Raw genomic sequence first — 230,686 nt, forward strand, 5'->3', positions numbered from 1 at the left:
ACGGACGCACCCTGCAATGGGTACTGCGCTCCCAGCTGGGTAATGGCCCGCTGGCGCTGCTGGCGTTACGCAACTTCAGCCTGCCAGAGCAGATATTCAGCGTGGATGCCTCTGCAACCTCTCTGGTTCTGGCTGATTCGAATAATGCAGCCATGGATGGAATGGAATAATGACGACATTACAAAATGTACTTCACGTCGATGAAAAGACGCTCCTGAGCCTTGCCCGGTCGCGCAGTGCTGACTGGGAGCGCTGGCTGAAGCCGATTAGCGACAATGAGCCAACCGGAGAGGATCCTGGATACGACGATGATTTTCAGCGCATCCGCGAAGAGGTCAACAAGCTTTCCGGCGTTGATACCGGCCTGATTTGCCAACTGGCGGAAAGGCTGCTGACCGGCGTCAGTAAGGATTTACGCGTTATCACCTTTTACGTTTGGGCGCGCCTGCATCAGGATGGTGAGCCTGGGTTTTCGCAGGGACTTGAGCTGATGGCCTCGATGCTGGAGCGGTTTGGCCGCCGGCTGCATCCTCTTCGCGATCGCAGCCGTAAAGCTGCCCTGGAATGGCTGGGCAGCAGTCGCGTGACAAATAGCCTGTCGCTGTATCCTGAGGTTGATATGGCTATCATGCAGCGCATTGGCGCGGCTCTGTTGCTGTCTGAACGGTCTTTGCAGAAGTTTGATGAAGATGCCCGCCCGGATCTTGGGAGGCTGTATCAGGCCCTGGATAACCGACTGGTACAGAACGGCGGTGCCAATAGTCTGGTGCCACAAACCAGCCGGGAAGAGGGCGCGATTGCCCCGTCAGCGCCGGTGATGAACGCCGTCACGTCGGGACGAGATTTGCTCGATCAGACCAAAGTGCTGGCGAAATATCTTCGCGATCGGCCGGGAGGCTGGCTGGCCGGACACCATCTGCTAAAAAGTGTGCGTTGGGATACGCTGATGGAGCTCCCGCCTCTGGATGCTTCCGGGCGCACCCGTCTGGAACCACCGAAGCCAGATAATAAAGCGCACCTCAAACGCCTGTATCTTCAGAAAAGCTGGGTTGAACTGCTCGAGCATACGGACACTTTACTGGCGCAGGGCGTCAATCACCTGTGGCTGGATGTGCAGTGGTATACCTGTCAGGCGCTGATGAAGCTGGATAACGACAGCGTGCGTGCAGACATTATCTGCCGTGACCTTAAGGGTTTGCTGACCCGTCTCCCGGGGCTGGAAGTTCTGGCTTTCAGCGACGGCACATCTTTCGCTGATGAAGTGACCCTGAGCTGGATAAACGAAAGCGTACTGGATGACATACCCGGATGGAAAGATGAGTCGATATCAGCCGTTACCGCTGGCAGCCATGATGTGCTGACTCTGGAGCCAGAAGTGCTGGCGAAAGCAGACGAGGACGGAATTGAAGCCGCGCTCAACTGGCTGCAGGCTCAGCCGGGCTATACCACCTCCCGGAACCAGTGGCTGATGCGCCTGTTGATGGCCCGGGTAAGTGAACAGTATGGGAAAAACGAAATGGCCCTGCATCTGTTGGGTGAGCTCGACGGCAGCGCCAGGGGGCTCACTCTTGAACAGTGGGCGCCTGAGTTGGCGTTTGAAGTTAAAGCCCGGAGGCTAAAACTGTTGCGAAGTAAGGCCGGACGCAGTGAAGCCGACAAAACGCGGCTGCAGCCTGAAATGGACGCTCTGTTGTCCGGGCTGATCTCTCTGGATCCTGCACGGGCTGCGGTGCTTTGCAACTGACCCTCTTACCAGAAGGAACGGACTAACATGGCAGAACTTCCTCCCTCCTTTCTTCAACGCATAGTGCATGTTTCGTGTCGGTTTAAATACATAACGTGTTGAATGGTAAGGCCGTTGAAAATGCACCCGGTGGGTTGCGTTTAAAGAGGGTGAAATTATTCAGGTATCAATATTATTTTATATCAATGTAGTGTTGGAAATAATTTCAATGAATCGGTAAATACGAAGTTATTAGATTCCAGGTGCCGATTCAGGAATTATTCTCCGCTCCCCAGTAAATAAACATTAATTAAGACGAATCTATGGACGACTTAACCCTGCGTTATTATGACGCCGAAATGCGCTATCTGCTGGAAGCCGGGGAAGAGTTTGCCCGTGCTCATCCGGAGCAGGCGGCAATGCTCAATCTGGATAAAGCGGGCGCGCGCGATCCGTTCGTGGAACGCCTGTTTGAAGGCTTTGCCTTCCTGATGGGCCGATTGCGCGAGAAGCTCGATGACGACCTGCCAGAATTGACCGAAGGGCTGGTCAGCCTGCTGTGGCCGCACTATCTGCGTACCATCCCATCGATGTCGGTGGTGGAGTTCACGCCGGACTGGCGCGAAATGAAGGAGCAGATGCGTATCGACAAAGGCTTTGAGGTGCATTCCCGGCCGATCGGTGAGAAGGGGACGCGCTGTCGTTATTCCACTACGAAAGCGATAGACCTTCAGCCCCTCTCGCTGGATCGCGCCAGCCTGGCGACCGATTCTGATGGCCGCTCGGTTGTCACACTGCGCTTTGACTGCAGCAAGCTGGCGGACTGGAGCCGTATCGACCTGCACCATATTCCGTTCTATTTCAATGCCGACGCTCCGCTGGCCTGCGCCATGCATGAAGTCTTCACCATGAATGCAGCCAGGATGTGGCTGCGGATGCCCGGTGATGTGGAAAGAAAACCGCTGGACGGGTATTTCACCGCGCTCGGGTTTGGCGATAGCGATACCCTGTGGCCGAAGGGCAGCAGCAGTTTCAGCGGTTACCAGCTGCTGCTGGAGTACTTTACCTTCCGCGAGAAATTCATGTTCACCGACCTGCGCGGGCTGGATACCGTGGCATTTCCGCCTGAGCTCCCCTGGTTTGAAATCGACGTGGTGCTGGCGGAACGCTGGGAGCATGACTTCAGTTTTACCGAAAAGCATCTGCGCCTGAACTGCGTGCCGGTGATTAATCTGTTTCCGCTGGAATCCGATCCGCTGACGCTCAACTCGCTGCAGATGGAATACATGCTGCGCCCGATGCGGGTACAGGATGGTCATACCGAGATTTACGCCGTGGATTCGGTCATGTCATCAAGCCAGCATACTTATGTGCCGTTCTCGAGCTTTCGTCACAAGGGCGGGATGATGCGTCATGAGGCCCCGGAATATTACTATCACACCCGCGTGCGTCGGGGGCCGTCCGGGATACATAACACCTGGCTGATACTCGGTGGCGAAGCGTTTGATAATCACACCGTGCCTGTAGATGAAAGCCTGTCTCTGACGCTCACCGGCACCAACGGTCAGCTGCCTCGTCGGGCTCTGCAAAGCACCGTGCTCGATACGGTGATGAAAACCACCTCGGTCAGTATCGCCGTACGCAATCTCTGTGCTCCGACGCTGCCGTGCTATCCGCCGGCGCAGGATCGCTTTCACTGGCGCGTGCTAAGCCACCTCGGCAGCGGTTTCCTCTCAATGATGGATAATGCCGAAGTGCTGCGCGGTACCCTGGCGCTGTATGAGTGGACAGACAGCGAGATGAACCGCCGCCGTCTGGAAGCGATTATCAACGTGAAACACAGCGAAACCGATCGCTTTGAACAGGGCTACCTGGTGCGCGGTGTGCAGATAGAAGTGACGCTCGACGCTCATGGCTTTGCCGGAAGAGGGGATATTTGCCTGTTTGGCGAGATGTTGAGCCGCTTCTTCGCGCTTTATACCGACATCTATCTGTTTAACCGCCTGATTATCATTCTGCAACCGACCGGAGAACGCCTGGAATGGGAAGAGAAGCACAACCGCCGTATTCCCGGCTGACCCCACGGCTGGAGGCCGACCTTCAGCGTATTAACTTTTACCGTTTCTGCCAGCTGCTGGAAAAGCTTCATCCGGGTAAACCGCTGATGGGCTCAACCAGTCATCCCGCTGACGATCCGGTGCGCTTTGCCCCTCATCCGGGGATGGGGTTTCCGGTCAGCGAACTGAAAGCCGTCGAATACGACGAAGACGATGACAGTAAACCACCGGTGATCCGTACCAACTTTATGGGGATGTACGGCGTCGACTCACCGCTGCCGACCGCTTATCTCGATGACATCGCCCAGCGCCGGGAGGGGCATGGCGCGCTGCAGGGCTTTCTGGATATCTTCAGCCACCGCATCCTGACGCAGTTTTACCGCATCTGGCGGAAGTACTCCTGGCCGGTCACGTTCGAGCCCGGTGGGAGCGACAACATTTCACAGTCGCTGCTGGGTCTGGTGGGACTGGGTATCCCCGGTACCGCAGAGCATATTGCTACCCCGGTGTCGCGCTTTTTGGCTCTGCTCGGCGTGTTGCGTCAGCCTGGGAAAACCCAGGAGGGGATGCAGGCGCTGGTGAGTCTGCTGGCACCTGAGACAACGGTGCTGCTTAGACCGTACTGTCTGCGGCCGGTGGAAGTCAGTCAGCCTATGGGCTTTTACGGCGAGAAGGATTTTTTGCTGGATGGCAACGTGCCGCTTGGTGATGAAGTGATGGATGCCAGCAGCCAGCTGCTGATTGCGCTTTCAACGGACAACCTGCATGAAGCGCAGGGCTGGAAGCCGGATGGCCTGCTGTATCAGGATTTTCTGGTGATGCTGCGGGTCTATCTGGGCTGGCGCTTTAAGGCAAAAATCACCCTGACCACGCTGACTCGCTTGTTGGTCGTCCCGCCGCTCGGTGAAGGCAAGTTCTGGCTCGGCATGAATGGCGTGCTGGGAGCTGAAGATGAAGTGTTTCTGGACGATATCCCGCAGACCTTTACGACGGAACTGGGTAATTACAGCGGCATGCACCCCGCCACACCACAACAAGGAAACCGATGTGTTACGTATAAGTTCGACTAAAATCGCATGCCGGCTGCTGCCGCTGCTGGCGTTTAGCCTGATGGGATGTGGGGTGACGCAGAGCGTCACTGATGGTACTAAATCGGTCTTTAGCTCCTTTTTTTACAAGAAAATTAAAGTCCTGCATCTCGATTTTGTGGCGCGCGAGGCGCTGAATACCGATGCACGTGAGAGCAATTCGCTATCCGAGCCAGTGGTAGTCAGAGTGTATCAGCTGAAAGAACGCAAAACCTTCGACAAGACGGTATATCAGCAGCTGCTGAGAGATGACGATACCCAGCTGAACGCTGATTTGCTGGCCACGCGTGATGTAGTTGTGAAGCCGGGCGGCGATGCGAATCTCGATATGCCAATGGAAGCCGATGCGCAGTTTGTGGCCGTTGCCGGGCTGTTCCGTCATCCGGATATGGTGAATAACACCTGGAAGCTGGTCATCGAACGTGAAGACCTCGATCCCGACAAACCGCGAATTCTGGAAGCCGGAAATAATCATCTGACGCTACAGCCCGTTAAGGATGATTAATGTCACAGGGACACAATACCCCCTCGCTGTATGAAATTCTCTACGGCAACTTCGCCGGCGGCCTCGATCTCAACCACGTCAGCGAGCAGAACCAGGCGATTCTGTCAGTGCTGGACAACATGCAGCGCATTCTTAACTGCCGTGCCGGCACGCTGGCGCATTTGCCGGACTACGGTCTGCCGGATATGACTAAAATCCTGCAGGGTATGCCTGGCTCCGCCCATGAGCTTATGGGGACGCTGTCGGCCGTTCTGCTCAAATATGAACCGCGGCTGAAAAGCATTAGCGTTATTCTCCTTGAGCAGGAGGTCCCCGGAGAGCTGCGTTATGCGATCGATGCTGAGCTGAAAGGGGTGGGCCTGGTGCGCTATGGCACCGAGTTTATGCCCGAGGGCCGGATATTAATTCGCCACCTAAAGCAACAGCATTATTTCGACAGAAATCCCCGCATGTAGGGATGCCGGGCAGGCCGGCACGATATCTTCCTCGGGACGAGTGACTGCCAGCTCCCGGAGTGAATCGCCAATCTCTGCCTGCCAATCCACGGATGAATCCATTATGAAAAGCACAGAACCCCGAGATATTCGCACGGGCGGCGATCCGCGCCCGTTTCCTGACTTCATCGCCCTTCGCGATGAAATGAGCAAGCAGACGCATCCCGCCAGGCCTGATATTCACTGGGAGCGGGTGGAGAAATTGTCGCTGGCGCTGTTTGATAAAAATGGGATTGAGCTGCAGACAGGGGCCTGGTACACCCTGGCGCGCAGCCATCTGGCGCGCGTGGAAGGCATGAACGAAGGTCTGAAGATCGTTGCCACGATGCTCAGCCGCCAGTGGGCGCAATACTGGCCACGGGCCAGCCACCCGCGGGCAGAAATTCTCTCCGGGCTGTTTCAGCGGCTGCAGAAAGTGTTCCGCACCTTTACCCTGAGCCATGAGGATTATCATCAGCTCCTGCAGCTGGAGTCGACGCTTGATTTCCTGAGCAGCATCCTTGCCCGCCAGGAACTGCTGCAGATAAGCCAGATAGAGCCGCTGGTGCAGCAGGTGTGCAGCGCGCTGACGCGCGTGGAAAATGCGCCAGAGCCGCAACTATCCGCTACAGCCATTACTCTTCCTGCTACGCAGGTTCCGCCGATCGGATTGAACGAATCACAACCAGAGCCCCGGCGGCCGAATGCAATCCCGCCAGCTTCCGCCGCCGCCGTTAACAGGATCCACAAAACGGCGCCTGCGCCAAAGCGGGTCGGCCTATTCGCCTGCGGGATGCTGACGGCCTTTGCGTTGAGTGCCGCAGTCTTTATCGGCGGGCACTCCCTGGCTCGCTCGGATCAAGCGGGTCAACAGCCCGACAGCCGCAAGCAGCCGCTACCCTGGCTGCCCGGCGCGGCGGCAGGCGAGACGTTCAGATCTTCTGGCTCAGCCGCCGGCTGGTTGAAGGATGCCTCGCTGAGGTTAGAGGCGCTTTCTGCCCTCCCGCCTGACTGGCATCTCCGCTATGGTCAGGATCTGATAAACCAGGCTCACGCGCTGTGGCCGGGGCTTTCCGGGGCTGAACAGTTGGGTACTCAGTGGCAGCAAAAGCTTGCCCTGAACGGGACTCCGGATGATTCGCTCGCAGGCTGGCATCAGGGCATGCGCAAGCTCCAGAGCCTGAGCGAACAGCTCAACGCCCTGGATGGACAGAAGGGGAAATACATGACCGTCAGCGAGCTGAAATCACAGGTGTTTGCCGCCATTCAGGCATTTAATAAATCCGTGCCGGTGGAGGAGCAGCTCCGTCAGATGTCTGAGCGGCAAGAGCCAGGGATGATCCCGCAGGCGCAGAAGCTTCAGGTGGAGCAGCACTTACAGCAGCTCATCACCCGATACTCGGCGCTAACCAACCGGGAATAGCACTCCTGGCCGGGCAGTTTGTTTGCACTGCAACCGCGCTGAATAGTCATGTGAAAAAGCGCCTAAGGGCATTTTTTCGCGCTGCGGCAGCGTCAGATACAAAAAACCACGCAGTTGCGTGGTTTTTTTATGCTGTCTTCCGGCTGTCATGAGATTCCGTGAAGCCCCATGAGCCAACGGCAACTCTTAGACGTTGAACAGGAAGTTCATTACGTCGCCATCTTTAACGATGTAGTCTTTGCCTTCGGCGCGCATCTTACCGGCTTCTTTCGCGCCTTGTTCGCCTTTGTAAGCGATAAAGTCTTCATAGGCGATAGTCTGAGCGCGGATAAAGCCTTTTTCGAAATCGGTGTGAATTTTACCCGCCGCCTGCGGCGCGGTCGCGCCGACAGGGATCGTCCACGCGCGGACTTCTTTAACGCCGGCGGTGAAGTAGGTTTGCAGGTTCAGCAGCTCGTAGCCTGCGCGGATAACGCGGTTCAGGCCCGGCTCTTCCAGGCCCAGTTCGGCCATAAACTCATCGCGGTCAGCGTCGTCAAGTTCCGCAATATCGGATTCAACGGCGGCGCAGACGGCAACCACCACTGAGCCTTCGGCGGCAGCGATTTCGCGGACTTTATCGAGATACGGGTTGTTCTCGAAGCCGTCTTCGTTGACGTTAGCGATGTACATGGTTGGCTTCAGGGTCAGGAAGCTCAGGTATTTGATGGCGGCTTTATCTTCGTCCGTCAGCGCCAGCGCGCGCAGCATGCCGGCGTTTTCGAGCTGCGGCAGACATTTTTCCAGCGCGACCAGTTCAGCTTTCGCGTCTTTATCGCCGCCTTTTGCCTTCTTCTGTACGCGATGAATTGCGCGTTCGCAGGTATCAAGATCGGACAGCGCCAGCTCGGTGTTGATAACGTCGATATCGTCAGCCGGGTCCACTTTGTTGTTCACGTGGATGATGTTGTCGTTTTCAAAGCAGCGAACAACGTGGCCGATAGCTTCGGTTTCGCGAATGTTGGTCAGGAACTGGTTACCCAGGCCTTCGCCCTTGGATGCGCCTTTTACCAGGCCCGCGATGTCGACGAATTCCATGGTAGTCGGCAGGATGCGCTGTGGTTTAACGATTTCGGCCAGCTTATCCAGACGCGGATCGGGCATCGGTACGACACCGGTGTTCGGCTCAATAGTACAGAAGGGGAAGTTGGCCGCTTCAATACCCGCTTTGGTGAGCGCATTGAACAGGGTGGATTTGCCGACGTTGGGCAAACCGACGATACCGCATTTGAATCCCATGATTTAAATCACCTTAATCTTTGGATAATCAACCTGTTACATTGAACAGATTGTAGAAAAGTAAATAGCTTCGCCTATTATACACGGTGTGCGGCAAAAATTCCGCACGTCGGCCGGTTATTGCGCTTTAAATGCGTGTAAACGGTTGGTCGCTTTGGTCAGGCCTTCTTTCAGCCAGACTTCCGTGCAGCGCGCGGCTTCATCAACGGCCTCATCAATCAGTTTCTGCTCGCTAAGCGGCGGTTTACCTAATACAAAGCCGACAACTTTGTTTTTATCGCCCGGATGGCCGATTCCGACGCGTAAGCGATGAAAGTTCGGGTTATTGCCCAGTTTGCTGATGATATCCTTCAGGCCGTTATGCCCGCCGTGGCCGCCGCCGAGCTTAAATTTCGCCACGCCGGGCGGTAAATCCAGCTCATCATGCGCAACCAGGATCTCATCGGGATTAATCCGGTAAAAGGTGGCCATCGCCGCCACGGCTTTACCGCTGAGGTTCATAAAGGTGGTCGGCACCAGCAGACGGACATCCTCGCCGGCAAAGTTAATCCGCGAGGTGTAGCCGTAGAATTTGCTCTCTTCGCGCAGCGGGGCGCGGTGGCGGTCGGCCAGGAGGTCTACATACCAGGCGCCCGCGTTATGGCGTGTTGCCGCGTATTCCGCACCGGGGTTAGCCAGGCCGACAATCAGTTTTATCGTCACTTTTATATCCTGCATGGGTCGTTCTCTGGCGCGTAGTGTACTGTCTGCGAGCGCGCTTGACAAAATTCTGCCAGCGCAGCGCTATTGCCACGATAATTTCGCCGGTGAACCATTAGAATTTGATGTTGTTCAGTAAGTTATTTGTAAACTTTTGTTGGTTTGATGTTCGCTAATGTGATCGCCAACGCAATCACTCTTCTGCCCGTTGTCTATACTAGACCTATAAGTTCTGAGGGTACTCTCAGATAACCCAAAGTTCCGGAGGTGACATATGAAACGCAGAAACGCTTCGTTACTCGGTAATATACTGATGGGTTTAGGGTTGGTCGTCATGGTTGTTGGCGTCGGCTACTCCATTTTAAACCAGCTTCCGCAGCTTGACCTGCCGCAGTTTTTCGCGCACGGCGCAATTCTAAGCATCTTCGTCGGTGCCGTTCTTTGGCTTGCCGGCGCGCGCGTCGGCGGTCATGAACAGGTCGGCGACAGATACTGGTGGGTGCGTCACTACGACAAACGCTGCCGTCGTGACCAGCATCGCCACAGCTAAGTCAGTCCGTTGCCTGCACCTGTCGCCAGGCGGGTGCAATTTTGTGAACTTATCCGCACTGCCGCCAGCCGCGATCTAACCGGCTGGCTGACTATGTTACTCCCGCTTATTTTACTCCCGCAACGCCCGTCCCGCTGATATTGTTGCCCCAGTTGATAAATATGCGCTTGACCCTGACGTAACGTCAGGCTGCAGAGTAGCGCCACTGGCAGACAAAAGGAGCAGTCATGTTAATTCAGGTGGGGGAACTGGCGAAACGCGCCGGAATGACCGTCCGTACGCTGCATCACTATGAACAAACCGGGCTGCTGACGCCTTCGGCCAGAAGCGCGGCGGGTTATCGGCTGTACGATCTGGCGGCCGTTCAGCGGCTGCATATGATTAAGGCGCTGGCACAGGCCGGGCTGGAACTCGCCGCTATTAAGGAGCATCTCGATCGCGGTTCGCTTTCGTTATCCGGTTTGCTGGTGCGGCAAATTGCCACCCTTGATACGCAGCTGCGCACTATTTCAACGCTGCGCGAAAGGCTGGCGCTGCTCCGCGATGAGCTGGGTAGCGGGCATGAACCCGATCTGGAGTCCTGGCTACAAACCCTGGAGCTTATGAAAATGTACGATCGTTGGTTTAGTCCGCAGGAGCTACAGACGCTGCCGTTCGCAGAACAGGATGAACAGCGCAATCAAATCTGGCAGGCGCTGGTCATTGAAGCGCGGCAGCTGATGCAGGAGAACTGCCCGCCTGATTCGCCGTCGGCGATGGCGCTGGCTACCCGCTGGATGGAGCGCCTGGAGCTTGACACCGCCGGGCGGCCGGAGTTTCTCACCCGCCTCAATGAGATGCACGTTGCGGAACCGCAAATGCGCGCGCAAACCGGGATCACGCCCGAGGTCGTGGACTACATTACCCACGCCTTTGCGCAAAGTAAGCTGGCGATTTGGGCGCGCTATCTGAACGCCGACGAGCTGGCGTTTACCCGTGAGCACTACTTCGATCGGCTGATGGAGTGGCCGGGGCTGGTATCGGCGCTGCATCAGGCCTGCGCTGAGCAGACCGATCCGGCATCCGAGGCGGGGCAAAATCTTGCGCGGCAGTGGCTGGCGCTGTTCCAGTCGTATGCCGGCACCAGCCCGCAGACCCAGCAAAAGTTTCGCCACGCGATGGAGCGCGAACCGCATCTGATGAAGGGGACGTGGATGACGCCGCCGGTGCTCGGCTGGCTCCAGCAGGCGATAGGCGTGATGATGCAGGCGCGAACGCCCGCATCCCGCTAGTTAAATATCCGCCAGCGCGGCGTTGCGATCGGGGTAGAAGCTCAGGCGTCCGGCAATGGGCTGGACTCCGGCGCGCGCCAGGGTACGCAGCGGCTGAAACTCCAGATTAGACACCCGCAGCTCGCAGCCTTCCGGCAGCTTTTTCACGAAGCGCTGGAAGGCATCCAGGCCGCCGGCGTCCAGCACCGGCACCGCATCCCATTTCAGCACCACGATCCGCTTACCCTCAATCCGCGTTTCCAGATCGTTAAACAGCCCCTCGGCGGCGGCGAAGAACAGCGGGCCGATAACCCGCAGCACCAGCACGTCGTCGGGCACGTCTACGTTGACCGGGGCCAGGCGCGTCATGCGGGCGATACGGCGCATAAACAGCAGCGAAGCCAGCACGATACCGACGCTAATCGCGATGACCATATCAAACAGCACCGTCAGCGACATGCACATCAGCATGACCACGATGTCGTCTTTTGGCGCGTAGCGCAGCAAATTCACCACCTTGTGCGCTTCGCTCATATTCCACGCCACCATCAGCAGCAGCGCCGCCATCGCCGAAAGCGGCAGCCAGGAGAGCAGCGGGGCAAGGATCAGCAGCGCCATGATCACCAGCAGCGCATGGATCACCGCGGAGATCGGTGAGGTCGCCCCGGCGCGCACGTTTGCCGCCGAGCGGGCAATCGCCGCGGTCGCGGTAATGCCGCCGAAGAAAGGCGCGACGATATTGCCCAGACCCTGACCAATCAGCTCGCTGTTAGCCTTATGCTTGGTACCGGTCATACCATCCAGCACCACCGCGCACAGCAGCGATTCAATAGCGCCGAGCATCGCCATTGAGAATGCCGCCGGCAGCAGCGCCTGCAGCGAAGCCCAGCTGAGGGTGAAATCAGAGCCCGGCATATCCCAGGGCAGCACCAGCTGCGGCAGCAGCTGTGGAATGCCGCTTCCCTGGCTGCCGTCGGCGAGCGTGTAGTGGAACTGGGAGCCGATGGTAGCGACGTGGCCGCCCAACAGGGTGACAACCGCCATCACCGCACAGCCCGCCAGCAGCGCGGGAAGATGACCCGGCAGGCGGATCCCAAGGCGCGGCCAGATGATGAGGATTGCAAGCGTCACGATGCCAATCGCGGCGTCGCCAACGTTGATCGTCGGCAGCGCCATAATCAGCGCGGAGACTTTCTGCAAATAGTGCTCCGGCACGTGCGCCATCTGCAGGCCAAGGAAGTCCTTAATCTGCATGGTACCGATAGTAATCCCGATACCTGAGGTAAACCCGAGGGTCACCGAGAGCGGGATATATTCAATCAGCCGCCCGAAGCGTGCCAGGCCGAAGAGAATTAAAAAAATACCGGACATCAGCGTCGCGACCAGCAGCCCGGCGAGGCCAAACTGCTGCGATACCGGGTAGAGGATCACCACAAAGGCGGCGGTCGGGCCGGAAACGCTAAAGCGCGAGCCGCCGGTCAGCGCAATGATGATCCCGGCGACGGCGGAGGTATAGAGTCCGTACTGCGGCGCTACGCCGCTGCCAATTGCCAGAGCCATTGCCAGCGGAATGGCAATAATCCCCACCGTTATCCCGGCAATCAGGTCGCGGGTGAAGCGCGAAGCGGTATATTTTTCTTTCCAGCAGGCGTCGATGAGAGCGCGGAAAGGCATCACGTGTGAGGAGAATAATCTGTTCACGATAATGTTTCATCCATGGGCATGGGCGCATCATCTGTCAACTAAATGGCAGGTGAAGGAGGCAATAGTCATACAAATTGGTTTGAGAGACAAAAAAACCCGCCTCAGCGGGTTTCTTTGGGCCGTGCTCGATTAATGCTCGAACATTGCAGAGATAGATTCTTCGTTGCTGATACGACGAATCGCTTCTGCCAGCATACCGGAAAGCGTCAGGGTGCGGACTTTTTCCAGCGCTTTGATTTCTGGCGCCAGCGGGATGGTATCGCAGACGACGAATTCATCAATCACAGAGTTTTTAATGTTCTGGATAGCGTTGCCGGAGAAAATCGGGTGAGTAGCGTAAGCAAAGACGCGTTTAGCACCACGTTCTTTCAGCGCTTCAGCCGCTTTGCACAGCGTGCCGCCGGTATCGATCATGTCGTCAACCATGACGCAGTCGCGGCCCGCCACGTCGCCGATGATATGCATCACCTGGGAGACGTTAGCGCGCGGACGACGTTTGTCGATGATTGCCATATCGGTATCGTTCAGCAGTTTGGCGATAGCGCGGGCGCGCACGACGCCGCCGATGTCCGGAGAAACCACGATCGGGTTATCCAGATTCAGCTGCAGCATATCTTCCAGCAGGATTGGGCTGCCGAATACGTTATCAACCGGAACGTCGAAGAAGCCTTGGATCTGTTCAGCGTGCAGGTCAACGGTCAGCACGCGGTCAACGCCAACGCTGGACAGGAAGTCCGCAACCACTTTAGCAGTGATTGGCACACGGGCGGAACGAACGCGGCGGTCCTGACGAGCATAGCCGAAGTAAGGAATAACAGCGGTGATACGACCCGCCGAAGCGCGACGCAGGGCATCAACCATAACAACCAGTTCCATCAGGTTGTCGTTGGTGGGAGCACAAGTGGACTGGATGATGAAAATATCACCACCGCGTACGTTTTCATTGATTTGTACGCTGACTTCGCCGTCGCTAAAACGACCTACAGCGGCGTCGCCAAGAGAAGTGTACAGGCGGTTGGCAATACGTTGTGCTAGTTCCGGGGTGGCGTTACCAGCAAAAAGCTTCATATCAGGCACGAGAAGAACCTCAGGCATGCGTCCAGTGGTGGATGAAAAGGGCCAAAAACTGTGCGGCGGCGCCATTCCATCCAGGCGGTGTATTTAAAGAGAGCGATGCAACGTCTGGAACAGGGTGACGTTGTCACCGTAACTCAATTTGCCCGGCGTACTTATCGTTGCTCACGCTAAAACGGAGCAACTTAGAGTAGGGCTAGCCTGAGCGGCGAGATGTTAACTCCTCGCGCAACAAAGCCTTGTAGCCATTCCGGGGCTTTCTCCAGCACCTGACGAGCGGCAGATTCGGTGTCAAATTCAGCAAAGACACACGCTCCTGTGCCAGTCAGGCGCGACGGCGCATATTCTAACAGCCAGGAAAGCGCCGCATCAACCTCGCGAAAACGTTTTCTTGCGATAACCTCGCAATCGTTGCGAAATTCACATTTTAGCAACGTATTTATTGACCTGATTGGGGTATCTCGTGGTAGCTCGGGGTCGCGAAAGATGATCGGAGTAGGAATGCTGACGCCAGGGTGGGCGACGAGGTACCACTTTTCCTGCGGTTCGACCGGGGTCAGAATTTCGCCGATGCCTTCGGCAAAGGCCGCATGACCGCGGACGAAAACCGGCACATCGGCGCCGAGCTGCAGCCCGAGCGTTGCCAGCTGGTCTTCAGACAGCCCGCAGCCCCAAAGCTGATTCAGCGCCACCAGCACCGTGGCGGCGTTGGACGAACCGCCGCCCAGCCCGCCGCCCATCGGCAGGCGCTTCTCGATGCTGATATCGGCGCCGCTGCCGGCTGCCAGCCGCCCGCGTTCTGCCGCCGCCTGCATCAGCAGCCTGGCGGCGCGAATAATCAAATTCTCTTCATTCGGCACGCCGTCCACCGGCGTCAGCAGGCGCAGTTCGCCGTCATCGCGCGCTTCAATGGTTAACGTATCGCCATAATCGAGAAACTGGAACAGCGTCTGTAGCTGGTGATAACCGTCGGCGCGCTGCCCGGTAATATATAAAAACAGGTTCAGCTTCGCGGGAGAGGGCCAGCGGGTCATCATTTCACAATCCAGTTATCCATTTTCAGCTTGATGCGCTGACTGCCGTTGTTGAGCTCCATATTGGCCGGCAGCGATGGCGTGGTATCGCTGGTATATCCGCCGTAGGTGACGCGCCAGGTTTTGCCGTTTTGCGTATAGTTCAGGGTGCTCAAACGATACTGCTGATCGAGGGTGTAGTCGGTCGCATCCCCCGGCAGGCCGACGATCCACTGACGCAGGCTGTTCAGCGGGATCGGCATTCCGGTCAGACGGCCAATCATCTCTTCCGCGTCGGTTGCGGTGTAGGTCTGACCCTTGTTATCGATCAGCGTCACGCTACCCGGCTGCGCGGTGAGCGACAGCTCGGTGCTGCCCAGCGGGTTGGTCAGCAGCAGGCGGTAGCGATCCTGACCGGTCTGCTGCCAGAAGAAACGGGCGTAAACCTTTTGCTCGTCTGAAAGATAAGCAAAGGCGCCGCGGGTCTGGAACTGGCTAAGATTGCGGACATCCTGCTGGTGCTGACGCCACTGCGGCGAGTCCGGGCTTTTACCGGGGCCTTTCGGGGCGTTGAGCGTACAGGCGGTCAGGACCAGGCTTGCCAGGGGCAACAGGCGGAGCAGTCGATTCATAATGATGACAAATCCTTGATGTCTACAGTGAAATCCGGCGAAGAGTGAATACGCACACGATTTGTGTAGCGGGTTACAATAATAACCTTTAATGCTAGCGTTGCCCGGCGGTAGCGTCTACGTTCAAATTGTCTGAAATCAAAAAATTACCGTTAGTGGCTGTTACGCATTGGCTATTACTCCAAAAGGGGAGCGTCTCTTTTATTGATTCCGCGCATCCTGTATGATGCGCTCAGACTAACCTTAGCAACGCTGGTACTACTCCCTCACAATGACCCTTTTAGCTCTTGGCATTAATCACAAAACAGCCCCGATAGCGCTGCGAGAACGCGTAACGTTTTCGCCGGACACGCTCGATGAGGCGCTGGAGAGCTTGCTGGCTCAGCCAATGGTGCAGGGAGGTGTGGTGCTGTCGACCTGTAACCGCACGGAGCTCTATCTCAGCGTTGAGGAGCAGGATAATCTGCAGGAAGTGCTCATCCGCTGGCTGTGTGATTACCACCATCTTAATGAAGACGATCTGCGAAACAGCCTCTACTGGCACCAGGATAACGATGCGGTCAGCCATCTGATGCGCGTCGCCAGCGGCCTGGATTCGCTGGTGCTCGGCGAGCCGCAGATCCTCGGCCAGGTTAAAAAAGCCTTTGCTGATTCCAGCCGCGGGCATCTCAACGTCAGCGAGCTGGAGCGGATGTTCCAGAAGTCATTCTCCGTTGCTAAGCGCGTGCGGACCGAGACGGACATTGGCGCCAGCGCGGTCTCCGTCGCATTCGCCGCCTGTACGCTGGCGCGACAAATCTTTGAATCGCTGTCGAGCGTTACCGTACTGCTGGTTGGCGCCGGGGAGACCATCGAACTGGTGGCCCGCCACCTGCGCGAGCACCACGTACGCAAAATGGTCATTGCCAACCGCACCCGTGAACGCGCCCAGGTGCTGGCTGATGAAGTCGGCGCTGAGGTTATCGCCTTGAGCGACATCGATGAACGGCTGAAAGACGCCGATATTATTATCACTTCCACCGCCAGCCCGCTGCCGATAATTGGCAAAGGGATGGTGGAACGTGCGCTGAAGGCGCGCCGCAATCAGCCGATGCTGCTGGTCGATATCGCGGTGCCCCGCGACGTCGAGCCCGAAGTCGGCAAGCTGGCGAACGCCTATCTCTACAGCGTGGACGACCTGCAAAACATCATTCAGCACAACCTGGCGCAGCGTAAAGCCGCCGCGGTACAGGCGGAATCGATCGTCGAGCAGGAAACCAGCGAATTTATGGCCTGGCTGCGCGCCCAGAGCGCGAGCGAGACTATCCGCGAATATCGCTCCCAGTCCGAACAGGTCCGCGAGGAGCTGACGCTAAAAGCGCTGGCGGCGCTGGAGCAGGGCGGCGATGCCCAGGAAATCATGCAGGACCTGGCGCGTAAGCTGACTAACCGCCTGATCCACGCGCCAACCAAATCTCTTCAGCAGGCTGCCCGTGACGGGGACGATGAACGTCTGCATATTCTGCGCAACAGCCTCGGGCTGGAATAGCGCCATTTCTCTCTTTTTTCAGGACAGGGTTAATTCACACCTATGAAGCCTTCTATTGTTGCCAAACTGGAAGCTCTGTACGAACGCCATGAGGAAGTTCAGGCGCTGCTGGGGGATGCTGCGACCATCGCCGATCAGGATCGGTTCCGCGCGCTGTCGCGCGAGTACGCGCAGCTGAGCGACGTTGCACGCTGTTACACCGAATGGCGCCAGGTGCAGGATGATATTGAAACCGCGCAGATGATGCTTGACGATCCGGAGATGCGCGAAATGGCGCAGGAAGAGCTGCGCGACGCCAAAGATAAGAGCGAAGAGATGGAGCAGCAGCTGCAGGTTCTGCTGCTGCCGAAAGATCCGGACGATGAGCGTAACGCCTTTGTCGAAGTCCGCGCCGGTACCGGCGGGGACGAAGCGGCGCTGTTTGCCGGGGATCTGTTCCGCATGTACAGCCGCTATGCGGAAGCCCGCCGCTGGCGCGTGGAGATCCTCAGCGCCAACGAAGGCGAGCACGGCGGCTATAAAGAAGTGATTGCTAAAATCAGCGGCGACGGCGTCTACGGCCGGCTGAAGTTCGAGTCCGGCGGCCACCGCGTACAGCGCGTACCGGCGACCGAATCCCAGGGGCGTATCCACACTTCCGCCTGTACCGTCGCGGTGATGCCGGAGCTGCCGGAAGCCGAAATGCCGGACATCAACCCGGCCGATCTGCGTATCGACACCTTCCGCTCCTCCGGGGCGGGCGGGCAGCACGTTAACACTACCGATTCCGCTATTCGTATTACCCACTTACCGACCGGTATCGTCGTTGAGTGCCAGGACGAACGCTCCCAGCACAAGAACAAAGCGAAAGCGCTGTCGGTGCTGGGTTCGCGCATTCGCGCCGCGGAAGTGGCCAAGCGTCAGCAGGCGGAAGCGTCTACCCGACGTAACCTGCTGGGCAGCGGCGATCGTAGCGATCGTAACCGCACCTATAACTTCCCGCAGGGCCGCGTGACCGACCACCGCATCAACCTGACGCTCTACCGCCTGGATGAAACGATGGAAGGTAAGCTGGATATGCTCATTGAGCCGATTGTCCAGGAGTACCAGGCCGATCAGCTGGCAGCGCTTTCCGAGCAGGAATGATGATTTTTCAACAGTGGCTGGCGCAGGCGATTGCCCGACTGAGCGACAGCGAAAGCCCGCGCCGCGACGCGGAGATCCTGCTGGGACACGTGACCGGCAGGGCGCGGACCTGGCTCCTCGCCTTTGGCGAAACGGCGCTCACTGACGACCAGCTGGCCGAGCTGGAGGCGCTGCTGAGCCGCCGTCAGCGCGGCGAGCCGATCGCGCATCTGGTGGGGCAGCGCGAATTCTGGTCGCTGCCGCTGCTGGTGTCACCGGCGACCCTGATCCCGCGTCCGGACACCGAGTGTCTTGTCGAGCAGGCGCTGGCGCGGCTACCGGCGCCGCCGTGTCGGATCCTCGATTTAGGTACCGGCACCGGCGCGATTGCGCTGGCGTTAGCCAGCGAGCGTCCTGACTGCCGGGTGACGGCGGTCGATTTTATGCCAGACGCCGCCGCGTTAGCCGCGCGCAACGTGGCTCAGCTCGGCATCACCAACGTGACGGTGCTGCAGAGCAACTGGTTCAGCGCGCTGGCGGGCCAGCAGTTTGAAGCCATCGTCAGCAACCCGCCCTATATCGACGAAACCGACCCGCATCTTGCGCAAGGCGACGTTCGCTTCGAGCCGAAAACGGCGCTTGTCGCCGCCGATAACGGTCTGGCCGATCTGGCGCACATCGTTCGCCAGGGGCGTCATTTCCTGACGCCTGATGGCATAATGCTGCTGGAGCATGGCTGGACGCAGGGCGCCGCGGTGCGCGGGCTGTTCCACGACGCGGGATATATTGATGTTGTGACCTGCCGCGATTACGGCGATAACGACCGCCTGACGTTAGGACGTTTCCCGGCTATGGATAAGAAGGTTGGCGTATGAATCTGTTTAACGCGGTGCTGTATCTGCATATCGCGGCGGTGGTCGTGTCGGTCAGCCTGTTCGCGTTACGCTACTGGTGGAGCTACAGCGGCAGCCCGTGGCTTAATCGGCGCTGGGTACGTATCGTCCCGCACTGTAGCGACACGCTACTATTTCTTAGCGGCGCCGGATTAATGGCAATAACGCACTATCTGCCGTTTACTGAAGACGGCACATGGCTGACTGAGAAGCTGTTTGGCGTTATTATTTACATTGCATTGGGTTTTATCGCGCTGGGCCGTCGGCGTCCGCGCAGCCAGCAGAGCAGGTTTATCGCTTTCCTGCTGGCTTTGGTGGTGTTGTTCATCATCATACAACTCGCCATCACAAGAACACCGTTACTGGGGTAAGTCATGAGGTCACTAGCTGATTTCGAATTTAATAAAGCGCCACTGTGCGATGGAATGGTCCTCATTTCTGAATTGATCCGCGACGACTTTCCAACAGGTTACGTGCAGGACGAGCTGGAGCGGCTGCTGAGCCTGGCGCAGGAAGAGATCGCGACCTCGTGGGATCAGGAGCGTCAGCTGGAGCGGCTGCTGGAGCTTTTCTATCATGAATGGGGCTTCAGAGACTCCCACGGCGTCTACCGGCTGTCCGATGCCCTGTGGATTGATAAGGTATTGATTAACCGTCAGGGGAGCGCCGCGTCGCTGGGGGCGATCGTGCTGTGGATTGCCCAGCGCATGTCTCTGCCGGTGGTGCCGGTGATTTTCCCGACGCAGATGCTGCTGCGCGCAGACCCTGAAACCAGCGAAGAGATGTGGCTGATTAACCCGTTCAACGGGGAAACGCTGAACGAGCACACGCTGGAAGTGTGGCTGAAGGGCAATATTAGCCCGGTGGCCGAGCTGTTCAATGAGGATCTTGATGAAGCGGATAACGCGGAAGTGATCCACAAGCTGCTCGACACCTTAAAATCGGCGCTAATGGAAGAGCGGCAGATGGAGCTGGCCCTGCGCGCCAGCGAAGCGCTGCTGCAGTTCAATCCGGAAGACCCGTACGAGATCCGCGACCGCGGGCTGATTTACGCCCAGCTCGAGTGCGACCACGTTGCGCTGCTGGATCTGAACTATTTCGTCGAACAGTGCCCTGAAGACCCGATCAGCGAAATGATCCGCGCGCAAATCAACACGATTTCGCACAAACAAATTACATTGCATTAGTCGATATACGCGAATACGCCGCGCTGAGGCGGCGTTTACGTATGACGCGTATTTATCTGGAATGATTCCGGTTACACCCTGATAAGGCGATCTTATGAAACAAAAAGTGGTTAGCATTGGTGATATCAACGTAGCAAACGACCTGCCTTTCGTCCTGTTCGGCGGGATGAACGTGCTGGAATCCCGCGATCTCGCGATGCGTATCTGCGAACACTACGTGACGGTGACGCAGAAGCTGGGCATTCCTTATGTGTTCAAAGCCTCTTTTGATAAAGCCAACCGTTCTTCCATCCACTCCTATCGCGGTCCGGGTCTGGAAGAAGGGATGAAGATTTTCCAGGAGCTGAAGCAGGCTTTCGGCGTGAAAATCATCACTGACGTTCATGAAGCAAGCCAGGCGCAGGCCGTGGCCGATGTTGTCGATGTGATTCAGCTGCCGGCGTTCCTCGCTCGCCAGACTGACCTGGTTGAAGCGATGGCGAAAACCGGGGCGGTGATCAACGTTAAGAAACCGCAGTTCGTGAGCCCGGGCCAGATGGGCAATATCGTCGACAAGTTCATTGAAGGCGGCAACGACCAGGTGATTCTGTGCGACCGCGGCGCTAACTTCGGCTACGACAACCTGGTTGTTGATATGCTGGGCTTTGGGGTGATGAAAAAAGCCTCCAACAACTCGCCGGTTATCTTTGACGTTACCCACGCGCTGCAGTGCCGTGACCCGTTTGGCGCCGCTTCCGGCGGCCGTCGGGCGCAGGTTGCTGAACTGGCGCGTGCGGGTATGGCGGTTGGTATCGCGGGTCTGTTTATTGAAGCGCACCCGGACCCGGATCATGCGAAATGCGACGGCCCGTCCGCGCTGCCGCTGGATAAGCTGGAGCCGTTCCTGAAGCAAATGAAGGCTATCGACGATCTGGTTAAAGGCTTTGACGAGCTGGATACCAGCAAGTAACGGCCCCTGATAAGACAAAAGCCTGTCGGTTGCAAAACCGGCAGGCTTTTTTATGCGGCAGACCGCAGCGAATCTCCCCCGGCCGGGGGGCGGTGAATCAGGCAAAAATGGTCATCAGATAGGCGGCGAATAGCGCCAGGTGCGCCGCGCCGTTCAGCACGTTCGTCCGTCCGGTCGAGAAAGATATCTGGCATAGCAGCAGCGAGGCGACCATCACCACCATTTCCGGCGCGCCGAGGCCAAAGTGCAGCTCATTGCCGGTTAAAAAGGCAATCAGGGTTACTACCGGTACGGTCAGAGAAATGGTGGCCAGCACCGAACCGAAGAACAGATTCATCGCGCGCTGCACCTGATTGTTTAACACCGCCTTCAGGGCGCCCAGGCCTTCCGGCGAGAGGATCAGCAGCGCCACCAGGAAACCGGTAAAGGCCACCGGCGCGTTCATGCTGGTCAGGAGCGTCTCCAGCGGGTTGGCGTTCATCTTGGTTACCGCAATCACGGCAATCAGGTGAATGAGCAGCCAGACGGTGTGCCAGCCGCTGCTGTGCGCCGACGGCTTACCGTGATGCGGGTCATCGTCGTCGCCGTCATCTTCATGCTCATAAATAAACAGGCTCTGGTGCGTTTTGGTCTGAATCAACAGGAACACGCCGTACATGGCCGCAGAAATAAGCGCCACCAGCAGCGCCTGGCCGGTCGAGAAATTGGCGCCGGGCAGGGCCATTGGAAACACCAGCACGATAATCGCCAGCGGGAACAGGGCGATTAAATACTGCTTAATACCGAACAGATTCATATACTGCGTGGCGAATTTACGCCCGCCCAGCAGCAGCGAGAAGCCGACCAGGCCGCCGGTAACGATCATGATGATGGAATACAGGGTATCGCGCATCAGCGTCGGCGCCGCGTCGCCGGTAGCCATCAGCGCGGAAATCAGGCTGACTTCAAGAATAACCACCGACAGGCTTAAAATTAACGATCCGTACGGCTCGCCCAGGCGGTGGGCCAGCACGTCCGCGTGGCGTACTACGCTGAATGCGCTACTGAGAATACCGACTAACGCCAGAATATTAATCGCAATAACCACTGGCAGTGACTGGCTACTTCCGAAGAAGAAAAGCACCGCCAGTGCCAGCAGCGGAAATACGAGGGACGTCTCCTTGTGGCGGGTTTTTACCGCCTCATGTGCATGGGTCATGAACCATCTCCATATTGTGCAGGTGTTATAATTATAGATACTGTAAGTTGATAAAATAACAGACATTACGGAAATTGATTTGTTTTTTTACTTAAATTTACCGCTATCAACCACTAATGGTGTTAGATTGCTATAACCTGCTGTTATTATGCTTTTATATTTACTATTCAGATAATTACTAAAGTCCACTTCTCACTCCCTCGCGCCTTGCGTAGCGCAATATTGCGTTCCAGACTTAAATTCCAGCCCCTTTCTGGAGAACACTATGCCTTATCACAGTAAAAAAGACCTACCCGACAGCGTCCGCCACGTCCTGCCTGAACATGCCCAGGAGATTTATAAAGAAGCCTTTAATAGCGCCTGGGACCAGTACAAGCATAGCGAGGACCGTCGGGGCGACGCCAGCCGCGAAGAGACGGCGCATAAAGTGGCCTGGGCGGCGGTAAAACATGACTATCAAAAAGGAGACGATGACCGCTGGCACAGGAAGTCATAGCCGATCCTGCTACCCGCGCGGCGCCTGAGCGGCGTTAATTGCTAATTGCCAAATAAAGCTGGATAATAATTCAGCAATGTTTCACAAGAATGTTTCACAGGGATGGCATCAGATAAACGCCGGGAAGCGGGCAGTGGCGGAGGTAGTAGAAGTGTTAACACGTGATTTCTTAATCAATGCGGATTGTAAAACGGCGTTTGGCGCTATTGAGGAATCGCTACTCTGGTCGGCAGAGCAACGGGCGGCCTCGCTGGCGGCCACGTTAGCCTGTCGTCCGGATGCGGGATCGGTCTGGATTTTTGGCTACGGTTCGCTGATGTGGAACCCGGCTCTGGAGTATCGCGAGTCCTGTACCGGTACGCTGCCGGGCTGGCACCGCGCCTTTTGTCTGCGGCTCACCGCCGGGCGCGGAAGCGCGCATCAGCCCGGACGCATGCTGGCGTTGAAAGAGGGCGGTCGCACCACCGGCGTCGCCTATCGCCTGCCTGACTGCACGCTGGAAGAAGAGCTAACCCTGCTCTGGAAGCGGGAGATGATCACCGGCTGTTATCTGCCGACCTGGTGCAAGCTGGAGCTTGACGACGGCAGGACGGTCAACGCGCTGGTCTTTATTATGGATCCGCGCCATCCGCTGTTCGAAGCCGATACCAGCGCCCAGGTGATCGCGCCGCTGATCGCCAAAGCCAGCGGTCCGCTAGGCACTAACGCTCAGTACCTTTTCTCGCTGGAGCAGGAGCTGCGCAAGCTCGGCATGCACGATGATTGCCTCGACGAGCTGGTCGGCAAGGTGCGAAACCTGCTGGGTGATAGCAGCCAGCCGGGGCTGGCCTGAGAAATGCCCGGGAAACCCGGGCATGAAGACGCGTTTGAATCTGTAGTCAGAACGAGCTCAGCGGATGCCTCAGGCGGGAACGTAGCTGATTGAGTGCTCCAGCGACTGGCTGTGGCTGTCGATAAGCACGTTCCAGGTTCCGCTGTAGGGCACGGTCATATACGCGCTGTCCCGGTCCTGCACGCTCAGCACATCCGCGTGGCTGTCGCCTGGAACCTTAGCGCTCATCAGGTGAATATGGCAGCGCTCTGAACAACGAACCACCAGCGTATCACCGCCAAACAACGTCAAACTTGCTTTTACCATTGCCATTTTCCTACCCCGTATTTGTCAGTCCACAGCATCCTGCCCGTTCAATCCTGTGCGTGATATTGTTCACACTTTGCTCATGGCATAACACCAAATGGGGAAGGTACGGATGATGATTTTGATCAAAAAAAAGGATAAAGATTAAACAAAAATGATGTTGTTCCTGAAAGCATTCAGCTGGCATATTTTTTAACGCAATAAACGCTGCCAGCCTGACATTTAATCCTGCTAAAGAGGGTTAACTCAGAAGGTCAGGACTTTATCCGCCGCCAGCGTCCACTGCGCCAGCTCAACCAGCGTACCGATCTCGACGCCCTCAATCAGCGGCAGGGAGGTTATCCCGCGGCCGTCGGTGCAGGTTTTGCACAGCTTCACCGGCACATTCTGCGCGGTGAGGATCTCCAGCATCTGCTGAATGTTATAGCCTTCCGCCGGTTTTTGACCGCGCAGCCCCGCGGTGACCGCATCGGACATTAAAAACACCTTCAGCACCAGTTCGGACTGCTGTTCACGCAGGGCAATCGCCAGGCGCAGGCTGTTGAACAGGGATTCGCTACCGTAGGCAGCGCCGTTGGCGATAAGCACAATACTTTGCATAAGGACTCCTTTGTATAAGGCACGGTTATTGCTTAGCTGAAGTATAAAGCGTTAACCCGGGAGGGGGTATGAATAATACGGCTGGCACTGTGCCTGAAGCAAACGACTGGTTCCAACATGCGCGTCAGCTCCAGAAGCAGCAGCTGCGTCAGCTGGCGCAGCAGGGAGCGCTGGCCAATCAGATCAGCGCCCTGGTGCATATGCTGCAGTGCGAGCGCGGGGCGTCCAATATCTGGCTGTGCTCCGGCGGCCGGCTCTACGCCGCGGAGTGTCGCGCCGGCGGGGCGCTGGTGAATGAACAGCTGGTCGCCTTTCGCCTGGCGCTGGAGCCGGCGCGCAGCAGCGCCAGCAGCGCCCTGTGCTGGCGTATCGCCAGCGCGGTGTGGTATCTCGGGCAGCTTCCCGCCCTGCGCGAATCCGTAGGCCTTCGCACCATTGCCGCCGAAGAGGCGACCGGCCAGTTCAGCCGCATTATCCGGCATCTGCTGAATATCGTCCCGCAGCTGAATGACAGCATCGACGATCCGCAGATAGCCGGAGGGATGGTGGCGCTCTACAGCTTTATGCAGGGCAAGGAGCTGGTGGGGCAGGAGCGCGCGCTGGGGGCGTCAGGCTTTGCCCGCGGTCAGTTCAGCGACGAGCTGCGCCAGCTGCTGGTGGACCGAATCGACGGGCAGCAGCCGTGCTTTGACAGCTTTCTGGCCCTGGCCGACGCCGCGCAGACCGCGCTGTTTAATGAGCAGTGCCAGGCCGGCCTCGAAATAGAGCAGCTTCGGCGCATCGCCTGCACCCGTCTGCCCTCGGCGGATAGCGGCGAGACGGCGCTGCGCTGGTTCTGCGCCCAGACGCAGCGGCTGGAGCTGATGCGCGGTCTGGAAGAGCGGCTGATTAGCGATCTGCTCGATGCCGCCGATCGGCTGCTGCAGGGGAGCGGACCGGAGATGCCCCCCGACCGGTGGCCGGAAGAAGAGGGCGGCGATGACGTTGCGCGACGGCTGGACAGGCAGCTGCTGCCGCTGGTGCGCCGGCAGGCGTATGAGCTGCAGCAGCTCTCCGGCCAGCTGGCGTCGCTAAAAGATAGCCTCGAAGAGCGCAAGGTCATTGAGAAGGCCAAAAGCGTCCTGATGTCCCATCAGGGAATGAATGAAGAGCAGGCCTGGCAGGCGCTGCGCAAGATGGCGATGGATAAGAATCAGCGGATGGTGGAAATCGCCCGCGCCCTGCTGATGGTGAAGTCATTATGGCCGCTAACCCCAAAGGAGTAGGTGCACAATGAGTGGGCATTCTCTGCCTGTAGACGGTGCAATTTTGGCCCTGACCGCCGCAGCAGCAGGGGGAAAACCGGCAAAAACGGCCATATGGAAAACTGGCATCCCGTTTGCATTAGATAAATCGAGTTAGTTCATCATTTTTGGGCAGCAGGCCAACGGCGGCATGCGGGTCCATGGATAAAGGCGTCCTGCAGTGCGTAAGCACTGTCGGGCGCTTTTTTTTTGCGCGTTCTGGAGCGGGTATGGGCGATAAGATTTCGATAACACGGCGGCGTTTTCTACAGGCAGGGGCCGCGCTTGGCGGCGCGATGCTGCTGCCTGGGGTGATGCAGTCAGCGTGGGCGGCAGGCTCCGATAAGCCGGAGCAAACCACCGTGCGGGTGGGCTTTATTCCGCTAACCGACTGCGCGCCTTTGGCGATCGCATCGCTGAAAGGCTTTGATAAAAAATACGGCATTACCCTTGTGCCGACCAAAGAGGCCAGCTGGGCGGCGGTGCGCGACAAGCTGATCTCCGGCGAGCTGGATGCGGCGCATATCCTCTACGGCCTGCTGTACGGCCTCGAGCTGGGTATTGCCAGCAAACCGCAGTCAATGGCCAACCTGATGACCCTCAACCGCAACGGGCAGGCCATCACCTTGTCGCGCGATCTGCAGGACAAAGGCGTCACCGATCTTGCCGCGCTGAAGCGGCTGGTTAGCCAGAGCGCGCCGGGCAGCTACACCTTTGCCCATACCTTTCCTACCGGCACCCACGCGATGTGGCTCTATTACTGGCTGGCCAGCGGCGGCATCAATCCGTTTGATGATGTGCGCACCGTCGTCGTGCCGCCGCCGCAGATGGTGATGAACATGCGGATCGGCAACATGGTGGGCTTCTGCGTCGGTGAGCCGTGGAACGCGCGGGCCATCAACGATCGCATCGGTTTTACCGCCGCGACGTCGCAGGAGATCTGGCCGGATCATCCGGAAAAAATTCTCGGCACCCGCAGCGAGTGGGTGGAGCGTAACCCAAACACCGCCCGGGCGCTGGTTGCGGCGGTGCTGGAGGCTTCGCGCTGGATAGAGGCTTCGCCAGACAACACCCGCGAGACGGCGCGCATCCTGGCGAAGCGCGCGTGGCTGAATACCAAAGAGCAGTACCTCACCGGGCGGATGCTGGGTGAATACGACAACGGATTGGGGCGCCGCTGGCAGGACGCGCACCCGATTCGTTTCTACGATCGCGGCGAAGTCAGCTTCCCGTGGCTGTCGGATGGCATGTGGTTTATGACCCAGTTCCGACGCTGGGGGCTGCTCAAAGCGGCGCCGGATTATCAGGCGGTGGCGCAGCGTATTAACCGGATTGACGTCTGGAAAGAGGCGGCGCAGGCCGTTGGCGGCATCAGCGCGCCGGGTCAGGTGATGCGTAGCAGCACATTGATGGACGGAACGGTCTGGACGGGGGCCGATCCTGAAGGCTACGCCCGCGGCTTTGCGATTCAACGTAAGGGGGCATGAGATGAAACACGCGCAAAAAAATAGTACCCAACCGGCAGTAGCCCGCGCTGAAAACGCGCCGGGCGAAGTGATTATCCTGCCTCCGGTGCAGGTCCGGCGCCCAACGCCCGCCGTCAGGCGCTGGCTGCGCGAAAGCGTCCAGCGGGTGCTGCCGCCGCTGCTGGGGCTAGGGCTGCTCCTGCTCTGCTGGCAGCTGGCGGCGATCAACGGCAAAGGTTTTCCAACGCCGCTCAGCACGCTTGATTCGGCGCTGACGCTGTTTGCCGATCCGTTTTATCAGGATGGTCCTAACGATATGGGCATCGGCTGGAACGTGCTGGCATCGCTGCAGCGCGTGGCGGTTGGCTTCGGTCTCGCGGCGCTGGTCGGTATTCCGCTCGGCTTCCTGATTGGCCGTTCGCTGTTCTTTGCCCGCATGTTTAATCCGCTGATCGCGCTGCTGCGTCCGGTCAGCCCGCTGGCCTGGCTGCCAATCGGCCTGCTGCTGTTCCAGAAAGCCGAACCCGCGTCGAGCTGGACCATTTTTATCTGCTCCATCTGGCCGATGGTGATAAATACCGCCGAAGGCGTACGACGAATCCCGCAGGACTACCTCAACGTAGCGCGCGTTTTGCAGCTCTCCGAATGGACGGTGATGCGCCGCATTCTCTTCCCGGCGGTGCTGCCCGCGGTGCTGACCGGGGTGCGCCTGTCGATAGGCATTGCCTGGCTGGTGATTGTCGCCGCCGAGATGCTCACCGGCGGTCTGGGGATTGGGTTCTGGATCTGGAACGAATGGAACAACCTCAACGTGGAAAACATCATTATCGCCATCGTCATTATCGGCGTCGTCGGCCTGCTGCTTGAGCAGGGCCTCATGCTTATCGCCCGCCGCTTCAGCTGGCAGGAAAAATAGGGAGTCGTTATGAAACCATTAATTCAGGTACAGGCCGTCAGCCAGCGTTTCAATACTGCCAGCGGCGAGTTTCTGGCTCTGCAAAACGTCTCCTTCGATATCTACGAAGGGGAAACCGTCAGCCTGATTGGCCACTCCGGCTGCGGCAAATCGACGCTGCTGAATCTGATTGCCGGGATCGCGCTGCCGACGGAAGGGGGCCTGCTGTGTGATAACCGCGAAATCGCCGGGCCGGGACCGGAGCGGGCGGTGGTGTTTCAAAACCACTCCCTGCTGCCGTGGCTGACCTGCTTTGACAACGTGGCGCTGGCGGTGGATCGGGTCTTTCGCCGCACCATGAACAAGGCCGAGCGCAGGGAGTGGATTGAGCACAACCTCGATCGGGTGCAGATGGGCCATGCGCTGCACAAGCGCCCGGGGGAGATTTCCGGGGGAATGAAGCAGCGCGTGGGGATCGCCAGGGCGCTGGCGATGAAGCCAAAGGTGCTGCTGCTGGATGAACCGTTCGGTGCGCTCGACGCCTTGACCCGCGCCCATCTGCAGGACGCGGTCATGCAAATTCAGCAGGCGCTGAACACCACCATCGTGATGATTACCCACGACGTTGATGAGGCGGTGCTGCTGTCGGATCGGGTAATGATGATGACCAACGGCCCGGCGGCGACGGTCGGTGAAATCCTCGATATCAATCTGCCCCGGCCGCGCAATCGCGTGCAGCTGGCGGACGATAGCCGCTATCACCACCTGCGCCAGCAGATCCTGCATTTCCTCTACGAAAAACAGCCGAAAGCGGCGTAGGGGGGCGGCGATGAAGCGGCAACTGGTGATTATCGGCAACGGGATGGCGGCCACCCGATTAGCGGAAACGCTGGCGGCGCGGGCGGACGGCGCGTTTCACATCACGATTATCGGGGATGAACCTTGCCAGGCCTATAACCGCATCCAGCTGTCGCCGGTGCTCGGGGGGGAGAAAACGCTGGCCCAGACGCTGCTGCTGCCCGCGCAGTGGTATCAGCAGCACGACGTGACGGTACGGACCGGGGAGACGGTTGAGGCCGTCGACGTGCGGGCGCAAACCCTGCGCACCACCCGGGGCGAGCTGCGCTGGGATGAGCTGATTTTCGCCACCGGCTCGCAGGCAGTGATTCCGCCGCTGGCGGGCGCCGGGCTGCCGCACGTTTACGCCTTTCGCACCCTTGCCGACGTCGATGGCATTCTGGCGACCGGCGGCCCGGCGGTGGTGATAGGCGGCGGCGTGCTGGGCGTTGAGGCCGCCGCCGCCCTGCGTCGTTCTGGTGATGAGGTCACTTTACTGCACCGCGGCGAGTGGCTGATGGAGCAGCAAACCGATCGGTTTGCCGGCCAGCAGCTGCAGAGCCAGCTGGAGGCGCGGGGAATTGGCTGCGTGACGGCGTGTCGTATCGCGGCTATTCGCGAGCGCGACGTGGTGCTGGAGGACGGCAGAACCTTTGCCGCCAGCCGCGTGGTGCTGGCAACCGGCGTCCGTCCCAATATTCAGCTGGCGCAGCGCAGCGGCCTCGACTGCCGGCGCGGAATTGTCGTCGATCGCCAGATGGCTACCGCGCTGCCGGGCGTCAGCGCGATTGGCGAATGTTGTGAAATAGACGGCCGCACCTGGGGGCTGGTGGCGCCCTGCCTGCGCCAGGCCGAAGTGCTGGCCGCGAGGCTGTGCGCAACGCCGGAGGCGGACTTTAGCTGGCAGGACAGCGGGACCCGCCTGAAGGTGACCGGTATTGAGCTGTTCAGCGCCGGCGAGCTGCGGGCCGAGGAGCGGGATGAGCAGTGGACCAGCTGGGATCCGCTGGCCCAACACTACCGCCGGCTGCTGCTGCGAGACGGCAAGCTGCGCGGCGTTTTATTGCTCGGCGACTGCGCGAACGCGGCGCCGCTGACGGCACAGCTGGGAACCAGCGCGCCGCCGGAATGGCTTTTTGATCCTTCTTCAACGCAGCCGCGCGCTGCAGGACAAATCACTATGACAAAACCTGTTTTGGTGCTGATCGGACACGGCATGGTCGGCCACCACTTTCTTGAGCAATGCGTCAGCCGGAACCTGCATCAACAGTATCGTATCGTGGTGTTTTGCGAAGAGCGCTACGCCGCCTATGACCGGGTGCATCTGTCGGAATATTTCGCCGGCCGCAGCGCGGAATCGCTGTCGCTGGTGGCGGGGGACTTCTTTACCGATCACGGGATCGAGCTGCGCCTGAGCGAGTCGGTTGCCGCCATTGACCGCGAGGCGCGGGTGGTTCGCGATGCCCGCGGCCACGAAACCCACTGGGACAAGCTGGTGCTGGCTACCGGCTCTTACCCCTTCGTCCCGCCGGTACCGGGCCACGATCTTGACGGCTGCTTCGTCTACCGCACGCTGGACGATCTCGACCGGATCGCCGCCAGCGCCAGCGGGGCGAAGCGCGGGGTGGTGATTGGCGGCGGCCTGCTGGGGCTGGAGGCCGCCAATGCGCTAAAGCAGCTGGGGCTGGAAACCCACGTGGTGGAGTTTGCGCCGAACCTGATGGCGGTGCAGCTGGACGGCCCGGGGGCGGCGATGCTGCGGGAGAAAATTAGCGATATTGGCGTCGGGGTGCATACCAGCAAGGCGACACAGGCCATCGTGCGCGATGCCGAGGGGCTGACGCTTAATTTTGCCGACGGCGGCTCGCTCGGTACCGATATGGTGGTGTTCTCCGCCGGCATCCGCCCGCAGGATGCGCTGGCGCGCAGCGGCGGGCTGGCGGTAGGCGAGCGGGGAGGTATCTGCATCGACGATCGCTGCCGTACCTCCGACCCTGACGTGCTGGCTATCGGCGAGTGCGCCCTGTGGGAGAATAAAATTTACGGCCTGGTGGCGCCGGGTTATCAGATGGCGAGAACGGCGGCGGCGAACCTCGCCGGAGAGGAGGCGCGCTTCAGCGGGGCGGACATGAGCACTAAGCTCAAGCTGCTGGGCATCGACGTCGCCTCCTTCGGCGACGCTCAGGGGCGCACGCCCGGTAGCCAGAGCTATCAGTGGACCCACGGGCCGGAGCAGATCTATAAAAAAATCGTCGTCAGCAAAGATGGCAAAACGCTGCTTGGCGGCGTGCTGGTCGGCGACGCCAGCGATTACTCCACGCTGCTGCAGATGATGCTCAACGACATGGCGCTGCCGGCGCGCCCGGAAAGCCTGATCCTGCCCGCTCTCGAAGGGAGCGCACCGAAAGCGCTCGGCGTAGCGGCGCTGCCGGACAGCGCGCAAATCTGCTCCTGCCACAACGTCAGCAAAGGCGATATTTGCCAGGCGGTCAGCGGCGGCGCGGGCGACATGGCGGCGATCAAAAGCTGTACCAAAGCCGCTACCGGCTGCGGCGGCTGTAGCGCGCTGGTCAAGCAGGTGATGGAGTATCAGCTCTCCGCCCAGGGCGTCGAGGTCAAAAAAGATATCTGCGAGCACTTTCCGTGGTCGCGGCAGGAGATTTATCACCTCGTGCGCGTGAACCACATTCGCACCTTTGAACAGCTGATTGCCCGCTACGGCCAGGGGCACGGCTGCGAAATCTGTAAACCGCTGGTGGCCTCGGTGCTGGCCTCCTGCTGGAACGAATATCTGCTGAAGCCGGCGCATTTGCCGCTGCAGGATACCAACGACCGCTACTTCGCCAACATCCAGAAGGACGGCACCTATTCGGTGGTTCCGCGGATGGCGGCCGGAGAGGTGACGCCGGATGGCCTGATTGCCATTGGGCAGATTGCCAAACGCTATCAGCTGTACAGCAAAATTACCGGCGGCCAGCGTATCGATCTCTTCGGCGCCCGCCTGGAGGAGCTGCCGGCTATCTGGCGCGAACTGGCGGAGGCCGGGTTTGAAACCGGCCACGCCTACGGGAAATCCTTGCGCACGGTGAAGTCCTGCGTCGGCTCCACCTGGTGTCGCTACGGCGTGCAGGATTCGACCGGCCTGGCGGTGACGCTGGAACATCGCTACAAGGGCCTTCGCGCGCCGCATAAGATCAAAATGGCGGTCTCCGGCTGTACGCGGGAGTGCGCCGAGGCGCAGGGCAAAGATATTGGGGTGATCGCTACCGAGAAGGGCTGGAATCTTTACGTCTGCGGCAACGGCGGCATGAAGCCGCGCCATGCGGATCTGTTTGCCAGCGATATCGACGACGCGATGCTGATCCGCACCGTCGACCGCCTGCTGATGTTCTATATCCGCACCGCCGATCGCCTGCAGCGCACCAGCACCTGGCTGGATAACCTTGAGGGCGGCATCGGCTATCTGCGCGAGGTGATCCTCGAGGATAGCCTCGGGATCGGCGAGGAGCTGGAGCAGGAGATGGCGCGGGTGGTGGAGAGCTATCAGTGCGAGTGGCAAACCACCCTTAACGATCCGCAGCGCCTGGAGCTGTTCCGCTCTTACGTCAACAGCGAGCAGCCGGATGACGCGGTGCAGCGCCGGTCGCTCCGCGGCCAGCCGCAGCCGGTGACGGCGCCCGTGCTGCACGAAGGCGCGCCTTCGGCCCGCCCGTGGCAGGCGATTTGCGATCTCGAGGCGATCCCCGCCGAGGCCGGGATCGGCGCGCGGCTCGGCGAGCGGCAGATCGCGCTGTTCCGCTTTGGCGAGCAGATTTACGCGCTCGATAACCTTGAGCCGGGCAGCGACGCCAACGTGCTGTCGCGGGGGATCCTCGGCGACGCCGGAGGAGAGCCGATCGTTATCTCCCCGCTTTACAAACAGCGTATTCGCCTGCGCGACGGCCGCGCCTGCGATGGCGGCGAGCAGGCGGTACGCGCCTGGCCGGTAAAAGTTGAGAACGGTAAAGTGTGGGTGGGCAACCAGGTTCTGCTGGCGCGCGCGGAGGCTTCCTGATGGCGGAGACGCGAACTACCTGCCCCTATTGCGGAGTGGGCTGCGGCGTGCTGGCTGAAGTCGATGCCGGGGGCCAGGTCAGCGTGCGGGGCGATGCCGAACATCCGGCTAACCTCGGACGCCTGTGCGTAAAGGGCGCGGCGCTCGGGGAAACCACCGCCCTGGCCGGACGGCTGCTGACGCCGGAGCTGGATGATAAACCCGTCGGGTGGCCGCAGGCGCTGGCCGCCGCCGGTTCACGGCTGCGGGAGATCATCGACCGCTACGGTCCGCAGGCGGTGGCGTTCTATGCCTCAGGCCAGCTGCTGACCGAGGACTATTACGCCGCCAACAAGCTGATGAAGGGCTTTATCGGCGCGGCCAATATCGATACCAACTCGCGGCTGTGTATGTCCTCGGCGGTGACGGGCTACAAGCGGGCCTTTGGCGCCGACGTGGTTCCGTGCAGCTACGAAGACGTTGAGAACAGCGATCTGGTGGTGCTGGTGGGCTCGAATGCCGCCTGGGCGCATCCGGTGCTTTATCAACGTCTGGCGCAGGCAAAGCGCGACAACCCGCAGCTGCGGGTGGTGGTTATCGATCCTCGACGCACCGCCACCTGCGATATCGCCGATGTGCACCTGGCGCTGGCGCCCGGCAGCGACGGCGGTCTGTTTGTCGGCCTGCTGAACGCCATTGCCGGCGCCGGGCCGCTGGCCGGCCATTTTAGCGATCAGCAGCAGGCGCTGGCGGCGGCGCAGGAGTGGGATGTGGCAACCGTCGCCGAATTCTGCGGCCTTGAGCCGCAGCAGGTTGCCGATTTCTATCGTGACTTTATCGCCGCGCCGCGCGCCGTCACCCTCTACACCATGGGGATTAACCAGTCGGCCAGCGGCAGCGATAAGTGCAACGCCATCATTAATGTTCACCTGGCGAGCGGTAAATATGGCCGCTGCGGATGCGGGCCGTTTTCGCTGACCGGACAGCCAAATGCGATGGGCGGTCGCGAAGTGGGCGGGCTGGCAACCATGCTGGCGGCGCATATGAACTTCGAAGCGCAGGATTTACATCGCCTCTCGCGCTTCTGGGGTACCGAACGGCTGGCGCAGACGCCGGGGCTGACGGCGGTCGATCTGTTTGCCGCCATCGGGCGCGGGGAGGTGAAAGCGGTATGGATCATGGGCACCAACCCGGTGGTTTCGCTGCCGGATAGCCACGCGGTGAGCCAGGCGCTGGCCGCCTGTCCGCTGGTTATCGTCTCCGACGTTGCCGCTGACACCGATACCGGCCGCTTTGCCCATATCCGTTTTCCGGCGCTGGCGTGGGGCGAAAAGAACGGCACCGTCACCAATTCGGAGCGCCGTATCTCCCGCCAGCGCAGCTTTCTGCCGCCGCCGGGCGAGGCGAGGGCCGACTGGTGGATCATCTCCCGCGTCGCGGCTGAGCTGGGCTTTGGCGAAGCCTTTTGCTGGCAGCATGCGCACGACGTCTTCAGCGAACACGCCGCGCTTTCAGGGTTCGAGAATGACGGCCAGCGGGCGTTTGATATCGGCGGGCTGGCCAGCCTTAGCCGCGAGGAGTGGGACGGCCTGGCGCCGGTATGCTGGCCGGTCAGCCGCAGCGGAGCCGCGCTGAACCTGCACCAGGGCTGGCACCGCGATGGCAAGCTGCGCATGGTGCCGGTGACGCCGCAGGGCACCCGCGCCGAAACCGATGCCTTCTATCCGCTGATCCTCAACAGCGGGCGTATCCGCGATCAGTGGCACACCATGACCCGCACCGGAACCGTGCCGCGTCTGATGCAGCATATTGCCGAACCGGTGGTGGAGGTGGCTCCGGCGGATGCCCGGCGCTGGCAGCTGCAGAACGGCGAGCTGGCGCGGATCTGGTCGCGCAATGGCGTCATGGTCGCCAAAGTGCTTATCAGCGACGGGCAGCGCTGCGGCTCGCTGTTTGTGCCGATGCACTGGAATAATCAGTTTGCCCGCCAGGGACGGGTGAATAATCTGCTGGCCGCAGTGACCGACCCGCACTCCGGCCAGCCGGAAAGCAAGCAGGTGGCGGTGGCGATCGCCGCCTGGCTTCCGGCATGGCACGGCGAGCTGTTCTGTCGTCAGCCGGTTCCGCTACCGGAATGGCTCCACTGGCGGCGGCGGGCGGCGGTGGGGGTAACGCACCTTTCGCTGGCCGGGGATAAAAGCCCGCGCGCCTGGCTTACCGACTGGTGCCAGCGCCAGGGCTGGCAGGTACAAGTCGCTCAGGCCGGGGCGCTGTGGAATCTGCTGGCGTGGCATGAGGGCGCCCTGATGCTGGGCTGGTGGAGCGACGCGCGCGAACCCGTCGTGGAAAGCGAATGGATTATCGCGGCCTTTAGTTCCCCGCCGCCGACGGCCGAGCTTCGCCACGCGCTGCTGAGCGGCAGAAAAGGGGGCGAAGTCGCGCCGCGCGGGCGGATCATCTGCAGCTGCTTTAGCGTCGGCGAACGGGCGATTAGCGACGCTATCGCCGGGGGCTGCCGCACGCCGGCCGAGCTGGGGGAGAAGTTAAAATGCGGCACCAACTGCGGCTCCTGTATCCCGGAACTGAAAGCGCTGTTAATGGAAAATAAGGCCCAGGCATAAGATTCAGCATATTCCTGAAATTGGCCAAAGGGCTGCGGGCGATGGCAAAAAACGGTAAACTTAGGTTCTGTTGCCATCCTTCGCGAGCCTATGTCATCCGTTTAATGCCTTTGCCATTCCGCCTTACGCCACTCCTCCCCGTACTCCTGCTGCTGGCCGGCGCACCGGTTTGTGCCCTGCAGGGAAGCAACGCTTTTAGCGAGAAACAGACGACGCTGCCCGATCTTGGCATCGCTCCCCAGCTTGATGAAGATGCGCAGCATTTTGCCGAAATGGCGAAAAAGTTCGGCGAGGCCAGCATGAGCGATAATGGTCTTACTACCGGCGAGCAGGCGCGGATGTTTGCGATCGGCAAGATTGGCAGCGAGGTCAGCCAGCAGCTGGAAAGCTGGCTATCGCCGTGGGGCAACGCCAACGTTGATTTGCTGGTGGATAAGGAGGGCCGCTTTACCGGCAGCAAGGGCAGCTGGTTTGTGCCGCTGCAGGATAACGGCGACTTCCTCACCTGGAACCAGTATGCGGTGACCCAGCGCGATAGCGGCCTGGTGGGCAATATCGGCCTGGGGCAGCGCTGGCGGGTCGGAACATGGCTGCTGGGCTATAACTCATTTTACGATAAGGTGCTGGATGAAAGCCTGGCGCGCGGCAGCATCGGGGCCGAGGCGTGGGGAGAGTCGATACGCCTGTCGGCTAATTACTACCATCCGCTGGGCGGCTGGCAGCAGGGTGAGAGCCTGGCCCAGGAGCAGCGCATGGCAAGCGGCTACGACGTTACGGCCCAGGCGCGGCTGCCCTTTTACCAGCATATTAATACCAGCGTCAGCGTCGAGCAGTATTTCGGCGACAGCGTTGATCTGTTCCATTCGGGCACCGGCTACCATAATCCGGTGGCGGTCTCGGTGGGGCTCAACTACACCCCGGTTCCGCTGGTGACGGTTACGGCAAAGCATAAGCAGGGCGAAAGCGGACTCAGTCAGAACAACGTCGGGCTGAATCTGAACTATCGCTTCGGCGTGCCGCTAAAACAGCAGCTGGCGGCCGACGAGGTGGCGATCAGCCGCTCCCTGCGCGGCAGCCGCTACGACAGCCCGGAGCGCGATAATCTGCCGGTGGTTGAGTATCGTCAGCGCAAATCGCTGTCGGCCTATCTGGCTACGCCGCCGTGGGATCTGCAGTCCGGGGAAACGGTACAGCTTAAGCTGCAGGTTCGTAGCCTGCATGGGATTAAATCGCTGAAATGGCAGGGGGATACGCAGCTGCTGAGTTTGACATCGCCCGTGGATGCCAGCAGCCCTGACGGCTGGAGCGTGATTTTGCCGGCCTGGAGCGGTGAGCCGGGCGCGACCAACCTGTGGCATCTGTCGGTGGTGGTAGAAGATAAAACGGGTCAGCGCGTCTCTTCCAATGAGATCGCACTGGCGCTGACCGAGCCGCTGGTAAAATTCTCGGCCCAAGGCGTATCCTGGCGGGAACTGCCCTAGAAAACTCGCTCCTGGTGTACCCAGACCGCGGCTTCGACGCGCGATTTCAGCTTCATTTTCTTCAGCATATGCTTAACGTGTACCTTGACGGTACTTTCGGTGATCTCAAGACGGCGCGCGATCATTTTGTTCGGCAGGCCCTGGGCGATAAGCTTGAGAATATCGCGCTCGCGCGGGGTCAGCTGGCTGATATCGCGGTCCGAGGTGGCGCGGTTGGCGCGCAGGCTGGCCGCCAGCACCGGCGTTAACGCCTCGCTCAGCACCATCTCGCCGGCAGCCGCCTGCTGCAGGGCTTTCAGCAGATCTTCCGGCTCCATGTCCTTGAGCAGATAGCCGTCAGCGCCGCGTTTTAAGGCGGTGACCACGTCCTCTTCATGGTTGGAGACGCTGAATACCACCACCCGGCCGGAGAGCGATTTCTCGCGCAGCTTATCGAGGGTTTCCAGGCCGTTCATGCCCGGCATGTTGAGATCCAGCAGGATCAGGTCTGGATCCAGCGACTCCGCCAGCGCAATACCTTGTTCGCCGTTACTGGCTTCGCCGATCACCTGGATGTCGGATGCCATGCTAACCAGCTGTTTAACGCCGGTGCGCAGCATCGGGTGATCGTCAATGAGAAGGATGGTTGCCCGTTCCTGTTGACTCATGGGGTTCTCCTATTGGATTGAAAACGATTTTTCCGGGATAAAAGTGACGACCACTTCGGTACCGCCCGTCTCGCGACGGCGTACCTGGCAGTCTCCGCGCAAACTCTGGGCGCGATCCCGCATAATAATTAAACCGTAATGGTTACTACGTTCGGCATGGTCGGGTACGCCGCGGCCATTATCCGCGACCGCCAGCCTGACCTGATTATCCCGCAGCGACACGGTTACGGTGACTTCCGTCGCTTTGGCGTGCTTCAACGCATTACTGAGCGCCTCGCGGGCGATTTGCAGCACATGGATAGCCTGGTGCGAGGGGACGAAACGCGGCGGCAGCTGATAGTCCAGCTTTACCGTAAAGCCGAAATGGGCGCTATATTCCAGGCAGCTCGCTTCCAGCGCCGGACGCAGTCCCGGTTCGGTTAACTGTAGCCGGAAGGTGGTCAGCAGCTCGCGCAGCTGCGCCCAGGAGGTATTCAGCTCATTACGAATCTGGCCCAGCAGCTGGCGACTCTCTTCCGGTAAATTTTCTCCCTGCATCTGCAGACAGCTGACCTGCATCTTCATGCAGGAGAGCGACTGGGCAATAGAGTCATGCAGTTCGCGAGCGATAGTGGCGCGCTCCTCCATGACGATCAGCTGCTGCTGATGCTCCTGATGCCTGTCCAGCGCCAGCGTCGAGGTCAGCTGCTCGACCAGGGTATCCACCAGCTGCTGCTGATCGTGGCTCAGATGGCGGCCCACCGGCAGGGTGGCCAGCAGAATGCCGTACTGGTTATGGGCATCAGACAGCCGCCACTTCAGCGTTGCGCCGCCGTCGGGCAGGGGAGGCAGATCGCGCGGACATAAATAACAGCCTTTATCATCGCAGTGAAAATCTGAATGACAGGCGAATTCCTGATGGTTGTCTTCATCTTCGAAGTCATAGACCCTGACTTCAATATCGCGCAGCAGCGTCAGCCCCTGCAGGCCGTTGAGCACCGGCGAGATTCGCTCGCAGAGCGGGGCGCTGGAGTGCAGGCGGCGGTTGGCCTGCCACAAAAAAGCGAGGATTTCGTTTTTCTGCTCCAGACCCGCGGTTTTTTCCTGCACCCGCCGCTCGAGCACGGAATAGCTTTCCGCCAGCTCTTCCGACATGTTGTTCAGCGCCATCCCGAGGGTGGCCATTTCATCGCGTCCGCGGATGTGCACGCGCTGGGTAAAGTCGCGATGGCTGATCGCGCGGGCCATCTCCAGCAGCTGTTTCCACGGGCGTAGCAGCCTCGCCCGCAGCCAGACGATGGTGAACAAAAACAGCAGCGCCATGCCGCAGCCTAAGATCCGCTGGATCCAGACAACGTGCCTGATGCGCTGTTCGGTCGTATGGTCAAAGGCGGTGACCAGATGGTCTATCCGGTCGACAAAGCTGGCGACATCGGTGGCGACGGTCGCCTGATTTTGCGCATGCCGCATCCCCGGCGCCAGCTCCTGCTGCCAGTAGTGCTGTAGCGCTTTAAGCTGGTTTTGCTGGCCGTCACGCAGGGCGGCGTCCTGCAGCTCTTTGCTAAATACGGTGGCGGTCATTTCGTCGATCAGCCTGCTGTCGCTCGCGTTGAGCGGCACCGCGGCCAGCAGGCGATAGCTCTGCATTCTCAGCGAGCCCGCTTTGTTAATCGCGTGCGCGCTGCCCTGGACGCCGTGCACCAGCCGCGCGGATATGCCGATCCCGGTGACGCCAATGGCCGTCGAAAGCAGGACAATCAGCGCCAGTTGATTCACCAGCGTGAGCGGGGTAAAAAGACGTTTTAACATAGAATGAGTGGCTCCTGACCGGCAAACCATCCGGGAGTGGGACCTATTCTCGGATATCCGATGGAGTATACCCATACCTATAAAGGATTACCCCTTAATTGTCGGTGGTAGGTGGTCTGCCAGGAGGGGATCGGTCAAAGCTGGCAGCCTTGTGAAAAACCACACTTTTTTAAGCGAAAATAACTACCCCCTTCGGAGGATGATTTTTTTTTAAGCCAATTGGTGACAACTTTTCCTTTGATTTATATCAACTTACTGCCGCCTGTAACCCCTAATGTATCTGCGGGATATATGAATAATCAGAGGTATATATGAGTCAATCTTCCCTCCCGGAGAAGACTACCACTTCGGTCATCACCGACTGGCGTCCGGAAGATCCTGAGTTTTGGCAGCAGCGCGGTCACCGTGTCGCCAGCCGCAACCTGTGGATCTCCGTGCCGTGTCTTTTGCTGGCGTTTTGCGTTTGGATGTTGTTCAGTGCCGTGGCCGTTAACCTGAATAAGGTCGGCTTTCAGTTTAGGACCGATCAGTTATTTATGCTGACCGCGCTGCCGGCGCTGTCTGGCGCGCTGCTGCGCGTGCCTTATGCGTTCATGGTACCGCTGTTCGGCGGCCGCCGTTGGACGGCATTCAGTACCGGGATCATGATCGTACCTTGCGTCTGGCTGGGCTTCGCGGTGCAGGATACCTCTACGCCGTTCAGCGTCTTCGTTATCATCTCCCTGCTGTGCGGTTTTGCCGGGGCAAACTTTGCTTCCAGCATGGCGAACATCAGCTTCTTCTTCCCGAAACAGAAGCAGGGCGGGGCGCTGGGTATTAACGGCGGTCTCGGCAACATGGGCGTCAGCGTCATGCAGCTGGTTGCGCCGCTGGTGGTGTCTGTGTCTATTTTCGCCGTCTTCGGCGGGACCGGCACCGAGCAGCCGGATGGTTCAATTCTATATCTCGAAAACGCGGCCTGGATTTGGGTTCCGTTCCTTGTCGTCCTGACTCTGGCGGCATGGTTCTTTATGAACGACCTGTCGGCCTCGAAAGCCTCGCTGCGCGAGCAGCTGCCGGTGCTCAAGCGTGCGCATCTGTGGATCATGGCGCTGCTGTACCTGGCGACCTTCGGCTCGTTTATCGGCTTCTCCGCCGGTTTTGCGATGCTGTCTAAAACGCAGTTCCCGGACGTGCAGATCCTGCACTACGCCTTCTTCGGGCCGTTTATTGGCGCCCTGGCGCGCTCTACCGGCGGGGCTATCTCTGACCGTCTGGGCGGGACCCGCGTCACGCTGATCAACTTCGTGGTGATGGCTATCTTCTGCGGCCTGCTGTTCCTGACGCTGCCGACTCACGGTGAAGGCGGTAGCTTTATCGCGTTCTTCGGCGTGTTTATGGTGCTGTTCCTGACCGCCGGGCTGGGGAGTGCATCTACCTTCCAGATGATTTCGGTTATTTTCCGTAAAATGACCACCGATCGGGTGAAGGCGCAGGGCGGTAGCGAAGCGCAGGCGATGCGTGAAGCGGCGACTGATACGGCGGCGGCGCTGGGCTTTATCTCAGCGATCGGTGCGATTGGCGGCTTCTTTATCCCGAAAGCGTTCGGTATCTCTTTGGATCTGACCGGCTCTCCGGCGGGGGCGATGAAAGTCTTCCTCGTGTTCTACGTGGCCTGCGTAATCATTACCTGGCTGGTTTACGGACGTAAGCAGAAGTCCTAAGCGACGCGGTTTACCGGCAAAAGGCGCAATCTGATTTGCGCCTTTTTTTACCCCGCAAATCGTTGCCGCTGCCGTCGCGCGGCGGCGCGCAGAAATTCAGCAAAACCGTCCCCGGTCGTCCGGTCTACCCCTTAATACCTATATGGATAATGCTCGTGCTTCGAATGGCGTACTTTTCCACTAAAAACCTTATAAAACAGTTAGATAAAAAATAGAAAAAGCTAATACCAAAGTGGTATCTGGCGATTTGGGCGATGTTTATAAGGCATTTCGCATTGATCGTTATCAATTCTCTCCCTCTTTCATAGCGTTACCTTCGCTGCAAATCCAGCAATGTCGATTTATCAGAGAGCCGTCAGGCTCCAAACAGGAGAAACCCATGAGTAAATTCCTGGACCGGTTTCGCTACTTCAAACAGAAGGGCGAGACCTTTGCCGATGGGCACGGCCAGCTTCTACACACCAACCGGGACTGGGAGGATGGATACCGCCAGCGTTGGCAGCATGACAAAATCGTGCGTTCCACCCACGGTGTAAACTGCACCGGCTCATGCAGCTGGAAAATTTATGTCAAAAATGGCCTCGTCACCTGGGAAACCCAGCAGACGGACTATCCGCGTACCCGCCCGGATCTGCCCAATCATGAGCCTCGCGGCTGCCCGCGCGGCGCCAGCTACTCCTGGTACCTGTACAGCGCTAACCGCCTGAAATATCCGCTGATGCGTAAGCGCCTGATGAAAATGTGGCGTGAGGCTAAGGTTCAGCACAGCGATCCGGTTGCGGCCTGGGCTTCGATTATTGAAGATGCTGATAAAGCCAAAAGCTTCAAGCAGGCGCGCGGCCGCGGCGGCTTCGTACGCTCATCCTGGCAGGAAGTGAATGAGCTGATTGCCGCGTCCAACGTTTATACCGTCAAAACCTACGGCCCGGACCGCGTCGCGGGCTTCTCGCCGATCCCGGCGATGTCGATGGTCTCCTACGCTTCCGGCGCGCGCTACCTGTCGCTAATTGGCGGCACCTGCCTGAGCTTCTACGACTGGTACTGCGACCTTCCGCCGGCGTCTCCGCAGACCTGGGGCGAGCAGACCGACGTACCGGAGTCCGCCGACTGGTACAACTCGAGCTACATTATTGCCTGGGGTTCTAACGTTCCGCAGACCCGTACCCCGGACGCCCACTTCTTTACCGAAGTCCGCTATAAAGGCACCAAAACCGTTGCCATCACGCCTGACTACGCCGAAATCGCCAAGCTGTGCGACCTGTGGCTGGCGCCGAAGCAGGGTACCGATGCGGCGATGGCGCTGGCGATGGGCCACGTTATGCTGCGCGAGTTCCATCTCGACAAGCCGAGCCAGTACTTCACCGACTACGTCCGTCGCTACACCGACATGCCGCTGCTGGTGATGCTGGAAGAGCGCGACGGCTACTACGCGGCGGGCCGTATGCTGCGCGCGGCCGATCTGGTCGATTCTCTCGGCCAGGAAAACAACCCGCAATGGAAAACCGTGGCGATTAACGCCAACGGTGAGATGGTGGCGCCGAACGGTTCAATCGGCTTCCGCTGGGGTGAAAAAGGCAAATGGAACCTTGAACAGCGCGATGGCACATCCGGCGAAGAAACTGAACTGCAGCTGAGCCTGCTGGGCAGCCAGGATGAGATCGCGCAGGTCGGCTTCCCGTACTTTGGCGGCGAAGGCACCGAACACTTCACCAGCGTTGAGCTGGAAAACATCCTGCTGCATAAGCTGCCGGTAAAACGCCTGCAGCTGGCGGATGGGACGACCGCTATGGTGACCACCGTTTATGACCTGACTATGGCCAACTACGGCCTGGAGCGCGGTCTGGACGATGAAAACTGCGCCAAAAGCTATGATGACGTCAAGGCGTACACGCCGGCGTGGGCTGAAAAAATTACCGGCGTTGCCCGGGCAAACATTATTCGTACCGCCCGTGAATTCGCCGATAACGCCGATAAGACGCACGGCCGCTCGATGATCATCGTCGGAGCGGGTCTGAACCACTGGTATCACCTCGATATGAACTATCGCGGCCTGATCAACATGCTGGTGTTCTGCGGCTGCGTCGGCCAGAGCGGCGGCGGCTGGGCGCACTACGTGGGTCAGGAAAAGCTGCGTCCGCAGACCGGCTGGCAGCCGCTGGCGTTTGCCCTTGACTGGCAGCGTCCGGCACGTCACATGAACAGCACCTCTTACTTCTATAACCACTCCAGCCAGTGGCGCTACGAGTCGGTCACCGCGCAGGAGCTGCTGTCGCCGCTGGCGGATAAATCCCGCTACACCGGCCATCTGCTGGACTTCAACGTGCGCGCCGAACGTATGGGCTGGCTGCCGTCCGCGCCGCAGCTTGGAACTAACCCGCTGCGCATCGCCGAAGAGGCGAAGAAAGCCGGTATGACGCCGGTTGACTACACCGTGAAGGCGCTGAAAGAGGGCTCCATCCGCTTTGCCGCGGAGCAGCCGGAAAACGGTAAAAACCACCCGCGTAACCTGTTCATCTGGCGTTCTAACCTGCTGGGCTCTTCCGGTAAAGGTCATGAATATATGCTGAAGTACCTGCTCGGTACCGAGCACGGTATTCAGGGGATGGATCTGGGCAAACAGGGCGGCGTGAAGCCGGAAGAAGTGGAATGGCAGGATAACGGCCTCGACGGCAAGCTGGACCTGGTGGTAACGCTGGACTTCCGCCTGTCGAGCACCTGCCTGTACTCCGACATCGTGCTGCCGACCGCGACCTGGTACGAAAAAGATGACATGAATACTTCGGATATGCATCCGTTTATTCACCCGCTCTCTGCCGCCGTCGACCCGGCCTGGGAATCGAAAAGCGACTGGGAGATCTACAAAGGCATCGCGAAGAAATTCTCCGAAGTCTGCGTCGGGCACCTCGGAAAAGAGACCGACATTGTGACCCTGCCAATCCAGCACGATTCGGCCGCCGAACTGGCGCAGCCGCTCGACGTGAAGGACTGGAAAAAGGGCGAATGCGACCTGATCCCAGGGAAAACCGCGCCGCACATCATTCCGGTTGAGCGCGACTATCCGGCAACCTGGGAACGCTTCACCTCCATCGGCCCGCTAATGGAGAAAATCGGCAACGGCGGTAAGGGGATTGCCTGGAACACCCAGAGCGAGATGGATCTGCTGCGTAAGCTCAACTACACCAAGGCCGATGGCCCGGCGAAAGGCCAGCCGATGCTGGATACGGCGATTGACGCGGCTGAGATGATCCTCACCCTCGCGCCGGAAACCAACGGCCAGGTGGCGGTGAAAGCCTGGGCGGCGCTGAGCGAGTTTACCGGTCGCGATCACGCGCACCTGGCGCTGAATAAAGAAGACGAGAAAATTCGCTTCCGCGATATCCAGGCGCAGCCGCGCAAGATTATCTCCAGCCCGACCTGGTCAGGACTGGAAGATGAGCACGTCTCCTATAACGCCGGCTACACCAACGTTCATGAGCTGATCCCGTGGCGTACGCTCTCGGGTCGTCAGTCCCTCTATCAGGACCACCAGTGGATGCGTGACTTTGGTGAAAGCCTGCTGGTGTACCGTCCGCCGATCGATACCCGCTCGGTGAAAGCGGTGATGGGTAAGAAATCAAACGGCAACCCGGAGAAAGCGCTCAACTTCCTGACGCCGCACCAGAAATGGGGCATTCACTCGACCTACAGCGACAACCTGCTGATGCTGACCCTCGGTCGCGGCGGGCCCATCGTGTGGATGAGCGAAGCGGATGCCAAAGAGATGGGCATTGAAGATAACGACTGGATTGAAGTCTTCAACAACAACGGCGCCCTGACCGCGCGTGCGGTAGTGAGCCAGCGCGTGCCGGCCGGGATGACCATGATGTACCACGCGCAGGAACGAATCATGAACCTGCCGGGTTCGGAAATTACCGGTCAGCGCGGCGGGATCCACAACTCGGTGACCCGTATTACGCCAAAACCGACGCATATGATCGGCGGCTATGCGCACCTGGCATACGGCTTTAACTACTATGGCACCGTCGGATCGAACCGCGATGAGTTTGTGGTTGTACGTAAGATGAAGAACATTAACTGGCTGGATGGCGAAGGCAATGACCAGGTACAGGAGAGCGTAAAATGAAAATTCGTTCACAAGTCGGCATGGTGCTGAATCTCGATAAATGCATCGGCTGTCATACCTGCTCAGTCACCTGTAAAAACGTCTGGACCAGCCGTGAAGGGACCGAGTACGCGTGGTTCAACAACGTTGAAACCAAGCCGGGCGTCGGTTTTCCGACCGACTGGGAAAACCAGGAAAAATGGAAGGGCGGTTGGGTTCGTAAGATCAACGGCAAACTGCAGCCGCGTATGGGCAACCGCGCGATGCTGCTGGGTAAAATCTTCGCTAACCCGCATCTGCCGGGTATCGACGACTACTACGAGCCATTTGATTTTGACTACCAGACGCTGCATAACGCGCCGGCTGATAGCAAAGCGCAGCCGATTGCTCGTCCGCGTTCGCTGATCACCGGCCAGCGCATGGCTAAAATCACCAAGGGTCCGAACTGGGAAGACGATCTGGGCGGTGAGTTCGAGAAGCTGGCGAAAGATAAGAACTTCGAGAACATGCAGAAGGCGATGTACGGCCAGTTCGAAAATACCTTCATGATGTATCTGCCGCGTCTGTGCGAGCACTGCCTCAACCCGGCGTGCGTGGCGACCTGTCCGAGCGGCGCTATCTACAAGCGTGAAGAAGACGGCATCGTGCTGATCGACCAGGACAAGTGCCGCGGCTGGCGGATGTGTATCACCGGCTGTCCGTACAAGAAGATCTACTTCAACTGGAAGAGCGGTAAATCTGAGAAATGCATCTTCTGCTACCCGCGCATCGAAGCGGGCCAGCCGACCGTGTGTTCAGAAACCTGCGTCGGCCGTATCCGCTACCTTGGCGTACTGCTGTATGACGCGGATGCGATTGAAACCGCGGCGAGCACCGAAAACGAGAAAGATCTGTACCAGCGTCAGCTGGACGTCTTCCTCGATCCGAATGACCCGAAAGTCATCGAGCAGGCGCTGAAAGACGGCGTACCGCAGGGGGTTATCGACGCCGCCCAGAGGTCGCCGGTCTACAAGATGGCGATGGACTGGAAGCTGGCGCTGCCGCTGCATCCGGAATACCGCACGCTGCCGATGGTCTGGTACGTGCCGCCGCTGTCACCGATTCAGTCCGCGGCGGACGCCGGCGAGCTGGGGAGCAACGGTATTCTGCCGGACGTGGAAAGCCTGCGTATTCCGGTTCAGTACCTGGCAAACTTGCTGACCGCAGGCGATACCCAGCCGGTGCTGCTGGCGCTGAAGCGCATGCTGGCGATGCGTCACTTTAAACGCGCTGAAAGCGTTGATGGCGTCGTGGATACCCGCGCGCTGGAAGAAGTGGGTCTGAGCGAAGCCCAGGCGCAGGAGATGTATCGCTACCTGGCGATTGCCAACTACGAAGACCGTTTCGTGGTACCGAGCAGCCACCGCGAGCAGGCGCGTGACGCCTTCCCGGAAAAAAGCGGCTGCGGCTTCACCTTCGGCGACGGTTGCCACGGTTCGGACAGCCAGTTCAATCTGTTCAATAGCCGCCGCATCGACACTATCGACGTGACCAGCAAAACGGAGCCGCACCCATGATTGAACTCGTGATCGTGTCGCGCCTGCTTGAGTATCCTGACGCTGCCCTGTGGCAGCATCAGCAGGAGATGCTGGAGGCGCTGGCGTCATCGGAAAGATTCGCCGCGGAGGATGCCCGCAGGCTGGGCGACTTCCTGCGCCATTTGACCGCCCGGGACGTGCTGGATACCCAGTCTGATTACAGCGAACTATTTGACCGCGGACGGGCGACGTCGCTGCTGCTGTTCGAACATGTTCACGGTGAGTCCCGCGATCGTGGTCAGGCGATGGTCGATCTGATGGCGCAATATGAGCGTCATGGCCTGGAGCTCGACAGCCGTGAGCTTCCTGACCACCTGCCGCTGTACCTGGAGTATCTGGCGCAGCTGCCGGAAGATGAAGCTATCGCCGGGCTGAAGGACGTGGCGCCGATTCTGGGTCTGCTTAGCGCCCGCCTGCAGCAGCGCGAAAGCCGTTATGCGGTACTGTTCGAACTGCTGCTGAAGCTGGCGGATACCCGGGTTGATAGCCAGAAAGTCGCGGAAAAAATCGCCGATGAAGCCCGCGACGATACGCCGCAGGCGCTGGACGCGGTATGGGAAGAAGAGCAGGTGAAATTCTTTGCCGATAAAGGCTGCGGCGAATCAGAAATTGCCGCTCACCAGCGTCGTTTTGCCGGAGCTGTGGCCCCGCAATATTTGGATATCTCTAACGGAGGACAGCAATAATGCACTTCCTGAATATGTTCTTCTTTGACATCTACCCGTACATTGCCGGTTCGGTATTTCTGATCGGTAGCTGGCTGCGTTACGACTATGGTCAGTACACCTGGCGGGCCTCTTCCAGCCAGATGCTGGATCGCAAGGGGATGAACCTGGCGTCTAACCTGTTCCATATCGGGATCCTCGGTATTTTCGCCGGCCACTTCCTCGGGATGCTGACGCCGCACTGGATGTATGAGTCCTTCCTGCCGATGGACGTGAAGCAGAAGATGGCGATGATTGCCGGCGGCGCCAGCGGCGTGATGTGTTTGGTCGGCGGCGTGCTGCTGCTCAAGCGCCGTCTGTTCAGCCCGCGCGTGCGCGCAACCACCACCAGCGCAGATATCCTGATCCTCTCGCTGCTGCTGGTTCAGTGCGCGCTGGGCCTGCTGACGATTCCTTTCTCGGCGCAGCATATGGACGGGAGCGAAATGCTCAAGCTGGTCGGCTGGGCGCAGTCGGTGGTGACCTTCCACGGCGGCGCTTCACAGCATCTGGACGGCGTGGCGTTTGTGTTCCGCCTGCACCTGGTGCTGGGGATGACGATGTTCCTGCTGTTCCCGTTCTCCCGCCTGGTGCATATCTGGAGCGCGCCGGTAGAGTACCTGACGCGCAAATATCAGATTGTTCGCGCCCGTCGCTAATGACGCTATCGGTCGTATCAAACCCCGCTTCGGCGGGGTTTTTTGTCGCCCAGCGCCAGCCCATCTCCCCAGCCCAGATTATTTCCCGCCGCCGCAAGCAGAATCAGCACGCCTCCGGCCAGCTGCACCGGCGCCAGCGCATGATTAAAGACCAGATAATCGACCACGATCGCCACAATCGGATAGATAAAGGAGAGCGAACCGATCGCGGGCGTCGGCAGTTTCTGAATCGCACTGTAGAGCAGCTGGTACATGATGCCGGTATGCACGATGCCCAGAATCAGCAGATGTCGCCAGGGGAACGCCGCGATAAAAGCGGGGGCGTGAACCAGCGGCAGCAGCATAATTGTCCCGACGATGACCTGAATAAAGGCAATGTGCTGTGGCGGGAGCGGGCGCAGCTTACGGGCGATTATCGCCGTTAACGCGTAGAAAAAGGCGGCGCCAAGGGCCAGTGCAATGCCCGCAGCCAGCTGACCGCCGTGCGCCTGCATCAGCTCGCTGGACAGCAGGATCACCACGCCGAAAAAGGCCAGCGTCAGCCATCCCCATTTAATCAGCGTAACCCGCTCACCTGCCAGCATCCCCATTAATACCAGCATAAACGGCTGGGTGTTATAAACGACGGTGGCCATACCAATAGAAATTCGGGCGTAAGCGGCAAAAAGCAGCAGCCAGTTAATGACCAGGGCTACGCCTCCGAGGATCGCCAGCAGCAGCGTCAGGCGCGTGAGCTGGCTGAACGGCTGATGGCTGAGGTAGATAAAGCCCGCCAGGGTCAGCGCGCCAATCAGGCAGCGCCAGAAGACAACGTCGATAACCGGCAAACCGGAGAGTAAAACGAATGCGCCAATCGAACCCGAAATTATCATCGCCAGGCTCATTTGCCAGACGCCCGTCACTGTATGTGTCATTTTTCTACCTCCGTTTTCATATCGCTATTGTCGTTCATCAGATGACAGGTTGATATGCATGATATAAGGTGAAAAACGAGTATTGCTTTTATTTATAAGGTAAAAACGGTGGAAAACTTAATTGATAATATCGACCGCGCCATTCTGGCCTGCCTGGCGGAAGATGCGCGCATATCGCTAAAGGTGCTGAGCGCCCGGGTGGGGCTGAGCTCGCCAGGTACCGCCGAACGGGTAAAGCGCCTGGAAGAGCGCGGGGTGATTCAGGGATATGGCGCCCGGATTAATCTGGCAGCGCTGGGATATGGCCTACAGGCGCTGGTCCGCGTCAGGCCCTTGCCGGGGCTACTGCAGAAGGTCAATAAATATATTCAGGCGATGCCGGAATGTATCGAATGTGACAAGGTCACGGGGGAAGATTGCTTCGTCATGCGCCTGACGGTGCGGGATATTGCGCAGCTTGATACCCTGCTGGACGGCCTGGCAGAACATGCCCAGTGCAACACCGCAATAGTAAAAAGTTCGCCGGTGACGCGCCGTCTGCCGCCGATGTAGCTTTTAGCGCGACGAGATATCCGGAAGCGATGGTGGTGGGGGAAGGATTATTCGCAGCTGAAGCTGCTCACCCTTCGGGCCGTTGCCTGCGGCAACGTTCTCTCGCTGGCGCTCGGGTCGAACCTTGGTCGAAGCTTCTCATCCTTCCCGCATGGGCAGAATGTGCAACGCTGGCGTTTATTTGGGAGTGATGAGATACCTGGCAGTGATGGTGGTGGGGGAAGGATTATTCGCAGCTGAAGCTGCTCACCCTTCGGGCCGTTGCCTGCGGCAACGTTCTCTCGCTGACGCTCGGGTCGAACCTTGGTCGAAGCTTCCCATCCTTCCCGCATGGGTAGGATATGCAACGCTGGCGTTTATTTGGGAGTGATGAGATGTCTGGCAGTGATGGTGGTGGGGGAAGGATTATTCGCAGCTGAAGCTGCTCACCCTTCGGGCCGTTGCCTGCGGCAACGTTCTCTCGCTGACGCTCGGGTCGAACCTTGGTCGAAGCTTCTCATCCTTCCCGCATGGGTAGGATATGCAACGCTGGCGTTTATTTGAGAGTGATGAGATATCTGGCAGTGATGGTGGTGGGGGAAGGATTATTCGCAGCTGAAGCTGCTCACCCTTCGGGCCGCTGCCTGCGGCAACGTTCTCTCGCTGACGCTCGGGTCGAACCTTTTCTCATCCTTCCCGCATGGGCAGAATGTGCAACGCTGGCGTTTATTTGGGAGTGATGAGATGTCTGGCAGTGATGGTGGTGGGGGAAGGATTATTCGCAGCTGAAGCTGCTCACCCTTCGGGCCGTTGCCTGCGGCAACGTTCTCTCGCTGACGCTCGGGTCGAACCTTGGTCGAAGCTTCTCATCCTTCCCGCATGGGCAGAATGTGCAACGCTGGCGTTTATTTGAGAGTGATGAGATATCTGGCAGTGATGGTGGTGGGGGAAGGATTCGAACCTTCGAAGTCGATGACGGCAGATTTACAGTCTGCTCCCTTTGGCCGCTCGGGAACCCCACCAGGGGTAAATCAAATTGTAGGTTATTCAGCACAGTGAATAATGGTGGTGGGGGAAGGATTATTCGTCGCTTTGCTCCTCACCCTTCGGGCCGTTGCCTGTAGCAACGTTCTCTCGCTTGCGCTCGAGTCGAACCTCGGTCGAAGATTCTCACCCTTCCCGATAAGTGCAAACCTCGCTAAGGCCTACCGGGATTACCACATTGCTGTAGTGAATAATGGTGGTGGGGGAAGGATTCGAACCTTCGAAGTCGATGACGGCAGATTTACAGTCTGCTCCCTTTGGCCGCTCGGGAACCCCACCACGGGGTAATGCTAATACTGGCCTGCTTCCTTCTGGGGAAGCGGGGCGCATCATACCAAATGACGCGCCCCTGTAAAGCATTCCGTTGATAAAAATAAACTGGTTGCCTGCTTTTTGCGCGCAAAGACGCAAAGCTAACCAGCTAATTTATCTATCGATTAAAGAATAATCGTTCGGTTGCCGTAGACGAACACGCGCTGCGCCAGCACCTGATACAGCGCACGGCTCAGCACGTTCTTCTCAACATCACGGCCGGCGCGCATCATATCTTCTGCCGTATAGGTGTGATCGACATGAATCACGTCCTGCATAATGATCGGGCCTTCATCCAAATTATCGTTCACATAGTGCGCGGTGGCGCCGATGATTTTGACGCCGCGCTCGTAAGCCTGATGATACGGACGGGCGCCAATAAAGGCTGGCAGGAATGAGTGGTGAATATTGATAATCTGGTTCGGGAAGCGGGAAACGAACTCTGGCGTCAGCACGCGCATATATTTCGCCAGCACCACATAGTCTGGTGCCAACGCTTCGATAGCATCGCCCATCTGCTTATCGTGCTCTTCACGCGTCAGGCCTTCATGGCTGACCAGCTGGAAAGGAATATCAAAACGCTCAACCAGCGTGCGCAGCGTCTCGTGATTACCGATAACCGCGGCAATCTCCACATCCAGACCGCCATAGTTAGCTTTCATCAGCAGATCGCCAAGGCAGTGCGCTTCTTTGGTGACCAGAATGACCACGCGGCGACGGCCCGCAGGCGTCAGTTCGCGAATTGAACCTTCCGGCAGCGCGCTATCCAAATCGGCCAGCAGAATGGCGTCATTGAAAATACCTTCCAGCTCGGTACGCATAAAGAAGCGGCCGGTTCGGTGATCGACAAACTCGTTGTTCTGCACGATGTTCAGCTCGTGCTTGTAGCAAATGTTGGTGATACGCGCGATGAGTCCTTTCTGATCAGGGCAAATAGTGCGTAGTACTTTACGTTGTAATGAATGCATCGCGGGGGAAATCCTGTAGTGTTTGCTATTGCTGACGCCGGTTTATTGGCCGCAGCATTTTTTAAATTTTTTACCTGAGCCACAAGGGCAGGGGTCATTACGACCAACCAGCGGTCGCGTGCCGTCGATATAGTACCACTGTCCATTTTCTTTTAAGAATCTGGAACGTTCAATAATTACGCCGGAACGGCTATCGTCGTTAAATCGTGCAATAAAGCTGACGAATCCTTCATCGGGATTTCGCCCCTCATCGGCGGCAAAGACGGTCAGCCCCAGCCAGTGCGTTTTGGTAAAACCGCTCTCCAGATCCGCGCGGAACCGCTGCGCCTGGCAAGAGGAGTGCCAGGTTTTAATCAGATAATCGGCATCTTTCATAACAAACGCACTGTAGCGGGATCGCATCAGCTGTGACGGGCCTGGCGCTGGCAGCGCGCCGGACAGATAACGCTGGCAACATGAGCTATACTCCAGAGCGCTGCCACAGGGACATAATGGCGACAAAGCGGCCTCCATGGAAAAAGAATTACGGCGTATCGACGCCAAAGTGTTTTATGTTAACTGAGCTGTGGCGATGATGCCATGTTCGCGGTGGAAGGAAGTATATCGGTAATAATGAGAAAGCTTAAGATTGGTCTGGCCTTAGGGGCGGGAGCTGCCCGAGGGTGGTCGCATATCGGTGTGATTAAAGCGCTACAGCGAGCAGGTATTGAAATTGACGTTGTTGCAGGGTGCTCTATCGGATCGCTGGTTGGCGCGGCCTACGCGTGCAACCGTCTTCCGGTTCTGGAAAAATGGGTCTGCTCTTTTAGCAACTGGGACGTACTGCGGTTGATGGATCTCTCCTGGCGTCGCGGAGGCCTGCTGCGCGGGGAGCGCGTATTCAATCAATATCGACAAGTCTTGCCTACCTCCGAAATTGAACGCTGCGATCGCCGGTTTGCGGCGGTGGCGACCAACCTCAGCACCGGCCGCGAACTGTGGTTTACCGAAGGCGATTTGCATCTGGCGGTCCGCGCTTCCTGCAGCATGCCTGGCCTGATGTCGCCCGTTATGCACAATGGCTACTGGTTGGTCGACGGCGCAGTCGTGAACCCCGTCCCGGTCTCTTTGACCCGTGCGCTGGGGGCAGATATTGTCATCGCCGTTGACCTACAGCACGATGCGCATCTGATGCAGCAGGATTTATGGTCTATCGAGAAACCGCGTGTAGAAGATGAGAAAGAATTTTCCTGGCATTCGCGTCTGCGCGCGCGGCTGACGGGAATGACCTCCCGGCAAACGACCACCGCTACGCCGACGGCAATGGAGATTATGTCCACCTCTATTCAGGTGCTGGAAAATCGCCTGAAGCGTAACCGTATGGCGGGTGACCCACCGGATATTCTGCTACAGCCCTTTTGCCCACAAATATCGACCCTTGATTTCCATCGCGCCGGCGAAGCGATTGCTGCCGGTCACCTGGCGGTGGAAAAAAAGATGGATGAACTATTACCTTTGGTGCGCGCTTCGGCGTGACGCCCTTGACTTAGACTTCAGTAAATTCTGACAGGCGATAGTGTGAATTGCATGCCAATATTTAATTATCGTCAGCCAGAGGAGAGATCATGACGCAGCCATTGGCGGGAAAACAAATTCTGATCGTTGAAGACGAGCCCGTTTTCCGCACTCTTTTGCACTCCTGGTTAACCTCGCTAGGCGCAACTACCGCGCAGGCAGAGGATGGCGTTGAGGCACTACAGAAAATGGCCGAGTCGAAGCCCGACCTGATGATTTGCGATATCTCGATGCCGCGCATGAATGGCCTCGAACTGGTGGAGTATCTGCGTAACCAGGGCGAGCAGCTGCCGATTCTGATGATTTCGGCGACGGAGAATATGGCAGATATTGCCAGGGCGCTGCGTCTTGGCGTTCAGGATGTTCTGCTTAAACCGGTAAAAGATTTTGACCGCCTGCGTGAGACGGTGTATGCCTGCCTGTATCCCCACATGTTCAGTTCGCGTGTGGAAGAGGAGGAGCGGCTGTTTGAGGACTGGGATGCGCTGGTCAGCGACCCGAACGCGGCGTCCAGGCTGCTGCAGGAGTTACAGCCCCCGGTGCAGCAGGAAATATCGCGCTGCCGCATTCACTATCGTCAGCTGGTAACCGCCGATAAGCCCGGTCTGGTTCTCGATATTGCGCCATTATCGGAAAAAGATTTGGCATTTTACTGTCTGGATGTAACACGAGCAGGCGATAATGGCGTTCTCGCGGCGCTTCTGCTGCGCGCGCTGTTTAACGGTTTGCTTCAGGAGCAGCTGGCCCATCAAGGCCAGCGCTTGCCGGAAATGACCGGGTTGTTAAAGCAGGTCAACCAGCTACTTCGTCAGGCGAATTTACCGGGGCAATTTCCTCTGCTGGTGGGTTATTACCACAGCGGGTTGAAAAATTTGATTTTGGTATCGGCGGGGTTAAACGGCACGCTGAATACCGGAGAACATCAAATACAGATTAGTAATGGTGTGCCGCTTGGCACATTAGGTAATGCTTATCTCAACCAAATTAGCCAGCGCTGCTCCTCATGGCAGTGCCAAATTTGGGGGGCTGGAGGCCGTTTACGCTTGATGTTGTCTGCGGAATGAACAGTTAAGTTTATTTTCACGCTGGTAGGATTACCGCGCTGCCTTTGGCGGTGATACTATCGATGGGTTTTATACGTATAAGTCCTAATTCGAGAAAATCCGCACCTTTCAGACCAGGCTTACCGGGATGGGCTGATATACTCGGTGCGTTATATTATGACTAGTTTAAAAAACACACAGTCCAGGAGATTTCAATGGCTGCCCTTAATTCTAAAGTAAGAAAAGCTGTTATCCCGGTTGCGGGATTAGGCACCAGGATGCTGCCCGCTACCAAGGCTATTCCGAAAGAAATGCTGCCACTGGTAGATAAGCCTTTAATTCAGTATGTTGTTAACGAATGTATTGCGGCCGGGATTACTGAAATTGTTCTGGTGACGCACTCTTCCAAAAATTCTATCGAAAACCATTTCGATACCAGTTTTGAACTGGAAGCGATGCTCGAAAAACGTGTAAAACGTCAGCTTCTTGAAGAAGTCCAATCTATTTGTCCGCCGCACGTCACCATTATGCAGGTCCGTCAGGGTCTCGCTAAAGGCCTCGGCCATGCCGTGCTGTGCGCGCACCCGGTAGTAGGCGATGAGCCGGTAGCTGTTATTCTGCCGGACGTTATTCTGGATGAATTTGAATCCGATCTTACCCGCGATAACCTGGCAGAAATGATCGCTCGTTTCGACGAAACCGGATCCAGCCAGATTATGGTTGAGCCTGTTGCTGACGTGACCGCATATGGCGTCGTTGATTGCAAGGGCCAGTCCCTGCAGCCGGGTGAAAGCGTGCCGATGGTTGGCGTGGTAGAAAAGCCGAAAGCAGACGTTGCGCCTTCTAACCTGGCCGTCGTGGGACGCTACGTGCTGAGCGCGGATATTTGGCCGCTGCTGGCTAAAACGCCTCCGGGCGCAGGCGATGAAATCCAGCTGACCGATGCCATCGATATGCTGATCGAGAAGGAAACGGTTGAAGCCTACCATATGAAAGGCAAGAGCCATGACTGTGGTAATAAACTGGGTTACATGCAGGCTTTCGTTGAATATGGCGTGCGCCATAAAACGCTGGGTGCAGATTTTAAAGACTGGCTGGAAAAAGCCATCGCTAAGTAATCGTTATCTTTAGATATGAGAGCCGGGGGCACAGGTATTGTTCCCCGGCTTTTTTATCTCAGTGAGTAAAGATAAAAAAAATCCCGCCGCGGCGGGATTTTTCAAATATGACGACTTATTAAAGCAGGAAATCGTCCAGAGATTTGCCTTGCTCATCCATCGCTTTTTTGATCACTGCCGGGGTGCGGCCCTGACCAGTCCAGGTTTTGGTTTCGCCGTTTTCATCAACGTAGCTATATTTCGCCGGACGTGCCGCGCGTTTGGCTTTGGTGCCCGCTTTAACTGCAGCCATGGTGCTCAGCAGTTCATTCGGATCAATACCATCAGCGATCAGCATTTCACGGTATTGTTGCAGTTTACGAGTACGCTCTTCAATTTCTGCAGCCGCAGCGCTTTCTTCTTCGCGACGTTCGTTAACGACAACTTCTAATTTTTCCAGCATTTCTTCTAGCGTTTCAAGGGTGCATTCTCTCGCCTGCGCACGAAGAGTACGGATGTTGTTCAAAATTTTAAGTGCTTCGCTCATTGTAGTAATCTCAAACTTATATTGTGGGGTGGTTTGTTGAACTAATAATAGAGCGATATAATCAGATGTGCAATAGGGTAGAATGTAAGGAATTCAAAATTACTTGTTATTTGTCCCGGTAATTAATTAATTTAAGTTAAATTTTTCGCGCGAGTTCACATCTTTCTAGCTTATAGCCTAACCGGAGTCGTAAGCTAAAACCCTGAGATAGTATGCTTTTCCCGGCGGCCAGGGAGTAAAATTATACTTTGCAGGGATAAATATCCACCTTCAGTATTAGCGCATTAGTTACGATGATGTTTAATATAAAACGCTGAACAAAATCCCTTATAACCGCCTGCAAAATGCACCGATTCGCACGAAAGGACAACTGCCGCAGCTCGCTGCACCCCGCGGTTTGGGCAAATAGCTGATGGCCTGATTGTATTAAAAAGCTTAATCTTTCAGAAGTCGGCGCGCGCAACATAAACCTCCGGCGCTTCCCTGAAGGGGCTGGCAGCGGCAGAAAATATGCTACAATCCCGCCGCGATAAAACACATTGATTGGGGTTACGCAGCCGATGGCACAACTTTATTTTTACTATTCTGCAATGAATGCAGGTAAGTCGACTGCGCTACTGCAGTCCTCATACAATTATCAGGAACGAGGCATGCGTGCCTTAGTTTATACGGCTGAGATTGATGACCGCTTTGGTTCCGGTAAGGTCAGCTCAAGAATTGGCCTCTCATCGCCGGCCCGGCTGTTTAACCCGCAGACTTCATTATTTGCCGAGATTAGCGCTGAGCATGCAAAGCAGCCGGTTCATTGTGTATTAGTCGATGAAAGCCAGTTCCTGACCCGTGAGCAGGTGCATGAGCTATCCGAGGTTGTTGATGGGCTGGATATCCCGGTGTTGTGCTACGGCCTGCGTACTGATTTTCGCGGGGAGCTGTTTATCGGCAGTCAGTATTTATTAGCCTGGTCAGATAAGCTGGTTGAATTAAAAACAATCTGTTTTTGTGGCCGTAAGGCGAGTATGGTGCTGCGCCTCGATCGGGAAGGGCGGCCGTACAATGAGGGCGAGCAGGTGGTTATTGGCGGCAATGAACGCTATGTATCGGTCTGCCGTAAACATTATAAAGAAGCCTTAAAAGAGGGCTCTTTAACGCTTGTGCAAAGCAAACATCGCCCCTGCTAATCTCCCCTCGTCGATCTCGCTCAGGCGCACATCAGGCGCCTGATGACCTCCTGCTGTAATTCCCGCTGTCTATGATGGCCCGACGCTTTAGCGCCGCTCTGCGTCGGTTTTGCGACTGTAGCCAAAATCGTGACGATAAAAAAAGGCCTCATCCAAAGATGAGGCCTCATATTTATTACCAGCGTAAATTAAGCGGATTTTTTCGCTTTTTTATCGGCTTTCGGTGCTGCGACAGTCTCTTTCTTCGCGGCAGCTTCGCCTTCGCTGAATTCGTTACCGTAGAAGGTATCCAGCAGAATCTGTTTCAGCTCGGCGATCAGCGGGTAGCGCGGGTTAGCGCCGGTGCACTGGTCATCGAATGCATCTTCAGACAGCTTGTCAACGTGGGCCAGGAAGTCAGCTTCCTGCACGCCAGCTTCACGGATAGACTTAGGAATACCCAGTTCAGCCTTGATACTTTCCAGCCATGCCAGCAGTTTCTCGATTTTCGCTGCGGTGCGGTCACCAGGTGCGCTCAGGCCCAGGTGGTCAGCAATTTCTGCGTAGCGGCGACGAGCCTGCGGACGGTCGTACTGGCTGAATGCGGTCTGTTTGGTTGGGTTATCGTTCGCGTTGTAGCGGATAACGTTACAAATCAGCAGGGCGTTCGCCAGGCCGTGCGGGATATGGAACTGGGAGCCCAGTTTGTGTGCCATCGAGTGACATACGCCGAGGAAGGCGTTAGCAAACGCGATACCGGCAATAGTCGCTGCACTGTGCACGCGTTCACGCGCTACCGGGTTTTTAGAACCTTCATGGTAGGACGCCGGCAGGTACTCTTTCAGCAGCTTCAGCGCCTGCAGAGCCTGGCCGTCGGAGAACTCAGACGCCAGTACGGAAACGTAGGCTTCCAGGGCGTGAGTTACGGCATCCAGACCACCGAAAGCACACAGAGACTTCGGCATATCCATGACGAGGTTCGCATCGACAATCGCCACATCCGGAGTCAGCGCGTAGTCTGCCAGCGGATATTTCTGACCGGTCGCATCGTCGGTAACTACCGCAAACGGGGTCACTTCAGAACCGGTACCGGAAGTGGTAGTGACGGCGATCATTTTCGCTTTCACGCCCATTTTCGGGAACTTGTAGATACGTTTACGGATATCCATAAAGCGCAGCGCCAGGTCTTCGAAGTGGGTTTCCGGATGTTCGTACATCACCCACATGATTTTCGCGGCGTCCATCGGGGAACCACCGCCGAGGGCGATGATGACGTCCGGCTTGAAGGAGTTGGCCAGTTCCGCACCTTTACGTACAACGGTCAGCGTCGGGTCAGCTTCAACTTCAAAGAACACTTCGGTTTCAACGCCGGATGCCTTCAGTACGGAGGTGATCTGGTCGGCATAGCCGTTGTTGAACAGGAAGCGGTCGGTCACGATCAGCGCGCGTTTGTGACCATCAGTAATCACTTCATCCAGCGCGATTGGCAGAGAGCCACGACGGAAGTAGATAGATTTCGGAAGTTTGTGCCACAACATGTTTTCAGCTCGCTTAGCAACGGTTTTCTTGTTGATCAGGTGTTTCGGACCAACGTTTTCAGAGATGGAGTTACCACCCCAGGAACCACAACCCAGAGTCAGGGAAGGCGCGAGTTTAAAGTTATACAGGTCACCGATACCACCCTGAGAAGCCGGGGTGTTAATCAGAATACGTGCGGTTTTCATCATCTGGCCGAAGAAGGCCACGCGAGCAGGCTGGTTATCCTGGTCGGTGTACAGGCAGGAGGTATGACCGATACCGCCCATCGCCACCAGTTTTTCAGCTTTCTCAACGGCGTCTTCGAAGTTTTTGGCGCGATACATTGCCAGAGTCGGAGACAGTTTTTCGTGAGCAAACGGCTCGCTTTCATCAACGTCGGTCACTTCACCAATCAGAATTTTGGTGGTGTTCGGGACGGTGAAGCCTGCCAGTTCGGCGATTTTATACGCCGGCTGACCAACGATAGCGGCGTTCAGCGCGCCGTTTTTCAGGATGATGTCCTGAACCGCTTTCAGCTCTTTACCCTGCAGCAGGTAGCCGCCGTGGCTGGAGAAACGTTCGCGAACGGCGTCGTAGACGGAGTCAACAACGACTACTGACTGTTCAGACGCACAGATAACGCCGTTATCGAAGGTTTTGGACATCAGCACCGATGCAACGGCACGTTTAATGTCAGCGGTTTCGTCGATAACAACCGGCGTGTTGCCTGCACCAACGCCGATAGCGGGTTTACCGGAGCTATAGGCTGCTTTAACCATACCTGGACCGCCGGTCGCAAGGATCAGGTTAATGTCAGGATGGTGCATCAGCGCGTTGGACAGCTCAACGGAAGGCTGGTCGATCCAACCGATCAGGTCTTTCGGCGCGCCGGCAGCAATAGCAGCCTGCAGAACGATATCGGCCGCTTTGTTGGTGGCATCTTTAGCACGCGGATGCGGGGAGAAGATAATCGCGTTACGGGTTTTCAGGCTGATCAGTGATTTAAAGATTGCTGTAGAAGTTGGGTTCGTCGTTGGGACGATACCGCAAATAATACCGATAGGTTCTGCGATGGTGATAGTACCAAAGGTGTCGTCTTCGGAGAGAATACCGCAGGTCTTTTCATCTTTATAAGCGTTATAGATGTATTCAGAAGCGAAGTGGTTTTTGATCACTTTGTCTTCGATAATGCCCATGCCGGATTCGGCAACGGCCATTTTTGCGAGAGGGATTCGAGCGTCTGCGGCGGCCAGAGCGGCTGCACGGAAGATCTTATCAACTTGTTCTTGAGTGAAACTGGCATATTCACGCTGGGCTTTTTTTACGCGCTCTACAAGTGCGTTAAGTTCAGCGACATTAGTAACAGCCATAATGCTCTCCTGATAATGTTAAACTTTTTTAGTAAATCAGTAGCTCGATTCGACAGTATAGACAGGCGGTTAATAGCTTGCATCTAAATGTTAACGTATCGAATTTTGCTTTGCTGACTTCACTGATTTACTAACGAAGCTTTATTTCTCTATCCTCAGGTACTGCCGGCTTCCACTCTTTGGTGTAAACAAGATTACTCACTTCTGAGTACGATTTATGTGATTTAGATCAATTTTATGTCAAGCTGACACCTTTCAGCAGGCTATTTTTTGACCACTTAGATCAAGTGTAATGAAAAGGTATGCAAAATAAATGAATAAAACAGGTAAAAGAAACAAATATACAACATACGCAGTTTATCATTACGGTATGCATTTTTGAGATGAATTATGCTGTTAAAAAGCGTATCTTCTGCGCGAATATTTTATGACACCTACTGTCAATAGCCATATTTAATGATGCCGCGGAGCGCACTGTGACTCTATCGTTGTTTGATTTTTCAGCTTATTTCAAGTTTTTCATAGGGTTATTTGCGCTGGTTAACCCGGTTGGCATCATTCCGGTCTTCATTAGTATGACCAGCTACCAGAGCGCAGCGATCCGTAATAAGACCAATCTGACGGCGAACCTTTCCGTTGCCATCATCCTGCTGACCTCGCTGTTCCTTGGGGACGGTATTTTGCAAATCTTTGGTATTTCCATCGATTCATTCCGTATTGCCGGCGGGATCCTCGTCGTTACCATCGCGATGTCGATGATTAGCGGCAAGCTCGGGGAAGACAAACAGAATAAGCAGGAAAAGTCAGAGACGGCTATCCGCGAAAGCATTGGCGTGGTGCCGCTGGCATTACCGCTGATGGCCGGGCCAGGGGCGATTAGCTCAACCATTGTCTGGGGAACGCGTTACCACACGGTAGCCCACCTCTTCGGCTTCTCGGTGGCGATTGCGCTGTTTGCCCTGTGCTGTTGGGGGATTTTCCGCATGGCGCCGTGGTTGGTTCGCCTGCTTGGGCAAACCGGCATTAACGTGATCACGCGTATTATGGGTCTGCTGCTGATGGCGCTCGGAATTGAGTTTATCGTTACCGGCCTGAAGACGCTTTTCCCGGGTCTTCTGGTCTGAACGACCGCGCTGCGCGGGGCTTGAGGCTCCGCGCTTGCTTTATTATTAGCAAAACATATCAATAAAGCTGATAAAGGCGAGAAAGATAACTTTCTATGATGTCTGTTTATTCTTTTTAATATCAACGAATTACTTAATAATTCCGCGTTTCTGTTTCCCTTTTCCTCACCGCAACCACTGTTATTTTCTTCACATCATTCTCTGGTGCTTGCCGTCAGATAATTGAAATGATATTAGTAATTTCATAACAGCGGCAGATGAATGTGCTAAATAATAACCGATTGTTAAATTTTCGTACAAAAAAGCGCCTTTGCAGCGTTCCGCAGCATGCGGAGCGACCTGTTTTTTGTATCTGAATGATAAATAAACACTTTAATGCTCTTTTCGTGGAAAAGAATGGCAGGAGCCTGCCGCGGCAAGAGCAATAAAAGAGAATCCGGTAACATATTTGCAAATTGCATTGGCGGATGAGAAAGCCTTTTGGTACTTTCCGGCGTGATTGCTAACTGAATAACACCCGTAAATGAGAATTATTATTAAATAACTCATTGCGCATAAAGCGCCCCTGGACAGGGGGGGAAAGAATCGACGTCAAGGCTGCCGTTTGAGCGGTCGTAATAAATAAGTCGGTGATAGCAAGCAGTAAAGTCTGACAGCAGCAAAAACTCCTGCACTGTACAGAATCCCGAATAAGGGAAAAAAAGAGGCTGGTTAAATAGCCAGTAATTATAATGAGTGGAGTAACAACACAATGACCATCATCACCAAAAAAAATCTGGTAGCAGCGGGAATTTTCTCCGCGCTATTTACCGCGAACGTTGCTATGGCAGCAGATGTGCCTGCAGGGGTGCAGCTGGCGGATTCACAATCGCTGGTACGTAATAACGGAGCAGAGGTTCAGTCTCTGGATCCGCATAAAATTGAAGGTGTGCCGGAATCCAACATTAACCGCGATCTGTTCGAAGGTTTAGTGATTGGCGATATTCAGGGCCACCCGATTCCTGGAGTTGCCGAATCCTGGGATAATAAAGATTTTAAAGTCTGGACCTTCCATCTGCGTAAAGATGCAAAATGGTCCGACGGCACGCCGGTAACCGCACAAGATTTCGTTTATAGCTGGCAGCGTCTGTCCGATCCGAAAACCGCCTCACCGTACGCGAGCTATCTGCAGTATGGCCACGTTGCGAACGTTGATGAAATTATCGCCGGCAAAAAGCCAATTACCGATCTGGGCGTTAAGGCGCTCGATGATAAAACCTTCCAGGTTACCCTGAGCGAGCCGGTTCCTTATTTCTATAAACTGCTGGTTCACCCGTCCGTTTCACCGGTGCCAAAAGCGGCGATCGAAAAATATGGTGAGAAATGGACTCAGCCGGCAAATATTGTCACCAACGGCGCCTATAAACTGAAGGACTGGGTCGTTAACGAACGTATTGTGCTTGAGCGTAATACTCAGTACTGGGATAACGCTAAAACCGTTATTAATCAGGTGACCTATCTGCCTATTTCTTCAGAAGTCACCGACGTTAACCGCTACCGCAGCGGCGAAATCGACATGACCTATAACAACATGCCGATTGAACTGTTCCAGAAGCTGAAAAAAGAGATCCCGAAAGAAGTTCACGTTGATCCGTATCTCTGCACCTATTACTACGAAATTAACAACCAGAAAGCGCCGTTTACTGACGTTCGCGTGCGTACCGCGCTGAAAATGGCGCTGGATCGCGACATTATCGTTAATAAAGTGAAGAATCAGGGCGATCTGCCGGCATATAGCTATACCCCGCCATATACCGACGGCATGAAGGTTGTTAAACCAGAATGGTTTACCTGGACTCAGGATAAGCGTAACGAAGAAGCGAAAAAACTGCTGGCTGAAGCCGGGTATACCGCTGATAAACCGCTGACCTTTAACCTGCTGTACAACACGTCCGATCTGCATAAAAAGCTGGCCATCGCCGTGGCATCCATCTGGAAGAAAAACCTTGGCGCCAACGTGAAGCTGGAAAATCAGGAATGGAAAACCTTCCTTGATAACCGCCATCAGGGCACCTTCGACGTGGCGCGTGCGGGTTGGTGTGCTGACTACAACGAACCAACCTCATTCCTGAATACCATGCTGAGCGACAGCTCAAACAACACCTCGCACTATAAGAGCCCGGCGTTCGATAAAATTATCTCTGCAACGCTGCAAACCAATGATGACGCCAAACGTGCGGAGCTGTATGCACAGTCAGAGCAGCAGCTGGATAAAGACTCTGTAATTGTACCGGTCTTCTATTACGTCAACGCCCGCCTGGTTAAACCGTGGGTAGGCGGCTATACCGGTAAAGACCCGTTAGATAATATCTACGTTAAAAACCTGTATATTATCAAACATTAATGGCAAGACGTGGGGCAGGCATCGCTTGCCCCACCGTGTCTGAATTCATCGCATACGATAGGCACACGCCAGAAGGTACGGGCAATGTTAAAATTTATTTTTCGTCGCTGTCTGGAAGCGATTCCGACGCTGTTTATTCTTATAACTATCTCTTTCTTCATGATGCGCCTTGCGCCGGGAAGTCCATTTACCGGCGAACGTACGCTGCCGCCAGAAGTGCTGGCGAATATTGAAGCAAAATACCATTTAAATGACCCCATCATGACCCAGTACTTCAATTATCTGAAGCAGCTGGCGCACGGTGATTTCGGTCCTTCTTTTAAATATAAAGACTATTCGGTGAACGACCTGGTGGCCTCAAGCTTCCCGGTTTCCGCCAAATTAGGCTTTGCCGCCTTCCTGCTGGCGGTGGTTCTCGGCGTGAGCGCCGGCGTAGTTGCGGCCCTCAAGCAAAATACCAGGTGGGATTATGCGGTCATGGGGGTGGCAATGACCGGCGTCGTCATACCCAGCTTCGTGGTCGCGCCGCTGCTGGTGATGATTTTTGCCATCACCCTGCACTGGCTACCCGGCGGCGGCTGGAACGGTGGGGCGCTGAAGTTTATGATCCTGCCGATGGTGGCTTTGTCACTCGCCTATATCGCCAGCATCGCGCGTATCACCCGCGGTTCGATGATTGAAGTTCTGCACTCTAACTTTATCCGCACCGCGCGGGCGAAGGGGCTGCCGATGCATCGTATCATCCTGCGTCATGCGCTGAAGCCTGCGCTGCTGCCCGTCCTCTCCTATATGGGGCCAGCGTTCGTTGGGATTATCACCGGTTCAATGGTTATCGAGACTATCTACGGTCTCCCGGGGATCGGCCAGCTGTTCGTCAACGGCGCGCTTAACCGCGACTATTCCCTGGTACTCAGCCTGACGATTCTGGTCGGTGCGCTGACTATTCTGTTTAACGCGATTGTTGATGTGCTGTATGCCGTTATCGATCCGAAGATTCGCTATTGAGGCTGGGGTTCGCCATGATGTTAAGTAAGAAAAACAACGAGGCGCTGGAGAACTTCAGTGAAAAGCTGGAAGTCGAAGGGCGTAGCCTATGGCAGGATGCCCGCCGCCGTTTTATGCATAACCGCGCGGCCGTGGCCAGCCTGGCGGTGCTGATCGTCATCGCGCTGTTCGTGACCATTGCGCCGGTGGTGTCGCAGTTTTCCTATTTCGACACCGACTGGGGCATGATGTCCAGCGCGCCTGATGCGGCGTCCGGCCACTACTTTGGTACCGACTCATCCGGTCGTGACCTGCTGGTTCGCGTCGCTATCGGCGGGCGTATCTCGCTGATGGTTGGCGTCGCCGCCGCGCTGGTGGCGGTGATCCTCGGTACGCTCTACGGCTCGCTTTCCGGCTATCTCGGCGGCAAGATCGACTCGGTCATGATGCGTCTGCTGGAGATCCTCAACTCCTTCCCGTTCATGTTCTTCGTTATCCTGCTGGTGACCTTCTTTGGCCAGAACATACTGCTGATATTCGTCGCCATCGGGATGGTTTCCTGGCTGGATATGGCGCGTATTGTGCGCGGCCAGACGCTGAGCCTGAAGCGCAAAGAGTTTATCGAAGCAGCCCAGGTCGGGGGCGTCTCGACGTTCAGTATCGTGGTTCGTCACATTGTGCCTAACGTACTGGGCGTGGTGGTGGTGTATGCCTCGCTGCTGGTACCGAGCATGATCCTGTTCGAATCCTTCCTCAGCTTCCTGGGACTGGGCACCCAGGAGCCGCTCAGCAGCTGGGGAGCGCTGCTGAGCGATGGCGCGAACTCAATGGAAGTGTCGCCGTGGCTGCTGCTGTTTCCTGCGGGGTTCCTGGTGGTAACGCTGTTCTGTTTTAACTTTATCGGCGATGGCCTGCGTGATGCCCTCGACCCGAAAGACCGCTAAGGAGCGCCGTCATGAGCATAATTGAAACGGCAAAAGCGCCGCAGGCGCAGCAGCAATCCGGGCTGCTACTGGATGTTAAAGATCTCCGCGTGACCTTTAAGACGCCGGATGGCGATGTCACCGCGGTTAACGACCTTAACTTTAACCTGCGGGCCGGGGAGACGTTAGGAATCGTAGGAGAGTCGGGGTCCGGCAAGTCGCAGACCGCCTTTGCGCTGATGGGACTGCTGGCGGCCAACGGCTATATCGGCGGCTCGGCGACGTTTAACGGCCGGCAGATCCTTAACCTGCCGGAGCGTGAGCTGAATAAGCTGCGCGCCGAGCAGATTTCGATGATTTTTCAGGACCCGATGACCTCCCTGAACCCGTATATGCGGGTCGGCGAGCAGCTGATGGAGGTTCTGATGCTGCACAAAGGGCTGGGGAAAGCCGAAGCCTTTGAAGAATCGGTGAAGATGCTGGATGCGGTTAAGATGCCCGAAGCGCGCAAGCGGATGAAAATGTATCCGCATGAGTTTTCTGGCGGTATGCGCCAGCGCGTGATGATCGCCATGGCGCTGCTGTGCCGGCCAAAGCTGCTGATCGCCGATGAACCGACGACGGCGCTGGACGTGACGGTTCAGGCGCAGATTATGACCCTGCTGAATGAACTTAAACGCGAATTCAATACGGCGATCATTATGATTACTCACGATCTGGGCGTGGTCGCCGGGATCTGTGACAAAGTTCTGGTGATGTATGCCGGTCGCACCATGGAGTACGGCCACGCGCGGGATGTCTTTTATCATCCGTCGCATCCGTACTCTATCGGTCTGCTGAATGCGGTTCCGCGCCTGGATGCTGAAGGCGATGCGCTGTTAACCATCCCTGGCAATCCGCCGAACCTGCTGCGCCTGCCTAAGGGTTGTCCGTTCCAGCCGCGCTGTCCGCATTCGATGGAGATTTGTACTAGCGCTCCGCCTCTGGAGGAGTTTGCCCCTGGCCGCCTGCGTGCCTGCTTTCAACCGGTGGGAGATCTGCTATGAACGCCGTGACTGAACAAAGAAAAGTCCTGCTCGAAATCGCCGATCTCAAAGTCCACTTTGATATTAAAGATGGTAAGCAGTGGTTTTGGCAGCCGGCTAAAACGCTGAAAGCGGTTGATGGCGTAACCCTGCGTCTGTATGAAGGCGAAACGCTGGGCGTGGTGGGCGAATCCGGCTGCGGTAAATCCACCTTTGCCCGCGCGATTATTGGTCTGGTGAAAGCGACCGAGGGTCGGGTTGCGTGGCTTGGCAAAGATTTGCTGGGCATGAAGCCTGACGAGTGGCGCGACGTGCGCAGCGATATTCAGATGATTTTCCAGGACCCGCTGGCGTCGCTGAACCCGCGTATGACCATCGGGGAGATTATTGCCGAGCCGCTGCGCACCTATCATCCGAAAATGTCGCGCCAGGAAGCTCGCGATCGGGTGAAAGCGATGATGATGAAAGTCGGCCTGCTGCCGAATCTGATCAACCGTTATCCGCACGAGTTTTCCGGCGGCCAGTGCCAGCGTATCGGTATTGCCCGTGCGCTGATCCTTGAGCCTAAGCTGATTATCTGCGATGAGCCGGTGTCGGCGCTGGACGTGTCGATTCAGGCCCAGGTGGTAAACCTGCTGCAGCAGCTGCAGCGCGAAATGGGGCTGTCGCTGATCTTCATCGCTCACGACCTGGCGGTGGTTAAGCATATATCCGATCGTGTGCTGGTCATGTACCTGGGCCACGCGGTGGAGCTGGGCACCTACGATGAGGTGTACCACAACCCGCTGCACCCTTATACCAAAGCGCTGATGTCTGCGGTGCCGGTTCCCGATCCGGATCTGGAAAAGAATAAAACCATCCAGCTGCTGGAGGGGGAGCTACCCTCGCCGATAAACCCGCCGTCGGGATGCGTTTTCCGTACGCGCTGTCCCATTGCCGGGCCGGAATGCGCTAAAACGCGGCCGGTGCTGGAGGGGAGTTTCCGACATGCGGTTTCCTGCCTGAAGGTAGACCCGTTATAATCTCCGGGGCTGACGTTGGTCAGCCCTTTTTTTTGCGAGGTTAACGTGGCTGTCAATATTCACGCCGCCCGTCAGCGGCTATTTCATTTGCTCTTCGATCAGCATCGGCGATCCGGGCGGCGCTTTGAGGGGCTGTGCGGGGTTTTTGCGCTCCTCAGCGTGGTGGTTATTTTTATCGAGTCGGGCGTGGGAACCCAGTACCACCTGTCCGTTGACGAATGGCATATTTTCGTCTGGCTGGAGCTTTTTGTTACCGCCGTTTTTACCCTCGAATATATCCTGCGCATTGTCAGCTGGCCCAATCCGCTAAGGTATATTTTCAGCTTCTGGGGGCTGATTGATTTAGCGACGATTTTACCGCTGTACGTGATGTGGCTGTGGCCGGAAATAAGCCTTAACTACGTCTTTGCCTGGCGCGCGATGCGCGCAATTCGCGCCTTGCGTATTCTCAAGCTGCTGCGGTTTATGCCGTCGCTGAATATTTTCTGGGCTGCTATCGTCAGCGCCCGCCATCAGCTGATACTGTTTTATTCATTTATTGCCATTGTGATGGTTATCTTTGGTTCGCTGATGTATCTGATTGAGGGGCCGCAGTATGGTTTCACCACGCTCAATGCTTCGGTGTACTGGGCTATCGTGACGATAACAACGGTTGGCTATGGCGATATTACGCCGCATACGCCGCTGGGAAGAATTCTGGCATCGGTGCTGATATTAATTGGGTATTCAATTATTGCGATCCCAACCGGCCTGATTACCACCCATATGACCACGGCCTTTCAGAATCGCCGCACTCAGCGGATCTGCCCGAGTTGCCAGCAGGGGGCTCATGATAAAAACGCGCGTTATTGCCACTCCTGCGGGAGCGAGCTGGCGGAACCGGCGGCTGAATAAATAAAAATGCCTGCCGGTCGTTAAACGGGCAGGCATTTTTCAGGCCGGCAGACGCCGGAATGAAATCTTATTCACGCCACAAAATATGGCACAGCTTGTGATCTTTCTCGCGGCACAGCAGGACGCGGGCGAAGATATCGTTGATTTCGCCGCCGTCGGTGTCAGCAAGGCCAATCACCACCTCGGCGAAGAAGTCCGGGTTGAGATCGTAATCGACGTGCTCTTGCCAGTCTTCTGCCGGATCAAAGAGTTCGGCACCGCCGCGCTCTTCAAACTGCAGGTTAAACAGAATGACATCCGCCGGGTCGAGGTTGTCGACCGCCAGCTCGAGAAAGATATCGTAAGCCTGCTCAAGCGTTTCATCTTCGGTCAGGCGATTGTTTAAATCCATATCCATGATTGCTACCCGTTTAACATCTGATTGGCACGTTTTACAGCAACGGGCTGAAGAAGTAAAACAGTCGCTCCGCTATCCGCTGCCAGAGCGGACGTTTTAACCATAAGCGGGCGTCGAGCAGGCGCGAGCGGGAAATATAATCATCCTGTACCGCTGCCAGATCGCCGCCAAAACCGGCGTCATCAATAACCAGCGTAATTTCGAAATTGAGCCACAGGCTGCGCATATCGAGATTGACGGTACCCACCAGGCTCAGCTCGCCGTCGACCAGCACGCTTTTGGTGTGCAGCAGCCCGCCTTCAAACTGATAAATTTTCACCCCGGCTGCCAGCAGCTCGGTGAAGAAGGCCCGGCTGGCCCAGCCGACGAGCAGCGAGTCATTCTTGCGCGGCAAAATGATGCTGACGTCAACACCGCGCTGGGCGGCGGTGCAGATTGCGTGCAGCAAATCGTCGCTTGGCACGAAGTAGGGGGTGGTCATGATCAGATGTTCTTTGGCGGAATAGGCGGCGGTCAGCAGCGCCTGGTGAATCAAGTCTTCCGGGAAGCCTGGGCCAGAGGCGATGGTATGGATGGTGTGTCCGCTGGCCTCCTCAAACGGCATAATATTGAGGTCCGGCGGCGGCGGCAGGATCCGTTTACCGGTTTCGATTTCCCAGTCACAGGAGTAAACGATGCCCATCGCCGTAGCCACCGGGCCTTCCATACGTGCCATCAGATCGATCCACTGGCCGACGCCGGAATCCTGCTTAAAGAAGCGCGGGTCGACCATATTCATACTGCCGGTGTAGGCAATATAGTTATCAATCATCACCATTTTACGGTGCTGGCGCAGATCCATCCGGCGTAAAAACACGCGCATCAAATTAACCTTCAGCGCTTCGACCACCTCGATGCCGGCATTGCGCATCATCGCTGCCCACGGGCTGCGGAAGAAGGCGACGCTGCCGGCGGAGTCCAGCATTAAGCGGCAGTGCACGCCGCGCCGGGCGGCGGCCATTAGCGATTCTGCGACCTTATCGGCCATCCCTCCGGGCTGCCAGATATAAAACACCATCTCGATATTGTGGCGAGCCAGCTGAATATCGCGAATCAGCGCCTGCATCACGTCGTCTGACTCGGTCAGCAGCTGCAGCTGATTGCCCTTGACGCCGGCGATCCCCTGGCGACGTTCGCAGAGCTGAAACAGCGATTCGGCGACCGGACTATTCTCGTTGGCAAAAATATGCTTGCAGGCCTTGAGATCGTTGAGCCACTTCGCGGTGGAGGGCCACATTGCCCGCGCCCGTTCGGCCCGGCGCTTGCCGAGATGGAGTTCACCAAACGAGAGGTAGGCGATAATTCCGACCAGAGGAAGAATATAAATAACCAGCAACCACGCCATTGCTGAAGGGACGGCGCGCCGTTTCATCAATATGCGTAATGTTACACCGGCGATCAGTAACCAGTAACCGAGGATGACTAGCCAGTTCACCACCGTGTAAAAGGTTGTCATAGATGAAAAATCCTTTTGAATAACTCTATTTTATGAGTTTACGCATCAACATCCATCTGGCAAATAAAAACGCAGCGAAAGCGTTGGTCAGCCGGATTCATAGGCCTATAATGCAGGCTGTTTTTCACTTGTAGAGTAGTAGCAATGAAGCGTAGTAGAACGGAAGTAGGGCGCTGGCGCATGCTAAGACAGGTGAGTCGCCGTAAATCGCGCTGGCTGGAAGCCCAATCGCGTCGCAATATGCGCATCCTCGCCATCCGCAAGGAGCTGGTGAAACGACAGCGTCATTCCCTGTTGTTCGTCTTCACTGAGTACTGAAATAAAAGGCACCGCATGCGGTGCCTCTGTGTTTTTGTCGGCGGCTGGCCCTAAAATACCTTTTTGTAGGGCTTCACCGCGACGTTCTGGTAAACCCCGGCGGCAATATAAGGGTCGTCGTTCGCCCATGACTGCGCCGCTTCCAGTGATTCAAACTCGGCGATAACCGTTGAACCGGTGAAGCCCGCAGCGCCAGGTTCGTTGCTGTCGACGGCAGGCATTGGCCCGGCGGTCAGCAGGCGACCTTCATCATGCAACAGTTGTAAACGCGCCAGGTGGGCGGGACGGACCGACGACCGCTTTTCCAGAGAATCGGCGATGTCTTCAGCGTAAATTACGTAAAGCACGGCAAGGCTCCTTATCAATAAATAGGCGAATCACGTTAAGTGAATCCGGCGTTGACTGCAATGCAAAGATGCTCAACGGGTTAAAATGCCCGATGCCGGGCTTTTTTTTAACGGAAAGGAGGCAAATTTTGATACAAGGTAACAAGGCTTATTGAATATGATTGCTATTTGCATTTAAAATCGGGGCATCATTTTTCAACTGAAACGACTATGAGCGCAATGACCATTGATTTACCTCGCCGCTTTCCGTGGCCGACGCTGCTGTCCGTGACTATCCACGGTGCCGTTGTGGCGGGGCTGCTTTATACCTCGGTACATCAGGTTATTGAACGGCCATCTCCTTCTCAACCGATTGAGATAACCATGGTGGCTCCTGCGGATCTCGAGCCTCCCCAGGCGGCACAGCCGGTGGTTGAACCGGTTGTTGAGCCGGAGCCAGAACCAGAACCAGAACCAGAAATCGTGCCTGAGCCGCCGAAAGAAGCGCCGGTTGTTATTCACAAACCTGAGCCGAAACCCAAGCCAAAGCCGAAGCCAAAACCCAAGCCGGAGAAAAAGGTCGAGCAGCCGAAGCGTGAGGTTAAGCCTGCGGAAACGCGTCCGGCATCGCCGTTTGAAAATACCAACACTGCGCCAGCGCGTACGCCGCCATCCACTTCCACGGCCGCCGCGAAGCCAACGGTTACCGAGTCAAGCGGCCCGCGGGCGCTCAGCCGCAACCAGCCGGGCTACCCGACTCGCGCCCAGGCGCTGCGTATTGAAGGCGTGGTGCGCGTGAAGTTTGACGTCACCCCGGACGGCCGTCTGGACAACGTCGTGATCCTTTCCGCGCAGCCGGCCAATATGTTTGAGCGTGAAGTGAAAAACGCCATGCGTAAGTGGCGCTACGAGCCCGGCAAACCGGGTACCGGCGTGACGATGACCATTAAGTTCCGTCTTAAAGGCGTTGAGATCAACTAACCGCCGTCAATAAGGCCCCTTACGGGGCCTGCTCTGCGAAGACATCGTCGAGCGCTTTTTGCGCCGTCACAAGGTGCTGGCCACCGAACAAGATCGCCCGGTTGAATAGCGTATAGAGTTGATAAATGGGCTGACGATCGAGGAACCCGGACGGCAAAGGCGAGACCGACTGATAGCCGTCGTATATTTGCGGCGGCTGCTCAGGATGCAGCGGCAGCATGGCGAGGTCGCATTCCCTGTCTCCCCAGTAGCAGGCCGGGTCGAAAATATAGGGTCCGTTCGGCCCCAGCGCGCAGTTGCCGGACCAGAGGTCGCCGTGCAGTAAGGAGGCCTGAGGCTGATGGTTGCTGAGGCGCTGCTGCACGTAGTCAACAATGGTATCGATATCGCCGAAATGTAGCCCTTTTTCTGCCGCCAGCTCAAGCTGCCAGCCGATGCGCTGTTCGGCAAAGAATGTCGACCAGCGGCGTTGCCAGGCATTAGGCTGGGGAGTCGTGGAAAGGTCATTATCAAAATCGAGCCCAAACTGCGGCTGATCGCTCCACTGATGCAGATGCGCGATTTGCTGACCGAGCAGAAAAGCGTTGTGCGCGTCGAGCGGGCGAGGGGGCAAATACTCCATCACCATGAAGCTGTAATCGCGATCGCTGCCGACGGCAAACACCTGCGGTACCTGAACGGTTTTACTCCGCGACAGAAGCTCGAGCTGATCCGCCTCGGCGGTAAAGATAGGCAATAGCTCACGTTCGTCACATTTTACGAAGTAATCCTTTCCACCGAAGCGCAGGTGCCATGCCGCGTGGATTTCTCCGCCGGGCAGTTCGTTTCGCAGTTCGATTTCAGCTGCTTCAGTATGCCACTCGCTTAACAAATTGCTGATAGCCTGCCACATGCCGTCTCTCCCCATGTTTTCCACCATTTCATAAGGTTAGCGCATAACCTCGGCGTAAAATTCGAACTGACGCACAACTGACGCTTTCCGCAGCGCCAATCGCACTTATTGAGCTTCCAGCCACTGAGAAAATGTGGTTATCGTGACTTCGGCAGGCCGCCCCAGCGCCGTTTCCGCTAATCCTGCGCTCAGGGCCTGCACCTCCTGCGCACTTTGCGGGGAAATCAGACCAAAGGTGTTGGTTCCCAGCTCGTGAGGTTTTCCCTCGTCGTCATTGAGTACCAGGGTGAAACCCGCACGGGTAAGGTGATTGCTTAGCTCGTTTATCTCGGTAAGCGTCTCTTCGTGAAAACGGATCGTCACGACAAAGGTTTGAATTTCGGCGCTCATTTTTCACCCCGTTGTTATCCATGGAATTTTCAGCATAGACCATGCTGGACATTTGGCGACTCCCTCTGCCTGGGCAGAGGGAAAGGATTAACGATCGCATAAGTAGGAGTAGATTTTATGCGTGTTCTCCTGCGAGCAGAGCCGGGTGCCCTGATTGACGGTAGCGGCGCTGCCTGCGGCGACGCCAAAGCGCACCATATCTTCAAGACCGGCATTTTCGGCAAGGCGCAGGGTCATCGCGCCTACCATGCTGTCGCCTGCGCCGACGGTGCTTTGGCTCTTCATCGGCGGGGGGACAACCTGCACGCTGCCGCTGCTATCGACGCCAAGCGCGCCCTGCGGGCCAAGGGAGACGACAACCCTTCGGGCCTTGCCCGAGCGAATCAGCTCCTGCGCCGCTTGTCGAACATCGTTCGGCTGGCTCAGGTCGCGCTGGACGAGCGCGCTCAGCTCTTTCTGGTTAGGTTTAACAAGCTCAATGTTGCCCACCTCAAGCGCGGCCGCGAGCGCCTCTCCTGAGCTGTCGATAATGCAGCGAAGCTGGTGCTGCTGCGCGCTTTTTACCAGCTGGGTCAGGTTTTCAATGTCGATCCCCGGCGGCAGGCTGCCGCTGATCACCAGCAGAGAGCCGGGCTCAATCGCCAGCACCTTTTCTTCGAGATGGCGGAACTCCTGCTGGGTTAACGCCGCGCCGGGCATCACGAAGCGGTATTGTTCGCCGCTGGAATCAACGTGCACGTGCAAATTTTGCCGCGTCCAGTCGCCGGTCTCGACGGTTTCTACGGGGACCTGTTCATCGGCAAGCAGGGCGGTGAGATGTTCGCCGGTTGCGCCGCCGGCGGGGTAAATCGCCGTCGCCTCGCCGCCGAGAAAGGTGATCGCGCGGGCGACGTTAATGCCGCCGCCCCCGGGCTCGAAAACCGGCGCGCTGCAGCGTAGTTTACCTTCCGGATAGATTTGCGGGGTCTGGGTGGCGCTGTCGAGCGAAGGAGCCAGCGTAAGCGTATAAATTTTGGTCATCAAATTTCCTCCATGATACGAGTCAGGCTGTTCTTTTTTTAAGCATGGCACTTCTTATTGCGAAGGGAAAGCATACGAGGCGGGGATTTGTCGGGAAGAAGACATGTTCATTATAAAATAAAGATAGTTCTGAGGGCGGTCTTATTCAAAAAATGAAAGAGTAATTGATTGCTATGTTAATCGTGCTTTTTTATAATTTATCGCCTTTCATTGGACCAGCAGCAGCGATCCTCGCGAAAGTTTCCGGGACCATCTGGGTCTCTCTTTTTGTTGTACGGACTCTAAATTAAATGAAGCTTTTGAAGACAGTACCCGCAGCGGCTATGCTGGCGGGGGGGCTATTTGCGTCTGCGTGCGCAATGGCCGACGATTCCGTTTTTACTGTTATGGATGACCCTTCCACTGCCAAAAAACCTTTCGAAGGTACTGTTAACGCCGGCTATCTGGCGCAGTCCGGAAATACGAAAAGTTCCTCAATGACCGCGGATTCTACGCTGACCTGGTATGGCGATACGACCGCATGGTCGCTGTGGGGTAATGCCAGCAACACCTCGTCCAACGATCAGCGCTCTTCGGAGAAATACGCGGTCGGCGGCCGTAGCCGTTATAACATGACCGACAGCAACTACCTGTTCGGCCAGGCCAGCTGGCTTACTGACCGCTATAACGGCTACCAGCAGCGCGATGTGCTGACCGCCGGTTACGGTCGTCAGATTCTCAACGGGCCGGTGCACAGCCTGCGTTTTGAATTTGGTCCTGGCGTGCGCTATGACGAATATACCGATGGCGATAATGAGACCCAGCCGCTGGGTTACGCTTCAGGTACCTGGGCATGGCAGATGACTGATAACACCAAATTCACGCAAGGTGTTTCCGTGTTTGGTTCCGAAGATACCACGCTGAACTCAGAAAGCGCGCTCAACGTCGCTATCAACGCTCACTTTGCGCTGCGTGTTGCCTATAACGTGACCTGGAACTCCCAGCCGCCGTCATCGGCGCCGGAGCATACCGATCGTCGTACCACGCTGTCGCTTGGCTATAAGATGTAATATTTTCAGGCCGGATATTCCGGCCTGATTGTTTTAAATTTAGCAATAAGTGACATTATTATTTTTGGTCTTTTGTTTTGTTTTTTATAAAAAGAAAATAACCTCCATAATTTCCTCACAATTGATTATCTTGATAAATATTTAACTTTTTTGACACGAAAAGCTAAATATTCAGCCGGACATAAATGTGATCTGGATCTATACTGTCTGTCACCGGCAGAGATGATGTCTTTGCTTGAAATCCTTAAGTAAATAAGAGAATCATCACTATGAAAAATAGCAAAATCGCAACTGCGGCCGTGATGCTGTGCGCGCTCTCGTTCGGCGCCTTAGCCGCTAGCCCCGTCCCGCAGTCAGGCAGCAAGGACCATACTCAGGTAGGCATCGCGAAAGCAACCGACGTTGAAGCGGGATCTAATATTGCCCCGGGATCGCAGTCAACGGGTCAGACTATGGGCGATGCTTTTAATGTTCATAAACTTGTCGCCGGTGAATGGTCCTGATATTTCATTCGTCCGTCGGGCTGTCTCTTATATTTTGAGAAATATAAAGCCGGGTAACGATGTACCGGTTTGACAGACATATGTTTGGCTCCGCGTTTTGATTTTGTCCCCTGATGGCTACCGCACGTAAGCAATACGTCGCGGGGTTTATTTTTGTCCTTTGTTATCTAAAAAAGTCTTGCCTCGTGATTTTTGGCCTCTTCCTCCTTGTTTTATCATTAATAGCAGCCATTTAGTGGGTTGTGACTTTTATCACGCACTAATGATGTGTAAACTAAAGCCCGGTGTTATCAGCAGGCGGCTGCAGGTGGGAACGGAGTGGTTAACCTCGTGCTCATATTTTCGCAGAGTGAAGCGGGAGCTCGGTCTGAACTTGTTGATAATTATGATTATATTGTTTTGTATGTGCTCTTTCGTGCGGGGCACCACTGCAAATAAGGACATGAAATGCCTGTAATTACGCTTCCTGATGGCAGCCAACGCCATTTTGACCACGCGGTTAGCCCGCTGGACGTTGCTCTCGACATCGGCCCTGGCCTGGCGAAAGCCACCATCGCTGGCCGTGTGAACGGCGAGCTGGTTGATGCCTGCGATCCCATCGAAAACGATGCAACGCTCTCTATCATCACCGCTAAAGATGAAGACGGCCTGGAGATTATTCGTCACTCCTGCGCGCATCTGTTAGGTCATGCGATTAAGCAGCTGTGGCCGAACACCAAAATGGCTATCGGCCCGGTTATCGATAACGGCTTCTATTATGATGTTGATATCGATCGTACGCTGACCCAGGAAGACATCGACGCGCTCGAAAAACGTATGCACGAGCTTGCCGAGAAAAACTACGACGTCATCAAGAAAAAAGTCAGCTGGCATGAAGCGCGTGAAACCTTCGTGCAGCGTGGTGAGACCTATAAAGTGTCGATCCTTGATGAGAATATTGCTCATGATGACAAGCCTGGCTTGTATCATCATGAAGAGTACGTCGACATGTGCCGCGGGCCGCACGTGCCGAACATGCGTTTCTGTCATCATTTCAAACTGATGAAAACCGCTGGCGCCTACTGGCGTGGCGATAGCAACAATAAGATGCTGCAGCGTATTTATGGCACCGCGTGGGCGGATAAAAAGGCGCTCAATGCCCATCTGCTGCGTCTGGAAGAAGCGTCTAAGCGTGACCACCGTAAGATCGGCAAGCAGCTTGACCTGTATCACATGCAGGAAGAAGCGCCGGGTATGGTATTCTGGCACAACGACGGCTGGACTATCTTCCGTGAACTGGAAACGTTCGTCCGCTCTAAGCTGAAAGAGTACCAGTATCAGGAAGTTAAAGGTCCGTTTATGATGGACCGCGTGCTGTGGGAAAAAACCGGCCACTGGGACAACTACAAAGATGCGATGTTCACCACCTCTTCTGAGAACCGTGAATACTGCATCAAGCCGATGAACTGCCCAGGTCACGTGCAAATCTTTAATCAGGGCCTGAAATCCTACCGCGATCTGCCGCTGCGTATGGCGGAGTTCGGTAGCTGCCATCGTAACGAGCCGTCGGGCGCGCTGCATGGTCTGATGCGCGTTCGTGGCTTTACCCAGGATGACGCGCATATTTTCTGTACTGAAGAGCAGGTGCGTGATGAAGTTAACGCCTGTATTCGTATGGTCTACGATATGTACAGCACCTTTGGCTTCGAAAAAATCGTCGTCAAGCTCTCTACTCGTCCGGAAAAACGTATCGGAAGCGACGAGGCATGGGATCGTGCTGAGGCGGATCTGGCAGTCGCGCTGGAAGAAAACAATATCCCATTTGAATATCAGCTGGGTGAAGGCGCGTTCTACGGTCCAAAAATTGAATTTACTTTGTATGACTGCCTCGATCGTGCATGGCAGTGCGGAACAGTACAGCTGGACTTCTCTCTGCCGCAGCGTTTAAGCGCCTCTTATGTAGGCGAAAGCAACGAGCGACAGGTACCGGTAATGATTCACCGCGCTATTCTTGGTTCTCTGGAGCGCTTTATCGGCATCCTGACCGAAGAGTTCGCCGGCTTCTTCCCAACCTGGCTTGCGCCAGTGCAGGTAGTCGTCATGAATATTACTGATTCTCAGGCCGATTACGTTAACGAATTGACGCGTAAACTACAAAATGCGGGAATTCGTGTAAAAGCGGACTTGAGAAATGAGAAGATTGGCTTTAAAATCCGCGAGCACACTTTACGTCGTGTCCCGTACATGTTGGTCTGTGGCGACAAAGAAGTCGAAGCCGGTAAAGTAGCCGTGCGTACCCGTCGCGGGAAAGACCTCGGCAGCATGGACGTAAATGAAGTGATCGAAAAGCTGCAACAAGAGATTCGCAGCCGCAGTCTTCAACAACTGGAGGAATAAGGTATTAAAGGCGGAAAACGAGTTCAAACGGCGCGTCCGAATCGTATTAATGGCGAAATTCGCGCGCAAGAAGTTCGCTTAACAGGTCTGGAAGGCGAGCAGCTTGGTATTGTGAGTCTGAGAGAAGCTCTGGAAAAAGCTGAAGAAGCCGGAGTAGACTTAGTCGAAATCAGCCCTAACGCCGAGCCGCCGGTTTGTCGTATTATGGATTACGGCAAATTCCTCTATGAAAAGAGCAAGTCTTCTAAGGAACAGAAGAAAAAACAAAAAGTTATCCAGGTTAAGGAAATCAAATTCCGACCTGGTACCGATGATGGCGACTACCAGGTAAAACTCCGCAGCCTGGTTCGCTTTCTGGAAGAGGGTGATAAAGCTAAGATCACGCTGCGTTTCCGCGGTCGTGAGATGGCTCACCAGCAGATCGGTATGGAAGTGCTTAACCGCGTCCGTGACGATCTGAGTGAACTGGCAGTTGTCGAATCCTTCCCATCGAAGATCGAAGGCCGCCAGATGATCATGGTGCTCGCTCCGAAGAAGAAACAGTAAGGCCTTCAAGTAACAATTCCTGTGGAGCCCTTGGGCTTCGCAGGGACTGTTCGCCTACGTTTCGTTTATTAACAATGCGAAGTGGAAGTTATTAAAATGCCAAAAATTAAGACCGTACGCGGTGCTGCTAAGCGCTTCAAAAAAACCGGTAAAGGTGGTTTTAAGCACAAGCACGCTAACCTGCGTCACATTCTGACCAAAAAAGCTACCAAGCGTAAACGTCACCTGCGTCCGAAAGCCATGGTTTCCAAAGGCGATCTGGGCCTGGTAATCGCGTGCCTGCCGTACGCATAAGTCGTTAACCCTTTTAACTTTTTAATTAGAATAGATACAGGAGAGCACATATGGCTCGCGTAAAACGTGGTGTAGTTGCCCGTGCACGTCACAAGAAAATTTTGAAACAAGCTAAAGGCTACTACGGTGCGCGTTCTCGCGTATACCGCGTTGCCTTCCAGGCTGTTATCAAAGCAGGTCAGTACGCTTATCGTGACCGTCGTCAGAAAAAGCGTCAGTTCCGTCAACTGTGGATTGCGCGTATCAACGCAGCAGCACGTCAGAACGGTATTTCTTACAGCAAATTCATCAACGGCCTGAAAAAAGCCTCTGTTGAAATTGACCGTAAGATCCTGGCTGATATCGCAGTATTCGACAAATTAGCGTTCACCGCTCTGGTCGAAAAAGCGAAAGCAGCTCTGGCATAAGCCAGTTGAAAGAGGGAGCTTGTCTCCCTCTTTTTGTTTCAACACTATCAATACATTGACTTTTATTGTCGTAAGCTTTTCAATACAGGTCTTACGTTTCGTGCCAGACAAGGTAATGCAAGCATGAATGCTGCTATTTTCCGCTTCTTTTTTTACTTTAGCACCTGAACTCAGGAGGCTAGCGCGTGAGAAAAGAAACGAAAAACAGCGCCAGAAAGCCTCCCACCGTGGAGGCTTTTTTCGTATATGAACTGGCTCGTTCTATTTCAAGCTGCAGGTGCGTTGCTTAACTCTCGTCACTCCGCCGGAGCCATCCGGGCTGGATGACGGATTGACCCGCTGCCTGCGACTCGAAATAGTCAGAGCAAAATAATGACCATAACCGGTGTCTGCACCGACATAATGAGGAAAACCATGTCACATCTCGCAGAGCTGGTTGCCAGTGCGAAGGCAGCCATTAATGAGGCATCAGATGTTGCCGCGCTGGACAACGTCCGCGTGGAATACCTGGGTAAAAAAGGGCATCTGACCCTTCAGATGACGACCCTGCGTGAGCTGCCGCCAGAAGAGCGCCCGGCTGCAGGCGCGGTTATCAACGAAGCCAAAGAGCAGGTCCAGCAGGCGCTAAACGCGCGTAAAGCCGATCTGGAAGGCGCGGCGCTGAATGCGCGTCTGGCCGCTGAGACGATTGATGTCTCGCTGCCGGGGCGTCGGGTCGAAAACGGCGGTCTGCATCCGGTGACCCGGACTATCGACCGCATCGAGAATTTCTTCGGTGAACTCGGCTTTACGGTAGCGACCGGTCCGGAGATTGAAGATGACTACCATAACTTCGATGCGCTGAATATTCCGGGCCATCACCCGGCACGCGCTGACCACGATACCTTCTGGTTTGACGCCACTCGCCTGCTGCGTACCCAGACTTCCGGCGTTCAGATTCGTACTATGGAACACCAGCAGCCGCCGATTCGTATTATCGCGCCTGGCCGCGTTTATCGTAACGATTACGATCAGACCCATACTCCGATGTTCCATCAGATGGAAGGCCTGATTGTTGATAAGAATATTAACTTCACCAACCTGAAAGGGACGCTGCACGACTTCCTGCGCAACTTCTTTGAAGAAGATCTGCAAATTCGTTTCCGCCCGTCCTACTTCCCGTTTACCGAACCGTCTGCTGAAGTTGACGTAATGGGTAAAAACGGCAAGTGGCTGGAAGTGCTCGGCTGCGGCATGGTGCACCCGAACGTACTGCGCAATGTCGGTATCGACCCGGAAGTCTATTCCGGCTTCGCCTTTGGTATGGGAATGGAGCGTCTGACCATGCTGCGCTATGGCGTTACCGACTTACGCGCGTTCTTCGAAAACGATCTGCGTTTCCTCAAACAGTTTAAATAAGGGCAGGACAGAACAATGAAATTCAGTGAACTGTGGTTACGCGAATGGGTTAATCCGGCGATCGACAGCGAAGCATTGGCGAATCAGATTACGATGGCCGGCCTCGAAGTTGACGGCGTTGAGCCGGTTGCCGGCAGCTTCAACGGCGTCGTGGTTGGTGAAGTCGTCGAATGCGGCCAGCACCCGAACGCCGACAAGCTGCGGGTGACCAAAATTAACGTCGGCGGCGAGCGCCTGCTGGATATCGTGTGCGGCGCGCCGAACTGCCGCCAGGGTCTGAAGGTCGCGGTCGCCACTATCGGCGCCGTACTGCCCGGCGACTTCAAAATTAAAGCGGCAAAACTGCGCGGCGAGCCTTCTGAAGGGATGCTGTGTTCGTTTTCCGAACTGGGCGTTTCCGACGATCATAGCGGAATTATCGAACTGCCGGCAGATGCGCCGATTGGTACCGATATCCGTGAATATCTGCAGTTTGACGACAACACCATCGAAATCAGCGTGACGCCGAACCGTGCCGACTGTTTAGGCATTATCGGCGTAGCCCGCGACGTAGCGGTGTTGAATAAAGAGCCGCTGAACGCGCCGGAAATTACCCCGGTCGCGGCAACGATTGCCGATACGCTGCCAATCACCGTCGAGGCGCCGGACGCGTGCCCGCGCTATTTGGGACGCGTTGTTAAAGGCATCAATGTTAAAGCGCCAACCCCGCTGTGGATGAAAGAAAAGCTGCGCCGCTGCGGCATTCGCTCCATCGACGCGGTAGTTGATGTCACCAACTACGTTCTTCTCGAGCTCGGCCAGCCGATGCACGCCTTTGACCGCGACCGCATCGAAGGCGGCATCGTGGTGCGCATGGCGAAAGAGGGCGAGACGCTGGTTCTGCTGGATGGTTCCGAAGCCAGGCTCGACGCTGACACTCTGGTTATCGCAGACCATCAGAAGGCCCTGGCGATGGGCGGCATCTTTGGCGGCGAGCACTCCGGCGTTAACGATGAAACGCAGAACGTGCTGCTGGAGTGCGCATTCTTCAGCCCGCTGTCTATCACCGGTCGCGCGCGCCGTCACGGCCTGCACACCGATGCATCCCACCGCTACGAGCGTGGGGTCGATCCGGCGCTGCAGCATAAGGCTCTGGAACGTGCCACCCGCCTGCTGATCGATATCTGCGGCGGCGAATCCGGCCCGGTGATTGACGTGACCAACGACGCGACCCTGCCGAAGGCGGCCACCATCACCCTGCGCCGCAGCAAGCTGGATCGCCTGATTGGCCATCACATTGATGATGCCCAGGTTAGCGATATTCTTAGCCGCCTGGGTTGTGAAGTGACCGCAGGCGAAGGCCAGTGGCAGGCCGTTGCGCCGAGCTGGCGTTTTGATATTGCGATCGAAGAAGACCTGGTTGAAGAAGTTGCCCGCGTATACGGCTATAACAACATCCCTGACGAGCCGGTCCAGGCTGGCCTGATTATGGGCACCCATCGTGAGGCGAACCTGTCGCTTAAGCGCGTGAAAACGCTGCTCATCGATAAAGGCTATCAGGAAGTTATCACCTATAGCTTCGTTGACCCGAAAGTACAGCAGCTGATTCACCCGGGTGAAGAGGCGCTGATCCTGCCAAGCCCAATCTCCAGCGAAATGTCGGCGATGCGCCTGTCGCTGCTGACCGGCCTGTTGGGCACCGTGGTGTACAACCAGAACCGTCAGCAGAGTCGCGTGCGCATCTTCGAGAGCGGTTTGCGCTTTGTTCCTGATACCCAGGCTCCGCTGGGGATTCGTCAGGACGTGATGCTGGCTGGCGTGATTTGCGGCAATCGTTACGAAGAGCACTGGAACCTGGCAAAAGAGTCCGTCGATTTCTATGATTTAAAAGGCGATCTGGAATCCGTTCTGGACCTGACCGGTAAATTATCCGCTATTGAATTCCGCGCAGAAGCGAACGCCGCGCTGCATCCGGGACAGTCGGCAGCGATTTATCTGAAAGGTGAACGCATTGGTTTCATTGGGGTTGTTCATCCTGAACTGGAACGTAAACTGGATCTGAATGGTCGCACTTTGGCGTTTGAGCTGGAGTGGAACAAGCTTGCAGACCGCGTGGTGCCTCAGGCGCGCGAGATTTCCCGTTTCCCGGCTAACCGTCGCGACATCGCGGTCGTCGTCGCTGAAAACGTACCCGCAGCTGATGTTTTAACCGAGTGTAAGAAAGTTGGCGTAAATCAGGTAGTTGGCGTAAACTTATTTGACGTGTACCGCGGTAAAGGCGTTGCAGAAGGCAGCAAGAGTCTTGCAATTAGCCTAATCCTTCAGGATACCAGCCGTACACTCGAAGAAGAGGAGATTGCCGCTACCGTCGCCAAATGTGTAGAGGCATTAAAAGAGCGATTCCAGGCCTCATTGAGGGATTGAACCTATGGCGCTTACAAAAGCTGAAATGTCAGAATATCTGTTTGATAAGCTTGGGCTTAGCAAGCGGGATGCCAAAGAACTGGTAGAGTTGTTTTTCGAAGAGGTTCGTCGTGCTTTGGAAAACGGAGAACAGGTAAAACTCTCCGGGTTCGGCAACTTCGATTTGCGTGATAAAAACCAGCGCCCGGGTCGTAACCCGAAAACGGGGGAAGATATTCCGATTACAGCCCGGCGTGTGGTGACCTTCAGACCCGGCCAGAAACTTAAAAGCCGTGTCGAAAACGCTTCGCCCAGAGACAAATAATCTGAACTAACTAAAAAGGCCGCTTATGCGGCCTTTTTCCTTTTCCTTTTCCTTTTCCTTTTCCTTTTCCTTTTCATTTTCAGGATCAGGCTGTTACGGCGGCGATCATCACTTCGACGAGAATATCCGGGCGCGCCATCTCTGCCTGGACGGCTGCTCGCGCCGGGCTGTGGCCTTCCGGCAGTCGGGCGACCCAGGCCTTGTTAAAACCGGCAAAATACCGGGGCATATTTTTAAGCCATACCTGCGCAGAAAGAATGTGCCCGCTATCGCCCGTCGGATAGCCCGCCGATATGCGCCGTGCGCCGATGTTTTGCTTTTCTCCCCGCAATACCCACCGTAAAATCAAATACATCTCTTTCTTGCATCCCGGTATCTATGCAGACTTTTGCTCAAATTCAACAGCGCCGCAGCCGGCGTTGGCTCGTTGCTCTCCTGCTGCTGCTGCTGGCGATGAGCGCCGCCAGCCTCTGCGCGGGAGATCTCTGGATCCCGCCGCAGGAGTGGCTTAGCGCCAAAGGGCAGCTGTTCATCTGGCAAATTCGCCTGCCGCGCACCCTGGCGGTGCTGCTGGTGGGCGCCGCTTTAGCGCTCTCCGGGGCGATAATGCAGGCGTTGTTCGAAAACCCGCTGGCGGAGCCGGGGCTGCTTGGCGTCTCCAACGGCGCGGGGGTTGGGCTCATCGCCGCCGTCCTGCTGGGTAAAGGATTCCTGCCGGGCTGGGCGCTGGGGCTGTGCGCCATTGCCGGAGCGCTGCTCATCACCTTTATTTTGCTGCGTTTTGCCCGCCGGCATCTGTCAACCAGCCGTCTGCTGCTGGCGGGCGTTGCGTTAGGGATTATCTGCAGCGCGCTGATGACCTGGGCCGTCTATTTCTCCACCTCATTTGATTTACGTCAGCTGATGTACTGGATGATGGGCGGCTTTGGCGGCGTAGACTGGCAGCAGCTGTGGCTGATGCTGGCGCTTCTGCCGGTGCTGGCCTGGGTGGGACTACAGTCCCAGCCGCTGAATATACTGGCTCTGGGAGAGGTATCGGCTCGCCAGCTGGGTTTACCGCTCTGGCTGTGGCGTAAGCTGCTGGTGGTCGCGACCGGTTGGCTGGTTGGGGTGAGCGTGGCGCTGGCCGGGGCTATCGGCTTTATTGGCCTGGTGATCCCGCATATCCTGCGGCTATGCGGATTAAGCGATCATCGCGTTCTGCTGCCGGCCTGTATGCTTGCCGGCGCCAGCGCGCTGTTAGGCGCCGATATTATCGCCCGTCTGGCGCTGTCGGCAGCGGAACTGCCGATCGGCGTGGTCACCGCGACGCTGGGGGCGCCGGTGTTTATCTGGCTGCTGCTGAAATCCGTACACGCGCAGTAAGCGCCGAACTTAACCGCATCGGCAGGACGTGTATCGCCTGCCGATGCGGAGATTAACCGGTATTACCACCCTTTGATGGCATCACCTTTATAAACTTCCAGCGCTTTATCGGCGACCTCTTTGGTCTGGAACGCCTCTTTCAGCTCCTGAATCTTTTTGCTGTCTTTATTATCTTCGCGAGAAACAATGGCGTTCACGTACGGAGAGTCCTGGCCTTCCATAAACAGGCCATCCCGCGCGGCGGACAGGCCAACCTGCGCCGAGAAGTTGGTGTTAATAATCGACAGGCTAACGTCAGGATCGTCCAGGGTACGAGGCAGCTGCGGGCTGTCCACTTCGACAATTTTCAAATGCTTAGGATTGTCGATAATATCCAGCGCCGTTGGCAGGTAGCCGACGCCATCTTTCAGCTTGATGAGGCCCTGCGCCTGCATCAGCAGCAGGCTGCGTCCCAGCGTCGTGGTCTCGTTGGAAATAGATACCGTTGCTCCATCAGGTAACTCGCTGATATTTTTTATTTTGCGAGAGTAGGCGGCGATAGGGAAAACGAACGTTTTGCCGACGATGGCAAATTTGTAGCCTCGCTCTTTCGACTGCGCTTCGAGGTAGGGCAGCGTCTGGAAAGCGTTAGCATCAACGTCTTTATTATTTAACGCTTCATTCGGCAGGACGTAATCATTAAAGGAGATCACCTCAACGTCGAGGTTATATTTGTCCTTCGCAACCTGCTCAACCACTTTCCAGATAGCCTCATCCGGACCCGTATTGATCGCGACTTTGACCTTATTACTATCGTCAGGGGAGCAGGCCGATAACAACACAACCGATGAGGCAATTAACACCGAACTCAACAGCTTCTTCATCTATAAAACTCTCTTAAATTAATCAGTAACGAAATGCTATTACATCCGTTTAACACTGTACACTGAATTGCACGATGCCCCTATTGAGAGGGATTCATGTTGCTGCAGAGGCACGGTACGGTATGCCCGTCAGAGGATTCAAAGTACAATGACCGCGCCTTAATCCGCTACAGTAGATAGGGATCACCTGAACCAGAAATCGCTTTTATTCACAGAGGGAAGGCTATGCAACACACTATTCTTGATACCGAAGTTACCACTATCGATGGCGAGAAAACCACGCTCAACGCCTATGCGGGCAAAGCGTTGTTAATCGTAAACGTGGCGTCAAAATGCGGCCTGACGCCGCAATATGAACAGCTGGAAGCGCTGCAGCAAGAGTTTGAGAATGACGGCTTCACGGTGCTTGGGTTCCCATGTAACCAGTTTCTTGGACAGGAGCCGGGCAGCGAGGAGGAGATCAAAACCTTCTGCAGCACCACCTATGGCGTGACCTTCCCGCTGTTCAGTAAAATTGACGTCAACGGCGAAGATCGTCATCCGCTATATCAGAAGCTGGTGGATGCCGCACCGCAGGCCGTAGCGCCGGAAGGCAGCGGTTTTTACGAGCGGATGGCAAGCAAAGGCCGCGCGCCGCTGAACGACAGCGATATTTTATGGAATTTCGAAAAGTTCCTGCTGAGCGCCGACGGCCAGACTATCCAACGCTTCTCGCCAGATATGGCGCCGAACGATCCGCTGCTGGTGGCGGCGATTAAAGGAGCTTTAGCGAAATAATGCCGTTTTTGATGCAGCTACAGGATGTAGAGGAGCCGGGGCGGCTGGCACCGTTTAGCGCCGAGGTTCGACCAGGAGAAATGATCCATATCGTCGGGCCAAACGGTGCCGGGAAGAGCACGCTGCTCATGCGCATGGCCGGCCTGACGACGGGGCCCGGGCGCATCAGTCTCAACGAACGGCCGCTAAAAATGTGGCCGGCTTCCGAGCTGGCGCGGCATCGTGCTTACCTGAACCAGCACCAGATGCCGCCCTTCGCGATGCCGGTCTGGCACTATCTGTCGCTGCATCTGCAAAATAACGCGCGGAGCGATCTGCTCGGCGCGGTGGCCGAGAGGCTAGGGCTGAGCGATAAGCTTGGCCGCCAGGTCAATCAGATTTCTGGCGGCGAGTGGCAGCGCGTGCGGCTGGCGGCGGTCATTCTGCAAATCGACCCGCTGGCCAACCCTGCGGGACAGCTGCTGCTGCTCGATGAGCCGATGAACAGCCTCGACGTGGCGCAGCAGGCGGCGCTCGACGGCGTTCTGAGCGAACTGTGCGCGGCGGGGATCTCGGTGGTCATGAGCAGCCACGATCTCAATCACACGCTACGGCATGCGCAGCGGGCGTGGCTCATCTGCCGGGGAAAAACTATAGCCTGCGGCTATACCTCGGAGGTATTGACCGAAGAGAATTTAACCGCGGCCTATGCGATTTCTTTCCAGCGGGTGGCGTTTGGCGGTCATTTTATGCTCATCGCGTCACAGTAGCGCGAAGCACGCTTGCCAGTTCATTGATAAACCAGCTAAATTATTCTGACAATAAGATAAGGAACAGAGGAATCGTCTGAGATGCGTTTGTGGTTCGTTCTTTTGACGGCACTATTTCTGGCAGGCTGCAGCAGCCATCGGGCGCCGCCGCCTAATCCTCGGCTTGCGGATTCTATTACCGTCATCGCTAATCTTAACGATCAGCTGCGGAACTGGCGGGGCGCGCCGTATCGCTACGGTGGGATGACGCCGCGCGGGGTGGACTGCTCCGGCTTTGTGGTGAGGACCTTCCGCGATAAGTTTTCCATGCAGCTACCGCGTGAAACCCGCGAGCAGGCAGAGATCGGCACCCGCATCGATAAAAGCGAGCTGCTGCCTGGGGATCTGGTGTTCTTCAAGACGGGCTCCGGCGAGAGCGGTCTGCACGTAGGGATCTACGATACCGATAACCAGTTTATCCATGCTTCGACCAGCAATGGCGTTACGCGCTCATCGCTGAATAATGTGTACTGGAATAAAAAATTCTGGCAGGCACGAAGAATATAGCGCTCTGCGCGACTTGCCGGGTTCACGTCGGTCGGCTGTGAGGTGTTCCGTTCACCGGACGCTTTGCAGAACATGCGGCCTTGATGCCAGGTGACCGGGTTAAGGGGAAGATAACCGTCTTCCCCTTAACAATCCCCGCGGTCCCGCACGGAAATCGGTGCTGCGCACTACGCTCACCTCCCGGCCTGCAGCCTGCGGTCGGCTCAACTCGACCTGCTCGCCCGTTCCGGGGCTCGCTCCTGTCTCGATTCGCCTCTTGCCGCCATCCCTTGTCTTCCGGCCTTCGGTTCGCCGATTTCAGCGGGGAGCCAGGGCCCCGCTGCACGCCTTTCCGTCACTGGAGCCCATCATTGCGGTCGTGTTCGGCGGGAGCGTAGCGATGGATGAGACAAAAATCGCCTGGCTGGCAAGCGCAGGACCTTCGGCTTCCCCACTTTTATGTTGATAACCCTGCCATTCGCCCGTGTTAATACCTTGTTGAAGGCACTACACTGAAGGTCGGAGGAACTCATGACCCTGTCTTTTACCACCCACTGGCGTGATGAACTGCCAGATTTCTATACGGCCTCAATGCCGACACCGCTGAGCAACGCGCGGCCGATCTGGCATAACGCGCCGCTGGCGCAGACGTTGGGCGTGCCTGAGGCGCTGTTTCAGCCGTCAACGGGCGCCGGCGTATGGGGCGGCGAAGCGCTGCTGCCCGGTATGTCGCCGCTGGCGCAGGTCTATAGCGGCCATCAGTTTGGCTCCTGGGCCGGGCAGTTGGGCGATGGCCGGGGGATCCTGCTGGGCGAGCAGCAGCTGCCCGATGGCCGACGAATGGACTGGCATCTGAAGGGCGCCGGACTCACGCCTTATTCGCGAATGGGCGACGGGCGCGCCGTGCTGCGCTCGACGATCCGTGAAGGCCTGGCATCGGAAGCGATGCACGCTCTGGGCATACCAACCACCCGCGCGCTGGCGATAGTGACCAGCGACACGCCGGTATATCGTGAAACCGTCGAGCACGGAGCGATGCTGATGCGTATCGCCGAAAGCCACGTGCGTTTTGGCCACTTCGAGCACTTCTACTATCGTCGGGAAGCGGAAAAGGTACAGCAGCTGGCCGACTACGTGATTCGTCATCACTGGCCTGAGCTCGACGGGCAGGCGGATAAGTACATCCTCTGGTTCCGTGACGTTGTCACCAGAACCGCGACGCTTATCGCCAGCTGGCAAACGGTCGGCTTTGCGCATGGGGTAATGAATACCGATAACATGTCCATTCTCGGCCTGACGATGGACTACGGCCCGTACGGGTTCCTCGATGACTTCAAGCCCGACTTCATCTGCAATCATTCGGATTACCAGGGGCGCTACAGCTTTGAGAATCAGCCGGCGGTAGGCCTGTGGAATTTACAGCGCCTGGCGCAGTCGCTGTCGCCGTTCATCAGCGCCGATGCGCTAAACGCGGCGCTGGATGGCTATCAGCACGCCCTGCTGAGCGCCTACGGCCGCCGCATGCGCGACAAGCTTGGCCTGTTCACCCAGCAGCAGGGCGATAACGATCTGCTGGACGGTCTGTTTGCGCTGATGATACGGGAAGGCAGCGATTACACCCGCACCTTCAGGATGCTGAGCGCCAGCGAGCAGCTCAGCGCCGCGTCGCCGCTGCGCGATGAGTTTATCGATCGCGCCGCCTTTGATAGCTGGTTTGACGGCTATCGCGCGCGCTTGCGCGATGAGCAGATTGATGATGCGCGGCGCCAGCAGCATATGCGTGCCGTCAACCCGGCGCTGGTGCTGCGTAACTGGCTGGCACAGCGGGCAATTGAGCAGGCAGAGCAGGGTAACACCGGCGAGCTGGAGCGTCTGCACGAGGCGCTGGCCCAGCCGTTTATCGACCGGGAAGATGATTACATCAGCCGTCCGCCGGACTGGGGAAAAGGGCTGGAAGTCAGCTGCTCCAGCTGATACGCCGGTGCGCCCGGGCACCGTACTCTCCTCGCGCTAACCGGCGGGGAGAGCTATTTTGTCAGGATCAGCTTGCCTGCGTGGGTCTGACGCAGCAAATAGCGCTGACCGTCATGTTCGATCACCACCCGACCTTCAGTACCTAGCAGCACCCGGCTGCAAATCTGACGATCCGTGGCGACAGGGTAAGGGGCATTGTCTTTTGTTTTTTCAGCTGTGGCAGTGTTATCCATTCGCGTCATAGCACCAAAATAAAAATAAAAGCAACAATGATAATCATTATCAGTAATGTTAATTTTCACGGCAAGCGTTTTTTATCAAAGTACTATATTTGGCAGGCTGACGGTGGGGATATTCCGCTGCGTGGGGGGAGAATTCCCACCGCATGCGCGGTGGGAGAGAGCGGCTACAGGCGAGTGGCGGTTGCCGCAGCCAGTTCAGCCAGCAGACGCTCGCTGTCTTCCCAGCTCAGGCACGGGTCGGTAATCGATTGACCCCAGGTCAGCGGTTGCCCGGCAACCACTTTCTGCGTCCCTTCCTGCAGGAAGCTTTCCGCCATGATGCCGGCGATGGCCGTCGAACCGTTGCGGATCTGCTGGCAAACGTTCTCGCACACTTCCAGCTGACGACGATGCTGTTTCTGGCAGTTGCCGTGGCTGAAATCGACAACCAGCTGCTCCGGCAGATCAAACTCACGCAGCGCATCGCAGGCCGCGCTAATATCCGCAGCGTGATAATTTGGCCGTTTCCCGCCGCGCATAATGATATGCCCGTAGGGGTTGCCGCTGGTCTGATAGATGGTCATCTGACCCTGCTTGTCCGGAGAGAGGAACATATGGCTGGCGCGGGAGGCGCGAATCGCATCAACGGCGATACGCGTGTTGCCGTCGGTCCCGTTTTTGAATCCTACCGGGCAGGAGAGCGCAGAGGCCATCTCGCGGTGGATTTGGCTCTCGGTGGTGCGCGCGCCAATGGCGCCCCAGCTGATAAGATCGGCGATAAACTGCCCGGTCACCATATCGAGGAATTCGGTGGCGGCCGGCACGCCCAGCTCATTGATCTGCAGCAGCAGGCGCCGCGCCAGTTCGATACCGTGATTGACCCGATAGCTGCCGTTAAGGTCAGGATCGGAGATCAATCCCTTCCAGCCGACAACGGTACGCGGTTTTTCAAAATAGGTGCGCATCACGATTTCCAGCTGCGGCTGGTAGCGCTCGCGCATAGCCTGAAGGCGGTGCGCATACTCCAGCGCGGCCTGGGTATCGTGAATGGAACAGGGGCCAATAATCACCAGCAGGCGGCGATCTTCGCCGTTAAGGATCTTTTCAATTCGGCGGCGGGAAGCGGAGACGTGTGCCGCGACATCGGCAGATACGGGATGCCGCTGGGCCAGTTCCGCAGGCGTTACCAGGCTTTCAATGCGCGCGGTACGCAGTTCGTCTGTTTTATTCATTGGGGTCTCAAAAATCTGTTTCTTCCGCGACGAAAATGCCGGGAAGTGATGCGCATCACGATAAACCAATCCCCGCTTATTGCAAGAGCGGGGGATGATCCTGTATAGGCCACGGGTGATAGCATAAACAAATTTTCAATAATGTACTAGTGTGTTAGTACATCCTTCGGCTCAGCCCCATGATGTCCATGATTTTGGTCGCGATCTCCTCCACTGAATAGTTGGTACTATTCAGGCAGGGAATTTTATTCTTGCGGTACAGCGCCTCCACCTCGGTGACTTCCATTCGACACTGACGCATCGAGGCATAGCGGCTGTTTTCCCGGCGCTCTTCGCGGATCGCCGCCAGGCGTTCCGGACTAATGGTCAGGCCGAACAGCTTGTGCTGTAGAGGCTTGAGCGAAGCGGGCAGGATTAAATTGTCCATATCGTCGGCGATAAACGGATAGTTGGCGGCGCGAATGCCGTACTGCATGGCCAGATACAGGCTGGTTGGCGTTTTGCCGCAGCGCGAGACGCCCAGCAGAATCACCTGCGCCTGATCGAGGTTGCGCAGCGAGATGCCGTCGTCGTGGGCAAGGGTGTAATCAATGGCGGCAATACGCGCATCGTACTTGTTCAGGTTACCCGGCGTGAGGCCGTGGGTACGATGAGCGATCGGCGTGGGGTCGAGGCGCAGCTCCTGCTGCAGAGGTGCCACCAGCGCCTGCACGATATCCTGACAGAATCCTTTACTTTGCATGATGATGTCGCGAATTTCTGGAATCACGATGGAGTAAAAGACCAGCGGACGGATGCCGCTTTGCTCATAGATGGCGTCAATTTGCTCCTTCACCGCCCGCGCCCGGCTGATATTTTCCACGAACGGCAGGGTAACGCTGCTGATAGCGACCGGAAACTGCGACATCACCGCGTGCCCCAGCACCTCGGCGGTAATGGCCGTCCCGTCGGAAATATAAAACACGTGGCGATCTACAGCACTTTCCATTTTGACCATCCGGTATAATGAGTTTAATTACCTGAAAGCAGTTATTAAATTTAAGCATATCCGTTTATGTTTTGTCTCACTTTAAAAATGAAACGCTATTTTTATTTTTAATGAAAAGGTAGGTTCATTTTTGCCGGCTGGTTATTTTTTGTCTCTTATTGCAGCAGATTTAAGAAGAATCATTGAGTTAGCTATATCAGGTGAACTGTCCTAAAAAAGAAAAAATAATTTGCTTGAACGATTCACCGTTTTTTTCAGCCGCATAAATATGTCAGGATAAATCCCGTAGTTGATCGTGAGTTTTTTATCACTGGTATTAAATCACAAAAGGATTGTCTCGATGTCCAACAATGGCTCGTCACCGCTGGTGCTTTGGTATAACCAACTCGGCATGAATGATGTAGACAGAGTTGGGGGCAAAAATGCCTCCCTTGGTGAAATGATCACTAATCTGTCCGGTATGGGCGTTAGCGTACCGAACGGATTTGCCACCACCGCTGATGCCTTCAATCAGTTCCTGGACCAAAGCGGTGTAAACCAGCGCATTTATGAACTGCTGGATAAAACCGACATTGACGACGTTTCCGCATTAGCGAAAGCGGGGGGACAGATCCGTCAGTGGATCATCGATACCCCGTTCCAGAGCGAACTGGAAGACGCGATTCGCGATGCTTATAAGCAGCTCTCCGCCGACAACGCTGAGGCCTCCTTTGCCGTGCGCTCCTCCGCAACGGCAGAGGATATGCCCGATGCCTCCTTCGCCGGGCAGCAAGAGACATTCCTCAACGTGCAGGGCTTTGATGCCGTGCTCGTCGCAGTGAAGCACGTGTTTGCTTCGCTGTTTAACGATCGCGCGATCTCCTATCGCGTGCATCAGGGCTACGATCACCGCGGCGTGGCGCTATCCGCCGGGGTGCAGCGTATGGTCCGCTCCGACCTCGCCTCGTCCGGCGTCATGTTCTCCATCGATACCGAATCCGGTTTCGACCAGGTGGTGTTTATCACCTCTGCCTGGGGCCTGGGTGAAATGGTGGTGCAGGGCGCGGTAAACCCGGATGAGTTCTACGTCCACAAGCCAACGCTGGCCGCTGGTCGCCCCTCTATCGTGCGCCGCACTATGGGATCGAAAAAGATCCGCATGATTTACGCGCCGACCCAGGAGCACGGCAAGCAGGTGCGCATCGAGGATGTGCCGCAGGCGCAGCGCGATATTTTCTCGTTAGCTGACGAGGAAGTGCAGGAGCTGGCGAAGCAGGCGGTGCAGATTGAGAAGCACTACGGACGTCCGATGGATATCGAGTGGGCGAAAGATGGCCATACCGGCGAGCTGTTTATCGTTCAGGCGCGCCCGGAAACCGTACGCTCGCGCGGCCAGGTCATGGAGCGCTATACGCTGCATGCCCAGGGGCAGATTGTCGCCGAAGGTCGCGCAATCGGTCACCGCATTGGCGCGGGCCCGGTGAAGGTTATCCACGATATCAGCGAGATGAACCGCATCGAGCCGGGCGACGTGCTGGTCACCGACATGACCGACCCGGACTGGGAACCGATCATGAAGAAAGCGTCGGCCATCGTGACCAACCGCGGCGGACGTACCTGCCATGCGGCGATTATCGCCCGTGAGCTGGGGATCCCGGCGGTGGTAGGCTGCGGCGACGCGACCGACCGCATTCAGGAAAACCAGAACGTGACCGTCTCCTGTGCGGAAGGCGATACCGGCTACGTTTATGCTGAGCTGCTGGATTTCAGCATCAAGAGCTCCAGCGTCGGCGAAATGCCCGACCTGCCGCTGAAAATTATGATGAACGTCGGTAACCCGGACCGGGCGTTTGACTTCGCCTGCCTGCCGAATGAGGGCGTGGGCCTGGCGCGTCTGGAGTTCATCATCAACCGCATGATTGGCGTTCACCCGCGCGCGCTGCTGGAGTTCGATGACCAGGAGCCTGGCCTGCAGAACGAAATCCGCGAGCTGATGAAGGGTTACGATTCACCGAAAGAGTTCTACGTCGGTCGCCTGACGGAAGGGATCGCCACGCTGGGTGCGGCATTCTATCCAAAACGCGTTATCGTGCGTCTGTCCGACTTTAAATCTAACGAATACGCCAACCTGGTGGGCGGCGAGCGTTATGAGCCGGAAGAAGAGAACCCAATGCTCGGCTTCCGCGGCGCCGGCCGCTACGTTTCCGACAGCTTCCGCGACTGCTTTGCGCTGGAGTGTGATGCGGTTAAGCGCGTGCGTAACGACATGGGGCTGAGCAACGTCGAGATCATGGTGCCGTTCGTCCGCACCGTCGCCCAGGCGAAAGCGGTGGTGGAAGAGCTGGAGCGTCAGGGCCTGAAGCGCGGCGAAAATGGCCTCAAAATTATCATGATGTGTGAAATTCCATCCAATGCCCTGCTGGCGGAGCAGTTCCTTGAGTACTTTGACGGCTTCTCTATCGGTTCGAACGATATGACGCAGCTGGCGCTGGGCCTTGACCGTGACTCCGGCGTCGTCTCTGAGCTGTTTGACGAACGTAACGACGCGGTGAAAGCGCTGCTGTCGATGGCGATTCGCGCGGCGAAGAAACAGGGTAAATATGTCGGTATTTGCGGGCAGGGCCCGTCCGACCATGAGGACTTTGCCGCCTGGCTGATGGACGAGGGGATTGATAGCCTGTCCCTGAACCCGGATACCGTGGTGCAAACCTGGCTTGGTCTGGCTGAACTCAACAAATAACGCGTTCTGTGCACAGGTAAACTCCGTCAGCAATGGCGGAGTTTTTTATTTTTTATAGCGTCCCGATTACATATTTTGCGGTCAGTCACATAAAGCGAAAAAAAACAAAATATCGTAAGCCATCAGTTAATTTCTACAATTGTCGTTTAGACGGTCATTTCTAATACTTACATCGCGTCATCAGGCTCTCATACTAGTTATTAAGTGAGAATCGTTTGTTCTCGTGTAAAGGATAATAATAATGACCTTGTCGTTTGTACTGACTACAAAAGATAAAATAGGTTACGGCCTCGGTGATATGGCCAGCGCGCTGGTGTGGCAAACCGCAACGCTGTTTCTGGCTTATTTTTATACCGATGTATTTGGCCTGCCTGCCGCCATTATGGGCACCATGTTTTTAGTCGTGCGGGTAGTCGACGCGGTGGTCGATCCGTGCATCGGCGCGCTGGTGGATCGCACCCAAACCCGACACGGCCGGTTTCGTCCCTGGCTGCTGTGGTTTGCCATTCCCTTCGGCGCGAGCTGCATCATCACCTTCTACGTTCCTGATGTCGGCGAGACGGCAAAAATCATTTATGCCTGCTTGACTTACACTCTTCTCAGCTTTATCTACTCGGCGATTAACGTCCCCTACTGCGCGATGCCGGGCGCCCTGACGATGGACCCGCACGAACGCCACTCGCTGCAATCATGGCGCTTTGCGCTGTCGTTTGTCGGCGGACTGATCGTCACCGTGATTGCGCTGCCGCTGGTGGCTCACCTTGGCGATGGTAACGCCCAGAAAGGCTACTTCTATGCGATGAGCCTGATGGGCCTGCTCGGAATTGTGCTTTTTTTCAGCTGCTTTTTCCTGACCCGCGAACGCTATACGCCGCGGAACGACGCCTCCGGGTCGCTAATAAAAGACCTCAAGCTGCTGGCCGCAAATAGCCAATGGCGCATTGTGTTCATCTTTAATATTTTATTATTAACCGCCGTGGTTACCCGCGGGTCGGCGACGATGTATTACGTTAAGTATGTCATGCAGCGCCCCGAAATGGTGTTTACGTTTATTGTTTCCGGAATGATTGCCGCCCTGCTGGGGGCATTATTATCGGAACGGTTGCTCGGGAAATTAGATCGGGTGCGGGCGTATCAGTGGACAATTATTACCTTCGTACTCTTCGCCTGCGCCATTTTCTTTATTCCGGCCAATCAGATCTGGCTGATATTTGGCCTGAACGTGGTCTTCAGCTTTATTCAGAACCTGACAACCCCGCTGCAGTGGACCATGTTTTCCGACGTCGTGGACTATGAAGAGCACCGCAGCGGACGCCGCCTCGATGGCCTGGTGTTCTCCACCGCGCTCTTCGCCATCAAGTTTGGCCTTGCGCTGGGCGGCGCCGTGGTGGGATGGGTGCTTGGATTTGTCGACTATATCCCGAATGCGGCAACCCAGTCGGCGGCGGTGCTCGGCACGATTAATGCGCTGTTTTCCATCGTCCCCAGCGCGCTGTTTATCGTGATGGTGCTGCTGCTGATGCTCTACAAACTGAATAGCCGTACGGCGGACAGTATCGCCAGAGAACTGACCCGCAAGCGCGAAATGCGGACCCCCGAAGCCCCCGTGTCGGCGCCAGATTCAGCCCTACAGGAGTAATAACATGACCGTAATTTATAAGGATGCCAGCCGCCCGGTAGAGGAGCGCGTTGCGGATTTACTGTCGCGCATGACGCTGGAAGAGAAGTTTGCCCAGATGCACGGGTACTGGCTGGTGCTTGACGAAAACGGCGAGCACCGTGAACGCAGCGATATGAGCGATGAGTTTGCCGGCGTCAGCGAGCAGACATCCCTCGCGCAGAGGCTGAAGCTGGGCGTCGGGCAAATCACCCGCCCGCTGGGCACCCACATCGTGGCGGCGGACAGCGGCGTGCGCGCCGCCAACCGGCTGCAGAAGATGCTGATGGAAGAGACGCGGCTAGGGATCCCGGCGCTGTTCCACGAAGAGTGCCTGGTGGGGCTACTGTGCAAAGAGGCGACCCTGTTCCCCTCGTCGCTGAACTATGGCTCGACGTGGGATCCTGAGCTGGTGGCGCGGGCGGCGCGGGAAATCGGCGCCGAAGCGCGTTCGACCGGCTGCAAGCAGGGGCTTGCCCCGGTGCTGGACGTCTCTCGCGACGTGCGCTGGGGGCGTACGGAAGAGACCTTCGGCGAGGACCCGTGGCTGGTCGGCGTCATGGCCTGCGCCTACGTTGACGGGCTGCAGGGCGAAAAGCGCGACGTGCTGGCAACGCTAAAACATTACGTCGGCCACTCTTTTAGCGAAGGCGCGCGCAACCATGCTCCGGTTCATCTCGGCTTTTGCGAACTTAACGACACCTTCCTGCTGCCGTTCGAGATGGCGGTGAAGCTGTCCAATGCCGGTTCGGTGATGCCGGCGTATCACGATATCGATAACCAGCCGGGGCACAGCGACGGCTTCCTGCTCACCACGCTGCTGCGGCAACGCTGGGGATTCGACGGCATTATCGTCGCCGACTACGGCGGCGTTAGCCTGCTGCATCAGCATCACGGCATCTCGCACGATGCGGCAGAGTCGGCCGCGCTGGCGTTTAATGCGGGGCTTGACGTGGAGCTGCCAAAAGATGACTGCGCGCGTCACCTGGATGAAGCCCTCGAGCGCGGGCTGATCGCCGTCGAGAAGATTGACGAGATCGTGGCCCGCACGCTGACCGAGAAATTCCGTCTTGGGCTGTTCGAGCGGCCCTATACCGACGTAGCGGGGATCACGCTGCAGTCGGCCAGCGCCCGCCAGGCCGCGCGCGAGGTGGCGACGCGCTCGCTGACCCTGCTGGAAAATCGCGCCTGCCTGCCGCTGCAGGGAGAACCAAAGGTCGCGGTGGTTGGGCCTACCGCTGACGATCCGCTGGCGCTGCTCAGCGGCTACAGCTTCCCGGTGCATCTGATTATCAGCGATATGCTGGAAGAGGTCTCGCAGGTGACGACCCCGCTGGCGGCGCTGCGCCACTATCTTGGAGACCGGCGCGTCAGCTATGCCAAAGGGTGCCACATTATTGAACAGCGCATGGCGGGCGCGCCGGTATTCCCCGGCGACAGCGGCGGTAAGCCGATGCAGCAATCGCCGGTCTCGTTCGACACCAGCCTGATTCCGGCTGCGGTAAGAGCGGCCGAGGAGAGCGATGTGGTGGTGGCCTGCGTGGGCGATCTTGCCGGCTTGTTCCAGAGCGGCACCGTGGGCGAAGGCTCCGATACCGACAGCCTGAATCTGCCTGGCGTGCAGCAGCGGCTGCTGGAGGCGCTGGTGGCAACCGGGAAGCCGGTTATTGTGGTGATGACCGGCGGGCGGCCCTATAACCTGCAGGGGCTGGAAGAGAAAGTTGCGGCCCTGCTGATGGCATGGGCTCCGGGGCAGGAGGGCGGTTGGGCGATCGCCGACGTGCTGACGGGGCGAGAGGAGCCGCAGGGGCGGCTGGTGGTCAGCGTGCCGAAAAGCGCGGGCGCGATGCCCTATTATTACAACCACAAGCTGAAAAGCGGCGGTACGCCGTTCGCCTTCCACTTTGGCTCCCGCTACCCGTTCGGCTACGGGCAAAGCTGGACGACCTTCAGGTATGGCGAACCGCAGCTGCTGGCGTCACAGGTGGCAATGGAGGGGGAGATTGCCCTCCAGGTGACGATCCGCAACGACGGCGAGCGTCGCGGCAGCGAGGTGGTGCAGCTCTACGTGCGCGATAAGGTCGCCTCGATGGTGCGTCCGGTTCAGGAGCTTAAAGCCTTCCGGCGGGTGACGCTGGATCCGGGAGAAACGGCGACGCTGACCTTCTATCTGCCGGTCGATATGCTTAACTTTACCCGCCGTGACGGGCAGCGCATCGTTGAACCCGGTGAGTTTGTGCTCCAGGTCGGCGCATCTTCTGCTGATATCCGCGGGACGGCAACCGTGACGGTAAAAGGCGAGGTTCGTGAGCTGGCGCAGAAGTGGCGAATGATGAGCCGCTGCGAGGTGAGTTGATAAAAAAATGCCCATCGTGGGAGATGGGCAAAGACTACACACAGCAATTCGTTGTTTCACTCAGGGGATTTCCATGCTTATAAATCAATGTGTTGATTTATAACCGTGCTCATATAGTAGCCACAGGGATTTTTTGCGTCGATCGGATTCCTCTCAATAGTTAAATTGAGGTGAAGAATAAGCGTGGGATATGTAGCGAAAGCTGTGGTTGAAGCGCCTGACAGGCACCAATGCATAAGGTTTATTTATGATTAAGGCGGGTTTCCCCGCCTTAATTTTTGTGCTGCCGGCGTTACTCGCCGCTTTTGATATTGCCGGCATTAAGCTCGGTGAGCTCGGCCAGCACCTGATCGGGATCTTTCGGCGGCGGCGGAACTTCATGCACCCAGGCGTCGTACAGTCGCCATGACACGGCGAGCAGGACCGGGCCGATAAACAGGCCAATCATGCCAAAGGCAATCAGGCCGCCGATAACGCCGGAGAGGATCAGGATCATCGGCAGATCGGCGCCCATGCGGATGAGCACCGGACGGATGACGTTATCCATTGTCCCCACCACGCAGCTCCACACCAGCAGCACGGTACCCCAGGTGGTATCGCCGCTGTAGTACAGCCAGATAATGGAGGGGATGAGCACAATCAATGGCCCCAGCTGAACGAGGCAGGTGAAGATCATTACCACGGTCAGCAGCGCGGCGTAAGGCACGCCGGTTACCGCCAGGCCGATGCCGCCCAGCACCGCCTGAGTCAGCGCGGTAACCACGACGCCCAGCGCCACGGCGCGAATCGCCTGGCCTGCCAGCAGCACCGCGGCATCGCCGCGTTTTGCCGCCAGCCGGGTGGCGAAATAGCGGAAACCATAGGCTACCTTTTCACCCTGCCAGTACAGCAGGGCGCTGAACAGCAGCATCAGCCCGCAGTAGACCAGCAGTTTGCCAATGTGCGCCGCCTGCCCGACAAACCAGGTGGTGGTGGTGCCGATATAGGGCCGGATTTTGGCCATGATCGCCGCGCCCCCCATATCCAGCAGGCCATGCCACGCGGAGTAGAGCTTGTCGCCAATCAGCGGGATGCTGTTGAGCCAGGCGAAATCCGGCAGGCTCACGCTACCGGTGGTGAACATTTTAATCAGCGGCGCGCTGTTATCGACCAGGCTGTTGACCAGCAGCGCGATCGGGATAACGAACAGTAAGAATAACAGCAGGGTCATTACCAGCACCGCGAGGGCGCGTTTGCCAAACAGCAGCCGCTGCAGGCGCAGTAGTACCGGCCAGGTTGCAATGACCACGGTGCCTGCCCAGGCAAAAGACAGGATAAAGGGCTGTACGATCCACAGGCAGGAAACAATAATCAGGGACAAAAACAGCACCGATAGCAGAACCTGCGGTATATCCCGGGGCTGACGCTCGTTAATCATAGAGAAAATTTACCTTTCCAGTGGCGCCAAAAGGCTGACGCAGCGTAATTCCATATACGGATAATAATACCAATAATTTAACCCGCCTGATTCTGCACATAAATCTGGTGGGCGCATATGAAAAAAATGTGATAAAAAGTTGACTGCACTACGCAATCGTTTAGTTACCTATACACAAAATCATCCAGGATACCTCGAACCGGCAGGTGAAAGCTCGCGGCGTTTGCCTAAGTCAGCGATCGGCGCAGCGGAAGCGGCTGACGGAAAGCGCTCCGAAGGATGAAGTTTTTACAACACAACATAGTCAGGCAGGGTCAAGCGTTATGATCCCACAAATTTCTCAAGCACCAGGCGTCGTTCAGCTGGTATTGAATTTTTTGCAGGTACTGGAGCAACAAGGTTTTACCGGCGATACCGCCACCAGCTATGCCGACAGGCTAACGATGGCGACGGACAACAGCATCTATCAGCTATTGCCGGACGCGATTTTATTCCCCCGTTCCACGGCGGACGTCGCGCTGCTGGCAAGAGTGGCGGCGGATGAGCGTTTCAAAACGCTGGTCTTTACGCCACGCGGCGGCGGCACCGGCACCAACGGCCAGTCGTTGAACGCGGGGATTGTTGTTGATATGTCCCGCTATATGAACCGCATTATCGAAATTAACCCGGAAGAAGGCTGGGTGCGGGTCGAAGCCGGGGTCATTAAAGATCAGCTCAACCAATATCTTAAGCCGTACGGCTACTTTTTCGCGCCGGAGCTGTCAACCAGCAACCGCGCTACGCTCGGCGGAATGATCAATACCGATGCCTCCGGCCAGGGGTCGCTGGTGTACGGTAAAACCTCCGATCATGTGCTGGGCGTGCGCTCGGTCCTGATGGGGGGCGATATTCTGGACACCCAGGCCATTCCCGCAGCCCTGGCAGAAACTCTGGCAAACGAGCAGTCGGCAATCGGGCGCATTTACCGCACCGTCTACCAGCGCTGCAAAGCGCAGCGCCAGCTGATTATCGATAAATTCCCTAAGCTTAACCGCTTCCTGACCGGCTACGATCTGCGCCACGTCTTTAATGACGATCTCAGCGAATTCGATCTGACCCGGATATTAACCGGTTCGGAAGGCACGCTGGCGTTTATTACCGAAGCGCGTCTCGATATTACCCGGCTGCCGAAGGTGCGTCGGCTGGTGAACGTTAAGTATGATTCGTTTGATTCCGCGCTGCGCAATGCGCCGTTTATGGTGGCGGCAAATGCGCTGTCGGTGGAAACCGTCGACTCGAAGGTGCTTAACCTCGCGCGCGAAGATATCGTCTGGCACTCCGTCAGCGAACTGATCGCCGACGTGCCGGATAAAGAGATGCTGGGGCTGAACATCGTCGAGTTTTCCGGCGATGACGTCGAGCTGATTGACGGCCAGGTGGCTTCCCTGTGCCAGCGGCTGGATCGGCTGATCGCCCAGGGTGAAGCCGGCGTCATTGGCTGGCAGGTGTGCGGCGAGCTGGACGGCGTTGAGCGTATCTACGCGATGCGTAAAAAGGCGGTAGGGCTGCTGGGTAACGCGAAGGGGGCGGCTAAACCGATTCCTTTTGCCGAAGATACCTGCGTGCCGCCGGAACATCTGGCGGATTACATCGTCGAGTTTCGCGCGCTGCTGGACGCCCACGGCCTGAGCTACGGCATGTTTGGCCACGTCGATGCCGGGGTGCTGCACGTGCGCCCGGCGCTGGATATGTGCGATCCTCAGCAGGAAGTGCTGATGAAGCGGATCTCCGATGAAGTGGTCGCGCTGACGGCCAAATACGGCGGCCTGCTGTGGGGGGAGCACGGGAAGGGGTTCCGCGCCGAGTACAGCCCGGCGTTCTTTGGCGATGAGCTGTACCGCGAGCTGCGGAAAGTGAAGGCAGCATTTGATCCGGATAACCGCCTTAACCCCGGGAAAATTTGCCCGCCGGAAGGCGTCGATGCGCCGATGATGAAAGTGGACGCGGTGAAGCGCGGCACCTACGACCGTCAGATCCCTATCGCCGTACGCAGCTCATGGCGCGGGGCGATGGAGTGTAACGGTAACGGCCTGTGCTTTAACTTTGATGTTAAGAGCCCCATGTGCCCGTCGATGAAGGTGAGCAATCATCGCATCCATTCGCCGAAAGGCCGGGCAACGCTGGTGCGCGAGTGGCTGCGTCTGCTGGCCGATCGCGGTATCGATCCCAATCAGCTGGAGAGCCAGCTGGCGGAAAAACGCGCCAGCCTGCGCGAACTGATCGAGCGTACCCGCAACAGCTGGCACGCGCGCAAGGGCGAGTATGACTTCTCGCATGAGGTCAAAGAGGCGATGTCCGGCTGTCTGGCCTGTAAAGCCTGCTCCACCCAGTGTCCGATTAAGATTGACGTTCCGGAGTTCCGTTCACGCTTCCTGCAGCTTTACCACAGCCGCTATCTGCGCCCGGTTCGCGACCATCTGGTGGCGACGGTGGAGTCCTACGCGCCGCTGATGGCGCAGGCGCCGAAAACCTTTAACTTCTTTATTAACCAGCCGTGGATGCGCAAGCTGTCGGAGAAGCACATCGGGATGGTGGATTTACCGCTGCTCTCCACGCCGTCGCTGAAGCAGCAAATGGTCGGCCACCGTTCGGCGAATATGACGCTGGAACAGCTTGAAACGCTGAGCGCCGAGCAAAAGGCGAAAATGGTGCTGGTGGTGCAGGATCCGTTCACCAGCTACTACGATGCGCAGGTGGTGGCTGATTTCATCCGTCTGGTGGAAAAGGTCGGCTATCAGCCGGTGCTGCTGCCGTTTTCGCCAAACGGTAAGGCGCAGCATATTAAAGGCTTCCTGTCGCGTTTCGCCCGTACGGCGCAGAAAACGGCGGACTTCCTCAACCGGATGGCGCAGCTCGGGATCCCGATGGTCGGCGTCGATCCGGCCCTGGTGCTGTGCTACCGCGATGAATACAACCAGACGCTGGGCGACAAGCGCGGCGACTTCCGCGTGATGCTGGTACATGAATGGCTGCCGCAGGCGCTGCCTGAAAGCGCGGTGCAGGATAACGGCGGCGAGGCGTGGTATCTGTTTGGTCACTGCACTGAGGTCACGGCGCTCCCGGCCGCGCCGAAGCAGTGGGCTGAAATCTTTGCGCGCTTTGGCGCGAAGCTGGAAAACGTCAGCGTGGGCTGCTGCGGCATGGCCGGAACCTACGGCCATGAGGTTAAAAACCATGCCAACTCGTTGGCGATTTACGCGCTTTCCTGGCAACAGGCGATGCAGCGTTTGCCGCGCAACCGCTGCCTGGTGACCGGCTATTCCTGTCGTAGCCAGGTTAAGCGTATTGAAGGCAGCGGCGTACGTCACCCGCTGCAGGCGCTGCTGGAGATTATTGGATGATTTGGAAACGTCAGACAACGCTGGAACAGCTCAACGCTATGGGCGAGGGCAATATGGTTGGTCTGCTGGATATCCGCTTCGATGTGTTTACCGATGACACCCTTGAAGCCACGATGCCTGTAGACAGCCGAACCCATCAGCCGTTTGGCCTGCTGCACGGCGGCGCGTCGGTGGTGCTGGCCGAAACGCTGGGTTCGGTTGCCGGCTACTTATGCAGCGAAGGCGAACAAAAGGTGGTGGGGCTTGAGGTTAACGCTAACCATATCCGCTCGGTTCGCGGCGGTCGGGTTCGTGGCGTCTGCAGGGCCCTGCACGTCGGCTCGCGCCATCAGGTGTGGCAGATTGAAATATCCGATGAGCAGGGGCGCCTGTGCTGCTCATCGCGGCTCACTACGGCGGTGGTTTAAGACCGCGATCGTTGCCTGAAGTGATATATGGGGGAAATTTTTCCCCCATATTGTTTATAGCGTTTCATCCTTAATTATTTCACTCGGGCCATTCTTCTGCACCGAGGCAATTCCTTTTTTCGCCGCATCCTTCGAGGAATACATTTCACTGGTGGCAATGGTTTCGTGGTTATCGGCCTTCAGTAAGAAATACCAAGGTTGGGACACGCTCTTCTCTGACTTCTTAATGACGTAATACCCCATCTTTTACCCCTTTTCACGTTAACAGCTTCCCATGATATGTAGACCATGACGGCTTGTGCGGCAAGTAATCATCTAATAAATATATAATTCATGATTCATTGGTTCTGTGTATGCTATTATTTAGTCACTATGCACTTGCAGAGCAACAAAGAGGACGGAGTTAACCATGGGTATCATTTCCTGGATCATTTTTGGTCTTATTGCCGGTATTTTAGCTAAGTGGATCATGCCGGGCAAAGACGGCGGCGGCTTTTTCGTCACCATCATTCTGGGGGTCATCGGTGCGGTAGTGGGCGGCTGGATCAGCACCTTCTTTGGTTTTGGCAAGGTTGACGGGTTTAATTTCGGGAGCTTTGTCGTTGCGGTAATTGGCGCGCTGGTCGTGCTGTTTATCTACAGAAAAATTAAGAGCTAATAGCCCTTCAGTATCAACTGAGTCATAAGCGATAAAAGCTGCCACTATTATTGGCAGCTTTTTTTTTCGTCACATAATAGCGATGCTGACGGATCGGATGATAATAAAAACCACAACAAACCGGCGGGCAAATCTATTAGACAACCCGTACATCGTACCGGCCGAAGGGGCCGCTAACCTATTTCCCTACGCCCGCAGGGTTTAATTAACCCGCCATAATCACCAGGGACCGGCCTCTGACATATCGGGTACGGCGACAACTTCGACATGAACTTCATAATGCCGGGCTTTGCTGGCCGGGATTAACGCGGTGAGCTTATTAATGGTTTCAGTCGGATTATCGCTGGCAACGGTCGCGGAGAAGAGCACCGGCTTTCTCGGCGGCAATGGCGGCATGGGCATTGGCATGGGGCCACGTTCCTGATTCATCTCAAACGGCGGCTGCCCGGCGTTATTCCGCGCTGGGGCTGGCGTTTCGTTTTTATCCGCGGCGAAGGCGCCGGCGGCGGCAATAGAAACGGTTGCTAACAGGGCAATGATTGTTCTTTTCATCTTTGTTACCTCTTAAGAGTGTGGCTAAAATCTTAGAGGTTACGTTTCTGGCCGACAATCCCACCAGGGGCGAATCCTACAAATCTCCTTATTTATTAACGAATGTGGAGGGTCAGCAGGGAAGCGTGCGGCACGGTGAAACCGAGGGCCGGTCTCATCAGGAGATGGCTGCGGCCAGCCGATAAAAGGCAAGAATTGAAACAGCGGCGACAAAGATTTGTGGCACAACACGCTTTCAGTCCAGCAGGACGCTCATCACCAGAAGGACTACCATGCACATCGACATAATACTGATATCTATCATCCGTTACGACAAAAGCTCCAGGTTATCAGCGGCTCCGGCATCATGCCGAAACCTGTAGAAAATATAGACGGAGATTGTACACCAGCTTGATCATGGTGATTAAAACTTAATCCCCGAAGGACGGTCGACTTTATAACCAAAATGTCTACACATAGCCACACAACAACCCCGGTTTTCAGATAATGCTTATAGATTGGCCGTGATATTCGTAGAAGCGGCCCATGCTATGGGGATTGGGGCATATTGGGGTCGGCGCATCCTGGAGCGAGGTAAGACGAAATTTCAACCTGATTAATACCTGTCGGTCAAATGGCCGAAGGGCGGCAGAGCGTGTCCGCTGCTCGACTGCTATGACGTCGGAGATTGTCGAGTGCGGCCGCCGGAAAACGGCGCCTGCGGGGCTAATGCGAAGATATTTCCCGGCGCTATCGCTATGAGGTGGCCCGCCCGGGATCCCTATGCAAAAGCACGAGGGCGGGCCTTGGCTATAGGGGGTCTACAACCGGCACGGATTTTACCATCCAGAATATGGCCGAAATATTAAAAACCTCTCCCGGGAAACGTTTTAAGATTTACCTCATCTGATAAGGCAATACGCTGCGACAGAGTGAGCTATTTGCAACTGCTCTGCTTAGAAGGCGTGGCAGTCAATGGTAGGAATGCCGTCATAGGGGCATAATCTATACCTCGCCCCTAAAACCCGGCACATCTTCGCCAACGCGAATGCAGAATTTATGGCATACCGCTGCCTGCGCAGGTTATAACAGCTGAATGAAAAAATAGCATTCAGGGGAGATCTATGAGCGACAAAAGCAGAGCTTTTCGTCTTCTTCACGAATCCGGGAATACCTTTGTCATTCCTAATCCCTGGGACATCGGCACCGCCAGAATACTTGAGCAAATGGGCTTTATGGCCCTCGCCACAACCAGCGCTGGGCTCGCCTTTTCTCTGGGGGTGGCGGAAGGCCAGGTCTCCTGGCAACAGACCATTCATCACTGCCGGAACCTCGCCGCAGCGACCGCTCTGCCGGTGTCAGCCGATCTGGAGAAAGGAGCGGGCAACAGTCCGGATAGCGCCGCTGAAACCATTGAGATCGCAGTGGACGCCGGTCTTGCGGGCTGTTCCCTTGAGGATTACAGCGGCCGGCCGGAAGTTCCTATCTTCGATTTGAGCCTTGCGGTTGAGAGAATTGCGGCGGCGGCTGAATCACGCGCTATTTGTGATCCTGATTTTGTTATTACTGCGCGAGCTGAAAATTTCATGTGGGGCAATCGGGATCTTGATGAAACAATCCTGAGGCTTCAGGCTTTCGAAAAGGCTGGCGCAGATGTTCTCTATGCCCCGGGGATCGACGATCTCTCTATGATTCAAACCCTCTGCAGCTCTGTTACAAAACCGGTGAATGTTGTCATGGGATTGCCCGGAAATGTTTACAGCGTCGAAGAACTCTCACAAGCCGGAGTCCGGCGTATAAGCGTGGGAGCCTCAATGGCCCGATTCGCTTATGGCGCGTTTGTTCAGGCAGCGCGGGAGGTCAGCCGTGATGGCACTTTTACCTATGCAAAACAGGCCATCGGTTTTTCAGAACTTGAGGCCTTTTTTCGCCGGGCTAATCAATAATCAGCAGACGTGGCGGCGTGCATCAATTTCACGCTGCGTTTTTCCAGCGCATAGCGGTCAATTATCATGGATACGTGTCGCCGGCGTTCAGGTGAGTTCCTGTATCCATTCCAGGTGAAAAGATCGGCAGCAGCGCCACCGTCAGCTACAATCTCTTCTTCTGGCTTGAGTCCGGCTATTTTGCGGGCCATAACGGGGACAGCGGAGCTGATGGAGGGCGCTTTTGGAGACAGCGGAATCTCCTTTTATGCCCCGGATTGTCCGCCGGTGTAATAGTGTAACCTGTTGAATATCCGATAAGTCGCTGAAAGCAGGATTTTTTCATCTCCTATCTCAAAAATCGGTATTTTCGATACATCTTTTCCATTGCCGCACCTTCTGCCAATTCGCATCAAATAACTTATTATTTTTCAATCTATTAAATAGAAAAAATGAGACCTGATAAGCAGTAAAGCAGGGTCTATGCTTATAAAAAGGGCCGTAAAAGGGTCGCAGGGGCGAATACCCCTTCTCCAGATGGGTTGAAGTGATAATCGTTATCACTAACATGGTGAGATGCCCTGATGGCGCCAACCAATGAGGTAGAGCTATGGAATTACAAGCAGGAACCTTTAATCCCGACGATTTTAGCTGGCGAGGTCTGATAATGACGCCCGCCGCCGCCGCCCATATCCGTGATCTGGTGAGCAAGCAGCCGCCGATGCAGGGGCTGCGTCTTGGCGTGAAAACCAGCGGCTGCGCTGGATTTGCCTACGTCATGGAGCTTATCGCTGAGCCCGCGCAGGACGATCTGCTGTTTGAGTTTGATGGCGCGAAGCTGTGGGCGCCGCTGCAGGCAATGCCGTTTATTGATGGTACGGAGCTGGATTACGTTCGGGAAGGATTAAATGAAATCTTTAAGTTTCATAACCCGAAAGCGCAGCACGAGTGCGGCTGCGGTGAAAGCTTTGGGGTTCAGGCGGAGTAATTATGTCTCGTAATACTGAAACAACTGACGATGTCAAAACCTGGACCGGCGGGCCGCTGAATTATAAAGAAGGCTTTTTTACCCGGTTACAGACCGATGAGCTGGCCAAGGGTATCAACGAAGAGGTGGTGCGGGCAATATCCGCCCGTCGCAACGAGCCGGAGTGGATGCTTGAGTTCAGGTTGAACGCATTTAAGGCGTGGCTGGAGATGGAAGAGCCGCACTGGCTGAAGGCGCACTACGATAAGCTGGACTATCAGGACTACAGCTACTATTCCGCGCCGTCCTGCGGCAACTGCGACGACACCTGCGCCTCCGAACCGGGAGCGGTGCAGCAAACCGGCCCTGGCGACTATCTGACCAGCGAAGTCGAAGAGGCCTTTAATCTGCTGGGCGTGCCGGTACGTGAAGGTCGCGAAGTGGCGGTAGACGCCATATTTGACTCGGTTTCGGTCGCCACCACCTACCGGGAAAAGCTGGGAGAGCAGGGCATCATATTCTGTTCCTTCGGCGAAGCGATTCACGATCATCCGGAGCTGGTGAAAAAATATCTCGGCACCGTGGTGCCCGGCAATGACAACTTCTTCGCCGCGCTGAACGCCGCGGTTGCCTCCGACGGCACCTTTATCTACGTGCCGAAAGGCGTGCGCTGCCCGATGGAACTATCGACCTATTTTCGCATCAATGCGGAAAAAACCGGCCAGTTTGAACGCACGATCCTCGTTGCCGATGAGGGCAGCTACGTCAGCTATATCGAAGGCTGCTCGGCGCCGGTTCGCGACAGCTACCAGCTGCACGCGGCGGTCGTTGAGGTCATCATCCACAAAGATGCCGAAGTAAAATATTCCACGGTGCAGAACTGGTTCCCCGGCGATAACAACACCGGCGGGATCCTGAACTTCGTCACCAAACGGGCGCTCTGTGAAGGTGAAAACAGCAAAATGTCGTGGACCCAGTCGGAGACCGGCTCGGCGATAACGTGGAAGTATCCGAGCTGCATTCTGCGCGGCGACAACTCCATCGGCGAGTTCTTCTCGGTGGCGTTGACCAGCGGTCACCAGCAGGCGGATACCGGCACCAAAATGATTCATATCGGTAAAAATACCCGCTCGACGATTATCTCCAAAGGGATTTCCGCCGGTAAAAGCCAGAACAGCTACCGCGGGCTGGTAAAAATTATGCCGACCGCGACCAACGCGCGAAACTTTACCCAGTGTGACTCGATGCTGATTGGGCCAGACTGCGGGGCGCATACCTTCCCGTACGTCGAGTGCCGCAACAATAGCGCCCAGCTGGAGCACGAAGCCACCACCTCGCGAATCGGTGAAGATCAGCTGTTCTACTGCCTGCAGCGCGGGATCAGTGAAGATGATGCGATCTCAATGATCGTTAACGGTTTCTGTAAGGATGTTTTCTCAGAGCTGCCGCTGGAATTTGCCGTGGAAGCGCAAAAACTGCTGGCGATAAGCCTTGAACACAGCGTCGGTTAACAGTCTGACCCACACCGGCTGCGCGCTGACGCCGCCTGAATCAGACTGCCGAATTAAGGAATATACATGTTAAGTATTAAAGATTTGCAGGTTTCCGTTGACGAGAAAGAGATCCTGCGCGGATTGAACCTGGATATCCGACCTGGCGAAGTTCACGCCATTATGGGGCCCAACGGCTCCGGGAAAAGTACGCTCTCCGCAACGCTCGCCGGGCGGGAAGATTATGAAGTGACCGGCGGCAGCGTTGAGTTTAAGGGCAAGGATCTGCTTGAGCTTGCGCCGGAGGATCGCGCGGGCGAGGGGATCTTTATGGCCTTCCAGTATCCGGTTGAAATTCCGGGCGTCAGCAATCAGTTTTTCCTGCAAACGGCGCTGAATGCGGTACGTCGCTATCGCGGGCAGGAGCAGTTAGATCGCTTTGATTTTCAGGATCTGATGGAAGAAAAAATTAAGCTGCTGAAGATGCCGGAAGACCTGCTGACCCGCTCGGTCAACGTCGGCTTCTCCGGTGGCGAGAAAAAGCGCAACGACATCCTGCAGATGGCGGTGCTGGAGCCGGAGCTGTGCATTCTCGATGAGTCTGACTCGGGGCTGGATATCGACGCCCTGAAGATCGTTTCTGACGGCGTCAACGCGCTGCGCGACGGCAAGCGCGCGTTTATTATTGTCACCCACTACCAGCGTATTCTCGACTATATCAAGCCTGATTACGTCCACGTGCTGTATCAGGGGCGGATCGTCAAATCCGGCGACTTCACCCTGGTCAAACAACTGGAGGAGCAGGGCTATGGCTGGCTTACCGAACAGCAGTAACGCGCTGCAGCAGTGGCACCACCTGTTTGAAGCGCAGGCGGAGCAGCGAACCCCAGAAGCGCACCAGCACCTGCAGCAGGCGCTGCGCCTGGGGCTGCCGACGCGTAAGCATGAGCACTGGAAATATACGCCGCTGGATGCGCTGCTCAGCGGCACCTTCGTCGCACCGCAGCCCGAGGCGTTAACCACGGCGCAGCGGGACGCGCTGGCGCTCTCCGTCGATGCCTGGCGGCTGGTGTTCATCGATGGCCGCTACAGCGAAGCGTTGAGCGATGCGCTGGCCGACAGCGGCTACGAAGTCAGCATCGATAACCAGCGGCAGACGCTGCCCGACGCGCTGCAGCCGGAGCTGTTTCTGCACCTGACCGAAAGCCTGGCGCCGACGGTGACGCGCATTCGCGTGAAGCGCAACCAGCGCCCCGCGAGGCCGTTACTGATTATGCACGTGACGCGCGGGCTGGAGGGGGAAGAGATGAATACCGCGCACTACCGGCATCATCTGGAGCTGGAGAGCGGCGCGGAGGCGACGATCCTTGAGCACTATGTCAGCCTTAACGAGCAGCGTCATTTTACCGGCGGACGGCTGACCGCCACGGTGGCGGACAACGCGCATCTGCAGCATATCAAGCTGGCGTTTGAAAACGCGCAGAGCTTCCACTTTGCCCACAACGACCTCTCTCTGGGGCGCGATGCATCGGCCTTTAGCAGCAGCTTCCTGCTCGGCGGCGCGGTGCTGCGCCAGCATACCAGCGTGCGGCTGCGGGGTGAGAACAGCAACCTGCGGATCAACTCTCTGGCGATGCCGGTAAAAAATGAGGTCTGCGACAGCCGCACCTGGCTGAACCATGACGTCGGCTACTGCAATAGCCGCCAGCTGCATAAGACCATCGTCAGCGACAAAGGTCGGGCGGTATTTAACGGCCTGATCAACGTTGCGCCGAACGCGATTAAAACCGACGGCCAGATGACCAATAATAATCTGCTGTTAGGCCGGCTGTCGGAGGTGGATACCAAACCGCAGCTGGAGATTTACGCCGATGACGTCAAATGTAGCCACGGCGCCACCATCGGGCGTATCGACGATGAACAGCTGTTTTACCTGCGCTCGCGCGGCATCACCCAGCAGGCGGCGCAGCACATGATTCTGTACGCTTTCGCCGCGGAGCTGACGGAAGCCATCGGCGATGTGGCGCTGAGGCAGCAAATCCTCGCGCGCATCGGCCAGCGTCTACCGGGAGAGGCAGCATGACATTTTCTGTTGAACGAGTCCGCGCAGATTTTCCGCTGCTCGGCCGGGAGGTCAACGGCCAGCCGCTGGTCTATCTGGACAGCGCCGCCAGCGCGCAAAAGCCGGAGGCGGTCATTCACGCCGAGGCGGAGTTTTACCGGCACGGCTATGCCGCCGTGCATCGCGGCATTCACACCCTGAGCGCGGAAGCGACGACGCGAATGGAGCAGGTTCGCCAGCAGGCGGCAACCTTCCTCAACGCGCGCTCTGCGGAAGAGCTGGTGTTTGTCCGCGGGACCACCGAAGGGATTAACCTGGTGGCGAATAGCTGGGGCAACGCCAACGTGGGGGCCGGGGATAACATCATCGTCAGCGCGATGGAGCACCACGCCAATATCGTTCCGTGGCAGCTGCTCTGCGCCCGGGTGGGCGCCGAGCTGCGGGTGATCCCGCTCAATCCGGACGGAACCCTGCAGCTGGAGGCGATACCGGGTCTGTTCGACGCGCGCACCCGGCTGCTGGCCATCACCCAGGTCTCTAACGTGCTGGGCATTGAAAATCCGGTAGCGGCGCTGATTGCGCTGGCGCATCAGCACGGCGCCAGGGTGCTGGTGGACGGCGCTCAGGCGGTGATGCATCACGCCGTGGACGTCCAGGCGCTGGACTGCGACTTCTACGTCTTCTCCGGACACAAGCTGTACGGCCCGACCGGGATCGGCGTCCTCTATGGTAAAGCGGCTCTGCTGGACGAGATGCCGCCGTGGGAAGGGGGCGGATCGATGATCGCCACCGTCAGCCTGACCCAGGGGACCACCTGGGCAAAAGCGCCGTGGCGCTTTGAGGCGGGGACGCCGAATACCGGCGGAATTATCGGGCTCGGGGCGGCGCTGGATTACGTCAGCGCGCTGGGGCTGGCGCATATCGGCGAATATGAACAGACGCTGATGCGCTACGCGCTGCAGGAGCTGACAAAAGTGCCGGACCTGATCATCTACGGCCCGCCGCAGCGGCTCGGGGTGATTGCCTTTAATCTCGGCGCGCACCACGCCTACGACGTCGGCAGCTTCCTCGATAACTATGGCATCGCGATTCGAACCGGCCATCACTGCGCGATGCCGCTGATGGACTTCTTTAGCGTTCCGGCGATGTGTCGGGCATCGCTGGCGATGTACAATACCACGGAAGATGTGGATCGGCTGGTCGCAGGACTACAGCGCATTCACAAGCTATTAGGCTAAAGGAAGCAATCATGGCGGCGTTACCGGATAAAGATAAACTGCTGCGCAACTTCAGCCGTTGCGCAAACTGGGAAGAGAAGTACCTCTATATTATTGAGCTTGGCCAGCGGCTGGCGCCGCTGAGCGCCGAGGAGCATACGGCGCAAAACATTATCCAGGGCTGCCAGAGCCAGGTATGGATTGTCGTGGAGCAGAACGAGACGGGCGCGCTCGTGCTGCGCGGCGATAGCGACGCGGCTATCGTCAAAGGGCTCATCGCCGTGGTGTTTATTCTCTATGACCAGATGACGGCCAAGGATATCACCGCTTTTGACGTTCGCCCGTGGTTTGAAAAGATGGCGCTGACTCAGCATCTTACGCCATCGCGGTCGCAGGGGCTGGAAGCCATGATTCGCGCAATTCGCGCGAAAGCCGCAAATCTTAGCTAGAATAAACAGGTAGATTTCATTCTGTTACGTTCGGTGGGAACGCGTTTCCCGCCGATGTACAGATCCTGGCGTTTTATTAGCGAAAGAAGGAATCTCAGTATGAAACGCGCGTCTCTCCTCACTTTATCCCTTCTGGCGGCCCTCAGCGTGCAGCATGGCGCCTGGGCGGTAGATTACCCACTTCCTCCTGCTAACAGCAGGATCATTGGTCAAAATCAATTCTGGACGGTACAGGAGGGGGATCGCAACCTGCAGGCGATTGCTCGTCATTTTGATACCGCGGCAATGCTGATCCTCGAAGCTAACGATACGCTGGCGCCGGTAGAGCCTGAACCGGGCACCCAGGTGCTGATCCCTTCGCAGATGCTGCTGCCCGACACGCCTCGCGAGGGAATTGTCGTGAACCTGGCGGAGCTGCGGCTCTACTACTTCCCGCCGGGGCAAAATCAGGTGCAGGTCTATCCTCTCGGCATTGGCCAGCTTGGGCTGGAAACGCCGGAGATGACCACCCGCGTCGGGCAGAAGATCCCCAATCCGACCTGGACCCCGACGGCGGGCATCCGCGCCCGCTCGCTGGAGAAAGGGATTAAGCTGCCGCCCGTTATTCCGGCGGGGCCAAACAACCCTCTGGGACGCTATGCGCTGCGCCTGGCGTACGGTAACGGCGAATACCTCATTCATGGCACCAACGCGCCGGATAGCGTGGGGCTGCGGGTCAGCTCCGGCTGTATGCGCATGAACGCCGCCGACATTCAGGCGCTCTTTAGCCAGGTGAAGACCGGAACGCCGGTGCGCATCATCAATCAGCCGGTGAAGTTTGCGGTTGAGCCCGACGGCAGGCGCTACGTTGAGGTACACCGGCCGCTGTCGCAGGATGAAAGCGGCGATACCCGAACCATTGCCTATACGCTCCCGGCGGAATTCCATCAGTTTTCCGGCGATAAGTCCGTCGACGAGGCGCTGCTGAAGCGCGCGCTGTCGAGAAGAGCGGGCTATCCGGTGGTGGTTTCTGGCGGTGAGCAGAGCAGTGCCGGAGGGGTGGTATCGAATTTGTCGGTGCAGAATGCGCCGGTGGATGAGAGTACAAGAGTGCAGTAAATCGGGGAGAGCAGGACAAAAAAAATGGCGCACAATGTGCGCCATTTCTATTACACAGGCACTATTACTTACGGTATTTAGTAGCCTGGTTGTCCAGACGCTGGTTAGCGCGTGCTGCGTCATCTTTAGCAGCCTGAACGTCGGAACGGATTGCGTTCACGTCGTTGCTCAGCTGGTCAACTTTAGCGTTCAGAGTCTGAACGTCAGAAGACAGCTGATCGATTTTAGCATTGCTGGAGCAACCAGCCAGCAGAGTAGAACCCAGGATTACCGCGCCCAGTACCAGTTTAGTACGATTCATTATTAATACCCTCTAGATTGAGTTAATCTCCATGTAGCGTTACAAGTATTACACAAACTTTTTTGGGATGAGAATATTTTTTTACGGTAATACGCTTATTTTTGATCGTTCGCTCAAAGAACCAACGAATTTGGAGGATTAGTTTAAAAAGCTGTGTGAAAACAGCACGCTTCCATCGGATTCATCTTAGATAATCTCTTATTAAATAGTAAATTCCGATTTGCATTTTTATTAAGAGTAGCTAGTGATTGAATAAAAAAAAAGCGCCTCACGGAGGCGCCTTTAAAAAAACGAATTAGCCTGTAAATTATTACAGCACGTGCACGGATGCGGTATTGGTTGTTCCGCTTGGAACCAGCGCTCCGGACACCATCACGACGACGTCGCCTTTACGCGCCAGACCGCTCTGCAGAGCCAGCTCTTTGCCCAGCATGTAGAAGTCGTCGGTAGAGGCCAGCTGCTCAACCAGCTGCGGTACAACGCCTTTGGTCAGCACCAGCTGGCGGGCGGTGGTTTCGTTGGTGGTCAGCGCCAGGATAGTGGCATCCGGGAAGTATTTACGCACTGCGCGAGCGGATTTACCGCCCTGGGTGGCGACGACGATCAGCGGCGCTTCCAGTTTTTCAGCGGTTTCAACAGCACCACGGCAAACGGCTTCGGTGATGCGCAGCTTGCGGTTGTCGTTGTTGAACTCCAGACGGCTGGTCATGACGCGGTCGGTACGTTCGCAGATGGTCGCCATGATGGTAACCGCTTCCAGCGGGTATTTACCTTTTGCCGATTCGCCGGACAGCATCACGGCATCGGTGCCGTCGAGGATGGCGTTAGCGACGTCGCCGGCTTCCGCGCGGGTCGGACGCGGGTTCTTGATCATTGAGTCCAGCATCTGGGTAGCGGTGATAACCACTTTACGCGCGCGGATACATTTTTCGATGATCATTTTCTGGGCGAAGATAACTTCTTCAACCGGGATTTCAACGCCCATGTCGCCACGAGCAACCATGATGCCGTCGGAGGCTTCAAGGATTTCGTCGAAGTTGTTCAGGCCTTCCTGGTTTTCGATCTTGGAGATGATCTGAATGTTGTCGCCACCGTTAGCCTTCAGGTGTTCGCGAATTTCTACTACGTCAGAACGCTTGCGGATAAAGGATGCGGCAACAAAGTCAACGCCCTGTTCGCAGCCGAAGATCAGGTCCTGTTTGTCTTTCTCAGCCAGCGCCGGCAGAGCGATAGATACGCCCGGCAGGTTAACGCCTTTGTTCTCGCCGAGGTCGCCGTTATTCAGCACTTTACAGATAACGTTTTTACCTTCGATGGCGGTAACTTCCATACCGATCAGACCATCGTCAACCAGTACGGTGTTGCCAACGGAGAGGTCAGAGGTAAAACCTTCATAGGTGACGGCTACGATTTCGTTGTTGCCGACTACGGATTTGTCGGTTGTGAAGGTGAAGGTCTGACCCGCTTTCAGGGAGACGTCGTTGCCGCCTTCCAGTTTGATGGTGCGAATTTCCGGACCTTTGGTATCCAGCAGGATAGCGGCGGTTTTACCGGTTTTGCTCACCACATTGCGCAGGTTCTGGATGCGCTGACCGTGTTCAGCATAGTCGCCGTGAGAGAAGTTCAGACGCATGACGTTCATGCCCGCGTCCAGCATCTTGGTTAACATCTCTTCGGATTCGGTTTTCGGACCGATGGTGCAAACAATTTTGGTCTTTTTCATGAAGGTATTAGTCTTTAAGTTGTGAAGGATAGGGGAATCTCGCTCCGTGGGCGCACTGCCGTGGAGGCAAACCTGTATTGCGAAAGCTGCTATGCCACGCTCTAAGGATAGGTGACAACAATAGAGCGTGCAGAAGAATGTGTGCTGGCGGTTCAGCCCATGAAAAGAGGCAATTTTTTATGCTTTTAGTCATGCAGTCCAATGTGCTGAAACCATTCAAGAAAGAATCGGTGTGCATTATACGACGATGAAACAAAAAAGGAAAATGAAAACAACGTTTCATTTTCCTTTATACAAACGCAACAAAACTCACACCAATAACAATCTTATCTGCAACACAAATTTTCGCCAGTCGCTAAGATAAACTGGCCGCAGCGTGCCGTTTTAGCCGCGGTTTGGTCATGGAAATTCGCCATTAGCGAAGAAACGGTGCGCTGGTTTGATTTATGCGGAAAAGATATCAATAATGAATTGATTGATAATGATAATTTGCGAGCGTGATTTGATGGGAAACCGAGCAAAAGACGATGAGTTGTACCAGGAAATGTGCCGCGTGGTGGGGAAAGTCGTGCTCGAAATGCGCGATCTTGGTCAGGAACCGAAACATATCGTGATTGCCGGCGTCGTTCGCACCGCGCTGGCGAATCCCAAAATCGCCCGTTCGGAGCTGACTCATGAAGCGATGACCCGGGTTATTCACGCCTTATCAGGACATGAATAACGCCGACGGCAGCGCCTCAGGCTTCAGGATATAACGAAGCGAACCACCGCTTTTACCGCGATATCGCAGTGGTGGGCGACCATCGCCTCATCGTCGATTTCCGGCAGCGGATCGTCGAGATAGAGGCTGTTGAAGGTGTAAAAATTCGAGACCTGATAAAAGCTGAAGCTGCTGATCAGCCGGTGGACGTCCCGCGGCTCAATCCCGGCCTGAAAAATCCCCTGCTGCTGCCCGCGCTGGAGAATATCCTCGAGGATGGAAAGGGCGGTTCGGTTCAGCGGTTTCAGCTGCCCGGATGACTGCAGCCACTTCCCGCGCTGCATATTCTCCATACAGATCACGCGCATAAAGTCCGCGTGGGTCGCGTGATAGCGCACGCTCCACCTCACCAGCTGAACCAACGCCTCCACCGGAGGAAGCTGCTCCAGCCCGAGCTGCTGTTCCGTTTCGCGAATACGGGCGTAGACGTGCTGCAGCACGGCCTGATACAGCAGCTCTTTGCTTTTGAAGTAGTAGACCACCATCCGCTTGGTCGTCTGCGCTTCGACGGCGATCTGTTCCATCCGCGCCCCCGAAAGCCCGTGTTCGGCAAATACGGCAATCGCGGCGGTGAAGATCCGCTCTTTCAGGGATTGCGCTTCATCATGAGCAACCACGGACATAACCACTCCTTTTTTCTGAGAGACAAAAAATACACATAACGATCACAATTTAGCAACCTTGTGTGGCGCGAATGAACCAAATGATACATATTCAGGGCTCACGTCCGCTGATGACACGAGGATCTATGCTGCGCTCAATCGCCACCGTCTCGATTTCCGGTACCTTACCTGAAAAGCTTCACGCCATTGCCGCTGCGGGTTATCAGGGCGTCGAAATCTTCGAAAACGATCTGCTCTATTATACGGGCACGCCGGCGGATATTCGTAATCTGGCGGCTGATTTAGGGCTAAAAATCACGCTTTTTCAACCCTTTCGCGATTTTGAAGGCGCCAGCCGCGCGCAGTTTGCGGCCAATCTGGCGCGGGCGAGGCGCAAATTCGCGCTGATGCATGAGCTTGGCTGCGACACCATGCTGCTTTGCAGCAACGTGCAGCCGGACTGCTCCGCCGATATCTCCCTGCAGGTGGCGGATTTACGCGCCCTGGCGGATCTGGCGGAGCAGGAGGGCATTATCGTGGGCTATGAGGCGCTGGCCTGGGGGACTCACGTTAACCTCTGGCATCAGGCCTGGGAGCGGGTAAAAGCGGTGAACAGCCCGGCAATGGGCATCGTACTCGACAGCTTCCATATCCTGGCGCGCGGCGACGATCTGGCGCGCCTCCACGAGGTGCCGGTGGATAAAGTCACCTTCCTGCAGCTTGCCGACGCGCCGCTGATGAAGATGGATGTCCTCGAATGGAGCCGCCATTTCCGCTGCTTCCCCGGCCAGGGGCAGCTGCCGCTGGTGGATTTTGCCTGCGAGCTGACCCGCTGCGGCTATCGCGGCCCGTGGTCGCTGGAGATCTTTAATGATGGTTTTCGCGCCTCGCCGAACGGCGCGACGGCGAAAGACGGCTACCGTTCGCTGCTGTGGCTGGAAGAGCAGACCCGGCGCCAGCTGGCGAGCAGCGATGCGGCGCTGTTTGACGCGCCGGAGTTAGCCCCCTACACGGGGCTGGAGTTTATTGAATTTGCCGCCAGCCCCTCCGAGGCCAAAACCCTCGGCCAGCGCCTGGCGCAGCTGGGTTTTCAGCAGGAGGGCCAGCATCGTTCGAAACAGGTGGCGCTGTGGCGTAACGGGGCGGCAAGAGCCGTCGTCAACTTTCAGCCGCACAGCTGGGCCGACCATTTCTACCAGCGCCACGGGATCTCGCTGTGCGCGATGGCCCTTGGCGTCAGCCGCAGCGCGCCGATTATTGCGCGCGCTCGCGCCTACGGCTACGCCACCTGGCAGGGCGACGCCGGGCCGAATGAAAGCCCGATTCCGGCGGTTTGCGCCCCGGATGGCAGCCTGATTTATTTGATTGAGCGCGGGGACGATATCTATGCCCGCGATTTCCACCTGCAGCCGCCTGCGGCTGTGCGCGATGATTACAGCGGCATCGATCACCTGGCGCTCGGGATGGAGGCGGACAGCCGCGACAACTGGATTATGTTCTTCCGCACGGTGTTCGGCTTTACGCTCGAACATGAACAGACGCTGCCGGATCCGTACGGTCTGGTGCGAAGCCTTGCGGTACATAGCCCGCAGGGCAACATCCGCCTGGCGCTGAATATTTCTCAAAGCCGCGCGACGCAGATTGCCCGCTCCGTTGCCTGCTATCAGGGCGCAGGCCTGCAGCATGTGGCCTTCGCCTGCCGGGATCTGCCGGCCATCCTCGATTACCTGCCTGAGGTCTCCCTTAACGCGCTGCCGATCCCGGCAAACTACTATGAGGATTTAGCGGCGCGCTTTGGCGCAGGTGAGAGCGTGGCGCTGTTCAAACGTCTGCAGCTCCTCTACGACCGCGATGGCCAGGGCGGTGAATTCCTGCATCTCTACACCCGACCCTTTTCCGCAGGGCGCTTTTTCTTTGAATTGACCGAAAGACGTGACGGCTACGCGCTCTACGGCGCGGCGAACGCGGCGGTGCGTCTTTCGGCGATGCAGTACGGCTAGTTTGTATCAAATGGTTCATCTGATACGTGTCGCCCATACAATAACAATATTCATCTGCACCCAACGCACCACATCACTCGCGCTGCGCTAAGGCGGCAACGTTCCTGCCGCCCGTACAACAGCGGCCCGGGTGATAACGTGTCTATGACAGGAAACGACTATGAGTTCTTATAGCCATAACCACGCGGCGACGGCGGCGACCGTGACCACCGCGCGCCGCTCCCGGCGGCGTATCGGGATCCTTTCGCTGCTGGCCGTCGGTACGATGATTAACTACCTTGACCGAACGGTATTAGGCATTGCGGCCCCCAGCTTAACCTCCGAGCTCGGCATCGATGCCGCGGTGATGGGGATCGTGTTTTCCGCCTTCGCGTGGACCTACGCGCTGGCGCAGATCCCCGGCGGCCTGTTCCTCGACCGTTTCGGCAACAAGGTGACCTATTTCCTGTCGTTGACCCTGTGGTCGCTGTTTACCCTGTTTCACGGCATGGCGCTTGGCCTCAAGACGCTGCTGCTTTGCCGTTTTGGCCTCGGGGTCAGCGAAGCGCCGTGCTTTCCGGTCAACAGCCGGGTCGTCAGCGCCTGGTTCCCCCAGCAGGAGCGGGCCAAAGCCACTGCGGTATATACGGTGGGCGAATATCTTGGGCTGGCCTGCTTCTCCCCGCTGCTGTTCTGGATCATGGGCAGCTTTGGCTGGCGGACGCTGTTTATCAGCGTCGGCGCGGTCGGCGTGCTGTTCGCGCTGGTGTGGTGGCGCTGCTACCGCGAGCCGCACGAGGATAAGCAGCTTAGCCCGCAGGAGCGTGACCATATCGCCAGCGGCGGCGGCATGACTACCGCGATGCAGCAGCGGACGCTCTTCAGCTGGCCGCTGGTCCGCCAGCTGCTCGGCAAACGGCAGATCCTCGGCGCCAGCATCGGCCAGTTTGCCGGCAATACGGTACTGGTCTTCTTCCTGACCTGGTTTCCGACCTACCTGGCGACCGAGCGCCACATGCCGTGGCTAAAAGTGGGCTTCTTCGCCATTCTGCCGTTCCTCGCCGCCGCCGGCGGGGTGATGTTCGGCGGCTGGGTATCCGACAGGCTGCTGAAGGCCACCGGCTCGGCGAACCTTGGGCGCAAGCTGCCTATCGTTGCCGGCCTGCTGATGGCCAGCACCATTATCTCCGCCAACTGGCTGACCAGCGATCTGGCGGTGATCCTCGTGATGTCGTTCGCCTTCTTTGGTCAGGGCATGGTCGGCCTCGGCTGGACGCTGATTTCCGATATCGCTCCACGGGGGCTGGGCGGGCTGACCGGCGGATTGTTCAACTTCTGCGCCAACCTTGCCGGGATCCTCACGCCGCTGATCGTCGGCTTTATCGTCGCGGCCTTCGGCAGCTTCTTCTATGCGCTGGTCTATATCGGCGGCGCGGCGCTGCTCGGCGTGGTGGCATATCTGTTTATTCTTGGCGACGTCAAACGCATCGAGCTGGCGAAATAGAGAGAGGGACAGGAGATGGTGATTAGTGGCAACACGCGGCTGATAGCGCACCTTGGCTATCCTACCGTCAGTTTTAAGGCGCCGATGATTTATAACCCGTGGTTTGTAAACCAGCAGGTGGATGTCAAAGTGGTGCCGATGGGGGTCAGACCTGAGGACTATGCCGACTTTATCGCGCCGCTGTTCTCGATGACCAATATCGTCGGCGCGCTGGTTACCATGCCGCACAAGATTGCCACCTGCGGCCTGGTGCAGCATCTCAGCCCCACGGCGGCAATTGCCGGCGCGTGCAACGCCATTCGCCGCGAGGCCGACGGCAGCCTGAGCGGGGATATGTTTGATGGCGAAGGCTTCGTCCTTGGCATCCGCCGCAAGGGTTTTCAGCCCCAGGGCGCGCGGGCGCTGGTCATCGGCTGCGGCGGCGTTGGCTCGGCGATCGCCGCTTCGCTGGCGGCGGCGGGGGTCCGCGCCCTGACGCTCTACGATAGCCATCCGCAGGCGGTGCAGGCGCTGGCCGGGCGTCTGCTGCGGCACTATCCGGTGCTGGATCTCAGCCTGATGCAGCGCGATCCGCAGGGGCATGACCTGGTGGTCAACGCTACGCCGCTGGGCATGAAGGCCGACGACCCGCTGCCGCTGGACCCGCAGCGGCTGTCGCCCGCCTGCTGGGTGGGCGAAGTGGTGATGACCCACGAAATGACGCCGCTGCTGCGGGCGGCGCAGGAGCGGGGCTGCGCGATCCAGCGCGGCACCGACATGCTGTTTGAAATGATCCCCGCCTACCTGCGCTTTTTCAATTTGCCGGTGGCGACCCCGGAACGGCTGCGGGAGCTGGCGGAAATTCGCTACTGAAACGCGCTCAGTCCGGTTACCATAGCCAGCATTTCCGGGCTTCAGCGAGAGATCTATGACACCTTGCATCGTTCTGCTGGCGGCGGGGAGCCTGAAGGGCGCCTTTGTCCCGCTGCTGGCGCGTTTTCATCAGCTTACCGGCATTGCGGTCGAGGCGCATTTTGCTCCCGCGGGCCTGCTGCGCGAGCGGATTGAGGCCGGGGAGCGCTGCTCGGTTTTCGCCTCCGCCAATAGCCAGCATCCGCAGGCGCTGCAGCAGGCGGGGCTGGCGGGCGAGTGCTGGCCGTTTGCCGCTAACCAGCTGATGCTCACCGTGCGACGAACGGCCGCTAGCGATGAGGCCGACTGGCTGACGCTGCTCTGCGACCCGCAGCTACGCCTGGCGACCTCAACGCCGGGCTGCGATCCTTCCGGCGACTATACCTGGCAACTATTCGAACGGATTGAAGCCGGCTATCCGGGGGCCGGGCGGCGGATGATGGCCCGCGCGAGGCAGCTGGTGGGGGGAAGGGGCTCGCTACAGGTCCCGCCTGGCAGCACGGCAGGTGCCTGGCTGATTGGCGAAGGGTTAGCCGATCTATTTATCGGCTACGCCCACTACGCCGGCCAAATGGCGGCCAGCGACGCGCTGCGTACCGTCGCCATTCCGCCGCCGTGGAACGTTCGCGCCGACTACTACCTGACACAAACCGAAGAGAGCGCCGGGGCGCAGCGGCTCAGCCGCTTTATTCTCGGCGACGAGGGGCAGGGCTACCTGCGCGCGGCGGGCTTTTTGCCGGTCAGCGGCGGATCGTAAACTGCGGCGCCAGCAGCGGTACGGCCGATCCGGGGTGATCGATTTTATGGACCGGTAAACCGTAGGCCTGCTGCAGATTGGCTTCGCTCAGCACCTCGGCGGAGCGTCCTGCCAGCCACTCGCCGTCAGGCAGCAGGAGTAAAGTATGGCTGGCTATCTGCAGGGCGTGGGTAGGATCGTGGGTGGTGAACAGCACCGTGCGCGTCTGGCGATGCGCCAGATCGCTAATCAGCTGCAGCACCACCTGCTGATTAGCGAGATCCAGCGCCGAGCAGGGCTCGTCGAGCAGGATATTCTGGCTGGCGCCCACCAGCGCGCGGGCAATCAGCACCAGCTGCTGCTGGCCGCCGGAGAGCGCGCGAAAGGATGCGGCGGCCAGATGCGCAATCCCCAGCTGGCGCAGCGCCTCCTGAACTTGCCGTCTATCTTCAGCGCCTGGCTGGGCGAACAGATCGACATGGAGTGCGCGACCCATCAGCACCACCTCCTGCACCTGCCAGCTGAATGCCGGGCGAAAAGATTGCGGCACGATGGCGGTGCCGTTGACGGACTCAAACCGGCCGCCGAGCGGCGGCAGCACGCCGGTCAGCGTATCAAGCAGCGTGCTTTTTCCGCGCCCGTTAGCGCCCAGGATCGCCCAGATCTCGCCGGCGCGACAGCGCAGGCTAAGGGGAGCAAACAGCGGCTGACGGTGGCCATAAAGCAGCTGCGTCAGGCTAAGAGAGGCCTCCATCAGACGGTTCCTCGACGACGGGAATGGAAAAGCAGCCAGCTAAACAGCGGCGCGCCGAGCAGGGCGGTGATAATCCCAATCGGGATCTCCGCCTGGGTTAAGGTGCGGGCCAGACTGTCCACCACCACCATAAAGCCGCCGCCGAGCCAGAAGGCGGTGGGCAGCAGGCGTCGATGGTCGGCGCCGACCAGCAGGCGGGCAAGGTGCGGAATAACCAGACCGACCCAGGCGATGCTGCCGCTGACCGCCACCTGCGCGGCCACCAGCACGGCGCAGCAGACCAGCACGCTACGCCGCAGCGCGGTGACCGATACCCCCAGCCCGCGGGCGTCCTTATCCTCCAGCGCCAGCAGGTTAATCCGCCAGCGCAGCCGATAGAGAATGGTTGCGGCGGCGATAACCGGCAGCGCCATCAGCAGCACCTTATGCCAGTTAGCGGTGGCGAAGCTGCCCAGCAGCCAGAAGACGATATTCGGCAGCGTCTCTTCGCTATCGGCCAGATACTGCATCAGGCTGACCAGCGCGGCGAAAAAGCCGCTGAGGATAATGCCCGAGAGGATCAGCACCAGGGTGTTTTCCCGCCCCTGCAGCGCCGCAATCAGGTACACCAGCATCAGCGCCAGCAGGCCAAAACCGAACGTTGAGGCCATCATCAGCAGCGTGTCCAGGCCTAAGAGGATCGCCAGCGTCCCGCCGAAAGCGGAGCCGGAGGTCACGCCGATGATATGCGGATCAACCAGCGGGTTTTGAAATACCCCCTGCAGGGTGGCTCCGCACAGGCCCAGCGCGCCGCCGGCCAGCAGCGCCATCACCACCCGCGGCAGACGCACCGACCAGACGATCTGCCCGGCCACGCCGTCGGCGGGCGACAGATGGCCAAGCTGGCGAAAGACCTCGCCGAGGCTCAGCGGATACTGACCCAAACAGAGTGAAGTCACGGCGATCAGCAGCGTTGCCAGCGCCAGGCCTCCCTGCAGCAGGGCCGGGTGACGATTACTGAGCATCGGGCGTCCATTTTACGCGGTAAAAGCGCTGGTAATAATCCTCCGCCCTGGCGTCGACGTCGACGGCGCTATAGCGGGACGGATAGAGCTTTTTCGCCATCCACAGTTCGCCGATCGCCAGCGCTTCCGGCATCGGGTAGCCCCAGGCTTTGGCGTATTCCGGCATCAGCCAGACGCGATGGTTTTTGACCGCGTCGATTCTCTGCCACTGCGGATCGGCGATAATCTGTTTCACCACTTCCGGATAGCGGTCCTGGACAAAGATCACCTCCGGGTTCCACTGCAGCACCTGCTCCAGCGAGACCTGACGCGCGCCCTTCACCGAGGCGGCCGCCACGTTCAGCGCGCCCGCGTGCTTCATCATCAGGCCGGTATACTTCCCGGAGCCGTAGGTATTAAGATCGGGATTAGCCATATAGACGCGGACCCGCCGGCCGTCGGGAATGTCGGCAACCGGCGCGTTGGCCTGCGCCCGGGCGCTAAAGGCGTAGCGAATCAGCTCTTCCGCCTGGGCCTTACGATCGACCACCTCGCCAATCAGACGAATACCCTGTTTCAGCCCTTCGTTATAGGCCTGCTCTTCGTCGGCCATCGACGGGTTCATTTTATTCTGCTCCCCCTCGGCGTCCTGGCGCAGCGACACGGCGACGACCGGGACTCCGGCATTCTGAATCTGCTGAATCATCGCCTGGGGAGCGTAGTTGGCGACGAACACCACCTGCGGATGCAGCGCCAGCAGGCTTTCGATGTTGACCTGGGTTAAATCCCCCGGCATTGGCAGCCTGTCGATGGCGGGCATAAAGCGCGCAAAGGCCGGGCCGAGCTGCTTTTTCCAGCTGCTCATGACGCCGACAACGTCGTCGGCGGCGTTAAGCTGCACCAGCAGGTTCAGGGTCTGATGCTGCAGCACGACGACGCGGTTAACGCGATCCGGCAGGGTGACCTGGCGCCCCGTCTGGTCGGTGATGGTGCGATCGGCAAAGGCGTTACCGGCGAACAGAGTGCTGCCGATCAGCGTCAGGCTGAGCAGGAAACGAGGTAGTGTTGACATAGGCGGCTCGGTTAGATGGGAAAGAATCGTTGTGTATTAAAATATATAGCGTTGTCGGAAGCAACGCTAAACGTCGCGTATACCCCTTAAGATCAAGGTGATTCCACTCTTTCGCCTGCCGTCCGGCCGCCTTGCGCATCCGCCGACTTTGGCATACGGTAAATCATCATTAATTTATTTTCGCTGCCATCATGTCCTTTCAATCCCGGTTATTAAGCGATATTCCCGGCATCCGCCATGCCTTCCTTGACGTGCACGAGACCGCCGCCTTTCCCTACGGCGAAATGGCGCCGGTTAAGCTGGTTCACGGCAACGTTGTCCATCACTATCAGGCCCCTTTGGCGGAACGGCCGCACGCCGACGCGGTGTTCACCGCCCGAAGCGGGCAAAAGGTGGGGGTGGTGACCGCGGACTGCCTGCCGATGCTGATGGCCTCCCGCGACGGGCGCTACGTCTGCAGCGTCCACGCCGGATGGCGCGGCGCGGCGAGCGGGATCGTCGAAAACAGCCTGGCGCTGTTCCGCGAGCATCGGGTGGCGCCGGAGGAGGTGATAGTGGCGATCGGGCCGCATATCCACGCCTGCTGCTATGAAGTCTCCGCCGACTTTTATCGCTCTCTGCTGACGATGCCGGCGGGCGAGCTGGCGCGGCGGCATCGTGACCTCCTGTTCCATCAGCGCCCCGCGCAGCCTGCCAGAGCGGAGCAGGCCCGGGGGACGGAGGCGGATAATTTGTGGTTCGATCTGCAGGCTTTTGCCCGGCTGCTGCTGCAGCGCGCCGGCGTGGCGGATGAAAACGTCGAGTGGCTGGGCAGCTGCACCTACTGCACGCCGCAGATGCTGGGCTCGTTCCGGCGGCGCACCCATTTCCCGGCAGCGAAAACCTTCCAGTACTCGTGGATTATGCGTGCGCCTGACCGCGAGAACGGCGGCGCCGGCTAGCGCACCCTAAAGCCGTGGGTGGCGTCGCGCGCCAGCTGCTCGACGAGTCCGAACTCCCAGTCCAGATAGGCCTGCATCGCCTCGGGAGAGTTATCCGTTCCCTCATACGGGCGACGATAGCGGTCGCTACGTTCGCTCGCCAGGTGCGTATCGCCCCGCTCCAGCGGCAGATCGGCCGCTATCCACGCCTGCGTGCCGCCGCGCAGCAGCTGCACCGGCTTACCGGTAAGCGCCGCGACTTCGGTGACGGCGTAACGTGCAAGCAGGCTGCTGCCGCAGGTGAGCACATAGCGCTCGGCGGGCGGGAGAACCGCCAGCGCCTGCTTGAGCTGGGAGCGCACCAGCCACCAGGCGCCGGGAATATGCCGCGCCGCGTAGTTGGCGCTGGTGGTGAAATCCAGCACCGCGGTGCCCGGTTCATTCAGCAGCTCCGCCAGCTGGCGGGGCGCGATCTCTTCCGCCTCCGGGGCCGGCGGTACGCTGGCTGCCGGTACGCCGCGCTCGCTAAAACCTGCCGGATTTTCTTCGCGCAGCACCGCCACCTCCCAGCCCATCTGCGCCAGCCAGGAGGCGGTGATGGCCGCGCGAACGCCGTCATCATCCAGCGCGACGATCCGCGCCCCGCGCACGCTGGCATGGTGGTCCGTCTCCTGCACCAGCTGTCCCCCAGGAGCGCTGAGGCTGCCGGGCAGGTGGCCGGCGGCATACTCCTCCGGGCTGCGGACATCGAACAGATAGGTGGTCCGATCCTCCTGGCGCCGCCAGCGCTGCAGAGTCGCGTCGTCAATAAACGCCACCCCGGCGCTTTCGGCCAGCGCGCGCACCTGCTGGAGGCGCGCCGTCGACGCCTGCCGCTCAGGGTCATAGCGCCGCTGCTGGCCGTGCTCCAGCGCTAATCCGGCCAGCGTCCAGCCGATGGTTCCGTTACGCAGGGCGTAGACCGGATTACGCACTCCGGCGTTGAGCAGCGACTGGGCGCCGATAATGCTGCGGGTGCGTCCCGCGCAGTTAACCACGATCGGCGTCTGCTCCGAGGTCACGAGGCCGTCAACCCGCAGCGCCAGCTCGCCGCCGGGAACGCTGATGCTGCCGGGAATACTCATGGTCTGATACTCATCGAAGCGTCGGGCGTCCAGCACCACCACCGGCTGCGGGCCGTCAATCAGCGCCTGAACCTCCTGCGCGCTCAGCGAAGGCGTATGGCGCTGGCTCTCGACCAGTTCACCAAACGCTTTGCTCGGGGAGTTGACGTCCTGAAACAGCTCCCCGCCGCTGCGCTGCCAGCCGGATAGCCCTCCGTCGAGCAGAGCGACGTCCCGATAACCCCAGCCGCGCAGGCGTTCGAGAGCCAGTATTGCAAGGCCTTCACCGTTGTCGTAAACGGTTATCGGCGTCGTCAGGCGCGGCACCCGGCGGCTTATTTCCAGCTCCAGCTTGCTGAGCGGCAGGTTTGCGGCGAACAGCGGATGCGCGGTGGCGAAGTGCGCTTCTTCACGTACGTCGATCAGCGCCAGCTCAGCGCCGTCGAGCAGCGCCTGGCGGATCTGTGCGGCCTGGCGTAAGGAGTGAACGGGCATATTAATTATCCTTAGAGAGATCCCAGATATTGGGTAAATGGCGGTTGGAGTAGCCGGAGATAAACGGTTTGCTAACGCCTTCCGGGGTGTACACGGCACGTTTGACGGCGCCGATATTGCCGCCGTAAACGTGGATGCTGATCGATACCCTGTCCGCCAGCGCGTTGCTGACCCGGTGAATATCGCCGTCGCGGGCGGAGACTTTCTCCACCTCGCCGGGGGAGAGCCGCTGCGCGATACCGTCAGCCACCGGCGTTCCGGCGTCGTCGAGGCGATAGCGCTGATTCTCTTCCGCCCCGCGCAGCATGCCGATCGCGCCCCACACCCGGTGGTCGTGGATCGGCGTCGACTGTCCTGGCCCCCAGACAAAGCTGACTATCGAAAAACGCTGCCCGGAGTCGGCGTGCAGCAGATACTGCTGATAGTGATGGGGATGCGGCAGGGCGTACTCGTCCGGCAGCCAGTCATCCTGCTTCACCAGCGCCGCCAGCCGCAGGGCAACCGCATCCAGCAGCGACGACGGCTGGCTGACCTGGCGATGCAGGACGTCAACGTCTTGAATAAAATGGCGTAATTTTTCCAGTCGTGGAGTGCTCATCATCGGTTCCTGTCAGAGGGGCTGGTCAATACGCTAACAAAGGCGTTAATATTATTTAAATGCAATTTCCGCATATATTAATATGCAAAATAAACATTAAGAGTTTGGCGAGACTGACTCTAAGGAACCTATGCGCATTGACGACATCGACGCCCTGTTAGCCACCGTACAGTTCTCCTCGCTGAATCAGGCGGCGGAATATCTGGGCATTACCCAGTCGGCGATCACCCGCCGGCTGCAGCGGCTGGAACAGACGCTGAACGTGACCCTGCTGGAGCGTCAGACCAGGCCGTTGACCCTGACCGTCGCCGGGCATCGCGTATACGAGCAGTGCCTGACCATCAAGCGGGAAACCAAAAAGCTCTACGGGCTGCTGGACCCGGAGGCGGAGCCGCGCGGCGTTCTGCGCCTTGGCCTACCGCAGAGCGTGGCTGAAATCGCCCTCCAGCCGGCGTTGACGGCGCTGCGTCAGCAGTTCCCGCACCTCCAGCCGCAGGTGACCTGCGGCTGGAGCGGCCAGCTGCAGAAGCGTCTGGAAAGCGTCGAGCTTGACGGCGTGCTGGCGATGGGCCCGGCGCAGCAGGCCTTCGCGGAGGGCTACAGCGGGCGGCTGCTGTGTCCGCTGGATATCGTGGTGATTGCCGGCAAGAGCCTGCGCCTCTCCGCCGGGGCGCTCCGGGACTGCGCGGCGCACGGCTGGGTGCTCAACCCCGACGGCTGCGGGCTGCGGGCGGGATTGATTCGCGAGCTGCAGGCCCAGGGGCTGCGGCTACAGCTTAATACTGAAACCGCGGGGGCTCAGCTGCAGATTGGCCTGGTGGCGCAAGGGCTGGGGCTGGGCATCGTGCCCCGCGCGGCGCTGACCGCCAGCCCGTGGCGCGATGAGATTAGCATCCTGGCGCTGGCCGATTTCCAGCCCGCGGTCTGCTTATGGCAAATCAGCGCGCAGAATCTGGCTAATCTTCAGCAGCCGCTCACTTTTTTTGCCGCAAAAATCGTGCAACAGCTGGCGTCATCTGACTGAAAAACATGCGTAATTTATCTAAATGCTGATTTAGCATATTAAGATATGATAAAAATGCATTTTGTTCATTAAGCTCCCGTGTATAGGGTAACGATATCGCGCCGCCGCCGCGGCCAGCCCGTTACCCTGACCCAAGGAGTTTGTATGAGCATTCAGTTTCTCGGCATGATCGGCCACCGTCTTGTGTCCGAAACTATCGCCCCGGCAGGGCCGATTTTTGACCGCGACTATATCGTTCGTTTTGCCCAGACTCACGAGGCCGCCGGGTTTGACCGTCTGCTGGTGGGGCATTGGTCCGATCAGCCCGATGGCTTTCTGGTAACCGCCCTGGCCGGGCTGTCGACGCAAAAAATCAGCTTCCTGCTCGCCCACCGCCCGGGTTTTGTTTCGCCAACCCTCGCCGCGCGAAAATTCGCCACCCTTGAGCATCTGCTCGGCGGCCGCCTCGCGGTGCATATTATCAGCGGCGGCAACGATGCCGAACAGCGCCGCGACGGCGACTATCTCAATCACGACCAGCGCTATGCGCGCACCGACGCCTTCCTTGAAACGGTACGAAAAATCTGGACCGCGGAGCAGCCGGTCGATATCGCCAATGAGTTCTACCAGGCCGAGCAGGCATGGTCGGCCATTCGTCCGCTGCAAAAGCCGCATATTCCGCTCTATTTTGGCGGCTCTTCAGAAGCCGCCATTCGGGTGGCCGGTAAGCACGCCAACGTCTTTGCCCTGTGGGGAGAGTCGCTGGGGCAAACCCAGGAGACGGTTAAGCGGGTGCGGGCTGAAGCGGCAAAACATCAGCGGGAAATTGATTTCAGCGTCTCCTTCCGGCCGATTATCGCCGACAGCGAAGCGCAGGCCTGGGAAAAAGCCGAACATATTTTACACGTGGCCTCCGAGCGCGCGGCGCAGAGTGACGGCGGATTTAAAGCTAAACCGGAAAGCGTCGGCGCCCAGCGCCTGCGGGCGACGGCGGAGCAGGGGAACGTGGTGGATAAGCGCCTGTGGACCGGCATTGCGAAGCTGGTGGGCGGCGGGCATAACTCCACCGCGCTGGTGGGGACGCCGGAACAGGTTGCCGACGCGCTGCTCGATTACTACGACCTCGGGGTCCACAACTTCCTGATCCGCGGCTTCGATCCGCTCAACGATGCGCAGGAATATGGCAAAGCGCTGCTGCCGATCGCCCGCGAAAAGGCGGCGCTGCGGGCGGCTAAGGCGCGGGTATCGTGAGCTATCCTCCCCAGGCTCCGCCTCGGTCGGCGGCCAGCTGGCCGCAGCGGCTGACAGATATCCGCCGGCAGATGGCGGAACGGGCGGCAGAACTTGACCGCAGCGGCGAATTCCCCGGCACAACCTCGACCTGCTGCGACAGGAAGGCTTTCTGAGCCTGGCGACGCCGCGGCGCTACGGCGGCGCGCAGGCGGACCTGCTGCAGCTGCAGGAGGCGATTTCCGCCATCGCGTGGGGGGAACCGGCGACGGCGCTGATCGTCTGTATGCAGTATCTGCACCATCTGCGGCTGGCGGAGAGCGATGGCTGGACGGAGCCGCTGCGCGAACGGGTCTTTCGCGATGCCGTCGAGCGCGGCGGCCTCATCAACAGCCTGCGGGTTGAACCAGAGCTCGGTTCCCCGGCGCGCGGCGGCCTGCCGCAAACGATCGCCACCCGTACCGCGCAAGGCTGGCGGCTTAACGGCCACAAGCTCTATACCACCGGCGTTGAGGGGCTGAGCTGGCTGGCCGTCTGGGCGCGGAGCGATGACCCCGACCCGCTGGTGGGGACCTGGCTGGTGCCGGCTAAAAGTGACGGCGTCACTATCGTCAGAAGCTGGGATCACGCGGGAATGCGCGCCACCGGCAGCCATGAAGCGATCTTCAGCAACGTGCTGCTGGCGCCGGAGAGCGCGGTGGAGACCTGGCCTGCGGCGACGCCGCCTGGGCCGAATGCCGAACAGACGCGGCTGTTTGCCAACCGCCACGCGGCGCTGCTGGCGGCAATTTACGACAGCGTCGCCCGCGCCGCGCGCGACTGGCTGCTGGGCTGGCTGCGTTCACGTATCCCTGGAAGCCTTGGACAGCCGCTAAGCCAGCTGCCGCGGGTGCAGGAAAAAGTAGGGCAGATCGAGAGCGCGTTGCTAACCAACCGCTGCCTGCTGCAGCGGGCGGCCGCGCTGGGGTTTACCGCCGCTGAAGCCAATCTGGCGAAGGTGACCATCACCGACAACGCCATTCTGGCGGTAGGCCTGGCGCTGGAGCTCACCGGCAATCACGGGCTCAGCCGCCAGCATCCTCTGGAGCGCCACTACCGCAACGTGCTGTGCGGACGGGTGCACACGCCGCAGAGCGACAGCGCCTGGCAGGCGGCGGGTAAACAGGCTTTTCAATTATAAGGATAATCACCATGCGCGAACGAAAGAGAACACCTTTAGCCGCGGCGCTAATGCTGCTGGCGCTGAGCGGCTATGCGGCGGCGCAGGAGCGCGTCACGCTGCGCATTGCCGATCAAAAAGGCGGCATGCGCTCGCAGCTTGAAGCCGCGAATGCGCTGCAGAACCTGAATTACGACATTAAGTGGGCGGAGTTTCCCGCCGCCGCGCCGCTGGCCGAAGCGCTGAACGCCGGTGCGGTTGATGCCGGGATTATCGGCGATGCGCCGCTGCTGTTCGCCCTCGCCAACGGCGCGCCGGTAAAAGCGATCGCCGTCGATAAGAGCAACCCCGCCGGCACCGCGGTGCTGGTCTCCCCGGGCAGCCCGCTGAAAAGCGCGGCGGACTTAAAGGGCAAACGCATCGCTACCGGGAAGGGGTCTATCGGCCATTTTGTCGCCCTCAAAGCGCTGGAGCAGGCGGGGATATCGCCCAGGGACGTGCAGTGGGTCTTCCTCGGCCCGGTTGATGCCAAAGTGGCATTGCTCAACGGGTCGGTGGATGCCTGGGCGACCTGGGAGCCCTACACCACCCAGCTGGTGAAAACCGCCGAGGGGCAAATTCTGGTCAGCGGCAAGGGGCTGCTGCCCGGCAATACCTTCCTTGCTGCCACCGACGCCAGCCTCAAGGACCCGGCTAAACGGGCGGCGCTGCAGGATTATCTGCATCGCCTGGCGGGAGCGGAGCGCTGGGCCTATGCCAATCTGGACAGCTACGGCAAAACCCTCGGCGAGATTATCCGTTTTCCAGCGGATATCGCCCGGGCGCAGTTCGCTAACCGGCAATCGCAGTGGCAGCGCCTGGACTCGCGCATCGTCGCCCAGCAGCAGGCAACCGCCGATTTTTATCAGGCCAACGGGCTGATTCGCGCCAGGCTGGACGTCACGCCGACGTTTGATGACGGCTTTACCGTGCCTGCGCAAGCCGCTCAGCAGGAGACCACGCCATGATCCAGCACTCTTTTTCACGCCGTCGCTTTCTACAGCTGAGCGCCGGCACGGCGCTGGCGACAACGGCCTGGCCGCTGTGGGCGCATGATATGGCGGCGATGCCCGCAGAGGGCGAAAACCTGGCGCTGCGCCTGGCCGAACCGTACAAAATCAAGCTGGCGATCAACAAAAGCGCGGTGTGCCTTGCCCCGGTCGCGGTGGCCGAGCAGCAGAAGTTTTTCAGTAAGTACAACCTCGACGTGGAGTTCGTCAATTTTGGTAATTCGACCGACGTTCTGCTGGAGGCGATAGCCACCGGCAAGGCGGACGCCGGCGTCGGGATGGCGCTGCGCTGGCTGAAGGCGCTGGAGCAGGGTTTTGACGTCAAGCTCACCGCCGGGACGCACGGCGGCTGCCTGAATCTGCTGACGGCAAAAAATTCGCCGTTTGGCGGCCTGGAGAGCCTGAAAGGGCAGACTATCGGGGTGACCGATATGGCCGGCCCGGATAAAAACTTCTTCGCCATTTTGCTCAAGCGTCACGGGATCGACCCGCTAAGCGACGTGCAGTGGAAGGTGTATCCCGCCGATTTGCTGAGCGTGGCGCTCGATAAACGCGAGATTGCCGCCATCAGCGGCAGCGAACCCTTCAGCTACCGCCTGCTGGAGACCGGAAAGTATCAGCTGATCGCCAGCAATATGAGCGGGGATTATGCCGACCTCAGCTGCTGCGTGCTGGGGGTTAGCGGATCGCTGGCGCGGGACCACAAGCCGGCGGCCGCCGCGCTGACCCAGGCCATTCTGGAGGCGCATAGCTACGCTTCGGCCCACCCGCAAAGCGTGGCGCAGGCGTTTATGGCCCACGCGCTAAATACCAATGAAACCGAGGTCTCGGGGATCCTCCACGGCCAGGGCCACGGCCACCACGCCGTCGGCGAGGCGTTCGTGAAAGAGCTGACCCAGTACGCTATTGACCTGCAGCGCGTGCAGGTGATCAAGCCCGGGACCGATCCCCATCAGTTTGCGGAGAGTATTTATGCCAACGTATTCGCCTGAGCAGGCGCTGTCGCGGCCGCGGGCGGGCGGTCCGCTGTGGGCTGAAGGCCTGCTGGCCGCCGCGCTGTGGCTGGCGGGCGGGCTTTTTACCCTCAGGTGGCCGGATGCCGGGCGACGCTGGCCCTACAGCGAAGGCTGGGCAATGGCGCAGTTCGCGATAGCCGGCGGGCTGCTGCTGCTGGCGCTGAGCTACCGCTACTGGCGCCAGCGGGGCGGGCGTCTGCAGCATGCCGGGAAATGGCTGGCGCTGCTGCCGGTGCTGTTCGGCCTGTGGGAGTGGCTGACGGCGAAATCCGCGCTCCTGCCGGTACCGTTTTTTGCCCCGCCGCAGGCGCTGATCGAAGTTCTGTATGACGACTGGCCGCGCCTGCTGGATAGCCTGCTGCACTCGCTGGGCCTGCTGAGCCTTGGGGTGCTGCTCGGGACATCCAGCGGCTTTATCAGCGGACTGGCCATTGGCTGGTCGCAGCGCATTGGCTACTGGCTGCATCCGGTGCTGCGCCTGCTCGGGCCGGTGCCGTCAACGGCGCTGCTGCCGCTGTGCCTGTTTATCTTCCCTTCCAGCTTCGGGGCCAGCGTCTTTTTAATTGCCCTCAGCACCTGGTTTCCGGTCACCGTTTTGACGTGGTCCGGGGTGATGAGTATCGACAAAGCCTGGTACGACGTGGCGCGCACGCTGGGAGCCAGCCAGCGCTTTCTGATCCTGCGGGTGGCCATTCCCGCCGCGCTGCCGAACGTCTTCGTCGGGCTGTTTATGGGGTTAGGCGCCTCGTTTTCGGTGCTGATCGTCGCTGAGATGGTGGGCGTCAAATCCGGGATCGGCTTTTATCTGCAGTGGGCGCAGGGCTGGGCGGCCTACCCCAACATGTACGCCGCGCTGCTGGTGATGGCCTTTCTCTGTTCCGGCCTGATTAGCGGACTGTTTATTTTGCGCGACCGGCTGCTGAGCTGGCAGCGAGGAGGCATGACATGGTAACGACCACGGCAGCGCCGGCCGGTGCGGCCATCGACATCGCCCATCTGAGCCACGCCTTCGCGCTGGGCAGGCAGACGGTGCCGGTGCTGGAGAATATCAGCCTGCAGCTGCGCCCCGGAGAGAGCGTGGCGCTGCTTGGGCCGTCGGGCTGCGGTAAATCCACCCTGCTGCGGCTGCTGGCGGGGCTGGAGGCGCTGCAAAGCGGCCAGGTGCAGATCGATGACCGCCGCATGGGGGCTCCGGGGCCGGAGCGGATCCTGGTGTTTCAGGACCCGACCCTCTATCCGTGGCTGACGGTGCGGCAAAATGTGCTGCTCGGGCCGCAGGCGCAGGGGAGAAAAGGGCTGGAGCCAAAGGCCGACGCGCTGATTGCGCGGATGGGGCTTGAGGCGTTTAGCGCCGCCTGGCCGCGTCAGCTCTCCGGCGGGATGGCCCAGCGGGCGGCGCTGGCGCGGGCGCTGCTCAACGAGCCGCGGCTGCTGCTGCTCGATGAACCCTTAGGCAAGCTGGATTCCCTGACGCGCATCAGCATGCAGCGCGAGCTTATCTCGCTCTGGCAGCAGCAGGGCTATACCAGCCTGCTGGTGACGCACGATATTGAAGAGGCGCTGCTGCTGTGCGAAAGGGTGCTGGTGATGTCGCCGCGTCCGGGGCGAATTATTGCCGAATTTACGCTGCCGCTGCCCTTTCCGCGCCACCGCGATAATCCGCAGCTGGTTGGTCATCGGCAGGACATTTTGCGCATCCTGGGCCAGGCGGAGGACTGGTAAGATTGGCGATGGGGAGCGTCTCCCGGCGGCAACGTTGCGCTGCGCCGGGAGAGCGTCAGGCGCTTAAAAATCCATCTTCACCGTAAACTGCACTTCGCGCGGGTCGCCAATCTGGTTGCCCAGGTTATTGGTACCGATTGACGAGGTGTAGTAGGTCTTATCAAACAGGTTCTTAACGTTAACCTGCAGGGTGACCGGATACTGCAGCTTCATCTTATAGGCGGCGAACACGTCCGCGACGCCGTACCCCGGCAGATAATAGTCCGCGCCGTTGGTGGCGGAACGCTTGCTGACCGCGTGCCCCCCGGCGCCGAGCGTCAGGGTGTTGCTGGCATAGACGTTATGCACGTCATAGGTCATATACAGGGAACCGGTATGCTTTGGCACGTTTGGCATCGGCTTGCCGGCGTAGTCCGGATCGTCGAGTACCTTGGCGTCGGTATAGCCGTAGCTGGCGATGATGCTCAGGTTGTCGGTTAACGACCCGGCGACATCCATCTCTACGCCGCGTGAGCGCACTTTACCCGCCGTTTTGGCAATGGTTTCATCCCCGACCGTTTCGCTGTACAGCACGTTACGCTTATCAATATCGAACAGAGCGATATTGGCGGTCACGCCGTTGAACAGTTCAAACTTGGCGCCCAGCTCATAGGAGGTGGACTCTTCCGGCGGCAGGTTGCCGATATAGCTGGCGATGGACGATTGCGGCATAAACGACTGCGCCACGTTACCGAACAGCGAGATGGTCGGCGTCAGCTTATAGACCAGGCCAAATTTCGGCGTCCACTTCTGGTCGCTGCTGTCGGTATTGACGTTAAACGGGCGTCCCTTTCCGGCATACTGGGTGTAATACTGGTAGCGCACGCCGGCGACGGCGATCCAGCGGTCGTTCAGGTAGAGCGCATCCTGCACGTAGGCGGCGTAGCTCTCCTGCTGGATGCGCTGATCGCTGTCGGAGGCCGACACGCTGGTGCATTTATCGACGGTACCGTAGACCGGGTTGTAGATATTGAATCCCTTCACGTTTTTACAGCGGATCATGCCGGTGCGCAGCAGATCGTAGTTCTCGTAGGCGATACCGCTGAGGATCTCGTTGTAGAAGCCGCCAATCACCACGTCGCCCTGCAGATCGGCGCGGGTCGAGTGCATCTTCTGGGTTGAGCCGTGGGTGGCGTCAACGCGCCGGGTCAGGTCGCCGGTGGCCGAATCATAGGCCATGACCCGAGCCTGGTTATCGTTGTAGTGATCCTGGCTGTAGCTGTAGTCGAAGCGGGCGGTCCAGGCCTCGTTGAGCCGGTATTCGGCGTTAAGCTGCGCCAGGTCGGAATAGCCGTCGGTAACGTTAAACGGTTCGTCAAAACGCGTTTTACGATCGACGTTAACGGCCTTTTTGGTCGTGAGATCGAAAATCGTCCCGCGATCGAACGGCGTATTGTAGTCGCGATGCGAGTACGACACGTTCACCGTGGCGCGGTCGCCAAACCAGGTCAGGGAAGGGGCGATAAAGCTGCTCTTCTCTTTGCCAAAGTTGCGCCAGTAGTCTTCATTCTGATATTCGCCGATGACCCGGTACGCCAGCCGCGTCCCTTCGATGGGCCCGGTGACGTCAAACTGGCCGCTGCCGCCGCCAAAGCTGGTGGAGGTGGCCGAAATCGATCCGCCGAAGGTTTTTTCCGGGCGTTTCGTCACCACGTTAATCAGCCCGCCGGGGTCGAGAATGCCGTACAGCGTCGAGGCCGGGCCTTTCAGCACCTCCACGCGCTCGGCGGCGGCGTTGAAGCTGCGCGGCAGGACGGTGCGCAGCCCGTTGGTCATAATGGAACCGTCGCGGTTGGCGCCGAAACCGCGGCGGGTAAAGGCGTCCTGGGTGCCGCCGAGGGTATTGGTCTGCACGACGTTAGCGACGTTATACAGCGCCTCGTCGAGCGTAGTGACGTGCTGATCTTGCAGCACCTGGTCGCTGACGGTGTTAACCACCTGCGGGATATCCAGCATCGGCATTGAGGTCAGCGTCGCGGTCGAGCTGCTGAGGGGCTGATAGCCGCTGGTGGCGTTTTGCTGCGTGCCGTCCGCCACCACCGTAATGGTTTCGTCGCTCGCCTTTTTATCTTTTTCCGCTGCGGTTTCCGCTGCGATAATCCCCGGAGAAGTAAAGGAACCCAAAAAAATCAGTGAAAAAAGTGCACGCCCTTTCAATGTCGTGAAAGGGACAGTTGATTGCGTCATTTGTCTGTTTCTCATGAACGAATCTGTCCTTTGCGGACAGATAAAGCCAATTAAATCATTGCCCTTAAAAATATTATCTATCTGTTATCCGCTATAATTCGCGCCCAGATATGTAATTGAGAATCATTCAATCACGTAGCAATGTAGTAGTAAACGTTATGTAAGATAAAAAAATGCCGCTGCTGAAAACAACGCTCTGGCGCTGGTTTTAGTGATGGAAATGGTATGTATCTTTATGTTTATTATTATTTTTATTAAGAGGCTGCTGCCGCGTCATGCCGTAGGGCGCGCCTTTTCGCTACGGGCGAAACAGAGTATTGACTACTACATTCATTCACATCATGATCAAAAGAGAATGAGATGTATTTTTGTTTGAGTGCAGTACGTGCGGGCCTGATGCCACGCCGCTGCGGTGCGGGAGCGAGTTATGCCACAGCGGGTGATACCTGCAGAGCAGGGAATTGTGCTGGATTCCCTGTCGGCCGGATACGGCCAGACCCTTATCGTCAACGATATTAATCTGACGATCCCCCACGGCAAAATGACGGTACTGGCCGGGGCCAACGGCTCCGGTAAATCCACGCTGCTATCGACTATCGCCCGAATGCTCAAACCGCTCGGCGGCTGCGTGCGCCTCGACGGTCAGGTTATTCATGAGCTGCCCACCCGGGCGGTATCGCGCCAGTTGGGAATATTGCCCCAGTCGCCGCTCACCCCGGAAGGATTGACGGTCTTCGAGCTGGTCTCCCGCGGGCGCTATCCCTGGCAAGGGCTGATGCGCCAGTGGTCGGACGCCGACGAGCGGGCGGTGGAAGAGGCGCTGGCGCTCACCGGCACCGCCGAATTCGCCCATCTGCCGGTGGACAGCCTCTCCGGCGGCCAGCGCCAGCGCTGCTGGATCGCGATGGCGCTGGCCCAGCAAACCGCCACCATTTTGCTCGATGAGCCGACCACCTGGCTCGATCTGCGCTATCAGGTCGATATTCTCGAACTGCTGCAGACCCTGACCCGCGAACACGGGCGCACGGTGGTCACCGTCCTGCATGACCTGAACTTTGCGGTGAACTATGCCGATACGCTGGTCTTTCTCAAGCAGGGGCGCATTGCCGGGGTCATTGACGAAAATGAAACCTGCACGCCGGAGCTGATTAAAACGGTGTTTGACGTTGACGTGCAGATGTCGCTGAACCCGCAAACCGGTAAACCGTTCTTTATGCCCTTTCGCGCCCGCCAGGCGGCCGGACAATGAGCGCCAGCGCGCTGATGCTCCAGCGCCGACGCGCCCGGCCGCGGCTGGCCCTTGTGCTACTGACCCTGCTGCTGGTCGGCGGCTCGCTGGTGCACCTGGGGCTGGGGGCGCGCTGGATTGCGCCGCAGACGATACTGCAGGCGCTGCTCCATTACGATCCGCGCGATTTTGACCAGCGGATTATTGTCGATTTACGCCTTGTGCGCCTGGCCGCCGCGCTGCTGACCGGCGCCGCGCTCGGTATCGCGGGAATGCTGCTGCAGACGGTGATCCGTAATCCGCTCGGCGAACCGCACATTCTTGGGCTTAATGCCGGCGCGTCGCTGGCGGTGGTGGCGACCTCGGCGCTGGGCCTCGGCGAAGTGACGTTCGGCCGCCCGCTGACCGCCGCCTGCGGCGCGGGGCTGCTGTTTGGCGCCGTGATGCTGCTGGCCTCCTCCGGACGCGGCGGCATGACGCCGCTGCGCATCACCCTGTGCGGGGTGGCGCTCTCGGCCTTTGCGTCGGCGGTGACCGCGGCGATCCTGATTCTGGATGAGCAAACGCTGCTGGCGATGCGTACGTGGCTGGCGGGCGATCTTGCCGGACTGAAATGGCAGACGCTGCGTGCGGCGCTGATCCCGGCGCTGGGCGGGCTGCTGATTGCGCTCACCATCGCCCCGCGGCTTAACGTGCTGGCGCTGGGGGATAAAGTCGCGCTTGGGCTGGGCGTGAAGATCGCCCAAACCCGGCTGCTGGGGCTGACCGCGATCGCGCTACTGTGCGGTTCGGCGGTAGCCGTTGCCGGGCCGATCGGCTTTGTCGGCCTGGTGGTCCCGCACGTGGTGCGGCGGCTGATTACCGAGGATATTCGCCTGGCGCTACCGCTGGCGGCGCCGGTGGGCGCCCTGGTGCTGGTGCTTGCGGATATTGCGGCGCGTACCCTGGTGGCGCCTCAGGAGCTGGCGACCGGGGCGATGACCGCCCTGGTGGGGGCGCCGCTGTTTATCTTTATTGCCGCGAGATTCTTTAAATGAAAAGCGCCGCACGTCGTGCCGGATTCCGCCCGCTGATTGTCGGGAGTCGTCATATTCTGCTGCGCCCGGCGGCGCTGAAGATGGCCGCCGCGCTGTTCGTCGTGGTGGCGATCCTCGGCGCGTTTGGCCTGACGCGCGGCAGTTTTCCGCTGCCTTCCGGAACCTTGCTCCGGGCGCTGCTGGCCGCGGATAGCGTCACCGGGCAGCAGCGTTTTATTCTGTTCGATATCCGCCTGCCGCGGATGTTTATGGCGCTGCTGTGCGGGGCGATGCTGGGGATGGCCGGCGCGGCGATGCAGAGCATCACCCGTAACGGACTGGCGGATCCGGGGCTTATCGGCGTCAAGGAGGGGGCCAGCGTGGTGGTGCTGACGCTGATTCTGTTCTTCCCGGCGATCGCGCTGGCGTGGCGACCGCTGGCAGGAATGGTCGGCGGCGTGCTGGTGGCGCTGCTGGTGCTGGCGCTGGCGCGCGACTGTTCGCGGCCGCGCTTCATTTTGATCGGTATCGGCGTCTCCTGGACGCTGGCCGCGGCGGTCGGCATTTTTATGACCACCGCCGACGTCCGCGACGTGCAGACGGCGATGATCTGGCTGGCGGGAAGCCTGCATGCGGCGACCTGGCCGCTGCTGGCGGTCGCCTTCTGCTGGGCGCTGCCCGGGGCGCTGATCCTGTTTCTTACCGCCCGGGCGGCGGACGTGGCGCTGCTCGGCGACCGAACGGCGATCGGCCTCGGCGTCCGGCTGCAGCAGCTGACGCTGCTGCGCTTTTTTGCTCCGGTTCTGCTGACCTCAGCCAGCGTTTCATGCGTGGGCAGCCTCGGCTTCGTTGGCCTGATGGCGCCGCATATGGCGCGCTTTCTGCTGCGCGGCGGCCAGGTCTCTCTGCTGTGCGGCAGCGCGCTGGTTGGCGCTCTGCTGGTATTGGTGACCGACACCATCGGGCGGGTGGCCTTTGCGCCGCTGCAAATCCCGGCCGGGATTGTGATCGCCCTGGTGGGGTGTCCGTTTTTTATTCTGCTGCTGTGGCGTCGTCGTGATGCCCTGTAAATCTGAAGGATTGCTATGCGTTGGTTAGTTCCTCTGCTGCTTTGCGTGGCTGGCACCGCAGGTGCCGCCGCGAGTCAGACGCAAAAATTTACCGATGATTTAGGTCGGGTGGTGAACGTGCCGCTGCATCCGCAGCGGATTGTCTCGATGCACGATCTGGATATTACGATCCCGCTGATTGAGCTCGGCGTGCCGCCGGTCGCCAGCCACGGGCGTACGCGCCCGGACGGTAGCCACTATCTGCGCTCCAGCGCCCAGCTTACCGGCGTCGATTTTGATAACAGCGATATTCAGTTTATCGGTACTGCGGATATCGATCTTGAAGCCGTGGCCGCGGCCAGGCCGGACCTGATCATTACCGAGCCGAGCCGCCACGTCTCCGTTGAACAGCTGGAGAAGATCGCCCCGACGGTGAGCATCGACCATCTGCAGGGCAGCGCGCCGCGCATTTACGCTAAGCTGGCGCAGCTTACCGGCTCCGAGGCGCGGCTGGCGGTGCTTGAACGACGCTATCAGGAGCAGATTAAGCAGCTGAAGGCCGCGGTAGATACGCAGAAGATTACCGTCTCGGTGATTCAGGCCAACGGCGGTAAAGTGACCGTCCATCACGCCTATCACGCGCTGGGGCGCGTGCTGCGCGATGCCGGCTTCCGCTTCCCGCCGCTGATTGAAGGTATTCCCGACGGCCAGCGCATCGACGTCAGCGCCGAGCAGCTGCCGGAGCTGGATGCCGATTTCGTCTTTGCGACCTGGCGCTCCGATACCGGCGGCAAGCCGCAGGACGAGCTGCAGGCGATGGAGGCCGTGATGCCGGGCTGGTGCGACTTTATGCGCGCCTGCCGCAGCGGACGCTATATCCTGCTGCCGCGTGAGGACGTGATCTCCAACTCCTTCGCCGCCCTGAGCCTGATGGCGGCCGAAGTGCAGTCGCATATTGCCGGACGTCCGCTGCCGGCGGGGCTGAAATGAAAACCCCGCTAAAACGCGAGAAAGGGCGGGTTGACCTGTTTGGCGACCGCTTTCGCGCCCGGGCGCATCAGCTGTCGCCGCGCCTGCTGGCGGTGGTCAGCTATATCAACGACAACCGCGAGGTGGTGCTGGAGCGCACGGCGATGGAGATTGCCACCGCCACCCACACCTCCGACGCCACGGTGGTCAGGGCCATCCAGGCGCTGGGCTTCGCCGGGCTGCGTGAGCTGAAGCAGACGATGGAGCGCTGGTTTGGCCCGTCGATTACCTCCTCGGAGAAAATGCTCTCGACCGTCAATGCGCTCTCTACCGACGTCAATTCGAGCATCGATTTCGTGCTGGAGGGCCACCAGCGCGCCTGTGAGGTGCTCTCCCGTCCTGACAACCGCGCGGCGGTCGCGCAGGCGGTGGCCCTGCTGACCGACGCGCGCCAGGTGGCGATTTTCGGCATCGGGGCGTCGGGGATTCTGGCGGAGTATACCGGCAGGCTGTTCAGCCGCATCGGCCTGCCTTCCTACGTCCTGAACCGCACCGGTTTTAGCCTCGCCGAACAGCTGATCGGCCTGCAGCGCGGCGACGTGCTGATTATGATGGGGCAAAAATCCCCCCACCGGGAGGGCATGACCACCCTGCGGGAGGCCCGGCGGCTTGGTATTCCGACGATTCTGCTGACCCAGGCGGTCGATTCCCGCTTCAGCCAGGAGGCGCAGGTGGTTATCGAGGTGCCGCGCGGCGGCGATAACGGGCGGGTGCCGCTGCACGGAACGGTGCTGGTATGCCTGGAAATGATGGTGCTGTCGGTCGCCTCTACCGCTCCGCAAAAAACCATGAAATCGATGAAGCGCATCAACGAGCTGCACAAAGCGATCGGTAAATCTGGCGGTAAGCGTAGCTAAGAGCCAGATAAATCACCGCAGCTAAGGTTTGTGGTTGCATGCCATGCTGAGTATGTGTATTTTTATGCAAAATAAATGCATAAAAAGGAATCATCATGGTTAAGAAGTGGATGAAAGCGTGCTGCCTGATGGCGGCAATGATGGGTACCGCGCAGGCGGCACAGCAAACCTACGTTGTCGGTTCGGGCGGCACCTATCGCCCGTTTGAATATGAAAATAGCCAGAAGCAGCTGGAAGGTTTTGATATCGACATCATCAAAGCGATCGCCAAAGCGGAAAACTTTGATATCAAGCTGGTCAATACGCCGTGGGAGGGGATCTTCGCCACCCTCAACACCGGCGACCGCGACATTATCATCTCCGGGATCACCATTACCGATAAGCGTAAGCAGATGGTGGATTTCTCCGCGCCTTATTTCCCGGCCGAGCAGTCGATCGTGGTGCCTGCTGATTCGAAAGTGACCTCGCTGGCGGCGCTGAAAAGCGAGAAGGTCGGGGTGGTGAACTCCAGCACCGGCGATATCGTGGTCTCTGACGTGCTGGGTAAAAACAGCACCGCCATTAAGCGCTTCGACAATACGCCGCTGATGCTGCAGGAGCTGTTTGAAGACGGCGTCAGCGCGGCGGTAGGGGACGTTGGGGTGGTGAAATACTACATCAAGCAGCACCCGGAGAAGCAGTTCAGGCTGGTGCCGGACGCGAAGTTTGAGCGGCAGTATTTCGGTATTGCGGTGGCCAAAGGCAACAGCGAGCTGCAGGCGAAAATCAACGCCGGCCTGCAGAAAATTGTTGCTGACGGCACCTACGCCAAAATCTACAAAACCTGGTTCGACGACAACGTCCCGACGCTGCCTGCGCAATAAGATCTGTTTTTTTTGTCTTAATCACGGCTATCGGCTCTGACGATAGCCGTATTTTTTAGGGAAGGGTTATGACGGGATTCCGTTGGGAGATCATCGAGGAGTACGGCCCGCTGTTTATGGACGGCGCCTTGATGACCATTAAATGCACCATTATTTGCGTGATCCTCGGCACCCTGTGGGGGCTGACCCTCGGGCTGGGGCGGATGGCGAAGGCCGAGCACGGGGTATGGAAATACGTCCTGCGCTACCTGGTCCAGTTCCCGGTGCGCTTCTACGTCAGCGCATTTCGCGGCACGCCGCTGTTTGTGCAAATCATGGTGGTTCACTTCGCGCTGGTACCGCTGTTTATCAACCCGCGCGACGGCCTGCTGGTCACCGGCGGCATGATGAGCGCCGACTTTGCCCGCGAGCTGCGCTCTAACTACGGCGCGTTTCTCTCCTGCGTGGTGGCGATAACGCTGAACGCCGGGGCCTACGTCTCGGAAATTTTCCGCGCCGGCATTCAGTCGATCGACAAAGGGCAGATGGAAGCCTCCCGCGCGCTGGGGATGCCGTGGTGGAAAACCATGCGCCAGGTGATCCTGCCGCAGGCGTTTCGCCGCATTCTGCCGCCGCTGGGCAACAACGCCATCGCTATCGTTAAGGACTCCTCGCTGGCGTCGGCGATCGGCCTTGCCGACCTGGCCTACGCCGCGCGCACCGTCTCCGGCGCCTACGCTACCTACTGGGAACCCTATCTGACGATCTCTCTGGTCTACTGGGTGATTACCTTCCTGCTGGCACAGCTGGTTAACCGTCTGGAAAAGAGGTTTGGCAAAAGTGATTCACATTAACAATCTGCACAAACGCTTCGGTGACAGCCACGTCCTGCGCGGCATCAGCTGCGATATTCAACCGCAGGAAGTGGTGTGCATCATCGGCCCGTCGGGCTCCGGGAAAAGCACTTTTCTGCGCTGCATGAACGCGCTGGAAACCGTCAGCGAAGGCGAAGTTGCGGTCAACGGCTTTGCCGTCCACGATCGCGCCACCGATCTGAATAAGATGCGTGAAAGCGTCGGCATGGTCTTTCAGCGCTTTAACCTGTTCCCGCATATGACGGTGCTGGAAAACCTGATCATGGCGCCGATGAACCTGCGCGGCATGGCCCGGCAGGCGGCGATTGCGCTGGCGGAAGAGCTGCTGGCGAAGGTGGGGCTGAGCGATAAGCGCGACGCCTGGCCTTCCAGCCTCTCCGGCGGCCAGCAGCAGCGGGTGGCGATTGCGCGCGCGCTGGCGATGAAGCCGTCGATCATGCTGTTCGATGAACCGACTTCGGCGCTCGATCCCGAGCTGGTCGGCGACGTGCTGGCGGTGATGAAAAATCTCGCCAGCGAAGGGATGACGATGGTGATCGTGACCCATGAAATGGGCTTTGCCCGCGAAGTCGCCGACAGGGTTATCTTTATCGACGGCGGGATCATTCAGGAGCAGGGCCGGCCGGAGCAGATCTTTAGCGCCCCGAGCAACCCGCGCACCGCCGCGTTTCTCAGCAAGGTGCTGTAAGCAAAAGCGGCCGCCAGGGCCGCTTTATCATATTGCTGCAGGCGAAGCTGCGCGCTACTGCGCCGCTTCGCTAACCTCATCGACTGAAGCTTCACGCTCGTTAGCCAGCAGCGTTTTCTCGCTCTGCCCGACGCTCTGAATCAGCAGGAACAGCAGGCCGCTGGCGAAGAGGGTGACGATCAGACCATCATATCCCGAGACGCCGATCGCCAGGCTGCTGATCACCGGCCCGGCAACGCTCCCCGCCGACCAGAAGAACCCTAGCAGCGCGTTTATCATGATCAGCTTCTGCCCGGAGAAGGTTTTACCGGCGCGCACCAGCGACAGGGTATAGAGCGCGCCCGCCGCCGCCCCGAGAACCAGGCAGCCGGCAATCAGCTGAATGCGCGAGCCGAGCAGGAAGGGCAGCGCCAGCAGGGCGAGGCAGAACACCAGCGCGCAGCTGAGGTGCACGCGGCGAATGCCGAACCTGTCGGCAATCCAGCCAAGCGGCGCCTGGAACAGCGCATCGCCGGTGAGTACCACCGTCACCAGCAGCACCGCCATCGACTCGTTTAGCCCCTTATCCATGCCGTACAGCGGCAGCAGCGCCAGGATGCTGGCATCAAAGAAGGAGAAGCAGAATACGCCGGAAGCCAGAACCGGCAAAAATACGCCGAGGCTGCGCCAGCTGGCGCGTCCGGCGAGGCTCTCGCGGCTGCCGCCCGGCAGGTGGCGCAGCATAAACAGGCACACGGCGGTCAGGCCGCAGATCGCCAGCAGCGCCCATGACTGATAGTCGGGGCCGGCGGAAATCAGCAGCGGCCCGGCCAGCTGGCAGCCGGTAAACGCCGAGGCGTAAATCCCGGTCAGCGTGGCGCGATTTTTCCCCGCCGCCCCGCCGGTGATCCAGCTTTCCCCCAGCACGATAATCACCCCCGAGGCGAGGCCGGTGAGAAAGCGCGGCAGCAGGAGCTGCGTCAGATCGACGGTCAGGCAGGAGGCTACCGTCGCCAGGGCCAGCAGGATCAGGCTCGCGCTGAGCAGTACGCCCATCTCAAAACGGCGGCACAGCGCGGGAGAAAGGAAGGAAGAGAGCATCATTCCCGCCGGCGGCAGCGCGGCCAGCAGGCCAACGTAGACGGTGTCAATTTGCTGCTGCGCAAGCTCAAGACTGATAAGCGGCACCGTGTAGCCGGTGATAAAGCCTACCAGCGAGGCGGCCATGATCATCGCCAGCGTGGGCGCTAAGCGATTGTGGTCTGGGTTAAACATTTTATTCCCGATAACGGAAGTCAACAGGTGGATAATCTGGCGAATCGCCAACAGCCCTGCATATTAGTTAATCATATGCCGTCTGTCACCGTTGAAATGGCTACCATTAATGAGAAGGGCGCCGCGAGCGCTCGCCAAAGCCCGCCGGGGGACGGTTAGCGAGAGTTGTCAGCGCGCTGGCGAAAGGATATAACTCATAGAGCAGCCCGGCGCTCGCGGGGCGCATGGATAAAATGCATACCGATAACAACACTCGTTCAGCGTTGATGCTGTGCAGGAAAGGAGTACGACATGGCAGTATCGCCTTCATCCATCGCAGAGGCTATTCGCTGGCGACGCGATTTTCATGCTTACCCTGAGCTGGGCTACCAGGAACAGAAAACCTCCCGTCGCGTCGCCGAACTGTTGGCCTCGTTTGGCCTGCAGGTGCATACGGGGCTGGCGGGAACGGGGGTGGTGGCGACCCTGGAGAATGGCCCTGGCCCGGTTATTGGCCTGCGCGCCGATATGGACGCCCTGCCGATTACCGAACTCGGCGAGGTCAGCTACAAATCCCGCAATCCCGGCGTGATGCACGCCTGCGGCCACGATGGTCATACCGCGATGCTGCTGGCGGCGGCGTCGCATCTGGCGCGGACCCGCCGTTTTCGCGGCACGGTGCATTTCGTTTTTCAGCCGGCGGAAGAGAACCTCGGCGGCGCGCGAAAAATGGTCGAAGAGGGGCTGTTTACCCTGTTTCCGATGGACGCAATCTACGCGCTGCACAACTGGCCGGGGCTTCCGCTGGGGCAGGTGGCGATCAACAGCGGCGCGATGATGGCCTCCCTCGATGCGTTCGAAATCACCCTGACCGGCAAAAGCTGCCATGCGGCGATGCCGGAGAGCGGGGCCGATCCGATCGTCGCCGCCGCGCAGCTTATCATGGCGCTGCAGACGATTCCGTCGCGCCGCCTGTCGCCGCAGGAGTCGGCGGTGGTCAGCATTACGCAGATTAACGGCGGCGAGGCGATCAACGTCCTGCCGGACAAAGTGGTGCTGCGCGGTACCTTCCGCTGCCTGAGCAACCCGGTTCGCGAGCGGGTCAAAGGGCTAATTGAGAGCTACGTGGCGACGCAGCCGCAGGTATCTGACGTCAAGGGGGAGATATTCTGGTATCCCGGCTATCCGGTCACCCGCAACCACCCGGCGCAGGCGCTGAGCGTCCGCGACGCGGCGATTGCCGCGCTGGGCGAGTCGGCGGTGAATGCCCAGGTCAGCCCGTCTATGGCCTCGGAAGATTTTGCCTGCATGCTGGAAGCGTGTCCTGGCGCCTATTTCTGGATCGGTACCGATGGCGAGACGCCGTCGAAACCGCTGCATAACGCCGGCTATGATTTTAATGACGACCTGATCGGACCCGGAGTGCTGATGTGGACGGCGCTGGTGGAAAAACTGCTGCCGGCGACGCCTGATGGGGGGTGAGTGACAACGTCACGCAAGGGGAGGCGCGCCTCCCCTGAGTTTTTTAGGCGTTAGCCGCCTCTTTGAGACGCGCTTTCATCTCGTTGTAGGAGGTAAGCGCAAACTGCTCCGCCCAGCGCTGATCGGCAATGGCTTCAACCTTCACCGCGCAGTATTTGGTTTCCGGCGTTTTGGAGATCGGGTCGAGGTTATCCTGGGTCAACTCATTGCAGGCCCCCACCCACCACTGATAGGTCATATAGACGGCGCCGCTGTTGATGCGATCGCTGATATCGGCGCGGGTGATAACCTTTCCGCGCCGCGAGCTGACCCACACCAGCTGTCGGTCGACGATCCCCATCTGCTGCGCATCGGCGCGGCTAATCTGCACCCGGCCCGGTTCGTCGGCCAGCGACTGCAGCGCCGCACAGTTGCCGGTCATCGAGCGGCAGGAATAGTGGCCGACTTCGCGCACCGTGCAGAGCACCAGCGGAAAGTCGGCATCCGGCGTTTCGGCCGGAGCTCGCCACGGCGCGGCGAACAGCTGACCTTTACCCGTCGGGGTATCAAACTGATTGTCCTTATAAAGCCACGGCGTGCCCGGGTGATCCAGCGTCGGGCAGGGCCACTGCACGTGGTTCATCTCGCCCATTTTTTCATAGGTTACGCCGTAGAACAGCGGGCACAGCTCGCGCATTTCGTCCCAGATTTGCTGGTTATCCGCGTAGCGCATCGGATAGCCCATTTCGCTGGCCAGCAGGCTGATGATCTCCCAGTCGCGCTTGACGTTGCCCGCCGCCGGGATCGCCTTCTCAAAGCGCTGGAAACCGCGATCGGCGCAGGTGAACACGCCGCCGTGTTCGCCCCAGGAGGTCGCCGGGAGCAGCACGTCGGCTATCTCGGCGGTTTTGGTCATAAAGATATCCTGCACCACCACAAAATCCAGCGCTTCGATGCCCTTGCGCACCAGTCCGAGGTCGGCTTCCGTCTGCAGCGGATCTTCCCCCATAATGTAGTAGGCTTTGATCTCCCCGGTCAGCGCCTTATGAGGCACTTCGGTGATACGGGTGCCGACCTTGTCATCCATCAGCGCCGGATCGATGCCCCAGGCCGCGGCAAACTTAGCCCGCACCTGCGGGTCGGTGACCTCCTGATAGCCGGGGAAGAGGTTCGGCAGGACTCCCATATCGCAGGCGCCCTGCACGTTGTTTTGTCCGCGTACCGGGCCCACGCCGACGTGCTCCCGCCCGAGGTTGCCGGTGAGCAGCGCGAGGCTGGCCAGCCCTTTGACCACGTCCACTGCCTGGCCGAACTGGGTTACGCCCATTCCCCACATAATGGTGGCCGAAGGCGCGGCGGCAAACATTCTCATCGCCTGGCGCACTTCCTGCGCCGGAACCCCGGTCAGCGGTTCGACCGCCTCGGGAGAGTAGTCCCGCACCGCTTCCCGGTAGGCCTCAAGACCTTCGGTAAAGCGATCGACGTAATCATGGTTGTAGAGGTCTTCTTCGAGCAGGACGTGCGCGAAGGCGTTGACCAGCGCCATATTGCTGCCGTTATTAAGCTGCAGGTGACGATCGGCAATGCGCGCGGTCTCAATGCGGCGCGGGTCGCAGACGATGATCTTCGCCCCGTTCTCGCGGGCTTTGATCACCCTGCGGGCCACGATAGGGTGGGAATCCGCGCAGTTGTAGCCAAATACCAGCAGGCATTTTGAGTTTTCAATATCGCTTATCGAGTTGCTCATCGCGCCGTTGCCCAGCGCCTGCTGAAGGCCTGCCACCGACGGCCCGTGACACACGCGGGCGCAGCAGTCGACGTTGTTGGTGTTGAGTACCGCGCGCGCAAATTTCTGCATCACATAGTTGGTTTCATTCCCCGTACCGCGGGATGATCCGGTAGTCATAATGGCGCGCGGGCCGTACTGCTGTTTAATGGCCTGCAGCTTCTTCGCCGTGTAGCGGATCGCCTCATCCCAGCTGACCGGGGTGAGCTTGCCGCCTTTTTGGTAGCGAATCATCGGCTGCTTCAGGCGCGGGGTGAGCAGCTGGGTATCGTTGAGGAAATCCCATCCGTAGTAGCCTTTGAGGCACAGCTGGTTTTGGTTAGTTACCCCGTCAGCGGCTTCCGCGCGGATAATTTTATCGTTCTCGACAACCAGCTTGAGTTTGCAACCCGCCCCACAGTAAGGGCAAACGCTCGTGATTTTTTTCATCAGTAACAGACCTGTTAACAGTGAATGAAGATCGGCGGTCAGGCCGGGCCCGGCCTGCCATCGTCATTGAGTCCCTTCGTCACGATGCTGACGTCAGGTGAGGCTGTTAAGCAGGAACCGTGCCAAAAAATAAAATATTGATTTTGCTGATAAATTAAATCACGGTGCGCCGGGTCGTCGCGATGTCGTCACTAATGACGATGACGAATCGCCGGGCCCGACGCACCGGCTATTGCGGGCTCGCGCCGGCTGGCGGCGCGAAGGAAGGGATGCAGGGCGGGGGATCAGGCCATTTTTTGCCGGAAGTGGGCCAGGGTCTGCGGCGCTAAACCGGCTTCCTGCGCCGCGCTGCAGATGGCCTGCCAGCTGCCCTCGTCCAGCGGAATACCCAGCGCCAGCCGCTCCTGACGGTTGGCCTGTTCCCACTCGCCAGGGACCAGAATCGGTGCGTCCGGATCGTGCGGCGATTGCTTACACCAGTCGATAAAGGCCTCGGTCTGGCTCTGCATCTCCGGGGCATCGAAGGTTTCCGGATCCAGAATAATGGTCGTCATGCAGTTAAAAATAGCGTCGACGCAGGTTTGCAGGCTCTCCTGGTGGGTTGTCTGGCCGCCGGATACCGCGCCGCCGAGGATTTCGCACAGCGTCGCCAGCGCGTAGCCTTTATGCTGGGCAAAGGTCAGCAGCGCGCCGAGGGGCGAGGTCTGCATCACCGCCGGGTCATTGGTCGGCTCGCCCTGGGCATCGATCAGCGAGCCTGCCGGAACCGCTTCGCCCTTATGCCAGGCAACCCGGGTCTTGCCGAAGGCGATGGCGCTGGTGGCGTAGTCCAGCAGCAGCGGCGGCTGGCCTTTGCGCGGAAACACCACGCACAGCGGGTTGGTGCCGAAGCGGCTGTCCTTCCCGCGAAACGGCGCAACCATCGGGTCGCCGACGACGCTGACGAAGTGGATGGAGATCATGCCCGCCGCGGCGCACTGCTCGGCCCAGTAGCCGATGCGGCCAATATGGTGGGCGTTGCGCAGGGCAACGGCGGCCATGCCGTGCTGTTTTGCCTTTTCGATACCGATCTGCATCGCCTCATGGGCGACCACCTGACCAAACCCGGCGTTGCCGTCGAGGGTCACGACGGCACCGGCGTCCTTCATAATGCTGGCATGACGGTTAAGCTGTAGGTGCCCCCCGGCCAGGGAGCGCACGTAGCTCGGGATCATCCCGACGCCGTGCGAGTCGTGGCCGGCGAGGTTGGCGGCAATCAGATGGTCGGCGACCAGGGTCGCTTCGGTGGCGGTGCTGCCGAGATGGCTGAAGAGGGTGACGACAAACTGATGCAGATCCGTAGCTTGCAAGCGATGTCCGGTTGGCACTGAGTTTCTCCTGTGGTGGGCGGATAGTGTTGTTATTTTGTTATGTTTGCCGATCCATGCTGCTCCCCATGCCGAAGAAGATCAAGCGCTTGTCGTGAGCAGCGCCATGAGGGGCAGAGAACAGAGTTGAGGCTGGCGGGACTGGTCGCCGGGGTGAGAATCATTATGATAAAAATCTTATTCTAAATGATATGGAGAAAACCATAATGAACATCAGCTCAGTCATTTTAGCGATCGTCGCTATTGCCCTGCTGGGCATTTCCGTCTATAGCCTGCTTAGCTATATTAAAGAGCGCCGGGCTATGCGCTTTAAATCGTTTCGCCAGCGCTGAACCAATATGCCCGCAGGGTATTAACCTGCTTTATGATAATTTTCGCGCCAGGCCTTCGGCGATGCGTGATATTTTTCGCGAAAGCTTTTGCTGAATAGCGGATGACTGATAAACCCGCAGAGCCACGAAATTTGCTCGACCCGCAGCTGAGGCGCATTTTCCAGCAGCTCGCGCGCGGCTTCTAAACGCCGCTCTTTGAGCACCGTCATGACCGAGGTTCCCTGTTCGTTGAAGGCGCGGTCAAGACTGGAGCGCGAGCAGTGGAGCGCTTTCGATAGCAGATCCGGGGAGAGATCGTGCTGTTGATAGTGCAGGGCGATAAACGATTTCGCGCTATTCACCAGATGCCCCAGCTTTCCTGACGACATTAATCCCTGCTGTTTCGCGATATCGCTCAGCACTAATAGCGCCATATTATGCAGACCATCCACAACAGTCGCCGTCTCTTTCGGCGACAAGCTGGCTGAATGCGTATCGAGCAGCAGCATATGCGATTTCAGGAACATCGCCAGATGATGATTCTCCAAGGAAACTATCGGGCTATTGAGCCTGCCGTTAAAAACTTCTTTGATTTTCTCGCTGCGGGGAATGATATAGAGCTGCTTCACATCGTCGCACTGATACTGATAATAGTCATTGCGCTGATGAACAATCAGCATTCCCGGATTCACCTGCGCGGCGACGGATTTCTTTCTGCCGCTAATAACCTGATGTCCCTGCACCAGCAGCGAAATATAGATCGATTGCTCTTCGACCCGATGTGGGTCAAAGGTGGTCTGATTTTTAGAACCCATCGCACTACAATAGTCGCCGGAAATAGCGGATATAGTCTTATGTGTGGCAATAATCTCTGCCGGGCGGCGGTTGTTCGCCACTTCTATCCCATAGCAGCCGAGGTTTTGCGATATTTGCTGGAAACGCTCTTCCGGCGCGATATCCGCCGCGCTCAAAACATGAGGAACGTACAGCGCAGTAGGTCTGGGCATGTTTGTTGCCTTTCTCAAGATGATGCTGGCAGGTGAATTTTTATCCTTCGATTATAAGATTAATCCTAAGAAAAACCAGCGCCGGGAGGTTTTTTTTACTCATTTCAGCCGCCCACTACCGGGCGCCTCGTTCCGGCTGGATGATAAGCCTCATCTTTTGACCGAAAAATAGATCGGCAGCGCGTTTAATATTATTTTGGCGTTATTAATAAATGTTTTTACGGGGGTGAAATATATTTACTAAGCGCGCCGTTGGCTAATTTATCCAGTGGTAAATGATTTATTTAGCCGCTACGGGCCAGGTAACGTCGTGCTGGACAGCGGGACAAAAATAATTGCAAGCTATATCGCAGGTAGCGATCGATACGTATCGGGTAACGGGGATAATAAGCTCATGGCTAAACGTAAAATTATTGTTTTATCTTTGATGTTTTTTTGTATTTTATTTTTTGCCGCGGCGGGCGGCTATTTTTTACTGCTCAAAGACAATTTTGCCGAACCCGACGGTGATGAAACCGCCGCTGCCGTTCTCAAAGTTGCCGGGCTTGATGAAAGCGGCCAGCGCGATCCGCAGGCGCAAAGGGCGCTGTTTCAGCGCCGGGTTACCGTTCGTCAGCTTAATCTCGATAGCGGCGAGCTGCTGGCGGCGGGCAAGGGTAGCGCGGCGCAAAAACGCTGCGTCAGCCTGCCGGCGGCCGGCGATCCGGCGCAAATCAGGCAGCGCTGCTCCCTGGTGGATATCTACCTCGTTCACGATAATAACAATACGATTCAACAGATTATTCTGCCTGTTTCCGGCAAAGGGGCGAAATCGATGATGTATGCGCTGGTGGCCATCGACACCGACGGCCGCACGGTGAAAGACCTGCTGTACTACCGGCAAAATGAGACGCCGCTGCTCGGCGCGAGGGTGGAAGACCCGCAGTGGCTCAGGCAGTGGGCGGGCAAAAAAATACGCGATAATAACGGCCAGCCGGCGCTGAAGGTGACGCAGAATAACGCCGGACAGCACGACGATTATACGGTCGACGGTATTAGCGGGGCGACCTTAACCTCGAACGGCGTTGAGAAGAGTATTAATTACTGGATGGGGTCGCAGGGCTACGGCAAATTTCTCCAGCGCCTGCAGCAGGACCCGGCGCGATTAACTACGGACGCTACGCGCTATTAGCGCCGCGCGCTTTGCAATATTTGACATAAATTTTCACGCTTTGACATTTTCATGATCTGCGTCATGTACAGCGAAAGTAAAAATGGCAATGATAATTATTATCATTAAATTTCGATGGAAGGCGCAATGGCAGCTCCACGTTTTCTCTTTCTGGCGATGCTTTTTAGCCTCCTGTTTAGCGCCGCCGCGCTGGCTCAGACCCACTATGCCCCCTACATCGAGGATATCGAGCAGCGGCTGGACAAAACGGCGCAGCTGTACCAGCAGCACAGGAACGACGAGGCGCGCCGGGAAGTTCAGAGCGCCTACTTTGAAGTGTTTGAAAACCTCGAAGGGCCGATTCGCATTAATATTTCGGCGCGCAAAAGCTACGAAATGGAGAGTACCTTCGGCGACATCCGGCGGATGATTGCCGAAGGGAAACCGCTGGACGCGGTTCAGGCGCGCATCGATGGCCTGAAGCAGGCGCTGCGCGAAGTCGAACCGGTGCTTGACGGCGGGCATCGGCTGGTGGCGGAGGAGCAGCATACCGCCTTATCGCGGGACGATATCGCGCCGCAGTGGCAGGAGAGCTTCCGCACTATCGACGATCGGCTGGCGCAGGCGGTGAGCGAGTATCAGGCCGGCCGCTACGATCTCGCCAGCCAGCAGATCCAGCAGGCGCACTATCAGGGTTTCAAAAACTCGGAAATGGAAATCGCGGTGCGTAAGAATCGCTCGGCGAAGGAGGCCGCGGCGATTAACCAGCAGTTCACCGCCCTGATCGCGCTGACGGCGCAGCCGGGGCAGCTGAACGACGTCTCTTATCAGGTCACCGCGCTGCTGCAGGATTTGGAAGACCTTCTACCCGGCCTGCCGGGCACCCGCGACGACGGGCCGCAGGTCAACCCGACGGCGGCGGACGCCTCCGTGCCGAATGCCGACTGGGCCAGCGTCGCGGCGGGAATTAACCGCAGCATGGATGCGGCACTGGCGCGCTATCAGCGCGGTGAAGCGGAAGGCGCCATTCAGGATATCCAGGATAGCTACTTCGACCGCTTCGAAGCCAGCGGCATGGAGAACAAAATCGGCTCCCGCGACGCGGCGTTCAAAACCACCCTTGAAGCCTATTTCACCCGCATGGTCAGCCTGATGAAGGCCGGCCAGCCGCAGGAGAAGCTGACGGAACAGGCGGCCGCGCTGGAGCAGGATCTGCAGAAAGCGGTCGCGTTGCTCGGGGAGGGGGAAGAGACCCACTGGAGCCTGCTGCTCTACAGCCTGATGATCATCGTGCGTGAAGGGCTGGAAGCCCTGCTGATCGTGGCGGCTATCGTCGCCTATCTGATTAAAAACGACCACCGCGACAAGCTGCCGCTGATTCGCCAGTCGGTGGTCGTGGCGCTCGTCGCCAGCGTGGTGACGGCGTTTATCTTCCAGCTGCTGTTTACCAACTCCGGCGCCAGCCGGGAGCTGCTGGAGGGGATTACCATGCTGATCGCGGTGGTGATGCTGTTCTTCATGAGCTACTGGCTGCTCTCCAAAGTTGAAGCCCGCCACTGGAAAGCCTGGCTGGAGGGCAAACTCTCCCACTCGCTCTCGCGCGGCTCGCTGGTTGGGCTGTGGTTGACCAGCTTCCTGGCGGTCTATCGCGAAGGCGCGGAAACGGTGCTGTTTTACGCCGCGCTGATCGGCGATGCGCAGGGCGTTGGCGGACATCTCGCCATCGGCGGCGGGTTTATCATCGGCTGCGTGGTGCTGCTGGTGGCCTGGCTGGTGATGCGCTACTCGGTGGTTCGGCTGCCGCTTAAACCCTTCTTCATGTTCACCGGCGGCTTTATGTACCTGATGGCATTCGTTTTTGCCGGTAAAGGGGTGCTGGAGCTGGTGGAGGGCAAACTCTTCCAGCCGACGCTGGTCGGCGGTATTCCCGAAATCGGCTGGCTGGGGGTGTATCCCTATGTTGAAACCCTGATCCCGCAGGCGATATTGCTGATTGCGGCGCTGGTAGCGCTGTGGATCATGCGTCGCCGCGGCCGGGAGCCGGCTGAAAGTATAAAAAATAACTTCTGACTATTTTAATTTTAAGACGAGAGGATGTGCCAGATGACCTTTAAACAGACCCTGATTATCAGCGCCACCGTTGCCAGCATTTTTACCGCCCCGGCGGCGCTGGCCTTTAAGGAATATCCGGCGGGGGAACCGGTGACCATGAATGAGATGGAGATTGCGGCGGTCTATCTCCAGCCGATCGATATGGAGCCTCGCGGCATGGGGCTGCCGGCGGCGAAGTCGGATATTCATCTGGAAGCCGACATCCATGCGGTGGAAGGGGGCAAGAACGGTTTTGGCGCGGGCGAATGGATCCCCTATCTGACCATCGCCTACACCCTGGTTAACAGCGACACCGGCGAGAAGCAGGAAGGTACCTTTATGCCGATGGTGGCCAGCGACGGCCCGCACTACGGCGCCAATATTAAAATGATGGGCGTTGGTAACTATAAAGTGACCTACCACATCGACCCGCCGTCAAAAGCCGGGATGCACCGCCATACCGATAGCGAAACCGGCGTCGGCCGCTGGTGGAAACCGTTTGACGTCAGCTATGAGTTTAAATACGTCGGCCTGAACTAAGCGCCTGGCGTATCTGCCTGTCCGCGGCGAAAGACGCCGCCGTTGTTACGCAGGATGGCCCGCCGGTCATCCTGCGGCATGTTATTTATCTGCCGTACAGAGTTGAAGTCATGAGCTATTTTTTCGTCTCGACGCTACAGGTCTTTTTCTGCATTGCGCTTCTGTCCGCTGCGCTCTGGGGACGCGGCGACGCCCCCGCGCTGCGCCCGCTCGCCTGGACGCTGCTCGCGGCGCTGGCTGCAGGCCTGCTGGCGGGGCTCTACGTTCGCGGTAGCCAGTCGCTACAGCTGATCATCGTCGGCGCTGAAATTCTGCTTTCGTTGCTGTTTTTGCTCAGCTTCTGGTGGGCATCGCAGCGGGTTCGCTACCTGTGGCAGGGGGTCCTTGTTGCCGGCGCCGCCCGCCGCTGGGGGCTTGACCCGAACCTGACCGGCCTGACCTCAACTCACGTCCTCAATACCGATCTGCTGCTGAACCTGACGGCGATCGTCCTCGCGCTGGCAACGCTCTGCCTCGCCGCCGCGCTCTGCGCGATGCTTCTGCGGCGGATGCGCTGGCTGTACTGGCCGCTGACCCTGCTGCTGATGGTTCTGCTGTGGCTTCCGCTCAGCGGAACGCTGCTGCTGCTGCTGATGAAGCTGCAGGTGGTGCCGCTGCTGAAGCCGCTGCTGAGCTTTGTCGCCAAAGTGACCAATAATGCCGCGCTCTATAGCTGGGCCGCCGGCGCAATACTGCTGCTGATGAGCCTGCTCTGGCTCCCGGCGATGCGCGGCTATGCCCGGGCGGTGAAGGCCGCCGAACGGCCGATTGACCGCCGGCTGGCGCTCGCCGAACGCCGGGGAGCCAGCCGCCTGTGGTTAACCACCGTCGCCTGCGCGCTGGTGATTATCGGCGGCCAGCTGTGGTGGGATCTGGTGGCCTCGCAGCCGCCGCGCTTATCCGAAGCGCAGCCGGTGACGCTCGCCGCCGACGGGCAGGTGCATATTCCGCTGGAGCAGGTCCGCGACGGGAAGCTGCATCGCTTCGTCTGGGTGGCGGACGACGGTAAAGCGGTGCGCTTTTTTGTGATCAACCGCTATCCCGACAAGCTGCGCCTGGGCGTGGTGTTCGACGCCTGCCTGCTGTGCGGCGATCAGGGGTACGTGATGGAAGGCAACCAGGTGATTTGCGTCGCCTGCGGGGTGCACATTTTTATCCCGTCGATTGGCAAACCCGGCGGCTGCAATCCGGTGCCGATCGACGGCTGGCGCAACGATGAAACCGAGCTGACGATCCCCGGCAGCGCGCTGGCGGCAGGGGTCAATTACTTCTCGACGGTGCTGACCATCAAGGTTACCGACCCGGTGGACGGCTCAAGCCTGACCAATACCGCGGCCGACTTTAAATATAGCTATGGCGGTAAGACCTGGTTCTTCGCCTCCGAAGCCAACTATGATCGTTTTCGTCAGGCGCCGGAGCAGTTCGTTGCCGACGCGGTGAAGGAGGAGTAGCGATGCTGTGGCGAATGATCTACCGCTCATGGGGACGCAACCTGCGGCGAAAAGCGCTGGCGGTGCTGACCGTTTTTCTCGCCGCCAGCCTGATTTCGGCGCTGCTGGCGGTCTCTATCGACATCGGCGATAAGATGTCGCGCGAGCTGAAATCCTACGGCGCTAATATCCTGATTGAACCGGCGGGGCAGGCCGCGCTGCCGGCGCTGTTCAGCGAGCAAAGCAACCCGCTGGCCAGCGATGACTTCCTTGACCAATCCGAGCTGCCCAATATTAAAGATATCTTCTGGCGCAATAATATCGTCGGCTTCGCCCCGATGCTCGGCGGCGAGGTGCAGGTCAACGGTCGGGATATTCGGATTCTGGGGACCTTCTTCAGCCAGCCGGTGGCGATACCGGATGAAGAGGGCTACCAAACGGGGCAGCGTACGGTCAGCCCGTACTGGCAGGTCGCCGGCGAGTGGCCGCAGGAGCCGCCGGGCCCGCTGCCGCAGGCGCTGGTCGGCCACGCGCTGGCGCGCAGCTCCGGCTGGAAGCCGGGCGACCGCCTGACGCTGCGGACTGCGGAGCGCGATCTGACCGTCGAGGTTAGCGGCATTTTATCCAGCGGCGGCGATGAAGATAACCAGCTGGTGATGCCGCTGGGAGTCGTTCAGCAGCTGCTGGGCCTGCCGGGGAAAGTGCAGGCGATCCGCGTGTCGGCGCTGACGGTGCCGGAGAACGAGCTTTCGCGCCGGGCGCGCGAGGATCTGGAAGCGCTGAATGCCGAGGAGTATGACCTGTGGTACTGCACGGCCTACGTCTCTTCCATTGCCCATCAGCTGGAGGAGGCGATCTCCGGCGCGCAGGTGCGCCCGGTCTGGCAGGTTGCCGCCTCAGAAGGGGTGGTTATCGATAAAATTCAGCTGCTGATGGCCGTCGTGACCCTGGCGGCGCTGGCCGCCGCCGCGATGGGGATCGCCTCGCTGATGACCAGCACCATTATGGAGCGGGCGAAAGAGATCGGCCTGATGAAAGCGCTGGGCGCGCGGCAGTGGCAAATCCTGCTGCTGTTTTACCTTGAGGCGGCGCTCGGCGGCCTGGTGGGCGGAGCGTTTGGCTGCATGGCGGGATGGGGGCTGGCGAAGGTGATTGGCCTGATGCTGTTCGCGACACCGCTTAATTTTGCCTGGGTGGTGGTCCCCTGCGTGCTGGTGATTGCGGTGCTGATTTCGTTAATCGGCACCTGGTTCCCGGCGCGGCGCATTGCCCGTCTTTACCCCGTGGAGGTGCTGTATGGCCGCTAAGCGCGACATGCTGTGGCTGCTGGTGCTGCGGGCGCTGCGCCTGCGTTTACAGCGGGTTAGCGTGGTGTTTGCCGCGCTGGCGGTGGGGGCGACCATCGTAACGGCGCTCTCCGCCGTGTGGTTCGACATTAATAGCAAAATGAGCGAAGAGCTGCGCACCTTCGGCGCCAATTTCTATATTGGCCCCGGGCACGGCACCAGCATGCCGCAGCCCGAGCTGCAGGCGATTCTCGACGCCGCGCCGCCGGGGCTTATTCACGGCGCCAGCCCGTGGCTGTACGGCACGGCGCGTACCGAGCTGGAAAAGGTGGTGATGGTCGGCGTGTGGTTCGAGTCGCTGCAAAAGCTGGTGCCGTACTGGCAGGTGAGCGGCAGCTGGATCGGCGTCAGCTTTGACGATCGCAATGCGATGATCGGCGTCAAGCTGGCGCAGCGGCTGGATCTGCACCTCGGCGATAGCCTGACGCTGGTGGCGGGTAATCAGCGCAAAAAGCTGCTGGTCAAAGGCATCGTGGAGGCCGGAGACGCCACCGATAATATGCTGATTGTTAGCCTCGACGTCGCGCAGGGCTGGCTGAATAAACCCGGAGTTATCAGCCACGGCCTGCTGAGCGTCAGCAACGATCTCGGCCAGGTGGATCGCTACGCCGGCCAGCTGCAGCTGCAGTACCCCGATCTTGAAATCCGCCCGGTGCGCAAGGTTTCGGCCTCCGAAGGTCAGGTGCTGGATAAAATTAAGGGGCTGATGGGGCTGGTATCGCTCGTTATCCTCGCGCTGTCGTCGCTGTGCGTTAACACCACGCTGATGGCGATCGTTGGCGAACGCGCCCGCGAGTTTGCCTTGCAAAAGGCGCTGGGCGCCAGCAACGGCGATATCATCCGCCAGATGCTGCTGGAAACCAGCATTATCACCCTTGCGGCGGTGGTCTGCGGCTGGGTGCTCGGCTATCTGCTGGCGCAGCTGCTGGGAATGACGGTATTTAATGCCAGTATCTCGCTGCGCCTGCCGGTGCTGCCGATTACCCTGGCGCTGTCTTTACTGGTCGCCGCGCTGGCGGCCATTGTTCCGGTGCGGCGCGCGGTAAGCGTTGAACCGGCGAAAGTGTTGAAAGGAGAGTAACGCCATGACCGTCACGCCCTTGCGTCAGATGGCAATTGAGACCCGTCATTTATATAAGCGATTTGGCGAGGTCACCGCGCTGGAGGATATTAATCTGTGCATCGCCCGCGGGGAGTTCGTCGCCATTATGGGCGCTTCCGGTTCCGGGAAAACGACGCTGATGAACATTCTTACCTGCCTTGATACCGCCAGCGAAGGCCAGGTTATCCTCGACGGCACCGACGCGGCGGCGCTGGACGAAGAGGGGCGCCGCGCCTTTCGCGCGCAGAAAATTGGCCTCGTTTTCCAGCAGTTTCACCTGATCCCGTTTCTGACGGCGCTGGAAAATATCATGCTGGCGCAGCACTACCACAGCGTGGTTGACGAAGCCGCCGCCCGGGCGGTACTGGCACAGGTCGGCCTTGAGCACCGCATGACCCATCTGCCGAGCCAGCTTTCGGGCGGCGAACAGCAGCGCGTCTGCATCGCCCGGGCGCTGGTCAACGAGCCGCCGGTCATTTTTGCCGATGAGCCCACCGGCAACCTCGATGAAGAAAACGAGCAGCGGGTGCTGGATCTGCTGACCGATCTGCACCGGCAGGGGCGCACCGTGGTGATGGTGACCCACAACCCGGCGCTGGGGCAGTTTGCCGACCGTATCGTGCGGCTGCAGCACGGCAGGTATCTGGGCGAAGAGGTGAACCATCATGCGCATGCCTAAGGTGATTATCATACTGCTGCTGACGCTGCTGGTCGGCTGCAAAGAGGAGAAGCTGGCGCGCGGCGAGGCGGCGCCCGCGCTGGCGGCCTTCGATCTTCAGGATAATGCGGCCAGCCTTGAACGCTGGCGCGGCAAGGCTATCTATCTTAATTTCTGGTCCGCCGGCTGCGGCGGCTGCCTGGCGGAGATGGATACCCTGCAGGCGCTCAGCCAGCGCTGGCCGGATAAAGTGGTGGTGGTGGGGGTGAATACCGATCCCGATAGCGTAGAGATCGCGCCGCTGCTGGCAAAGCACGGGATCAGCTATCCGGTGCTGCGCGATCGGCTGAAAATAACCCAGGAGCGCTATCAGGTGATCGGCACCCCGACGTCGGTGCTGATTGATAGCCGCGGGCGGGTGGTGGATCTGCATCAGGGCTGGCGTAAACCGGAGGAGCTGCAGTCGGTATTCAGCCAGCTGGCGCAGCGCTAAGCGGCTACCCCGGGACTTTCCCGGGGTAAGCCTGGCGCAGTTTAGTCAAGCAGCGAAGGATCGGCGTCGATCATCAGCTGTTTCATTTCCTCAAAATGCTGACGGGAAAAGTCGGTAATTTTTTCCCAGTCGGCGGCGGTTTTCTCCGCCACCTCGTCGGACAGAACCTTCAGCGGCCGGCCGGTTGACCAGGCGGTGACCAGAATCTGGCAGGCTCGCTCGAGGGTCCAGATATCGTCAAACGCCTCGCCGATGGAGCCGGCGGTCACCAGCACCCCGTGATTGCCCATCAGCAGACGGCGTTTATCCGCCAGCAGCCCCGCCAGCCGCGCCCCTTCTGCGGCGGTATCCGCCATCCCGCCGTACAGCGTATCGACCGCCACGCGCTGAAAGTAGCGCGCGGTGTTTTGATCGATCGGCAGGATCTGCGGCTGCTCGAGGCAGGCGACGCTGGTGGCGTACACCGGATGCAGATGCAGCACCGCCCGGGCCTGCGGCAGCCGCTGGTGAATCTGCCCGTGGATAGCCCATGCCGTCGCGTCAACGTCCGCGCGGTGGGCGTTATCTTCATCATCGGCGTTCAGCAGCAGCAGATCGCTGGCGCGAATGCGTGAGAAGTGCCGCCACTTCGGGTTAAGCAGGAACGTTTTGCCGTCCGGCGACAGGGCGGCGCTAAAGTGGTTGGCGACCGCCTCGTGCATGCCGAGGTGGGCAACAATGCGCAGCGTCGCCGCCAGGTCGATACGCGTTTGTTCTTCAAGAGAGTAGGCCACGGGCGTTATTCCACTTTCGGCATCAGGTCGTTGAGGTCTGCCGCCGTCGGCGGCTGGAAGTTATACTTTTTCAGCAGGGCGGCATACTCCGGCGTGGCGCTGAACTTCTTCAGCCCCTCTTCAAGCGCGGTCTTCACTTCGCTGTTGCCTTTTTTCACCCCAAAGCCGTTGAGTACCGGGTAGATCAGCGTCGTGGAAGAGATGGCGATCCGATCGCCCAGCTTGTCGACCACGCCGCGCGCCACCGCCGCATCGGTGATCTGCGCCTCCACCGCCCGCGACAGCAGCGCCTGGGTGGTTTGCGGATCGGTGGCGTATTCGCTGAGCGCAATCGGCGGCAGCCCTTTTTTCACGCAGTAGTCGGCGGACAGCTTTTGCAACTGCGCCAGCCACGAGGTGGCGCCCATCGAGCCAATCTTATGGCCGCAAAACTCTTCCGGCGTCTTCGGCTGATAGCTGGCGCCTTTCAGGGCCAGTATCGACTCGCCGCTTTTCAGGTACGGAACCATATCGATAACCTTCAGCCGTTCGGCGGTGATATACATCGACGAGTTGGTGATATCGAAGCGTCCGCCCTGCAGTCCGGGGATCAGATTCGGGAAGCGGGTATCAAGGTTGACCGCCTCGCGGCCCATCGTTTTGGCAATCCCGGCGAGAAACTCGATATCAAAACCGGTGGGCTTGTTGTTTTCAATGTATTCGTAGGGGAAAAAGGTCATATCCGAACCGGCAATGATTTTTCCCGGCTGCTGAAAGGCCGCCTGGGCGCTAGCCGCGCTCAGAGCGCCAACGGTGCAGAGGAGCAGGGTATTTAAGCGTTTCATAAACATATCTCCAAAGTGGGGGGCAATCACATGCTGGCAAGGTCGTTTCCGGCCTGCTGTACGAAGAACGAGGCGCCGCGCGGCTTCTGCGGCAGACGAACATGGTTGGCGACGCTGCGTACCAGCCCGCTTTCTACGCCGGCGACCATCTGTCCGGCGTGGACGCAGGGCAGTGGATTTTCGCCGAACGGCAGGGCGTCTTCGGCGGCGTAAACGCTGATAAACAGGGTGCGCGGCAGATCGGTTTCATTGGGGCTGGAGGCGTGGAGCAGCCGGGTGTGCATAAAGCACACCGAGCCGGACGGGCCAAAGCAGGCTTCGGGCTGCTGACAGTGGGTCGCCACCACCTCGTCATCGACCGCGCCGGTAAACCGCGACTCCTGCCAGTGCGACCACAGCGGCCCCTTATGACTTCCCGGCACTACGTTCAGCGGGCCGTTCTCCGGCGTCACGTCGCTGACCATCAGCAGGGCGGTGATAATGTCGTCGTTGCTGTGCGGCGTGAACAGAAAATCCTGATGCCATTTCACCTGGGTGGCGGTATGCGGCAGCTTGGAGTTAATTTTGCTGTGATGAAAGCGGGTGCCGCTGCCGCCGATAAGCTGCGCGGCAATGGCCGCCATCCGCGAATCCAGCGCGGCGCGCCGGTAGGCCGCGGAGATCTCCGTCGGCGAGCTGACGCGGCGCAGCGACGGATGATCGGGGCGATGATCGCTTTCGAGGTCGAAGCGCGGGCGGCCGTCCTCGGTCTCTCCCCAGGCATCGCCGTGATGACGGCTTTCGTCTACCCAACCGTCAAAATCCTGCTGAAGCTCGGCGATCTCCGAGGGGGAAAGCACCCCCTCAATCACCAGAAAACCCTGCTGATGAAACTGTTCGATTTGCCACTGCGCGATCATATTTTTTCCTTTCACAAACGGAGCGGTTAAGCCAGAGAGACGTCTTTCAGGAAGGCGTCAACGCGCGGGTGATTGCCGTCGCGCATCGACTGAGGCGTGTCGTCGCAAACCACGCGCCCTTTTTCCATAAAGACAATTCGGTCAGAAACTTTGAAAGCAAAATTCATCTCGTGCGTCACGATAACCATCGTGATGCCCTCATCAGCCAGCGATTCGATAACCTGGAGCACTTCGTTGACCTTTTCCGGGTCCAGCGCGGAGGTCGGTTCATCAAACAGCATGATTTGCGGGCGCATCATCAGGGCGCGGGCGATAGCCACCCGCTGCTGCTGGCCGCCGGAAAGCTGGTGCGGGTACTTCCACGCGTGTTCGAGCATGCCGACCTTATGCAGCAGTTCGCAGGCGCGCTGCCTGAGCTCCGCCTCCGCCGCCAGCCGGTGATAGCGCGGGGCCAGCAGCAGGTTGCCGAACACGGTCAGGTGGGGGAACAGGTTGAAGCTCTGAAAGACCATGCCAATATTCAGCCGGTGCTCGGCGTTCTCCATAAAGCGCGGCTTCTGCATGCCCTGGCGATCGAGGTGAATAAACGGCTGGCCGTTGATGCGGATCTCGCCGTTGTCGATCTGCTCCAGGCCGTTGAGCAGGCGAATGAGCGTGGTTTTGCCGGAGCCGGAAGGGCCGATCACCGACACCACTTCCCCGGGCTGGATCTGCAGGCTGACGGCGCCCAGCACCTCCACGTTGTTGTAGGCCTTATGCAGTTTCGAAGCCTGCAGCGCCGGCTGGCGGGTATCGACGGCGCTGCGGGCGGCGGCCGGCCGGGCGGCGGTGGCCAGCGCCAGCATGTCGGCGTCGACCGGGCGGGTCGTTTTACGCTGGGTAACGTCGAGATAGTTCTCCAGCCGTTTCAGCAGGAAGTCGAAAACGGTGACGATCAGCACGTAGTAGAACGCCACCGCCGCCATAGTCTCCATCACCAAAAAGTTTTGCGAATAGAGGCGCTGGCCGACCATCAAAATCTCGGTCAGGGAGATGACGGAAACCAGCGAGCTGAGCTTGACGATAGCAATATACTCATTGGCCAGCGCCGGCAGCGCCACCCGCAGCGCCTGGGGAATAATCACCCGCCACTGCGTGCCGGCATAGCGCAGCCCTAAGGCTCGCGCAGCCTCGGCCTGGCCTTTGGCGATGGACAGCAGCCCGCCGCGGTGGATCTCGGCGACGTAGGCCGCTTCACTGAGCACCATCGCCAGCAGGCCGGCCCAGAAAGGATCGTTGAGCACCGCCGCGAAGGAGGGCACCGCCTGCGGCAGGTTATAGACGAAAATCAGCAGAACCAGCAGCGGCAGGCTGCGAAACAGCCAGATATAGAGCCGGGCAGGGACGTTAAAGAGCCTGCGCGGCGACTGCTTGGCGAGGGCGAGAATAAAGCCCAGCACAATACTGCAACCCCAGGTCAGCAGACTCAATTTAATGACGGTCCAGGTGGCCTGCCAAAAATCTGCGTCGCTGAGCAGACTTAACATGTAGTTCCAGTTAAACATCATGGGCTATTTCACTCGCCATAATTAACGGACATGAAGGCAATGCCGATGTTCTAAAATGGGGCATCGCCAGTATTTATCGGGCAATAACACTATGCTGGCACTCTTCGCTATGAGGCAATTAGTAAATTTTTGGCCTTTAAGTTTAAAAAAACTATATAGGCAGATTAATTTCAATAAATTTAAAGCAATGAGTGCGAAACAAGAACTAAACATTAAAAAAACAATTGCTGCTATTGGTCAACGGAATCATCGGCTAAATTCGCCGTTGCGCGATACTAGGGCGCGCGAATGATTTATTTGGTGCAGCCTGATTCATATTGGTGCAATTAATCCGACGGTTAATGATTTTAATTATTTGTACCCGTTCCGCGCGATGAATAACCCATTCGTCCGCAGGGGGAAAGCGTCTTTTAGCCGGGGAGTGGCACGATGCTTGCAATCGGCATATCAGGAAACTATGCCGTTTCTGTGAGAAACAATATTTCATAAAGGGTAAGGCTATGACGCGATTCACGCTCAAACAACTCAAATACTTTGTTACCGTTGTGGAGACCGAAAGCATCGCCGAAGCCTCCCGACAGCTGCATATTGCCCAGCCGTCGATCTCGATTGCGATAAAGAACCTGGAGGGCACCTTCGAGCAGCAGCTGTTTATTCGCCACCACGCGCAGGGCGTTTCGCTCACCCCCTGCGGGCGCCGTTTTTATGAGAAGGCCAAGGAGCTGCTGCGCCTCTCCTACGAGTTTGAGCAAAACTCGCGCGCCGATAAGGAGCTGGTTTCCGGCACTATTTCAGTGGGCTGCTTTGAGTCCGTCGCTCCGCTATATATGCCAAAGCTGGTGGCCGGGTTTAAAAAGATGTATCCCGAAATAACCCTCCAGCTCTACGATGGCGAACAGCACGAATTAATGCACGGTCTGCATCGCGGGCGTTTTGATTTAGCGCTGGTTTACGATCTGGAATTAGGTCACTCGATCAGTAAAGAGATGCTCAATGCCCCGCATAAACCCTATGCGCTATTACCGGCCAGCCATCCGCTGGCGCAAAAAAAGAGCGTCACGCTGCAGGAATTAAGTCAGGAGCCGATGATTTTGCTCGATGCGGTGCCGAGTAAAAACTATTTTATTACCATTTTTAAAGAGAAGGGCTATCACCCACAGGTGGCCTATAGCTCCCCGTCAATTGAAATGGTGCGCTGTATGGTCGGGCAGGGTTTGGGCTTCTCGGTATTAGTGACCCGGCCGCTTTGCGATATGACCTACGACGGCGAGCGGCTGGTCCAGCTGGATATTGAAGATCAAATGCCGGCCTCGACATTAATTATGGCGCACCTCGCCAATAATGAACCTACCCGGCCAACTCAGCTTTTCATGGACTATTGTCGCAGCATTGAGTTAACTCCGGCGCTGGCTTAGCCGGTCACTGACGAGGGGCGAGGATATATATTGTCACGCGTCTGAGAGCCTATCTCCAGGCTATTTTATTTGTCATTTTGAACGCCCTTCAGGGCGGCCCGGAGGGTGAGCCTGGCGAGTCCATCCTCACGTACTACGTGTACCCTGCGGTTTCTTCGCGCTGGCCGTGTTCAAACTGCCAGCAGCAATAACGCCTGGTGGGACAGGCTCTGAGGCTCATAAATTTCTATTGCGAGGATCGTTTTATAATAATTTACCATTCGACGCTGGCTAAATAACCTGAGTCCGCTGACGCCCGGCGTCATCAACTCAATCATTTATCCAGCACAGGACGGTTAGCTATGCACAATCAGCGTTATCCGCAGATCGACCGGCAGACGATCGATACCTACCAGACGGATGGAGTGGTGTTACTGAAAGGCGTGTTCACCCCGTGGATCGACGGCCTGGCGAGCGGCGTGGCGGAACTGATGGCCAACCCCAGCGAGTACGGGCACGCCAGAACGGTGGTGCCGAAAGACGGCTCCGCGCCTTTTTTCCAGGATTACTGCAACTGGTCCCGGATCGCCGATTTTGAGCAGTTTGTCAGGCAGTCGCCGGCGGCGGAAATTGCCGCCGCCCTGATGCAATCAACAACGGCGAAATTTTTCCACGAGCACACCCTGGTCAAGCCGGCCGGCGGCAGCACGGTGACCCCCTGGCATCACGATCAGCCCTACTACTGCGTTGAGGGGCGGCAGAACGTCAGCTTCTGGATCCCGCTGGACCCGGTCGCTCAGGAGATTTCGCTGCGCTGTATCCGCGGCTCCCATCTGTGGGGAGAGGAGTTCAGCCCGACCCGCTTCAACGGCTCGAAGCTCTACCAGCACGGTCGCTTTAAGGAGCTGCCGGACATTGACGCCCGTCAGGATGATTACGATATCGTCAGCTGGGCGCTGGAGCCGGGCGATGCGGTCGCCTTTCACTACCGGACGGTGCACGGGGCCAGAGGTAACGCCACGGCGCGGGCGCGACGGGTCTTCTCCGCCCGCTGGGTTGGCGACGACGCCACCTTTGTTGACCGCGGGGGCGTGACCTCGCCGCCGTTCCCGGAGCTGACGCTGCAGGATGGCGACGCGCTGGTTTCACCGCTGTTCCCGCAGGTCTGGCCGCGGGGGTGACGGAGGCTCCCCTGCCGGAGCCGGGATACCGGCTGTCGTAATGACCGGGCGCCCGGCGGCGGGGAGCATCGTTTTGCCTGACGGCGTTTGGCGATTAAATATACTGACTGAGTAAAGTCTCAAGACTGTTTTGATCGGCGGCAAACAGACGAATACCTTCGGCGAGCTTCTCAACTGCCATCGGATCCTGGTGATGCGCCCAGTAGAACTCCGCTTCACTCATCGCCTCGGGTTTGGGCTGAACCTGACCTTCATACGCCAGCGGAGCGGGTACTGGCCCCTCATTTTGCTGTAATTGCGCCAGCAGCGCCGGAGAGACGGTCAGGCGGTCGCAGCCGTTAAGCGCCAGTACCTGTTCCGGCGTGCGGAAGCTGGCGCCCATCACCACCGTCCGGTATCCGTGCTGTTTGTAGAAACGATAGATTTTTTGTACCGACGCAACGCCCGGGTCGTTATCGACAGTGAAAAGGGTGTCCGGATGGTTGTGCTTGTACCAGTCGTAGATACGGCCAACAAAGGGAGAAATCAGGAAAACTCCCGCGTCGGCGCACGCTCTGGCCTGGGCAAAGGAGAAAAGCAGCGTCAGGTTGCACTGGATCCCCTCTTTTTCCAGCGTTTCGGCGGCGCGGATCCCTTGCCAGGTGGCGGCTAGCTTAATCAGTACGCGATCTTTGCCGACGCCTTTCTCCTGGTACAGGGCAATGATATCGCGCGCTTTATTGATGCTGGCGTCAGTGTCAAAAGAGAGGCGGGCATCCACTTCGGTTGAAATACGCCCGGGTACGCTTTTCAGGATCAGTGCGCCGATGCTGACCGCGAGATAGTCGGCGATGTCGGAAGGGCGAACCGTTTTTCCGGCCTGGCGAGACTTCACCGCCGCAGCGGCATCTTTCACCAGTTTCTGATACTGCGCGAGCTGTGCCGCTTTGTAGATAAGCGACGGATTTGTGGTTGCATCCTCGGGCTGATAAGCCATGATGCTGTCGATATCCCCACTGTCGGCAACAATCGTTGTCCGCTGCTTCAGTTGTTCAAGCTGATTCATAACCATTACCTGTTTTTTAATCCGATTACTGACATAACAAGGAGGGACCCTGGCCCTCTCCTTGTTATTGATGCATGGCGTTAAGCTGGCTGAACGGTTATTTCGCCTGCGCGACGCGGGTGGTCAGGCCGGGCATATTGAAGCACTCGGCTTCGTTCTGGATCATATCTTTAATTTTATTGACCACGTAACGTTCAGGCTCCACGCCAAACGATTGCAGATTGGCAAACAGGGTCCGCATCTCTTTAACCACCGCCGGTTTTTCATAATTATAATGACCGCTGAGTTCGAGAATTTCTTTCAGCAATTCTGGCTCACTGAAGATTTGCTCTTCGGATTTATTTTTGTGCTCATCGGTCATCCACTTTTCCCATTTGTGGCTGAGTACGCACTCGCGGGTCAATACGGTTTTCAAATCAGAGGCCGACTTGATAAAGCCTTTCGCCGCCAGATCTTTTTCCACTTCCGCGAGCTTCAGATACGCGCGGGTTTCGATGGTGCCGTAAGCCGGAGCGACGTTCATCGCCGTGATCCCCAGCCCCGGATGTTTGAGCAGGATCTCATCCGGTAGATAGTCGCCGTTATGCTCTTTCAAACCCACGCCATGACGGGTGCTGATCGCTGAGAGCTCGGCGGACTGCTTGTCGTTGAAATGGCCGACATTTTTAGTCAGGCGGGTCAGGGTACCGGTCTGGCCGACAATAAACAGCGGCTGCGGCAGCGCTTCGGCGGCCAGGCGCTTATTGAGCTCGATAATAAAACCTTCATAGGCGTTGACGTCAGTCAGGCCGCCGTTGGTCTCTTCAGTGCCGACTTCATAGAAGAACTCTTTCAGGCTGTTAGCCTTGCGGTACTCTTCACAGAAGCGAATCAGTTCAACGGTACGGCTGAGGACCAGTTCAATATCAATCACTTTGCCGACAACATACGGGTCTTTGGTCGGGTCGATATGCAGCAGATCAAAACCTGCGTCCATATCAATCTGATAAGAGCGGCGGGCCAGCTTCATCGCTTCGTCTTCCGGAATATGGTCTTTACGCTCTTTATCGCGCTGCCACGGACCGCCGTGGTCGCGACAGAGGAAATAGTCGCCATCAAAGCCGACTTTTTCCGCCATGGCTTTCAGGTCGGCGGCAAAGCGGAACTGATCCCAGTTGTTGACGTAACCGGCACCAAATTCATCGGCATCGACCTGGTTACGGCTGGCGATAAACATCAGCGGCAGATCTTTTTCTTTGCCCAGTTCAAAGCATGCCTGAATTAACGCCGGAGACATTGGGCCAATACCCAACATGGTGGATTTCCCGCCGTTGACAATATAATCGACGTACTGTTTCATGGTGTTTTTCATAATAACTCCTCAGACTTTATTCATATCAGTAGTGATTGTTTTTTTAGCGGACTCTTTCTTTGCCGGTTCGCTAATATTGGGACGCAAAATATGCAGGCAGAGAGCGGTGACAACCACGCCGATAGCCATATCAATGACGTACCACAGCGGGGCTTTATTGACTCCGGCGATAGCAATTAACCCACCGTGGGGCACCATGGACTCGACGCCATGAATCATTGCCAGACCGGCGCCGACGGCGCTGCCGATAATAATCGATGGCAGAACTGTTTTAAGGTTTTTAACCGCGAAAGGAATTGCCCCTTCGGTAATGCCAATTAATCCCATAAAGGCGGCGGAGGTCCCCATTCTTCTTTCATCCTCAGCCCATTTGCGCTGAGAAATAAACGTTGAGAGAGCAATGCCCAGTGGGGGAATAGCACAGGCAATACGGTAAGCGCCGTTCGGGCCATAAATACCTTCGGCCATTAACGCGAGGGTAAATGCGGTGGCGGTTTTATTGACCGGACCGCCCATATCAAAGGCGGCCATAGCGCCGAGAATCAGGCCGAGCACCACGCCGCTGCTGCCCTGCATATTAGAGAGCATCGACACCAGCCATTTCATGGCGATACCGATAGGCCCAATCAGCACGTACAGATAGAGCATGCCGACGATACAGCTGGAGACGATAGGGATAATCAGTATCGGCATAACCGGCATGAGCGCTTTGCCGACTTTCCAGGTTTTAACCCATTTTGCGACGTAGCCACTGAGGATCCCGAGCAGCATGGCGCCGAGAAAACCGGTGACTACGTGGTCCGCGCCGAGCGGAGTGCTGGCCATAAAACCGGTGATTAAACCGGGCGTGAGCCCCGGTTTACCGGCGATAGAGTAGGAGATATACGCCGCCAGCACCGGGATCATCATCCCGAGGCCCGCGCTACCGATAGCGCCAAGGTTTAATAAGAAGGGATTGGTTACCACCATGCCTTTGCCGGCAACCGGCTCGCCGCCAATCAGGGACAGCGCCAGACAAATCCCGCCGACCACCACCACCGGCATCATATATGAGACGCCGGTGCTGAACGCTTTGACTAAATCATCCTTAATGGCTTTCATTTTATCCGACATTTTTATCCTCCAGACACCCTGTGCTTTTATTGGATAACCACGATATACGGACGTAGTCGTCCCGGGCGCTTGCGCCACGGAATACAAACGCAGGGTTCACTGAAAATTAATTAACGTTTTTATTCACCAGATTCCGCGTGTCGAAATAACTCAGGAATATGATCTTTGATTTATTTTGCTAATTTTTCGGCTTTATCAATGATCGCAACCGGATCGCGAACAACCTCGGCTGGGTTAAGTGAAATAACCCGGCCGGCATCCTCTTTTTCCTCAAAACGTTCGACGCCCTCGATGCCGATGGCAATCGCCAGAATAACCACATCGGCTTCGGCAATTTCGTCTTCGCTGAGCTCATTTTCAATCCCCATACCGCCCTGAGTTTCGACCTTTACGTCATAGCCTCTTTTTTTACACTCTTGCTCAATCGCCTCCTGAGCCATATAGGTGTGGGCGACTCCGGTAATGCACGCTGCGACTCCGACAATTTTCATGAATAACTCCTGAGTTTGATATTTGGCTGTAAGTTAAAACGTGGCTTAATAAATCCTGATTTCATATGGCTAATGTTGTTGCCATCAGGTTGTAGAGTACGGTGACGTCTTCGGCCTGTTTTATTTCATTGCGGAAATCCTCTTTCATTAGCTTTCGGGCAAGCGTAGAGAAATATTTCATGTGTTCGTTAGGATCGGCGGATTGGCTCACCGTCAGCATAAATACGGTTTCGACCTGCTGATCGCCCCACATAATGGGGGTATCAAGCGTCGCCATACTGATGGTGGAGTGGCGGATATGGTTTGAGCGCGTGTGCGGAATGGCGAAACCATAGCCTACGGCGGTGGAAAATGAGTCCTCGCGGGTCCAGATATCATCGGCTAATCGATCGCGGTTATCGCTACGATGGTGCAGCCAGAGATTGTCGGTCATCTTTTTAATGACTTCGTTTTTATCGCTGGCCTGCAGGCCAAAGAGAATAAACTCCGGGGCGAAGATCGGCATTGTGCTGACCGCTTTCACATCCGGTGAGCGAAGCAGGGCTTTGACCGCGGCGGAGCGTTTTAAGGTCACGCTCTCCTGCGCCAGCCTTTGGCATTTGGCGAAATCCAGCTCCCGTAGCGCATGTTTCACGCCGGGAATGGCGGTACCGCTCATGCTGAGCTCGTCGAAGCCCATGCCGGCAAACAGCGGGAGAAAGTCTTTGCTGGCCCCCAGTTCGCCGCAGATGCCAATCCACTTGCCCGCACGATGAACTTCATCGGCGGCGAACCGCATGGCGCGCAGAAATGCCGGGGCATAATTGTCATACACCGCCTCGACCTGGGTATTGCCGCGGTCCGCGGCAAAAAAGTACTGGGTCAGATCGTTGCTGCCGACGCTAAAGAAATCGACGTATTCCGCTATTTCGCTGATGGCGAAGATGACAGAGGGCACTTCCAGCATCACGCCGAGCGAAATCTTATCGTTGAACCCCAGTCCCTCAGCGCGCATCGCGTTCTGCACCTCTTCCAGCACTTCGCGACACCAGATAACTTCATCGACGTTAGCGATCATCGGGATCATGATTTTGGCTTCACCCAGCGCGGAGGCGGTAAGAATCGCCTTTAGCTGCATGGCGAAAAGCTCTCGATAGCGCGGGTAGGCGCGTACCGCCCGGAAGCCAAGAAACGGATTTTCTTCTTCACCGATGCACATATAGTCGACGGGCTTGTCGCCGCCGATATCGAAGGTGCGGAATATCACCGGCTTACCGTCAGCAAGCCGCATCACCCGGCTGTAAAGCTCCGCCAGTTCGTGATAGTTCGGCGGCGTTTCCCGATCCATAAACGACATTTCGGTACGGAACAGGCCGATACCTTCAGCACCGTTGCTAAACGCGGTTTCGGCTTCCGCCAGGCTGGCGATATTGGCGGCTATCTCAATGCGATGGTTATCGCTTGTCGTCGCCGGCAGATGCACGTTAGCCAGCATCTGCTGTTGCATGGTCCGTTGGACGGCGATTTCATGGCGGTAATAGCGCAGTACCTTTTCATCCGCAGCGGTAATCAAAATACCCGGATTACCGTCGATAATGATGTCACTTTCCGCATTCAGCTCGAGGGCTGAAAAATCGATATCCGTCAGCGTTGGGATCCCCAGGGAACGCGCCAATATTGCGGTATGCGAGGTTTTTCCGGTGACGGATAGCACCATCCCGGCGAGCAACGATTTATTTATGGCGAGAAACTGACTCGGCGTCAGGCTATTGGCCAGAATAATTGACGGTTCGCTTAACTCGAGACGGTTTGGCGGCAATACGCCCGCACCATAAATGGCCGTGAGCAACTGCCCGGTAATATCGAGGACATCAAGGGTCCTCTCTTTTATGTATTTACTGGACGAGCGGTTAAGTATTTCGCTGAATTCGATAGCGGCTTTAATGACCGCATTCCAGGCATTTTCACCGTCAGCTATTGCGCTGGAAATATGGTTTTGAAAGGTTACGTCGGTAATGATTGATAAATGTGCCTGGAGGATCTCATGCTCAACGCCTTGAGTTATTTCCAGGGCCGCCTGTTTGTCATGCTGCAGCATTTCCAAACCTGCCAGGAAAATACGCTGCTGTGACTCTTTGTCATATATTTCGGCGGGATTCAGCGCCAGCATTTCGTCTAATGACAGGCTCTGAATGCGCAGCGGTCTGGCAATGGCGACACCGCCGCTAATGCGTGAACCTTGAATAAACCTGGGCTGGGTTTCCCGCAGGGAGCGCGGGAGATAGCCCGTGGATGCCGGAGCTTCTTCCGCCTGGCTGACTTCGAATGAGGGCAGCTTTTTCAGCAGAGCGCCGAGCCGTTGCGCAGCAGCAGGCGCATCTTTACCGATGAGCGTAATTTCGCAGGCGTCATTGAATAATGTATCAGTAGCGACAATGGCGAGGGCGCTTTTACCATTGGCGGCAATCCCGCTGCGCATATTTTTCCAGCTTACCGCAGATTGAAAGGTATTACACAGCCGTTCGATATGCCCCGCCGGTCTGGCATGAATGCCGTCCTTCAGCTCACATTGATAATTTATTACCTGTGACATTATCACTCCCGAGAATCTTTAAGCAAAGCGAGTTAATTTTCTGGGCAGACGTGAGTGTCTGCGTTTCTTGTTATATATCCTTCATCGTTATTGCTCTGCTTTGAATAGTAAAAAAGTCACCTTTGCTATAATTAAATAACATGATTGCGATTATGTGATCGCAGTCATGAAATTAAGTGATGATACGTCTTGTGATAGTTATCACACTCTGGCTAGTGAATAATCTGCGGTCACGTAATTGCTATTAAAGGGCCATTTTTTCTATTTATTTGCTGCCGGGTGATGGCGTACAAAATAAAGCTCACACTTTCTTTTTTTGAGGTGAGGGCGATGCATTTTCGTGGAATATTATTGGATTTAGACGGGACCCTGGTCAATTCGCTGGATTTCGTGGAGGCGTCGTGGCGGATATGGGCGAATAAAAAGGGGCTGGATGCCGAAACGGTATGCCATTACCTGCATGGCAAACCGGCGCTCAGTACGCTGCGCCATTTTATGCCCGAGGCCAGCGAGCGGACGATTAACGATGAGTTTCTGGCCCTGGAAGCGTTTGAAGCACGCAATACCGACGGCATCACCCCGGTGCCCGGGGCTGATGAATTTCTTCGCCAGCTGGTGCGGCTTCAGGTTCCCTGGGCCATCGTGACCTCCGGCTCGCTTAAGGTTGCCTCGGCGCGCATTAAACAGGCCGGTTTTCCGAATCCGCCCATGCTGGTGACCAGCGAAGATGTCCGTCACGGCAAGCCCCACCCGGAGCCGTTTGCGATCGGCGCAGCCCGGCTCAACCTGTCTCCCGCCCGCTGTCTCGCTTTTGAAGACTCCACCGCCGGTCTGCTCTCCGCCACCGAGGCCGGATGCGTGGTGGTTGAAGTCCTGACCCGCCAGTCGATGGTTCACGATATCGACACCTGGCAAACCGTTGATCACTACCTCGACCTGCGCGTGATGCGCAAGGGCGAGGCGGATTTTTTCCTTAAGATGTAAAGAGGGAGTTTGTTATGTCATCAAGAAAGACCCTGGCGAATGCCATCCGTATGCTCAGCGTTGATGCCGTCCAGCGGGCCAATTCGGGTCACCCGGGCGCGCCGATGGGGATGGCGGATATTGCCGAAGTTCTGTGGCGGGATTTTCTTAACCACAACCCGAATAACCCGATGTGGGCAAACCGCGATAGATTCGTGCTCTCCAACGGCCACGGCTCGATGCTGATCTACAGCCTGTTACACCTCACCGGCTACGATCTGCCGATTGACGAGCTGAAGGCGTTTCGTCAACTGCATGCCAAAACCCCGGGCCACCCGGAGGTGGGCTATACCCCTGGCGTGGAAACCACCACCGGGCCGCTGGGGCAGGGGATCGCTAATGCGGTCGGCATGGCCATTGCGGAGAAAACCCTGGCGGCGCAGTTTAACCGCCCCGGCCACGAGATCGTGGACCACTTCACCTGGGCCTTTATGGGCGACGGCTGCATGATGGAGGGGATTTCGCACGAAGCGTGCTCACTGGCCGGGACGCTGAAGCTCGGTAAGCTGGTGGCATTCTATGACGATAACGGCATTTCCATTGATGGTCATGTGGAGGGCTGGTTTACCGACGATACCGCCAAACGCTTTGAGGCCTACGGCTGGCACGTGGTGCGCGGGGTTGATGGGCATGACCCTGAGTCTATCCGCGCCGCCATTGACGTCGCCCGGTCGATAGACTCAATGCCGACGTTGATTATCTGTAAAACGATCATCGGTTTTGGCTCGCCGCATAAGGCCGGTACTCATGATGTTCACGGCGCCCCGCTGGGAGAGGCCGAAGTGGCGGCAACGCGCGAGGCCCTGGGCTGGCCGCATCCGCCGTTCGCGATCCCTTCTGACATCTACGCGCAGTGGGATGCAAAAGAGGCCGGCCGGGCAAAGGAGGCGGCATGGAATGACAAGTTCGCCGCCTACGCTCACGCGTTCCCGGAACTGGCTGCCGAATTCACCCGCAGGATAAAGGGGCAGATGCCGCCCGACTTTGCCAGCAAAGCCCAGGCGTATATTGAAAAGCTGCAGGCGAAACCGGCGAAGATCGCCAGCCGCAAGGCCTCACAAAATGCGATTGAAGCCTTTGGTCCGCTGCTGCCGGAATTTCTCGGCGGCTCCGCTGATCTGGCTCCGTCAAACCTGACGCTCTGGTCGGGCGCGACAGCGATCAACCTCGATAGCGGCGGGAACTATATCCACTACGGGGTGCGTGAATTCGGCATGACCGCCATCGCCAACGGTATCGCGCTGCACGGCGGCTTTCTGCCGTACACCTCGACCTTCCTGATGTTTGTGGAGTATGCCCGTAACGCGGTGCGTATGGCGGCGCTGATGAAACAGCGTCAGGTGATGGTCTATACCCACGACTCCATCGGTCTGGGTGAAGATGGCCCGACCCATCAGCCGGTCGAGCAGATTGCCTCGTTGCGCCTGACTCCTGACCTCAGCACCTGGCGTCCCTGCGATCAGGTGGAATCGGCGGTGGCGTGGAAGTACGGCGTGGAGCGTGAAGATGGCCCAACCGCGCTGATTTTCTCCCGGCAAAACCTGACCCAGCAGGAACGGACCTGGCAGCAGGTGCAGGATATTGCGCGCGGCGGCTACGTATTGAAGGATTGCCTCGGCCAGCCGCAGCTGATCCTTATCGCGACCGGCTCTGAAGTTGAGCTGGCGGTTGCTGCCTATGAAAAACTGACCGCCGACGGCGTGAAGGCGCGGGTAGTGTCAATGCCCTCCACCGATGTATTTGATAAACAGGACGCCGCCTATCGCGAGGCCGTACTGCCAAAAACCGTTTCCGCTCGCGTGGCGGTGGAAGCGGGGATTACCGACTACTGGTACAAATATGTTGGGCTGAACGGCGCGGTTATCGGCATGACCACCTTCGGTGAATCGGCCCCGGCGGAGCAGTTGTATCAGACGTTCGGTATCACCCTCGAGGCGATTTTGCATCAGGCGAAAGCGCTTCTGGCTTAACCTTCCCGGCCCCTTGCACGACCTGGGGCCATTTTTTATTCAGGGGAAAGAAATGTATCCCGTCGACCTGCATATGCATACTCTTGCCAGCACCCACGCCTACAGCACGATTCATGACTACATAGCCGCCGCCGCGCGCAAGCATATCCGCCTGATCGCTATCACCGACCATGGACCGGAAATGGTCGACGCGCCGCATCCGTTCCACTTTAATAATCTGCGCGTGCTGCCGCGCGTCGTTGAGGGCGTGGGACTCCTGCGCGGTATCGAAGCCAACATCAAACCCGGCGGCGAGACCGATTGCAGCGCCAAAATGCGCGCTTCGTTAGATCTGGTTATTGCCGGGTTCCACAAACAGGTCTTTGCCCCGGCCGGGATGGCGAGCAACACCGATGCGCTGCTCGCGGTAATTGAGAGCGGAAAGGTGGATATCATTAGCCACCCCGGCAACCCGGAGTATCCCATTGATATCCCGGCGGTAGTCGCGGCCGCCAAAGCCTGCCACGTGGCGCTGGAGGTGAATAACGCCTCTTTTGTCCATTCGCGTCAGGGTAGTGAGGCGAACTGCCGCAACATTGTTGCCGCCGTGCGGGATAGCGGCGGGCTTATCGCGCTGGGCAGCGATTCGCACAGCGCGTTTTCAGTGGGTGATTTCAGCGCCTGTCAGCATCTGCTTGCAGAGGCTGATTTTCCCGCATCAAGGGTCCTCAACACCTCCCCGCGACGGGTGCTGGAGTTTCTTGAACGCCGCGGCGGGGATCGCATTGAGGAGCTCTACGCTGCACTGAGCTGAGAAGCATTTGCTTCTCAGCTTTACGCCCACCCGCTACAGGTCGATGACGTTGCCTCTGGGCAGATTCAGCGACTTGCGGATCGCGGCGATAACTTCCGTCGGCTTGAGCAGCAGCGAGTTAATGCACACGTTGAGAATACGGCAGCCGTCAAAGCGTGCGGGATTATCGATAGTAATATCGGACGCAATGATGGCGAGCTCGGATGCGAAAATATCCTTATCGGTAATGGGATTCTTCAGCCCCAGCACGCCCTGGGTCTCAATTTTGATCGCAAAGCGATACTGCTTCGCCAGTTTTTCCAGCTGCTCTGCGGCCATATAGGTGTGCGCCACGCCGGTTGCGCACGCGGTTACCGCGACAATATGCAGATTGCGTTCGCTTGAGAAGGGCGGGATCTCATCTCTTCCTGCGCGAGTTATCATAAGCTTGCTCCCTTATTTTTGCGCCGGTACTCAAGCGGCGTACAGTCGTTAATATCGCGAAAGACTTTGCAGAAATAGTTGGTATCAGTGAAACCGCACTTCTCTGAAACCTCGTTGATTTTCAGATTGGTATTCATCAGCAGCGCCTTCGAACGCGAGATACGGGCCAACTTCAGATATTCATTGAATTTCACGTCTGACTCCTTCGAAAACAGACGCGACAGGTAGCCGGGTGAGATGTTAAAGGTCTCGGCGACGCTTTCCCGACTGATGTCCGTGTGGTAGTGGCTATCGATATGGCCTTTAATTTCATCCAGCAGAGAGAAGGGGCCCTGCTGGTTATTCAGGCCATCGGTGATTTGGCACAGCAGATCGTTTATTAGCGCATAGGCGATGTGGGCAAAGGTTTCGCCGGTATGATCCTGCGCCCACGCTAACGATTCGGTCAGCTCAAGCAGGCGGTCACGAACCGTACTGCTGGAGTTTTGCAGGTTATATTTCTCGACTTCTTTAAACTGCGTCCCGTCCCAGTTACTGATACTGAAACCAACATCCTGCTTCCAGAACACAATCGACATGCAGATAACCGGGCCTTCCCACAGCGGTGAGTTCCAGCCGTTGGCGGGAATATAGGTAATCGTGCCGACCGGGCGCTCACATTTAACGATCCTGTCGGTCCCTTTCGGCAGCAGCATGCTCAGGGTGCCTTTTACCGTAAGTTCGATGCGCGGCACGTGCAGATGGTAGGCCATCGCCGGGGCCTGCGCGTTGCCGTTGGCCACCAGCACGTTGTCATTGCTCGCGCCCTGGGTACTAAATTCGCTGAGGATGGATTGAATAAACGTGCCCATATTATGCTCGCGGTTTGATAACGGTTTTTAATATTTTGACCGCAACTGCGGTCGTCACGGTTCCCGCGGCCACTGAAACGAGATAGCCAAAGTGGTTGCCGATCACCGGCAACACGATAAGCCCGCCCCAGGGCGCGGCGTTGGTGGCGCCGAACCATAAAGAGAGGACGGCGGCGACCGCGCTGCCGAGCATAATCGCCGGGATCACGCGGACCGGATCCGCCGCCGCAAACGGGATCGCCCCTTCCGTGATGCCCATCGCGCCCATAATAACCGCGGGCTTCCCGGCTTCTCGCTCAACATCATTAAAAATGCCTTTAAACAGAAAGGTCGCCAGCGCCAGCCCCAGGGGCGGGGTGCAGTCAGCGGCGGCAACCGCCGCCATCAGCTGTGGGTTAGTTGAGATCAGGGCGACGGCAAAGAAAAAAGCGGTTTTGTTCAGCGGACCGCCCATGTCGACGGCGATCATGCAGCCGAGAATGGTCCCGAGAATAATGAACGAGGTCCCCTGCATATTGCCAAGCCAAACGCTAAGCCACTTCATGACTCCGGCTATCGGGTCACCAATGATGTAATAAACCGCCATTCCGGTGAGGAAGGTGCCGACCAGCGGGATAATAAAGATCGGCAATACCATCCGCAGGAAGTGGGGAACATTGAGTCGGGCAATCATATTGAGCAGAAGATAGACGACCAGCCCGGCAATAATCCCGGAGAGCATGCCGCCTAAAAAACCGGCCCCCATCTGGTAGGCCATTAACCCGCCGATGGCACCCGGCGCGATACCGGGTTTATCCACCATTGAATAGGCGATAAAACCCGACAGGATCGGAATGAACAGGGTCAGTCCGGCCATACCGATTTGCGACATGGCTTTCAAAAAACCGTGGTCCGGCACGGCCGCTTCGCCATTGAACATCACCGCCAGCGCCAGCAACACGCCGCCGGCCACCACGAAGGGGATCATGTACGACACGCCGGTCATAAAATGCCGCTTGGTATTTTTTAATAGTTTTAACATCTTAGCCTCATACCGTAGTGGTGATCAGAAGGCCAGCGTTCTGGATATCAGGTCATAGAGCGCTTTCGGGTTTTGTGTCTCTTTGATTTGGCGGACAAATTCATCTTTCATCAGCATGCGCGCAAGCGTGGAGAAGTATTTCATATGCTCGTTATCCTTCGCCGATTTGCTGATTGTCAGCATAAAGAGGGTATCGACCATCACGCCGCCCCAGGCGATCGGCTGCTTAAGCGTCGCGACGCTGACGGTCGAGTCGCCAATGGCGTCCGTTCGGGCATGGGGGATAGCAAATCCTGAGCCGACAACGGTGGGGAAAGGGACTTCGCGGGCCCAGATATCGTCGCACAGTATCTCCCGCGCGGTGGTGCGGTGGTGTAACCACAGGTTATCGACCATTATTTTGATTGCTTCGTTTTTATCGGCAGCGTCAATGCCCCACATAACCATCTCCGGCGACAGCAGCGGTTTCTTCACCGCGCCGACCGCAGACCTGCGCAGCTCGGTTTTGACCCGCTCGGCGTTTGGGCTCTGGAGAAGAACCCGCGCCAGCGTCTGACAATCGGCAAAGCTAAGCTCGCGCAGGGCCTGTTTTATCCCCGCAATCGCCGGACAGCTCATGCTCAATTCATCAAAGCCGAGGCCGATAAGGAGCGGGAGTATGCTCTCGTCAGCGGCCAGTTCGCCGCACAGGCCGATGGGTTTACCGAGGCGGTGGGCCTCGCCTGTCGCTAATTTGAGGGCGCGCAGAAGCGGCGGCGCATAGCTGTCAGAAACCCCCTTGAGCCGGCTATTACCCCGGTCAGCGGCAAAAAGATACTGCGCCAGATCGTTACTGCCCAGGCTGAAAAAGTCGACGTATTCGGCCATTTCCTCCATGGCGAATAGCACGGAGGGAACTTCCAGCATAATACCGAGCGCAATCCGCTCATCGAAGGCGCGCCCCTCGCGGCGCATCTCCTGCTTAACTGATTCCAGCACCTCCCGGCACCAGATCAGCTCTTCAACGCGCGCAATCATCGGCAGCAGGATTTTGGCTCTACCGACCGCGGACGCGGAGAGAATCGCCTTTAGCTGCAGGGCGAAAAGGTCACGATATTGCGGATAAGTTCGCACTGCGCGGAAACCGAGGAACGGGTTCTCTTCTTTACCGCAGTTAAGGTACCCGACGGGCTTGTCGCCGCCGATATCGAAGGTGCGAAAGGTCACCGATTTTCCGGCGGCCAGTCTGACCACCTGGCTATACAGCTCGTTCAGCTCTTCCCCGGACGGCGGCCGGTCGCGCTGCATAAATGCGGTCTCGGTTCGGTAGAGCCCGATATGCTCCGCGCCGCCGTCGATTGCCGCCTGTACTTCTGCAAGGCTGGAGATATTGGCGGCAATTTCGACACGATGTCCGTCGCTGGTCCGCGCCGGGGTTGCCGCGCTGGCGCGCATCAGCCGCTGCATTTTCTGCTGTATCGCGATTTCATGGCGGTAATAGCGCAGGATTTTCTCATCCGGATCGGTTATTAAAATGCCCGGATCGCCATCGATGATGACCTGCCGATCGGCATCAAGTTTGAGGGCCGAAAAATCGATATCCGTCAGTGCCGGAATGCCTAATGAGCGGGCCAGAATCGCCGTGTGCGACGTTTTTCCGGTAGTCGACATGACCAGGCCTGCAAGCTGGGTTCTGTCGAGGGCCAGAAACTGGTCGGGGGTCAGCGTGCTGGCGAAGACGATCGTCGGCGCATTCAGCGTAAGCGGCTGCTGCGCCAGAGCCTGCTCGCCATACATGATGCGGATTAGCTGGCTGGCGATATCAAGGATATCCAGCGTTCGCTCCCGCAGATAGTGGCTTGATGAGCGCTCAAGTACGCGACAAAAATCGAGTGCCGCCTGCACGATCGCGGACCAGGCATTCATCTTGTCATTAAGATAACCGATCGCATTATTCTGAAAAGCAATGTCGCTGATGAGCGAATGCTGAGCCTCGATAAGATCGTGCTCAACGCCCTGGGTTTGCCCGAGGGCGATTTCTTTTTCGGCGCCTAATCCCTCGAGCCCGGTAATCAGACGCGCCTTTTCGCTCTCCAGGTCCTCAATACGGCCGGGATTGCGCGCGGCGAGCTCGCTGAACGTAAGGCTTTGCATGAACAGCGTTTTGGCGATCGCCGCGCCTTTATTAATACGGGTTCCCTGGATCACCCGCGGGTTTAGCTCCCGCAGGCAGCGGGGAAGGTAGCCGTGTAGGGAGACGGGAGCTGACGCAATGCTAAACGCAGGAAGGCGGGCCAGTAGCGCGCGCAGCTCAGATGCGGTCTGCTGTTCATCATTACCGCTAAGCACGATACGGCACTCATCGTTTAGCAACGTATCGGTGGCAACCAGCGAGAGGGCGCTTTTCGCATTGGCCTGTAGGCCGGTACGGGTATTCTCCCAGCTTACAGCGGCCTGAAACAGGTTGCATAAGCGCGCGATATATCCTGCGGGCCTGGCGTGAATACCTTCGTTAAGATCGCATGTATAAGTAACTATCACCGCCATTTCGGCTCCTGCGCGCTGTTGTACATCGATATTCGCGGTCTAAGCTCGCTATCTTTCCTCGTTCTCCAGGGTGATGAAATAGTAAAAAAGTCACCTTTACTTAAAAATAGTGACCTGATTGTGATTTTGTGACTTTTGTCATGTTTATGCTGACGCGTTTTTTTATTACCTTTTTGATTTAAAAAATATTTTTACTTTTTTCTTTCATGACCAGTTTGCTATGTCGGTCACAAATTTTAAGCTTAAGGCGCTAGCAGCCGGCGGTAAAAGCGAAATTACCGCCGAGGATCATTGCGCGCATGAATATTGTGCTGCTCGACAACCCGGCGGGCATTATATTTGCGCTCAGGTAAACGTAAGGACTATTTTGCGAAACGGCTTAGCTTAATATTTCTTAATATTCCAGCAGGGTAACGCTTATCGCCGCACGGATTCCGCTCGCCATTTATTTAGTTAAATTCCGTCAGCATCACAAAAGCCAGAAAAAAACCGCCCCCAGCGTTGCAAGGCGCGAACGCCTCGCTATATGTTAAATTTGTGTTTAATAAATGATGTCTAAGGGTTGGTTTTATGTATAAGAAAATTGGTGGGTTAGTGGTTTCACTGACGACGGTCTTCTCTGGCTCCGTTTTGGCGGAACTACCTCAAGGCTACCCGGCTGAATATCAAAAAGTGGTTGATGGCGGGACGAAAGAGGGCAAAGTTGTCATCTATTCAACGACGGACACCAAAGCGGCGGGTCCGCTAATTAAAGGATTTGAGGCGCAGTACCCCGGAATTAAAGTTGAATATAACGATATGAACAGCACCGAGCTGTATAACCGCTACATCAGCGAGCAGGCGGCGGGCGGCGGCAGCGGGGACGTGGTCTGGAGCTCATCGATGGATACGGCGCTGAAGCTTGCCACCGATTACGCCGAAGAGTACGCCTCGCCCGAGCTGAGCAAGCTGCCAAAATGGGCGGTCTGGCAGCAGAAAGCCTACGGCACCACCTATGAACCGGTGGTCTTTATCTACAATAAACGGCTGATCCCGCAGGGCGACGTCCCGGATTCTCATACCTCGCTGGCGAAGCTGATTGCCGGCCAGGCCGACAAATTCAAAGCTAAAGTTACCACCTACGATATCGAAAAATCCGGCCTGGGCTTTATGCTGGCCGTGCAGGACAGCAAGGCTGACGCCAGCTATTTCAGCGACCTGGCCGGAATGGCCAAAGGCGGCCTGACCGTGCAATCTTCTACCGGCACCATGATGGAGCGCGTCTCCTCGGGTGAAAACCTGATTGGCTTTAATATTCTGGGCTCATACGCCGAAGCGCGCGCCAAAACCGATCCCTCCCTCGGCATCGCCTATCCCAAAGACTATGTGCTGGTCCTTTCCCGCGTCTCGTTTATTACCGCCGACGCCGGGCATCCTAACGCCGCTAAGCTGTGGTTCGACTACGTGCTGTCCGAAAAAGGGCAGAGCATTCTCGCCAGCCAGGCCGATATTCCCTCAATTCGTAATGATATCGAAGGCAAAAATGATATCGACGGTATGACTAAAATGCTGGGCAACGCGCTGAAGCCGATTCCGGTGGATGAAACCCTGCTGGAATATCTGGAACCGAAAAAACGTCTGGAATTTATCAAACAGTGGCGTACCGCGGCGGCAAAATAATCCTCCCGAGGCGCGACATCCTCCGATGCCGCGCCCGTTAATACCCGGCAGGTTCTCTTTAAACGCCTGACCAAAGGGATCGCATATGAACCTATTACGCCGAAAATGGCAGGGGCTGCCGCGCGGTATTGTGGTACTGATCGCGGCATTAGTTATCTATGTCCCGCTGTTATTTATTGTGGTGCAGAGCTTTCTCTCGGCACCTTTTTTTGCGCGGTCGAAAGCGTTCAGCTTCGAAGCCTTCGAATTTATATTTACCGATCCTGATTTTTATCTGGCGCTAAAGTCCGGCTTTATTCTGGCGTTCGGCCTGGTGGCGATCGCGATCCCGCTCGGCGGGATCCTCGCGTTTCTGATGGTCCGCACCGATTTACCCGGGCGGCGCTTTATTGAACCCCTGATCCTGGTGCCCGTTTTCGTCTCGCCGATGGTGCTGGCCTTTGGCTACGTGGTGGCCGCTGGGCCGGTTGGCTTCTTCTCGCAGTGGGCCGAGCGGCTGCTGGGCTTTGTGCCGTGGAATATCTACTCGATGTTCAGCATCGTGGCGATCGCCGGATTAACCCACGTCCCGCACGCCTACCTGTACATCTCGTCCGCCCTGCGCAGCGTCGGCTCCGACGTCGAGGAGGCGGCCCGGACGGTAGGCGCGTCGCCGCTGCAGGTTATGACCTCGGTCAGCCTGCCGATGGTGCGGCCCTCGATCCTCTATGCCTGCGTACTGCTGTTTTTCCTCGGTCTGGAAGTGTTCGGCCTGATGCTGGTACTCGGCGACCCCGAAGGCAATATGGTGCTGGCGACCTATCTCTATAAGCTGACCAATAAGCTTGGAACCCCTTCATACCACCTGATGGCGGCGGTGGCGGTGGTGCTTATTTGCATCACCATCCCGCTGGTGATGCTGCAGCGTCGGCTGATGCGCACCGCCAGTCGGTTTGTCACCATGAAAGGTAAAGCCTCCCAGGCGCGCGCGCTGCCGCTGGGCAAGTGGCGCTGGGTTGCCGGGGTGGTGGTGGTGCTGTGGCTGACGGTGACCATCGGCGTTCCGCTGCTTGGCGTGGCGATGCGGGCGTTTATTTCGAACTGGGGCGTCGGCGTTTCGCTGTGGGACGAGCTGTCGCTGGCGACCTTCCGCAATATCTGGCAGCAGCCGAACCTGCTGCGGGCCATCGTCAACTCGATGGCGATCGGCATTTTTGGCGGCGCGCTGGCGGTCGTTTGCTATCTGTTTGTCGGGATCGCCATGCACCGTAAGCCGGACAACGTGACGCGCTTTCTCGACTACAGCGTGCTGGTGCCGCGCGCGGTGCCGGGCCTGCTGGCGGGGCTGGCGTTCCTGTGGGTGTTTCTGTTCCTGCCGATGTGGCTGGATCAGTCGCTGAAAAACGGCTGGCTCTCGGCGCTGCCGATGGCCGACTGGCTGCGCGAACATCTTATTGCGCAGCTGCGCGCGCTGCGCAATACCATTTTCAGCGTCTGGCTGGCCTATACCGTGGTATGGATGGCCTACGGGCTGCGCCTGATCTCCTCGACGCTGCTGCAGGTTGCGCCGGAGCTTGAGGAGGCGGCCCGCAGCACCGGCGCCTCCCGCGGGCAGGTCACCCGCCACGTCACGGTTCCGCTGTCGCGCTACGGCCTGATCGGTTCGTGGCTGCTGATGTTTCTGATCTTCGAGCGCGAATACTCCACCGGGGTGTACCTGCTTTCGCCGGGAACGGAAACGATCGGCTCGATGCTGGTCTCGCTGTGGGCGGCGGGAGCGATTGATATCGTCGCCGCGCTCTCGTTTATCAATATCCTGCTGGTGGTCGTCGGGCTGGGTATCGCCCTGCGCTTTGGAGTGAAATTACATGATTGAGCTATCTGTAGAAAACCTGCATCTCACCTATGGCGACAACCCGGTCCTGAAAGGGGTATCGATGGAGCTCAGTCGGGGGGAAGTGGTTTCCCTGCTCGGGCCCTCCGGCAGCGGGAAAACGACCCTGCTACGCGCCGTCGCCGGGCTGGAAAAGCCTACCGCCGGGCGTATTACCATTGGTAAAACCACGGTCTACGACGGCAATCCGCGCAGCGAAATTCCCGCCGAGGAGCGCAATCTGGGGCTGGTGTTTCAGTCTTACGCGCTGTGGCCGCATAAGAGCGTATTTGAAAACGTCGCCTATCCGCTGAAGCTGCGCAAGGTCGCCCGCGGCGAAATCGCCCAGCGGGTGCAGGCCGTTCTCGACCAGCTCGGTCTGGGACATCTCGGCAATCGCCATCCCCATCAGCTTTCCGGCGGCCAGCAGCAGCGCGTGGCGATTGGCCGGGCGCTGGTCTATAACCCGCCGGTTATCCTGCTCGACGAGCCGCTGTCGAACCTCGATGCCAAGCTGCGCGAAGAGGCGAGGGTCTTTCTGCGCGAGCTGATTATCAATCTCGGACTCTCGGCGCTGATGGTGACTCACGATCAGAATGAGGCGATGGCGATTTCCGACCGGATCCTGCTGCTGAACAACGGGGTGATTGAGCAGCAGGGCACGCCGCAGGAGATGTACGGCAACCCGACGACGCTGTTTGCCGCCGAGTTTATGGGCAGCAATAACCGCCTGCGCGGTAAAATCACGGCGCTGGAAAGCGGCCGGGCGCGCATTGAGGGAGCCAGCTGGGCGCTGTGGGGCATGGCGGGAGAGGGGGTTAGCATCGGCAAGGAGGCGACGGCGGTGATCCGCGTTGAGCGCCTGCGCCTCGGCTCCTCGCCGGAAGACAACATGCTTGAGCTGCCGCTGCTGACCAGCATGTATCTTGGCGACCGCTGGGAATATCTGTTCCGCACCCGCGGCGATGACTTTGCCATTCGCGTCTACGGCTCAACGCTGCGCGACGCGGAGCATTGCCATATCACGCTTCCCGCCAGCGACCTGTGGATCTTCCCGACGCCTTAGGCCGCCGGCATAAAACAGGGCGAAGTGAGGGCTGCCTCCGCCCGCAAACGAAATATGGCCGGGGGCCTGGGGTCATAAATATCGTGCGGGGAAAATTAGACTGGAGCTATCTCTATTGCGGGAGCACAACAGGGACGTACGCGGTAGGCTGCAGGAACGGGCGGGCACCCGCGCGTGAGGTCAGGTCAAAAAAAAGCCCCTGCGTTGCGGCAGGGGCAAATCATGTCAGAGCTTAATATTATTAGTTGAATACCGCGATTAGTTGAATACCATGCCGCCGTCGATCAGCAGCGATTGCCCGGTCATATAGTCCGAATCCGGGCCGGCGAGGAACGACACGCAGGCCGCGACGTCTTCGGGCTCCGACAGGCGGCCGAGGGTGATACGTTTGGCAAACTCAGCCGTGCCGTAACCCAGCGGTTTACCCGCCGCTTCCGATACCTGACGGTCAATTTCCGCCCACATTGGCGTCTTGACGATCCCCGGGCAGTAGCCGTTAACGGTGATGCCCAGCGGCGCCAGGTCGCGGGCTGCGGTTTGCGTCAGGCCGCGAACGGCGAATTTACTCGAACTGTAGATGGCCAGCTCCGGGTTGCCGACGTGGCCGGCCTGGGAGCAGGCGTTAACGATTTTCCCGCCGTGCCCCTCTTTTTTGAATGCCTCAACCGCCGCCTGAATCCCCCAGATGACGCCCTTAACGTTGATGTTATAGACCCTGTCAATGGTTTCCTCGGTGATTGACTCGATCGGCGTTGACGGGGCGATACCGGCGTTGTTGACGATAACGTCGAACCCGCCCAGGGCTTTACGCGCCTGCTCAACGGCGGCGAAAACCTGCTCGCGACGGGAGACGTCTACCTTAACGGCCACCGCGCGGCCGCCGGCCTGGTTGATTTCAGCGGCCACCGCTTTGGCCGTGGCCTCGTTGTAATCGGCGATAGCCACGGCAAATCCATCCTTCACGAGGCGCAGCGCGATAGCTTTACCGATGCCCTGACCGGCGCCGGTGACAAGTGCGACTTTTTCCATTTTTATTTCCTTATTGTAGTGACTCACAGTATTTGGCTGAGATGGAGCTGGCCCATCAGCAGGGGGTTATCGCGGTAATCGACCGGAATGGCGACCACCGCCGGGCCATCGACATCCATCGCGGCGCGCAGCGTCGGCTCCAGCGCGTCGGCGCTCTCTACCGAGAACCCTTTGGCCCCGAACGCTTCGGCGTAGACTTTGAAATCTACCGGGCCGAACTCCACGCCGGAGAGGCGCTGATATTTTTTCTGTTCCTGGATCGCCACCATGTTGTAGCCGTTATCGACCCAGATGATGTGCAGAATATTGGCGTGCAGCCGCACGGCGGTCTCCAGCTCCATGCTCGACTGCAGGAAGCCGCCATCGCCGGAAACGGATACCACCTTGCGCTGCGGATTGACCAGCCATGCGCCAATCGCCCACGGCAGAGCGACGCCCATCGTTTGCTGGCCGTTGGAGATCATCACCTGGCGGGCGCGGAAGCTGTACAGGTAGCGGGCAATCCAGATATGGAAACTGCCCATATCGACGGTTAACGTGACGTCGCTGTTGACGATATCCTGCATCGCCCGCACGATGCGCAGCGGATGGAGCGCGAACTGATTCAGCTGCGCCCCGCGGCGGTCAAGCAGCTCCCGTTGACGCTGGCGGTCGGCGAGGATTTCCGCCGCCTGCGGGGTTAACACCAGCCGATGCTCAATGCGCTGGCTCAGCTTCTCCAGGGTGCCGGCGATGTCGCCCACCAGCTCGATATCCGGCACGTAATTCCGCTCTTCGTAGGCCGGCAGCACGTCGATATGCACCAGCGTTGCCGTGCCGTTATTCCACATGGCCGGCTCGTACTCGACCGGGCTATAGCCGATGCAGATGATCAGATCCGCCTGGCGCAGCAGGCGATCGCCCGCCTGGTTATTAAACAGGCCCACCCGGCCGGCGAAGCGGGTGAAGTTATCCTGATTCACCGCCCCGGCGGCCTGATAGGTGCTGGTGACCGGAATATGGCTTTTTTCCAGCAGGCGGTGCAGGGCGCGGCTGCTTTCCGGCTGGCTGGCCATCAGCCCCAGCAGAAAGATGGGGTTCTTCGCCGCGGCGATGGCCTGCGCCACGCCGTCGACGGCGTCATCCGGCGCGGCACCCATTTGCGGCGCTTTGCTGGCGGGCAGCGTACTGCCGCGGGTGGGGCCGTCGACGATATCCTGCGGCAGGCTGACAAAAGCGCTCCCCGGGCGTCCCTGCTCGGCGGCGCGGAAGGCGTTGGAGACCACTTCTGCCAGCGCGTCGGCGGCGGTCACTTCGACGGAATATTTGGTGACCGGGCTGAACATGGCCACGGTGTCCATGCTCTGGTGGACCAGCTTGGCCTTATCCGCCCGCTTAACCGCACCGCCCAGCGCCACCACCGGGTCGCCTTCGCTATTGGCGGTGGCCATGCCGGTTATCAGGTTTGAGCAGCCGGGGCCGGAGGTCACCAGCGCGACGCCCGCTTTACCGGTAATACGCCCCACCGCCGCGGCCATAAAGGCGGCGTTGGCTTCGTGGCGTACCGGGATAATGCGGATTGAGGAGTCGAGGAGGGAATCAAACACCTTGTCGATTTTGGCGCCGGGGATACCGAAGACCTGGCGTACTCCCTGGGCCTCAAGCTGGCTGACTATCATGTCGGCACCGTGGGCCCACTGGCGTTCGTGACGCGGTTTGTCCATCTGAAGCTCCTTAGTTTTCTACCGCACGAATGGCGGCATCGAGATTGTCAGGATGCAGGTCGGCCTGCAGGAAAGCGCTGTCGGCCGGGAGGTCAATCATCAGCTTGTGGATCTCGCCGAAGGTCAGCACGCCGCTATCGAGCTGGTAATCCAGCAGATGGCCGCCGCCCTGACGATCGTCGGTTATAAAGTGCTCGTGGTAGCCGGCAACGTTGAGACCCTGCATATGCTGCGGGGTGCGAAAGCCGACCAGCGTGCCCTGCCGCTGGTTAAAGCGAAAAACCGGCTGGTCATCCAGCACGTCGGTCATCGCCCGATAGGGCGGCGTCTGCCGCGGCACGGTGCGGGTATGGGCGTGGCGGAAGTGGCCATCAATATGCAGGGCGCAGAACAGGTTATCGGAGGGGATCTGCCGGTTGATAATATCGTGCAGCTGCTGGCGGCTGACCGGGTGGTCAAAGGTTTTTCGGTACTGCGGCCTGAACCAGGTCATCACCGCGAACGGCGTTTTTTGATCCGCCCGGGCTTTACGCGCGCTGCCGTCGGCGCGCAGCTGATAGACTTCGCTGCTAAAGGCGATAAGTTCGCCGTCGAGTTCGTTAAAGGTCCCGAGGCCGAAGTCGCCGTGGGTGAGCAGGTCGGCGATGGTGGTACTGCCCTCGTAGACCCCGCTCAGGAGCGCGCTCATCAGAGAGGTCTGATAGATCACGCTATCGGGATGGTGGGCAGAGAAGCCGCGTATGGTTTCGCACAGGCTCTCTTCGCAGGAGCATTCAGGATAATGATTCACAATCCACTTCCTCGTTCAACAAATATAAGAAAGATTAAATAAATGTTGACCCGATTCAGCTCTCAGTTCCAATATAGAAACCATGCTGGTTTGAGACGTTTTCGATATGGAACTTCGTTATTTACGCTATTTTGTCGCCGTGGCCGAGGCGCGGAACTTCACCCGGGCGGCCCACGAACTTGGGATTTCTCAGCCGCCATTAAGTCAGCAAATTCAGCGCCTTGAGCGCGAAGTGGGGACGCCGCTGCTGCGTCGTTTGACGCGAGGCGTTGAGCTGACGGAAGCCGGGGAGTCGTTCTACGTCGACGCGCGTCAGATCCTCGCCTTAAGCGATGCGGCGTTGGAAAAAACCAAGGGGATTGCGCGGGGCGTCAACGGCAGCCTGGTGCCGGGCATTACCAGTTCAGCTGCTTTTCATGTGCAGATCTTCACTTTGCTGTACCAGTTTCAGCAGCGCTATCCGTCGGTGGCGCTGCGCCAGGTCGAAGGTAATATGGCGACCCTGATGAACGCGCTGGGTGAGGCGGAGCTGGATATCGCTTTTGTCCGCCTGCCGTGTGAAAGCAGCAAGGCGTTTAATTTGCGCATTATTGCCGAGGAGCCGATGGTTATCGCGCTTCACCGTTCGCACCCCTTGTCCGGGGAAACCGCGCTCTCCCTGACACAGCTTACCGACACGGTGCCGATTATTTTCCCGCCGGAGGTGGCGCCGGGCCTCTACGAGCAGGTTTACGATAGCTGCCGGCATGCGGGGGTCGATCTGAGCCGCGCCAGGCAATCTTCACAGCTCTCTTCTTCTATTAGCATGGTGGACGCGGGGTTCGGCTTTGCGCTGGTGCCTCAGTCGATGACCTGTATTCGCCACCCCAACGTTACCTGGCATCCGCTGCTGGGGGAGTCGCTGAAGACGGATATCGCCATCGCGTGGCGGCGTTTTGAACGTTCGCGAACGGTAAAACGCTTTCTGGAGATGTTTTAAGCGGGTCGTCGGTCTGGCAGGTATAGACGTTTGCCGCCGTCGGCCCGCGTAGGCCGTTAACCCGACGAAACTCAACGCGAATACCGGGAGTCATGGGGGTGGACTCAGCGGAGGATAATGCGGAAATATGAACCTGAACGTCTTTACGACCATCGGAAGGGACGATGAGTCCTCTGCCGGTTTTATTATCAAAGCTTTTGACAATACCTGTCATTTTTTGGAACAAATAAACTCCTGGTAAAAATAAAAAAGCGATAACGATACGTTATGCCAGGAAATAACATGTGGATCTATTTAAAACCCGCCATAGTGCGGGTTTTCTATTTGCCGGTACGAGGTAAAAACCGATTGTTTGATTCGTCCCAATAATAAGAATTATCTAAATAACGGGGCGGGGAGCAATCAGCGTCTGGCATTTAGGGATTAGGCGGCGTTTCTGGGTGAGGTCTGGAAGAGTTTATGGCAGTAAGGGCAGATGAGCTGGGCGCCTTTTTGTACCCGGCTAAAGCTATGTTCTGATTCCTGGGAGCAATTAGGGCAGGAACATTTTACAAGGTAATTACGGCGGGTTTTCGAGTCTTTTCGATCTGACATATGATTTTTTCCTGATGTAATGGCCTGCAACCATACATCATTCTTCTATCAATAGCTCGAAATGATTTCGCCGTGGGAAAATAAACTCCTGATTGGTCAACGCTATTTTCGCGGCCTCACCAGGGGCGCGAGGACGCTACGATAGCCGCGTCCTGCGCGCCCGCGGCAATTACCTGGTACCTGGCCGCCCAGCCGCCGTCCATATTCCACGCGCCCCGCGCACCCGGGCGGCGGCATCGCTGCACAGGAATAGCGCCATTTATCCCGGCGGCTCCGGGGGGACGAACTCGCCGGAGGGCTGCTTTTCGGCCACCCGCCGCTCTCTGACCGGCGTCGGCGCCGGGTCCGTGCCTTGCGCGATACGTCGGTCGAACCGCTGCTGCACCAGCGGGTCAGCAGCGAGCCGGGGCATATCGCATTGCCGGTGATGCCGGTTCTGGCGGTTTCCAGCGTCAGGGTTTCCGTCAGGCCGATCGCCTCTCGCCCTGGACCGCTTCGGGGCGATTGTGCCCAAAGGCTCCCCCTTAGCCAGCAAAAGTCATCTCTTGTGGCGGGCGCTGCCGCACGGGCTGAAGGTTTTTTTGCCGGTCCCGCCGCGAGGGCGATATTTACCATGATGCTTAAGGGAGGCCCTCAGCGGCGGCCTATGGAATTAATTTCTCCGTCAAAGGAGAAAGAGTGTGTTTTTTCCCCTATTTTTTGTGATTCAAATCACCATTAATAAATATATCCTTATTTTTCAGTGTGTTGAAAAATTACCCGTTTTGATTTTGGAGAATAAATTTCTCCACTTTGCCCTCCTTTGGGGGAAAATAGGTAAGATTTTCTTCGGTCGCTAATATATATTTTAACGGTGGTTGATTTATGAAAATCTCTATGTTGATAGCAACGCGGTTGGCTATTTTTTTAGCTCTTGCGCGGCGTTTTGGTTGCTGTTTTATTAGCCGGTGCTGACTGCTGTTGTTAGAGAGATAAATGTTCACTACCTAATGTCGAATAATAGTTTGAGTATATCCTATGAAAAATAAATTTAAAGATATCGCGACTCTGGTTGTCCATGCCGGGAATCAAATTGATCCGGCGAATAATGCCATATTTACCCCGATAGTTACCGCCAGCTCTTTTATTCAGCCGAATCTCGATGAAGGCGGCGATTTTTGCTACTCAAGGGTCTCGAACCCGACCCGTAAGGCGTATGAGTCGGCGCTGGCTGAGCTGGAGGGCGGTGTTTATGCCACCGCTACCGCCTCGGGAATGGCCGCCACTAATATCGTTATGGAGCTGCTGCCGAAAGATTCACATATTATTGCAATGAAGGGCGTATACGGCGGCACCTGGCGTCTGTTCGATAAGCTAAAGGCCAATACCACCGGCGTCACCGTCTCCTATATTGATCTTAATGATGAAGAAAGCCTTATTGCCAGCATTCAGGAAAATACGTATTTAATCTGGATTGAGACGCCGACTAACCCGCTGCTGGAGCTGGTGGATATTAATAAAGTCTGCACTATTGCGAAGGCGCGCGGTATTTTGACCTGCGTCGATAATACCTTTGCCAGCGCCTGGAATCATCAGCCGCTCGAAATGGGTGCGGATCTGGTGATGCTCTCCACCAGTAAATATATCGGCGGGCACTCCGATTTAATCGGCGGGGCGGTCATCACCAATAATGAACCGCTAGCGGCCCGGCTTGATTTTATCAAAACCACCGTTGGCGCTATCGCGTCACCCTTTGATGCCTATCTGGCGCTGCGCGGAATGAAAACGCTGGATGTCCGCATGCAGCGCCAGTGCGGCAACGCCCGGCGTATTGCTGAATATCTTGAGAACCATCCGGCGGTTGCCCGCGTCTATTATCCCGGCCTGCCTTCGCATCCGCAGCATGCGCTGTGCAAAAAGCAGATGCGCTCGGGCGGCGCGGTGGTTACCGCTACCCTTAAAGGCGACGTGCAGGGCCTGAAACGCTTTATCTCCGGGCTGCGCTATTTTGTTCTCGCCGAGTCGCTGGGCGGCGTGGAGAGCATGATCAATCATTCGGCATCAATGTCTCATGCCGCGATGTCAAAAGAGGAGCGGGAAGCGATAGGCGTCTACGACACCACGCTGCGGTTCTCCGCCGGTATCGAGAACGTCGAGGATCTGATTGCCGACCTCGATACCGCTTTTGCCGCTAGCGCCCGGACACAGGATAGCGATCATGCATGACTACGGTATCTGGACAATTATCACGCCAATGGTCACCATTATTTTGGCGATCCTCACCCGGCAGGTGATTCTCTCCTTATTGACCGGCATTTTTGTCGGGTATGCGGTGATTCATCAAAGCCTCATTCAGGGCGTTGGCGGAACCCTGAACGGCATTATTGAGACCTTTGCCTCCGCCGGTAACGCCCGGACGATTATCTTTATGGTGATGATCGGCGGCATTATGCGGCTGATTGTGGTAACCGGCGGCGTGCGCAAGCTGGTCCAGTTTCTCTCTGAGAAAAACGACTTTGTCACCAATAAGAAGTCGGTTCAGCTGCTGGCTATGCTGGTAACCTCGCTTATTTTTATCGAGAGCTCGATTAACCAGCTTATTGCCGGGGCGTCGACTAAAAACCTCGCCCGGCGCTATAAAGTCTCCCCGGAAAAAATGTCCTACATTATTCAAACCTCCTGCGTCTCGGTCTGCTCATCGGTGATGATCAACGGCTGGGGTGCGGCGATGATGGGCATTATCGGCGTACAGATCGCGCAGGGCTATTTGACCGGGGAACCCTTTGAAGTGCTGGCCAGCTCGATGGTCTGGAATATCATGGCCTGGTTTTCTCTGGCATCCGTCATCTTTTATATCCTGTCAGGCTGCACCTGGGGGCCGATGAAAAAGGCGGAAGTCCGGTTTGAATCCTGCCTGATGGCGCAGGAGCAGGAACAGAGCGAAACAGAGCAGGACCCGGTGATTGACCATCCGGCATCCAACTCGCTACTCAACTTCTTTATCCCTATTCTTTCAACCGTGCTGATGGTTCCGGTCGTGCTCTATATTACCGGAGACGGCCAGTTCTCCAGGGGCAGCGGCTCCATGTCGGTCTACTCCGGGGTGATGTTCGGTACCGTTGTCTCTTTTGCGTGGTTCAGACTGCGCGGTATTTTAAACGTTGAGAATTTCTTTAAAGAGCTCTATATCGGCTACGCCAGCATGGTGAAAATCAGCTCAATCATGATTCTGGCCTTTTTGATGGGACATATTTCGGCAGAGCTGAATACCGGGCAGTATATTGCTTCAATTACCTCGGGCGTTATTCCCTCCGGATTTTCGATTGGCTTTATTTTTCTGATTGCGGCGGTAATGTCTCTGGCCACCGGGACCTCGTGGGGAACTTTCGCCATTATGATCCCGATCGGCGTACAGCTGGGCGTATCGCTCGGTATCGACCCTCACTTTATGATCGGCGCGGCTATTTCCGGCTCAATCTTTGGCGACATGACTTCGCCTATTTCCAGCGACGCCATCGTGGCTTCAATGGCTACCAACTGCGATCACATTGAGCATATTCGCACGCAGATGCCCTACGCGCTGGTCACCGGGTTCCTCGCGCTCATCGTCTATTTAATCGTCGGGTTTTCGATCTAACGCTCAATATTCATATAAGGATTTATCATGACCAAGGTTATCGCTACGGCGCAGGCCCCGGAAGCTATTGGCCCCTATATTCAGGGCGCCCGGGTAGGGGGTTTTATCTTTACTTCGGGGCAGCTGCCGATTAATCCGGCAACCGGCGAGATCGCCGGGAGCGCGGGCGGGCAGGCCCGGCAAAGCCTGGAGAATATTAAGGCCATTATCGAAGCCGGCGGGTTAGCCCTCGAACATATCTGCAAGGTTAATATCTTCGTCAAGGACCTGAATGAATTTGCGGAGATTAATCAGGCGTACGCCGGGTTTTTTGACCAGCACAAGGTGCAGTATCCGGCGCGCTCCTGCGTGGAGGTTGCGCGCCTGCCTAAAGACGTCAAAGTTGAAATTGAAGCGGTAGCCTGGCAGGGCTAACGCGGCGTCAGCGTCATCATAACGGCGGCCGCATCGCGCCGCCGTTGTTATTCCTGTTTATTGAGAGCAAACGTAATGCTGATTAAAAACTATCTGCAGACATTGCCACGCGTTGAGCTGGTGGGGGCGGTGACGCCGATCCAGCATCTCAGGCGGCTGTCGGAATATCTGCAGCGCGATATCTATATTAAGCGAGACGATCTTTCATATCTTGGTATGGGGGGCAATAAGCTCAGAAAGCTGGAGTTTCTTGTCGCTGATGCGCTTCAACAAGGCTGCGATACGCTGGTGACGGCGGGGGCCATTCAGTCGAATCACGTGCGCCAGACCGCTGCCGTAGCCGCGCATCTGGGCCTGAAATGTGCGGCGCTGCTTGAAAATCCGATCGCCACGGAGGCGCCAAACTATCTCGCCAACGGCAACCATTTACTCTCCTCAATGATGGGCTGTCGTCTGGAAAACGTCGAGGCGCTTAACGATCCGGACGCGCAGCTGCGGGAGCTTAGCGAGAGGCTCGCTCGCGGCGGGGCGAAGCCGTACGTCATTCCCGTTGGCGGCTCCAACGCGCTGGGGTCGCTGGGCTACGTTGACTGCGCGTTGGAAATAGCGGAGCAGTGCGCCCGCATGGATCTCCATATCGACTCGCTGGTGGTACCTTCGGGGAGCGCGGGAACCCATGCGGGACTGGCGGTCGGTTTTGCACACTGCCGGCCGGACATGGCGGTTGTCGGAGTCACCGTCTCTCGTCGCGCCAGCGATCAGCTCCCCAAAGTCGCGCAGCTGCAAAGCGAATTATCGGCGCTGCTGAACGTGGCGACCTCTTCGCCGCTGACGCTGTGGGATGATTACTTTGCGCCGCGCTACGGTATGCCGAATGCCGAGGGGATGCAGGCGGTTGAGCTGCTGGCGCGGCTAGAGGGCATCATGCTGGACCCGGTTTATACCGGCAAGGCGATGGCGGGGCTGATTGACGGCGTGCAAACATCGCGATTCGTCGGCAGCGGTCCGGTGATGTTTATGCATACCGGCGGCGCTCCGGCGCTGTTCGCCTGTTACCCGCAGGTTTAAGCCTGAATATGGCGGCTATGCCCCGGCGGCGCAGCGCTGACCGGGGCAATGATATTTTCAGCGGTCTCCCCGCTAATAGCGCTTACTCGCCATGATGGTAATAATCTGCCGATCGGTATGCTGCATCGACTGAGCGGCGATGGCGCATAAATTACGGATCGAATTTTCGACATCGCGTTCAACGATACCGTCGCTGGCGGAAACGACGGAGTTATCCAGCGCCAGCAGGATTGCTTTCCACGCGCAAGAAATGCTGGTCGAGACCTTCATTGAGCAGCTGCTGGAGGCGCCATCGCAAATCATGCCGCTGATATCGCCAATCATGTTGTTTACCGCCATAGTGATATTTTCGTAACTTCCCTTCATCAGCCAGATAATCCCCGCCGCGGCGCCCATCGCGGCCGTGGTGGTGGCGCAGAGCGCGGACAGGCGCGGAAGCTTGCTGTGGATATAGATAGCCACGAGGTGCGACAGCGCCAGCGCGCGGGTGAGCTGCTGCCGGCTGGCGCCGAGTCGTTCGGCGGCAACCACCACCGGCAGGGTCGCGGTAATGCCCTGATTACCGGAACCGGAGTTGGTCATTGCCGGAAGCGTGGCGCCGCCCATTCTGGCATCCGAGGCGGCGCTGGTACGATAGAGGATCTCGGTAAAGATATCGTCAGCGGCCAGCCCCTTGTCGACCTGGCGCTTTAGCGTCGGCCCAATATGCAGACCCCACTCTTTCGCCAGACCTCGCTTCGAGAGCGCGTTGTTCATCTGCGCGGCGGCTAAAATGAAGTCAATCTCCCCGCAGGGAACGTCGCGAATAAAATCGTAGATTTGGCGCAGCGAGCTGGCGGCAACCTGGGTCAGCGGCTGCGGCCGATCGTCGCATGCGGCCTCCGCCGTTTTGACAAACACGGGCTGTCCCATTTTTTCAATCGCCACCACGTTAGTATGGTCGCCGATGATCGTTACCGTCGCGTGCTGGTCGCCGGCAAACACCGTGGCGCGAACGTAGATCGTTTCCTCACAGGGCTCCTGCAGGACAATGCGCACGGCGCCGACGGCGAGTAGGGCTTTAGCCGCCGAAATCTCCCGCTGGCTGGCATTTTTAAGCACTTCAAGATCCGCCTGCGGGTCTCCGGCGACAGCGCCTAAGGCCGCAGCGATGGGCAGGCCGAGCATGCCGGTACCCGGCACGGTGACCCCCATTCCATTTTTCATTAAATTGGGCGAAACCGACGCTTCGATGCGCACGATGGCCCCGGATAGCTGCCGTGCCGCAACGGCGCAGGCGAGGGCGACTGAAACGGGCTCGGTGCAGCCTAAGGCTGGCTTGACCTCTTGCTGCAGGACGGTGATGAAGGCGTTCCATTTTACGCGGGTTTCCCGGTGTGGCATGACTGAGCCTCTATAGGAGTACAGAAAAATGTCCATCGAGAAAGTGAACGGAGCGGATCTCAACTCTCCCGGGCCTGGGCTCTGCAACTGTCCAGCCAGCATCGACAGGACGGCAGGCGCTGTAGTAAGAATGTTAGCGCACCCGGCAGAGAAATAAGTTGCATGTTCACTTTGCAAAAACCAGGTTTGAGAGAAAAAAATACTTTCAGGTGTGGGATGTGTAGATAATTTTACTTTTGCGTCAGGCGAGCGGCGGGCATAAAAAAACCGGCCTGGTCGGCCGGTTCAGAAATCAGATTTTGCAGGCGTCGCCGCAATCATCATCGGCAACGATTGCCTGGGCTTTTTTATCAGCATCTTCAAGGCGTTCAGCGTTACGCTCCTGCGCCTCTTCCAGACCGCTAAAAACCAGATTGTCGAGATCAATTTCCATGAGTTACCCACTTAAGTTCAGTTTTGACCGTGGGCAGATTATAGGGCAAAACGGGCGAGGGGGCACCCCATGCCGTCGTTGATCGCACGTAGCGATAATCGCGCCAGTTAACAGTTCGCCGCGTGATGAATAATTAAGCTGACTGCTAATAATGAGAGTTGACAGGTTGGCTGAATATAATTTTGGGGATTATAGAATGATTACCTGGCTATTTATTAAATGAAAGGACAACGAACGGGTAACTAAGCGTTGACTTGAATGATTTATGATATTATTGCCGCGATTATGGTTGATTCTATGGATCTTGATCGATGGCTCAAACAGCAGCAGTCGCCATCAAAGAATGGCGAAAAAATAATAAACTCATTTGTAATGTTAAACTCAAATATAAGAAGGTGTTACGCCGATGCAGAGAAATACCGCTGGCAGGGGGCAAATATAGGGAATATCAAGCGCTGTGTAATAAATACGTTTGCGCCAGATTAACCGATGCCACGGAGGGGCTGGTCAGTTTCCAGGATAAACCCTTCAAAGCGTATTTAAATAAAAAGTTGTCAAAGAGAACCAAACTCGATATTGCCTACGGGTCGTTGATTTTTATGGAAAAAACGTTTTCTGAAGCGATCATGCCGCAGCTGTATAACGTGAAAGAGTTTGGCCTGACGGTAGCTAGCGTTCCGCTGAAAAATGGTTCCAGCATTGATGTTAAGCTGCTGGCATCGCCTTTTCAGGAAGAAGGGGAGCTGATGCTCTTAATGCTCCTGGATAATAGACGCATCTACAGTCTCTGTTTTTCCTGTACCGCAGACGGCCGCGCTTATATTGGCGGAATTCAGGGAGGGAAAGACGTAACTAATGATGAAATTAAAGTCGTGACTAAGGAGCTTTTCGGTATCCGACCTAAAAATTTAATAATCACTCTGCTGTACGGTTTTTTACAGCATTGCGATATTAAAGAGATCTATGCGGTTGACAGCCATTTCCACGTTAAAAGCGACAAAGTAATGACCAATTACGCTGCGCTGTGGCTGGAAGTAGGCGGTGAGCAGTATCGTCGCGGTTGGTATAAACTGCCGTCGCAGGAAATAAAGAAAAGCCTTGAAGAGGTCAAAAGTAAGCATCGCAGCCAGTTTATCAAGCGTGAAAGTTTGAAAGAGCTGGTGCAGCATGAGCTTGCGGCCTCAATGCAGCAGCTTGGCGGGCGTCTTAGCGCCGGTTAATCTGCAGCAGCGGGTTTGCCGGTCAACAGGGGGCTGTTGGCCGGCAACCTCCCGCAATCCTCCCGCACCTTCCCGCAACCTCCTGCCATCTTCCTTACTATCCCGTATACCCCTTGCTTTTCCGTTATCTCCCCTCGCGTTGGGCAGCTTAAAACCGCTTCATCTATCAACTTCCTTTTATAAATTAAAAAATTTTAAACATTAAATGCTGGATAGTTTTACATAAAATTTACAAACTCATATACTTTCTTACGTTCTTCGCTCCGTTCAGGAGCGTCCAACCAGTATGTTATGTGGTCTGTGCCTTAATTATGTCAATAAAGCACTGTTAAGAATAAATACATTGGTTACAACGACTAGCGTCGTATGGGATGAAATATGGACGAACAACGAGGTAGCGGCAGAGGGATGTTCTTCACCGCCTGGCGCCTGCTATTTGTGTTATTGAGTTTTTGCATTGGGCTGTTCTTAACTATCTGGGGCGGCAAGCTCCTCTCTCTTGGCGGCAGCGCCTGGTATCTGTTGGCGGGCCTGGCCTATATGGTTATCGCCGTCGGCTACCTTATCCGCAGTAAATACGTTCTTCCTTTCGCAATTATTACCTTCTTTCTGACCCTGGTCTGGGCACTTTACGAAGTCCAGCTTAGCTACTGGGGACTGATCCCTCGCCTGGTGGTTCCCGCTCTGCTGCTGATGCTGGGCCTGTGGCTGGCCGCGACCCTGCCGGTAAAACGAGCGCAGGTTCGCTACGCTAACCGCGGCGCCGCGGTAATTTTCATCGCGCTGCTGGCGACGCTGGTGTCGGCGTTCTATCCGCACGGCGGCATCCATAACGGCGTCGTCCAAGCGGCGACCGACGGCGTGTCGACCGAGGCGGCGAAAAGCGATAACTGGGCGTTCTTCGGCCGCGATGCCTCCGGTACCCGCTTCGCGCCTTACGATCAAATCACCCCGGAAAACGTCAAAAATCTGAAGGTGGCCTGGACCTATCACACCGGCCGTCGGCTGACCGGCGCGGGGATCGGGGTTGATGAAAATACCCCGCTGCAGATTGGCGATACCCTCTATTCCTGTACGCCGCTCAACGTGGTGACCGCGCTGGATGCCGACACCGGTAAAGCGCGCTGGCGCTTTGATCCGCACGCGCAGACCGCAGAGCACGTTACCTGCCGCGGCGTGGGCTATTACGACGTGCAAAGCGACGCCTCGCTGAGCGCCGAGGAGAAGGCCAGCCCGTCACTGCAGCAGTGCCCGCAGCGGATTCTGGTCTCCACCGTTGACGCCCGCCTGCTGGCGCTGAATGCGAAAACCGGTGAACTGTGCGAAGACTTCGGCACTCACGGCAGCGTCGATCTGAAGCAGGGGATGGATAACACCGAAAACAGCAAGCGCTATCACCCAACCTCAACGCCGGTGATTATGGGGCACATCGCGGTGCTCGGCGGCTGGGTTCGCGATATCGTGCACGGCGAGCCCTCCGGCGTGGTCCGCGCCTTTGACGTGCGCAGCGGTAAGGTGGTGTGGGCCTGGGACGTTGGCCATCCGGAAAATGTGACCGATCCGCAAAAAGGGCGCGTGTACACCCTCGAAACCCCGAACGTGTGGACGGTACCGGGCTTTGATAAAGAGCTGAATCTGGTTTATCTGCCGACCGGCAACGGTCCGCCGGATTACTGGGGCGGCGATCGTAATGAGGCCAAAGAGAAGTACGGCTCCTCGGTGGTGGCGGTTGATGCCGGCAGCGGCGAAACGAAGTGGGTGTTCCAGACCGTGCATCACGATATCTGGGATTATGACCTGCCGTCACAGCCGGTTCTGTTCCACATGAAGAACGACCAGGGCGAAGAGGTCCCGGTACTGATTCAGACCACCAAAACCGGCCAAATCTACGTCCTTGACCGCCGTACCGGTAAGCCGGTGACCCGCGTCGAGGAGCGGCCGGTGGCGCAAGAAGGGGCGGAAGGCGAGCGTCTCTCCGCGACCCAGCCGTTCTCTACCGGCATGCCGCAGCTCGGCGTTGAGCCGTTAACCGAGAAATCAATGTGGGGCGTGACGCCGTTTGACCAGCTGATTTGCCGTATTGACTTCAAAGAGTCCACCTACCTTGGGATGTATACGCCGCCGTCAGAGAAGCCGTATATCGAATGGCCGAGCCTGCTGGGCGGCATGAACTGGGGCGGCATCACCATCGATGAACGCACCGGGACGCTGTTTGTTAACGACATGCGTATGCCGCTGAGAATGTCGCTGGTGCGTCAGGAAGATATGGCGAAATACAAGGTTTCCACCGACGAAGTCCCGGGCTTCATGGGCACCGTACGTCCGCAGATCGCCGGGCCATACGGCGGCGTGCGGATCGATATTCTGCAGTCCGCGCTGGGCGTACCCTGCAATACGCCGCCGTTCGGCACCATGAGCGCCGTTGACCTCAATACCCGTCAGCTGCTGTGGCAGGTCCCGATGGGCTCGGTCGAGGATACCGGTCCGCTGGGTCTGAAAACCCATATGCATATTCCTCTGGGAATGCCGACTCTGGGCGGGCCAACCTCGACCGCTTCCGGGCTGATCTTCTTTGCCGGTACCCAGGATAACTATCTGCGGGCGCTGGATTCGGCGACCGGGAAAGAGCTGTGGCGCGCGCGTCTGCCGGTAGGCGCAGTGGCCGCGCCGCTGATTTACAAATCGCCGAAAACGGGCAAAGAGTATGTGGTGATCTCCGCCGGCGGCGCCAGCCACTCGCCGGACGTCGGCGACGATATCATCGCCTACGCCCTTGAAGAGTAGCGCCCGCGGGCTATTCACGCCTAACGAGGATTAGCTCCCTCCGGTGAACAAAACCTGCCGCTGAACAACCGGCAGGTTTTTTTTCGCCCGCTGCCGGGCAGGGGCGAACTAAACGGCGTGGCAGGCGACGTGATGGCCTTCGGCGACCTCCCGGAGGGCGGGGACTTCCCGGCGGCAGCGTTCGCTGGCCTGCGGGCAGCGGGAGGAGAAGCGGCAGCCGGGCGGCGGGTTTGACGGGTCCGGAATCTCTCCCTGCACCACGACCGCCGGTTCGCGGAGCGGGTCTAAGGTGGGGACCGCCGCCAGCAGCGCCCGGGTATAGGGATGCAGCGGCCGGGCAAACAGCGCGTCGCGGCTTGCGGTTTCCACCAGCTGTCCGAGATACATCACCGCCACGTCATCGCACAGATGCTCCACCACGCCAAGGTCGTGGGAGATAAACAGGAACGTGACCCCCAGATCGTCGCGCAGGTCGGAAAAGAGGTTAATGATCTGCGCCTGGATTGAGACGTCCAGCGCCGAAATCGGCTCGTCGGCAATAATGAAATCCGGGTTGAGTATCAGCGCCCGCGCGATGCCGATGCGCTGGCGCTGGCCGCCGGAAAATTCGTGCGGAAAACGGTTGTAATGCTGCGGCGCGAGGCCGCAGATCTGCATGACCGCGAGGGTCCTGTCATACAGCTCCGCCTTGCTGCACAGCCTGTGTTCCAGCATCGCCTCGCCGATGGCGTCGCCAATGCGAATTCGCGGGTTCAGCGAACTGTAGGGGTCCTGAAAGACCAGCTGGATTTTCGGCCGCAGCGCCCGCATCTCGCGCGGGGAGAGCGCGCTGAGCTCGCGGCCGCGGTACCTGACGCTGCCCGCGGTTTTCTCATACAGCCCGAGCAGGGTGCGTCCGACGGTGGTTTTACCGCTGCCGGATTCCCCCACCAGGCCGAAAATGGTCCCCGGACGGATCTTAAAGCTCACGCCGTCCACCGCCCGCAGCTCCCCGGTTTGCTGACCGAACAGCCCGTCGCGCAGCGGGAAGTGCTTTTTAAGTCCTTCGACCTCGATGACGTATTCATTGCTCATGCCACGATCTCCGCTAACTCGCTATGAAAACAGGCGACCTGTCGGGCGCGGCCCGCCAGCGGCGGTATCCCCTGGCGGCAGCGTTCGCTGGCGCGCGCGCAGCGATCGGCAAAGGCGCAGTAAGGCGGCAGGGCGGCCAGATCCGGCACCTGTCCGGGGATCGAGTAGAGGCGGCGACGGCGCTCGCCGGGCACCGGGCGGGAGGCAATCAGCCCCTGGGTATAGGGGTGCTGCGGGTGGCGTAATATCTCGGCCGTCGGGCCCTGTTCAACAACCCTGCCGGCGTACATCACCACCACGTGCTCCGCCATTTGCGCAATAACGCCGAGATCGTGGGTGATCAGCATCATCGCCATCCGGCTGGCCCGGGAACGATCGCGCAGAAGCTGGAGGATCTGCGCCTGCACGGTGACGTCCAGGGCGGTGGTGGGCTCGTCGGCGATCAGCAGCTGCGGTTCGCAGCTCAGGGCCATCGCGATCATGATGCGCTGCAGCATCCCGCCGGAGAGCTGGTGCGGATAGCTGTTCATCAGGCTCTCCGCCCGCGCCAGGCCGACGTCGCTAATCAGCCGCGTGGCGTGCTGCCAGGCGGCCTTTGCCGATTCTCCGCGATGACGGATCAGCGGTTCGCACAGCTGCTCGCCGATGGTGAATACCGGATTGAGCGCGCTCATCGGCTCCTGGAAAATCATCGCCAGCCGGTTGCCGCGCAGGTCGGCCATTTTGGCCGCCTTCAGGCGCAGCAGATCCTCCCCGTTGAATAAAATCTCTCCGCCGTCGACGCGCGCCGCCTGGGGAGGCAGCAGGCCCATCAGCGACATGGCGGTGACGCTTTTGCCGCAGCCAGACTCGCCGACGACGCCGACGGTTTGCCCGGCATGAATGGCGAAAGAGACCTCCTGCACCGCCCGCACGCGGTTTTTTTCGCCGGCAAAGGAGACCGAAAGCTGGTTAAAGGTGATTAGCGGCGCGCTCATTTCAGCCTCTGTTTCATTTTGGGGTCCATCGCGTCGCGCAGGCCGTCGCCCAGCACGTTGATGGCGATAACGGTGATAAAAATAGCCAGGCCCGGCGGCATCCACAGCCACGGGCGGCGCTGGAAGTCGATCAGGCTGTTGGCGGCATCCATCATATTGCCCCACGACGGGGTGGGCGGCACCACGCCGAGGCCGAGATAGCTGAGGGCCGACTCGCTCAGAATGGCGTTGGCGACCGCCATCGTCGCCATCACCACCAGAATCGGGATGGTATTCGGCAGCAGATGACCAAACAGGCGGCGGCGCGCCGACAGGCCCAGCACCTGGGTTGCCAGCATAAAGTCCCGCTCGCGCAGCGACAGGCACTGGCCGCGCACCAGCCGGGCCAGCTTCGGCCACTCCAGCAGGCTCAGCATAATGACCACCATGTAGATCCGCGACTCCGGGGAGAAATCGAGCTCCGAGAGCATCGCCCCGGCGACAATCAGCAGCGGCAGGCCGGGAATGGTCATCACCAGATCCGCCAGGCGCATGATCAGCCGGTCGGTCAGGCCGCCGGCATAGCCGGAGACCGCGCCGAGCAGATAGCCCAGGGTGACCGACAGCAGCATGGTCAGGAGGCCGATAATCAGCGAGATCCGCCCGGCCAGCAGCAGCCGGGTATAGACGTCGCGGCCGAGAAAATCGGTACCCAGCCAGTGCTCAGCGCCGGGGGGCTTGTTGATCATCAGCACGTCGGTGGCGTCATCTTTCCACGGCGACCACAGGGGGCCCAGCACGCACCATGCTGCCATCACCAGCAGAACTATCAGGCACAGCATCGCCAGCCGGTTGCGCCTCAGCGCCTGCCAGGCCTGGCGCCAGGGCGATGGCGCGATCTGCGCCAGCGTCGGGATCTCCGCTTTACGCAGGCGACGGTTGGTTGAAAACAGTGAACTGAGCATTATGACCTCACCCGGATTCGCGGGTCGGCCCACGCGTACAGCACGTCGGCAATCAGGTTGCCGAGGATCGTCAGCACCGCCAGAAACAGGGTAAAGCCCATCAGCACCGGGTAATCGCGGGCGGCCAGCGAGTCGATATGAATATGGCCCGCCCCCGGCCAGTTGAAGACTTTTTCGGTGATGATGGCGCCGGAAAACAGCCCCGGCAGCTCAAAGCCGAGCAGGGTGATAATCGGCAGCAGCGCGTTGCGCAGCGCGTGCCTGAAGATGACCGTGCGTTCGCGCAGCCCCTTGGCGCGGGCGGTACGAATAAAATCCATTTTCACCACCTCGAGCATGCTGGCGCGAAAATAGCGCGTCAGGCTACCGGCCTGCAGCATCACCAGCGCCAGCACCGGCAGCGCCAGATGCGCCGCCACCTGCAGGATATAGGCCCAGCCGCGCTCATCGCTGCCGGTGTTGGTCATGCCCCCCGGCGGCAGCCAGTGCAGATCGACGGCGAACCACTTAATCAGCAGCAGGCAGAGGAAAAAGGTCGGAAAGGACATGGCGGCGAAGACGGCGATGCTGACCAGGTGATCGAACAGCGAGTTGGGCTTCATGGCGGAAACAATCCCCACCGTCAGGCCAATGCCCCAGTAAAAAACCAGCGCGACGCTGGCCAGCAGAAAGGAGTTCCAGACGTACTGGTTGAGCAGCTGGCTGACCGGGATCTGGTACTGCAGCGAGAAGCCCAGGTCGCCGCGCAGCAGCTGGCCGAGCCAGTGCAGGTAGCGGGTGAACAGGGGCTGGTCGAGGCCGTAGATGGCCTTCAGCTCGGCGGCGCGGGCGGCGGTAAGAGTGATATTACCGTCGATAAAGTCGCCCGGGGTTTTAGCGAACAGCATAAAAATGATCAAGGAAGCCAGCAGCAGCATCGGCAGAGTTTGCAGCAGCCGTCTCAGGATGAAATTTCTCATAACATTCTCATATCCCCCGCCGGGAAACCCCGGAGGGGGCGATTTTTACCTGGCGATTTTCACGTCCGGCAGGCTGCCGGTCAGACCGTTATAGATATCCGGCTTAAAGCCGCTGACCCTGGCGCTGCTGGCGGAGAGGATCTGGCGGTAGCCGAGGAAGATAACCGGCGGGTCTTCCGCCAGCACTTTGTACAGCTGGTGGTAAATCGGTTTGCGCTGATTCACGTCGAGCACTGCGTTACCTGCGTTAATCAGCTTATCGACCTGCGGATTGTGATAGCCGGACTCTTTCGCCTCGCTGCTGTAGAAGTCCCATACCCCGTCATGCGGGTCGTTCAGCGTGCTGGTGCTGAAAGAGGCCAGATCGTAGTTACCCGATTTTCGCTGGGCCATCAGGGCGTTGAAGTCCACCACCTGCGGCTTAAGCAGGACGCCAATCTGCTGCCAGTTCTCTTTGGCGATGGGGATCAGCGCATCGTTGAGCACCTTCTTGCTGACCAGCAGCGTCAGCTCCAGGCGCTTGCCGTCTTTCACCCGGATGCCGTCCGGTCCGGGCTTCCAGCCCGCCTCATCAAGCAGCTTTTTCGCCTGTGCCGGGTCGTATTTATACGGGTTAACGCCTTCCGCATTGTAGGCCCAGGAGATGGGGGCGATGGGCTCAATGGCCACCTTGCCGTAGCCCTGATACACCACGTCAATCAGCTTCTGCCGGTCGAGGCCGTAAATCAGCGCCTGGCGCACTTTGACATCCTGCAGCGCCGGGCGACGAACGTTGAATTCAACCTGGCTGTAGTCGCTGGAGCCGTAGAGGTTGATGTTGGCGAAGCCGAGCATTTTCAGCTGTTCGATATCGTCCGGACGCGAGGTAAAGGCGTCATAATCGGTTTCGCCGGTCTGGAACAGCTGGAAGTTGGTGGACGGATTGGTGACGCGATAGATAAAGCGCGGCGTCGGCGGCGTACCGCGATAGTAATGGCTGTTGGCGTGGAAGCGAATCTCCTGGCCCGGGAGATATTTGTCGTAGACGTAAGGGCCGTTGCCCAGCGGTTTGCCGTGCAGCGTGCGCAGATAGTCGAGCTGCCCGCGCTGATATCCCTTGCCGTACCAGGCTTTGGACAGCACCGGGCCGCCGATTTTAGCCAGCGTCGTGGCGCCCGGTTCGCTGGTGGTCACCTGCAGCGTCAGCGGATCGATGACCTTCAGGCCGCTAACGCTGTCGGCCGTACCGGCCTTATATTCAGCGCCGCCGGCAATATTGGCGAGCGTAATGTCAGTATCGCCGTCGTATTTGGGGTCCAGCAGCACGGTCAGAGTAAAGGCCACGTCTTCGGCGGTGAGCGGCGAGCCGTCGCTGAAGGTCAGATTGGGACGCAGCTTGATGGTGTAGACCTTGTTATCGGCGCTGACGGTCCAGCTTTCGGCCAGCCCCGGCACCAGATTACCGTGGCTGTCCCAGTCAATCAGCCGTGAAAAGATGACGTTGGTGACATTTTCATCCCAGCCGTTAACGAAGAAGTAGGGGTTAAAGATGCCCTGCGGCTCGGAAATGCCGGCGACCACGGTGTCTTTACGCAGTTTGGCGGCCGCCGGGATCTGGCTGGCATCGGTGGCCGGGGTGATCCCTTCCTGTAAAATATCATCCGCAGTGGCGACAGAAGAAAATGCCACCGCGCCGCTAATGAGCGCGATTTTCAGAGCTAGCGAGAATCGCGAACGTTTGGTTTTTAATCCGGGCAGTAATCTGGACAAAAGTGCTCCCTCATCAAATGATTGCGCTTAAATTTACAATTCATGACGAAAGATAAGAGCCGCACCTCCGGCTGTCTAACAACGAAAGGCTATGGTTTATAGCGAATTAGAATTAGCAATAATGCAGAATTAAAATGCCGGATTTGTGCTAAGGAGCAGTGGTTTCCACCATTTCCTCCGTGCCGAGGGTGAAGCGGTCCGCCACCCAGCCGTGCTGGCGCAGCGCGCCGGGCTCCAGCGGCTGCGCCAGGCGAACCCGAATCTGGCCGATCGTCCGCCCCTGAATATGTTCGCAGCTGCTGGAGAGCAGGCTGGCCTGGTCCCCGAGCAGGCCGGCGATATGCTGTAAATTCGGCTCCCGTCCGCTGCTGCCGTCAAAATGGAGCGTCACCACCTGGCGACCGGCGACCGGCGCCTCCGGCTCGCCGGGACGCGCGTGGTGCAGCGTCCCGGTCATGCTGCGGGTAACCTCGTGCTGCGGGTTGCCAAAAATCTGCCACACTTCGCCCTGTTCAATAATTTTTCCCTGTTCGAGCACCGCCACCCGATCGCACAGCGTACGAATCACGTCCATCTCGTGGGTGATAAGGATAATGGTCAGGCCGAGGCGCTGGTTTATCTCTCTCAGCAGCGCCAGCACGGCGTAGGTATTCTCCGGGTCGAGCGCCGAGGTCGCCTCATCGCACAGCAGGATTTCCGGCTGAGTGACCAGCGCGCGGGCAATACCGGTACGCTGTTTCTGCCCGCCGGAGAGCCTGGCCGGCCAGCTGTCGCGCAGGGCGCTGAGGCCGACCAGCTCAAGCATTTCATCGACCCGCCGCCGCCTTTCGTCCCGGGGAACGCCGGCCATTTTTAGCGGCAGTTCGACGTTCTGCGCCACCGTCTTCGTCGACATCAGATTGAAATGCTGAAAGATCATCGCCACCCGGCGGCGCAGATCCCGCAACTGGGCGGGTAAATAGCGCCGGGTAGGCTCGCCATGAATAATGATTTCGCCGCTGTCGGCGCTTTCCAGGCGGTTAAACAGGCGCAGCAGGGTGGATTTCCCGGCGCCGCTGCGCCCGATAATGCCGAAGATTTCGCCCTGATGGATAGTCAGGTTGATATCCTGCAGCGCCCGAACGCCGTTGGGATAGGCTTTGCCTATGTGGGTTAACTCAATATGCGGTACTGCGGTGAGCGCATTGGTCACGGTGATCTCCTCCGTTAGCCAGCAAATAGCGGCAGCGGTGGCGCTGCCGGGTCAATTTCAGCGGTCAGAAACCGGGCACAATTTTGCCCTTATAGCGGGTCAGGATGAAATTGCGTACCGCCTCGGAGTGCAGGGCTTTCGCCAGCTTCTGGATCCCCGGATCGTTGATGTTGTCGGGGCGGGCCACCAGGTACTCGACGTAAAGATCGCTGCCTTTTTCCACCAGCAGCGCTTTGTCGGTATCAATTCCAGCCTCCAGCGCATAGTTGGCAAAGATAAACGCCAGGTCGACCTGGTTCACCGCCCGCGCCAGCATCGCCCCCTCCAGCTCGCGAATTTTGAAACGGTGCGGGTTGCTGACGATATCCCGGGTGGCCGACTGCGGGTCCTGCGGGTTTTTCAGGGTGATGAGCCCCGCGTTGCTGAGCATCACCAGCGCGCGGCCGGTATTGACCGGATCGTTGGGGATGGCGATGGTGGCGCCGTCCGGTACCTCTTTAATGGATTTGTATTTGCTGGAGTAGGCGCCAAACGGTTCGATATGGACGCCCACCACCGGCACCAGATTGGTGTGCCGCGTCTGATTGTAGTTATCGAGGAACGGCCGGTACTGGTAGTAGTTGGCGTCGAGATTTTTTTCCGCCAGCTGCTGGTTAGGCTGAATAAAGTCGTTGAAGACTTTGATTTTTAAATCGACCCCTTCTTTCGCCAGCACCGGTTTGACGAATTCGAGGATCTCCGCGTGCGGGACCGGCGTGGCGCCGACGGTCAGCGTTTCGTTGGCGGCGGCCGATAAAGAGAACAGGGCCAGCAGCCCGGCGGCGATAAGCGTTTTTTTCATGATCTTTTCCTTTAATGTTTGCGCGACGGATGCCCGTCAACCGGCTGTGGCAGCGGGAAGAGGGCGGGCATCTTTTATTTACGGCTTATCGACCGCACGAGGCGGTCGCCGCTCATTTGTAATATCTGCACCAGGGCAATCAGCAGCAGTACGGTGACGACCATAACGTCGGTCTGAAAGCGCTGATAGCCAAAACGGATCGCCAGGTCTCCGAGGCCGCCGCCGCCAATTACGCCCGCCATCGAGGTGTAGTCCACCAGCAAAATGGCGGTGACGGTAACGGCGGCAACCAGCCCCGAGCGCGACTCGGGCAGCAGGGTGTGCCAGATCAGCTGCCAGGTGTTGCCGCCCATCGACCAGCTGGCCTCTACCAGCCCGTGATCCACTTCGCGCAGCGCCGTTTCGACCAGCCGGGCGAAGAAGGGCGCGCAGCCGACGACCAGCGGCGGAATGGTGCCCTGCACCCCCAGCGAGGTGCCGGTGATGAAGGTGGTGACCGGGATCATCACGATCAGCAAAATGATAAACGGCAGCGAGCGCAGCACGTTGACGCACAGCGACAGCAGGCGGTAAAGCCGCGGGGTGTGCAGCAGCCGAGGCTGGCCGGTCAGGTAGAGAACGATCCCCAGCGGCAGGCCAATCAGGACGGTAAAGCCCAGCGACCAGCCCAGCATCGTCAGGGTATCGATAGCGGCCTGCGCCACGTCGTTCCAGTCGATTTCGGCAAAAAATTCCAGCACCGTCGCCACCTTAGTTCCAGTCGTGGCGCTGTGGGCGAACGCCGTTCAGCACCCAGTTGCCCAGCAGCTGATACTTCCAGCGCACCGGGTCGTGCAGGGTATGGACGCGGGCGTTGCGCCAGTGGCGATCGAGGTTGCTGCTGCTGCTGGTGGCTCGGGTGCCGCTGAGCTCGAACAGGCGGCTGGCGGCCTCCAGCGCCACTTCGGTGGTGAACACCTTCGCGCGGGCGACGGCAACCGAAGCCAGCGCCACGTTCTCCTCGTTCAGCGCGTTGCGGTAGCGATCGAGGGTTTTCCCCGCCTGCTCCAGCAGCGCCTCGGCGGCGGCCAGCCTGCTGTCGATCTGCCCGATATGGTAGATGGTGAGCGGGTCGTCGCTGGCGCGCTCTACCCCGGCGTCAATCCACGGCCGGGCGAACTCGCGCACGAAAGCCACCGTGTCGTTCAGGGCCGCCCGGGCGATGCCGGCATCGATGGCGGCGGTGGTGAGCTGCGCGAAGGGCCCGGCGAGAGTTGGGGTGGCGTAGGATTGCCACGTCGGAAACAGATGGAACGGCTGGACCGCCAGATCCTCGGCCAGCACCGTCCCGCTGGCGGTGTTGCGCTGGCCGAGGCAGGCCCAGTCGTCGACCACGGTCAGACCCGCGCTGTCGCGAGGGACAAACGCCAGCTGCGCTTTGTCGTCGGCATCTAACGCCAAAATGCCGATCCAGTGGGCGTAGAGGGAGCCGGTGCAGTAGCCTTTACGGCCGTTGATATACAGACCCTCCGCGCGGGCTTCAAGCCGGGTGCGGATATCGAGAACCGTTTTACCCCCGGTTTCTGAGAGGGCGTTGGCAAAGCGGTGCCCCTGCAGGACGAGGTTAAAAAAGAAGGCGCGCTGCTCATCGCTGCCCTGCAGGCGAATATCCTCCAGCAGGCAGTAGTGGTTCTGCGGAATTTGCCCCAGCGACGGGTCGGCGGCGGAGATAATGGCGATAACCTGCGCCAGCGTGGCGGCTGAGACTTCGGCTCCGCCCCAGCGGCGCGGTACCGTAATGCCCCATAGCCCGCTATTGGAAAAGGTATCGACGATCTCGGGTGGCACAATGCCGCTACGGTCGCGCTCGGCGGCGCCGGGCTGCAGCACCAGCGCTATCTCATGGGCGATGGCCACCGCTTCTTCATCGCTGCTGATGACGTGCGCTTGCGGTGCGTAACGCGTGTAACTAACCGGCTGTGTGCTTTCTGGCATGCTGATTCCATCCTGATTAACGAAGTTCTATATGCAAAAAATAGATAACTAAATAATCTATAATTCCAATGAGTTATATAATCATTAGCAAAGGCTGTGCCAGAAAATTAAATTTTTATTTGATTTATAATCAATGAGTTAGGTTTTTGTGTCTGCAGAGAAGATGCTGCAAATGCAGCTGCGCTGAATGCGGGCTGCTGCATTTGCGACAGCCGGCTTGCTGAAATATTCGTTATATAGTTTGATATATAACGAAAATAACGATGCAGGGGATCTGAAGTGAAGCTATTTATGTTCTATGTTGGCGGCAATGCGGGAAAATCGAATATTGAAGTGCACGATATTCAGTTTGTGGCGGCGGAAAAACCCGAGGATGCCTGGCCCGCTCTGCGCGCGGCGTGGTTTGGTGATGCCGATAAAATTCATATCGATGGCTACAGTCAGATTACCTGGGCTGATGGCTACGAGGTGGTATTAGCGAAGCAGCCCCCGACGGCCGACGTCAGGTTGTTCTTTGTTAATGCCGGAGGCTATCGGCCGGATACGCTGGCGGAGCTGCACGAGTTTGATCTTTTCGTGGCGCAGGGGCCGCGCGGGGCGAAGGAGAAGGCGCTGCGCACGCTGCTGCGGGGCGTGGATCAGCAGCATAAAGATAATCTCAAAGAGGTTGATGACTGCCTGCTGCTGGATAAGGTGGGCGACTGGTATCTGCACCTGACGCCCAACGCGGCGGGAACGGCGGCGAAACCTGAATGGCAGGGCTACCAGCCGATCGGGCGCTAGCCCCGCGCCGAAGCCGCTGAGGGGCGTCAGCGGGCGGAATGGCGTTTCAGGGCTGCGGCCGCCATAGCGCATCCGGATCGGCAAAGCCCGCTTCCACCGCGGCGAAGAAGCGGCTGGCGTGCAGGCCGTCAACGAAGGCGTGGTTGAACTTACCCGCGACCGGTATTACGCCGTTTTTCAGTTTGCCCCAGGTGAGGGCGGGCACCGCGGCGCCGACGTAATATTCGGCATGGGTTATGGCGCTGAAATGCAGCCACGGCAGGCAGCTGGCGCAGAAGAAGTGCTCCCCGTTGACGATAAGCGGCGCCGGATCGGTGGTTTTTGCCGCCTCAATGTTCGGCGTTGCCGCCTGGCTGAAGGCGGCAAAATCGGCGGCGCCGTCGCACCACACCTGGCGAAACCCCTCCTGAGCGGTCATCACCGGCGTCATCACTGCTATCTCATCGTATTCAATAATCTCGTCGCCCAGCATCCGCTGTTTGAGCTCAGGAATAGCGTTGGCCGCCCGCAGCAGGGCGTAGAGCGCCAGCTGGAAAAAGGAGACCTGCCGGTCTTTGGCGCATTCGTACAGCCGTTGCGCTTCAAGCGGTACGCAGAGGTTAAAGCTGGGGTTGGCAAACGAGCGATAAAATTCGAAATGCTCCCGGCGATGCCAGGTTTCTCTGTCGATAACGTGGTAGGCGGGCACGGCGCGCTCCTGGTTGGTTCGGATGTCAGAGACGACTATGCGACGATTTCAATCAGATTGCCATCGGGGTCTTTGATCACCGCCTCATAGTAGCCGTCGCCGGTGGTGCGCGGCGGAGAGACCAAAATACCCTGCTCGTCGGCGCGCTGCGCCAGTAAATCGACTTTTTCTGCGCCGCCTACCGCAATGGCCAGATGCACCCAGCCGGTGTGGTTATTATCCGGCGTCCCTGCGCTGAGCCCCGGTTTGGTCATCAGCTCAATGGCAATATTGTCGCCGATCTTCACAAAGTAGGAGGCAAAGCCGTGATTAGTCTGGCTGCAGTACTTATCGTTAATGTCGCCCGCAAAGAAGTCGACCCAGAAGCGGGCCTGCTGCTCAAGCTGACGGGTCCAAAGCGCGATATGGGCTACTTTCATGGTGAATATCTCCTGACGGCGTGTTGACAGAGGGAGAGCAGATGCATGATCATGCTCACTAATGCTCGATTATATTAATGTAAGGATTTAATGTGCTCGATTATGCGGCATTCCCTCAACAGCGACAAGCGCTTATTTGCCAGATTCTGCAGGAGAACGGCAGGGTGGTATGCGCCGAACTGGCGACCAGACTGAACGTTTCAGAGCATACAATTCGCCGTGATTTACATGAGCTTAGCAAAGGAGGGTTTTGCAAAAAGGTCTACGGCGGGGCGGTGATGAACCTGCCGGAGGCCGGAGACTATAGCGAACGCAAAGATAAAAATACGGCAACAAAAATCAGGATCGCGCAACAATGCGCAAGGCTGGTGAAGCCCGGCGGCTGTATTTTTATCGATACCGGAACCACCAACCTGGCGATGGCCGAGGCCCTACCCGCCGAGCTGGCGCTGACGGTGGTCACCAACTCGCCGGAAATTGCCGCCGTGTTGCTAAAAAAACCGCTGTATGACGTGGTGATCCTCGGCGGGCAGATACAGCGGGCATCCGGGGGATGCGTCGGCACTTCGGCGGTTGCGCAGCTGCAGGGCATTCTGTTTGATCAGGGGTTTATCGGCGGCTGCGCGATGGCGCCGGAGTCCGGCCTGACGGGATTTGACTACGCGGACTGCGAATTTAAGAAAGCGGTGATCGGGCAGTGTAGCGAAATTATCGTTGGCCTGACGTCTGACAAGATCCCGGCGGTGGCCCGCTTTGTGGTGGTTGAAAGCAGCGCTATCGATGTGCTGGTGGTGGAAGAGAACGTCAGCCGCGAGTACAGCGCCACGTTTCGCGAGCACGACATCCGCATCTATACGGTGTAATCCCCGGCCGGCGTATGCTGAAACCTGCGCTTCCTTTCCCTGGCGGCGACAAATTCTCGACGATCTCGTTGCCCGGGCAGGGCGTTTACGCCGCTACCCGGGAAAACGGTCTGACTTAACCTATCGCGCTTTCGCGCAGGCGGGCTTTTAGCCTGCTGTACTCATCGATCACGTACTGCTCGGCGGCCCGCTGGTCGGCAATACGCTCAACGTTAACCGCGCAGTACTTGTACTCCGGCGTTTTGGTTATCGGGCTCAGGTTCTCGGTCACCAGCTCGTTGCAGGCGCCAATCCACCACTGGTAGGTCATATACACCGCCCCTTTATTCGGCCGCTCGCTGACCTGCGCGCGGGTGATGATGCGCCCCTTACGCGAGTTCACCCACACCAGCGCCTGATCCTCGATGCCCAGACGCGCGGCGTCGGCGGTATTGATTTGCGCGTAGCCCGGCTCGTCCGCCAGCGCGGCCAGCGCCGCACAGTTACCGGTCATCGAACGGCACGAGTAGTGGCCGACTTCGCGCACCGTGGAGAGCACCATCGGGTACTCCTCGGTGAGCTTGTCGATCGGCGCAACCCAGTCGCAGGTGTAGAACTGCGCCAGCCCGTTGGGGGTATCGAACCGCTCTTTAAACAGATAAGAGGTCCCCTGGTCGGCGGCGGATTCGTCGCGGCACGGCCACATGATGTAGCCCAGCTCGCCCATCTTCTCGTAGGTGGCGCCGTAAAAGTTCGGACACAGATGGCGCAGCTCGTCCCAGATCTCCTGGGTGTTGCGGTAGCGCATCGGGTAGCCCATCCGGGTGGCGATCTCGCCGATAATCTGCCAGTCGGTTTTCAGATCCCACTTCGGCTCCACCGCCTTAAAGAAGCGCTGGAAGCCGCGGTCCGCGGCGGTATAAACGCCTTCATGCTCGCCCCACGAGGTGGACGGCAGGATGACGTCCGCCGCCGCCGCGGTTTTGGTCATGAAAATATCCTGCACGATAACCAGCTCAAGCTCTGCAAAGGCTTTACGCACCGCCGAGAGTTCGGCATCGGTCTGCAGCGGATCTTCGCCCATAATATAGGCCGCCCGCACTTCGCCGTGGGCCGCCCGGTGCGGCAGCTCGCTGATGCGGTAGCCGGTGTGCGCCGGCAGGCTCTCCACGCCCCAGGCTTTGGCGAACTTCTCCCGGTTTTCCGGGAACTTAACGTACTGATAGCCCGGATAGGTATCCGGCAGGGCGCCCATATCGCAGGCGCCCTGGACGTTGTTCTGCCCGCGCACCGGGTTCACTCCGACGCCCGGCCTGCCGAGGTTGCCGGTCATGATCGCCAGGCTGGTCAGCGAGCGCACGGTTTCCACGCCCTGATAGAACTGGGTGACGCCCATGCCCCACAGGATGGCGGCGGATTTGGCGCCGGCGTACATCCGGGCGCAGGCGCGGATCTCCCGGGCGCTGACGCCGGTTATCTCTTCCACCGACTCCGGCGTATAGCCTTCAACGATTTTACGGTACTCCTCGAAGCCCTCGGTACGGCTGGCGACGAAAGATTTATCGTAGAGATCCTCTTCGATAATGACGTGTCCGACGGCGTTGAGCAGCGCGATGTTGGAGCCGTTTTTCAAGGCAATATGCATATCGGCAATGCGCGCGGTTTCAATCTTGCGCGGATCGCAGACGATAATCTTCGCCCCGTTGCGTTTGGCGTTAATCACGTGATTCGCCACGATGGGGTGTGAGTCGGCCGGGTTGTAGCCGAAGATAAAGACGAGATCGGTGTTATCAATCTCGGTGATGGCATTGCTCATAGCGCCGTTACCGACCGACTGGTGCAGACCTGCAACCGAAGGGCCGTGTCAGACGCGAGCGCAGCAGTCGACGTTATTGGTACCAATAACGGCGCGGGCGAATTTTTGCATCACATAGTTGGTTTCATTCCCGGTTCCGCGGGAGGAGCCGGTGGTCTGGATGGCATCCGGGCCGTACTTCTCTTTAATCGCGCTGAGGCGGGTGGCGACGTAGTCGAGGGCCTCGTCCCAGGAGACGGATTCCAGCCTGCCGCCGCGCTGGCGGCGGATCATCGGAGTTTTCAGGCGCGGGGTGAGGATTTGGGTATCGTTAATAAAGTCCCAGCCGTAGTAGCCCTTCAGGCACAGGGTTCCCTGGTTGTTTTTCCCCATCGCCGGCTCGGCGCGGATAATATTCCCCGCTTCAGTCACCAGCCCTATTTTGCAGCCGGCGGCGCAGTACGGGCATACGGTCATCACCATTTTCATTGGGATAAGACTCCTTTAATCATGCGGCAGCGATGTCGCGATTAAAAAAACAAAAAAAAACCAAACCGGCTGCTGATAGCGAGATCGATCGCCGCTTGTATAACCGGAAGGCTCATCAGCAGCAGCAGGGTCGCGGCGAGGGTCAGGCGAAGTAGCATGGTGGTTTCTCCTGAAAAAGAGGGTGCTTATTCGCAACATGAAGCACGGCAGCGGGGGAGCCCGATGCCGCTCTGGTTAGCGCTATTCCTCATGCTGCTGCTTTTTAACCTTGCGCATTAATAGCCACATGCGCACCGTGCGCGGCGCACGCTGCGCCCCCTGGGCTTCCGGCACCAGACCGGTGTGCTTGTTGTAGCCGTTGAAAAACAGGTTCAGGGTGACGGCGCTAAACGTGGCCAGCATGATCCCGCTGTGCAGCAGCGGCTGCAGTACCTCGGGGAATTTAGAGAAAAACTGCGTCGACAGCGTTGGCGTCAGGCCGACGCCAAGGCTGATGGCGACGATATAGAGGTTGTAGCGATTGGTGGAGTAGTTGATGCGCGCGAGAATGCGTATCCCCGTTGCCAGCACCATGCCGAACATGACCAGCCCCGCACCGCCCAGCACGAACTGCGGAATAGAGGCCACCAGCACCGCCATCTTCGGCACCATGCCAAATATAATCAGAATGGCGCCAGATGCGACGCAGACCCAGCGGCTATGGACGCGGGTGACGCTGACCAGGCCAACGTTCTGCGAAAAGGAGGTGTGCGGAAAGCTATTAAACAGCCCGCCAAACAGGGTACCGATGCCGTCAACGCGCAGGCCGCGAATGATATCCTGCGGCGTCAGCTTGCGGCCGACAATTTCGCCAAGCGCCAGAAACATCCCCATTGATTCAATGAAAACGATGATCATGACGGCGGTCATCGTGATGATTGATATCGGATCGAAGACGGGCGTACCTAAGGCCAGCGGAGTGACCACGGCGAACCAGTGGGCGTCATGCAGGCCGTTGAGGTTAACCTCGTTCATCATCATCGACAGGCCGAAGCCGAAAACGATGCCTAACAGTACGGCGACGTTAGACATAAAGCCTTTGGCAAAGCGGGTGACCAGCAGAATAAACAGCAGTACGGCAAACGAAATGCCCAGATAGATGGGGCTGCCATACTCCGGATTACCTTTCCCTCCTGCCGCCCAGTCGATCCCGACCTGCATAATGCTCAGGCCGATGGACGTGATGACGACTCCGGTGACCAGCGGGGGAAAAAGCGGCATCAGTCGTCCGATCAGCGGCGCCAGCAGGGTGGTAATGATCCCGGCCGCAATCGTCGCGCCGAAAATACCCATCAGTCCGGTATCGGGATGCATGCCGATGGCCAGCATCGGCGTCACGGCGGCGAAGGTTACCGACATAATGACCGGCAGACGAATGCCCATAAAACGCCCGACGCCGATACACTGCAGCAGGGTTACGACGCCGCAGCAAAACAGATCGGAGCTGATCAGCAGCGCGACCGTTTCTTTGCTTAGCCCCAGCCGGTCTCCAATCATTAAAGGGACGGCGACGGCGCCGGCATACATAACCAGAACGTGTTGCAAACCAAGAACGACCAGCTTCCCCGGGGATAAGACGCGATCCACCTCATCAATTGTGTGGGGGCTACCAGTGACCGATGGTGGTTGAGAATCAATGGCGCTCATAATGTATTTCTCCTTAATATCCAACGGCGGGCTCAGGAGCCAACCGGGAGGGGGGTGAATAGAGAGAGTGCAAAGCTCGCTATTACCTATGCTTAGGCAGTGCCAGTTTTTCTTCCTGTAGGCAAAATAATGTTGAAATGAGTCAACTATCACAGAAAGAGACGATAACGGCGGCGAGCGGCGGGAGAAAAAACGGCGGAGAGAAAATAACGTCTCATAATGAGAGGGATATAATCATTCTGACTCACAATATGATTCTGAGGCGCGTCTGACTGATATTTATTAGCGTTGAAGGGGATATTTTTTTGAGGCTGCTCGCAAAAATAAGTTTGCCCTGATTGAGAATGTAAAAAGCGCCTGATTATTGCATCGCGACCCTTTGTCAATTTCAGAATAATAAAAAGGGAAGCCAATGAACCGATTTATTGTTGCCGATGCCGCGAGCTGTATTGGCTGCCATGTTTGCGAAGTGGCCTGTGCTATCGCCCACAGCGAGGATTGCTGGCCGCAGCGGCGTCATGATTTCCTGCCGCGCATTCACCTCGTCTCTGATCGTGACGCCAGCCGCGTGACCACCTGCCGTCACTGCAACGATGCCCCCTGCGTGACCTCCTGCCCGACTCAGGCGCTCTGTTTCGCCAACGACAGTATCCAGCTGAAGCAGGCGAAGTGTATTGGCTGTAAAAACTGCGCAATTGCTTGTCCTTTTGGCGCCATCGAGATGGTGGCCGTCGGAGAGGATGCGCCGCAGCTGGCGCAGAAATGCGATCTTTGTCAGCAGCATCCGTCGGGTCTGCAGGCCTGCGTCGCCAGCTGCCCGACGCAGGCGCTGCGGCTGATGGATGAGGCCGGGCTCAACCGCCTGCGCCGGGAAAGACAAATTCGCGCCGCCCAGGGGCAGCCGGTACAGGTGCGGCGCAGCGACCGTCGCGCGGCATTCCTCAGCAAACCGCCTCGGGTGGGCGCGACGAAGATCGCCGCCGAGGAGCGCAAAGCGCATTTCGCGGAGATCTATCACCGACTCGGCGCCTGCGATGCCGAATATGAGAGCGATCGCTGTCTCTACTGCGCGCAGAAAGCGTGGTGCAACTGGACCTGTCCGCTGCATAACGCCATCCCGGATTTTATTCGGTTAGTGAATGAAGGAAAGATTATTGAGGCTGCGGAGCTGTGCCACCAAAGCAGCTCATTGCCGGAAATCTGCGGCCGGGTCTGCCCGCAGGACCGGCTATGCGAAGGCGCCTGTACCATGAAGGAGCGGGGCGGGGCGGTGACGATCGGCAACCTTGAGCGCTATATCACCGATAGCGCGCTGGCGATGGGCTGGCGGCCGCAGACCGGGGACGTCAGCCCACGCGAGGAGCGGGTGGCGGTGATTGGCGCCGGGCCGGCAGGCCTGGGCTGCGCCGATATCCTGGCGCGCGCGGGGGTGCAGGTCGACGTTTTCGACAGGCATCCGGAAATCGGCGGCCTGCTCACCTTCGGTATTCCGCCGTTTAAGCTGGATAAGAGCGTGCTGGCGGTGAGAAGAGAGATCTTCAGCGCCATGGGCATTCAGTTCCATCTTAACCACGACGTGGGGCGCGACGTGGCGTTCGCCGATCTGTTGGCCGGCTACGATGCGGTATTCCTCGGCGTCGGCACCTATGGCCTGATGGCCGCCGGCCTGGAGGGGGAAGATGCGCCCGGGGTGATTCAGGCGCTGCCGTTTCTGATCGCCAGCACCCGCGAAGTGATGGGACTCGAGGCGACCGAAGAGTATCCGCTGACCGAAATTCAAGGTAAGCACGTTGTGGTCCTCGGCGGCGGCGATACGGCGATGGATTGTCTGCGCACCGCCGTTCGACGCGGCGCGGCTAGCGTGACCTGCGCCTATCGCCGGGATGAGCCGAGCATGCCGGGTTCGAAAAAAGAGGTGCTGAACGCCAGGGAAGAGGGCGTGGAGTTCCGGTTTAACGTGCAGCCGCAGCGGATCCTTCGCGGCCGTAAAGGGGCGGTGCGCGCGGTGAGTATGATCCGCACCGAAATGGGCGCGCCGGGGCCGGACGGGCGACGTCGCCCGCGGCCGGTTGCCGGTTCTGAATTTGAGCTTACGGCCGACGTGCTGGTAATGGCGTTTGGCTTCCAGGCGCACGATATGCCCTGGCTGCGCGGTCACGGGGTCCAGCTCGACCGCTGGGGGCAAATTGGCACGGGCGGAGAGGGCCGGGCCAGCACGCAAACCAGCAATGATAAAGTTTTTGCCGGCGGCGATGCGGTACACGGCGCAGATCTGGTGGTGACGGCAATGGCTGCCGGACGCCAGGCTGCGAATGAAATGTTGGCCCTCTTTGCGGATCAAAAGGGGGGGATATGACCCGATTTATCCTGGCCAGCGCGCAGGCCTGTATCGGCTGTCGGACCTGCGAAGTCGCCTGCGCGCTGGAGCATGGCGGCACCGGCGCGGCGTTCCAGCCGCGCCTCAAGGTCCAACGTCTTGATAACGTCACCGTCCCGATTATGTGCCACCAGTGTGAAAACGCCCCCTGCGTCTCGGCCTGTCCGGTGGCGGCGCTGACCATCGGCGAGGGGCGGGTTGAGGCGGATGCGTCGCGCTGCATCGGCTGCCAGAGCTGCGCGGTGGTCTGCCCATTTGGGGCCATCACCGTTGAGAGCGCTGCCGCGCATCCGCCGCTGATTATCAAATGCGATCTGTGCGCAGAACGCGAGCGCGGCCCCGCCTGCGTGGAGGTTTGCCCCACGGCGGCACTCAGCATCATGACCCCCGAGCGGCTGGCGGCGCTGCTAAAACAGCGTAAAGAGGCCGCCGCCGCGTCTGGGATATAGCGGCTTGCCAAACGATCCCCGCCCCGAAGGGTGAGGAGCAGCTTTCATGCGGGCCAGCAGGGGGGTATTCCGTTCACCGGACGCTTTGCAGAACATGCGGTGTCGGTCTCGGTGCCAGGTGACCGGGTTAAGGGGAAGATAACCGTCTGCCCCTTAACAATCCCCGCGGTCCCGCACGGAAATCGGTGCTGCGCACTGCTCTCACCTCCCGGCCTGCAGCCTGCGCTCGGCCCAACTCGACCTGCTCGCCCGTTCCGGGGCTCGCTCCTGTCTCGATTCGCCTCTTGCCGCCATCCCTGGCGGCCAGCCCTTGTCTTCCGGCCTTCGGTTCGCCGATTTCAGCGGGGAGCCAGGGCCCCGCTGCACGCCTTTTCGCTACGGGACGCGCGTCGTCGCGGTTGAGTCAGGCAGCAAGCGGTGCACTCGCGGAGCAGGTAAAAAAGCCGGTCAGCTGCTCTGCTGACCGGCTTGAGACCTCGTGGAATAACCCGCTCCGATGCATGCCGGCGCCGCCTTAAGGCAGCGCGTCCATCCGCGCCCACATTTTCACCGCCGCCTTCCGCGCCTCGGCAAAGAGCGGTTCGTGATCGAAGGTAAACTGTCGGTTCTCGTAAATCATCTCCCCGTTGACCATCACGCTATGGACGTGATGACTGCCGAGACCAAAGGCGATATGCCCGGCGATATTTTCGGCCATCAGCGGCGTTGGCGCAGGGTAGTCGCAAATCGTCAGGTCGGCTTTATATCCCGCCTCAAGGCGGCCAAAGCGGGCGTTAAAGTTGCGGCTGAGCAGCTCGTTGCCGTTGCTTAAGGCACGGGCAAAACCGTCCGGCCACAGCGACCCGCCGGCGTCACGGTGCTTAAAGAAGGCAAACTTGAGCTCTTCGAACATATCAGATCCCAGGCCGTCGGTGCCCAGCGCCAGGTTGCGGAAGTCGACCAGCCGCTGGTTATAGCCGACGTGGTTGTTCATATTGGAGCGCGCGTTATGCACCAGGAACCCATCCTGAGAATTGAGGATCTCAATATCTTGATCGGAGAGATACAGGCCGTGGGCAACCAGCGTCCTGCGGTCAATCAGGTTAAACTCCGCCAGCCTGACCAGCAGGTCTTTTGCGTAGCGATGATGGCTGTGGCTGACGTCGTAGCGGTCCTCCGCCGCATGGATATGCAGGCCGCGGCCGGTGGCGCTCAGCGCCTCGCTGAGCATCGCCAGCCCCTCATCCGGCACCGTAAAGGGCGCGTGGGCGCCAATATGCGCTTCAACCAGGTAGGGTTCGCGACCCTGTTTCCGCGCCAGGTCGATTTCGCGGGCAAAGCGAATGTTCTCCTCGACGCCGGCCCGCAGTTCTTTAATCCCGCCGTTGCGATCGGTGGTTTCAAAACAGGTCATTCCCCGCAGGCCGATCCGCAGGAAGGCGTTGCGCAGCTGGCTGAGCGATCCGGCGATATAGTTGGGCGAAGCATGGTGGTCAATCACCGCGGTACAGCCGCTGCGCACGGCTTCCATAGCGCAAATCAGCCCGCTGTAATAGAGGGATTCTTCATCCAGCGCGCGGTCGAGCCGCCACCACATATTTTTCAGCGTCGAGATAAAATCAGGGCTGGGCGCAATATTGGCCTGAATCCCTCGCGACAGGCCGGAATAGAAGTGGTTATGCGAACACACTATCCCCGGCATCACCAGACGACCGTGCATCTCTTTGACCGTGGCCTGCGGGTAGCGCTGAGCGAGCCCCGGAGCAATAGCGAGAATTTCGCCGTTTTCGATCGCAATATCGACGCTTTCCGTGACCTTCGCCGGATAGAGCTGCGCGGCGGTGGCATTTTTCAGAATTAAGATACTCATACTTCGACGCCTCCCAGCAGGTAGCGGTGGTTAAGATGAACATGGCTAATGATGCGGCAAAGATCGGCAACGGTAGGGGGAACGTCAGCGATATGGCCGCTATCGTCGATTTTTAGCAGCCAGGTTTGCTCGTTTTGCCGTACGTGGACGCTGTCGTCCTCTACGAAGAAGCCGGGGTTGCTGCTGTTGGCGAAATCCTGCGCCAGGCTAAAGACGGTAATTTTGTCTTTGTAGGGCTTGCCCTGCCAGGGGCAGAACTGCGCGCAGTTGCCGCATTCGTTGCAGTATGCGTCGAGATGCAGCGTCTGATAGCGGTTCTGGAACCCCGGCACGGCAATAGAGACGTTGGCGCGGTTTGGGCACACGTCCACGCATTTGCTGCACACGTAGTTGCACTCCAGGCAGCGGGCCGCTTCCTGAGCAACGAACGCCTCTCGGTCATCGCTGGCCACCTCCGCGACGGCGATTGTCCCTTTGCGCTGGTAGATGTCCGCCGGATCGACGTTATTCCACTGCTTATGCTGATAGCGGGTGGCAATGTTTTCTCGCGCCAGAATAGCATCCGCTGCCCGACGGGCGTTGCCGATAGCCGAGACGATGGATGACGGGCCGCGCTGGACGTCGCCGATAAGAAATACGCCCGGCAGCGCGGTTTCGCCGCTGAGATCGACCGCCGGCCAGCCGCTGCCGTCCAGCGGAATGCCCATCGCCGCCAGCGCCTCAACGTCCTGCTGTTCGCCGATGGCGGCGATCGCCGTGTCCGCCCGTAGGGTGCGGGTTTGGTTGGTTGCCAGCGGGCGACGGCGGCCCTGTTCATCGGCGTCGCCGAGCTGCATCACCCGGACGGTCAGCGTTCCGTCGGCGTAGAACTGCTCAGGATTACTCAGAAACTCGAACGACACGCCGTCACGCAGCGCCTCTTCATACTCTTCGCGCCATGCCGGCATCTCCTGCTGCGAACGGCGGTAGACGATGGTGACTTTTTCCACGCCCGGCACCCGCATCGCGGCGCGCGCGCAGTCCATGGCGGTATTGCCCGCGCCGATAATCACCACCTGTTTGCCGAGCTGGAGGGCGTCACCGCGATTATATTCGCGTAAGAACTGCAGCGATTTGCGCACGTTAGGGTTATCACCGCCGAGGCTCACGCCGCTGTTTTTGTCGGTACCGGTGCCGACCAGCACGTAGCGGTAGCCCTCGCGGCGAAGTTTCTCCACCGTCAGCAGCGGATCGCAGCCGTAGACGATATTAACGCCGTGCTCGATCACGAAGTCGATATCGTGCTGGATAAGCTCGGCGGGGATGCGGAACTGAGGAATGATATTGCGCACCACGCCGCCCGCGTTGGCCTCGCGCTCAAACAGGGTCACCGGGTGTCCGGCGCGGGCCAGGAAGTAGCCTGCGGCAAGCCCCGCCGGGCCCGCCCCGATCACCGCCACCGGGTTCATCGCACCGGAACCGGCCGGTTTGTGCCAGCGCCGCTGATACTCTTCCCAGCCTTTCTCGAGCGCGATTTTCTTCAGTTCGCGAATATTGAGCGAACTGTCGTAGTCAAGGCGGGTACAGTTATGCTGGCACTGATGATCGCAAATATGGCCGGTAATGGCCGGCAGCGCGTTACGCTGATAGATAAGCTCAAGGGCGTCGGCATAGCGCTGCTCGCCCAGCAGGCGAATATACTCGGGAATATCCTGCTTAATCGCGCAGGCGCTCACGCACGGCGCGACGTAGCAGTCGGTGAGCGGCAGCGGCTCTGCGACCACAATGCGGTCCTGAGGTTTCCAGTGCTTCTGGGTGTACTCCATGCTGATGGCCTTTTCGGCCAGCGCGCTGAGGCGCCCGACGTCCACCTGCTGCAGCTCCCAGCCGTTGGCCTGTTCCAGCTCGCGCATGCAGGCGCTTAGCCGCAGATAGCCGCCCGGTTTTAGCAGGTCGGTGGCCATAGTAATTGGGCGGATCCCGGTTTCAAATATCTCGCGGATCGTCAGCTGACTGGCGCCGCCGGAGTAGGAAATAGGCAGCCTGCCGTTAAATTCGCGCGACAGCAGGGCGGCGACGTTGATGGCGAGGGGGAAGAGCGCCCGTCCGGACATATACATCTCATCGCCGGGCAAAGCGCCTTTGCGATTGATCGTCCCGAGGGTGTTGGTCAGCTTGACGCCGAAACCTAGCGCTTTTTCTTTCGCCAGCGCCATCAGGCGATGAAGCATCTCCAGCGCCTGACCGATTTTCAGGTCGTGATCGAAGGATTCTTCACTGAGGCCGATATAGCTAAAGCCGCAGGTATCGAGGATTTCACGCACTCGCGGATAGCCAAGCAGCGTCGGATTGAGCTTCACGAAGGTATTAAGCCCTTTCTCTTCCAGCATATAGCGGCAGATGGCCTCAATTTCATCAGGCGGACAGCCGTGCATGGTCGAGAGCGTGACGCCGCTAACCAGCCTGCCCGGGACCCGCTGGGCCAGCGTCGCCAGCTGCGGACGAATGTCCTCAAGCTGATTGCCGACCACAAAGCGGTCGCTATGCGTCCAGCGGTAAAGCGTATCGCGATACTGCGCGAATTTCGGATGAGATCCGGCATCCATTATATTGTCGATAAACTGCTGCATCGGCGGCTGCTTAATGCCGTCGAGGTTATAGCCGACGCTCATATTAAAAATAAACGACTTGGCGGATTTTGACGGCGTGAACGGGAATATCTCTTCCAGCAGATGGAGGATAAACCAGGCCTTCAGATATTCATCCCAGGCTTTGAGCAGCGTAAATTCGGTGGACCATTCGGTGTTAAAACACTCATCTTCGGCGTCAATGCAGGGCTTTTCCAGCTCAAGACGGTCGAGTATCTGCACGGTTTTCAGCTCAATAAACCTTCCGCCGGTGAGCCATGAGGTGATGATATTTTGCGCCAGCTGGGTGTGCGGCCCGGCGGCGGGGCCGATGGGCGTGGCGCAGCTCTCGCCAAATACGCTCACTCGTCTGGATGTCGCCGGGATATAAAACTGTTGTTCCGGGATACCAAAAATTGAACGGTGGTGCTGATACTCATCAAAAATACGCGTCAAAAGTTCCTCAAACGGGACGGGACGCATAATATCACCCATAACCCTCTCCTTAGATTCATTTATGAGATCAACGTTGCCGGTACGGGCTCGTTATTTTTAAGGCTGCCGCTTTGCGAGCGACGGAAAAATAGCGGGCGTCGCATTAATTCCGACGGATGGAAAAGGAACAGCAACATTCGCACCAGTTATTTCACAGGTGGCAGGATTAGGCATAAATTTGTGAAGGAACTCTAAATTAAAGGTGGTTATTGTCGCGATGACGTCGGTCTAAATGGGAATTAAAATCACTCAATAAAATGTCGGGGGAGTATTGTTAAAAATTATCCGCGAGCTATCACAATGATAATATTTGTTTAGCGGCTTTATTATGCTGCGCGCGAATTATTCAGGTAAATGAATAACGGACATTCCGTCGGCAAATAAAGCCGTCCGTCTGACTTCGCTTTCCGCGACGCTGTTCACGAATTTGCGCTAAAAGCCGCGGCTGAGCATGAACCTTGCATACTCAATTCTGCCGTCAGGCCGTTGTCGTCAACGCTGCCCGCCGGTTCAGGCGTGCCGGCAGGGCGTCGCCGATGTGGTTGTTGAATCAGCTGTCTCAAAGTGAGAATGGGCGGCCAGCCCGCAGACGATGCATTGGAGAGTAAAGGACCCGGCCCGGTCGGGCTGACCACAGGAATAGCCATTGAGGTTGTTATGAATATTTTCTCAGAAGCCGCAAGGCTTGAAGCACAAAACTGCCCGTTTGCGCTGGCGCAAATCGTCGAGAGCCGCGGCTCAACGCCCAGGCACTCCGCGCAGATGCTGATCCGCGCTGATGGGAGCATTATTGGCACCATCGGCGGTGGGATGGTCGAACGCAAGGTCATTGATGAAGCGCTGGAGGCCTTGGCTGAAAAGGCCTCGCGCATGTTTCATGGCCGGATGGCGCGCAGCGGCACCGACGCCGTGGGTTCCGACTGCGGCGGGGCAATGTCGGTGTTTATCAGCGTCCACTGCCAGCGACCGCGGCTGGTGCTGGTCGGGGGCGGGCACGTTAATCGTGCAGTTGCGCAGGGCGCCGCGCTGCTGGGATTCGAAGTTGTCGTCGCCGATATCCATTCTGCCAGCCTCGATCCGCAGCTGTTTCCGCCGACGACCCGGCTGCTGCATGCCGACAGCTTCGCCGCAGCCGTTGAACAGCTGGCGGTTCGTCATGATGATTTTGTCCTGATCGCCACGAATAACAAAGATCGTGAAGCGCTGGATAAGCTGATCGCCCGGCCGGTGGCCTGGCTGGGGCTGCTGGCCAGCCGCCGCAAGGTGCAGGTTTTTTTACGCCAGCTGCGGGAAAGCGGGGTGGCGGAAGAGCATATTGCGCGTCTCCATGCGCCGGTAGGTTACAACATTGGCGCCGAAACGCC

Annotated in this window: 197 protein-coding genes, 2 tRNA genes, 7 other RNA genes, 6 pseudogenes and 1 other annotated feature (2 of these 213 running past the window's edge); of the genes and pseudogenes, 124 read left to right on the top strand and 88 right to left on the bottom strand. The window is 58.0% G+C overall.

The genetic code is table 11. The features are described from left to right. From NWP14_RS01995 to NWP14_RS02025, 7 genes are all read left to right on the top strand, one after another. Positions 1 to 170, top strand: partial view of an ImcF-related family protein gene (locus tag NWP14_RS01995; RefSeq protein WP_375214690.1) — the 3' portion only. It extends 3,232 nt beyond the left edge of the window; only the last 170 of its 3,402 coding nucleotides appear in the window; its start codon lies off the left edge, out of view; it ends in the stop codon at positions 168 to 170. Next, positions 170 to 1,744, top strand: a complete 1,575-nt coding sequence (tssA, locus tag NWP14_RS02000) for a type VI secretion system protein TssA (RefSeq protein WP_375214691.1) — start codon at positions 170 to 172, stop codon at positions 1,742 to 1,744. The genes NWP14_RS01995 and tssA overlap by 1 nt, the downstream gene beginning before the upstream one ends. Before the next feature lie 302 nt (positions 1,745 to 2,046). Beyond that, entirely contained in the window at positions 2,047 to 3,801 is a 1,755-nt protein-coding gene (gene tssF / locus NWP14_RS02005; protein WP_375214692.1) for a type VI secretion system baseplate subunit TssF, read from the top strand. After that, positions 3,765 to 4,850: a type VI secretion system baseplate subunit TssG gene (gene tssG, locus NWP14_RS02010; RefSeq protein WP_375214693.1), complete on the top strand. Its 1,086-nt coding sequence runs from the start codon at positions 3,765 to 3,767 to the stop codon at positions 4,848 to 4,850. Before tssF ends, tssG begins: the two co-directional genes overlap by 37 nt. Further along, positions 4,828 to 5,373, top strand: coding sequence for a type VI secretion system lipoprotein TssJ (gene tssJ / locus NWP14_RS02015; RefSeq protein WP_375214694.1), 546 nt, complete (start codon positions 4,828 to 4,830; stop codon positions 5,371 to 5,373). Before tssG ends, tssJ begins: the two co-directional genes overlap by 23 nt. Next, complete coding sequence (gene tssE / locus NWP14_RS02020) at positions 5,373 to 5,828, top strand: type VI secretion system baseplate subunit TssE (RefSeq protein ID WP_375214695.1); 456 nt, start codon at positions 5,373 to 5,375, stop codon at positions 5,826 to 5,828. The genes tssJ and tssE overlap by 1 nt, the downstream gene beginning before the upstream one ends. 103 nt (positions 5,829 to 5,931) lie before the next feature. Further along, a complete protein-coding gene (locus NWP14_RS02025) occupies positions 5,932 to 7,269 on the top strand; it encodes a VasL domain-containing protein (protein WP_375214696.1) in 1,338 nt (445 codons plus the stop codon). Positions 7,270 to 7,455: 186 nt separating this feature from the next. Here the strand turns inward: NWP14_RS02025 and ychF are convergent, their stop codons facing one another. After that, complete coding sequence (ychF, locus tag NWP14_RS02030; RefSeq protein ID WP_095101955.1) at positions 7,456 to 8,547, bottom strand: redox-regulated ATPase YchF; 1,092 nt, start codon at positions 8,545 to 8,547, stop codon at positions 7,456 to 7,458. 117 nt (positions 8,548 to 8,664) lie between these two features. After that, on the bottom strand, positions 8,665 to 9,249 hold the full coding sequence (gene pth / locus NWP14_RS02035) for an aminoacyl-tRNA hydrolase (protein ID WP_041147674.1): 585 nt from the start codon (positions 9,247 to 9,249) through the stop codon (positions 8,665 to 8,667). A 271-nt stretch (positions 9,250 to 9,520) separates the two neighbouring features. Here pth and ychH point away from each other — a divergent pair, with 271 nt between their 5' ends. Beyond that, positions 9,521 to 9,796 carry a stress-induced protein YchH gene (ychH, locus tag NWP14_RS02040; RefSeq protein WP_346431313.1) on the top strand — a complete coding sequence of 92 codons (276 nt, stop codon included), beginning with the start codon at positions 9,521 to 9,523 and terminating at the stop codon, positions 9,794 to 9,796. Between the two features lie 227 nt (positions 9,797 to 10,023). After that, a complete protein-coding gene (locus tag NWP14_RS02045; protein ID WP_375214697.1) occupies positions 10,024 to 11,067 on the top strand; it encodes a MerR family transcriptional regulator in 1,044 nt (347 codons plus the stop codon). On the opposite strand, the gene dauA is transcribed toward NWP14_RS02045, so the two are convergent. The 4 genes from dauA to lolB all read right to left on the bottom strand — a co-directional run bounded on the left by dauA (position 11,068) and on the right by lolB (position 15,469). Beyond that, a complete protein-coding gene (gene dauA, locus NWP14_RS02050) occupies positions 11,068 to 12,747 on the bottom strand; it encodes a C4-dicarboxylic acid transporter DauA (RefSeq protein ID WP_095101961.1) in 1,680 nt (559 codons plus the stop codon). 132 nt (positions 12,748 to 12,879) lie between these two features. Beyond that, complete coding sequence (gene prs / locus NWP14_RS02055; RefSeq protein ID WP_004863536.1) at positions 12,880 to 13,827, bottom strand: ribose-phosphate diphosphokinase; 948 nt, start codon at positions 13,825 to 13,827, stop codon at positions 12,880 to 12,882. 182 nt (positions 13,828 to 14,009) lie between these two features. Beyond that, on the bottom strand, positions 14,010 to 14,858 hold the full coding sequence (ispE, locus tag NWP14_RS02060) for a 4-(cytidine 5'-diphospho)-2-C-methyl-D-erythritol kinase (protein ID WP_189339889.1): 849 nt from the start codon (positions 14,856 to 14,858) through the stop codon (positions 14,010 to 14,012). After that, positions 14,858 to 15,469, bottom strand: a complete 612-nt coding sequence (gene lolB / locus NWP14_RS02065; protein WP_095101965.1) for a lipoprotein insertase outer membrane protein LolB — start codon at positions 15,467 to 15,469, stop codon at positions 14,858 to 14,860. The genes ispE and lolB overlap by 1 nt, the downstream gene beginning before the upstream one ends. A gap of 271 nt (positions 15,470 to 15,740) precedes the next feature. On the opposite strand from lolB, the gene hemA reads away from it, so the two are divergent. The 6 genes from hemA (at position 15,741) to kdsA (ending at position 21,130) form a co-directional block, all read left to right on the top strand. After that, on the top strand, positions 15,741 to 16,997 hold the full coding sequence (gene hemA, locus NWP14_RS02070) for a glutamyl-tRNA reductase (RefSeq protein WP_095101968.1): 1,257 nt from the start codon (positions 15,741 to 15,743) through the stop codon (positions 16,995 to 16,997). 42 nt (positions 16,998 to 17,039) lie between these two features. Continuing rightward, a complete protein-coding gene (prfA, locus tag NWP14_RS02075; protein WP_045858977.1) occupies positions 17,040 to 18,122 on the top strand; it encodes a peptide chain release factor 1 in 1,083 nt (360 codons plus the stop codon). Further along, positions 18,122 to 18,976 carry a peptide chain release factor N(5)-glutamine methyltransferase gene (gene prmC / locus NWP14_RS02080; protein ID WP_331834469.1) on the top strand — a complete coding sequence of 285 codons (855 nt, stop codon included), beginning with the start codon at positions 18,122 to 18,124 and terminating at the stop codon, positions 18,974 to 18,976. Before prfA ends, prmC begins: the two co-directional genes overlap by 1 nt. Next, positions 18,973 to 19,365 carry an invasion regulator SirB2 gene (gene sirB2, locus NWP14_RS02085; protein WP_095101972.1) on the top strand — a complete coding sequence of 131 codons (393 nt, stop codon included), beginning with the start codon at positions 18,973 to 18,975 and terminating at the stop codon, positions 19,363 to 19,365. Before prmC ends, sirB2 begins: the two co-directional genes overlap by 4 nt. Positions 19,366 to 19,368: 3 nt before the next feature. Then, positions 19,369 to 20,181, top strand: coding sequence for an invasion regulator SirB1 (sirB1, locus tag NWP14_RS02090; RefSeq protein WP_045858970.1), 813 nt, complete (start codon positions 19,369 to 19,371; stop codon positions 20,179 to 20,181). 94 nt (positions 20,182 to 20,275) lie between these two features. Beyond that, on the top strand, positions 20,276 to 21,130 hold the full coding sequence (gene kdsA / locus NWP14_RS02095) for a 3-deoxy-8-phosphooctulonate synthase (protein WP_095101974.1): 855 nt from the start codon (positions 20,276 to 20,278) through the stop codon (positions 21,128 to 21,130). A 97-nt stretch (positions 21,131 to 21,227) separates the two neighbouring features. Here the strand turns inward: kdsA and chaA are convergent, their stop codons facing one another. After that, positions 21,228 to 22,328, bottom strand: coding sequence for a sodium-potassium/proton antiporter ChaA (gene chaA, locus NWP14_RS02100; protein ID WP_095101976.1), 1,101 nt, complete (start codon positions 22,326 to 22,328; stop codon positions 21,228 to 21,230). A 265-nt stretch (positions 22,329 to 22,593) separates the two neighbouring features. Here chaA and chaB point away from each other — a divergent pair, with 265 nt between their 5' ends. After that, a complete protein-coding gene (gene chaB, locus NWP14_RS02105) occupies positions 22,594 to 22,824 on the top strand; it encodes a putative cation transport regulator ChaB (protein WP_041146096.1) in 231 nt (76 codons plus the stop codon). Positions 22,825 to 22,975: 151 nt separating this feature from the next. Continuing rightward, positions 22,976 to 23,656 carry a gamma-glutamylcyclotransferase gene (locus NWP14_RS02110; RefSeq protein WP_095101978.1) on the top strand — a complete coding sequence of 227 codons (681 nt, stop codon included), beginning with the start codon at positions 22,976 to 22,978 and terminating at the stop codon, positions 23,654 to 23,656. 69 nt (positions 23,657 to 23,725) lie between these two features. On the opposite strand, the gene NWP14_RS02115 is transcribed toward NWP14_RS02110, so the two are convergent. Beyond that, the gene (locus NWP14_RS02115; RefSeq protein ID WP_076947669.1) at positions 23,726 to 23,968 is read right to left on the bottom strand and encodes a DUF1883 domain-containing protein; all 243 of its coding nucleotides are present in this window, start codon (positions 23,966 to 23,968) and stop codon (positions 23,726 to 23,728) included. A gap of 240 nt (positions 23,969 to 24,208) precedes the next feature. After that, positions 24,209 to 24,562 (bottom strand): DsrE/DsrF/TusD sulfur relay family protein, encoded by a 354-nt coding sequence (locus NWP14_RS02120; protein WP_095101980.1) that lies wholly within the window; start codon positions 24,560 to 24,562, stop codon positions 24,209 to 24,211. Between the two features lie 68 nt (positions 24,563 to 24,630). On the opposite strand from NWP14_RS02120, the gene nasR reads away from it, so the two are divergent. From nasR to NWP14_RS02155, 7 genes are all read left to right on the top strand, one after another. Beyond that, complete coding sequence (gene nasR / locus NWP14_RS02125; protein WP_331834373.1) at positions 24,631 to 25,827, top strand: nitrate regulatory protein NasR; 1,197 nt, start codon at positions 24,631 to 24,633, stop codon at positions 25,825 to 25,827. 248 nt (positions 25,828 to 26,075) lie between these two features. Further along, positions 26,076 to 27,332: a CmpA/NrtA family ABC transporter substrate-binding protein gene (locus tag NWP14_RS02130; RefSeq protein ID WP_095102284.1), complete on the top strand. Its 1,257-nt coding sequence runs from the start codon at positions 26,076 to 26,078 to the stop codon at positions 27,330 to 27,332. 1 nt (position 27,333) lies between these two features. Beyond that, complete coding sequence (gene ntrB, locus NWP14_RS02135) at positions 27,334 to 28,227, top strand: nitrate ABC transporter permease (RefSeq protein WP_095101984.1); 894 nt, start codon at positions 27,334 to 27,336, stop codon at positions 28,225 to 28,227. Between the two features lie 9 nt (positions 28,228 to 28,236). Next, positions 28,237 to 29,025 (top strand): ABC transporter ATP-binding protein, encoded by a 789-nt coding sequence (locus NWP14_RS02140; protein WP_095101986.1) that lies wholly within the window; start codon positions 28,237 to 28,239, stop codon positions 29,023 to 29,025. 10 nt (positions 29,026 to 29,035) lie between these two features. Next, positions 29,036 to 33,097, top strand: coding sequence for a nitrite reductase large subunit NirB (gene nirB, locus NWP14_RS02145; protein WP_375214698.1), 4,062 nt, complete (start codon positions 29,036 to 29,038; stop codon positions 33,095 to 33,097). Continuing rightward, positions 33,097 to 35,697, top strand: coding sequence for a nitrate reductase (locus NWP14_RS02150; protein ID WP_095101990.1), 2,601 nt, complete (start codon positions 33,097 to 33,099; stop codon positions 35,695 to 35,697). The genes nirB and NWP14_RS02150 overlap by 1 nt, the downstream gene beginning before the upstream one ends. A 104-nt stretch (positions 35,698 to 35,801) precedes the next feature. Next, positions 35,802 to 37,178: a YchO/YchP family invasin gene (locus tag NWP14_RS02155; protein ID WP_331834370.1), complete on the top strand. Its 1,377-nt coding sequence runs from the start codon at positions 35,802 to 35,804 to the stop codon at positions 37,176 to 37,178. Here NWP14_RS02155 and narL read toward each other — a convergent pair. Both narL and narX read right to left on the bottom strand, forming a co-directional pair. Beyond that, positions 37,175 to 37,825, bottom strand: a complete 651-nt coding sequence (narL, locus tag NWP14_RS02160) for a two-component system response regulator NarL (protein WP_041146087.1) — start codon at positions 37,823 to 37,825, stop codon at positions 37,175 to 37,177. The two genes, NWP14_RS02155 and narL, sit on opposite strands and share 4 nt — an antisense overlap. Before the next feature lie 9 nt (positions 37,826 to 37,834). After that, positions 37,835 to 39,613, bottom strand: a complete 1,779-nt coding sequence (gene narX, locus NWP14_RS02165; protein WP_095101994.1) for a nitrate/nitrite two-component system sensor histidine kinase NarX — start codon at positions 39,611 to 39,613, stop codon at positions 37,835 to 37,837. 311 nt (positions 39,614 to 39,924) lie between these two features. Here narX and NWP14_RS02170 point away from each other — a divergent pair, with 311 nt between their 5' ends. The 5 genes from NWP14_RS02170 (at position 39,925) to narI (ending at position 48,358) form a co-directional block, all read left to right on the top strand. Beyond that, positions 39,925 to 41,316: a NarK family nitrate/nitrite MFS transporter gene (locus NWP14_RS02170; protein ID WP_375214699.1), complete on the top strand. Its 1,392-nt coding sequence runs from the start codon at positions 39,925 to 39,927 to the stop codon at positions 41,314 to 41,316. 379 nt (positions 41,317 to 41,695) lie between these two features. Continuing rightward, positions 41,696 to 45,439 (top strand): nitrate reductase subunit alpha, encoded by a 3,744-nt coding sequence (locus tag NWP14_RS02175; RefSeq protein WP_375214700.1) that lies wholly within the window; start codon positions 41,696 to 41,698, stop codon positions 45,437 to 45,439. Beyond that, complete coding sequence (narH, locus tag NWP14_RS02180) at positions 45,436 to 46,974, top strand: nitrate reductase subunit beta (RefSeq protein WP_095102000.1); 1,539 nt, start codon at positions 45,436 to 45,438, stop codon at positions 46,972 to 46,974. Before NWP14_RS02175 ends, narH begins: the two co-directional genes overlap by 4 nt. Beyond that, the gene (gene narJ / locus NWP14_RS02185; RefSeq protein ID WP_346431318.1) at positions 46,971 to 47,681 is read left to right on the top strand and encodes a nitrate reductase molybdenum cofactor assembly chaperone; all 711 of its coding nucleotides are present in this window, start codon (positions 46,971 to 46,973) and stop codon (positions 47,679 to 47,681) included. Before narH ends, narJ begins: the two co-directional genes overlap by 4 nt. After that, positions 47,681 to 48,358, top strand: a complete 678-nt coding sequence (narI, locus tag NWP14_RS02190; RefSeq protein ID WP_095102003.1) for a respiratory nitrate reductase subunit gamma — start codon at positions 47,681 to 47,683, stop codon at positions 48,356 to 48,358. Before narJ ends, narI begins: the two co-directional genes overlap by 1 nt. 17 nt (positions 48,359 to 48,375) lie before the next feature. Here narI and NWP14_RS02195 read toward each other — a convergent pair whose 3' ends face one another. Further along, on the bottom strand, positions 48,376 to 49,272 hold the full coding sequence (locus NWP14_RS02195; protein WP_375214701.1) for a DMT family transporter: 897 nt from the start codon (positions 49,270 to 49,272) through the stop codon (positions 48,376 to 48,378). 108 nt (positions 49,273 to 49,380) lie between these two features. On the opposite strand from NWP14_RS02195, the gene NWP14_RS02200 reads away from it, so the two are divergent. Then, entirely contained in the window at positions 49,381 to 49,824 is a 444-nt protein-coding gene (locus tag NWP14_RS02200; RefSeq protein ID WP_331834364.1) for an Lrp/AsnC family transcriptional regulator, read from the top strand. A gap of 30 nt (positions 49,825 to 49,854) precedes the next feature. Here NWP14_RS02200 and NWP14_RS02205 read toward each other — a convergent pair. The 10 genes from NWP14_RS02205 to NWP14_RS02250 all read right to left on the bottom strand — a co-directional run bounded on the left by NWP14_RS02205 (position 49,855) and on the right by NWP14_RS02250 (position 52,628). Continuing rightward, a non-coding RNA gene (locus NWP14_RS02205) (RtT sRNA) lies at positions 49,855 to 49,987 on the bottom strand. 46 nt (positions 49,988 to 50,033) lie between these two features. Beyond that, a non-coding RNA gene (locus NWP14_RS02210) (RtT sRNA) lies at positions 50,034 to 50,166 on the bottom strand. A gap of 46 nt (positions 50,167 to 50,212) precedes the next feature. After that, a non-coding RNA gene (locus NWP14_RS02215) (RtT sRNA) lies at positions 50,213 to 50,345 on the bottom strand. Between the two features lie 46 nt (positions 50,346 to 50,391). Then, a non-coding RNA gene (locus NWP14_RS02220) (RtT sRNA) lies at positions 50,392 to 50,515 on the bottom strand. Between the two features lie 46 nt (positions 50,516 to 50,561). Further along, a non-coding RNA gene (locus NWP14_RS02225) (RtT sRNA) lies at positions 50,562 to 50,694 on the bottom strand. Between the two features lie 46 nt (positions 50,695 to 50,740). After that, positions 50,741 to 50,825, bottom strand: a tRNA-Tyr gene (locus NWP14_RS02230). A gap of 41 nt (positions 50,826 to 50,866) precedes the next feature. Continuing rightward, positions 50,867 to 50,998: non-coding RNA, RtT sRNA (locus NWP14_RS02235), on the bottom strand. 43 nt (positions 50,999 to 51,041) lie between these two features. After that, positions 51,042 to 51,126 (bottom strand) — tRNA-Tyr (locus NWP14_RS02240). Between the two features lie 158 nt (positions 51,127 to 51,284). Next, positions 51,285 to 52,127 (bottom strand): formyltetrahydrofolate deformylase, encoded by an 843-nt coding sequence (purU, locus tag NWP14_RS02245; protein ID WP_041146078.1) that lies wholly within the window; start codon positions 52,125 to 52,127, stop codon positions 51,285 to 51,287. Between the two features lie 42 nt (positions 52,128 to 52,169). Beyond that, positions 52,170 to 52,628, bottom strand: coding sequence for a YchJ family protein (locus NWP14_RS02250; RefSeq protein WP_143350187.1), 459 nt, complete (start codon positions 52,626 to 52,628; stop codon positions 52,170 to 52,172). A 111-nt stretch (positions 52,629 to 52,739) separates the two neighbouring features. Here NWP14_RS02250 and rssA point away from each other — a divergent pair, with 111 nt between their 5' ends. The 3 genes from rssA (at position 52,740) to galU (ending at position 55,842) form a co-directional block, all read left to right on the top strand. After that, entirely contained in the window at positions 52,740 to 53,642 is a 903-nt protein-coding gene (rssA, locus tag NWP14_RS02255; protein WP_095102008.1) for a patatin-like phospholipase RssA, read from the top strand. Positions 53,643 to 53,731: 89 nt separating this feature from the next. Next, a complete protein-coding gene (rssB, locus tag NWP14_RS02260; RefSeq protein ID WP_095102009.1) occupies positions 53,732 to 54,745 on the top strand; it encodes a two-component system response regulator RssB in 1,014 nt (337 codons plus the stop codon). 194 nt (positions 54,746 to 54,939) lie between these two features. Then, a complete protein-coding gene (gene galU, locus NWP14_RS02265; RefSeq protein WP_095102010.1) occupies positions 54,940 to 55,842 on the top strand; it encodes a UTP--glucose-1-phosphate uridylyltransferase GalU in 903 nt (300 codons plus the stop codon). 118 nt (positions 55,843 to 55,960) lie between these two features. Here galU and hns read toward each other — a convergent pair whose 3' ends face one another. Then, positions 55,961 to 56,368 carry a histone-like nucleoid-structuring protein H-NS gene (gene hns, locus NWP14_RS02270; protein WP_041146073.1) on the bottom strand — a complete coding sequence of 136 codons (408 nt, stop codon included), beginning with the start codon at positions 56,366 to 56,368 and terminating at the stop codon, positions 55,961 to 55,963. 560 nt (positions 56,369 to 56,928) lie between these two features. On the opposite strand from hns, the gene tdk reads away from it, so the two are divergent. Beyond that, on the top strand, positions 56,929 to 57,546 hold the full coding sequence (gene tdk, locus NWP14_RS02275) for a thymidine kinase (protein WP_095102286.1): 618 nt from the start codon (positions 56,929 to 56,931) through the stop codon (positions 57,544 to 57,546). A gap of 188 nt (positions 57,547 to 57,734) precedes the next feature. On the opposite strand, the gene adhE is transcribed toward tdk, so the two are convergent. Continuing rightward, positions 57,735 to 60,413, bottom strand: a complete 2,679-nt coding sequence (adhE, locus tag NWP14_RS02280) for a bifunctional acetaldehyde-CoA/alcohol dehydrogenase (RefSeq protein WP_095102011.1) — start codon at positions 60,411 to 60,413, stop codon at positions 57,735 to 57,737. A gap of 476 nt (positions 60,414 to 60,889) precedes the next feature. Here adhE and NWP14_RS02285 point away from each other — a divergent pair, with 476 nt between their 5' ends. The 7 genes from NWP14_RS02285 (at position 60,890) to NWP14_RS02315 (ending at position 68,768) form a co-directional block, all read left to right on the top strand. Further along, complete coding sequence (locus tag NWP14_RS02285) at positions 60,890 to 61,537, top strand: YchE family NAAT transporter (protein WP_095102012.1); 648 nt, start codon at positions 60,890 to 60,892, stop codon at positions 61,535 to 61,537. Between the two features lie 751 nt (positions 61,538 to 62,288). After that, positions 62,289 to 63,920 (top strand): oligopeptide ABC transporter substrate-binding protein OppA, encoded by a 1,632-nt coding sequence (gene oppA, locus NWP14_RS02290; protein ID WP_095102013.1) that lies wholly within the window; start codon positions 62,289 to 62,291, stop codon positions 63,918 to 63,920. 84 nt (positions 63,921 to 64,004) lie between these two features. Next, on the top strand, positions 64,005 to 64,925 hold the full coding sequence (gene oppB, locus NWP14_RS02295; protein ID WP_095102015.1) for an oligopeptide ABC transporter permease OppB: 921 nt from the start codon (positions 64,005 to 64,007) through the stop codon (positions 64,923 to 64,925). A gap of 14 nt (positions 64,926 to 64,939) precedes the next feature. Further along, entirely contained in the window at positions 64,940 to 65,848 is a 909-nt protein-coding gene (oppC, locus tag NWP14_RS02300; RefSeq protein ID WP_095102017.1) for an oligopeptide ABC transporter permease OppC, read from the top strand. Between the two features lie 11 nt (positions 65,849 to 65,859). Beyond that, positions 65,860 to 66,873, top strand: coding sequence for an ABC transporter ATP-binding protein (locus tag NWP14_RS02305; RefSeq protein ID WP_095102020.1), 1,014 nt, complete (start codon positions 65,860 to 65,862; stop codon positions 66,871 to 66,873). Next, a complete protein-coding gene (gene oppF, locus NWP14_RS02310; RefSeq protein WP_095102022.1) occupies positions 66,870 to 67,874 on the top strand; it encodes a murein tripeptide/oligopeptide ABC transporter ATP-binding protein OppF in 1,005 nt (334 codons plus the stop codon). Before NWP14_RS02305 ends, oppF begins: the two co-directional genes overlap by 4 nt. 45 nt (positions 67,875 to 67,919) lie before the next feature. After that, positions 67,920 to 68,768, top strand: a complete 849-nt coding sequence (locus tag NWP14_RS02315; RefSeq protein WP_095102288.1) for an ion transporter — start codon at positions 67,920 to 67,922, stop codon at positions 68,766 to 68,768. 67 nt (positions 68,769 to 68,835) lie between these two features. Here the strand turns inward: NWP14_RS02315 and NWP14_RS02320 are convergent, their stop codons facing one another. Together NWP14_RS02320 and cls are read right to left on the bottom strand one after the other, a co-directional pair. Next, complete coding sequence (locus NWP14_RS02320; protein ID WP_095102024.1) at positions 68,836 to 69,165, bottom strand: HI1450 family dsDNA-mimic protein; 330 nt, start codon at positions 69,163 to 69,165, stop codon at positions 68,836 to 68,838. A 34-nt stretch (positions 69,166 to 69,199) separates the two neighbouring features. Next, entirely contained in the window at positions 69,200 to 70,660 is a 1,461-nt protein-coding gene (cls, locus tag NWP14_RS02325) for a cardiolipin synthase (protein ID WP_095102025.1), read from the bottom strand. Between the two features lie 144 nt (positions 70,661 to 70,804). Between cls and NWP14_RS02330 the strand changes: the two genes are divergently transcribed. Further along, positions 70,805 to 70,978, top strand: a complete 174-nt coding sequence (locus tag NWP14_RS02330) for a YciY family protein (protein WP_095102028.1) — start codon at positions 70,805 to 70,807, stop codon at positions 70,976 to 70,978. Positions 70,979 to 71,028: 50 nt separating this feature from the next. On the opposite strand, the gene NWP14_RS02335 is transcribed toward NWP14_RS02330, so the two are convergent. Further along, the gene (locus NWP14_RS02335; RefSeq protein ID WP_041146062.1) at positions 71,029 to 71,325 is read right to left on the bottom strand and encodes a YciI family protein; all 297 of its coding nucleotides are present in this window, start codon (positions 71,323 to 71,325) and stop codon (positions 71,029 to 71,031) included. Between the two features lie 210 nt (positions 71,326 to 71,535). Here NWP14_RS02335 and tonB point away from each other — a divergent pair, with 210 nt between their 5' ends. Next, entirely contained in the window at positions 71,536 to 72,285 is a 750-nt protein-coding gene (gene tonB / locus NWP14_RS02340) for a TonB system transport protein TonB (protein ID WP_375214702.1), read from the top strand. A 19-nt stretch (positions 72,286 to 72,304) separates the two neighbouring features. Here the strand turns inward: tonB and NWP14_RS02345 are convergent, their stop codons facing one another. The 3 genes from NWP14_RS02345 to pfkB all read right to left on the bottom strand — a co-directional run bounded on the left by NWP14_RS02345 (position 72,305) and on the right by pfkB (position 74,587). Beyond that, positions 72,305 to 73,177: a fructosamine kinase family protein gene (locus tag NWP14_RS02345; RefSeq protein ID WP_331834359.1), complete on the bottom strand. Its 873-nt coding sequence runs from the start codon at positions 73,175 to 73,177 to the stop codon at positions 72,305 to 72,307. 105 nt (positions 73,178 to 73,282) lie between these two features. After that, complete coding sequence (gene ghoS / locus NWP14_RS02350) at positions 73,283 to 73,567, bottom strand: type V toxin-antitoxin system endoribonuclease antitoxin GhoS (RefSeq protein ID WP_095102034.1); 285 nt, start codon at positions 73,565 to 73,567, stop codon at positions 73,283 to 73,285. An 87-nt stretch (positions 73,568 to 73,654) separates the two neighbouring features. Next, complete coding sequence (pfkB, locus tag NWP14_RS02355; protein WP_375214703.1) at positions 73,655 to 74,587, bottom strand: 6-phosphofructokinase II; 933 nt, start codon at positions 74,585 to 74,587, stop codon at positions 73,655 to 73,657. Positions 74,588 to 74,877: 290 nt separating this feature from the next. Here pfkB and NWP14_RS02360 point away from each other — a divergent pair, with 290 nt between their 5' ends. From NWP14_RS02360 to ihfA, 10 genes are all read left to right on the top strand, one after another. Next, positions 74,878 to 75,636 (top strand): YdiY family protein, encoded by a 759-nt coding sequence (locus NWP14_RS02360; protein WP_095102038.1) that lies wholly within the window; start codon positions 74,878 to 74,880, stop codon positions 75,634 to 75,636. A gap of 269 nt (positions 75,637 to 75,905) precedes the next feature. Next, on the top strand, positions 75,906 to 76,139 hold the full coding sequence (locus NWP14_RS02365) for a hypothetical protein (protein ID WP_095102040.1): 234 nt from the start codon (positions 75,906 to 75,908) through the stop codon (positions 76,137 to 76,139). 447 nt (positions 76,140 to 76,586) lie between these two features. Beyond that, complete coding sequence (thrS, locus tag NWP14_RS02370; protein WP_346431324.1) at positions 76,587 to 78,515, top strand: threonine--tRNA ligase; 1,929 nt, start codon at positions 76,587 to 76,589, stop codon at positions 78,513 to 78,515. Between the two features lie 3 nt (positions 78,516 to 78,518). Beyond that, the gene (gene infC, locus NWP14_RS02375) at positions 78,519 to 79,061 is read left to right on the top strand and encodes a translation initiation factor IF-3 (protein WP_049267827.1); all 543 of its coding nucleotides are present in this window, start codon (positions 78,519 to 78,521) and stop codon (positions 79,059 to 79,061) included. A 96-nt stretch (positions 79,062 to 79,157) separates the two neighbouring features. Next, positions 79,158 to 79,355: a 50S ribosomal protein L35 gene (rpmI, locus tag NWP14_RS02380; RefSeq protein ID WP_001124225.1), complete on the top strand. Its 198-nt coding sequence runs from the start codon at positions 79,158 to 79,160 to the stop codon at positions 79,353 to 79,355. 50 nt (positions 79,356 to 79,405) lie between these two features. Next, complete coding sequence (gene rplT / locus NWP14_RS02385) at positions 79,406 to 79,762, top strand: 50S ribosomal protein L20 (RefSeq protein ID WP_004102963.1); 357 nt, start codon at positions 79,406 to 79,408, stop codon at positions 79,760 to 79,762. A 118-nt stretch (positions 79,763 to 79,880) separates the two neighbouring features. Further along, positions 79,881 to 80,006, top strand: a sequence feature (Phe leader region). Further along, on the top strand, positions 79,886 to 79,930 hold the full coding sequence (gene pheM, locus NWP14_RS02390) for a pheST operon leader peptide PheM (RefSeq protein WP_001386830.1): 45 nt from the start codon (positions 79,886 to 79,888) through the stop codon (positions 79,928 to 79,930). (Overlaps the previous feature by 45 nt.) A 170-nt stretch (positions 80,007 to 80,176) precedes the next feature. Beyond that, entirely contained in the window at positions 80,177 to 81,160 is a 984-nt protein-coding gene (gene pheS / locus NWP14_RS02395; RefSeq protein ID WP_041146054.1) for a phenylalanine--tRNA ligase subunit alpha, read from the top strand. A gap of 15 nt (positions 81,161 to 81,175) precedes the next feature. Next, positions 81,176 to 83,563 carry a phenylalanine--tRNA ligase subunit beta gene (pheT, locus tag NWP14_RS02400; RefSeq protein ID WP_375214704.1) on the top strand — a complete coding sequence of 796 codons (2,388 nt, stop codon included), beginning with the start codon at positions 81,176 to 81,178 and terminating at the stop codon, positions 83,561 to 83,563. A gap of 4 nt (positions 83,564 to 83,567) precedes the next feature. Further along, positions 83,568 to 83,867, top strand: a complete 300-nt coding sequence (gene ihfA, locus NWP14_RS02405) for an integration host factor subunit alpha (protein ID WP_004102960.1) — start codon at positions 83,568 to 83,570, stop codon at positions 83,865 to 83,867. A gap of 85 nt (positions 83,868 to 83,952) precedes the next feature. Here the strand turns inward: ihfA and NWP14_RS02410 are convergent. Beyond that, positions 83,953 to 84,183, bottom strand: a pseudogene (locus NWP14_RS02410) (Rid family hydrolase); the annotation flags it as partial. 62 nt (positions 84,184 to 84,245) lie between these two features. On the opposite strand from NWP14_RS02410, the gene btuC reads away from it, so the two are divergent. After that, a complete protein-coding gene (btuC, locus tag NWP14_RS02415; RefSeq protein ID WP_375214705.1) occupies positions 84,246 to 85,232 on the top strand; it encodes a vitamin B12 ABC transporter permease BtuC in 987 nt (328 codons plus the stop codon). Positions 85,233 to 85,294: 62 nt separating this feature from the next. On the opposite strand, the gene NWP14_RS02420 is transcribed toward btuC, so the two are convergent. Next, positions 85,295 to 86,095, bottom strand: coding sequence for a MetQ/NlpA family ABC transporter substrate-binding protein (locus NWP14_RS02420; RefSeq protein ID WP_095102050.1), 801 nt, complete (start codon positions 86,093 to 86,095; stop codon positions 85,295 to 85,297). 225 nt (positions 86,096 to 86,320) lie between these two features. On the opposite strand from NWP14_RS02420, the gene NWP14_RS02425 reads away from it, so the two are divergent. From NWP14_RS02425 to selO, 4 genes are all read left to right on the top strand, one after another. Beyond that, entirely contained in the window at positions 86,321 to 86,872 is a 552-nt protein-coding gene (locus NWP14_RS02425; protein ID WP_095102052.1) for a glutathione peroxidase, read from the top strand. Then, the gene (btuD, locus tag NWP14_RS02430; RefSeq protein WP_095102054.1) at positions 86,872 to 87,621 is read left to right on the top strand and encodes a vitamin B12 ABC transporter ATP-binding protein BtuD; all 750 of its coding nucleotides are present in this window, start codon (positions 86,872 to 86,874) and stop codon (positions 87,619 to 87,621) included. The genes NWP14_RS02425 and btuD overlap by 1 nt, the downstream gene beginning before the upstream one ends. A gap of 81 nt (positions 87,622 to 87,702) precedes the next feature. After that, on the top strand, positions 87,703 to 88,167 hold the full coding sequence (locus NWP14_RS02435; protein WP_095102056.1) for an NlpC/P60 family protein: 465 nt from the start codon (positions 87,703 to 87,705) through the stop codon (positions 88,165 to 88,167). Positions 88,168 to 88,677: 510 nt separating this feature from the next. Then, positions 88,678 to 90,120 (top strand): protein adenylyltransferase SelO, encoded by a 1,443-nt coding sequence (gene selO / locus NWP14_RS02440; RefSeq protein ID WP_375214706.1) that lies wholly within the window; start codon positions 88,678 to 88,680, stop codon positions 90,118 to 90,120. Between the two features lie 53 nt (positions 90,121 to 90,173). Here selO and hemP read toward each other — a convergent pair whose 3' ends face one another. The 3 genes from hemP to NWP14_RS02455 all read right to left on the bottom strand — a co-directional run bounded on the left by hemP (position 90,174) and on the right by NWP14_RS02455 (position 92,561). After that, on the bottom strand, positions 90,174 to 90,353 hold the full coding sequence (gene hemP / locus NWP14_RS02445; protein ID WP_189339890.1) for a hemin uptake protein HemP: 180 nt from the start codon (positions 90,351 to 90,353) through the stop codon (positions 90,174 to 90,176). Positions 90,354 to 90,526: 173 nt separating this feature from the next. After that, positions 90,527 to 91,573 (bottom strand): 3-deoxy-7-phosphoheptulonate synthase AroH, encoded by a 1,047-nt coding sequence (gene aroH / locus NWP14_RS02450; protein WP_375214707.1) that lies wholly within the window; start codon positions 91,571 to 91,573, stop codon positions 90,527 to 90,529. Between the two features lie 154 nt (positions 91,574 to 91,727). Next, positions 91,728 to 92,561, bottom strand: a complete 834-nt coding sequence (locus tag NWP14_RS02455) for a pyruvate, water dikinase regulatory protein (protein WP_095102292.1) — start codon at positions 92,559 to 92,561, stop codon at positions 91,728 to 91,730. A gap of 340 nt (positions 92,562 to 92,901) precedes the next feature. On the opposite strand from NWP14_RS02455, the gene ppsA reads away from it, so the two are divergent. The 3 genes from ppsA (at position 92,902) to NWP14_RS02470 (ending at position 99,293) form a co-directional block, all read left to right on the top strand. Further along, the gene (ppsA, locus tag NWP14_RS02460) at positions 92,902 to 95,280 is read left to right on the top strand and encodes a phosphoenolpyruvate synthase (protein WP_095102062.1); all 2,379 of its coding nucleotides are present in this window, start codon (positions 92,902 to 92,904) and stop codon (positions 95,278 to 95,280) included. A 241-nt stretch (positions 95,281 to 95,521) separates the two neighbouring features. Then, positions 95,522 to 96,919 carry an MFS transporter gene (locus tag NWP14_RS02465; protein ID WP_375214708.1) on the top strand — a complete coding sequence of 466 codons (1,398 nt, stop codon included), beginning with the start codon at positions 95,522 to 95,524 and terminating at the stop codon, positions 96,917 to 96,919. A gap of 4 nt (positions 96,920 to 96,923) precedes the next feature. Then, on the top strand, positions 96,924 to 99,293 hold the full coding sequence (locus NWP14_RS02470) for a glycoside hydrolase family 3 N-terminal domain-containing protein (protein WP_375214709.1): 2,370 nt from the start codon (positions 96,924 to 96,926) through the stop codon (positions 99,291 to 99,293). Here the strand turns inward: NWP14_RS02470 and rprA are convergent. Continuing rightward, positions 99,293 to 99,400: antisense sRNA RprA (gene rprA / locus NWP14_RS02475), an RNA gene on the bottom strand. The genes NWP14_RS02470 and rprA overlap by 1 nt on opposite strands. A gap of 185 nt (positions 99,401 to 99,585) precedes the next feature. Further along, a complete protein-coding gene (gene ydiK / locus NWP14_RS02480; protein ID WP_095102068.1) occupies positions 99,586 to 100,710 on the bottom strand; it encodes an AI-2E family transporter YdiK in 1,125 nt (374 codons plus the stop codon). A gap of 323 nt (positions 100,711 to 101,033) precedes the next feature. On the opposite strand from ydiK, the gene NWP14_RS02485 reads away from it, so the two are divergent. Next, positions 101,034 to 104,090 (top strand): FAD-binding and (Fe-S)-binding domain-containing protein, encoded by a 3,057-nt coding sequence (locus tag NWP14_RS02485; RefSeq protein ID WP_375214710.1) that lies wholly within the window; start codon positions 101,034 to 101,036, stop codon positions 104,088 to 104,090. After that, on the top strand, positions 104,087 to 104,497 hold the full coding sequence (menI, locus tag NWP14_RS02490) for a 1,4-dihydroxy-2-naphthoyl-CoA hydrolase (RefSeq protein ID WP_331833863.1): 411 nt from the start codon (positions 104,087 to 104,089) through the stop codon (positions 104,495 to 104,497). The genes NWP14_RS02485 and menI overlap by 4 nt, the downstream gene beginning before the upstream one ends. Before the next feature lie 54 nt (positions 104,498 to 104,551). Here menI and NWP14_RS02495 read toward each other — a convergent pair whose 3' ends face one another. Then, positions 104,552 to 104,740 (bottom strand): YegP family protein, encoded by a 189-nt coding sequence (locus NWP14_RS02495; protein ID WP_095102074.1) that lies wholly within the window; start codon positions 104,738 to 104,740, stop codon positions 104,552 to 104,554. Between the two features lie 166 nt (positions 104,741 to 104,906). Here NWP14_RS02495 and NWP14_RS02500 point away from each other — a divergent pair, with 166 nt between their 5' ends. Beyond that, a complete protein-coding gene (locus NWP14_RS02500; protein ID WP_041146033.1) occupies positions 104,907 to 105,155 on the top strand; it encodes a GlsB/YeaQ/YmgE family stress response membrane protein in 249 nt (82 codons plus the stop codon). 219 nt (positions 105,156 to 105,374) lie between these two features. On the opposite strand, the gene NWP14_RS02505 is transcribed toward NWP14_RS02500, so the two are convergent. Continuing rightward, the gene (locus NWP14_RS02505) at positions 105,375 to 105,707 is read right to left on the bottom strand and encodes a hypothetical protein (protein ID WP_095102076.1); all 333 of its coding nucleotides are present in this window, start codon (positions 105,705 to 105,707) and stop codon (positions 105,375 to 105,377) included. A 1,103-nt stretch (positions 105,708 to 106,810) separates the two neighbouring features. Here NWP14_RS02505 and NWP14_RS02510 point away from each other — a divergent pair. The 8 genes from NWP14_RS02510 (at position 106,811) to NWP14_RS02545 (ending at position 114,894) form a co-directional block, all read left to right on the top strand. After that, entirely contained in the window at positions 106,811 to 107,632 is an 822-nt protein-coding gene (locus NWP14_RS02510; RefSeq protein WP_375214711.1) for an oxaloacetate decarboxylase, read from the top strand. Positions 107,633 to 108,221: 589 nt separating this feature from the next. Further along, positions 108,222 to 108,599 carry a Fe-S cluster assembly scaffold SufA gene (gene sufA / locus NWP14_RS02515; protein WP_095102082.1) on the top strand — a complete coding sequence of 126 codons (378 nt, stop codon included), beginning with the start codon at positions 108,222 to 108,224 and terminating at the stop codon, positions 108,597 to 108,599. 2 nt (positions 108,600 to 108,601) lie between these two features. After that, positions 108,602 to 110,089: a Fe-S cluster assembly protein SufB gene (gene sufB, locus NWP14_RS02520; RefSeq protein ID WP_095102084.1), complete on the top strand. Its 1,488-nt coding sequence runs from the start codon at positions 108,602 to 108,604 to the stop codon at positions 110,087 to 110,089. Between the two features lie 66 nt (positions 110,090 to 110,155). Further along, positions 110,156 to 110,902: a Fe-S cluster assembly ATPase SufC gene (gene sufC, locus NWP14_RS02525; RefSeq protein ID WP_331833861.1), complete on the top strand. Its 747-nt coding sequence runs from the start codon at positions 110,156 to 110,158 to the stop codon at positions 110,900 to 110,902. Continuing rightward, on the top strand, positions 110,877 to 112,151 hold the full coding sequence (sufD, locus tag NWP14_RS02530) for a Fe-S cluster assembly protein SufD (protein WP_375214712.1): 1,275 nt from the start codon (positions 110,877 to 110,879) through the stop codon (positions 112,149 to 112,151). Before sufC ends, sufD begins: the two co-directional genes overlap by 26 nt. Then, the gene (gene sufS, locus NWP14_RS02535; protein WP_375214713.1) at positions 112,148 to 113,368 is read left to right on the top strand and encodes a cysteine desulfurase SufS; all 1,221 of its coding nucleotides are present in this window, start codon (positions 112,148 to 112,150) and stop codon (positions 113,366 to 113,368) included. Before sufD ends, sufS begins: the two co-directional genes overlap by 4 nt. A gap of 11 nt (positions 113,369 to 113,379) precedes the next feature. Continuing rightward, positions 113,380 to 113,796, top strand: a complete 417-nt coding sequence (gene sufE / locus NWP14_RS02540; RefSeq protein WP_095102092.1) for a cysteine desulfuration protein SufE — start codon at positions 113,380 to 113,382, stop codon at positions 113,794 to 113,796. 99 nt (positions 113,797 to 113,895) lie between these two features. After that, the gene (locus tag NWP14_RS02545; protein WP_375214714.1) at positions 113,896 to 114,894 is read left to right on the top strand and encodes a L,D-transpeptidase family protein; all 999 of its coding nucleotides are present in this window, start codon (positions 113,896 to 113,898) and stop codon (positions 114,892 to 114,894) included. A gap of 64 nt (positions 114,895 to 114,958) precedes the next feature. Here the strand turns inward: NWP14_RS02545 and lpp are convergent, their stop codons facing one another. Then, on the bottom strand, positions 114,959 to 115,195 hold the full coding sequence (gene lpp / locus NWP14_RS02550) for a murein lipoprotein Lpp (RefSeq protein ID WP_010430241.1): 237 nt from the start codon (positions 115,193 to 115,195) through the stop codon (positions 114,959 to 114,961). 310 nt (positions 115,196 to 115,505) lie between these two features. Beyond that, positions 115,506 to 116,918 carry a pyruvate kinase PykF gene (gene pykF / locus NWP14_RS02555; protein WP_095102096.1) on the bottom strand — a complete coding sequence of 471 codons (1,413 nt, stop codon included), beginning with the start codon at positions 116,916 to 116,918 and terminating at the stop codon, positions 115,506 to 115,508. A 505-nt stretch (positions 116,919 to 117,423) separates the two neighbouring features. Between pykF and fumD the strand changes: the two genes are divergently transcribed. Beyond that, entirely contained in the window at positions 117,424 to 117,639 is a 216-nt protein-coding gene (fumD, locus tag NWP14_RS02560) for a fumarate hydratase FumD (RefSeq protein WP_095102098.1), read from the top strand. Positions 117,640 to 117,662: 23 nt separating this feature from the next. Here the strand turns inward: fumD and NWP14_RS02565 are convergent, their stop codons facing one another. Next, a complete protein-coding gene (locus NWP14_RS02565) occupies positions 117,663 to 118,301 on the bottom strand; it encodes a TetR/AcrR family transcriptional regulator (RefSeq protein ID WP_095102100.1) in 639 nt (212 codons plus the stop codon). Positions 118,302 to 118,426: 125 nt separating this feature from the next. Here NWP14_RS02565 and NWP14_RS02570 point away from each other — a divergent pair, with 125 nt between their 5' ends. The 4 genes from NWP14_RS02570 to NWP14_RS02585 all read left to right on the top strand — a co-directional run bounded on the left by NWP14_RS02570 (position 118,427) and on the right by NWP14_RS02585 (position 123,411). After that, positions 118,427 to 120,280 (top strand): bifunctional sugar phosphate isomerase/epimerase/4-hydroxyphenylpyruvate dioxygenase family protein, encoded by a 1,854-nt coding sequence (locus NWP14_RS02570; RefSeq protein WP_375214715.1) that lies wholly within the window; start codon positions 118,427 to 118,429, stop codon positions 120,278 to 120,280. A gap of 160 nt (positions 120,281 to 120,440) precedes the next feature. Beyond that, entirely contained in the window at positions 120,441 to 121,763 is a 1,323-nt protein-coding gene (locus NWP14_RS02575) for an MFS transporter (RefSeq protein ID WP_331833856.1), read from the top strand. A 15-nt stretch (positions 121,764 to 121,778) separates the two neighbouring features. Next, a complete protein-coding gene (locus NWP14_RS02580) occupies positions 121,779 to 122,615 on the top strand; it encodes a shikimate dehydrogenase family protein (protein WP_375214716.1) in 837 nt (278 codons plus the stop codon). A 55-nt stretch (positions 122,616 to 122,670) separates the two neighbouring features. Next, positions 122,671 to 123,411: a substrate-binding domain-containing protein gene (locus NWP14_RS02585; RefSeq protein ID WP_375214717.1), complete on the top strand. Its 741-nt coding sequence runs from the start codon at positions 122,671 to 122,673 to the stop codon at positions 123,409 to 123,411. Here the strand turns inward: NWP14_RS02585 and NWP14_RS02590 are convergent. The 3 genes from NWP14_RS02590 to NWP14_RS02600 are packed head-to-tail and all read right to left on the bottom strand — an operon-like array spanning position 123,395 to position 126,199. Further along, on the bottom strand, positions 123,395 to 124,144 hold the full coding sequence (locus NWP14_RS02590; protein WP_375214718.1) for an ABC transporter ATP-binding protein: 750 nt from the start codon (positions 124,142 to 124,144) through the stop codon (positions 123,395 to 123,397). The genes NWP14_RS02585 and NWP14_RS02590 overlap by 17 nt on opposite strands. Continuing rightward, positions 124,144 to 125,148, bottom strand: coding sequence for an iron ABC transporter permease (locus tag NWP14_RS02595; RefSeq protein WP_095102114.1), 1,005 nt, complete (start codon positions 125,146 to 125,148; stop codon positions 124,144 to 124,146). Before NWP14_RS02595 ends, NWP14_RS02590 begins: the two co-directional genes overlap by 1 nt. After that, positions 125,138 to 126,199, bottom strand: coding sequence for an ABC transporter substrate-binding protein (locus NWP14_RS02600; protein WP_375214719.1), 1,062 nt, complete (start codon positions 126,197 to 126,199; stop codon positions 125,138 to 125,140). The genes NWP14_RS02595 and NWP14_RS02600 overlap by 11 nt, the downstream gene beginning before the upstream one ends. Positions 126,200 to 126,390: 191 nt before the next feature. Between NWP14_RS02600 and NWP14_RS02605 the strand changes: the two genes are divergently transcribed. Continuing rightward, on the top strand, positions 126,391 to 127,140 hold the full coding sequence (locus NWP14_RS02605) for a polyphenol oxidase family protein (RefSeq protein WP_375214720.1): 750 nt from the start codon (positions 126,391 to 126,393) through the stop codon (positions 127,138 to 127,140). Here NWP14_RS02605 and NWP14_RS02610 read toward each other — a convergent pair. Beyond that, positions 127,137 to 128,717, bottom strand: a complete 1,581-nt coding sequence (locus tag NWP14_RS02610) for a rhodanese homology domain-containing protein (RefSeq protein WP_375214721.1) — start codon at positions 128,715 to 128,717, stop codon at positions 127,137 to 127,139. The genes NWP14_RS02605 and NWP14_RS02610 overlap by 4 nt on opposite strands. A gap of 1 nt (position 128,718) precedes the next feature. Continuing rightward, a complete protein-coding gene (locus NWP14_RS02615) occupies positions 128,719 to 129,315 on the bottom strand; it encodes a cysteine dioxygenase (RefSeq protein WP_331833851.1) in 597 nt (198 codons plus the stop codon). A gap of 130 nt (positions 129,316 to 129,445) precedes the next feature. Here NWP14_RS02615 and NWP14_RS02620 point away from each other — a divergent pair, with 130 nt between their 5' ends. The 7 genes and pseudogenes from NWP14_RS02620 (at position 129,446) to NWP14_RS02650 (ending at position 136,494) form a co-directional block, all read left to right on the top strand. Further along, positions 129,446 to 130,339 (top strand): LysR family transcriptional regulator, encoded by an 894-nt coding sequence (locus NWP14_RS02620; protein WP_095102125.1) that lies wholly within the window; start codon positions 129,446 to 129,448, stop codon positions 130,337 to 130,339. Between the two features lie 144 nt (positions 130,340 to 130,483). Beyond that, the gene (locus tag NWP14_RS02625; RefSeq protein ID WP_375214722.1) at positions 130,484 to 131,569 is read left to right on the top strand and encodes an LLM class flavin-dependent oxidoreductase; all 1,086 of its coding nucleotides are present in this window, start codon (positions 130,484 to 130,486) and stop codon (positions 131,567 to 131,569) included. A gap of 71 nt (positions 131,570 to 131,640) precedes the next feature. Beyond that, positions 131,641 to 132,728, top strand: a pseudogene (locus NWP14_RS02630) (acyl-CoA dehydrogenase family protein). An 11-nt stretch (positions 132,729 to 132,739) separates the two neighbouring features. Next, positions 132,740 to 133,714: an ABC transporter substrate-binding protein gene (locus NWP14_RS02635; protein WP_095102129.1), complete on the top strand. Its 975-nt coding sequence runs from the start codon at positions 132,740 to 132,742 to the stop codon at positions 133,712 to 133,714. After that, positions 133,711 to 134,748, top strand: coding sequence for an ABC transporter substrate-binding protein (locus NWP14_RS02640; protein WP_375214723.1), 1,038 nt, complete (start codon positions 133,711 to 133,713; stop codon positions 134,746 to 134,748). Before NWP14_RS02635 ends, NWP14_RS02640 begins: the two co-directional genes overlap by 4 nt. After that, on the top strand, positions 134,729 to 135,724 hold the full coding sequence (locus NWP14_RS02645) for an ABC transporter permease (protein ID WP_095102133.1): 996 nt from the start codon (positions 134,729 to 134,731) through the stop codon (positions 135,722 to 135,724). Before NWP14_RS02640 ends, NWP14_RS02645 begins: the two co-directional genes overlap by 20 nt. Further along, positions 135,718 to 136,494: an ABC transporter ATP-binding protein gene (locus tag NWP14_RS02650; RefSeq protein WP_375214724.1), complete on the top strand. Its 777-nt coding sequence runs from the start codon at positions 135,718 to 135,720 to the stop codon at positions 136,492 to 136,494. The genes NWP14_RS02645 and NWP14_RS02650 overlap by 7 nt, the downstream gene beginning before the upstream one ends. A 63-nt stretch (positions 136,495 to 136,557) precedes the next feature. Here the strand turns inward: NWP14_RS02650 and NWP14_RS02655 are convergent, their stop codons facing one another. Continuing rightward, positions 136,558 to 138,720, bottom strand: a complete 2,163-nt coding sequence (locus NWP14_RS02655) for a TonB-dependent siderophore receptor (protein WP_157349255.1) — start codon at positions 138,718 to 138,720, stop codon at positions 136,558 to 136,560. A 427-nt stretch (positions 138,721 to 139,147) separates the two neighbouring features. On the opposite strand from NWP14_RS02655, the gene NWP14_RS02660 reads away from it, so the two are divergent. The 8 genes and pseudogenes from NWP14_RS02660 (at position 139,148) to NWP14_RS02695 (ending at position 146,304) form a co-directional block, all read left to right on the top strand. After that, positions 139,148 to 139,969: an ABC transporter ATP-binding protein gene (locus NWP14_RS02660; protein ID WP_095102137.1), complete on the top strand. Its 822-nt coding sequence runs from the start codon at positions 139,148 to 139,150 to the stop codon at positions 139,967 to 139,969. After that, positions 139,966 to 140,985 (top strand): FecCD family ABC transporter permease, encoded by a 1,020-nt coding sequence (locus NWP14_RS02665; RefSeq protein WP_375214725.1) that lies wholly within the window; start codon positions 139,966 to 139,968, stop codon positions 140,983 to 140,985. Before NWP14_RS02660 ends, NWP14_RS02665 begins: the two co-directional genes overlap by 4 nt. Beyond that, on the top strand, positions 140,982 to 142,034 hold the full coding sequence (locus tag NWP14_RS02670; RefSeq protein ID WP_331833847.1) for an iron ABC transporter permease: 1,053 nt from the start codon (positions 140,982 to 140,984) through the stop codon (positions 142,032 to 142,034). Before NWP14_RS02665 ends, NWP14_RS02670 begins: the two co-directional genes overlap by 4 nt. Further along, a pseudogene (locus tag NWP14_RS02675) lies at positions 142,024 to 143,003 on the top strand (iron-siderophore ABC transporter substrate-binding protein). Before NWP14_RS02670 ends, NWP14_RS02675 begins: the two are co-directional and overlap by 11 nt. Continuing rightward, positions 143,000 to 143,899, top strand: coding sequence for a MurR/RpiR family transcriptional regulator (locus NWP14_RS02680; protein ID WP_095102145.1), 900 nt, complete (start codon positions 143,000 to 143,002; stop codon positions 143,897 to 143,899). Before NWP14_RS02675 ends, NWP14_RS02680 begins: the two are co-directional and overlap by 4 nt. A gap of 95 nt (positions 143,900 to 143,994) precedes the next feature. Then, positions 143,995 to 144,762, top strand: coding sequence for a basic amino acid ABC transporter substrate-binding protein (locus NWP14_RS02685; RefSeq protein WP_095102147.1), 768 nt, complete (start codon positions 143,995 to 143,997; stop codon positions 144,760 to 144,762). A gap of 68 nt (positions 144,763 to 144,830) precedes the next feature. Continuing rightward, a complete protein-coding gene (locus NWP14_RS02690) occupies positions 144,831 to 145,595 on the top strand; it encodes an amino acid ABC transporter permease (RefSeq protein WP_095102149.1) in 765 nt (254 codons plus the stop codon). Next, on the top strand, positions 145,582 to 146,304 hold the full coding sequence (locus NWP14_RS02695; protein ID WP_095102298.1) for an amino acid ABC transporter ATP-binding protein: 723 nt from the start codon (positions 145,582 to 145,584) through the stop codon (positions 146,302 to 146,304). Before NWP14_RS02690 ends, NWP14_RS02695 begins: the two co-directional genes overlap by 14 nt. Positions 146,305 to 146,358: 54 nt before the next feature. Here the strand turns inward: NWP14_RS02695 and NWP14_RS02700 are convergent, their stop codons facing one another. Beyond that, positions 146,359 to 147,558: an MFS transporter gene (locus NWP14_RS02700; RefSeq protein ID WP_346431344.1), complete on the bottom strand. Its 1,200-nt coding sequence runs from the start codon at positions 147,556 to 147,558 to the stop codon at positions 146,359 to 146,361. 291 nt (positions 147,559 to 147,849) lie between these two features. On the opposite strand from NWP14_RS02700, the gene NWP14_RS02705 reads away from it, so the two are divergent. After that, positions 147,850 to 149,019 (top strand): M20 aminoacylase family protein, encoded by a 1,170-nt coding sequence (locus NWP14_RS02705; protein ID WP_095102151.1) that lies wholly within the window; start codon positions 147,850 to 147,852, stop codon positions 149,017 to 149,019. A gap of 43 nt (positions 149,020 to 149,062) precedes the next feature. Here the strand turns inward: NWP14_RS02705 and fdhF (NWP14_RS02710) are convergent, their stop codons facing one another. Continuing rightward, on the bottom strand, positions 149,063 to 151,213 hold the full coding sequence (gene fdhF / locus NWP14_RS02710; protein ID WP_375214726.1) for a formate dehydrogenase subunit alpha: 2,151 nt from the start codon (positions 151,211 to 151,213) through the stop codon (positions 149,063 to 149,065). A gap of 284 nt (positions 151,214 to 151,497) precedes the next feature. After that, positions 151,498 to 152,580 (bottom strand): malate/lactate/ureidoglycolate dehydrogenase, encoded by a 1,083-nt coding sequence (locus NWP14_RS02715; protein WP_095102155.1) that lies wholly within the window; start codon positions 152,578 to 152,580, stop codon positions 151,498 to 151,500. Positions 152,581 to 152,786: 206 nt separating this feature from the next. Between NWP14_RS02715 and NWP14_RS02720 the strand changes: the two genes are divergently transcribed. After that, positions 152,787 to 152,912, top strand: coding sequence for a small membrane protein (locus tag NWP14_RS02720; protein ID WP_157349257.1), 126 nt, complete (start codon positions 152,787 to 152,789; stop codon positions 152,910 to 152,912). A gap of 20 nt (positions 152,913 to 152,932) precedes the next feature. Here the strand turns inward: NWP14_RS02720 and NWP14_RS02725 are convergent, their stop codons facing one another. Further along, positions 152,933 to 153,898 (bottom strand): helix-turn-helix domain-containing protein, encoded by a 966-nt coding sequence (locus NWP14_RS02725; RefSeq protein WP_375214727.1) that lies wholly within the window; start codon positions 153,896 to 153,898, stop codon positions 152,933 to 152,935. On the opposite strand from NWP14_RS02725, the gene NWP14_RS02730 reads away from it, so the two are divergent. The 9 genes from NWP14_RS02730 to NWP14_RS02770 all read left to right on the top strand — a co-directional run bounded on the left by NWP14_RS02730 (position 153,897) and on the right by NWP14_RS02770 (position 162,747). Continuing rightward, a complete protein-coding gene (locus tag NWP14_RS02730; protein ID WP_375214728.1) occupies positions 153,897 to 154,070 on the top strand; it encodes a hypothetical protein in 174 nt (57 codons plus the stop codon). The genes NWP14_RS02725 and NWP14_RS02730 overlap by 2 nt on opposite strands. 222 nt (positions 154,071 to 154,292) lie before the next feature. Next, positions 154,293 to 155,069, top strand: a complete 777-nt coding sequence (gene nqrC / locus NWP14_RS02735; RefSeq protein ID WP_331833840.1) for an NADH:ubiquinone reductase (Na(+)-transporting) subunit C — start codon at positions 154,293 to 154,295, stop codon at positions 155,067 to 155,069. A gap of 126 nt (positions 155,070 to 155,195) precedes the next feature. Next, positions 155,196 to 157,118, top strand: a complete 1,923-nt coding sequence (locus tag NWP14_RS02740; RefSeq protein WP_375214729.1) for an FTR1 family protein — start codon at positions 155,196 to 155,198, stop codon at positions 157,116 to 157,118. Positions 157,119 to 157,151: 33 nt separating this feature from the next. After that, entirely contained in the window at positions 157,152 to 157,679 is a 528-nt protein-coding gene (locus NWP14_RS02745; RefSeq protein ID WP_095102161.1) for an iron transporter, read from the top strand. Positions 157,680 to 157,789: 110 nt separating this feature from the next. Further along, complete coding sequence (locus NWP14_RS02750; protein ID WP_331850349.1) at positions 157,790 to 159,169, top strand: Fe-S-containing protein; 1,380 nt, start codon at positions 157,790 to 157,792, stop codon at positions 159,167 to 159,169. Positions 159,170 to 159,171: 2 nt separating this feature from the next. After that, positions 159,172 to 160,455: an ABC transporter permease gene (locus NWP14_RS02755; protein WP_095102165.1), complete on the top strand. Its 1,284-nt coding sequence runs from the start codon at positions 159,172 to 159,174 to the stop codon at positions 160,453 to 160,455. After that, entirely contained in the window at positions 160,445 to 161,575 is a 1,131-nt protein-coding gene (locus NWP14_RS02760; RefSeq protein WP_375214730.1) for an ABC transporter permease, read from the top strand. The genes NWP14_RS02755 and NWP14_RS02760 overlap by 11 nt, the downstream gene beginning before the upstream one ends. A 4-nt stretch (positions 161,576 to 161,579) precedes the next feature. Next, a complete protein-coding gene (locus tag NWP14_RS02765; protein WP_076947590.1) occupies positions 161,580 to 162,275 on the top strand; it encodes an ABC transporter ATP-binding protein in 696 nt (231 codons plus the stop codon). Next, complete coding sequence (locus tag NWP14_RS02770; protein ID WP_375214731.1) at positions 162,262 to 162,747, top strand: TlpA family protein disulfide reductase; 486 nt, start codon at positions 162,262 to 162,264, stop codon at positions 162,745 to 162,747. Before NWP14_RS02765 ends, NWP14_RS02770 begins: the two co-directional genes overlap by 14 nt. 41 nt (positions 162,748 to 162,788) lie before the next feature. Here NWP14_RS02770 and NWP14_RS02775 read toward each other — a convergent pair whose 3' ends face one another. The 4 genes from NWP14_RS02775 to NWP14_RS02790 are packed head-to-tail and all read right to left on the bottom strand — an operon-like array spanning position 162,789 to position 166,790. After that, entirely contained in the window at positions 162,789 to 163,520 is a 732-nt protein-coding gene (locus NWP14_RS02775) for a class II aldolase and adducin N-terminal domain-containing protein (RefSeq protein ID WP_095102171.1), read from the bottom strand. 5 nt (positions 163,521 to 163,525) lie between these two features. Further along, positions 163,526 to 164,344: an ABC transporter substrate-binding protein gene (locus tag NWP14_RS02780; RefSeq protein ID WP_095102304.1), complete on the bottom strand. Its 819-nt coding sequence runs from the start codon at positions 164,342 to 164,344 to the stop codon at positions 163,526 to 163,528. A gap of 26 nt (positions 164,345 to 164,370) precedes the next feature. Continuing rightward, entirely contained in the window at positions 164,371 to 165,243 is an 873-nt protein-coding gene (locus NWP14_RS02785) for a phytanoyl-CoA dioxygenase family protein (RefSeq protein WP_095102172.1), read from the bottom strand. A 26-nt stretch (positions 165,244 to 165,269) separates the two neighbouring features. Further along, complete coding sequence (locus NWP14_RS02790) at positions 165,270 to 166,790, bottom strand: amino acid ABC transporter permease/ATP-binding protein (RefSeq protein WP_375214732.1); 1,521 nt, start codon at positions 166,788 to 166,790, stop codon at positions 165,270 to 165,272. A 500-nt stretch (positions 166,791 to 167,290) separates the two neighbouring features. Here NWP14_RS02790 and NWP14_RS02795 point away from each other — a divergent pair, with 500 nt between their 5' ends. Next, positions 167,291 to 168,205: a LysR family transcriptional regulator gene (locus NWP14_RS02795; RefSeq protein ID WP_375214733.1), complete on the top strand. Its 915-nt coding sequence runs from the start codon at positions 167,291 to 167,293 to the stop codon at positions 168,203 to 168,205. A gap of 341 nt (positions 168,206 to 168,546) precedes the next feature. Continuing rightward, positions 168,547 to 169,365 carry a phytanoyl-CoA dioxygenase family protein gene (locus tag NWP14_RS02800; protein WP_375214734.1) on the top strand — a complete coding sequence of 273 codons (819 nt, stop codon included), beginning with the start codon at positions 168,547 to 168,549 and terminating at the stop codon, positions 169,363 to 169,365. Positions 169,366 to 169,459: 94 nt separating this feature from the next. On the opposite strand, the gene tal is transcribed toward NWP14_RS02800, so the two are convergent. The 5 genes from tal to ptsP (NWP14_RS02825) form a co-directional block, all read right to left on the bottom strand. Next, positions 169,460 to 170,410 carry a transaldolase gene (tal, locus tag NWP14_RS02805; RefSeq protein ID WP_095102182.1) on the bottom strand — a complete coding sequence of 317 codons (951 nt, stop codon included), beginning with the start codon at positions 170,408 to 170,410 and terminating at the stop codon, positions 169,460 to 169,462. 97 nt (positions 170,411 to 170,507) lie between these two features. Continuing rightward, complete coding sequence (locus NWP14_RS02810; protein ID WP_095102184.1) at positions 170,508 to 171,761, bottom strand: class II D-tagatose-bisphosphate aldolase non-catalytic subunit; 1,254 nt, start codon at positions 171,759 to 171,761, stop codon at positions 170,508 to 170,510. A gap of 9 nt (positions 171,762 to 171,770) precedes the next feature. Next, entirely contained in the window at positions 171,771 to 172,874 is a 1,104-nt protein-coding gene (locus tag NWP14_RS02815; RefSeq protein ID WP_095102186.1) for a PTS fructose transporter subunit IIC, read from the bottom strand. A gap of 170 nt (positions 172,875 to 173,044) precedes the next feature. Further along, positions 173,045 to 173,365: a PTS fructose transporter subunit IIB gene (locus NWP14_RS02820; protein WP_095102188.1), complete on the bottom strand. Its 321-nt coding sequence runs from the start codon at positions 173,363 to 173,365 to the stop codon at positions 173,045 to 173,047. A gap of 61 nt (positions 173,366 to 173,426) precedes the next feature. Further along, a complete protein-coding gene (ptsP, locus tag NWP14_RS02825; RefSeq protein ID WP_375214735.1) occupies positions 173,427 to 175,937 on the bottom strand; it encodes a phosphoenolpyruvate--protein phosphotransferase in 2,511 nt (836 codons plus the stop codon). A 351-nt stretch (positions 175,938 to 176,288) separates the two neighbouring features. Here ptsP (NWP14_RS02825) and NWP14_RS02830 point away from each other — a divergent pair, with 351 nt between their 5' ends. Genes NWP14_RS02830 through NWP14_RS02840 form a run of 3 tightly spaced genes read left to right on the top strand, consistent with a single transcriptional unit; the run spans position 176,289 to position 179,723 of the window. Then, positions 176,289 to 176,921 (top strand): HAD-IA family hydrolase, encoded by a 633-nt coding sequence (locus NWP14_RS02830; protein ID WP_331833829.1) that lies wholly within the window; start codon positions 176,289 to 176,291, stop codon positions 176,919 to 176,921. Positions 176,922 to 176,935: 14 nt separating this feature from the next. Further along, a complete protein-coding gene (tkt, locus tag NWP14_RS02835; RefSeq protein ID WP_375214736.1) occupies positions 176,936 to 178,930 on the top strand; it encodes a transketolase in 1,995 nt (664 codons plus the stop codon). Between the two features lie 52 nt (positions 178,931 to 178,982). Continuing rightward, the gene (locus NWP14_RS02840; RefSeq protein WP_375214737.1) at positions 178,983 to 179,723 is read left to right on the top strand and encodes a phosphatase; all 741 of its coding nucleotides are present in this window, start codon (positions 178,983 to 178,985) and stop codon (positions 179,721 to 179,723) included. Between the two features lie 33 nt (positions 179,724 to 179,756). Here the strand turns inward: NWP14_RS02840 and NWP14_RS02845 are convergent, their stop codons facing one another. Genes NWP14_RS02845 through ptsP (NWP14_RS02860) form a run of 4 tightly spaced genes read right to left on the bottom strand, consistent with a single transcriptional unit; the run spans position 179,757 to position 184,544 of the window. Further along, positions 179,757 to 180,146, bottom strand: coding sequence for a PTS fructose transporter subunit IIB (locus NWP14_RS02845; RefSeq protein ID WP_095102196.1), 390 nt, complete (start codon positions 180,144 to 180,146; stop codon positions 179,757 to 179,759). Further along, a complete protein-coding gene (locus NWP14_RS02850) occupies positions 180,143 to 180,997 on the bottom strand; it encodes an AraC family transcriptional regulator (protein ID WP_331833826.1) in 855 nt (284 codons plus the stop codon). The genes NWP14_RS02845 and NWP14_RS02850 overlap by 4 nt, the downstream gene beginning before the upstream one ends. 1 nt (position 180,998) lies before the next feature. Next, positions 180,999 to 182,018, bottom strand: a complete 1,020-nt coding sequence (locus NWP14_RS02855) for a PTS fructose transporter subunit IIC (RefSeq protein WP_095102200.1) — start codon at positions 182,016 to 182,018, stop codon at positions 180,999 to 181,001. A 24-nt stretch (positions 182,019 to 182,042) separates the two neighbouring features. Further along, positions 182,043 to 184,544 (bottom strand): phosphoenolpyruvate--protein phosphotransferase, encoded by a 2,502-nt coding sequence (gene ptsP, locus NWP14_RS02860; RefSeq protein WP_375214738.1) that lies wholly within the window; start codon positions 184,542 to 184,544, stop codon positions 182,043 to 182,045. Positions 184,545 to 185,114: 570 nt separating this feature from the next. On the opposite strand from ptsP (NWP14_RS02860), the gene NWP14_RS02865 reads away from it, so the two are divergent. The 3 genes from NWP14_RS02865 (at position 185,115) to NWP14_RS02875 (ending at position 189,121) form a co-directional block, all read left to right on the top strand. Continuing rightward, on the top strand, positions 185,115 to 186,203 hold the full coding sequence (locus NWP14_RS02865; protein WP_375214739.1) for an ABC transporter substrate-binding protein: 1,089 nt from the start codon (positions 185,115 to 185,117) through the stop codon (positions 186,201 to 186,203). Positions 186,204 to 186,288: 85 nt separating this feature from the next. Next, the gene (locus tag NWP14_RS02870; protein WP_331833824.1) at positions 186,289 to 188,058 is read left to right on the top strand and encodes an iron ABC transporter permease; all 1,770 of its coding nucleotides are present in this window, start codon (positions 186,289 to 186,291) and stop codon (positions 188,056 to 188,058) included. Beyond that, the gene (locus NWP14_RS02875; protein WP_375214740.1) at positions 188,051 to 189,121 is read left to right on the top strand and encodes an ABC transporter ATP-binding protein; all 1,071 of its coding nucleotides are present in this window, start codon (positions 188,051 to 188,053) and stop codon (positions 189,119 to 189,121) included. Before NWP14_RS02870 ends, NWP14_RS02875 begins: the two co-directional genes overlap by 8 nt. Positions 189,122 to 189,379: 258 nt before the next feature. Here NWP14_RS02875 and NWP14_RS02880 read toward each other — a convergent pair whose 3' ends face one another. The 3 genes from NWP14_RS02880 to budA are packed head-to-tail and all read right to left on the bottom strand — an operon-like array spanning position 189,380 to position 192,643. After that, a complete protein-coding gene (locus NWP14_RS02880) occupies positions 189,380 to 190,150 on the bottom strand; it encodes a (S)-acetoin forming diacetyl reductase (RefSeq protein WP_095102210.1) in 771 nt (256 codons plus the stop codon). 23 nt (positions 190,151 to 190,173) lie between these two features. Next, the gene (gene alsS, locus NWP14_RS02885) at positions 190,174 to 191,853 is read right to left on the bottom strand and encodes an acetolactate synthase AlsS (RefSeq protein WP_095102212.1); all 1,680 of its coding nucleotides are present in this window, start codon (positions 191,851 to 191,853) and stop codon (positions 190,174 to 190,176) included. Between the two features lie 10 nt (positions 191,854 to 191,863). Next, a complete protein-coding gene (gene budA, locus NWP14_RS02890; protein WP_095102214.1) occupies positions 191,864 to 192,643 on the bottom strand; it encodes an acetolactate decarboxylase in 780 nt (259 codons plus the stop codon). Positions 192,644 to 192,749: 106 nt separating this feature from the next. On the opposite strand from budA, the gene NWP14_RS02895 reads away from it, so the two are divergent. Continuing rightward, on the top strand, positions 192,750 to 193,622 hold the full coding sequence (locus NWP14_RS02895) for a LysR family transcriptional regulator (RefSeq protein ID WP_375214741.1): 873 nt from the start codon (positions 192,750 to 192,752) through the stop codon (positions 193,620 to 193,622). Between the two features lie 16 nt (positions 193,623 to 193,638). Here the strand turns inward: NWP14_RS02895 and cspF are convergent. The 3 genes and pseudogenes from cspF to NWP14_RS02910 all read right to left on the bottom strand — a co-directional run. Next, a pseudogene (cspF, locus tag NWP14_RS02900) lies at positions 193,639 to 193,848 on the bottom strand (cold shock-like protein CspF); the annotation flags it as partial. Positions 193,849 to 194,045: 197 nt separating this feature from the next. Beyond that, positions 194,046 to 194,216, bottom strand: a complete 171-nt coding sequence (locus tag NWP14_RS02905) for a YnfU family zinc-binding protein (RefSeq protein WP_223261794.1) — start codon at positions 194,214 to 194,216, stop codon at positions 194,046 to 194,048. Between the two features lie 179 nt (positions 194,217 to 194,395). Further along, positions 194,396 to 194,690 (bottom strand): annotated as a pseudogene (locus tag NWP14_RS02910) (SDR family oxidoreductase); the annotation flags it as partial. A gap of 543 nt (positions 194,691 to 195,233) precedes the next feature. Here NWP14_RS02910 and NWP14_RS02915 point away from each other — a divergent pair. The 4 genes from NWP14_RS02915 (at position 195,234) to NWP14_RS02930 (ending at position 199,314) form a co-directional block, all read left to right on the top strand. Further along, on the top strand, positions 195,234 to 196,421 hold the full coding sequence (locus NWP14_RS02915) for a PLP-dependent aspartate aminotransferase family protein (RefSeq protein WP_095102218.1): 1,188 nt from the start codon (positions 195,234 to 195,236) through the stop codon (positions 196,419 to 196,421). Beyond that, entirely contained in the window at positions 196,414 to 197,832 is a 1,419-nt protein-coding gene (locus tag NWP14_RS02920; protein WP_331833821.1) for a Na+/H+ antiporter NhaC family protein, read from the top strand. The genes NWP14_RS02915 and NWP14_RS02920 overlap by 8 nt, the downstream gene beginning before the upstream one ends. 27 nt (positions 197,833 to 197,859) lie before the next feature. Beyond that, entirely contained in the window at positions 197,860 to 198,246 is a 387-nt protein-coding gene (locus NWP14_RS02925; RefSeq protein ID WP_095102222.1) for a RidA family protein, read from the top strand. A gap of 75 nt (positions 198,247 to 198,321) precedes the next feature. Then, the gene (locus NWP14_RS02930) at positions 198,322 to 199,314 is read left to right on the top strand and encodes a D-cysteine desulfhydrase (RefSeq protein WP_331833820.1); all 993 of its coding nucleotides are present in this window, start codon (positions 198,322 to 198,324) and stop codon (positions 199,312 to 199,314) included. 72 nt (positions 199,315 to 199,386) lie between these two features. Here the strand turns inward: NWP14_RS02930 and NWP14_RS02935 are convergent, their stop codons facing one another. Together NWP14_RS02935 and NWP14_RS02940 are read right to left on the bottom strand one after the other, a co-directional pair. Continuing rightward, entirely contained in the window at positions 199,387 to 200,697 is a 1,311-nt protein-coding gene (locus NWP14_RS02935) for a serine dehydratase subunit alpha family protein (protein WP_375214742.1), read from the bottom strand. A gap of 292 nt (positions 200,698 to 200,989) precedes the next feature. Continuing rightward, positions 200,990 to 201,130, bottom strand: coding sequence for a hypothetical protein (locus NWP14_RS02940; RefSeq protein WP_004102786.1), 141 nt, complete (start codon positions 201,128 to 201,130; stop codon positions 200,990 to 200,992). Positions 201,131 to 201,441: 311 nt separating this feature from the next. On the opposite strand from NWP14_RS02940, the gene NWP14_RS02945 reads away from it, so the two are divergent. Both NWP14_RS02945 and NWP14_RS02950 read left to right on the top strand, forming a co-directional pair. Then, the gene (locus tag NWP14_RS02945) at positions 201,442 to 202,350 is read left to right on the top strand and encodes a DUF535 family protein (protein ID WP_095102226.1); all 909 of its coding nucleotides are present in this window, start codon (positions 201,442 to 201,444) and stop codon (positions 202,348 to 202,350) included. Positions 202,351 to 202,728: 378 nt separating this feature from the next. Further along, positions 202,729 to 205,134, top strand: a complete 2,406-nt coding sequence (locus tag NWP14_RS02950; protein WP_346431364.1) for a membrane-bound PQQ-dependent dehydrogenase, glucose/quinate/shikimate family — start codon at positions 202,729 to 202,731, stop codon at positions 205,132 to 205,134. 108 nt (positions 205,135 to 205,242) lie between these two features. Here NWP14_RS02950 and NWP14_RS02955 read toward each other — a convergent pair whose 3' ends face one another. The 9 genes from NWP14_RS02955 to NWP14_RS02995 all read right to left on the bottom strand — a co-directional run bounded on the left by NWP14_RS02955 (position 205,243) and on the right by NWP14_RS02995 (position 214,844). After that, positions 205,243 to 206,208 (bottom strand): oligopeptide/dipeptide ABC transporter ATP-binding protein, encoded by a 966-nt coding sequence (locus NWP14_RS02955; protein WP_331833818.1) that lies wholly within the window; start codon positions 206,206 to 206,208, stop codon positions 205,243 to 205,245. Continuing rightward, positions 206,205 to 207,185 (bottom strand): ABC transporter ATP-binding protein, encoded by a 981-nt coding sequence (locus NWP14_RS02960; RefSeq protein ID WP_375214743.1) that lies wholly within the window; start codon positions 207,183 to 207,185, stop codon positions 206,205 to 206,207. The genes NWP14_RS02955 and NWP14_RS02960 overlap by 4 nt, the downstream gene beginning before the upstream one ends. Then, entirely contained in the window at positions 207,182 to 208,129 is a 948-nt protein-coding gene (gene opp4C / locus NWP14_RS02965) for an oligopeptide ABC transporter permease (protein WP_375214744.1), read from the bottom strand. Before opp4C ends, NWP14_RS02960 begins: the two co-directional genes overlap by 4 nt. Further along, a complete protein-coding gene (locus NWP14_RS02970; RefSeq protein WP_133598055.1) occupies positions 208,129 to 209,088 on the bottom strand; it encodes an ABC transporter permease in 960 nt (319 codons plus the stop codon). The genes opp4C and NWP14_RS02970 overlap by 1 nt, the downstream gene beginning before the upstream one ends. Before the next feature lie 45 nt (positions 209,089 to 209,133). After that, a complete protein-coding gene (locus NWP14_RS02975) occupies positions 209,134 to 210,837 on the bottom strand; it encodes an ABC transporter substrate-binding protein (protein WP_375214745.1) in 1,704 nt (567 codons plus the stop codon). A 148-nt stretch (positions 210,838 to 210,985) separates the two neighbouring features. Next, positions 210,986 to 212,029, bottom strand: coding sequence for a methionine ABC transporter ATP-binding protein (locus tag NWP14_RS02980; protein WP_375214746.1), 1,044 nt, complete (start codon positions 212,027 to 212,029; stop codon positions 210,986 to 210,988). Between the two features lie 64 nt (positions 212,030 to 212,093). Then, the gene (locus tag NWP14_RS02985) at positions 212,094 to 212,870 is read right to left on the bottom strand and encodes a MetQ/NlpA family ABC transporter substrate-binding protein (protein WP_095102238.1); all 777 of its coding nucleotides are present in this window, start codon (positions 212,868 to 212,870) and stop codon (positions 212,094 to 212,096) included. Between the two features lie 74 nt (positions 212,871 to 212,944). Further along, positions 212,945 to 213,610: a methionine ABC transporter permease gene (locus NWP14_RS02990; RefSeq protein ID WP_375215090.1), complete on the bottom strand. Its 666-nt coding sequence runs from the start codon at positions 213,608 to 213,610 to the stop codon at positions 212,945 to 212,947. Between the two features lie 10 nt (positions 213,611 to 213,620). Beyond that, positions 213,621 to 214,844, bottom strand: a complete 1,224-nt coding sequence (locus tag NWP14_RS02995) for an SfnB family sulfur acquisition oxidoreductase (protein ID WP_375214747.1) — start codon at positions 214,842 to 214,844, stop codon at positions 213,621 to 213,623. A gap of 279 nt (positions 214,845 to 215,123) precedes the next feature. Between NWP14_RS02995 and NWP14_RS03000 the strand changes: the two genes are divergently transcribed. Then, entirely contained in the window at positions 215,124 to 215,627 is a 504-nt protein-coding gene (locus NWP14_RS03000) for a DUF1543 domain-containing protein (protein WP_375214748.1), read from the top strand. A gap of 46 nt (positions 215,628 to 215,673) precedes the next feature. Here NWP14_RS03000 and NWP14_RS03005 read toward each other — a convergent pair whose 3' ends face one another. Next, entirely contained in the window at positions 215,674 to 216,315 is a 642-nt protein-coding gene (locus tag NWP14_RS03005) for a CatA-like O-acetyltransferase, family 1 (RefSeq protein WP_375214749.1), read from the bottom strand. Between the two features lie 35 nt (positions 216,316 to 216,350). Then, positions 216,351 to 216,734: a VOC family protein gene (locus tag NWP14_RS03010; RefSeq protein ID WP_375214750.1), complete on the bottom strand. Its 384-nt coding sequence runs from the start codon at positions 216,732 to 216,734 to the stop codon at positions 216,351 to 216,353. A gap of 92 nt (positions 216,735 to 216,826) precedes the next feature. Between NWP14_RS03010 and NWP14_RS03015 the strand changes: the two genes are divergently transcribed. Further along, positions 216,827 to 217,597, top strand: coding sequence for a DeoR/GlpR family DNA-binding transcription regulator (locus NWP14_RS03015; RefSeq protein WP_095102250.1), 771 nt, complete (start codon positions 216,827 to 216,829; stop codon positions 217,595 to 217,597). Positions 217,598 to 217,712: 115 nt separating this feature from the next. Here NWP14_RS03015 and fdhF (NWP14_RS03020) read toward each other — a convergent pair whose 3' ends face one another. Together fdhF (NWP14_RS03020) and NWP14_RS03025 are read right to left on the bottom strand one after the other, a co-directional pair. Further along, on the bottom strand, positions 217,713 to 219,860 hold the full coding sequence (gene fdhF, locus NWP14_RS03020; RefSeq protein ID WP_375214751.1) for a formate dehydrogenase subunit alpha: 2,148 nt from the start codon (positions 219,858 to 219,860) through the stop codon (positions 217,713 to 217,715). A 240-nt stretch (positions 219,861 to 220,100) separates the two neighbouring features. Continuing rightward, complete coding sequence (locus NWP14_RS03025; protein WP_095102995.1) at positions 220,101 to 221,546, bottom strand: nucleobase:cation symporter-2 family protein; 1,446 nt, start codon at positions 221,544 to 221,546, stop codon at positions 220,101 to 220,103. 412 nt (positions 221,547 to 221,958) lie between these two features. On the opposite strand from NWP14_RS03025, the gene ygfT reads away from it, so the two are divergent. Both ygfT and NWP14_RS03035 read left to right on the top strand, forming a co-directional pair. Continuing rightward, complete coding sequence (ygfT, locus tag NWP14_RS03030; protein WP_375214752.1) at positions 221,959 to 223,902, top strand: formate-dependent uric acid utilization protein YgfT; 1,944 nt, start codon at positions 221,959 to 221,961, stop codon at positions 223,900 to 223,902. Then, the gene (locus NWP14_RS03035; protein WP_331850359.1) at positions 223,899 to 224,372 is read left to right on the top strand and encodes a 4Fe-4S dicluster domain-containing protein; all 474 of its coding nucleotides are present in this window, start codon (positions 223,899 to 223,901) and stop codon (positions 224,370 to 224,372) included. The genes ygfT and NWP14_RS03035 overlap by 4 nt, the downstream gene beginning before the upstream one ends. Positions 224,373 to 224,886: 514 nt before the next feature. Here NWP14_RS03035 and ssnA read toward each other — a convergent pair. Together ssnA and ygfK are read right to left on the bottom strand one after the other, a co-directional pair. Then, positions 224,887 to 226,221 carry a putative aminohydrolase SsnA gene (gene ssnA / locus NWP14_RS03040; RefSeq protein WP_095102999.1) on the bottom strand — a complete coding sequence of 445 codons (1,335 nt, stop codon included), beginning with the start codon at positions 226,219 to 226,221 and terminating at the stop codon, positions 224,887 to 224,889. Then, on the bottom strand, positions 226,218 to 229,322 hold the full coding sequence (ygfK, locus tag NWP14_RS03045) for a putative selenate reductase subunit YgfK (protein ID WP_375214753.1): 3,105 nt from the start codon (positions 229,320 to 229,322) through the stop codon (positions 226,218 to 226,220). The genes ssnA and ygfK overlap by 4 nt, the downstream gene beginning before the upstream one ends. A 657-nt stretch (positions 229,323 to 229,979) precedes the next feature. Here ygfK and NWP14_RS03050 point away from each other — a divergent pair. Beyond that, a pseudogene (locus NWP14_RS03050) lies at positions 229,980 to 230,686 on the top strand (XdhC family protein); its annotated part runs 85 nt beyond the window's last position; the annotation flags it as partial.

It is taken from the genome of Klebsiella sp. C349492, from assembly GCF_042055345.1.
GTDB lineage: Bacteria > Pseudomonadota > Gammaproteobacteria > Enterobacterales > Enterobacteriaceae > Klebsiella > Klebsiella scottii.

Coding starts and splice junctions, on each gene's coding strand:
- tssA (WP_375214691.1), top strand. CDS start 170: ATGACGACATTACAAAATGTACTTCACGTCGATGAAAAGACGCTCCTG.
- tssF (WP_375214692.1), top strand. CDS start 2,047: ATGGACGACTTAACCCTGCGTTATTATGACGCCGAAATGCGCTATCTG.
- tssG (WP_375214693.1), top strand. CDS start 3,765: ATGGGAAGAGAAGCACAACCGCCGTATTCCCGGCTGACCCCACGGCTG.
- tssE (WP_375214695.1), top strand. CDS start 5,373: ATGTCACAGGGACACAATACCCCCTCGCTGTATGAAATTCTCTACGGC.
- NWP14_RS02025 (WP_375214696.1), top strand. CDS start 5,932: ATGAAAAGCACAGAACCCCGAGATATTCGCACGGGCGGCGATCCGCGC.
- ychF (WP_095101955.1), bottom strand. CDS start 8,547: ATGGGATTCAAATGCGGTATCGTCGGTTTGCCCAACGTCGGCAAATCC.
- ychH (WP_346431313.1), top strand. CDS start 9,521: ATGAAACGCAGAAACGCTTCGTTACTCGGTAATATACTGATGGGTTTA.
- NWP14_RS02045 (WP_375214697.1), top strand. CDS start 10,024: ATGTTAATTCAGGTGGGGGAACTGGCGAAACGCGCCGGAATGACCGTC.
- ispE (WP_189339889.1), bottom strand. CDS start 14,858: ATGACCCGCTGGCCCTCTCCCGCGAAGCTGAACCTGTTTTTATATATT.
- lolB (WP_095101965.1), bottom strand. CDS start 15,469: ATGAATCGACTGCTCCGCCTGTTGCCCCTGGCAAGCCTGGTCCTGACC.
- hemA (WP_095101968.1), top strand. CDS start 15,741: ATGACCCTTTTAGCTCTTGGCATTAATCACAAAACAGCCCCGATAGCG.
- prfA (WP_045858977.1), top strand. CDS start 17,040: ATGAAGCCTTCTATTGTTGCCAAACTGGAAGCTCTGTACGAACGCCAT.
- prmC (WP_331834469.1), top strand. CDS start 18,122: ATGATTTTTCAACAGTGGCTGGCGCAGGCGATTGCCCGACTGAGCGAC.
- sirB2 (WP_095101972.1), top strand. CDS start 18,973: ATGAATCTGTTTAACGCGGTGCTGTATCTGCATATCGCGGCGGTGGTC.
- sirB1 (WP_045858970.1), top strand. CDS start 19,369: ATGAGGTCACTAGCTGATTTCGAATTTAATAAAGCGCCACTGTGCGAT.
- kdsA (WP_095101974.1), top strand. CDS start 20,276: ATGAAACAAAAAGTGGTTAGCATTGGTGATATCAACGTAGCAAACGAC.
- chaA (WP_095101976.1), bottom strand. CDS start 22,328: ATGACCCATGCACATGAGGCGGTAAAAACCCGCCACAAGGAGACGTCC.
- chaB (WP_041146096.1), top strand. CDS start 22,594: ATGCCTTATCACAGTAAAAAAGACCTACCCGACAGCGTCCGCCACGTC.
- NWP14_RS02115 (WP_076947669.1), bottom strand. CDS start 23,968: ATGGCAATGGTAAAAGCAAGTTTGACGTTGTTTGGCGGTGATACGCTG.
- NWP14_RS02120 (WP_095101980.1), bottom strand. CDS start 24,562: ATGCAAAGTATTGTGCTTATCGCCAACGGCGCTGCCTACGGTAGCGAA.
- nasR (WP_331834373.1), top strand. CDS start 24,631: ATGAATAATACGGCTGGCACTGTGCCTGAAGCAAACGACTGGTTCCAA.
- NWP14_RS02130 (WP_095102284.1), top strand. CDS start 26,076: ATGGGCGATAAGATTTCGATAACACGGCGGCGTTTTCTACAGGCAGGG.
- ntrB (WP_095101984.1), top strand. CDS start 27,334: ATGAAACACGCGCAAAAAAATAGTACCCAACCGGCAGTAGCCCGCGCT.
- NWP14_RS02140 (WP_095101986.1), top strand. CDS start 28,237: ATGAAACCATTAATTCAGGTACAGGCCGTCAGCCAGCGTTTCAATACT.
- nirB (WP_375214698.1), top strand. CDS start 29,036: ATGAAGCGGCAACTGGTGATTATCGGCAACGGGATGGCGGCCACCCGA.
- NWP14_RS02150 (WP_095101990.1), top strand. CDS start 33,097: ATGGCGGAGACGCGAACTACCTGCCCCTATTGCGGAGTGGGCTGCGGC.
- NWP14_RS02155 (WP_331834370.1), top strand. CDS start 35,802: ATGCCTTTGCCATTCCGCCTTACGCCACTCCTCCCCGTACTCCTGCTG.
- narL (WP_041146087.1), bottom strand. CDS start 37,825: ATGAGTCAACAGGAACGGGCAACCATCCTTCTCATTGACGATCACCCG.
- narX (WP_095101994.1), bottom strand. CDS start 39,613: ATGTTAAAACGTCTTTTTACCCCGCTCACGCTGGTGAATCAACTGGCG.
- NWP14_RS02170 (WP_375214699.1), top strand. CDS start 39,925: ATGAGTCAATCTTCCCTCCCGGAGAAGACTACCACTTCGGTCATCACC.
- NWP14_RS02175 (WP_375214700.1), top strand. CDS start 41,696: ATGAGTAAATTCCTGGACCGGTTTCGCTACTTCAAACAGAAGGGCGAG.
- narH (WP_095102000.1), top strand. CDS start 45,436: ATGAAAATTCGTTCACAAGTCGGCATGGTGCTGAATCTCGATAAATGC.
- narJ (WP_346431318.1), top strand. CDS start 46,971: ATGATTGAACTCGTGATCGTGTCGCGCCTGCTTGAGTATCCTGACGCT.
- narI (WP_095102003.1), top strand. CDS start 47,681: ATGCACTTCCTGAATATGTTCTTCTTTGACATCTACCCGTACATTGCC.
- NWP14_RS02195 (WP_375214701.1), bottom strand. CDS start 49,272: ATGACACATACAGTGACGGGCGTCTGGCAAATGAGCCTGGCGATGATA.
- purU (WP_041146078.1), bottom strand. CDS start 52,127: ATGCATTCATTACAACGTAAAGTACTACGCACTATTTGCCCTGATCAG.
- rssA (WP_095102008.1), top strand. CDS start 52,740: ATGAGAAAGCTTAAGATTGGTCTGGCCTTAGGGGCGGGAGCTGCCCGA.
- rssB (WP_095102009.1), top strand. CDS start 53,732: ATGACGCAGCCATTGGCGGGAAAACAAATTCTGATCGTTGAAGACGAG.
- galU (WP_095102010.1), top strand. CDS start 54,940: ATGGCTGCCCTTAATTCTAAAGTAAGAAAAGCTGTTATCCCGGTTGCG.
- hns (WP_041146073.1), bottom strand. CDS start 56,368: ATGAGCGAAGCACTTAAAATTTTGAACAACATCCGTACTCTTCGTGCG.
- tdk (WP_095102286.1), top strand. CDS start 56,929: ATGGCACAACTTTATTTTTACTATTCTGCAATGAATGCAGGTAAGTCG.
- adhE (WP_095102011.1), bottom strand. CDS start 60,413: ATGGCTGTTACTAATGTCGCTGAACTTAACGCACTTGTAGAGCGCGTA.
- oppA (WP_095102013.1), top strand. CDS start 62,289: ATGACCATCATCACCAAAAAAAATCTGGTAGCAGCGGGAATTTTCTCC.
- oppB (WP_095102015.1), top strand. CDS start 64,005: ATGTTAAAATTTATTTTTCGTCGCTGTCTGGAAGCGATTCCGACGCTG.
- oppC (WP_095102017.1), top strand. CDS start 64,940: ATGATGTTAAGTAAGAAAAACAACGAGGCGCTGGAGAACTTCAGTGAA.
- NWP14_RS02305 (WP_095102020.1), top strand. CDS start 65,860: ATGAGCATAATTGAAACGGCAAAAGCGCCGCAGGCGCAGCAGCAATCC.
- oppF (WP_095102022.1), top strand. CDS start 66,870: ATGAACGCCGTGACTGAACAAAGAAAAGTCCTGCTCGAAATCGCCGAT.
- NWP14_RS02320 (WP_095102024.1), bottom strand. CDS start 69,165: ATGGATATGGATTTAAACAATCGCCTGACCGAAGATGAAACGCTTGAG.
- cls (WP_095102025.1), bottom strand. CDS start 70,660: ATGACAACCTTTTACACGGTGGTGAACTGGCTAGTCATCCTCGGTTAC.
- NWP14_RS02330 (WP_095102028.1), top strand. CDS start 70,805: ATGAAGCGTAGTAGAACGGAAGTAGGGCGCTGGCGCATGCTAAGACAG.
- tonB (WP_375214702.1), top strand. CDS start 71,536: ATGAGCGCAATGACCATTGATTTACCTCGCCGCTTTCCGTGGCCGACG.
- NWP14_RS02345 (WP_331834359.1), bottom strand. CDS start 73,177: ATGTGGCAGGCTATCAGCAATTTGTTAAGCGAGTGGCATACTGAAGCA.
- ghoS (WP_095102034.1), bottom strand. CDS start 73,567: ATGAGCGCCGAAATTCAAACCTTTGTCGTGACGATCCGTTTTCACGAA.
- pfkB (WP_375214703.1), bottom strand. CDS start 74,587: ATGACCAAAATTTATACGCTTACGCTGGCTCCTTCGCTCGACAGCGCC.
- NWP14_RS02360 (WP_095102038.1), top strand. CDS start 74,878: ATGAAGCTTTTGAAGACAGTACCCGCAGCGGCTATGCTGGCGGGGGGG.
- NWP14_RS02365 (WP_095102040.1), top strand. CDS start 75,906: ATGAAAAATAGCAAAATCGCAACTGCGGCCGTGATGCTGTGCGCGCTC.
- thrS (WP_346431324.1), top strand. CDS start 76,587: ATGCCTGTAATTACGCTTCCTGATGGCAGCCAACGCCATTTTGACCAC.
- rpmI (WP_001124225.1), top strand. CDS start 79,158: ATGCCAAAAATTAAGACCGTACGCGGTGCTGCTAAGCGCTTCAAAAAA.
- rplT (WP_004102963.1), top strand. CDS start 79,406: ATGGCTCGCGTAAAACGTGGTGTAGTTGCCCGTGCACGTCACAAGAAA.
- pheS (WP_041146054.1), top strand. CDS start 80,177: ATGTCACATCTCGCAGAGCTGGTTGCCAGTGCGAAGGCAGCCATTAAT.
- pheT (WP_375214704.1), top strand. CDS start 81,176: ATGAAATTCAGTGAACTGTGGTTACGCGAATGGGTTAATCCGGCGATC.
- ihfA (WP_004102960.1), top strand. CDS start 83,568: ATGGCGCTTACAAAAGCTGAAATGTCAGAATATCTGTTTGATAAGCTT.
- btuC (WP_375214705.1), top strand. CDS start 84,246: ATGCAGACTTTTGCTCAAATTCAACAGCGCCGCAGCCGGCGTTGGCTC.
- NWP14_RS02420 (WP_095102050.1), bottom strand. CDS start 86,095: ATGAAGAAGCTGTTGAGTTCGGTGTTAATTGCCTCATCGGTTGTGTTG.
- NWP14_RS02425 (WP_095102052.1), top strand. CDS start 86,321: ATGCAACACACTATTCTTGATACCGAAGTTACCACTATCGATGGCGAG.
- btuD (WP_095102054.1), top strand. CDS start 86,872: ATGCCGTTTTTGATGCAGCTACAGGATGTAGAGGAGCCGGGGCGGCTG.
- NWP14_RS02435 (WP_095102056.1), top strand. CDS start 87,703: ATGCGTTTGTGGTTCGTTCTTTTGACGGCACTATTTCTGGCAGGCTGC.
- selO (WP_375214706.1), top strand. CDS start 88,678: ATGACCCTGTCTTTTACCACCCACTGGCGTGATGAACTGCCAGATTTC.
- hemP (WP_189339890.1), bottom strand. CDS start 90,353: ATGGATAACACTGCCACAGCTGAAAAAACAAAAGACAATGCCCCTTAC.
- aroH (WP_375214707.1), bottom strand. CDS start 91,573: ATGAATAAAACAGACGAACTGCGTACCGCGCGCATTGAAAGCCTGGTA.
- NWP14_RS02455 (WP_095102292.1), bottom strand. CDS start 92,561: ATGGAAAGTGCTGTAGATCGCCACGTGTTTTATATTTCCGACGGGACG.
- ppsA (WP_095102062.1), top strand. CDS start 92,902: ATGTCCAACAATGGCTCGTCACCGCTGGTGCTTTGGTATAACCAACTC.
- NWP14_RS02465 (WP_375214708.1), top strand. CDS start 95,522: ATGACCTTGTCGTTTGTACTGACTACAAAAGATAAAATAGGTTACGGC.
- NWP14_RS02470 (WP_375214709.1), top strand. CDS start 96,924: ATGACCGTAATTTATAAGGATGCCAGCCGCCCGGTAGAGGAGCGCGTT.
- ydiK (WP_095102068.1), bottom strand. CDS start 100,710: ATGATTAACGAGCGTCAGCCCCGGGATATACCGCAGGTTCTGCTATCG.
- NWP14_RS02485 (WP_375214710.1), top strand. CDS start 101,034: ATGATCCCACAAATTTCTCAAGCACCAGGCGTCGTTCAGCTGGTATTG.
- menI (WP_331833863.1), top strand. CDS start 104,087: ATGATTTGGAAACGTCAGACAACGCTGGAACAGCTCAACGCTATGGGC.
- NWP14_RS02495 (WP_095102074.1), bottom strand. CDS start 104,740: ATGGGGTATTACGTCATTAAGAAGTCAGAGAAGAGCGTGTCCCAACCT.
- NWP14_RS02500 (WP_041146033.1), top strand. CDS start 104,907: ATGGGTATCATTTCCTGGATCATTTTTGGTCTTATTGCCGGTATTTTA.
- NWP14_RS02505 (WP_095102076.1), bottom strand. CDS start 105,707: ATGAAAAGAACAATCATTGCCCTGTTAGCAACCGTTTCTATTGCCGCC.
- NWP14_RS02510 (WP_375214711.1), top strand. CDS start 106,811: ATGAGCGACAAAAGCAGAGCTTTTCGTCTTCTTCACGAATCCGGGAAT.
- sufA (WP_095102082.1), top strand. CDS start 108,222: ATGGAATTACAAGCAGGAACCTTTAATCCCGACGATTTTAGCTGGCGA.
- sufB (WP_095102084.1), top strand. CDS start 108,602: ATGTCTCGTAATACTGAAACAACTGACGATGTCAAAACCTGGACCGGC.
- sufC (WP_331833861.1), top strand. CDS start 110,156: ATGTTAAGTATTAAAGATTTGCAGGTTTCCGTTGACGAGAAAGAGATC.
- sufD (WP_375214712.1), top strand. CDS start 110,877: ATGGCTGGCTTACCGAACAGCAGTAACGCGCTGCAGCAGTGGCACCAC.
- sufS (WP_375214713.1), top strand. CDS start 112,148: ATGACATTTTCTGTTGAACGAGTCCGCGCAGATTTTCCGCTGCTCGGC.
- sufE (WP_095102092.1), top strand. CDS start 113,380: ATGGCGGCGTTACCGGATAAAGATAAACTGCTGCGCAACTTCAGCCGT.
- NWP14_RS02545 (WP_375214714.1), top strand. CDS start 113,896: ATGAAACGCGCGTCTCTCCTCACTTTATCCCTTCTGGCGGCCCTCAGC.
- lpp (WP_010430241.1), bottom strand. CDS start 115,195: ATGAATCGTACTAAACTGGTACTGGGCGCGGTAATCCTGGGTTCTACT.
- pykF (WP_095102096.1), bottom strand. CDS start 116,918: ATGAAAAAGACCAAAATTGTTTGCACCATCGGTCCGAAAACCGAATCC.
- fumD (WP_095102098.1), top strand. CDS start 117,424: ATGGGAAACCGAGCAAAAGACGATGAGTTGTACCAGGAAATGTGCCGC.
- NWP14_RS02565 (WP_095102100.1), bottom strand. CDS start 118,301: ATGTCCGTGGTTGCTCATGATGAAGCGCAATCCCTGAAAGAGCGGATC.
- NWP14_RS02570 (WP_375214715.1), top strand. CDS start 118,427: ATGCTGCGCTCAATCGCCACCGTCTCGATTTCCGGTACCTTACCTGAA.
- NWP14_RS02575 (WP_331833856.1), top strand. CDS start 120,441: ATGAGTTCTTATAGCCATAACCACGCGGCGACGGCGGCGACCGTGACC.
- NWP14_RS02580 (WP_375214716.1), top strand. CDS start 121,779: ATGGTGATTAGTGGCAACACGCGGCTGATAGCGCACCTTGGCTATCCT.
- NWP14_RS02585 (WP_375214717.1), top strand. CDS start 122,671: ATGACACCTTGCATCGTTCTGCTGGCGGCGGGGAGCCTGAAGGGCGCC.
- NWP14_RS02590 (WP_375214718.1), bottom strand. CDS start 124,144: ATGGAGGCCTCTCTTAGCCTGACGCAGCTGCTTTATGGCCACCGTCAG.
- NWP14_RS02595 (WP_095102114.1), bottom strand. CDS start 125,148: ATGCTCAGTAATCGTCACCCGGCCCTGCTGCAGGGAGGCCTGGCGCTG.
- NWP14_RS02600 (WP_375214719.1), bottom strand. CDS start 126,199: ATGTCAACACTACCTCGTTTCCTGCTCAGCCTGACGCTGATCGGCAGC.
- NWP14_RS02605 (WP_375214720.1), top strand. CDS start 126,391: ATGTCCTTTCAATCCCGGTTATTAAGCGATATTCCCGGCATCCGCCAT.
- NWP14_RS02610 (WP_375214721.1), bottom strand. CDS start 128,717: ATGCCCGTTCACTCCTTACGCCAGGCCGCACAGATCCGCCAGGCGCTG.
- NWP14_RS02615 (WP_331833851.1), bottom strand. CDS start 129,315: ATGAGCACTCCACGACTGGAAAAATTACGCCATTTTATTCAAGACGTT.
- NWP14_RS02620 (WP_095102125.1), top strand. CDS start 129,446: ATGCGCATTGACGACATCGACGCCCTGTTAGCCACCGTACAGTTCTCC.
- NWP14_RS02625 (WP_375214722.1), top strand. CDS start 130,484: ATGAGCATTCAGTTTCTCGGCATGATCGGCCACCGTCTTGTGTCCGAA.
- NWP14_RS02635 (WP_095102129.1), top strand. CDS start 132,740: ATGCGCGAACGAAAGAGAACACCTTTAGCCGCGGCGCTAATGCTGCTG.
- NWP14_RS02640 (WP_375214723.1), top strand. CDS start 133,711: ATGATCCAGCACTCTTTTTCACGCCGTCGCTTTCTACAGCTGAGCGCC.
- NWP14_RS02645 (WP_095102133.1), top strand. CDS start 134,729: ATGCCAACGTATTCGCCTGAGCAGGCGCTGTCGCGGCCGCGGGCGGGC.
- NWP14_RS02650 (WP_375214724.1), top strand. CDS start 135,718: ATGGTAACGACCACGGCAGCGCCGGCCGGTGCGGCCATCGACATCGCC.
- NWP14_RS02655 (WP_157349255.1), bottom strand. CDS start 138,720: ATGACGCAATCAACTGTCCCTTTCACGACATTGAAAGGGCGTGCACTT.
- NWP14_RS02660 (WP_095102137.1), top strand. CDS start 139,148: ATGCCACAGCGGGTGATACCTGCAGAGCAGGGAATTGTGCTGGATTCC.
- NWP14_RS02665 (WP_375214725.1), top strand. CDS start 139,966: ATGAGCGCCAGCGCGCTGATGCTCCAGCGCCGACGCGCCCGGCCGCGG.
- NWP14_RS02670 (WP_331833847.1), top strand. CDS start 140,982: ATGAAAAGCGCCGCACGTCGTGCCGGATTCCGCCCGCTGATTGTCGGG.
- NWP14_RS02680 (WP_095102145.1), top strand. CDS start 143,000: ATGAAAACCCCGCTAAAACGCGAGAAAGGGCGGGTTGACCTGTTTGGC.
- NWP14_RS02685 (WP_095102147.1), top strand. CDS start 143,995: ATGGTTAAGAAGTGGATGAAAGCGTGCTGCCTGATGGCGGCAATGATG.
- NWP14_RS02690 (WP_095102149.1), top strand. CDS start 144,831: ATGACGGGATTCCGTTGGGAGATCATCGAGGAGTACGGCCCGCTGTTT.
- NWP14_RS02700 (WP_346431344.1), bottom strand. CDS start 147,558: ATGTTTAACCCAGACCACAATCGCTTAGCGCCCACGCTGGCGATGATC.
- NWP14_RS02705 (WP_095102151.1), top strand. CDS start 147,850: ATGGCAGTATCGCCTTCATCCATCGCAGAGGCTATTCGCTGGCGACGC.
- fdhF (WP_375214726.1), bottom strand. CDS start 151,213: ATGAAAAAAATCACGAGCGTTTGCCCTTACTGTGGGGCGGGTTGCAAA.
- NWP14_RS02720 (WP_157349257.1), top strand. CDS start 152,787: ATGAACATCAGCTCAGTCATTTTAGCGATCGTCGCTATTGCCCTGCTG.
- NWP14_RS02730 (WP_375214728.1), top strand. CDS start 153,897: ATGTTTGTTGCCTTTCTCAAGATGATGCTGGCAGGTGAATTTTTATCC.
- NWP14_RS02725 (WP_375214727.1), bottom strand. CDS start 153,898: ATGCCCAGACCTACTGCGCTGTACGTTCCTCATGTTTTGAGCGCGGCG.
- nqrC (WP_331833840.1), top strand. CDS start 154,293: ATGGCTAAACGTAAAATTATTGTTTTATCTTTGATGTTTTTTTGTATT.
- NWP14_RS02740 (WP_375214729.1), top strand. CDS start 155,196: ATGGCAGCTCCACGTTTTCTCTTTCTGGCGATGCTTTTTAGCCTCCTG.
- NWP14_RS02745 (WP_095102161.1), top strand. CDS start 157,152: ATGACCTTTAAACAGACCCTGATTATCAGCGCCACCGTTGCCAGCATT.
- NWP14_RS02750 (WP_331850349.1), top strand. CDS start 157,790: ATGAGCTATTTTTTCGTCTCGACGCTACAGGTCTTTTTCTGCATTGCG.
- NWP14_RS02755 (WP_095102165.1), top strand. CDS start 159,172: ATGCTGTGGCGAATGATCTACCGCTCATGGGGACGCAACCTGCGGCGA.
- NWP14_RS02760 (WP_375214730.1), top strand. CDS start 160,445: ATGGCCGCTAAGCGCGACATGCTGTGGCTGCTGGTGCTGCGGGCGCTG.
- NWP14_RS02765 (WP_076947590.1), top strand. CDS start 161,580: ATGACCGTCACGCCCTTGCGTCAGATGGCAATTGAGACCCGTCATTTA.
- NWP14_RS02770 (WP_375214731.1), top strand. CDS start 162,262: ATGCGCATGCCTAAGGTGATTATCATACTGCTGCTGACGCTGCTGGTC.
- NWP14_RS02780 (WP_095102304.1), bottom strand. CDS start 164,344: ATGAAACGCTTAAATACCCTGCTCCTCTGCACCGTTGGCGCTCTGAGC.
- NWP14_RS02785 (WP_095102172.1), bottom strand. CDS start 165,243: ATGATCGCGCAGTGGCAAATCGAACAGTTTCATCAGCAGGGTTTTCTG.
- NWP14_RS02790 (WP_375214732.1), bottom strand. CDS start 166,790: ATGATGTTTAACTGGAACTACATGTTAAGTCTGCTCAGCGACGCAGAT.
- NWP14_RS02795 (WP_375214733.1), top strand. CDS start 167,291: ATGACGCGATTCACGCTCAAACAACTCAAATACTTTGTTACCGTTGTG.
- NWP14_RS02800 (WP_375214734.1), top strand. CDS start 168,547: ATGCACAATCAGCGTTATCCGCAGATCGACCGGCAGACGATCGATACC.
- tal (WP_095102182.1), bottom strand. CDS start 170,410: ATGAATCAGCTTGAACAACTGAAGCAGCGGACAACGATTGTTGCCGAC.
- NWP14_RS02810 (WP_095102184.1), bottom strand. CDS start 171,761: ATGAAAAACACCATGAAACAGTACGTCGATTATATTGTCAACGGCGGG.
- NWP14_RS02815 (WP_095102186.1), bottom strand. CDS start 172,874: ATGTCGGATAAAATGAAAGCCATTAAGGATGATTTAGTCAAAGCGTTC.
- NWP14_RS02820 (WP_095102188.1), bottom strand. CDS start 173,365: ATGAAAATTGTCGGAGTCGCAGCGTGCATTACCGGAGTCGCCCACACC.
- ptsP (WP_375214735.1), bottom strand. CDS start 175,937: ATGTCACAGGTAATAAATTATCAATGTGAGCTGAAGGACGGCATTCAT.
- tkt (WP_375214736.1), top strand. CDS start 176,936: ATGTCATCAAGAAAGACCCTGGCGAATGCCATCCGTATGCTCAGCGTT.
- NWP14_RS02840 (WP_375214737.1), top strand. CDS start 178,983: ATGTATCCCGTCGACCTGCATATGCATACTCTTGCCAGCACCCACGCC.
- NWP14_RS02845 (WP_095102196.1), bottom strand. CDS start 180,146: ATGATAACTCGCGCAGGAAGAGATGAGATCCCGCCCTTCTCAAGCGAA.
- NWP14_RS02850 (WP_331833826.1), bottom strand. CDS start 180,997: ATGGGCACGTTTATTCAATCCATCCTCAGCGAATTTAGTACCCAGGGC.
- NWP14_RS02855 (WP_095102200.1), bottom strand. CDS start 182,018: ATGTTAAAACTATTAAAAAATACCAAGCGGCATTTTATGACCGGCGTG.
- ptsP (WP_375214738.1), bottom strand. CDS start 184,544: ATGGCGGTGATAGTTACTTATACATGCGATCTTAACGAAGGTATTCAC.
- NWP14_RS02865 (WP_375214739.1), top strand. CDS start 185,115: ATGTATAAGAAAATTGGTGGGTTAGTGGTTTCACTGACGACGGTCTTC.
- NWP14_RS02870 (WP_331833824.1), top strand. CDS start 186,289: ATGAACCTATTACGCCGAAAATGGCAGGGGCTGCCGCGCGGTATTGTG.
- NWP14_RS02875 (WP_375214740.1), top strand. CDS start 188,051: ATGATTGAGCTATCTGTAGAAAACCTGCATCTCACCTATGGCGACAAC.
- NWP14_RS02880 (WP_095102210.1), bottom strand. CDS start 190,150: ATGGAAAAAGTCGCACTTGTCACCGGCGCCGGTCAGGGCATCGGTAAA.
- alsS (WP_095102212.1), bottom strand. CDS start 191,853: ATGGACAAACCGCGTCACGAACGCCAGTGGGCCCACGGTGCCGACATG.
- NWP14_RS02895 (WP_375214741.1), top strand. CDS start 192,750: ATGGAACTTCGTTATTTACGCTATTTTGTCGCCGTGGCCGAGGCGCGG.
- NWP14_RS02905 (WP_223261794.1), bottom strand. CDS start 194,216: ATGTCAGATCGAAAAGACTCGAAAACCCGCCGTAATTACCTTGTAAAA.
- NWP14_RS02915 (WP_095102218.1), top strand. CDS start 195,234: ATGAAAAATAAATTTAAAGATATCGCGACTCTGGTTGTCCATGCCGGG.
- NWP14_RS02920 (WP_331833821.1), top strand. CDS start 196,414: ATGCATGACTACGGTATCTGGACAATTATCACGCCAATGGTCACCATT.
- NWP14_RS02925 (WP_095102222.1), top strand. CDS start 197,860: ATGACCAAGGTTATCGCTACGGCGCAGGCCCCGGAAGCTATTGGCCCC.
- NWP14_RS02930 (WP_331833820.1), top strand. CDS start 198,322: ATGCTGATTAAAAACTATCTGCAGACATTGCCACGCGTTGAGCTGGTG.
- NWP14_RS02935 (WP_375214742.1), bottom strand. CDS start 200,697: ATGCCACACCGGGAAACCCGCGTAAAATGGAACGCCTTCATCACCGTC.
- NWP14_RS02940 (WP_004102786.1), bottom strand. CDS start 201,130: ATGGAAATTGATCTCGACAATCTGGTTTTTAGCGGTCTGGAAGAGGCG.
- NWP14_RS02945 (WP_095102226.1), top strand. CDS start 201,442: ATGGCTCAAACAGCAGCAGTCGCCATCAAAGAATGGCGAAAAAATAAT.
- NWP14_RS02950 (WP_346431364.1), top strand. CDS start 202,729: ATGGACGAACAACGAGGTAGCGGCAGAGGGATGTTCTTCACCGCCTGG.
- NWP14_RS02955 (WP_331833818.1), bottom strand. CDS start 206,208: ATGAGCAATGAATACGTCATCGAGGTCGAAGGACTTAAAAAGCACTTC.
- NWP14_RS02960 (WP_375214743.1), bottom strand. CDS start 207,185: ATGAGCGCGCCGCTAATCACCTTTAACCAGCTTTCGGTCTCCTTTGCC.
- opp4C (WP_375214744.1), bottom strand. CDS start 208,129: ATGCTCAGTTCACTGTTTTCAACCAACCGTCGCCTGCGTAAAGCGGAG.
- NWP14_RS02970 (WP_133598055.1), bottom strand. CDS start 209,088: ATGAGAAATTTCATCCTGAGACGGCTGCTGCAAACTCTGCCGATGCTG.
- NWP14_RS02985 (WP_095102238.1), bottom strand. CDS start 212,870: ATGAAAAAAACGCTTATCGCCGCCGGGCTGCTGGCCCTGTTCTCTTTA.
- NWP14_RS02995 (WP_375214747.1), bottom strand. CDS start 214,844: ATGCCAGAAAGCACACAGCCGGTTAGTTACACGCGTTACGCACCGCAA.
- NWP14_RS03010 (WP_375214750.1), bottom strand. CDS start 216,734: ATGAAAGTAGCCCATATCGCGCTTTGGACCCGTCAGCTTGAGCAGCAG.
- NWP14_RS03025 (WP_095102995.1), bottom strand. CDS start 221,546: ATGAGCGCCATTGATTCTCAACCACCATCGGTCACTGGTAGCCCCCAC.
- ygfT (WP_375214752.1), top strand. CDS start 221,959: ATGAACCGATTTATTGTTGCCGATGCCGCGAGCTGTATTGGCTGCCAT.
- NWP14_RS03035 (WP_331850359.1), top strand. CDS start 223,899: ATGACCCGATTTATCCTGGCCAGCGCGCAGGCCTGTATCGGCTGTCGG.
- ssnA (WP_095102999.1), bottom strand. CDS start 226,221: ATGAGTATCTTAATTCTGAAAAATGCCACCGCCGCGCAGCTCTATCCG.
- ygfK (WP_375214753.1), bottom strand. CDS start 229,322: ATGGGTGATATTATGCGTCCCGTCCCGTTTGAGGAACTTTTGACGCGT.